The organism is Streptomyces sp. NPDC005955, from assembly GCF_042871255.1.
Taxonomy (GTDB): domain Bacteria; phylum Actinomycetota; class Actinomycetes; order Streptomycetales; family Streptomycetaceae; genus Streptomyces.
Genome location: NZ_JBIAIF010000013.1, coordinates 1 through 226,774, shown reverse-complemented (window position 1 = coordinate 226,774; position 226,774 = coordinate 1). Strand labels below are relative to the sequence as shown.

The following is a 226,774-nucleotide window of genomic DNA, read 5'->3' as shown; positions in this document are numbered from 1 at the left end:
ACGACCGCACCGGCCCACCGGCCCCCGCACCCCAGCGGGAACCGGCACCCTCGTACGACCACAGGAGCTGAACCGAACGTGGCAGGAGTGGCACGCCGCCGACTCGACGCCGAACTGGTCCGCCGCAAGCTCGCCCGCTCGCGCGAACACGCCAGTCAGCTGATCGCCGCGGGGCGGGTCACCGTCGGTGGCGGGATCGCGATCAAGCCCGCCACCCAGGTGGAGACCAGCGCCGCCATCGTCGTCAAACAGGACGACAAGGATCCCGAGTACGTCTCGCGCGGCGGACACAAGCTCGCCGGGGCGTTCGAGGTCTTCGTACCGCAGGGGCTGGTCGTCAGGGGACGGCGCGCACTCGACGCGGGGGCGTCCACGGGCGGCTTCACCGATGTGCTGTTGCGTGCGGGGGCCGCTCATGTCGTCGCCGTCGACGTCGGGTACGGGCAACTGGCGTGGTCCCTCCAGAGCGATGAGCGGGTCACGGTCAAGGACCGCACCAACGTGCGTGAGTTGACGGTGGAGGCGATCGACGGGGTGCCCGTGGACCTGGTGGTGGGGGACCTCTCCTTCATTCCGCTCGGTCTGGTGTTGCCCGCGCTCGCGCGCTGCGCCGCACCGGACGCGGACCTCGTCCTGATGGTCAAGCCGCAGTTCGAGGTGGGCAAGGAGCGGCTGGGCAGCGGAGGCGTGGTCCGCAGCCCCGAACTGCGTGCCGAATCGGTGCGCCAGGTGGCCCGACAGGCAGCCGAACTCAATCTGGGCGTAAGGGGAGTTACCGCCAGCCCGCTGCCCGGGCCGTCGGGGAACGTCGAGTACTTTCTGTGGCTGCGGGCCGGGGCACCCGAACTCGATCCCGCGGACGTTGACCGTGCAGTGGCGGAAGGACCGCGTTGACACAGAGCCGAGTTCGTACCGTATTCCTCCTGGCGCACACCGGGCGGCCCGCCGCCATCCGTAGCGCCGAACTCGTGGTCCAAGGGCTGCTGCGCGCCGGGCTGCGGGTGCGCGTGCTGGAGGCGGAGGCCACCGACCTGCCGTTGCCCCCGTCGGTCGAACTGGTCCAGGAGGCGACGCCGGCCTCCCTCGACGGGTGCGAGCTCCTGATCGTGCTCGGCGGTGACGGGACCCTGTTGCGGGGAGCCGAGTTCGCCCGTGCGTCCGGGGTTCCGATGCTCGGCGTCAACCTCGGCCGGGTCGGCTTCCTCGCCGAGGCCGAACGCGATGACCTGGACAAGGTCGTCGACCGGGTGGTGACCCGTGCGTACGAGGTCGAGGAGCGGATGACGATCGACGTCGTCGTGCACCGCAACGGCGATGTCGTGCACACCGACTGGGCGCTGAACGAGGCGGCCGTCCAGAAGGTCTCCCCGGAGCGGATGCTGGAGGTGGTCCTGGAGGTCGACGGGCGGCCCGTCACCGGCTTCGGTTGCGACGGCATCGTCTGTGCGACGCCGACCGGCTCCACGGCGTACGCCTTCTCCGCGGGCGGGCCCGTGGTGTGGCCGGAGGTCGAGGCGCTGCTCATGGTGCCGATCAGTGCCCATGCGCTCTTCGCCAAGCCCCTGGTGACCTCCCCGAACTCGGTGCTCGCGGTGGAGGTGCAGCCGCGGACCCCGCAGGGCGTCCTGTGGTGCGACGGTCGGCGCACCGTCGAACTGCCGCCCGGTGCCCGGGTCGAGGTGCGGAGGGGCGCGGTGCCCGTGCGTCTCGCGCGGTTGCACCACGCGTCGTTCACCGATCGGCTCGTCGCGAAGTTCGCCCTGCCCGTCTCGGGGTGGCGGGGCGCACCGCAGTGACCCCCGCCCCCGGCCGTCCGCGTCTCCGTCCGCCTCCCCGCCCGGGGCGGGGCGGCGTACGGGGGACCGGTGGGCCGTTCGGGCCGGGTGCGTGTTCATGCGTTCCAGACTGCGGTCCGGCCCGGCCCCCTCACCATGAGGTGCGCCGCACAACCTGACTGAGGAAAACCGCAGTCCGTCCCCCGACGCCCGGGGCGCCCGGGTGTCCCGGACGTCCCGGGCGTCGGCTTCGCGCGGATCGTGCCGCCCGCCCGGGCCACTCCCAGGGGTGACAGCCGCTTCACCGACGGCATTCGTCGCCAGCGGGTTCACCAGCAGGTTCACCAGCGTTTTCACCTGCGGGTTCGGCGAACCGGGGCGGGGGCCGTCGCACACCGGGGCCGAGACCTCGTAAGGTCGTGTCCGTGTTGGAGGAGATGCGGATACGGTCGCTCGGGGTCATCGACGACGCGGTGGTCGAGCTGTCGCCCGGCTTCACCGCCGTGACGGGCGAGACCGGCGCGGGCAAGACGATGGTGGTCACGAGCCTCGGCCTGCTGCTCGGCGGGCGCGCGGACCCGGCCCTGGTGCGGATCGGCGCGAAGTCGGCGGTCGTGGAGGGTCGCATCAGCGTGCCCCCGGGCGCTGCCGCGGTGACCCGCGCGGAAGACGCCGGGGCGGAGGTGGACGACGGCGTGCTGCTGGTCAGCCGTACCGTTTCCGCCGAAGGGCGGTCCCGGGCCCATCTGGGCGGGCGGTCCGTCCCGGTCGGACTGCTCGCGGAACTCGCCGACGACCTCGTCGCCGTCCACGGACAGACCGACCAGCAGGGGCTGCTCAAACTCTCCCGCCAGCGCCAGGCACTCGACCGGTACGCGGGCGACGCGGTCGCCCTGCCGCTGGCCCGGTACGCCACCGTCTACCGTCGGGTGCGGTCCCTCACCGGGGAACTCGACACGCTGACCACCCGGGCCCGGGAACGCGCCCAGGAGGCCGACCTGCTGCGGTTCGGCCTGGACGAGGTCGCCGCGGTGTCGCCCCGGGCGGGCGAGGACGTCGAACTCGCCGCCGAGGCGGAGCGGCTCGGCCACGCCGAGGCGTTGGCCTCCGCGGCGACGGCCGGCCACGCCACCCTCGTCGGGAACCCGGAGGACCCGGAGGGCATCGACGCCGCCACCCTCGTGGCGGGCGCGCACCGCGCCCTGGAGGCCGTCCGCTCCCATGACCCCGCGCTCGCCGACCTCGCCGACCGGATCAGCGAGATCGGCATCCTCGTCGGTGACGTCGCGGGCGAACTCGCCGGGTACGCCGGCGACCTGGACGCGGACCCGCTGCGACTCGCCGCGGTCGAGGAGCGGCGCGCCGCCCTCGGGCTGCTCGCCCGCAAGTACGGCGGCCCCGAGCAGGACGTCGCGTCCGTGCTGGTCTGGGCGGCGCAGGGCGCGGCGCGGCTGCTGGAACTCGACGGGGACGACGACCGGATCGGCGAGCTGACCGCGGAGCGCGACGTGCTGCGGGTGGAGCTCGCGGGCCTCGCGGGTGCCCTCACCGCCGCCCGGCAGGAGGCCGCCGCCCGCTTCGCCGCCGCCGTGACCGCCGAACTGGCGTCGTTGGCGATGCCCCACGCCCGCGTGCACGTCGACCTGCGACAGACCGACGACCCGGACGGCGTCGAGGTCGGGGGCCGCACCGTCGCGTACGGGCCGGCCGGCACCGACGAGGTGGAACTGCTGCTGGCACCGCATCCCGGAGCCCCGGCCCGGCCCATCGCCAAGGGCGCCTCCGGCGGTGAACTGTCCCGGGTGATGCTCGCCGTGGAGGTCGTGTTCGCCGGTACGGACCCGGTGCCGACGTACCTGTTCGACGAGGTGGACGCGGGGGTCGGCGGCAAGGCGGCGGTGGAGATCGGGCGGCGGCTCGCACGGTTGGCGAAGTCCGCGCAGGTCGTCGTCGTCACCCATCTGCCCCAGGTGGCGGCCTTCGCGGACCGGCAGCTGCTGGTGGAGAAGACCAGCGACGGTTCGGTCACGCGTTCCGGGGTGAAGGTCCTGGAGGGCGAGGAACGCGTCCGGGAGTTGTCGCGGATGCTCGCGGGGCAGGAGGACTCCCAGACGGCCCGCGCCCATGCGGAGGAACTCCTCGCCACTGCCCGCGCGGACGCCTGAGCGGATCGCCGGCGGCCCGCGCGGCCCCCGAACGGAGAGCCGACCGGGGGCGGGACCGGGGCCGGGCGGGGCGGACGGTGCGGGGCTCGCCGGCCGCACCGGTGGCCGGGGGCGACGGGCGGCACCTGAAAGGGTGAACGTGTTCGGCGTGACCTCGACGTCGCCACCTCCCGGAGTCGAGCAGTGACGGAACGCTCGTACGGGATGGCATCCTTGGCGCGGCACCTCTTTTCCGACGACCCGCCCCCGACGACTTGCTGTACGTTCCGTCGTGTTCCCCCGTGACATGGCCCCTGGGGCCGTCACCAGCCGAAACAGGAGTTCCGCCCCGGTGATCAGCCCCGTGTCCCACGGCCAGACGCCCTTGCGCACCGTGCAAGTGCTCGGCGGTGGGAGCACGGAGAGCGGTGCGCACGTGCACGCACTGACGGCGGGATTGGTCGCGCGGGGCGTACGGGTGACCGTGTGCGCCCCCGCGGAGGTGGGCAGGGCGTACGCGTTCGACTCCGTGGGCGCCCGGCAGGTGCCGTTGCCGCGCCGGGGCGATCCCGCCTCCGTGGCGGCGCTCCGGGCGATCTGCGCGCAAGCGGACCTGGTGCACGCCCACGGACTGGGCGCCGGGCTGCGGGCCGCGCTCGCGCTCAGCGGCTGGCGGTTGCCGCTCGTCGTCACCTGGCACGGGCGGGCCCCCACCCGGGGTGCGCGGGCCCGGGCCGTGCGGCTGCTGGAACGCCGGGTGGCGAGGTCGGCGTCCGTGGTGCTCGCCACCTGCTGCGACTTAGTGGACAGGGCCAGGCACCACGGCGCCCGGGACGCCCGGCTCGCGGCGGTGGCGTCCCCCGTGCGGCGGCGGACGGCCGACGGGGGAGTGCACTCGCACGAAAGGGACGAGGCGGACGAGGCCGACGTCGCACCGCAGAAGGCGCGCGCGGAGCTCGGCGCCGTGGAACGACCGCTGTTGGTCGCCGTGGGACCGCTGGACCGACACCAGGGGTACGACACGGTGTTGGACGCCACGCACGCATGGACGGGGCTCGACCCCGTACCCCTCCTGGTGGTCGCGGGGGAGGGGCCCCTGAGGGGTGCGCTCCAGCGGCGGATCGAGAGGGAGTCGCTGCCCGTGCGGCTGCTCGGGCGGCGGGACGACCTGGCCGCCCTGCTCACCGGCGCGGACGCCGCCCTGTCGGTCAGCCGGTGGGAGGCGCGGTCCGTGGTGGCGCAGGAGGCGCTGCGCGCGGGGGTGCCGTTGGTCGCCACCGCGGTCGGCGGGACGCCCGAACTGGTCGGCGCAGCGGCGGAGCTCGTTCCCTACGGCGACGCGGTGGCCCTCGGGGAGGCCGTCGTCCGGGTACTGGCGGACGGCACCCGGCGCGCCTGGCTGCGGGAACGGGGCCTGGCGCAGGCGGCGACCTGGCCCACCGAGGACGAGACGGTCGCCCAGGTGCTCAGCGTCTACGACGAGTTGACCCGGCCCCTGCTGCTGCGCTGACACCCGTTCACCCGAGGTGCCGGCGGGCCCTGAGCGCCAGGCTCAAGGCCAGGACGGTCTGCGGGTCGTCGAGGTCGGTGCCGAGCAGCTCACCGATCCGGGCCAGCCGGTTGTACAGGGTCTGGCGGTTGAGGTGGAGTTCACGGGCCGTCTCCGCCTTGCGACCCGCGTGCGCGAGGTAGCTCTCCAGGGTCGGCAGCAGCGGGGGTTTCGCCCGGCCGTCGTGTTCGCGCAGCGGGCCGATGGCCCGGTCCACGAACGCCGCGAGGTCCGGGTGTTCGCGCAGGCGCCACAGCAACAGGTCGATGTCGAGGCGCCGGGCGTCGTACCAGGGGCGGTCGTCGAGCCCCTGGGCGGCGGTCGCCGTCTCCGCCGCGTGCCGCAGACCCGCGGCGGCGGCCGCCCAGCCGCCCGCCGCGCCGACGACCACGATCGGCGTCCTGGTGCCCGCGTGGTGGAGCCCGGCCCGTTCGACGCCCGCCCGCAGGGCCGCGGCGATCCGGTCGGCGACCGCCTCCCGTTCCTCGGCGGCCCGCGGGGCGACCAGCAGCGGCACCCGGCCCTCCACCGGCCGCACGCCCAGCAGCACCGGCACGCCCACCGCGGCGACCTCCTCGGCGACCGCGCGGGCCAGCACCGCCCAGCCGCCGCCCGTACCGAGCCCGCCGCCCTCCGGCAACCGCATCACCACCGGCACCAGCGGGGCGTCCCCGGGGCGGAAGCCGAGCACCCGGGCCTGGCCCGGGGCGTCGGCCGGCGTGATGCGGCCCTCGGCGAGGTCGGCGAGGAAGTCGCCGCGCCCGCGGGCCGTGAGTTCCTCCTCCTGCCGGGCCTGCATCAGGACCACGGCGAGGGAGTCCGCGGCGCGTTCCACCGCGATCCGGTGCACGGGCGCGGGCGCGGCGGCCACCGGCAGCACCACCAGCCGGGCCCGCGGTGCGCCGGGGCCCGGGCCGGCGCCGGGCACGTCCACCACGACGGCACCGACCGGCGGGCCCTGGGTGCGCGCGGGGCGGGCACCGCGCAGCTTCTCCCACACCTGGAGCGGGTCGGTGCCGCCGGTGTCCGGGCCGGCGGCGTACAGCAGGCGGCCGTCGGGGGTCTCCAGGAAGACCGGGTTGCTGCTGAACCCGGCGAGGATGCGCAGCACGCGGGGGACCCCGCCGCCGTCCAGCAGGGCCCGGGTGCAGCGGTGCGCGACCTCCTCGGCGCGTTGGAGGAGTGCGTAGTGCCCGTTGACGATCTCGGTGTGGACCTCCTCGGTGACCGTCACGAAGGGGACCTCGCGGTGCAACTGGACCAGGGGCAGCCCCACCGTGCGCGCCGTCTCGACCAGGGGGGCGGGGAGGACGGTGAAGCGGGGGCCCAGTTCGACGACGAGGGCGGCGATGCCCCGCTCGGCGAGCTCGCGCACGAAGGCCCGCTGCTCGGCGGGCCGGGTACCGAGGGCGAGACCGGTGGTGAGCAGCAGTTCGCCGCCCTTGAGCAGGGAGGCGATGTGGGGCACCTCGCCCGCGTGCACCCAGCGCACGGTGCGGTTCAACCGGTCGGCGCAGGCGACCACCTCGGGGAGCCCGCCGCGCAGGCCCGGTAGTTCGAGTGCCCGCCGTACGGTGATTCCGCCCTGGGTGCCCGACCCGTCCTGACTGTCCATGCTGGGACGCTACCCGCCCGTCGGCGGGCCCGGTATCCGGGCCCGCTCCGGGGCGGGGGCCGCCGTCCGCGGACGGCGGCCCCCACGGTCCGGCTAGCCGCCGTAGGCGCCCGAGGCGGTGAGCCGCAGGGCGGTGTCGATCAGCGGAACATGGCTGAAAGCTTGCGGGAAGTTGCCGACCTGACGTTGCAGACGGGGGTCCCACTCCTCGGCGAGCAGGCCGAGGTCGTTGCGGAGGGCGAGCAGCTTCTCGAAGAGCTTGCGGGCCTCGTCCACCCGGCCGATCATGGCGAGGTCGTCGGCGAGCCAGAAGGAACAGGCGAGGAAGGCGCCCTCGTCCCCTTCGAGGCCGTCGACGCCGGCGTCCTCGCCCGAGGTGGGGTAGCGCAGGATGAAGCCGTCGGAGGTGGACAGCTCGCGCTGGATGGCCTCGATGGTGCCGATGACCCGCTTGTCGTCGGGCGGCAGGAAGCCCATCTGCGGGATGAGCAGCAGGGACGCGTCCAGCTCGCGGGACCCGTACGACTGGGTGAACGTGTTGCGTTCCTTGTCGTAGCCCTTCTCGCAGACGTCGCGGTGGATGTCGTCGCGCAGCTGGCGCCAGCGCTCCACGGGGCCCTCGACGTCGCCGGACTCGATGAGCTTGATGGTGCGGTCCACGGCCACCCAGGCCATGACCTTGGAGTGGACGAAGTGGCGGCGCGGTCCGCGGACCTCCCAGATGCCCTCGTCGGGCTCCGACCAGTGCTTCTCCAGGTAGCCGATGAGCCGTAGCTGGAGCAGGGAGGCGTAGTCGTTGCGGGCCAGGCCGGTCATGTGGGCGAGGTGGAGGGCCTCGGTGACCTCGCCGTAGACGTCCAGCTGGAGCTGGTGGGCCGCTCCGTTGCCGACCCGGACCGGGGTGGAGCCCTCGTAGCCGGGCAGCCAGTCCAGTTCGCTCTCGCCGAGCTCCCGCTCGCCCGCGATGCCGTACATGATCTGGAGGTTCTCCGGGTCGCCGGCAACGGCGCGCAGCAGCCACTCGCGCCAGGCGCGGGCCTCCTCGCGGTAGCCGGTGCGCAGCAGCGAGGAGAGGGTGATGGCGGCGTCGCGCAGCCAGGTGAAGCGGTAGTCCCAGTTGCGGACGCCGCCGATCTCCTCGGGCAGGGAGGTGGTGGGGGCGGCGACGATGCCGCCGGTGGGCGCGTAGGTGAGCGCCTTGAGGGTGATCAGGGAGCGGATGACGGCCTCCCGGTAGGGGCCGTGGTACGTGCAGTGTTCGACCCACTCGCGCCAGAACTCGGTGGTCGCCTCCAGGGACGCCTCCGGGTCCGGACGGGACGGGGCCTCGCGGTGGGACGGCTGCCAGGACAGGGTGAAGGCGACCCGTTCCCCGGCGGCGACGGTGAAGTCCGAGTAGGTGGTCAGGTCCTCGCCGTAGGTCTCCGCGTCGGTGTCGAACCAGACCGAGTCGGGGCCCGCGACGGCGACCGTGCGGTCCCCCACGCGGTGCACCCAGGGCACGATCCTGCCGTAGGAGAAACGCATCCGCAGGGCGGAGCGCACGGGAACGCTGCCCGTGACGCCCTCGACGATGCGGATGACCTGGGGGGCTCCGTCGCGCGGCGGCATGAAGTCCGTCACGCGGACCGTGCCCTGCGGGGTGTCCCACTCGGACTCCAGGACGAGCGAGTCGCCCCGGTAGGTGCGTCGGGTCGCCGCCGGCGGCGGCTGATCGGTGTCGTGGGCGGGACCGAGCCGCCAGAAACCGTGCTCCTCGGTTCCGAGGAGGGCCGCGAAGACGGCGTGGGAGTCGAAGCGGGGCAGACACAGCCAGTCCACCGTGCCGTCCCGGCAGACCAGGGCGGCGGTCTGCATGTCCCCGATGAGTGCGTAATCCTCGATGCGCCCGGCCACGTGCAACTCCAGTCGAACGGCCGCCGGCCGCGGCCCCGAGCGGGGCTGGCCGTGCGGTCAAGATGATCCAGTCATGGGCGTGCCGACGGGCTCGTGGTACCGGGGACGGGCTGGGGTGGTGCCGTTTTGCCGGCCTGGCTCGGCAGCAATGTCCGACGAGGATACGACGCGCTCAGGGGTTGCGGGTCCCGCTCAGGTGAACGCATTTGCGCCAAGCGAGTGAGCCCCGGGGACGTCTCGTACCACCGTGGTGCACGCGGTACGAGGGTTCGGTGGTGCTCTGGTGACGGCGCCGCCACCGGAACGGCACCGACGGTTTCCTCCGCGGCCCCTCCGCGGTCGCCCGGGCGCGCACCGTGGCTGGGCGCAGTCGCCCGGGGTCGCTGATACGCTGGTACCCCGTGGACCGGTGGGCTCGTGGGAGTCCGCAGCGACAGCGACGAGACCCCCGAACCGCAGTGCAGGCACCACCCGATTCTTCCGGGCCGGGCGCCGATCCGCATCTCAGACAGCGACCACGGGAGCCCCCTCTTGGCCATGCCGAATCGATCCGCGACGTCCCCGACGACCAAGCACATCTTCGTCACCGGAGGTGTCGCCTCCTCCCTCGGCAAGGGCCTGTCGGCCTCCAGCCTGGGCGCGCTGCTGAAAGCGCGGGGTCTGCGGGTCACCATGCAGAAGCTCGACCCCTACCTGAACGTCGACCCCGGGACGATGAACCCGTTCCAGCACGGTGAGGTCTTCGTCACCAACGACGGCGCCGAGACCGACCTGGACATCGGGCACTACGAACGCTTCCTGGACGTCGACCTCGACGGCTCGGCGAACGTCACCACCGGACAGGTGTACTCGCAGGTCATCGCCAAGGAGCGACGGGGCGAGTACCTGGGCGACACCGTCCAGGTGATCCCCCACATCACCAACGAGATCAAGCACCGCATCCGCCGGATGGCGACCGACGACGTGGACGTCGTCATCACGGAGGTCGGCGGCACGGTCGGCGACATCGAGTCGCTGCCGTTCCTGGAGACGGTCCGCCAGGTCCGCCACGAGGTGGGTCGGGACAACGTCTTCGTCGTCCACATCTCGCTGCTGCCCTACATCGGCCCCTCGGGCGAGCTGAAGACGAAGCCGACCCAGCACTCCGTGGCCGCGCTGCGCAACATCGGCATCCAGCCCGACGCGATCGTGCTGCGCGCCGACCGGGAGGTGCCCGTCGCGATCAAGCGGAAGATCTCCCTGATGTGCGACGTCGACGAGGCCGCCGTCGTCGCCGCGATCGACGCGAAGTCGATCTACGACATCCCCAAGGTGCTCCACACCGAGGGCCTGGACGCCTATGTCGTCCGCAAGCTGGACCTCCCGTTCCGCGACGTGGACTGGACGCTCTGGGACGACCTGCTCGACCGCGTCCACAACCCCGACCACGAGGTCAACGTCGCCCTGGTCGGCAAGTACATCGACCTGCCCGACGCCTACCTCTCGGTGACCGAGGCGCTGCGCGCCGGCGGCTTCGCCAACAAGGCCCGGGTGAAGATCAAGTGGGTCACCTCCGACGACTGCCGGACCCCCGCCGAGGCGGCCCGCCAGCTCGGTGACGTGGACGCGATCTGCATCCCCGGCGGCTTCGGCGACCGCGGCGTCAGCGGCAAGGTCGGCGCGATCCAGTACGCCCGCGAGAACAAGGTGCCGCTGCTCGGCCTCTGCCTCGGCCTCCAGTGCACGGTCATCGAGGCGGCCCGCAACCTCGCGGGCATCGCCGACGCCAACTCCACCGAGTTCGACGCGGCCACCGGTCACCCGGTGATCTCCACCATGGCCGAGCAGCTGGACATCGTCGCCGGCGAGGGCGACATGGGCGGCACCATGCGCCTGGGCATGTACCCGGCGAAGCTGGCCGAGGGCTCCATCGTGCGCGAGGTGTACGACGGCAAGGAGTACGTCGAGGAGCGCCACCGCCACCGCTACGAGGTGAACAACGCCTACCGCGCCGAGCTGGAGAAGAAGACCGGGATCCAGTTCTCCGGCACCTCCCCGGACGGCAAGCTCGTGGAGTACGTCGAGTACCCGCGCGAGGTGCACCCCTACCTGGTGGCGACCCAGGCGCACCCCGAGCTGCGGTCCCGTCCCACCCGCCCGCACCCCCTGTTCGCGGGCCTGGTCAAGGCGGCTGTGGAGCGCAAGACCGCCAAGTAGCCGGCGGCTCGGGCCCGCCCCCACCGGGGAACCCGGGGGCCGGCCGGCACCGACGATCACAGGCGATACGGTGAACAACCGGGGCGCGTGCCTTCACGGCACGCGCCCCGTTCGTTCGACACGGCGCAGGAGGAACACGGCGATGACCATCAAGGACACCCCCGAGGAGTGGGAGATCCGGGCGAGCGACACCCCGTTCACCGGCAACAAGACCTCGGTCCGCACGGACGACGTGGTCATGCCCGACGGGACCGTCGCCCGCCGCGACTACCAGGTCCACCCCGGCTCGGTCGCGGTCCTCGCCCTCGACGACCAGGACCGCGTGACGGTCATCAGCCAGTACCGCCACCCCGTACGGCAGCGGCTGTGGGAGATCCCCGCCGGCCTCCTCGACGTCCCCGGCGAGAACCCGCTCCACGCGGCGCGCCGGGAGCTCTACGAGGAGGCCCACGTCAAGGCCGAGGACTGGCGGGTCCTCACCGACGTCTACACCACGCCCGGCGGCTGCGACGAGGCCGTGCGCATCTTCCTCGCCCGCGACCTGTCCGAGGCCGAGGGCGAGCGGTACGCCGTCGAGCACGAGGAGACGGACATGACGATCACCTCCGTACCGCTCACGGAGCTCGCCCGCGGGGTCCTCGCCGGGGAGCTCCACAACAACTGCCTGGTCGTCGGCGTGCTGTCGCTGGTCGCCGCCCGCGCCGGGGACGGCCTCGACGCGCTGCGCCCCGCCGAGGCCCCCTGGCCCGCCCGCCCGTTCGAGGGCTGACGCCCGCCCGGGGCGGTGTCCCGCCGCCCGGGTCCGTCGGACCCGGTACCGCCCCGCACCCGAACGGCCCGATCGGCAGATGATCCGATCGGGCGACCTGCGCGCCCCACCCGCCGTGCTCCCCGGCGATCGTCGCAGAGCGTGAACTAGGCTCTGAAAGCACCCCGTCCGGAGCCCCGGCGGGCACCTGCGCGCAGTGGAACGGGAGTGTGGCCCGTGACGGACCAGGCGGTGGACACCAGCGGTACCGGGCTGTCCGCGGACGGACGGCCCCGGGCGTCCGCGACCGCCCCCACGGACAGTCAGTTCCTCGGTCGTACGAGGGAGTTGAAGGAACTCCGGGCCGACATCGAACGCGCCGGACTGGACACCCTGGCGGGCACCAAACCGCCCAGCGCCCGCGCCCTGCTCATCGCGGGCCGCCCCGGTTCCGGGCGCACCGCGCTCGCCGAGGAACTCGTGCGCCAGGTCGCCCACCGTTACCCCGACGGGGTGCTGCGGGCCCGGCTCGCCGACGCCGACGGCACCCCGGTGCCCACCGAACGGGTCGCCCGCGTCCTGCTCGACTCCCTCGGCGCCCCCGCACCCGCGGGAGCGCCCGCCGAGGACCTCACGGCCGATCTGCGCGCCGCCCTCGCCGACCGTCGCGCCCTGCTCCTCCTCGACGGCGCCACCGACGCCGAACAGGTCGACGAACTCCTCCCGCCCGCCCCGCACAGCCTGCTGCTCGCCGTCACCGAGGGCCCGCTGACCGGCCTCGCCGACGTCCGGCCCTGCACCCTCGGCGGTCTCGACACCAAGTCCGCGGTGGAACTCCTCACCCAGTGGACCGGCTCGGTCCGCGTCACCGTCGACCCGTACGCCGCCGAAGGGCTGGTCGAGGAGTGCGGCGCCCAACCCGCCGCACTCGTCCTCGCCGGCGGCTGGCTCGCCGCCCGGCCCAAGGTGTCCGTCGCCGACCTCGCCAAACAACTGCGCGCCCGGGCCGACGACGGCCCCGCCCTCACCCGGGTCTTCCTGCACGCCTACGAGGCACTGCCGGCCCCCTCGGCCCGGATACTGCGACTGCTCGGCCTGACCCCCGACGGCCTCGCCGATCCGCACACCGCGTCCGCGCTCGCCGGCTGCTCGGTCTCCGCCGCCCGCGCGCTGCTCGACGACTTCACCGCGCTCGGGATGCTGCGGCGCCTGCCCTCACCGCTCCCGCAGTACCGGGTGCCCGACTGCCTGGTCCCGCTGCTGCGCACGCTGCGCGAGACCAAGGACCGGCCGGGGGAGATCCAACTCGCCCGGGCCCGGATGCTGGAGCGCACGGTGCGCCTCCTCCAGTCCTGCCGGGCGATCACCCAGACCGACGACGCCCTGGCGCAGAGCCGGCTCGCCGGCCTTCCGCGGGCCCTGCGCTTCCCCACCCCCCGGGCCGCCGCCGACTGGCTGCGCATCCGACGGCCCGCCCTGCTCGCCGCCGCCCGCGCGGCCGTCGCCGACGGCGAGCTGGACACCCTCGCGCGGCGGCTGATGGCCGCACTGACCCGTGCGCTCGTGGCGCACGAGGGCGCCGTCTCCGCCGCCGCCGACCTGTACGGCATCCACCAACTCGTCCTGGACGTCGCCGAGCGCCGCGACCTGCCCCGGGAAGAGGCCGCCGCCCTGCTGAACCTCGCCGACCTCGACGCCCAGACGGGCCGCACCCGGGAGGCGCTGGTCCGCTACCGGGCCGCGCTGGACGCCGGACGTCGGGCCCGTGACCCGTACGCCACCGGACGGGCCATGGAATCCGTCGGCGGCGCCCATCAGGAACTCGGCGACTGGTACCGGGCGGCCGACTGGTACGGGCGGGCCCTCGCCCAGCGGCTGGCCCGCGACGAGCGGGAGGACGCGGCCCGCCTGCACGGCCGGATCGCCGGGGTCCAGACCTACGCCGGCCGCTACGGGGACGCCATGCGCAACTGGCGGTCGGCGATCTCCGGTCACCGCCGGGCCGGCGACACGTCCGCGGTGGCGCGCGCGCTGAGCGAACTGGCCCGGGTGCAGGAGTACGCGGGCCGCCCGGAAGAGTCGTTGCGCACCTGCCGCGATGCGGTGGAGTGGGCCCGGCGGGCCGAGGACGTCCGGCTCCAGGCGGCGTTGCAGCTCCGGCTCGCCGACACGCTGGACCGGCTCGGCGAGTCCTCCGCCGCCCGGCTGCACCGCAGCGCCGCGGACCGGATGCTCGGGGAGGACCCCGATGGCCCCGAGACCGCGTACGGTCCGGTCCGGCGCGGTGCCGGACCGGACGGCGGAAGTGCGGACGCCGGCGACGGCACGGCGCCCTCCGCCGCACCCCCGGCAGCCCCGGCCTCCCCCTCCGCCCCGACCCCTACCCCGCCCTCTGGCCCGGCCCCGGCCCCTGGCGCTGCCCCGGCCTCCGGCCCGGCTTCTGCTCCGGCTTCTGCTCCGGTGCCTGCCACCGCCTCGGCGTCGGCTTCGGCACCGCCCCCCGGAGACCGTCCCCGGGCCATCGACGTCGACACGGTCGGGGCCGGTACTGGTACGGGGGACGCGGTGCTGGTCGTGGGCGGGGTGCACCCGGCGGACGCGGACCCCGTCGAACGGCCGCAGGACCCGGCCGGCCACCCCGCGACGGATTCCGGTCCGCGGCTCGCGAAGGCCGAGGGCCGGCCGTCGACGGACCGCCGCCCGGCGCCCACCGCGGCCGAGCGGCGCGCCCCCGCCCGGCCGGGGGCCGGCGACGAGCCCCCCGTGCGCCCCGGCAAGGGGCCCGCCGGAACGGCCACGGCGAATGATCCTTCAGAGGAAAACAGCGCCTCAGCCTACGAAATCCGTAGTGCACCCGGAAAGGATTGATGCTTTGGAAGGCTAGACAGCGACAAATCCTTCATTAGACTGGCTCTGCCCGCGTGTTTCGTGGTGCCTTCCGGTATGCCCGTGTGCATCCGGGTCCGTAGTGCGTTGCCCCGAAAACCCTCTGAGCCAAGGACCGTGATCGACGATGAAGGTCGGCATCCCCCGCGAGGTCAAGAACAACGAGTTCCGCGTCGCCATCACCCCCGCCGGAGTCCACGAGCTGGTCCGCAACGGCCACCAGGTCGTCATCGAGCGGAACGCCGGAGTCGGGTCCTCCATCACGGACGCCGAGTTCGTCGCCGCCGGTGCGGCGATCCTCGACACGGCCGACGAGGTCTGGGCCGCCGCTGACCTGCTGCTGAAGGTCAAGGAGCCCATCGCCGAGGAGTACCACCGCCTCCGCAAGGACCAGACGCTCTTCACGTACCTGCACCTCGCCGCCTCCAAGGAGTGCACGGACGCCCTCGTGGACTCCCGCACCACGGCCATCGCGTACGAGACCGTCGAGCTGCCGAACCGCGCCCTGCCGCTGCTCGCGCCGATGTCCGAGGTCGCCGGCCGCCTCGCCCCGCAGGTGGGCGCCTACCACCTGATGCGCCCGAGCGGCGGTCGCGGGGTGCTGCCCGGCGGGGTCCCCGGCGTCGCCGCCGGCAAGGCGGTCGTCATCGGTGCCGGCGTCTCCGGCTGGAACGCCGCCACCATCGCGATCGGCATGGGCTTCCAGGTCACGCTGCTCGACCGGGACATCAACAAGCTCAAGGAGGCCGACAAGGTCTTCGGCACCCGGATCCAGACCGTCGTCTCCAACTCCTTCGAGCTGGAGAAGGCGTGCCTCGACGCCGACCTCGTCATCGGTGCCGTCCTCATCCCTGGCGCCAAGGCTCCCAAGCTGGTCACCAACGAGCTGGTGTCGCGCATGAAGCCGGGAAGTGTTCTTGTCGACATCGCGATCGACCAGGGCGGCTGCTTCGAGGACTCGCGCCCCACCACGCACGCCGACCCCACCTTCCCGGTGCACGGTTCGGTCTTCTACTGCGTGGCCAACATGCCCGGCGCGGTGCCGCACACCTCCACCTACGCCCTGACCAACGCGACGCTGCCCTACATCGTGGAGTTGGCCAACCACGGCTGGGTCGAGGCGCTGCGCCGTGACCCGGCGCTGGCCAAGGGCCTCAACACGCACGACGGCAAGGTCGTCTACCGCGAGGTCGCCGAGGCCCACGGCCTCGACCACCTCGAACTCGCCTCCCTGCTGGGCTGAGTCCCGGCTCCCGCGCCGCGCCCGGCCCGGCGGTCGGGAGCGCGGGACGCCGCCGGTCAACGGGCGACGCCCAAGCTCACGCGTACGGCCGGACCTTGTCGACAAGGTCCGGCCGTACGTATGTCGATTTTCGGGTCGATGTGGATCGCGCCACTGTGCGAACCGCACGGTCGTGTTCGTACACGGCGTGTCGACATCGTGCTCAACTCGCCTCGAACGTAACCCTTTAACCGATTCGCACACCCGGGAAAGACGTCGACGGCACGCCGTACGCCCTTGACAGGGGCGGGTTCCGATGCCGACACATCGTGTCGGGTCCGGTGGATTGTGTTGCTGCGGAGCGGTGACACGCCATAGAGTCGCCAAACGTCGGCATGGTGCCACGCTGACCTATCTAGAAGTTTCCTGGTCACCAAGGAGGTAAGACGACTTGTGAATGAGTCGACATTTACTCCCGGGGGTGGTCAACCAGGGGCCCCCGTACGGGGCCGGGGCCCCTCGGGGTTCGAGGCTGTCGGCTCGGTCGCTGTCCGCACCTTCGCAGCCCACCAGCAGAGTCCTCAGCGGATTCAGACAGCACACCAGAGCATGGATGGCCCTTACGTGAACGCCATGGCCGGCGGCCGAAGCGGCGACAGCCACTTCGCCGACTACGACGACCTGCCCGAAGGGCACTTCTACGACCCGGACGCGGAGTACGAGCCGGACCCGGAGTACGCGGCCACGCTCGCGCCCGACGCGGCGCGCCAGCGGCGCGAGCGGATCGGCCCCACCGGCCGGCCGTTGCCGTACTTCCCGATCCCGGGCCCGCTGACCGAGCACGGACCCGCGAAGATCATCGCGATGTGCAACCAGAAGGGCGGCGTCGGCAAGACCACGTCGACCATCAACCTGGGTGCCGCGCTCGCGGAGTACGGCCGCCGGGTCCTCCTGGTGGACTTCGACCCGCAGGGTGCCCTGTCGGTCGGCCTCGGGGTGAACCCGATGGAGCTGGACCTCACGGTCTACAACCTGCTCATGGAGCGGGGGATGGCCGCGGACGAGGTGCTCCTCAAGACGGCCGTCCCGAACATGGACCTGCTCCCCAGCAACATCGACCTGTCCGCGGCCGAGGTGCAGTTGGTCTCCGAGGTGGCCCGCGAGTCGACGCTCCAGCGGGCGCTCAAGCCGCTGATGGCCGACTACGACTACATCGTGATCGACTGTCAGCCCTCGCTCGGCCTGCTGACGGTGAACGCCCTGACCGCGGCGCACAAGGTGATCGTTCCCCTGGAGTGCGAGTTCTTCGCGCTGCGCGGAGTCGCCCTGCTCACCGAGACGATCGAGAAGGTCCAGGAGCGGCTGAACCCGGAGCTGGAGCTCGACGGCATCCTCGCCACCATGTACGACTCCCGCACCGTGCACAGCCGTGAGGTGCTGGCCCGGGTGGTCGAGGCGTTCGACGACCACGTCTACCACACCGTGATCGGTCGGACGGTGCGCTTCCCGGAGACCACGGTCGCGGGTGAGCCCATCACCACGTACGCGTCGAACTCCGTCGGTGCCGCCGCCTACCGTCAGCTCGCCAGGGAGGTGCTCGCCCGGTGTCACGCCGAGTGAGTCTGCCCGGAGCCGACGAGCTGTTCCGCACCACCGGGGGGACGGCGCTCCAGGCGTCCTCCCCCCGGCGCCCGGCGGGCGGTGAGCCCCGGGTGCCGCCGCCGACCGCCGCCGGCGACGAGGCCGCCGTCGAGGAGACGGCCCCCGCGCGCCGGTCGGCGGCCCCCGTCCCCGGGCGCCGGGAGGCGCCGGCACCCGCCGACGGGGAGGACGAGCACACGGTCGCGGAGGCCGATGCGGCCGACTCCCGCACCCGGACCTCCGAACGCGGCACCGAGCGGTCCTCCGACGCCGTGGACCAGCCCCTCGTACGCCCCGCCGCACGCCGTGCGGCTCCGGAGGGCACCGCCGCCGCGCCGAGCGGGTCCACGGGGTCCGCACGGGGAGCACAGGCGGGCGCCGCCGCGGCCGGGGCGTCCCGGCGGCGGGGCCGGTCGGCGACCCGGCGGCCCAGCGGCCGGGAGCGGCACGACGAGAAGATCACCGTGTACGTCTCCGCCGAGGAACTGATGGACCTGGAGCACGCCCGACTGGTGCTCCGGGGCGAGCACGGGCTCGCGGTGGACCGGGGGCGGATCGTGCGGGAGGCGGTGGCCGTGGTGCTCGCCGACCTCGAATCGCGCGGTGACGCGAGCATCCTGGTGCGGCGGCTCCGTGGGCGCTAGCCCTCGACGGGGGCGACGCGTTCTGGGTAAGGGCCCCGGGGGCGGGGTGGGGACCACGGCGGAACCGACCGGGTCCGCGGACACGGGTTCCGAGCAGTCCGTACGGTCCGAGCAGCCGGTATCTGCCGGGCAGTCCGTACGGTCCGAGCCGGCCGAGCAGCCCCGACCAGCGGACGGGCTCCGGGCGGGCACGGGTGACAACGACCACGACGCCGGGACGAGCACGGCTCCCCGGACGGAGCCCGACACGGATCGGGCATCCGACGGGACCACCGCAGCCGCGGGTGACGGTGGGTTCCAGGTCCGGCTGGCGAACTTCGAGGGTCCGTTCGACCTCCTGCTGCACCTGATCTCACGGCACCGACTGGACGTGACCGAGGTGGCGCTGTCCACCGTCACCGACGAGTTCATGGCGTACATCCGGCGCCTGGGGCCCGACTGGGACCTGGACGAGACCACCGAGTTCCTGGTGGTCGCGGCGACCCTGCTCGACCTCAAGACGGCCCGGCTGCTGCCGACCGCCGTGGTCGAGGACGAGGCGGACCTCGCCCTGCTGGAGGCGCGTGACCTGCTCTTCGCGAGGCTGCTCCAGTACCGCGCGTACAAGCAGATCGCGGACCTCTTCGGCGACCGCCTGGAGCACGAGGCCCGGCGCTGGCCGCGCACCGTCGGCCTGGAGCCGCACCACGCCGAGCTGCTGCCCGACGTGGTGATCGGCATCGGCGCCGAGGGGTTCGCACGGCTCGCCGTGAAGGCGATGCAGCCGAGGCCCGAGCCCGAGGTGTACGTCGACCACATCCATGCGCCGCTGGTCAGCGTGCAGGAGCAGGCCGTGGTCGTGGTCGCACTGTTGCGCGAGCGGGGCCGGGCGAGCTTCCGGGAACTGATCGAGGGCACCGAGGACACGCTCACCGTGGTGGCGCGGTTCCTGGCCCTGCTGGAGCTGTACCGGGAGAAGGCCGTGGCGCTCGACCAGGAGCGGGCGCTCGGCGAGCTGGTGGTGAGCTGGACGGGCGGTGACGGGGACGGCGGGCCCCGGGTCACCGACGAGTTCGACCGGCCCGCGACGGACCCCGAACGCGGCGGTGCGGACCGGGACGACACAGGTGCCGGACAGCAGCCCGGCACCCGGACGGCGGAGAGTGCGGCGTGAACGAGCTGGGCGGCGACGGTCAGGGCGAGGGCGGGGCCGGCGCCCCCGCGACGCAGGGGGAGGTCGCCGCGCTGGACCTGAGACCCGCGCTGGAGGCCGTGCTGATGGTGGTCGACGAGCCGGCCACCGAGGAGCACCTGGCGAAGGTCCTCCAGCGCCCCCGACGACAGGTCGCCGAGGCCCTGCGGGAGCTGGCCGACGAGTACGCGGTCCAGGGGCGCGGCTTCGAGCTGCGCCTCGTCGCGGGCGGCTGGCGCTACTACACGCGCCCCGCGTACGCCGCAGCGGTCGAGGGCTTCGTCCTCGACGGCCAGCACGCCCGGCTCACCCAGGCCGCGCTGGAGACCCTCGCGGTCGTCGCCTACCGGCAGCCGGTCAGCCGTTCCCGGGTCTCCGCGGTGCGCGGGGTGAACTGTGACGGGGTGATGCGGACCCTCCTCCAGCGCGGGCTGGTGGCGGAGGCGGGCACGGAACCCGAAACAAGTGCGATCCTGTACAGGACGACGAACTACTTCCTGGAGCGGATGGGCCTGCGCGGCCTGGACGAGCTTCCGGAGCTCGCGCCCTTCCTCCCCGAGGCGGAGGCGATCGAGGCCGAGACGCAGGAGGGCGTACCGTCGTTCGATCCGGACGCTCCCGACTCCGGGACCTTCGACGCAGACGACAAGACGGAACTTTGATGCGAAGCAGCGGCAGCGACAGGAACAGCGGACGCGGTAACCACCGCGGCGCGGGCAATGGGCGCGACGACAAGCAGAAGCGCGCCGGGCGGCCCCGCCCTGAGGAGCGCCGTCACCAGACGGGTGGGTCCGGCGGCGCCGGCGGTTCCGGCAGCGGGGGCCCCGACGGCGGGCGGGGTGGCCGCGGCGCCGCGGCGCGCGGGGGTGCCAAGGGCCGTCCCAAGCAGTCGGCCCAGGGCCGGGGCGACCGCACGGCCCCGGGGCGCTCCCGGGAGTACGACGTACGGTCCGAGGAGCGCAACCGGGAGCGCTACGCGGAGAAGAAGCAGGTCCAGACCCCCAAGACGTTCCCCGGCGCCGAGCAGGAGGGCGAGCGGCTCCAGAAGGTGCTGGCCCGCGCGGGGTACGGCTCGCGCCGTGCCTGCGAGGAGCTGATCGAGAACGCGCGCGTGGAGGTCAACGGCTCCATCGTGATGGAGCAGGGCCTGCGCGTGGACCCGATGAACGACGAGATCAAGGTCGACGGGCTGACCGTGGCCACGCAGTCGTACCAGTTCTTCTCGCTAAACAAGCCCGCGGGCGTGGTGTCGACGATGGAGGACCCGGACGGCCGGCAGTGCCTCGGCGACTACGTCACCAACCGGGAGACGCGGCTCTTCCACGTCGGACGGCTCGACACCGAGACCGAGGGCGTGATCCTGCTCACCAACCACGGTGAGCTGGCGCACCGCCTGACGCACCCCAAGTACGGCGTCAAGAAGACCTATCTGGCGCACATCGTCGGCCCCATCCCGCGCGACCTGGGCAAGCAGCTCAAGGACGGCATCCAGCTGGAGGACGGCTACGCCCGCGCCGACCACTTCCGGGTGGTGGAGCAGACCGGCAAGAACTACCTGGTCGAGGTGACCCTGCACGAGGGGCGCAAGCACATCGTGCGCCGGATGCTCGCCGAGGCCGGGTTCCCCGTCGACAAGCTGGTCCGGGTGGCGTTCGGACCGATCACCCTGGGCGACCAGAAGTCCGGCTGGCTGCGCAGGCTGTCCAACACGGAGGTCGGCATGCTGATGAACGAGGTCGACCTGTAGGCGGCACCCACCCCTTCCGCCACCGAGGCCGGGCCCGGATCTTCCGGGCCCGGCCTCCGTGCGTCCGGCCCCGATCGGGGCTTGTGCACACCGCTCCCCTCTTTATAGTCTGAGTGACCAATAAAAGGGTGGCTCCGAGGCGCCGCCCGACCCCGGTCGCGACCGACCCGCGACGCGGCGACCGCCTGGAGGAAGAGCGATGAGCACCCACCCCGCCGGGGACCGGGCCGACGGCGGCCGGCCTCCCGAGGGCTACGACAAACACGCCTTCGAACCGTTCGCCGTCACCGTCGACCTGGCCGTCTTCACCGTCCGCGACGCCGCCCTCCACGTCCTGCTGGTCGAGCGCGGCGAGCAGCCCCACCAAGGGCGCTGGGCCCTCCCCGGGGGCTTCGTCCTGCCCCACGAGTCCGCCGGCCGGGCCGCCCGCCGGGAACTCGCCGAGGAGACCGGACTGTCCGCCGACACCGTCGCCGGACTCCACCTCGAACAGCTGCGCACCTACAGCGAACCCGACCGCGACCCCCGGATGCGGGTCGTCTCCGTCGCCTACACCGCACTCGTCCCCGACCCGCCCGAACCCCGGGGCGGCGGCGACGCCCGGCGCGCCCGGTGGACGCCCGCCGGCCGCCCCGGACCGCTCGCCTTCGACCACGACCGCATCCTCGCCGACGCCCGCGAACGCATCGGCGCCCAGCTGGAACACACCTCGCTCGCCACCTCCTTCTGCCCGCCCGAGTTCACCCTCGGCGAGCTGCGGCGCGTGTACGAAGCGGTGTGGGGCACCCCGCTGGACCCCGCCAACTTCCGTCGCAAGGTCCTCGCCACGCCCGGCTTCGTGGAAGCCGTCACCGGTGCCGCCCGGCTCACCGGAGGCCGCGGCAAACCCGCCGCGCTCTACCGCGCCGGCACGGCCACCGCACCGTACCCACCCCTGCTGCGCCCGGAAGGACGGCCCGCATGACCACCTCACCGACCCCCGCGTCCCCCATCCCGGTCCGCCCCGGCCCGGCCCGCGCCGGGCGCCCCGCCACCGGGGCCCTGGTCGGCCTCGCCCTCGGCGACGCGCTCGGGTTCCCCACCGAGTTCGACGACGTCCCGTCCATCCTGGCGAAGTGCGGGCCCTGGCGCTCGATGGAACTGCCGGCGCCGGCCTTCGTCACCGACGACACCCAGATGACCCTCGCGCTGGCCCGGGCCCTGTGGAGGGCGGGCGACGGGACCCTCCTCGACCCCGCACGCACGCTGCCCCCGGTCCGCGACGAGTTCGTGGCCTGGTACCGGTCGCCCGACAACGACCGGGCCCCCGGCCGCACCTGTCTGACCGCCTGCGCCCTGCTGGAAACCGGCACCGGTCCCTGGCAGGACGCCAGCCAGGTGCACTCCAAGGGCTGCGGGGCCAACATGCGCGTCGTCCCTGTCGGCCTGCTGCCCGGGCTCGACGACCAGCGACGGGCCGGCCTCGCCCAGGCCCAGGGCGCACTCACCCACGGCCACCCCACCGCGCTCGCCGCCAGCGACCTCACCGCCCACGCGGTACGGCTCCTGGCGCACGGCGCGGACCCCACCGGGCTGGTCGGCCGGCTGCGTTCGTACGCCTTCGAGAACCGCACCCGCTACCACGAGCACTGGCTCGGCGACCTGTGGCAACGGGCCGGGGACGCCTCGCCCGAGGAGTTCATCGCGCGCGGCTGGGACGAGTGCTCAGCCGTCCTCGACCGGCTCCGCGACGCGCTGCGGGACCCCTCACCGGAGACCGACCCCTGTCTCGTCACGGGGGAGGGCTGGATCGCCGAGGAAGCCCTCGCCACCGCGCTGCTGTGCTTCCTGCTCTTCCCCGGTGACCCGCTCACCGCCCTGCGCCGGGCGGCCTGCACCTCGGGCGACTCGGACTCGATCGCCTGCCTCACCGGTGCGTTCGCGGGCGCCCACCTCGGCGCCGACGTCTGGCCCGCGGCCTGGGTCGACCGGTTGGAGCACCGGGACGAACTGCTGGCGTTCGGAGCGCTCTGGGACGCCTGAGACGGGTGGGCGCCGCGCAGGTCAGCGGCTCGTCGGGGCCGCCGCGAGGTGTGCGGAACGGGCCCGGACCGCGGTCAGGAACGCCTCGACCCGGGCCCGGTCGGGCTCCGGCGGCAGCGGACTGCGGGGCAGCTCCGCGGCGGCCCGGTCGACCAGGCGGGCCATCCGGGACTCCACCTCGGCCCAGGGCACCTCGCCCCGGCGCACCGCGAGCAGCGGTTCGCGCTCCTCGCCCACGTCGAGGGTGAGCGTGCCGGTGCGCAACAGGTCCCGACAGGACCGCAACAGCCGCAGCATGTGCATGGCGTGCTTCCAGCGCGGGGCGCCGTGCCGGCGGACGTCCGCCGCCAGCCGGGCCCGCTGGGCCGTCGCGTACCCCGTGAACGTCTCGTGGACCCGCCGCGACAGGAACGCCCCGCGCAGGTCGAGCAGCTCCCGGCCGGTCCCGTCCGCGTACTCCACGAGCGGCGAGTACAGGCACTCCAGGATGTTCGGGTTGGCCCGCAGGGCCAGCTCGCAGAACCGTTCGAGCTCCCAGCTGAACCGTTCCTCGCCCGGTCCTTCGACATGGGTGGGCGGCTTGTCGAAGCGCCAGAACAACGGCGTCGGAGCGACGAACACCCCGCGCCGGTCCGTGTCGCTGCTCTCCGTGGCCAGACCGAAGGCCCGCGAACCCGTGACACAGGAGTAGATCGTGTGGTGACGGACCAGTTCCTCGGGTGCCATGCCGCCCAGCGTACGGGCGCCCCGGCCCGGCCTTCCGGGATTTTCCGACCGCCCCGGAACCCGGACGGCGCGCGTGCGACCCCGTCGCGCTGGCTAGGCTGGGCACCGTCGGCGTACCCGCGTGCAGCGCGGCGCTACGAGGGTTCGGAAGCGGAAGGCGGAAGACGGTGGCGGTACGAGCGGTCCGGGGGGCCGTCCAGTTGGAGCGCGACGAGGCCGACCACATGCGCGAGCGCGTCGCCGCGCTGCTGGAGGCGGTCCTCGCACGCAACGCCCTCACCCCGGACGACCTGATCAGCTTCTGGTTCACCGCCACCCCCGACCTGCACAGCGACTTCCCCGCCGCTGCCGCGCGCGGCCTCGGCCTGGTCGACGTCCCGCTGATCTGCGCCCAGGAGCTCGACGTCGAAGGCGCGATGCCCCGGGTGGTCCGGGTGCTCGCGCACATCGAGACCGATCTGCCCCGCTCCGGGATCTCCCACGTCTACCTGGGCGCCGCGGCGGCCCTGCGCAAGGACATCGCCCAGTGAGAACCGCACTCGTCATCGGCACCGGCCTGATCGGCACCTCCATCGCCCTGGCCCTCACCGGCCGCGGCGTGGCCGTCCACCTGGTGGACCACGACGCCCAGCAGGCCAGGACCGCCGCCGCGCTCGGCGCCGGCACCGACGGCCCGCCGGCCGGCCCGGTGGACCTCGCGATCGTCGCCGTGCCGCCCGCCCACGTCGCCACGACCCTCGCGGACGTCCTGGGGCGGGGCGCCGCCCGCGGCTGCCTCGACGTGGCCAGCGTCAAGGGCGGGCCCAGACGCCAGTTGGAGGCCCTCGGGACAGCCCCCGAGGCCCTCGCCCGCTACATCGGCACCCACCCCATGTCCGGGCGGGAGAAGTCCGGTCCGCTCGCCGCCACCGCGGACCTCTTCGAGGGCCGCCCCTGGGTGCTCACGCCCACCCGGGACACCGACACCGAGGTGCTCAACCTGGCGCTGGAAGTGGTAGCCCTGTGCCGGGCGGTGCCCGTGGTCATGGACGCGGACGCCCACGACCGCGCGGTGGCGCTGGTGTCGCACATGCCGCACCTGCTGTCGGGCCTGGTGGCCGCCCGGCTGGAGCACGCCGACGAGTCCGCGGTGCGCCTCAGCGGCCAGGGCATCCGTGACGTCACCCGGATCGCCGCGTCCGACCCCCGGATGTGGATCGACATCCTGTCCGCGAACCCCGGCCCGGTCGCCGACCTGCTCACCGAGGTCGCCGAGGACCTCGACGGCACCGTCCGGGCCCTGCGCTCGCTCCAGTCCGCGGACGAGGAGAAGCGACGCGAGGGCGCCACCGGCATCGAGGCCCTGCTGCGGCGGGGGAACGCCGGCCAGACCCGGGTCCCCGGCAAGCACGGCACCGCGCCCGCCGTCTACGAGAGCGTGGTCGTGCTGATCGGGGACGAGCCGGGGCAGCTCGCCCGGATCTTCGCGGACGCGGGAGCGGCCGGAGTGAACGTCGAGGACGTACGGATCGAACACGCCACCGGCCGGCAGGAGGGCCTCGTCGAACTGGTGGTCCTCCCGACGGCCGCGCCCGCGCTGACCGCGGCGCTGCGGGAACGCGGCTGGTCGATCCGCCCCTAGCCGGGTGGTCGGGCCGCCGCGTCCCGGCGGCCCGGCCACCCTCCCGCCCCGGCCCGGGCCCCACCGCGGGGCTCCGGCCGGGCGGTGTTCCCGGGGCGGGCACCGGTCCGGGCGGCCCCGTCGGAACAAGTAACCTTGTCCGGGGCCCTCGCGGGCCCGGACCGCCCCGTCATGCCCCACCCCTGGAAGGTGCCCCGTGGAAACCGTCGCCGGAACCACCGCAGTCATCGTCGCGATCGACGGTCCGTCCGGCACGGGCAAGTCCAGCACCTCCAAGGCCGTCGCCGCCCAGTTGGGCCTGCGCTACCTCGACACCGGCGCCCAGTACCGGGCGATCACCTGGTGGATGGTGCACCACGGCGTCGACGTCACCGACCCGGCGGCCGTCGCCGCGGTCGCGGACAAGCCCGAGATCGTGTCCGGCACGGACCCGGCCGCCCCGACGATCAGCGTGGACGGCACCGATGTGGCCGCGCCGATCCGGACCCCGGAGGTCACGGCGAAGGTCAGCGCGGTCAGCGCGGTGCCCGAGGTCCGCACCCGGATCACCGAGCTCCAGCGGAGCATCGCCGCGGCCGCCGCGGGCGGCATCGTGGTGGAGGGCCGGGACATCGGCACCACCGTCCTGCCCGACGCCGATCTGAAGATCTTCCTCACCGCCTCCCCGGAGGCCCGCGCGGCCCGGCGCAGCGGCGAGCTGAAGGGCGCCGACGTCAAGGCCACCCAGGAGGCCCTGGTCAAGCGGGACGCCGCGGACTCCAGCCGCAAGACCTCGCCGCTCGCCAAGGCCGCCGACGCCGTCGAGGTCGACACCACCGACCTCACGCTCCAGCAGGTCATCGAGTGCGTGGTCACCCTGGTCCAGGACCGGCGCGGCCCCCAGGTGCTCGTCGACGGTGAGCGGGCGGGCCGGTGACGGACGCGTCGACGACGCGGGTCCCCTCGACCCGGAGCGCCGACATCGGCCGCCGGATCGGCGTCGGCCTGATGTACGGACTGTGGAAGCCGCGGGTCCTGGGCGCCTGGAAGGTCCCGGTGACCGGCCCGCTCGTGTTTGCCGTCAACCACTCCCACAACATCGACGGACCCATGCTCATGGGCACCGCACCGCGCCCCGTGCACTTCCTGATCAAGCAGGAGGCGTTCGTGGGTCCGCTCGGCCCCTTCCTGGACGGCATCGGCCAGCTCAAGGTCGACCGCTCCACCGCCGACCGGTCCGCGATCACCCGGGCGCTCGGCGTCCTGGAGCAGGGCGGCGCCCTCGGGATCTTCCCGGAGGGCACCCGGGGCGCGGGCGACTTCGCGTCGCTGCGCGCCGGGCTCGCGTACTTCGCGGTGCGGGGCGGCGCCCCGATCGTCCCGGTGGCGGTGCTGGGCAGCACCGAGCGCCGGGGCCGGCTGATACCCGGGCTGCCCCCGCTGCGCAGCCGGGTGGACGTCGTCTTCGGCGAGGCGTTCCGGGCCGACGACGGCAGCGGCCGGCGCACCCGCACCGCCTTGGACGCGGCGACCGGACGCATCCAGGAGCAGTTGACCGCCCACCTGGAAAACGCCAGGCGGCTCACCGGCCGCTAGGCGACACTTGAGTAGTGGATCACCCCGAACGGGTCGGTCCACCGATCACCACGATGAACGAAGGTACGGACTTCATGAACCAGCACACTCCCTCCGAGGGCACGGGCGACGGGCACGACCACGGGGCGCTCGGCGACGCCGAGTACGCGGAGTTCATGGAGCTCGCCGCCGAAGAGGGCTTCGACCTGGAGGACGTCGAGGGCGCCATCGAGGAGGCCGGACACGGCCCCCTGCCGGTCCTCGCCGTCGTCGGCCGCCCCAACGTCGGCAAGTCGACCCTGGTGAACCGGATCATCGGTCGCCGCGAGGCCGTGGTGGAGGACCGTCCCGGGGTGACCCGGGACCGCGTCACCTACGAGGCCGAATGGGCCGGCCGCCGCTTCAAGGTCGTCGACACCGGCGGCTGGGAGCAGGACGTGCTCGGCATCGACGCCTCGGTGGCCGCGCAGGCGGAGTACGCGATCGAGGCGGCCGACGCGGTCGTCTTCGTGGTGGACGCCACGGTCGGCCCGACGGACACGGACGAGGCGGTCGTCCGGCTGCTGCGCAAGGCCGGCAAGCCCGTGGTGCTGTGCGCCAACAAGGTGGACGGCCCCAGCGGCGAGGCCGACGCCACCGCACTGTGGTCCCTCGGCCTCGGCGAGCCGCACCCCGTCTCGGCGCTGCACGGCCGCGGTACGGGCGACATGCTCGACGCGGTCCTGGAAGCGCTGCCCGAGGCGCCCGCACAGCGTTTCGGCACGGCGCTCGGCGGCCCCCGGCGCATCGCGCTCATCGGCCGCCCCAACGTCGGCAAGTCCTCGCTGCTGAACAAGGTGGCGAACGAGGAGCGGGTCGTCGTCAACGAGATGGCGGGCACCACCCGCGACCCGGTGGACGAGATCATCGAGCTCGGCGGCAAGACCTGGAAGTTCGTGGACACCGCCGGCATCCGCAAGCGGGTCCACCTCCAGCAGGGCGCCGACTACTACGCCTCGCTGCGCACCGCGGCGGCCGTGGAGAAGGCCGAGGTCGCGGTGATCCTCATCGACTCCTCGGAGACCATCAGCGTCCAGGACCAGCGCATCGTCACCATGGCGGTGGAGGCCGGCCGCGCGATCGTCGTCGCCTTCAACAAGTGGGACACCCTCGACGAGGAGCGCCGCTACTACCTGGAGCGCGAGATCGAGACCGAGCTGGCGCAGATCGCCTGGGCCCCTCGGGTGAACGTCTCCGCACGCACCGGGCGGCACATGGAGAAGCTGGTCCCGGCGATCGAGACGGCCCTCGCGGGCTGGGAGACCCGGGTGCCCACCGGTCGGCTGAACGCGTTCCTCGGCGAACTCGTCGCCGCGCACCCGCACCCCGTCCGCGGCGGCAAGCAGCCCCGCATCCTCTTCGGCACCCAGGCCGGGACGAAGCCCCCCCGGTTCGTGCTCTTCGCCTCCGGCTTCATCGAGCACGGGTACCGACGCTTCGTGGAGCGTCGACTGCGCGAGGAGTTCAGCTTCGAGGGGACCCCGATCCACATCTCCGTCCGGGTGCGCGAGAAGCGCGGACGCAAGAAGTAGCGGACGCACGAAGGAGCCTGTCCGGCACGCCCGGCGCGGTCAGGGCTCCCGGCGTCGGGCGGGCGGCAGCGCCGGGAGGTGCGAGCCGTGCCGCCCGCCGGTCTGCCAGACGGGCACCATCCCGGTGGGATGCGCCGGGGCGGTCCGCTCGGGCCCCGGCCGGGCCTCGTACCGGGGGCCCGCCTCGTAGCCGGGGGAGTGGCGCGCGTCCGGGTGGGCGGCCCCCTGCTGGGCCGACCCGTGCCCACCCGTCGACAGTCCGCCCGTCATCCCCGAGGGCGTGGAGCCGTACGAGCCGGATCCGTACCGCTCGGGCAGCGACCCGCGCGGACCCGTGCCGAAGGCGGTGAACCGCAGCCCCTCCTCGCCGCTGTGGTCACCGGGCAGGGCCCGGAACAACCTGCGGTACTCGGCGTACAGCGCGTCGTAGATCGGGGTGGCCGCCGCGCCGCCCGGGAGTTCCCGTGCCGGACGCATGGACGGGATGGGGCTCGGGTGGCGGGGACGGTGGGTGGGGTCGTAGGTGTACACGAACTGCCAACGACACCGGGCTCCGACGGATGCGGCCGGAGCTCCCGATTTCGCCGGTCGTCACCGGGCGCCCGTGCGCGGTGACGACCGACCGTTCCCCGGTGCGGGAGGCGCCGCACCGGGGAACGGGGCGCTCAGGTGCCGGCGAGCGGCATGGTGCCGGCGACCAGCCGGCCGTTCGCCGCGGCCTTGTCGAGCGCGTCGCGCAGGAGGTCCTCCCGCGGCTGACGGCCGATGGAACCGACCGGCGCGGCGAACACCAGGACCTGCTGCGCCTTGTTGGCCGCCGTCCGCCAGCCCTCGGTGACCTGGAGCGGTTGGTGCGCCTGCCACCAGGCGACCGGCTGGCCACCGGTCGGGCCCGGCTGGAGCACGGCGTGCAGCTGTCCCATCGCCAGCAGCACCGACCAGCCCCGCAGGACAGCCGGCACCGTGTCCACGCTGGTAACGGGGTGGAAGCCCTGTTCGACCAGCAGGGGCAGGAACTCGTCGCCGTGTTCGCCCGGGGTGCCCGCCCGGGCGATCGGTGCGGTGGGTTCGACGACCAGCGCCGGGTGGAGTTCCCCGGCGAGGAGGACCAGACCGCTGGTGATGCCCAGTACGGCCTGCTCGGGGGCGCCCGGGTCGGCTTCCGCGCCGGTGATGGAACGGACGGCTCCCTTCAGTTCCTCCTCGTTGACCCGGACGATCTGCGAGGGCAGACACGTGGCGTGGGCGAAGGCGAGCACCGCGGTCTCCTCGCCGATGAACAGGACGGTGCTGGTGCGTTCCCGCTCCGAGTCGCCCGGGGTGCGGCAGGACGTGCAGTCGTAGCCGCCCGGGGCGTTCTCACCGGCGAGCAGCCGGTCGGCTTCTGCGTCACCGATCTCGGCGCGTACGTCATCGCTGACGTCGAGCATGCGCGGCACGGGGGGCTCCTCGGTTCTCGTGCGTGCGATGCCGGGTTGCTCCCGGCCCGATCCGGGCGGTTCCCGGCCGGTGGGCCGAGTGGTCCCCGGCTCATGTCAGGGACAACGGGGAAGCTGTGGGCATGGTCACGCCCGAAGAGCAACGGAATCGAACCAACCCGAGCGGAGCGTGAGTTGACGGGGGAATTCGGCTACGCACAGTCAACTCCATGGGGCGCCAATGGAGTTGAGTCGGTGAACTGAGTCACAGGGAGGTGGGCCGAGTGGGCGGGAAATCCTGACATCGGATGATGAAGGGGGTGACCGGAATTGGCCGCTACCCAGGGTAAACGGTGACTGGCCTGCCCCGACGGGCCGATGGTTGATGCCGCGCCGTCCCCCTCCCTAGATTCCTCGGCCGTGTGCACCGAGCACCACTCGGGTACGTCCGCCGGCCGCACCACCGGCGAGCCCGGCGCCCGGCGCGCCGGGCGGCGGACGGGGTGGACCGGAGCGCTCCGCACCCCACGTGCGGAGCACTCCGGTGCATCCGGGGGACCCGGGTTGTCGGAGAGGGAACCTCATGTCCGGACATCCCGTGACCGCCCGTCGGACCGCCGTACTCGCCGGGGCCGTACTCCTCGCCCCCCTGGCCCTGCTCTCCGCCACCGGCACCGCCGGCGCCGCGGACGGCGGGGTGTGGGACCGCATCGCCCGGTGCGAGAGCGGCGGCAACTGGTCGATCAACACCGGCAACGGCTACTACGGCGGGCTCCAGTTCGCCGGCAGCACCTGGCGCGCCTACGGCGGCACCGCCTACGCCCCCACCGCCGACCGGGCGACCCGGGCCCAGCAGATCGCCGTGGCCACCAAGGTCCAGCGGGGCCAGGGCTGGGGCGCCTGGCCCGTGTGCTCGGCCCGGGCCGGGGCCAGCGGCGCCGCCCCCTCGGTCGCCGCACCCGCATCCCCGACCGCCACCCCCGCACCCCGCACGGCCCGGAGCCCGTTGGTGCGCGGCCCCCGGCACCCGGAGCACCGCGGCGGGTACACCGTCCGCAGCGGTGACACGCTCAGCACCATCGCGGCCCGGCACCACACCGACTGGCGCGCGCTGTTCACCGCCAACCGGCACGTCATCGGGGCCGACCCCCATCTGATCGTGCCGGGGCAGCGGCTCGACGTCTGAGCCGCCGCCCGACCGGTACGTGCGGCCCCGCCCCGGGGCTCGGAGGCGGGGCCGCGCTCCCGGTTCCCCCCGCCTGGCAGACTCGGAGCCATGTTGGAGACCTCGGCCCGGTTGCTGCGCCTGCTGTCCCTGTTCCAGGCCCACCGCGAGTGGTCGGGGGCCGAACTGGCACAGCGGCTCGGCGTCACCTCGCGCACCGTCCGCCGGGACGTGGACCGGCTGCGGGAACTGGGCTACCCCGTCCACGCGACGCCCGGCACCGGCGGCGGCTACCAACTCGGGGTGGGCGCCGAACTGCCGCCGCTGCTGCTCGACGACGACGAGGCCGTCGCCATCGCGGTCGGACTGCGCACCGCGGCGGGACAGGGCGTCGAGGGCATCGGCGAGAGTTCCGTACGCGCCCTCACCAAACTCGAACAGGTGCTGCCGCACCGGTTGCGGCGCCGGGTCGGGGCGCTCACCGGGTTCACCGTGCCGATGCTGCGCGGCGGACCCGCCGCCACCGTCGACCCGGCCGTGCTCACCGAACTCGCCGGCGCCTGCCGGGACGCGGAACGCCTCCGCTTCGCCTACCGCGACCACGGGGGCAGCACCTCCCGGCGGACCGTCGAACCGCACCGCCTGGTGTGCACCGAGCGCCGCTGGTACCTGGTGGCCTGGGACGTGGACCGTGCGGACTGGCGCACCTTCCGCGTCGACCGCATCGTCCCGAAGCCCCCGCACGGGCCCCGCTTCACCCCGCGCACCCCGCCCGCCGACGACCTCGCGGCCTACGTGGCGCAGGGCGTCTCCACCCGGGCGTACGCGGAACGGGCCGTCATCCGCCTGTGCGTGCCCTACGAGGTGGCCGCCGAGCGGGTCTCCCCCTCGGACGGCGTCCTGGAACGGGAGGGGCCGACGAGTTGCCTGCTGCGCACCGGGGCGGCGAGCGTGGACGTCCTGGTCATCCATGTGGTGCTCATCGGCCTGGAGTTCGAGGTGCTGGAACCGGTGGAACTCACCGGGGCGATCAGCGTGGTCCGCGACCGGTTGTCGAGGGCGCTCGACCGGCCGGCGGGTCCGGAGCCCGCCGGCTGACCTCGGGGTGGTGCAGGTCGAACGCGGGTGATTCGGAGCGGATCACCGGCATGGTCAGGAAGTTGTGCCGGGGCGGCGGACAGGAGGTCGCCCACTCCAGGGACCGCCCGAAGCCCCAGGGGTCGTCCACGGTCACCCGCTCGCCGTGGCGGGCGGTGTGCCACACGTTGTACAGGAACGGCAGGGTCGAGGTGCCGAGCAGGAAGGCGCCGATGGTGGAGAGGGTGTTGAGCGCGGTGAACCCGTCGGTGGCGAGGTAGTCCGCGTAGCGCCGGGGCATGCCCTCGGCGCCGAGCCAGTGCTGCACCAGGAACGTCAGGTGGAAGCCCGTGAACAGGGTCCAGAAGTGGATCCGGCCGAGCCGTTCGTCGAGCAGCTTCCCGGTGAACTTCGGCCACCAGAAGTGGAACCCGGCGAACGTCGCGAAGACCACCGTCCCGAACACCACGTAGTGGAAGTGCGCGACGACGAAGTACGAGTCGGTGACGTGGAAGTCCAGCGGCGGGGAGGCCAGGATCACCCCGGTCAGGCCGCCGAACAGGAAGGACACCAGGAAGCCGGTGGCCCAGAGCATCGGCGCCTCGAACGACAGGGACCCCTTCCACATGGTCCCCGCCCAGGTGAAGAACTTCACCCCCGTCGGCACCGCGATCAGGAACGACAGCAGGGAGAAGAACGGCAGCAGCACCGCGCCGGTCGCGAACATGTGGTGCGCCCACACCACCACGGACAGACCGGTGATCGCCATCGTCGCGCCCACCAGCGTCGCGTAGCCGAAGACCGGTTTGCGGCTGAAGACCGGGATGATCTCCGTGACGATGCCGAAGAACGGCAGGGCGATGATGTAGACCTCCGGGTGCCCGAAGAACCAGAAGAGGTGCTGCCACAACAGCGCCCCGCCGTTCGCCGCTTCGAAGACCACCGAGCCGAAGCGCCGGTCGGCCTCCAGCACCAGCAGCGCCGCGGCGAGCACGGGGAACGCCATCAGGACGAGGATCGACGTGAACAGCACGTTCCAGGTGAAGACGGGCAGCCGGAACATCGTCATGCCCGGTGCCCGCATGGCGATGATCGTGGTCAGGAAGTTCACCGCGCCGAGGATCGTTCCGAACCCGGCGAGCGCCAGCCCCATGATCCACATGTCGGCGCCGACTCCGGGGGTGCGGGTGGCGCTGTTGAGCGGGGCGTACGCGAACCATCCGAAGTCCGCGGGGCCGCTCGGCGTGAGCAGGGAACCGAGCACGATCAACCCGCCGAACAGGAACAACCAGTAGGCGAGCATGTTCAGCCGGGGAAAGGCCACATCCGGTGCGCCGATCTGGAGGGGCATGATCTCGTTGGCGAATCCGGCGAAGGTCGGAGTCGCGAACAGCAGCAGCATGATCGTGCCGTGCAGGGTGAAGAGCTGGTTGAACTGCTCGTTCGACACGAGTTGGGTGCCGGGGCGGGCGAGTTCCGCCCGCATCACCAGCGCCATCAGACCGGCGATCAGGAAGAACACGAACGACGTGATCAGATAGAGGTGACCGATCTTCTTGTGGTCGGTGGTGGTCAGCCAGTCCACGACCACCGCGCCGCGGCGACCGGCGCGGAGCGCGCCGACAGGCACCGCCTCCGGGGCGGGGTGCGCCGTGGTCGCCGTGCCGCCCGGCGGCTCCTCGGCCCTCGGTGTGCTTCCGGTCGCCATCGACCGCGCCTCCCTGGATCTCCGCGCTCCGCGCCGGCTGCTCGTGGTCCGGGGGAGGTCTGCCACACGGGGCGAAGGTATCGGTGTGCGGTGGGGGGAAAGCGTGGAGCTCCGTCGCCCCATCGGCTTTTCCGATGAAGTGCCGGCGGGGGAACGTCGAAAATTCCATGGATTCTGAACGAATTGTTCCGAAGGATTTCCTTTGCGTTCCTCCTGTCTTCGGAAAAGGGCGCTGCGTGACAGTCGACAGTGATTGCGGAGGAGGGAAGACCGCTCGTTCGTGTGAGTCGGGGAAACGCATAACAGGACGGTGGTCCTGTGACGAAAGCGTGACCCGGGGGCGGGCCGCGGCACGCCCCCCGCGGTTAACGTGGCGGGCATGGAACCCCCTCTGCGACAGCCAGAAGAGCCCCGGGACGACCCGGCCGCCTATGTGGGCCTGGGCGCCGAATCCGCCGAACTGCTCGCGCGCGAGCGCGGCTGGTCCTCGGTGCGCGCACTGGAACCGGGCGCGTTCATCACCATGGAGTACCGCTTCGGACGGCTGAACTTCGAGGTCGTCGACGGTGTGGTGCACCGCTGCTGGAAGGGTTGACCCGGCCCGGACGCCGGGCCGCGGGAAGGCACCGGCACGACGACGTGCGAAGGCCCCGGACTCCTTGCGGAGCCGGGGCCTTGGCGCTGCGGGGCGGGCGTGCGTACCGTCCCCGCGGTCGGGTCAGCGTCCGGAGGACGGGGCGGACGGTGAGCCCGCCGGGACGGAGTCGGCCGCCCGGTCCGGGTGGTGGGGCGCCCGCCGCCCGCCGACCGGGGTGACCGGCGCGCGGTCGGGGCGCGGTGCGTGCCCGCCGGGCGTGGGCCACGCGGGCTCCCTGGTGGGGACCTTCCCCGCACCCCCGGGGGTGCTCGGCGCCGGGATGGTGCGGGTACCGCCCACCGTGCTCGACGTGCCCACCGGGATGGGCGGGGCGTCGCCGCTCGCCGCGCGGGGGCCGGCCCGCCGGACCCGCCAGAGGTCGCGCTGGGCGAACAGCCACGCCTCGACCCGTGCGATCAACGGTTCGAGCCAGGGCAGGGCCAACAGGATCAACAGCCCGGCGGCCCAGCCGAGTAGGACGTCGCTCAGCCAGTGCGTACCGAGGTAGACGGTGGTCATGCCCACGCCGAGCGAAACGACCGCGGACAGTGCCGACAGATAGCGGCGGGCCCTCGGCGTCGAGGCGAGATAGGCGAGGATGCCCCAGGTCACCACGGCGTTGGCGGTGTGGCCGGAGGGAAATATATCGCCGCCGAGCCACATCTCGTTCGAGCCGATCGCCGTCGCGTAGTGCGGACCCAGCCGGCCCATGCCCAACTTGGCCGCGCCCACCGTGACGTTGAGCAGGAGCAGCGACAGGCCGAGCGTGAGCATCGGCCGCAGGGTGTGCTGCCGCCACGACCGCCAGCCGAGCCACGCCGCGACCATCACCGCGGTCGGGCCCCGCTGCCCGAGGACCACGTAGTAGTCGAGGAACGGGTGGAGTTCGGGCCACTGCTGGTAGGGCCGGAAGAACATGACCTGCCAGTCGAGGCGGACCAGCCACGAGGTGGCCAGCACCGCGACGATGATCGCCACGTAAAAGGCCAGGGTCGCCGAGAACAGGACGATCCTGTGCCGGCTCATCTCCGGTGCACGGACATGGGCCGGCCGTTCCGGCTCACGGTCCAGGCGGGCGAACACCCGGTCCAGACGGGTGAGGTTTCGTTCGGTACGCACTCAATCGACGTTACAGGGGCCCACCGTCGGTCAGGTCGAATCCCCCGCTTTGTGATGACCATGTGATGTGGCATTCCTCTCAGTGGGGCGGTGCAATGCGGGGCCGCTCCTATTTCATGAAGGAGTTCTCATCCATTTCCGTACCGCCTATCCCGGACGGGTTTTATGTCGGAGGCCCAATTCCCCTCCGGTGGGCCCGGGTCGAATTACCGGGGCGCCAACGGGCCCGCGCTGCCCGCGAGTTGCCACCTCGCCGAACGTGACGGAGTGTACGCGGAGGGTGAGGGTCGAGAGTGGTCGGGGAGGGGCCGACCCGTCGGCGGCACACCCCGCGGCGACCGGGACGGGGATGCGACGGGCCCACCACTCGCCCCCGTACCGACTCGCGTACGCTTGCGGCTCACTCGCCTCGTGCGGCCCGAACGGGGACCTCCCCACCCCGACGCCGCGGGACGCCCCGCCCGCCGGCCCGCCGCGTGCGAGAGACCACCGGGAGGTACCGCATGCCAGGGACGACCACGGCCGCCGCGCGCGGACCCGCGGACGCCCCCCGCCCCCGCGCCGGGGCGCACCGCGACCGCTTCCGCGCCGCGCTGGATGCGACCCGTGGTCCCGGCGGCGACGCCAACCGCTGGCTCGTCCTGCTCGTCCTGTGCACCAGCCTGCTGCTCGTCGCCGTCGACGCGACCGTCCTGCACGTCGCCGTACCCGCCGTCACCGAGGACCTGCGGCCCAGCGGGGTGGAACTGCTGTGGATCGTCGACGCCTACCCCCTGGTCTGCGCCGCCCTGCTCATCCTCTTCGGCACCCTGGGCGACCGGATCGGTCGACGCCGGGTCCTCCTCCACGGGTACGCGCTGTTCGGCGTGGCCTCCGCCCTCGCCGCCCTCGCCGACCAGGCGGGCGTCCTGATCGCGGCCCGCGCCTTGCTCGGGGTCGGTGGCGCGATGATCATGCCCGCCACCCTGTCGATCCTGCGGCAGGTGTTCCCCGACCGGCGCGAGCGTGCCCTCGCCATCGGCGTCTGGAGCGCGGTGGCCGCCGTGGGCGCGGCGCTCGGCCCGTTGCTCGGCGGGTTCCTGCTCGAACACTTCTGGTGGGGCTCGGTCTTCCTCATCAACATTCCGCTGATGCTGGTCAGCCTTCCGGTGGGGCGGCTGCTCCTGCCCGAGTCCACCGGCACGCAGGGCGGACCCTGGGACGTGGTCGGCGCGCTGACGGCCGCCGCCGGGCTGTTCGCGCTGGTGCTCGGGGTCAAGCGGCTCGGCACCGGTGAGGTCGGCCCGGACACCGGGGGCCTGCTCACCCTGTTGCCGCTGCTCGGCGGGGCCGCTCTGCTCGTCGCGTTCGTGCGGCGCCAGCGGGCCCGCCGGCACCCCCTCGTCGACCTGGGGATGTTCGCCCGGCCGGCGTTCAGCACCTCGGTCGGCTGCATCGTCCTCGCGATGCTCGCCCTCGTCGGGCTGGAACTCGTCGCCGCCCAGTACCTGCAACTCGTGCTCGGCCTCTCCCCGCTGGAAACGGGGATGCGGCTGCTGCCGCTCACCGTCGCCGCGATGGCCGCCGGTCTCGCCGGGGCCCGGATGCTGCGGCGGCTGGGGCCGCGGACGATGGTCGCGCTCGGCTTCGTGCTGACCGCCGTCGCCGTCCTCACCCTCACCTTCATGGGCCACCACGACAACCGCGGGCTGCTCCTCGCCGGGTTCGTGATGCTCGGCTTCGGTCTGGAGACCACCCTCTTCGGGGCGTACGAGTCGATGCTCGCGGAGGCCCCGGCGGAGCGGGCGGGGGGCGCCGCGGCCATCGGGGAGACCTCGTACCAGCTCGGTGCCGGGATCGGCATCGCCCTGCTCGGCAGCGTCATGAACGCCGCCTACGGACAGGGGGTGGCGGGCGCGGCGGGGGTGTCGTCCGGTGCGCGGGAGGCGGCGAGCCATTCGCTGGGCGAGGCGTACGAGGTGTCCGACCGGCTCGGCGGTGCGACCGGCGAGGGTCTGCGCGAGGTCGCGCGCGACTCCTTCGTGACCGGGTTGCACCTGACCCTGGTGGTGAGCGCGGTCCTGCTGCTGCTCGGCGCACTGGCCGCGCTGCGGCTGCCCCGGGTGGCGGTGGACCGTCCCGACTGCCGTCCCGCGGTGGGCGCCGAAGTGCCCCAGCCCCGGGCTGCCGCCACGTCCCGCGCCTCCGCCGACGCGGTGGTCTGAGCGTCGGACCTGCTGTCGTCGCGGTCCGGGTGCGGCGGGGTTCGGGGGCTGTCGTCCCGTCCGGGGCGCGTGATCGGCACGGCATCGTCCGGGGGTGGTTCACCAGGCGCACCCCACCGGTGCACCGGTTGCGTCCCGGGCAAGGCGCTCACCGGGCTCGACGCCTACCGCGACGGGGCCCTTCGGCCCTGCGGTGCCGGTCCGGGCGGTCGCCCGGGCCGGGCGTGGCGCCCCGGCCGCGCCGGTGAGCCGCCTTGCCTCAGCTCTGGTTGAAGAAGTTGTCGGCCCGACGGCTCGGTGCCTCACCGTTGACGATCTCGGTGTGCGAAGGCGTCAGCAGGAAGACACGGGTGGCCACGCGCTCGATGGAGCCGCGCAGCCCGAAGGTCAGCCCGGCCGCGAAGTCGACGACGCGCTTGGCGTCGGAGGACTCCATGGCCGTGAGGTTGACGATGACGGGGACGCCGTCCCGGAACAGTTCGCCGATGGCGCGGGCGTCCCGGAAGCTGTCCGGGGTGACCGTGCCGATCCGGCGTCCGCCCTCCTCGGCGGTGTCCGAAGCCACCTGCACGCGCGGATCGGTCACCCAGGCGTTGCCGTGGCCTTCGGTCGCGTCATCCGTGTCGTGCTCGTAGCGGTCGTAGTAACGCTCGTCATCGTTGTCGTCGACGAGGCCAAGCCAGGCACTCGCCTTGCGCACCGATCCCATGGACGCCTCCTCTCACAGCGGTCTTGCGTGGTTCCGTCCCCTATGGTCGACCATGATGCTGACAACGCGCCAAGGGGAACGTGACCGCGCGGGCTTTTCGTGACGGTACTGGTGCACAGCAAATCGGTTGTGGTCCCTTGATTCCAAGGGTCTTGCGGCACAACGCTGCTGACTGTGAGTGAAATATGATTTCTCGCGGCGTTTGGGTGACGGTCGGGGCGTCCGGGTGAACGCAGGTCCGGCTAGCATGCCGGGCCGAAAGGTCGTACGGCGGGGGAGAGATCGTCATGTTCGGGATCGTGAGGCCGTGTCGCCATCGTCTGGGGGAGCAACTCAGCTCCGCATGGATGGCCCATTTGTGTGGTTTGTGCCTGTCGCTACGAAGAGATCACGGGCAGTTCGCCCGACTCGTCACGAACTATGACGGTCTGTTGGTCTCGGTCTTGACGGAGGCTCAGGTCGAGCCCGCTGCGCAGGGGCGGCGTCGTGCGGGCCCCTGTCCGCTGCGCGGGATGCGGGGCGCGTCCGTCGCCCGGGGGGAGGGCGCCCGGCTCGCCGCCGCGGTCTCGCTGGTGCTCGCCGCCGCCAAGGTGCGCGATCACGCCCTCGACGGTGACGGTCTGTTGGCGCGCAGGCCCCTGGGGGCGGCAGCCAGGCGTGTCGCGACACATTGGGGCAAAGCGGGTGCGCGAACCGGTGCACATGTGGGATTCGACACCGCCGTGCTGGTGGACGCGGTCGACCGGCAGCCGGGGATCGAGGCGCTCGCCGGCCCCGGCACCCCGGTGCTGAGCGTCACCGAGCCGACCGAGACCGCCACCGCCGCGGCCTTCGCGCACACCGCCGTCCTCGCGGGCCGGCCGCACAACGCCGCGCCGCTCGCCGAGGCGGGACGTTTCTTCGGGCGCCTCGCCCATCTCCTCGACGCCGTCGAGGACCGCGAGGCCGACGCGGCGTCCGGTGCCTGGAACCCGCTCACCGCCACCGGGACCGACCTCGTCGAGGCCCGACGCCTCGCCGACGACGCCCTGCGCGGGATACGGCTGGCCCTGCGCGAGGCCGACTTCACCGACGGTCGGCTCGCCCACCGGCTACTCGTCCACGAACTGCGGGACTCCGTGGACCGGGCCTTCGGGGTGCGCGCCTGTTCCCACCCGGCCCCGGGCGGTTCCGCCTCCGAGGTGCTGTGGGTGCCGGGCGCCGAAGCCGCGCACACCCCTGGGGGTCCGTACGCGCCGGGCGGTCCGTACGCGCCCGGCGGTCCCGGCGCCCCGGGCGGCCCCCGCCCGCCCCTGCCGCCGCACCGGGACCGCCGGGGGACGGTCGCCGGCTGTCTGGTGTGGGCCGGGCTCGCCTGTACGTGTCAACTGTGCTGCGACCACGACGACCCGTGGTCCCGGGAGCGCCGCCAGGGGTGGTGCAACCACTGCGACTGCGGAACCTGCTCCGACTGCACCAACTGCTGCGGCTGCTGCGACGGGTGCGGATGCGGGTCCTGCGACTGCGGTTGCAACTGCTGACCGTCGGCGGTCACCGGAGTCCCGCCGACGGTCGGCGGGACTCCGGGGCGCTCAGCGCTTCGCCTCGGGCGGGGAGATCTCCGAGGACTTCAGGGCGGAGCCGGTGGTGCCCCACTTCGCCAGGATGCGGTCGTACGTGCCGTTCTCGATCAGTTCGTTGACCGCGGCCCGGAACGCCGGCGCCAGCGGGGTGCCCTTCTTGAAGGCGAAGCCGACGTCCAGACGGTGGTACTCGTTCAGGAACCTGAACCCCTTCTGCTGCGCCACCGCGTAGCGCAGCCCGTTGATGGTGCTCATCACCACGTCCGCCCGCCCCTGCTGGAGCGCCGACCAGATGGCGCTCTGGTCGCCGTACGTCTGCACCTCGTACGGCTCCTTGCCCGCGTCCTCGCACCGCTGCTTGCCGTCCTGGAGGGTGGCCTCGAAGGTGGTGCCGGCACCGGTGGCGACCTTCCGTCCGCACAGTTGCACCAGGTCGGTGACCTTCGGGAGGGCGCTGTCCGCTCGGGTGGCGAAGCCCTGGCCGTCGTTGATGTACGTCACGAAGTCGATGGTCTTGCGCCGCTCGTCGGTGACGCCGAAGTTGCCGGTCCCGATGTCGTACTTGCCACTGCCGAGGGCGGGCAGGATCGCCTCGAAGCTCGCCACCTCGCGCTGGAGTTCGATGCCGAGCACCTCGGCGACCGCGTGCGCGAAGTCGACGTCCTGGCCCGCGAGGGTCTTGCCGTCCTTCAGGTACGAACTGCCCGGAGGGTTGCCCCCGACGCTCAGGGCGAGGGTGAGCGAGCCGCGGTCCCTGACCGCTTCGGGGAGCAGTGCCGAGACGGCCGGCACCTCCTCCAGCCCGGACACCACGTCCTGGGTCGGCAGCGCGGCGTTCTGCACGGCGCCCGCCCGACCGCTCGGCTCCTTGCCCGTCGATTCACCCGCTCCGCACGAGGTGACCATCAGTGCGGTGGCGGTGATCAGCGCGAACGTGACGAGACTGCGGTGTCGGGGCAGCGTGGACGTACTCATGGCGTGGCGTTCTCCAAGAACCGGCAAATGAGACGGATGTCCGAAGAGTGAGAAGTGGGGGAGGTCCGTGGCGCGGCGGTCCGGCCGGTGCCCGCGCGGCCCGTGCCACTGACCCGCGTCACCTGGGGGAACGCGGTGGACCGGCACGGATCACGGGCGCCGCGGACGCGGCCGAACGACGGAAGGAGCGGGAACGGCGAGGAAGGCTGGAGCGAGGGGGATGAGCGGGGGTGCGTGTGAAGGCCCTGCGATAACGGGAGGTGCGGGGGTGAGGCGGCGCGCGAGGGGCGGTGCGTCGCGAGACGGCCGCACGGGCGCGGAGCTGGCGACGGTCAAGGTCCGCCGCCTACGCGGACGGACACGCCGTCACCTGGGAGAACGCGGATCGGCCGATACGCTCACACGCGTGGGGCCGGGCAGCGCGGGGTCAGTTCAACAAGACGCCGACCACACACGACCGAAGTCGATGTGCGAGCGCGTGACCAGCCACTGCTGCGGATGCATGCACACAAGTGGAACAGGCATCCGGTTCTGCGTCAACCGACTTGAGACGCACCGCCCACAGTATGGACACCCTTGACAGTGCCTGCGCCAAGCCCCGTAATCTCAAGGCGTCTTGGGAATGCGACCGCTGCTGAGGGGCTCGGTCCAGCTCCCGTGTGAAGGCCAGTCCGTGCCGACTTCCCGTGCCCGCGGAGCCTTCGCATGTCCTTGCCCACGCTCGACAAGAGCCCCCCCGTTCCCGACCGCCCCGGCGAACCCGCCGTCCCCGTACGGATCGTGCGCCGCCCCCGCATCGGCCAGTGGGTCACCGCTGTCGTCCTCGTCGTGCTGCTCGCCCTGGCCGTCCGGTCCGTGGTGCGCAACGACGCCTTCCAATGGGACGTCGTCGGGGAGTACTTCACCACCGCGTCCGTGCTGCGCGGGCTCGGCCTCACGCTGTGGCTGACCGCCCTGGTGATGGTGCTGGGCTTCGCCCTCGGCACCGTCCTCGCCGTACTGCGGTTGTCCGACAACCCCGTCCTGCGGGCGGTGAGCTGGGGATACGTCTGGCTGTTCCGCTCGATGCCGATCCTCGTGCAACTGCTGTTCTGGTTCAACATCGGCGCCCTGTACCCGCAGATCCTCGGGGTGCGGACCGTCGACCTGCTGGACCCCGTCACCGTCGCCATCATCGGACTCACCCTGCACGAGGCCGCGTACGCCGCCGAAGTGGTCCGCGGCGGCATCCTCTCCGTCGACCGGGGCCAGATCGAGGCGGCCCAGGCCCTCGGACTCAGCCGGACCCGCCGCTGGCGACGGATCGTGCTGCCGCAGGCCATGCGCGCGATCGTGCCCCCGGCCGGGAACATGCTCATCGGCACCCTCAAGGGCACCTCCATCGTCTCCGTGATCGCCGTCGCCGACCTCCTCCACTCGGTGCAACTCGTCTACCACCGCACCTACCAGGTGATCCCCCTGCTGCTCGTGGCGACCCTCTGGTACGTGGTCGTCACCTCCGTGCTCAGCATCGGCCAGCACTACGTGGAACGGCACTACGCCCGCGGGACGGAGGCCGGTCGATGAACGCGAGCCTGGTCGTCGTGGGCGCCGGCCCCCGGGCCACCGGCCTGCTCGAACGCCTCGCCGCCAACGCCCCCGCCCTGTGGCCCGGTGCCTCTCCCGGCCGGACGCCCGGGGAACTCGACATCCACCTCGTCGACCCGCACCCGCCCGGCGGCGGCCGGATATGGCGTCAGGAACAGTCCCCGCTGCTGTGGATGAACTCCATGGCCGAGGACGTGACCATGTTCACCGACGAGAGCGTCACCCTCGACGGGCCCGTCAGCCCCGGGCCCACCCTGCACGAATGGGCCGGCGTCGACGGCGCCCACTTCCCCGGGCGCCGGCTCGGCGGGGCGTACCTGCGCTGGGTGTACGAGCGTGCGGTGGCCGCACTGCCCCCCGGCGTCCGGGTCCACCACCACCCGCACCGGGCGGTCCGGCTGCACGGCCCGCGCGGCGGTCGCCAACAGGTCTGGATCGAGGGCCGAGCCGAACCGCTCAGCGCCGACCTGGTCGTCCTCGCCCTCGGCCACGTCGGCAGCAAACCCGACGCCGAGCAGCGCGAACTCGCCGCGCACGCCGCCCGGCACGGCCTCCTCCACCTGCCGCCCGCCTCCACCGCCGACACCGACCTGTCGGGCCTCGCAGCGGGCGAACCGGTCCTGGTCCGCGGCTTCGGACTCGCCTTCGTCGACCTCATGGTGCTGCTCACCGAGGGCCGCGGCGGACGGTACCGGGAGGGCCCCGGCGGGGAGCTGACCTACCTCCCCTCCGGCCGCGAACCCGTGCTGCACGTCGGCTCCCGCCGCGGGGTGCCCTACCACTCGAAGATCGGCTACACCTGGACCGGGGAACGACCGCCGCTGCCCCGGTTCTTCGGCCCCCGGCAGGTGGAAGAACTGCTCGCCCGCCCCGGCGGCCCCGACTTCGCCCGCGACGTCTGGCCGCTCGTGGACAAGGAACTGGGCTTCGCCCACTACCACCGGCTCTTCACCGGGCACCCGGACCGCACCCGCACCGCCTGGTCCGACTTCGAGGAGAAGTACGCGGCCGCCGATCCACTGAGCCCTGAACTCGCCGCCCTGGTCGCCTCCTCGGTGCCCGACCCCGCCGACCGGCTGGACCTCGCGACCCTCGACCGGCCGCTCGACGGGCTGCGCTACCCGAACGCCGACGCGCTCCAGGACGGTCTGCGGGCCTACGTCCGCGCGGACCTCACCCGCCGCCACGACCCCGCGCACAGCCCCGACCTCGCCGTCTTCCTCGCGCTCCTCTCCGTCTACGGACAGCTCACCAAGCTCGGCGACCTCGGTACCTGGTGGCACGGCTTCTTCAGCTACCTCGCCTCCGGACCGCCCGGACCCCGACTGCGTCAACTCCTCGCCCTCTCCCGGGCCGGAGTCGTCCGCTTCCTCGGCGCCGGCATGTCCGTCACCCTCGAAGACGGCACCTTCCAGGGGCACAGTCCCTCGGTACCCGGCCACCGGATCACCGCCCGGGCCCTGGTCGAGGCGCGGCTACCGCAGCCCACCCTCCGGGGCACCACCGACCCGCTGCTGCGCCACCTGCACGCACAGGGCGCCCGGGCCACCCCGGCGGGACTGCTCGCCGTCGACCCCGCGGACGGCCGGGTCCTGGACCGGGCCGGGGTGCCGCACCCCCGACGGTTCGCGCTCGGACCGCACACCGACGCGGGGGGCGCCGGGGCGTTCACCCGGCCGCGCACCGGCGGACCCGCCTTCCGGCAGAACGACGCGACGGCGCGCACCGTGCTCGCCTTCCTGCGCGACCTGTCCTGTCGCACCGCCGCCTGACGGACCGCCGCCCGACGGCCCCGTCCCCGGCCCCGCCGGCGCCCTGACCGACCCCCGTGCGCATGCGCGTACCCGAGGCTCAGAGGAATCCCCCATGTCCCTGACCAGCGATCCACCGCTCGGTTCGACCGCCCGTGGACCGACCCCGCCGACCGACGACTTCGGCTCCCTCACGGTGGTGCCCGTCCGGCACCCCTGGCGCTGGGTCGCCGTGACGGTCACCGCCGTGCTCCTCGCCCAGTTCGTCCACGGCCTCGTCACCAACGCCGGCTGGGAGTGGGGCGTGTTCGCCGAGTTCTTCACCGCCGAGGTGGTCCTCCAGGCGGTGTGGGTGACCCTCCAACTCACCTTCTACGGCACCGCGCTCGGCTTCGCCGTCGGGATCGTGCTGGCCTTCATGCGGCTGTCGGCCAGCCCCTTCCTGAAGGCCGTCGCCTTCGCCTACATCTGGGCCTTCCGCTCGATCCCGCTGATCGTGCAACTGCTGTTCTGGTTCAACCTCGCCTACCTGTACGAGGAACTGCGGTTCGGCATCCCGTTCGGTCCCGGCTTCTTCGGCTTCGACACCATGGGCCTGGTCGGGGCGATGAGCGCGGCGGTGCTCGGGCTGGCCCTGCACCAGGCCGCGTACGCCGCGGAGATCGTCCGCGGCGGGGTCCTCTCCGTGGACGGCGGTCAGCTCCAGGCGGCCGCCGCCCTCGGCATCCCGAGACTGCGCCAGATCCGCCGGATCGTGCTGCCCCAGGCGATGCGGTCGATCCTGCCCAACGCCGCGAACGAGGTGATCTCGCTCTTCAAGGGCACCTCGATCGTCTCCGTGATGGCGATCGGCGAGCTGTTCTACCAGGTCCAGGTGATCTACGGCCGCAACGGGCGGGTGGTCCCGCTGCTCATGGTCGCCACCGTCTGGTACGTCCTGCTGACCACCGTGCTCACCGTCCTCCAGCACTACGTCGAACGGTACTTCTCGAAGGGGGCCACGCGATGAGCGCGCCCGTACCCGCCGCCGCACCCGCGTCCACGACACCCGGAGCCGGGGGCCCCGCACGGGACGTCATGGTCGACATCAGGGGCGTCCACAAGAGCTTCGGATCCCAGGAGGTGCTGCGCGGCATCGATCTCCAGGTCGGCGCGGGGGAGGTGACGGTGATCCTCGGGCCCTCCGGCTCGGGCAAGTCCACCCTGCTGCGCACCATCAACCACCTGGAGAAGGTCAACAGCGGCTGGATCAGCGTCGACGGTTCCCTCATCGGCTACCGGCGCTCCGGCGACAAGCTGTACGAGCTACGGGAGCGGGAGGTGCTCAAACAGCGCACCCGGATCGGCTTCGTCTTCCAGAACTTCCACCTCTTCCCGCACCTCACGGCCCTGGAGAACGTCGTCGAGGCCCCGCTCGCCGCGCTGAAGCGCCCCCGCAAGGAGGCCGTCGCGACCGCGGAGCGCCTGCTCGCCCGGGTCGGCCTCGCCGACAAGGCCGGCGCCTACCCCGCGCAACTCTCCGGCGGACAGCAGCAGCGGGTCGCGATCGCCCGGGCGCTGGCCCTCCGACCGGGGCTCCTGCTCTTCGACGAGCCCACCTCCGCGCTCGACCCCGAGTTGGTCGGTGAGGTGCTCGACGTCATCAAGGACCTCGCCCACCAGGGCACCACCATGATCGTGGTCACCCACGAGATCGGCTTCGCGCGCGAGGTCGCCGACACCGTCGTGTTCATGGACGAGGGCCGGGTGGTGGAACAGGGCCCGCCCGCCGCGGTGTTGGACGCCCCCCGGCACGAGCGCACCCGCGCCTTCCTGTCCAAGGTCCTGTGACCCCCGCCGCGCCCGCCCGTCCCGGCCCCTTCGATCTCTCCGATCCCCCAGCCCAGGAGCGCACCGTGCCGTCCCACCCCCGCACCACCGTCCCAAGCACCGGCAGCACCAGCAGCACCAGCAGCACCGGCAGAGCCGGCAGAGCCGGAAGCACCGCGGCCGTTCGGTCGCCGTGGCGCCTGCGTGCCGTCCTGCCCGCCGCCGTCCTGCTGACGGCACCGCTGCTCGCCGCCTGCGGAAACGACGACCCCTCGACGTCCGAGGCCGGGGCGTCGAAGGGCAACCGGGTCGGCAGCATCAACATCGGCCCCGACCAGGACCGCATCCGGGTGGACAAGGACGAGCGGATCGCCGCCCTGGTGCCGAAGGAGGTCCGGGAGGCCGGCCTCCTGCGGACCGGTCTGAGCGCCGACGCGGCACCCCCGCTCGGCTTCTTCGCGACCGACGACAAGACCCGCATCGGTTCCGAGATCGATCTCGCGACCCTGGTGGCCGACACCCTCGGGCTGGAGCTCGACGGACAGATCGTCTCCTGGGAGAACCTCTTCGTCGGCCTCGACAGCGGGAAGTTCGACGCGGTCTTCTCCAACGTCACGGTCACCGAGGAGCGCAAGGACAAGTACGACTTCGCGACCTACCGCCTCGACAACCTCGCGTTCGAGGCGAAGAAGGGCAGCGGCTGGAAGGTGGACGGGCCCGAGGACGTGGCGGGCAAGACCATCGCCGTCTCCTCCGGCACCAACCAGGAGAAGATCCTCGTCGACTGGAGCGAACAGAACGAGAAGGCGGGCCGCGAACCCGTCTCCATCAAGTACTTCCAGAAGGACACCGACTACTACCTCGCCCTCCAGTCCGGACGGATCGACGGCTACCTCGGCCCCAACCCGACCGTCGCCTACCACGTGGAGTCCGCCGGCCAGAGCGAGGTCGTCGGGACGCTGTCGGGGGCCGGGGGCGACCTCCAGGGCAAGATCGCCGCCACCACGAAGAAGGACAGCGGCCTGGTCGACGCGTACGCCGCGGCGTTGGACCGGGTCATCGCCGACGGCTCCTACGCGAAGGTGCTGAAGCGGTGGGGGCTGTCCGGCGAGGCCATCGAGAAGTCGGAGATCAACCCCGAGGGGCTGCCCCGCCCCTGACCCGACGACCGCACCCCCGTGCCGCCGCCCCTGACTCCTGACTTCAGACCCCCGTCTCCTGACATCTGACCCCCGATCCGTACCTCCGACGCCCGACCGCACTGTCCCCCGGGTCGTGCGCCCCGCCCCCGACCAGGGCGTGCGCCACCGTGACCCGGGGGGACCGTACCGACCTCGTCACCCCCACCAGAAGGGTCCGTCCGCATGACCGCTTCCCCCGGCCGGGGACTGCTGCACCTGGCCGCCGCCATCGACCTCCCCGGGGCGTTCGAGCCGCGGCCCCACGCCGAACTGGCGCGGCTCGCCGAACGCGGCGCCCTCGACTTCCTCACCCTCGACGACTCCTTCGGGCGCCCCGGCCCCGATGCGCTCGCGGTGCTCGCCCGGCTCGCGCCGGTCACCGGCCGCATCGGGCTCGTGCCGACCGTGACCACCACGCACACCGAGCCCTTCCACGTGCAGGCGGCCGTGGCCACCCTCGACTGGGTGAGCCGGGGGCGGGCGGGCTGGCGCCCAGACGTCTCGACGGGCGAGGCCGAGGCCCGACTGTTCGGGCGCCGGGACGCGGCGCCCGCCGACCGGTTGTGGCGGGAGGCCGGCGAGGTCGCCCAGGTGTCCCGACGGCTGTGGGACAGCTGGGAGGACGACGCCGAGATCCGCGACACCGCGACCGGCCGGTTCATCGACCGCGAGAAGCTGCACTACGTGGACTTCAAGGGCGACACCTTCTCCGTGAAGGGCCCCTCGATCGTGCCCCGGCCGCCCCAGGGCCACCCCGTCATCGTCGTCGACGCGACCGAACCCGTCGCCCGGGACACCGCCGCCCGCCACGCCGACGTCGCGCTGATCCGGGTGGCGGGGCCCGAACACAGCGCGGCCCTGCGCAGCGAACTGCGCGCCGCGGCCGCCGCCCACGGTCGGGACCCCGACGCCCTGCGCATCCTCGCCGCCCTCACCATCGACCTCGGCGAGGGCGAGTACGCCGCCGAGCCCGGCCACGGCGGGGGCGGCCCGCGCCCCAGCCCGCACGGCCCCCTCTACCGCGGCGGCCCCGTCGACCTCGCCGACCTCATCGCCGCCTGGCACGCCCACGGGGCCGCCGACGGCTTCCACCTCACCCCGCTCGAACCGCGCCGCGACCTGGAGCGCCTCGTCAACGGAACGGTCCCGTTGCTCCAACACCGGGCCCTGTTCCGCACCTTCTACCCGGGCACCACGCTCAGGGAGCACCTGGGACTCGCGCGGCCCGCCAACCGCTACGCACGCACGGGAGCTTCCTCATGACCGACGACGTCCGCGCCGCACACCCGGGGAGCACCGGCCGTCCCCATCGACAGATCCACCTCGCCGCCCACTTCCCGGGCGTCAACAACACCACCGTCTGGTCCGACCCGCAGTCGAAGTCACAGATCGACTTCTCGTCCTTCGAGCACCTGGCCCGGGTCGCCGAAGAGGGGCTGCTCGACTTCTTCTTCCTCGCGGAAGGGCTCCGGCTGCGCGAGCACAAGGGGGCGATCCACGACCTCGACGTGGTGGGCCGTCCGGAGTCGATCACCGTGCTCAACGCGCTGGCCGCCGTGACCGACCGGCTGGGGCTCGCGGCGACCGTGAACGCCACCTTCAACGAGCCCTTCGAGCTCGCCCGCCGACTCGCCACCCTGGACCACCTCAGCGACGGCCGGGCCGCGTGGAACGTCGTCACCTCCTCGGATGCGTTCACCGGGGAGAACTTCCGGCGCGGCGGCTACCTCGACCGGGCCGACCGGTACACCCGCGCCGCCGAGTTCGTCGCGACCGCGCGCGAACTGTGGGACTCGTGGGCACCCGACGGGACCCCGCGGCCCTTCACCCACCGGGGCGAGCAGTTCGACATCGCGGGCCAGTTCACCGTGCCGCGCTCCCCGCAGGGACACCCCGTGGTGATCCAGGCCGGGGACTCCGCCGAGGGACGGGAGTTCGCCGCCTCGTCAGCGGACGTGATCTTCAGCAGACACGGCACCCTGGAGGCCGGCCGTGCCTTCTACGACGACGTGAAGGGCCGACTCGCCCGGTACGGCCGGCAGTGGGACGACCTGAAGATCATGCCGGGTGTCACCGTCGTCCTCGGCGACACGGCGGCCGAGGCCCAGGAACGCGCGGTCGAGATCCGACAGCAGCAACTCTCCCCGCAGAACGCGATCCACACCCTGGAACTGGTCTGGGGGGTCGACCTGACCGACCACGACCCGGACGGCCCGCTGCCGACGATCGACCCCGACCCCACCTCCACCCTCGTCCAGGGGCGGGTGGCACCGGGCGACCCGCTCGCGCTCGCCGCGAAGTGGCGCGCCCTGTCCGAGGAGAAGGGCCTCTCGCTCCGGCAGACCGTGCTGGAGGCGACCGGTCGGCAGTCCTTCGTCGGAACGCCCTCGGCGGTGGCCGACCAACTCATCGAGTTCGTGGACGCGCGGGCCGCCGACGGGTTCATCCTCGTCCCGCACCTCACCCCGGGCGGACTCGACGAGTTCGTCGGTCGGGTCGTCCCGCTGCTCCAGGAGCGCGGCGCCTTCCGGACCGCCTACACGGGCACCACCCTGCGCTCCCACCTGGGACTGCGGGTGCCCGCCGCGGTGCCCTCCTGAGCGGGGCGCCGCGCGCGGTGCGGGAGGCGAGGAGCACCGGCGCACGCAGTCATGACGAAGCCACGACGAGGGAGAACGGCATGGGTGACCGCAACCGGGGGACCGGGACGGTGGACGCCGAGCAGGAGTGGAAGCGGTGGCACGCGCAGCGGACGGGAGCGATCGCCGCGCCCTACGGCCCCTTGGCGCTGCGGGGCACGCACTGGCTCTCGGACCATCCGGACGGTCTGATTCCGGCCATTCCGGGGCGGTGGACCACCGCGGCGGACGGCTCGGTGGTCGTCCTGACGGCCACGGGGGAGGAGGGGATCGTCCTCGACGGGCGGCCGTTCGCCGGGGAGGTCCGGCTGACCGCGGACACCGGCGGGCCCGATGCGGCCCGGGTGGCGCTGGGGGGTCGACGGTTCGTCGTTCTCGCACGTGAGGGACTGTGGGCGGTGCGGGACTTCGACCCGGCATCGGCGTTGCGCGCGGAGTTCCGCGGGATCGACGCCGCCCCCTACGCCGACCGCTGGTCGGTGCCCGGACGGTTCACCCCGTACGCCGGGGACCGCCACAGCGTCCAGGTCGAGAACGTGGACGGGCACCGGAGGGGGCTGGCGCTGGACGGCGAACTCGCCTTCGACCTGGACGGGACCGAGCACGTCCTGCGGGTGGGCGTCGAGCCCGACGGTTCGCTGTGGGCCGTCTTCGCCGATGCGACCAGCGGGAACGCCCCGGAGGAGGGGGGAAGCTACCGCTTCCGCTTCCTGCGTCCCCGGGCGCCCGACGCCGAGGGGCGCACGACGGTGGACTTCAATCGTGCGCTCCTTCCCCCGTGCGCCTTCGCGGATCACTTCCTCTGCCCCTTCCCGCCTCCGGGCAACACGCTTCCGCTGGCGATCGTGGCGGGTGAGCGCAACCCCGTGGGGCACTAGGGGGGCTCCCCCTGAACGGCCTTGACCAGCACGGACGGCACGGACGGTGGGGAGGGGGGAGGGTACCGGCAGGGGGGCGGGGGCGCCCGGTGGGGCCGTGCGGTGCACGGCGGTCGGGGCGTCCCGGGTCGCGGGGCGGCGCCGGGGCGCTCCCGTCCGTCGGTGTCCATCCGCACGGCCGAAAGGTGCCCTTGTTCCGACCTGCCCGGTCTCGGAATACTCCCGACCAGCGCTTGTCAGGGGCACGGCATATTCGCATCTGGAACGGACGTGTCCCGACTGCGCCTCACGGGCCCTCAACACCCCACGCGGGCCCCCTGACTTCCCTCGGGAGGAACGACAAGTGAGGATCAAGCGCACCACCCTCCGCACCACGAAGAGACGAACCCGGCTCACCGCCATCGCGACCGGACTCGTGGCCGCCGCTGCGCTCGCCGTGCCCTCGGCCGGCTCCGCCAGTGCCGGGACCACGGGGACGTACGACGCCGTCGCCCTCGCCAAGGCCAGCAACTCCGTGCTCGAAGCGGACGTCGCCGGCACCGCCTGGTCGATCGATCCGGCGACCGGTCGCGTCGCGGTCACCATCGACAGCACGGTCTCCACGGCCGAGATCGCCAAGATCAAGAAGGCGGCCGGTGACGCTGCCGGAGCGATCACCGTCAAACGGGTCAAGGGCACCTTCGCCCCGCTGATCTCGGGCGGCGACGCCACGTACGCGACCAGTTGGCGCTGTTCCCTCGGCTTCAACGCCCGCCGCGGGACCACCCAGTACTTCGTCACGGCCGGGCACTGCACCGAAGGCGCCACGAACTGGTACTCCAACTCCGCGCGCACCACCGTCCTCGGACCCACCGAGGGGTCGAGCTTCCCCGTCAACGACTACGGGCTCGTCCGCTACACCAACACCTCCATAGCCAAGCCCAGCGCGGTCGGCAGCCAGACCATCACCCGTGCCGCCAACCCGACCGTCGGCACCACGGTCTACCGGCGCGGCTCCACCACCGGTCTGCACAGCGGTCGGGTCACCGCCCTCAACGCCACCGTCAACTACGGCGGCGGAGACATCGTCTACGGCATGATCCAGACCAACGTCTGTGCCGAGCCCGGCGACTCCGGCGGCTCGCTCTACGCCGGAACCACCGCCTACGGCCTCACCTCCGGCGGCAGCGGCAACTGCTCCTCCGGCGGGACGACGTTCTTCCAGCCCGTGGTCGAAGCCCTCAACGCCTACGGCCTCACCATCGGGTGAACCGCTCCGGGCGGCGGGACCTTCCGCCGCCCGGACCGCACTCCGTAGGATCACGAGCCCCCGCCGCGACCCGGCGGGGGCTCGTCGTGCGGCAGGGGCCCGCACCGGAGCGGGGGAGGACCGGGCGCCGGACGGTCGGTGCCCCGGTAACCGAGGGGGAGTGCACCGTCATGCCGAACGACGACGCGCGCGGACCGGGAACGCCGGACGAGCAAGAGACGCCGCACGGGCGGGAGCCGCGGGACGGGCGGGAGCCGCGGGTCGGACGGGACGAGCGGGACGGGCAACGGCTGGTGCGGCGCAGCCCGGCGCTGTTCACCGCGCCGATCGTGCTGCTGGTCGTCCTGGCCCTGGTCCTGGTGTGGGAGGTCGTCCGCTCCAACGTGACGGGTGAACTGGCGACCCAGTGGCCGTGGCGGCTGCGCCTGATGGACATGAACCCGCTCGGCAGTCTGATCGCGGTGGCCGTCGCGGCGGTCCTCACCCGGACCCAGTACGCGTTGGCCGTGCGGCCCGCGCTCGGCTGGCGCTCGGACTGGAGGCCGGGCAGCTTCGGTTCCGAGGAGGAGACCTGGCAGGTCGGCATCCTCAACGGCGGTCGTCAGCAGGCCGTCGTCGAAGCCGTCGACTACCGGATCACCCTCGCCGACGGCACGGTCTCCGACTGGTTGCCCCACGCCGGGGTGCTGGAGTTCCTCACGGGGGCGCGCTTCGCGAAGGACGTCGACTTCGCCCTGCCCCGCTACGGCGCCGGCTTCCCGTTGATCCCGTCCGGTGCGTACGACACGGTGGCGGCCGGCGAGTTCACCGACCGGTTCGTCCACGAGGTCGAGGAACTGGCGATGCGGGTCCGGGTGTTGGACGGCGCCGGGGACTGCCACGAGCGGGTCATGAACCTGCTGAAGGGGGCGCGCTGACCGGGACGGCCGGTGCGGTGCCGGAGGCCGACGGGGGCGGGCCCGGCTCGCGGGCGGCGAGGAGGAGGTCCTCGTAGGTGTGGTGGTGGCGGGTGGTGGTGCGCTGGCGCAGCAGGTCGGCGGCGCGGGCGGGTTCGCCGGCGTCGACGAGGGCACGGGCGAGGGTGTCCTGGATGATCTCGCGTTCGACCCGTACCCCGCCGATCCGCTCGGACTCCTCGCCCAGTCCGGTCAGCAGGTCCACCGCGACGCGGGGGCGGCCCGCGGTGATCTCCGCCAGGGCCCGCGCCACGGGGGCCAGGACCTCGCGGAAGTCGGCGCGTTCGTCGGCGGCGGCCCGGCCGGCCAGGACGTACAGGTCGTCGGTGGCGGCCTCCACGGCCAGGGCCAACGCCAGGTTGAAGGTGTGGAAGACCTCCGCCGTCCCGCCCGGCGCGGCGAGCAGTTCCCGGATCCGGTCCGGATCGGTGCGCCCGGCCGGTGACTCTCCGACCAGGAGCAGACGCCAGTTCGTCGCGGCCCGCATGCCGACGTCCGTATCCGCGAGTGCCGTGTCCGCCCGCCGGCGCGCATCGGGGAAGTCGCCGCACGCGAGGGACTGGAGTGCGGCGTGCCAGTTCAGATGCCGTGACTGCACCGCCTGCGGGTCCGCCGCGAGCCACCGGTCCAGGAAGTCGGTGCAGGCGGGCCCGCTCCCCAACTCGTGCTCGGCGTGCGCGAGGGCGTGCGCGGCCACGCCCGAGCGGGGGTGCAGCTCCAGGGCGTGTTCGGCCAGGCCGTGGGCTTCGCGCACCCGGCCCTGCTCCGCCCTGGTCGAGGCCAGCCAACTCGTCCACGGCCAACTGTCCGGACCGGCCACCGCCGACTGCCGCTCCACCAGGGCGTCGCCGTGCGCACGGTAGGCGGCGTCCCCGCAGGAGGAGAACGCACCCAGCATCAGTCCGGCCAGTTCGTCGGCGGGCCACCGGTCGAAGTGACCCACCAGGTGATCGGCCGTCAGCCGGTACTGCCGGTGCGTGTGGAGGAACACCCCGTACACCAGACTCGCCTCCCGCTCACCGACGGCCAGCGCGTCCCGGTGCGCGATCACCAACTGCTCCTTGAGCACGGCCTCTTCCCACCAGTCGCCGGTCGCCAGTGCCAGGAGCGCCCGTGCCGTGCCACAGTCCGGCTCCGAGCCGACCCACTCGCGCAGCAGGGGCAGCGTGCGCCCGCTCAGCGCCAACAGGGCGTCCACCGCCCGCTCCCGCACCGGAGCCCCCGCCACCGTCTCGCTCACTCTCGTCCCTCCTGGCCCCCGCCGCTCACCGACCGTTCACACACTCGGCCTGATCAGGGCCGTGCAGACGATGCCGCTGTTGCCGCACTGGTTGCGCGACAGGCTCAACGGCAATCCGGTCTGATTGCCGCCCCCCACCCCGCTCCCGGCCACCGTGGACCCGTCGGCCCGAGCACTGCTCTGGCTGACGCAGGTGTTGCCGAACACCGCGTTCCCGATCCCGATCACACTCGCGTGGGCGGCACCGGCCGGCAGCAGGGCCACCCCGGCCACCGCACCCAGTACCGCACTCCGCGTCCCAGCACACATCGCGTTCCTCCTTCGTCCGGGAGCCCGGGACCGCATCGCGGTGCCCGAACATCCACCCGCCGGCCGGACGGACCCGAGCCGCACCCCCACCAACGAGGAAACCCGGCTGCCGACACGTAGGCGCGCCGGGGCCCTCGCAATATCCGACGTTCGGATCAGGGAGCCCAACGCCATTGACGGGCCGTCAACAGCGCGTAGCCCGAAGGTGTGACAATCGGGCCATGAGAGAGAAGGCTGAAGTGCTGACCGGCTCGTTGACGGCTCTGATCGGCGCCTTCACCGGTCTGGTCGCCTGGGCCGCGGGGGCGGAGGTACGGGCCCGGGCCGGATCCGCGAGCGGGCCGGACTGGAGCGTGCTCTACGCGGAACTGCCGTTGACGGTCCTGGTCGGGGTCGGCTGCGCGCTCGGGGCCTGGTGGCTGCCGCGTGCGGGTGGGCTGCGGCTGTCCGCCGCGGGTGCGGCGGGGCGGGCCGTGGCGGTCCTCGTCGCGTTGGGCGCCTTCTGGCTGGCGGCCGAGGGCTGGTACGAGGGACTGCCCGCGCCGGCGCCGGACGTCAAGCCCTGAGGTTCCCTGCTGGTACGCCGCAGCATCACGTTCGCGCTCGTGCCCGGGTCCGGGTGCGGCAGGTGCACGGGCAGGGCTGCGGGCGGTTGCGGAGGTTCAGCTTCAGCGTGGCCCGGCCCTGGCGGACCCGGTGGGTGCCCGGGGCCCACATGCGGCAGTCGTGGTGGTCGCTCCCGAAGATGCGGGCCTTGACGCACGGCGCGCACGGGACCGCGTCCGGGAGGCAGCGGCGGTGGAGGTGCACGGTGGTGCCGGGCCCGGACGGGGAGAAGCGCAGCTTGCTGACCTGACGCTGCCACCACCGGATGGGCTCGGCACAGCGCGCGCAGTACGCGCGGGCGGTACGGGTACGGGTGCGGGTGTGGATCATCGGTGTCCTCGTGGGTGGTTCAGCGGGTCGTGGTGATGCCGTACGTGAGGGCGCCGAGGAGTCCGGCGAGGGTCAGGACGTACAGGAACTGTTCGGTGCGGGGGCTCACGGCGCGGCCTGACGGGCCTCGGCGTCGCCGGGGGCCGTGGCGGATTCGCGTTCCGTTGCCGACGTGGCCCGGGCGGATGCCGGGACGGTGCACTCCAGGTGGACGTACGCGGTGTACAGGGCGCCGACCGTGGACCGACGCAGCTGCGAGTCGTACGCCTCGCCCTCGCGGATCGCCCACAGGCAACGTACGCAGAGCATCACCACGCCCGCGTACCCACTGCGATCGTGTCGCACCCGGCCAGCGCAGCCAACGCCCGCAGCACGATCGCGAGCCGCCGCTCCCCCAGGTTCTCCACCTGCCACAACGGCACGAGCCGTGGGAACCCCACCGCCACGACGAGATCCAGGAACGCACGCTCACTCGTGTCCAGGACGAGGACGGTCCGGTACTGGCCCTCGAACCGCGGCCAGTCGCAGTACGCCCGCTTCCCCGTGTCGATCACGAGCAGGTCCCGCACGTCCTCCCGAGCCAGGACGTCACCCTCCTGGAGCAGCGCGGCAACCGCGGCACGTTCACCCGTGTCCCGGGTGCGGGCCCATGCGGTCAGCCGGTCGGACAGGAGGTGTGGCGCTTCCGGTGGGGACACCGTCGTGTCAGGGACCAGGTCGGTTTCGCTGTGTTGCACGGGCGGCTCCTCGCAGTCGGCCCACACCCGGTCGGTTCGTGGAATTGACCGGGTGCTCTGGGCGACTGACATTAGGAGTTCCGCTCTGTAGCGAGAGGTACAGGGAATCCCCAGGTCAAGACGGGTACCTCTTGTACCCCGTGGCCCGTACCCGTCAGGCCGGTACGCCGATCTGTCGGGCCAGGACCCGCGCGTCGTCCCGGATCATCGCGTTCGCTCCCGTCGCGAGGTCGGTCACGGTGGGGCGGGCGAAGGTGTTGAACCGCACCGTCTCCGGGGATGTCGCCTGCGCCTTCTTGAGCAGATGGATCACCGCGATGTCCTCGCCCTGGAGTCGGTACGCACGTGCCGACTCGATCAGGTGGAAGGCCCGGCGGGTGGCTGACGGCAGGGGGGCGAGGTCGATGCGGGTGGCCGCGTCGACGGCCTGGCCGGGGCTGACCAGGTCCGCGTGCATCGTGACCGCGTAGGCGTCGACCGTGCGGCGCCCGAAGACGAGCCAGGGGTGGGTGTAGTCGTCGCCCAAGCGCCGGGCGGCGTCGTCCGCACGGTCCCAGAAGCGTTCGGCGTCCCCTCGGTGGCCGATCTTGGCGAAGGAGAGCGCCACCGCCAGGTGCAGCAGCCCCCATCGGGCGAGGTCTTCCGGTCGCCGGTCGGGGTTGAGCAGGTCCGCCGCCTGCATGGCCAGGTCGACGCGGGCCTCGTGACGTTCCCCCGCGTCCCGGAACACGTGGTTCATGTACCAGGCGGCGACGGCGATCGAGCGCGGGCTGTCCGCGTCCTGGGCAGCCGCCATGGCGCGGTCGCCGGCCAGCATCACCAACTCGGGCGCGGGCTGGAAGCTGAGGAAGAGTTGGGTGAGGTGGTAGGTCTGGGCCAGTGCGGCGAGCGCCCGGCGACGGGCGGTGCCCTCCAGGCCGCGGACCGCGTGCCGGCAGTCAGTGACCAGGGCCGGGAGCAGCGTGGCGACCTTGGTGCGGTGGTCTCCGATGCCGTGCCACAACTGCCAGGCGTGTCGTACGCGCGACTCCAGGGCCTCGGCGGGTTCGGGCGCTTCGTCGGCCGCCGCGAACCGGAAAGTGGTGAGTGCCGTCCGTACCGCGGGCAGGCTCGCGTGCGCGGCCTTGGTGTAGGTGGCCGCCGACACTCGTTCGTCGCCCGTCAGCTCGGCGAGGTCGTCGATGCCGAGCACTTCGGCCAGGCGGAGGAGCAGCGGCAGTCGGGGGAGGTGCAGTCGTCCGTTCTCCAGGGCCTTCACCCATTCCGCGGACCGTCCCACGAGACCGCCGAGGACGGGCCGGGACATCCCGGATCGTTCGCGGTGGGAGCGGAGGCGCTGGCCGAAGGTGAGGGGGGACCTGTCGGGGGTCGCGGGCATGAGGGGCTCCGATCTGACTCGACATCAAAACGGTACCGTCAACGACTGGTTGGGACGTGCTGCGTTGCCGGGCCCATCGGCTCCGGCGCCCGTTCGACACCCGGGCCTAACGAAATCTGGCTCGCCCTGCCGGCCCAGGGGAGATGGACGAGCGGACTGGTGTCACCAGTACCTCTCCTCCTCCGCCACGTTGAGGGCGTCCGCGCACCTTTCCGCCTCGGCCCGGTCCTCGAAGATCGCTGCGGTCTGATGCCCGTCACGATCGATGTGGGCGAGGTGTCCACTCGTCCCGTGCACGATGTAGAAACCACCCTCCGGATGGTCACGCATGACGTACATGACTGGCCTTCTCCTCACCTGCAAGTGCTCCTCCCGTCACGGTAAGGGGAAGCACGGCAGAGGGCTGGACTTCGGCGCAAGACAACCCTTCCGCCCCGGTCGAGGCACCCGGAAGGTTCGACCTCCGGGAACACGGCAATTCAGCGGTGCTGCACCCACACGTTCGGCTCCGCCAACTCGCCCCGGTCGGTGAGGCGATCGATGGTGAGTGGCGCGAGGGCTCCCGGGACCACGTAGCTTCCGGACGCAGGGAGGGCGAACCCCACCCACTCCTCCCAGTCGGCGACCGAGCCCGTCATCACCATGGAGCGCTCCGCGGCACGCAGCGAACGGGCGCCCATGCGATGGTGAGTCCTCAGCCACGGGTCCAACGGAGCGCCGTCCTCCCGGGTCCAGCTCATGAACTCGGCCATCGGGATCAGGGGATAGCGTGCCTTCGACGTCGGCCGCACCGGGGCGATGAAGCGTGCCAGACCGGCTCGTTCCCCGGCCGACCTGAGCAGTCCGAGCATCTCAGCAGCCAGGCCGCGCCCCTGTAGGTCTTCACGGACCTGAGCCGCGGCAATCACCAACGTGTCAGCTCGACCACCCGCCTCGTGCAGGGCGACCGCCCGCACCAGCGAATCGTCATAACCGCCGGGCAAGTCCTCGGGCGACCCGTTCCAGCGCACGGGGACGCCCCACCCGCCGGCCACGATCTGGTCCTCACCGTCGACCAGGAGGAGGTTGAGATCTCCGAACCACTGCCGGACCCGGTCCATCTGCCGGTCAGCGACGGGGTCGTGGAAGATGAACTCAGGCCAGCCCGCACTGAAGATCTCCTCGGCCTGCCCGTGCAGGTCGGGTCGGTCATCGAAAGCGAAGGTTCGCAGGTCCACAGCGCCGGAGCCTACGCCGCGCCGTCACTCGGCGCTCAGACTTTTCCGGCTCCCGACCGCACGGAAGCGTGCTCCCACCGTCGGGTGTCGCGGGTCTGAGGGGGCTCAGTCCTTCACGTCCGGGGTCGTTTCCTCGGTCACCCAGGACAGGTACGCCGGTGAGCCGTCTTCGACGGGGAGCACGATCCACTCGGGGACCTCGTAGGGGTGGGTGGATGCCACCCATCGCGCGAGTTCGGGTAGGCGTTCGCGGGTCGTCTTGTAGGAGATGCGCCATTCGCGTTCCCGGACCACTTCGTTCTTCCACCGGTAGATGGCGGTGAACGGGGCGTCGATGTGTGCGCATGCGGCGAGGCGGGCGTCGACCGGGCCCCGTGCCAACTCCTCGGCCTTGGTCTCGTCGTCGATGGTGGTCTGCGCGATCACGACGTCCGTTGCCACTGCGGGGCCTCCTCCGTACGGGTCCTGTGACCCTACCCAGCTCCCGTCGTGGCGTAGCGCCCCCGTACCTACGCGGCGGGCGTAGGTGCGGGGCGCGGGCGGCGGACCGCGGTCAGCATCGTCACCGCCGAGCCCCCCACGGCCCACGCGGACAGCACCAGCAGCGGCCCGGTGACCGCATTGCCGTGGAAGTAGGCGATGGAGCGGGACACCCAGGTGCCGGCGCCCGGCGGGAGGGCGGGGCCGATCGCCTGCCAGAACGGGGGGAGCATCGGGAGCGGGAACGCGCCGCCCGCGCTGGGGTTGCCCGCGATCACCACGATCAGGATCGCCAGCCCGATGCCCACGATCCCGGTCAGGCCCTGGAGCGCCAGGGTCGCCGCGCCGACCGCGAAGGTCACCAGTGCGCCGAGCCCCCACAGGGCGACGGTGCTGCCCGGCAGCGCGCCGAGGATCGGGCCGACGATCACCGCGCCCCCGATCCCGCCGGCGAGGGAGGCCAGGGCCAGCGCCCCCAACCGGATCACGGCCCGGGTGGGGTTGGCGGGGCGCGCCCCCGCGCTGATCGCGAGGATCGACGCGCAGAGGTAGCCGCCGACGCACCAACCGACGACCAGGTAGAAGGACGACAGCCCTTCGAAGTCCTCGGGTGAGGCGGGCGCCACGTCCTCGGTGCGCACCGTGCGCCCTTCGGCCCCCACCGCCTCCGTGACCAGCTTGACCAGGGTCGTGGACAGTGCGGCCCCGCCGCCCGAGGCGACCAGCAGGGTGTCCGTCCGGCCCGTCGGGTCGACCAGGAGGGCGCCGTAGACCTCCCGGTCGAGCACCTGGTTCCGGGCCGCCGCGGCGTCCGGCACCGTCCGGGTGTCCAGCGGATCGCCGGGCAGCGCGGCCAACTGCGCCGTGGTGCGGTCGGCCGCCGCTGCGGGAGCTGCGACGGCGAAGGGGACGTCCGTCGGCTTCGGGTGGTGCAGGGCGCCGACGTAGGAGGTGATGAAGAGCAGTTGCAGGGCGACCACGCCGACCACCAACAGGGCCGCGCGCGGGGTCACCGCGCTCTTCAGTTCGTCGACGAAGCGCATGCCCTCACCGTCCGGCCCGGGGGCTGCTTCCGCAGGTGGGACACGGCCGAATGGCGGACCGGGACACGAGCCCCGGAGCGACCCGCACCCACGGGAGTCCACCCCCCTCGCTTATCGTACGCACGTTCGAAAAGTGGTCTATGGTGGGAAGCGGGGGCGCGACCGGCGCGGCGGAGGAACGGAGACGGAAGCGGACAAGCGGAACGAGCACCGGAACACCAGGAGGCGCGGATGCCAGGGTTCACGCATCTGCACACGGCCTCGGGGTTCTCCCGGCGGTACGGTGCCTCCCACCCGGAACGGCTCGCCGAGCGGGCCGCCGAGCGCGGCATGGACGCCCTCGCCCTGACCGACCGGGACACCCTCGCGGGGAGCGTCCGGTTCGCCAAGGCGTGCGAGAAGGCCGGGGTCCGTCCGCTGTTCGGCGTGGAGCTGGCGGTTCAGGGGGCGGGTGCGCGACGCCCGGCCGGGAGCACCCCCGCAGCCGCACCGGAGCCCGTGCCCGCGACGGCATCCGAACGCACGGCGGTATCCGGACGTGCGGCGGGGGCCGGGGCTCCGCGCCGTACCCCGGTCCGGGGCGGAGCGTTCGTCGACGAGTCCGCGCCCCGCGTCACCTTCCTCGCCCGGGACGGCGCCACCGGCTGGGCCGCGCTGTGCCGACTGGTCACCGCCGCGCACGCCACGGACGCCGACCACCCCCTCCTCGGTCGTTCCGCGCTCCCCGCCGAGGGACTGACCGTGCTGCTCGGCCCCGACTCCGACGTGGGGCGCGCCCTCGCCGCCGGGCGCCCCGACCGGGCCGCCCGGCTGCTCGTGCCCTGGCGGGAGCTGTACGGGGACGACCTGCGGCTCGAAGCCGTCTGGCACGGTCGTCGGGGCACCGGCCCCGGTTCGCTGCGGCTGGCCGCCCGTACCGTCGGCTTCGCCGCCGAGCAGCGGGTGCGTCCCGTGTTCAGCAACGCGGTCCGCTACGCCGACCCGGGCGCGGGCCCCCTCGCCGACGTGCTGGACGCGTCCCGGCTGCTGGTGCCCGTCGGCGCCCTGGACGAACCGGACGGCGGCGAGCGCTGGCTCAAGGACGGGACCGCCATGCTGGCCGCCGCCGAGCGGGTGGTGGAGGGCGCCGGGTTCCGTCGCGACACGGCCCACCGGCTCCTGGAGCAGACCCGGGCGACCGCCGACGCGTGCCGGGTCGATCCGGGCGCCGACCTCGGGATGCGCTCGGTCCACTTCCCCGAACCGGAGGTGGTGGGCGCCGGCCGCCGTACCGCGCAGCGGGTGCTCGCCTCCCGGGCGGCGGCGGGCCTGGTCCTGCGCGGCTACGACCGGGGGGCGCGGGCGCGCGCGTACTGGGAGCGGACCCACCACGAGCTGGACATCATCGCCCACCACGGGTTCGCCCCGTACTTCCTCACCGTGGCCCAGGTCGTCGACGACGTGCGCACCCTGGGGGTCCGGGTCGCCGCACGGGGTTCCGGCGCGGGCTCGCTGGTCAACCACCTGTTGGGCATCGCCCACGCCGACCCGGTGGAGCAGGGCCTCCTGATGGAACGCTTCCTGTCGAAGCGGCGGTTCGTCCTCCCGGACATCGACATCGACGTGGAGTCCGCCCGGCGGCTCGACGTCTACCGGGCGATCATCGGCCGCTTCGGCACCGAGCGCGTCGCCACCGTCGCGATGCCCGAGACCTACCGGGTCCGGCACGCCATCCGGGACGTGGGCGCCGCCCTGTCCGTGGACCCCGCCGACATCGACCGGATCGCGAAGGCGTTCCCCCACATCCGGGCCCGTGACGCCCGGGCCGCCCTGGACGAACTGCCGGAGCTGCGGGAACTGGCCCGGGAACTGCGGGCGCGGGCGGAACGGGCGGCGGCCGGTACCGGGTCGGCGACCGGCCCCGGGCCGGGGAGCGGTCCGGCCGGGAAGCCGGGCCCGTACGGCCGGTTCTGGGACCTGGTCGAAGGGCTCGACGCGCTCCCGCGCGGGGTCGCCATGCACCCGTGCGGGGTGCTCCTCTCCGACGCCACCCTGCGCGCCCGCACCCCGGTGGTGCCGACCAGCGGCGAGGGTTTCCCCATGTCCCAGTTCGACAAGGACGACGTGGAGGACCTGGGACTGCTCAAACTGGACGTGCTCGGGGTGCGGATGCAGTCGGCGATGGCGCACGCCGTCGGGGAGGTCGAGCGGGCCACCGGGGTGCGCGTCGACCTGGACGACCCGCAGGTGGTGCGGCCCGGCGACCCGGCGACGTACGAGCTGATCCGCTCCGCCGAGACGCTCGGGTGCTTCCAGATCGAGTCGCCGGGCCAGCGCGATCTCGTGGGGCGGCTCCAGCCCGCGACCTTCCACGACCTGGTGGTCGACATCTCGCTGTTCCGACCGGGTCCGGTGGCCGCCGACATGGTCCGGCCCTTCATCGAGGCCCGGCACGGCAGGGCCCCGGTCCGCTACCCCCACCCCGACCTCGAAGGGACCCTGAAGGAGACGTACGGGGTCGTCGTCTTCCACGAACAGGTCATCGACATCGTGGACGTCATGACCGGCTGCGGGCGCGGCGAGGCCGACCGGGTGCGCCGGGGGCTGTCGGACCCGGAGTCGCAGGGGCGCATCCGCTTCTGGTTCGCGCAGCGCGCGGCGGAACGCGGCTACGCCACCGAAGTGATCGCCCGGACCTGGGAGATCGTCGAGGCGTTCGGCTCGTACGGCTTCTGCAAGGCGCACGCGGTGTCCTTCGCCGTTCCCACCTACCAGTCGGCCTGGCTGAAGGCCCATCACCCGGCCGCCTTCTACGCCGGGTTGCTCACCCACGACCCGGGGATGTACCCGAAACGGCTGCTGCTCGCGGACGCCCGACGGCGCGGGGTGCCCGTGCTGCCGCTGGACGTGAACGCCTCGGCGGTCGCCCACCGCATCGAACTGGTGTCCGGTTCGGGGGAGGGTGTGGAGCGCTGGGGGCTACGGCTCGCCCTGCTCGACGTGCACGGCATCAGCGCGGCCGAGGCCGCGCGGATCGCCGGCGGGCAACCGTACGCCTCCCTCCTCGACTTCTGGGAACGGGCCCGCCCCAGCCGCCCGTTGGCGCGCCGCCTCGCCCAGGTCGGCGCCCTCGACGCGTTCGGCGCGAACCGCCGGGACCTCCAACTCCACCTCACCGAACTCCACCGCGGCGCCCGGGGCGCGTACGGGGAACAACTGCCGCTCGCGGGTGGCCGGAACACGGCCCCCGCCGGGCTGCCCGACCTGGACGACACGGAACGGCTCAGCGCCGAACTGGGCGTGCTGTCGATGGACGCGTCCCGCCACCTGATGGACGACCACCGGTCCTTCCTGGACGAGTTGGGCGTACGGTCCGCACGGCGGTTGCGGTCCGCCCGGCACGGGGAGACGGTCCTCGTCGCGGGCGCCAAGGTGGCCACCCAGACCCCGCCGATCCGCTCCGGCAAGCGGGTCGTCTTCACCACCCTGGACGACGGCACCGGCCTGGTGGACCTCGCCTTCTTCGACGACTCCCACGAGGCGTGCGCGCACACCGTCTTCCACTCCTGGCTGCTCCTGGTCCGGGGCACCGTCCAGCGCCGGGGCCCGCGCAGCCTCAGCGTGGTCGGCTCGGCCGCCTGGAACCTCGCCGACCTGATGGAGGTGCGCGACCGGGACGGCCTCGACGCGGTGGCCCGGCACCTGGCCGCTCCTCCCGTACCCGCACCCGAAGCCGAAACCCTTGCGGGCGAGCGTCGCATCAGGATGTCCACCGGGTACGAGATGCATCCCTGGGCCGATCTGCGCCCGGCGGGCGAGGACGTGACGAAGGGGCCGGGCGGAACGCGGGACCCCGTCAGGAAGTTGTGGCACCAGAGCCCCGGGAGCGCGGGATGAACACGGTCAGGAACCCCCACGGCCCGGGCGTGTTGTACGTACGGTTCCGGCTGCCCGGGTCGGACGCCCGGCGTGGCGCCGCGGCCGGGGTCCCGCTCCCGCCGCTGCTCACCCTGCTCGGCACGGTCAGTCCCGTCGTGGCCGCGGCCCCGCCCGACGCGGCGTACGTCGACCTGCGGGGTGCGGAACGCTACTTCGGCCGGGACGCCGTCCACCTGGCGGCGGTGATCCGGGTCCGGGCGCTGGCCCTGCACGGGGTCGACTGCACGATCGGGGTCGGGCCCGGCCCGATGCTCGCCCGGATGGCCGCCTGCGCCGCCGCCCCGGGCACCACCCGCGCGGTGCCCGGGCACCCGGACGCCGTACGGGAGTTCCTGGCCGGACGGCCGGTCGGCGAACTGCCCGGCGCCGGTGCGGCGACCGTGCGCATCCTGCGCTCCTACGGCCTCGACACCGTCGACCGGGTGGCCGCGGCGCCGCCCGCCACCCTGCAACGGCTCGTCGGTGCCCGCGCCGGGCGCGAACTGCGGGAACGGGCCCACGGCATCGACCGGGGCCGGGTGGTGCCGAACGGGGCGGCCCGCTCGATCGCCGCCGACCGCACCTTCGACCGCGACGAGATCGACCCCGCCCGGCACCGGCGCGCCCTGCTCTCGCTCGCCGGGGAGTTGGGCGCCCGGCTGCGCGCCGAACGGCTGGTGTGCCGCTCGCTGACCCTCACCGTCCGGTACGCGGAACGGACCCGGACCGACTCGGCGGCCCGCCCCGGGACCACGCGCACCCGGGCGCTCCCCGAGCCGACCGCGCACTCGGCGGCGCTCACCGACGCCGCGTACCGGACGTACGGGGCGCTCGGGCTCCAGCGGGCCAGGGTCAGGGGGTTGGCCCTGCGCGCCGAGGGGCTGACGCCCGTGGAGAGCGCCGCGCACCAACTCAGTCTCGACCCCGCCGACGAGCGCATCCGTCGGATCGAGGAGGTCGCGGACCGGGCCCGGGCCAAGTTCGGTCCGCGTGCGGTGCTGCCGGGGACGCTCGCCGCGTGACGTGCGGGGCGGCGCCCGGCGGTCGGACGGGACCGCACCACGCACATCGGGGTGGCGAGCGCCTTGGACCGGGCGCGCGCCACCCCGACGGAGTGCACAACTGTCTTCAGTTGTCTTCAGTTAGTGTCCGGAGCGAGTGGGACCTCCCCCTCGCTCCGGCACATGGCTCCGGGTGGCCGCTTGGTGAGCGGCCACCCGACCCGGTAACCATCCCAACCCCGGAGGTGGCCACCCGGCGCGGCGGTCGTCCCTCAGCGACCGCTGCGGCCGCCGCCCGTCGCCGCACGGCGGCGGGCGGAGGCGAACAGACCGGCGGCGCCGAGGCCGAGCACGGCCGCACCGCCGATCGCGATGTACGGCGTGGTGCTGGTGCCGCCGGTCTCGGCGAGGTTCTCCGTGGAGCCGCCCTGCGCCTTGACGCCGGAGTCCTTCGGGGCGGTGCCCTGGGCGCCGCCGCTCTCCACGGCGGAGACCGAACCCGGGCCGTCGGTGGCCGAGGCGTTGGCGACCGCGCCGCCCTTGGCCTCCTTGCCGCCCTTGCCCTCGGGCGCCATGTCACCGTGACCGTTGTGCTCCACGGTGGACTGGTCGCGCTCCTTCTCGATCAGCTTGTCGCTGGGCGCGGAGGCGACCGGGCCGGCAGCGGCCCCGCCGGAGTTGCCGAACACCACGTCCGAGCAGGTGTAGAACGCCTCGGGGGAGTCCGAACGCTGGTAGATCGAGTAGATCAGGTGACGGCCGGAACGCTGGGGGACGTTCCCGTCGAAGATGAACGAGCCGTTCTCCAGGCGCGGGTTGGTCACCGTGGCGAAGGGCTGCGACTCGAGGTCGGACCACTTCAGGGCCTTGGTGGCGTCGTAACCGACCTTGGTGATGTACAGCTCGATGGAGCCCTTGTGGGGGGCCGTCACCCGGTACTTGAAGGTGTGGTTGCCCGACTTGAACGGCGAGGAGGGCCAGTCGGTCCGCGGGGCGTCGAGCCCGGCGTACTTCGAGCGGTTGGCGCTGCACAGCTTGCCGTCGGGGATGATCTGGCGGTGCGCGCCGGCCGCGTTGGCGATGTTCACCTCGTTCCAGTCGTACAGCGGCTGGGTGCCGGTGGAGGCGACCAGGGCCTTGCAGGCGGCGGTGTCAGGGCTCTCGGGGCCCTCGGCGAAGCATGCGGACACCCGGCTGACCGGGTCGCTCATGGAACCGTGAGCCGCCGCGGGGGAGGCGTTCAGGACGGTGAGAACGAGCGGCGCGACACCGAGTGCGGCGATCGCGGCGGCCGTGCGACGAGCAGTCATGGACGGTCTCCTCAGTCTTCCTCAAGTGGGGGGAGCCCGGGAGGCGTACGGGCGGTGTACGTGACTCCCGGGCAAGAGGAAAGCTAGCCGTTCGATGCCCGGGGAACGGCTGCTTGAGAGCACTCCGGGTGATCTTTATGGCCCTCTTAAGGGGGGCATCGGGCTGCGCTCAGATCGCGTCCTGATACGTCCGAATCCTCACGGCGGTGTGACGTCCGGATGAAGCCGGGATGTCGACGGAAGGCATGGCCGAGGCCCTGCCGCGAGCCGCCGCAGGGCCTTCTGGTGCAGCTCAGGGCCCCGTCGGGGCGGATCGCCCGTCCCGTCGCGCGGGACGGCGGGGAGCCGGCGGCCGGGCCCGCCGGAGATCAGGGACGTGCGCGGCGGGGACGCTCGATCCACTGGTAGCGGCGCTCGGGACGACCCGCGCCGCCGTAGCGCAGGGTCACGTCGACGCGTCCCGTCTCGGCGAAGTACTCCAGGTAGCGCCGGGCGCTGACCCGGGACAGCGACCCCTCCCGGGCGCACTCGGAGGCCGACAGTCCGCCCGGGTGGGCGCGCAGGGTCCGCTCCACCAGGTCCGCGGTGGGCACCGCGAGCCCTTTGGGCAACTGCTCGCGGGACCCCGGCGGGCGGCTGCCGAACAGCTCGTCCACGTCCTCCTGGCGCGCCTGGTCGAGTCCGGCGAGCCGGGCCCGGACCGCGGCCACGTGGCGCAGCTGGTCCTGGAGCGTGCTCCGCTCGAACGGCTTGATCAGGTAGTGCAACGCCCCCGCCCGCAACGCCGCACGGACCGTTCCGGCGTCCCGCGCGGCCGTGATGAACAGGACGTCCACCGGAATCCGCTCCGGGTCGCGCTGCTCGGCCGCCCGGATGCCGCGCAGCACGCCGATGCCGTCCATGTCCGGCAGATACACGTCGAGAAGGACGAGATCGGGCCGAAGGGACTCCACGGAGCGCAACGCCTGCGTACCGTTGTGTGCAACCCCTACTACCGTAAATCCCGCCATTTCGGACACGTACCGGCTGTGCAGCTTCGCGACCATGAAGTCGTCGTCCACTACCAGTACTTTCGTCATCGCCGCAGGTTAAGCGTGTGACCACAAGGACCACAACGTTCGTTGGTTGCGGAAGAGAGACAGCCTCTTAACGCGCAGGCAACATGTGGGCCACCTCACAGATAAAAACGGTGTGAGGTTTTCCCGATCGCCTCTCACGACGAACAGGTGGTGGCACGGTGCGCCTGCGCACTCCTCTAGCCCTGCTCGGGGCAGCGGTACTGGTCCTGGTCGGGCCACCGCTGATCACCACGGGCAGTGACTCCGAAACCGGGACGAAGATCCCGGGACTGCAGTTCATGGTCCCCAACACCCCCGGTGGTGGTTACGACATCACGGCGCGCACCGCGGCGAAGAACGCCGAGGACGCCGGTCTGAGCCACGGCATCGAGGTGTTCAACCTGCCCGGCGCGGGCGGCACCGTCGGCCTCGCCCGACTGGTCAGCGAGCACGGCAACGGCAAGCTCGCCATGTCGATGGGGCTCGGCGTCGTCGGCGCCGTCCGCTCCAACGACGCACCCAAGACCCTCGCCGACGTCACCCCCATCGCCCGGCTCACCGAAGAGCCGGACGTCGTGGTCGTCTCGAAGGACTCCCCCTACAAGACCATCAACGAACTGGTCGACGCCTGGAAGGAGAACCCCGGCAAGCTCCCCGTCGGCGGCGGCTCCTCGCCCGGTGGCCCCGACCACCTCGCCCCGATGCTGATGGCGCGCTCCGCGGGGCTCGCCCCCAAGGACGTCAACTACATCCCCTTCGACGGCGGTGGCGAACTCCTCGCCTCCATCCTCGGCAACAAGGTCGGGTTCGGCGTCTCCGGCGTCGGCGAGTACCTCGACCAGATCAAGTCCGGCGAGCTGCGGCTGCTCGCGGTCACCGGCCCCGAGCGGGTCGACGGCCTCGACGCCCCCACGCTCCGCGAAGCCGGCTACGACATGGACTTCACCAACTGGCGCGGCATCGTCGCCCCGCCCGGACTGTCCGACGCCGAGCGCGACAAGCTCATCGCCCTCATCGAGAAGCTGCACGCCTCCGAGGAGTGGAAGGCGTCCCTCAAGAAGAACGGCTGGCACGACGCGTTCCTCACCGGCGACAAGTTCGGTGACTTCCTCGATGCCCAGGACAAGCGGGTCGTTTCCGTACTGAAGGAGTTGGGACTGTGACGACCATCGAACCCCCCGGCCGTCCTGACCCCGCTCAGGGCTCCGCCACCACCACGCCCGCCGGGCAGGAGCCGGGCCGCCGCTCCTGGCTGCGCGAGCACTCGGAGCTGGGCGTCAGCGTCCTCCTCCTGGCCCTCGGCGGCCTGGTCCTCACCGACGCCCTCACCATGGACGTCGACATCGCCCAGCGCGGGCCCATCGGCCCCAAGACCGTGCCGATCGTGGTCGGCATCGGCCTGCTGGTGATCGCCGTCCTGCTCGCCATAGACGTCCTGCGCGGCGGCCACGGCGAGGCCGAGGGCGGCGAGGACATCGACCTCAGCGAACCCGCCGACTGGCGCACGGTCCTGCTGCTCGGTGGCGTCTTCCTCGCCACCGCGGTCCTCATCGAACCCGTCGGGTTCCCCATCGCGGGTGCCCTGCTCTTCTGGGGGTCGGCCTACGCCCTCGGCAGTCGGCACTTCCACCGCGACCCACTGATCGCCGCGGGGCTCTCGCTCGCCGCCTTCATCATCTTCGACCGCCTGCTCGGCGTCCCACTGCCCGGCGGCCCCCTGATGGGAGTGCTGTGAGATGAACGCCTTCAACTCCCTGATCGACGGGTTCGGCACCGCGCTCACCCCGATCAACCTGCTCTGGGCCGCCATCGGCGTCCTCCTCGGCACCGCCATCGGCGTCCTGCCCGGCATCGGCCCCGCCATGGCCGTCGCCCTGCTCCTCCCCGTCACCTACGGACTCGACCCCACGGGCGCGTTCATCATGTTCGCCGGCATCTACTACGGTGCGATGTTCGGCGGTTCCACCACCTCCATCCTGCTCAACACCCCAGGTGAGAGCGCGGCCGTCGTGGCGGCCATGGAGGGCAACCCGATGGCGAAATCGGGGCGCGGCTCACAAGCCCTCGCGGCAGCGGCCATCGGCCACTTCGCCGGCGGCCTGATCGGCACCACCCTGCTCGTCGCCCTCGCACCCACCGTCGCGGAACTCGCCGTCGACATCGGCGCCCCCGACTACTTCGCCATCATGGTGCTGGCGTTCATCGCCGTCACCTCCGTCCTCGGCTCCTCCCGCATCCGCGGTCTCGCCTCCCTGCTCATCGGTCTCACCATCGGCCTCGTCGGCCTCGACGGCATGACCGGCCAGCAGCGCCTCACCTTCGACAACCTGCACCTCGCCGACGGCATCGACGTGGTCATCGTCGCGGTCGGACTCTTCGCGATCGGCGAGGCCCTGTGGGTCGCCGCCCACCTGCGCCGCGGCTCCACCGAGCCCATCCCCGTCGGCCGCCCCTGGCTCGGCCGCGACGACCTCAAGCGCACCTGGAAGCCCTGGCTGCGCGGTCCGTTCATCGGCTTCCCGTTCGGGGCGATCCCCGCGGGCGGCGCCGAGATCCCGACCTTCCTGTCGTACGTCACCGAGAAGAAGCTGTCCAAGAACAAGAAGGAGTGGGGCAAGGGCGCCATCGAGGGCGTCGCCGGACCGGAGTCGGCGGCCTCGGCCTCCGCCGCCGGAACGCTCGTCTCCATGCTCACCCTCGGCCTGCCCACCACCGCCGTCGCCGCGGTGATGCTCGCCGCCTTCCAGCAGTACGGCATCCAGCCCGGCCCGCTCCTCTTCGAGCGCGAGCCCGACCTCGTGTGGGGCCTGATCGCCTCCCTCTTCGTCGGCATGGTGCTGCTGCTCGCCCTCAACCTGCCGCTCGCCCCGCTGTGGGCGAAGCTGCTGCGCATCCCGCGCCCCTACCTCTACTCCGGCATCCTCTTCTTCGCCGCCCTGGGCGCGTACGCCGTCGGCGGCGAGTCGCTGGACCTGGTCATCCTGCTGATCATCGGCTTCCTCGGCTTCGGAATGCGTCGCTACGGACTGCCGGTGCTCCCGGCGGTGATCGGCGTCATCCTCGGCCCGAACGCCGAGCAGCAGCTGCGCCGGGCGCTCCAGATCAGCGACGGCAGCGTCTCGGGCCTGGTCAACACGCCGTTCTCCGTGACGGTGTACGCGATCATCCTGCTGATCCTCGCCTGGCCGCTGATCGCCAAGCTGATCCGTAGCCGCCGGACCGCCACCGCGGTCCCGGTCGCGGCGAAGACCCCGGTCACCGTCGGCGCCGAGGCGGAGCGTCAGGACGACGCCGAGGCCCCGGCCGGCACGAAGGGCGCCGACACCCCCGGTACCCTCGACGCCACGGACGGCACCGACGGCAGCGACGGCCCCGATGACCCCGGGGAGAAGGGAAGCGGCGTGCGGCCATGACCGAGACACGGCTCCCCCTCCACGAAGCCATCCGCAGGGCGACACCGGTCGACGCGGGCGCGGTGAGGTCCGTGACGGACGCCGCCTACGCCCCCTACGTCGAACGCATCGGTCGACGCCCCGCCCCGATGGACGCCGACCACGCCGCGCAGATCGCCGCCGGTCAGGTCTTCGTGACCGGGGAGCCCGTGCTCGGCCTGGTGGTCCTCGTCCCGTACGAGGACCACCTGCACCTCTACAACATCGCCGTCCACCCGGACTCCCACGGCCTGGGGGTGGGCCGCCGACTGCTCCACTTCGTCGACGCCCACGCCCGTGACCTCGGCCTTCCCGAGGTGCGGCTGCACACCCACGCGCAGATGTGGGAGAACCAGAAGCTCTATCCGCGCTACGGGTACGCGTTCATGGGCCGCCGGCTGGACGGCCACTACGACCGCTACCACTACCGCAAGCGGTTCGGCTGAGACGAAGTGCCCGGCACCGGGTTCCGGTGCCGGGCACTTCTCGTACGCCCCGCGCGGGCGCACCGCACCGGGTCACCCCTCGGGCCACCAGATGCGCTGGACGTCCTTGCGGATCTCCGGACGCTCCCTGGGGAGCTCCTCGCTCTCGTCCCGCCGCCGCCCGCGACGGGTGCTGGTCCTGCTCGGCGACTTCTGCACGGTCACTCGGCGCATGACTGCCTCCTTGGGGACTACCTCTTCCCGCGATCGCGCGGTGCTAGACCCGTTGGGGGAGGGTGACTCACCGGCGCCCCGATGTCAGTGGCCGACGTCACCCCGCCGGGAGCCACTTCCCACGGACCCGGGAGCCGCACCCGGGCCGTCCCGGGCAACGGCCCTCGGGAGCGTCCGCTTGACCTTGACACCGTGACAAGGTCTTCGCTGGAGCCGAGGAGGTGGTCCCGATGACCCCGTCGGCACCGGACACGAACACCATGCGCGCCCTGAGGGCGCTGGAGGACGACCGCCCGTCCGTACGGCTGCGGGCGGCGCTGGCGGTCGGTTCGGCCCCGGACCCGCAGTTCGTCGACACGCTCGTCGAACGGTGCGCGGTCGAACCCGACTTCCCCGTGCGCGACATGCTCACCTGGGCGCTGACCCGGCACCCGGCGGCCACGACGGTCCCCAAGCTGCTCGACGAACTGCGTTCGCCGCGCCCACAGGCCCGGAGCCAGGCGTTGCACACGCTGTCCAAGGTCGGGGACCGGCGGACCTGGCCGTCGATCACCCGGGCGCTGCTGACCGACACCGACGACGAGGTGGCGCGGACCGCCTGGCGGACGGCCGTCGTGCTCGTGCCCGAAGGTGCGGAAACCGCGCTGGCCGTAGTGTTGGCGACACAGCTCGGGCGCGGTGGACGGGAGACGCAGCTGAGCCTCAGCCGGGCGCTGATCGCGCTCGGTGAGGCGATGGTGCCGACCCTGCGCGCCGCGACGACGGACCCCGACCCCCGGGTGCGCGCACACGCACACGCCACGGAACGACTGTTGCGGGACCCGGAAGCCGGGTTCGCGTACGCCATCGAGGAGGCGAAGCGCGTCGTCGCCCTGGGCCCGACCAGCCAGGAGGGGTGAGCGGCCGTGTTGATCGGTGAGGTGGCCCGACGGTCCGGGGTCAGCGCCCGCATGCTGAGGCACTACGACGCACTCGGCCTGGTGCGACCGACGGGGCGCACCGGAGCCGGCTACCGGGAGTACTCCGCCGAGGACGTCCGGCGGATCTTCCACATCGAGAGCCTGCGGTCACTGGGACTGTCGCTGAAGGAGGTCGCCCGGGCGCTGGACGATCCCGCGTTCACGCCCGCGGACCTCGTCGCCGACCTGGTCCGCCGGACCCGGGAACGCATCGCCGACGAGACGGAGCTGCTCACCCGGCTCCGCCGCATCGACGCCGCGGAACCCGCCGCCTGGGAGGACGTGCTCCAGACCGTCGCCCTGCTCCAGGCACTGGGCTCGAAGAGCGCGGGCAAGCGTCAGCGCGCGGCCCTGTCCGCCACCGAGGAGGTTCCGGCGCCGGTGGAACCCCTCGTGGAGGCGGTGCTGAGCGAACCGGACCCGAACGTCGCCGGGGCCCTCCGCTGGGCCCTGGCGCGCTCGGCCGGCGACGGAGTCGAGCCCCTGTTGGCGCAGGGGCTGGACTCCTCGACGGCGCAGGTGCGCGAGCGCGCGGTCCGCTCGCTCGCCGAGATCCCGGACGACGGGGCGACGGCCCTGCTGCGGGACGCCCTCGCCCACCGGGACCCCGTGGTCCGCAGGTACGCGGCACTGGCCCTCGGGGCACGCGGCGTGACCGAGGCGGTGCCGACGCTCCTCGACCTGGTCGTCGGGGAGGTGAACGACGTGGACGCGGCCGACGCGCTGAGTGCGCTGGCGAGCCGTCCCGGGTGGGCGGACCGCATCGCCACCGGGCTCGTCGACCGGCTCGCCCACGGCACCGCCGAGCCCGCCGTACGACGACGGCTGGCCCAGGCGCTCGCCGACATCCCGGGCACCACCGCGGCACGCGCCCTCGCCGACCTGTCGCACGACGAGGACCGGGCCGTCGCGCTCACCGCGGCGTACGTCCTCGGCCTGCGCGACCCGCGGTGACCGGCCCTACCGGAACAGGGCGGTGAACCCGTCGGAGTCCTCCCGGGCGAGGCGTTCCAACTCGTCCAGGGCGTTCACCGCCCGCTCCGCCGCCGGGGGGTCGGTCGCCGCCAGCCCGCTGGCCGCGAACTCGTCCTCGTCCAGCCTCAGGACGGCCGAGCGGTCGGCGCCGACCCACAGGTCCAGATCCAGGTCGGTCACCACGATCTCGTCGGGGGAGACCACGGCGGGCCGGGTCACATCGCAGTACCAGCCCTTCAGGACGCCCGCCCCGGTGCGCACCTCCTTCACGGCGTACCACCGGGTGCGCCAGTAGTGCTCGGTGAACACGTCGCCGGGCTCGAAGCGGACGAAGCCGAAGTCGCGCACGCCCGCACCCGCCCAGGGGGCCCGCACGCTCACCCGGTCCCCGTCGTCGGCGAGCCGCCGGGCGGGGTAGCGGATCTTGGTGCGGCCGTTCTTCACCAGCACGACCTCGACGGTCGCCGCACCGCCGTGGGCCTCAGCCGAGGTCGCGGACATGACGCACCTCCGTGGCGCAGACCGCGTAGCCGAACCACGTGTTGACCGCGAGCATCGGGGCGTTGTCGGTGTCGTTGCCGGTGAACGCCTCGGTGAACCCGGCCGCCCGCGCCCGGTGCAGGGAGTCGTTCTTGACCGCCTTGGCGAGGCCCCGGCCCCGGTGCGCGCGCACGGTGCCGGTCATGGCCGTGACGTAGCGGCCGTTCCCGTCGGTACGGGCGGCGGTGAAGGCGACCGGACGCCCGTCCACGACGGCGATCGTGGTCAGCTTCCGGTCCGTCAGGGGGTGGTGCCAGGTGTCCCGGAGCCACTGTTCGTAGTCGGAGAAGTGTGCGCCGACGTCGCCGGGTTCGTCCTCCGTGCACTCTGCGTCCAGCACGAACACCGGGCGCGGATCGTCCTCGAAGTCGGCCGCCGTGCGCAGTTCCACCCCGTCGGGCGCGGGGAGGCGGGGCGGGAGCGCGGCGAGGTCCAGCCGGAGGAAGTGCGCGCTGCGGCGGGGACGGTAGCCGCGCCGCTCGGCGAAGGCGCGGTTCTCCGGCTCGTCCAGGACCCAGGTGTACACCGCCGTCGCCCCGACCCGGGCGAGTTGCTCCTCGGCGGCCCGCACCAGCAGCGTTCCGGCGCCCCGGCCGCGTCGCTCCGGGTGGACGTAGACGTTCGCGAAGCCCTGCCCCGGGGTCGGGCTCTCATGGGCGACGCCCACCTGGACCGTGCCGATGACCTCCCCCTGCTGCTCGGCGACCAACGGGTGGTAGTGCGCGTCCGGGTGGGCCTGGCTGACGTCGAAGGCCACGGACTCGGCCGTGGCCAGGAGGAAGGGGACGGCTGCCTGCCGGACCCGCGCGAACTGCTCGGCGTCCTCGGGCCGGAACGGGCGTACGACGATGCTCATGCCCCCACGCTAGGTTCGCAGCGCCGTGCCGCGCCCCTCATTTTCCCGCCCGCGGGCCGGCCCCGACGGCAAGGACGGCGAGGGCGGTTCCGGGCCACGCGGCTCCGGGCCACGCGGGCCGGGGCCACGCCGACCGGGCGTGCCGGCCCCGGGGAGGGCCCGTTGCGGGAGAATCACCGGGTGACGTTGACGATCGTGATCGACCCGGCCGGGGGCACGGCCCCCTTCGAACAGCTCCGCGCGCAGATCGCGGACCAGACGAGGTCCGGCCGCCTGCCGACCGGATACAAGCTGCCGACCGTCCGCGGCCTGGCCCAGGAGCTGGGACTCGCCGTGAACACGGTGGCCAAGGCGTACCGGGCCCTGGAGTCCGACGGGGTCATCGAGACCCGTGGCCGCCTCGGTTCCTTCATCGCCGCGGCGGGCGACGCCGCCACCCGGGAGACGGCGACCGCCGCCCGGACGTACGCGGACCGGGCGCTGCGGCTGGGCGTCCCCGAGTCCGAGGCCCTGCGCGCCGTCCGGGAGGCGCTCCGCGCGGTCTACGGGCGCTGACCGCCGCGCCCGGTCAGCGGTGGAGGTCGATGAGTCGGGCGAGGTGGCGCCCCGCCACCTCCAGCGGGGTCGTGCTCCGTTCCACCTGGGCCGCCAACTCCGCCCCCTCCAGGGTGCTGATCACGGTGTACGCCAGTTCCGCGGCCACGTCCTCGGCGAACCCGGCCGCCCGCAGCCGGGCGGCGACCAGCTCGCGCCAGCGGGCGAACGCACGGGCCGCCGCCTCCTGGATGTCGGGAGCCCGGCCGGCGGTCCCCAGGGCGGTGGAGGTGACCGGGCACCCGTCCACCCAGTCGGAGTCCCGCAGCCCGACGGCGAGGTGGTCCGCACAGGCGACGACGGCCGCGGCGGGGTCGGCCTCCGCGGCCAGCCAGTGCTCCAGGCTGTGGGCGAACTCCTGCTCGCCGTGGCCGATCGCGGCGACCGCCAGCTCCTGCTTCCCGCCGGGGAAGAAGTGGTACACGGAGCCGAGGGTGGCCGACGCCTCCAGGGAGATCTGTTTGATCCCCGTGCCGTCGTAGCCCTGTCGTTGCATCAGGTGTGAGGCCGCCCGGACGATCCGCTCCCGGGTGCCGAGTGCCGTGCCCGGCTTCACCGGGGGAGCGTCCCCCGCGGCCGTCTTCGTCGCCTTCGCACCAGTCGTCTTCACCCGACGAGTGTACCGAGTGGAACGTTCGCTTTAGAGGCTGCTATCGTCTTCTCTAGATAGAGCGCTCGTTCTAGAGTGCTCGTCCGCTCGATTCAGTTGCGCCACCCGCACCCGGCACGCGCCGGTGGAAAGGACACGGACATGGGCAAGCAGGCAGTCACCCTCATCGGACTGGGCCCGATGGGGCAGGCCATGGGCAGGGCGTTCCTGGCCGAGGGCCACCCGCTGACGGTGTGGAACCGCAGCTCGGGCAAGGCCGACGAGCTGGTGGCCCGGGGCGCGGTCCTCGCGGGCGGCGTCGAGGAGGCGCTCACGGCGAACGAACTCGTCGTCCTGAGCCTCACGGACTACGAAGCGGTGTACGCGATCCTGGGCCGGGCGGAGTCCGCGCTCGCCGGGCGGGTGATCGTCAACCTCAGCTCGGACACCCCGGAGCGGGCGGGGGAGGCCGCCGCCTGGGTCGCGGAGCGCGGCGGCGTCCAGCTGACGGGCGGTGTCCGGGTGCCGCCCTCGGGTGTCGGGCAGCCGGGGGCGTCCACCTTCTACAGCGGTCCGCGCGAGGTGTTCGAGCGGCACCGCGCCACCTTGGAGGTGCTGACCGGCACCGACTTCCTGGGTGAGGACCCGGGGCGGGCGGCGCTGTTCTACCAGCTCCAGATGGACGTCTTCTGGACGACGATGCTCAGCTGGCTGCACGCGGTCGCGGTCGCCGAGGCCCACGGCGTCACGGCCGAGGAACTGCTGCCGATCGCCCGGGACGCGGCGGACGTCGGTCAGTTCCTGGAGTTCTACACCCCCCGGATCGACCGGGGTGAGCACCCGGGGGACGTCGACCGGCTCGCGATGGGCGTCGCCAGCATCGGGCACGTGGTGCGGACCACCCGGGACGCCGGTCTCGACAGCACCCTGCCGGCCGCGGTGCACGGGATGTTCGAGCGGGGGCTGGCGGCGGGCCGCGGCGCCGACAGCTTCACCAGTCTGGTGGAGGTGTTCAAGAAGAAGGCGCAGGCGTGAGCCCGTCGGTCCGGGGCGCAGGTGCCGCCCCGGACCGCCCGACCGCCCGGTCCCACCGGATTCCCGTCCCCCACCGGTCGTCCCCCGGGAGGGCGGCTACAGGTACAGCCCGGCGTCCGCGCCGGGGCGCTGGCCGGGTACCTCGGTCGGGCCGCCGCCCCGGCGCAGGGCGAACAGCTCCGCCAGGGTGGCCCCGTCCCGGTCGACGCCCTCCTCGGTGCCGAGCCACTCGACGGCCTCCGGGCGGGTCAGTGGACCGACCTCGATCCGGGCGAGGCACCGCCCCGGACGCACCACGGCGGGGTGCAGCCGTTCCAGGTCCTCGTTGGTGGTGATCCCGACGAGGACGTTGCGGCCCTGACCGAGGAGGCCGTCCGTCAGGTTCAGCAGCCGGGACAGCGCCTGGCCCGCCGAGTCCTTGGCCCCGCCCCGGATCAGCTCGTCGCAGTCCTCCAGCAGCAGCAACCGCCAGCGGCCCTTCGCCGTGCCCTCGTCCTCGCCGATCGCGATGTCCATCAGATAGCCGACGTCGGTGAACAGCCGCTCCGGGTCGAGCACGCAGTCCACCTGGCACCACTCCCGCCAGGACCGGGCGAGCGTGCGCAGCGCCGAGGTCTTGCCGGTGCCCGGCGGCCCGTGCAGCAGGAGCAGCCGCCCCGTGATGTCCTCGGCGGTCAGCTTCATCAGCCCGTCCATGGCATCGGCCACCGGGGCGGTGTAGTTGGCCCGGGCCTCGGCCCAGGTCAGGGCCGAGATCTGACGGGTGGTGCGGTGCGGACCCCGGCGCGGGGACACGTACCAGAACCCCATGGACACGGTCTCCGGCTGCGGCTCCGGTTCGTCGGTCGCCCCCTCGGTCGCCAGGCTCAGCACGTGGTCGGCCAGTTCGGCGCTGGTCGCCGTCACCGACACGTCGGCACCCTGCCGCCAACGGCTGGCCAGCAGCGTCCAGCCGTCGCCCACCGCGAGGGTGTTGCTCCGGTTGTCGTCGCCGCGGGTGGCGCGCACCACCGTCGCGCCCGGCGGCATGAGCGGTGCACCGGGGCGCACCCGCTCGATCCCCGTACGGCGGGCATGGGGTTGCTCGCCGGTCGTGAACCGCCCCAGGAACAGGGCGTCCACCACGTCCGACGGGCTGTCCTCGTCGTTCAGGGTCAGCTGGACGGGCAGCGTGGCGAACGCGTCCCGGGGCGTGACGGCGGGCGCGGCCACGGGCGCCGCCGCGGGCACACCGGGGGTCGCGGCCTCGGGAACGGTCGGTGGGTCGTCGTGGGGCGGCTGCGTCAGAGTGTCCTCCGGTCGCACAGGCTTGGCAGACATGACGGTCATGATCCGGCACCCCGCGCCCGTACGCACCCGGGTTTCGGCCGTCGCCGCCACCCTGACGAACCGTCCGGCCCGCACGGGGCGCTGGTGCGCGGGGGGCTCAACGTGGTGAAGGGGCGCCCGGAGCGGGCGGCGACCGCCCCGTGAAGACGTCCGTGCTTCCGCATCACCCTCGTTGACCGCTCGTCAGATGGCGAAAACGGGAAGGTAATTGAACGTCTGACGAATCGCTGGTGAGGATTCCGGGAAAGAAGCCGACAAGTCTGTCATGCACATTTCCAACCCGACTGGTCAGCTGGTACCACGGTCGTCGCGGAGATCCTGCTAAAGGGAGGTTCCATGAGACGTTCCCGACTTACGGCCTGTACGGCCGCGTTCACCTCGCTCCTCGTCGCCGCCGGTCTCACCCTGACCGGAGCCGCCGCGGCCCAGGCCGCCCCCGGCGCCGCGGCCACCGGGTACGTAGCGCTGGGGGACTCCTACTCCTCCGGCCTCGGCGCCGGTGCCTACGACGGTGCGAGCGGCTCCTGCAAGCGCACCGCGCGCGCCTACCCGGCGCTGTGGGCCGACGCCAACTCACCCTCCTCGTTCCACTTCACGGCCTGCGCGGGCGCTCGTACGGGTGATGTCCGGACCAAGCAACTCGGCCCCCTCGGGTCCGGCACCGGGCTCGTCAGCATCACGGTCGGCGGCAACGACGCGGGCTTCTCCGACGTCATGAGCACCTGCGTCACCGAATCCGAGAAGTCCTGCCTGGACCGCATCGCCACCGCCCGCCGCTACGTGGACGCCACGCTGCCCGGCCACCTCGACGAGCTCTACGAGGCGATCGCCGACCGGGCCCCCCGGGCCGAGGTCGTCGTCCTCGGCTACCCCCGCTTCTACAAGCTGAGCGGCAGTTGCCTCGCAGGACTCTCCGAGCGGGAGCGCTCCGCCATCAACTCCGCCTCGGACCACCTGAACGGCGCCCTCGCCAAGCGCGCGGCCGACCACGGCTTCACCTTCGCCGGCGTCACCGGACGGTTCGCCGGACACGAGATCTGCTCCGGCGACGCCTGGCTGCACAGCCTCAAGCTGCTCAGCATCAGCGAGTCCTACCACCCCAAGGCCGCCGGGCAGTCCCGCGGTTACCTGCCCGCCCTGAACGCGGCGGCCTGACGGCCCGGTTCCGCCGCGGTGCGCCGCGTTCCCGTCCGCACGGGGCCGCGGCCCACCCGGTCAGCGCAGGGCGAGCACCAGCGCGCCCAGTCCCAGGACGAGCACCCCCACCGAGGCCACCAGGACCAGGGCCGCGCCGCGCCGCTGGCCCCGGGTGGCCGACGCGGTGGTGCCGTGGGACCCCGCTGCGTTCGGCCCCGCGGCGTTCGACGGTCCGGACGCACCGGACCGGTCGTCCCCGGCAGCGGGGCCGTCGGCGCCGGATCCGACCGCGGGCGCGGGGCGGGCGGACGTCCCACCGGGAGCGAGCGGGGCGGACGTTCCGCTGCCCCCCGCCGCGATGTTCCGCAACTCGCGCTCCGCCACCGCGGCCGGTAGCCGCTTGGCCGGGTCCTTGCGCAACAGGCCCCCGATGACGGGCGCCAGCGGGCCCGCGGTCCGGGGCGGGGCCGGCTCCTCGTCGACCACCGCCCGCAGGGTGTCCGGCGCGGTGTCCCGCCGGAACGGCGACCGCCCCTCCACCGCCGTGTACAGCAGCACCCCGAGCGACCACAGGTCCGACTCCGGGCCCGGGTCCCGGCCGAGCACCCGCTCCGGGGCCAGGAACTCCGGCGAGCCGGCGATCCGGCCCGCCCGCGTCAGCGCCGAGGTGTCCTGGGCCGTCGCGGTCCCCACGTCGGACAGCAGCACCCGACCGTCGTTGGCCAACAGGACGTTGGCCGGCTTGACGTCCTGGTGCAGCACCCCTGCGTCGTGCGCGGCCCGCAACGCGCCCACCACCTCGGCGCCGATCTGCGCGGCCCGCTGCGGCGACACCCGCTCCTCGGCGACCAGCACGTCCGACAGGGCCAGTCCCCGGACGAGTTCCATCACGATCCACGGGCGGCGGTCCTCCACCGCCACGTCATGGATGCCGACCACGTTGCGGTGCGAGATCCTGGCCGCCGCCCAGGCCCCCCGTTCCAGCCGGGCGTGGAGCTGCTCGACCTCCGCGGCGGTGAGCCCGGCGGGCGCCCGCACCTCCTTGACGGCGACCTCCCGGCGCAGGGCCTCGTCACGGGCCAACCACACCGTGCCCGTGCCGCCCTCGCCCAGCGGCGACAACAACCGGTAGCGCCCGGCGACCAGGGGCCGTGCGTCGCCGTCCTGCGCGCCCGGGTTCCCCTGTCCTGCGTCGTTCGGTTCCCGGCTCACCGGAGTCCCCCTTCGCAGTGTCCGACGCTCACAAAGTAGCCCAGCCCCAGCCCGTTGCGACCCCCCTGAACTGCCCCGAACGGATTCCCGTCGTCCCGCGCGGCCGGACCCGGACACCGGTGGGACGGGTGCGACCGGTGCGACCGCAGGGGCGGCGCCGAACCCGGTCGGCGCCGCCTCCCGGAAGGCGAGTGCCCCGGGCGGTATACACGAGTGTCAGGCGGGGGAGATAGGGTGAACCTGCCCGGGCCGGGTGCCCTCGTACGGGTGGGGAGACAAAATGGAACCGATGACAGTCCGCAGCAGGGCGCGCGTCCCTGCGATCACCTGCGGGAGCAGCGCGACCAGTTCGCGCCTCGACCGCCATCTCGCCGTGCTGGGTGGCCCCGCCATACCGCAACGGGAGGCGGCCGAGGCGACCTTGCTGATGCGCGAACTGACGACGCGTGCGCCCGCCCACGAGGTCAGCGGGCGTGAGGCCCGCGTGCGACGCGTATCGCTCTTCGCCCCGTTGCGACGGCTGCGCCGCTCGCTCTTCGGCGGTCACTAGGCACCGGCCCGGGCCCGGCGGTCGCGGTCGGAATCCTCCGGCGCGTCCCCGGCACCGCCCTTCCCACGGTGCGCGGCGTCGCTCCCGTGCCCGCCCGGGCCCCCCATGTCACCTTCACGCCCCTTGGGGTGCCGGCGGCGGCTCCGCCGGACCCGCGCTCCTGCGTTCATCGCCACGGAGTGCCGTTCATCCGCACCCGCACCCGCTCGGCGCCACGTCGGCCCCTCCCCAGCCGACCCGGCGGCCCGCGGGCGCGGCCCGGCAGTACCCCGTGGTCACCCGTCCCCACGGTGGTCCGGGGCGTGCGGATCAGAGGAGTGCGTACTGGCCCTCCGGGCCCTCCTCGCGGTGGTCGAGGACGGAGGCGGGGCGGCGGGCCGTGTCCGGTGGCGGCAGCACGCCCGCCCGGCGCAGCTCGTCCGCCGTCAGTCGGGGTCCGAGCGGTTCGGGGCGGCTCGGTCCGCACTCGGCGAGCAGGGCCAGCACGGTGAGGAGTTCCAGCAGCTCGGAGGTCCACGCCTGCGGCCAGGCCGCCGGTCGGACGGCTCCCAGGGAGCCCGGCCGCGGTGCCGGCGCCGTGCGACGGCCGAACCAGGACTCCACCACCCGCACCCCCTGGGCCCTGAAGTGCCACACCTCCGCGGGCACCGGAGAGATCCGCCCGCCGTCCAGGTCCAGGCTCCCGGTGTCCGGGTCGTGGCGCAGGACGGTCGGCCGCTCGGGGAGCGGGGACCGCACGTAGGGGCGGCTGCCGCCGGGGAGCCGCGGTCGGTCGCCGTCGGTGCGGACCATCAGCCGCAGCAGTCGGCGCCCCGTGCCGGTGCCGCGTGCCCACACCTCCGGATCGCAGGTGAGCGGCACCGTGCAGCCGCCCGGCCCCGGGCGGGCGGCGGCGACGATCCACGCCAGGACGTCCAGGGGGTCGACGCGGTGGAGGCCGAGACGGGTGGCGAGCAGGTCCGGCAGCCCGGGGGCGAGGTTGGGCTCGGCTCCGCCCGGTCGCCGGAACAGGGGATGCACCCGGGTGCCGCGGGCCCGCTCGCGGGGCGCGGGGACGGGCGGCGGCACGGCGACCGGCAGCCGTGCCGTGACCAGGAGCGCCGGACCCGGCCCGGCCGCGTCACCCGCTGCTGCCGGGGTGTCGAGGACGAACAGCTGTCGGGCGTCGGCGACCCGCCACAACTCCGGGCGGGCGGCGTCGATCAGCCGGTGGTCGGGGATCAGCCACTGCTCGTCGAAGGGCGCGAGCAGGACGCGCAGCGGCTGCGGGAACGGTCCCGGGGCGTGGGCGAGCCGGGCCGTGCCGGTGGACTGGCCGGGCAGCTGGGCGACCGCGGACCGCGGGGTGCGGGCCCGGCTGGACTCGAACAGCGCCGTCCGGTCCGCGCCCTCCGCCCGGGCCAGGGCCTGCCACCGCGCCCTGAGCGTGGCGGTGTCCGGGGCCACGGGCCAGCCCCGGCCGATCCGGGGGACGGCGACGGACCACGGCATCAGGTCCGCCAACAGCGGTTCCTCGGTGTGCGTCACGACCGGCATGCTAGCCATGGCGGCGTCGGTCAGTCGGGTGGCTGGGCGTCCAGGGTGACGGTGAAGGAGAAGCGGTCGCCCCGGTAGTGGATGACGGCGAGGTCGAGGACCCGACCGTCCTCGTCGTGGGTGACGCCCGTGTAGTGCAGGATCGGGCTGAGCAGCGGGACGTCGAGCAGCCGTGCGGTGTCCGGGTCGGCGAGCCGGGCCTCGACCGTGTCGGTGATCCGGCCGATCCGGGCGCCGACCACGTCCCGCAGCACCTTGGTCATGGGCCAGCGTTCCAGGTCCGCGGGGTCCATCCGCTCGGCCAGCTCCGGCCGGACGTAGTTGCGCGCGTGGTTGGTGGGTTCGCCGGTCGCCTCGTCGGAGCGCAGCCGGTGGTACGTGGCGACCTCGTCCAGGCCCGGGAACCGGTCCGCGTACGCATGGGGGACCGGTATCCGCCCGTGGTCCAACAGACGGGTGGTCATGCCCGACTGCTGGGCCACGATCGCGTCCACCGAGCCCAGCAGACGGACCGGGGCGCCGCGCCGCGCGGCCGGCTCGATGAAGGTGCCCCGCCGCCGGTGGCGGCTGATCAGGCCCTCGTCCTCCAACTCCTTGAGGGCCTGCCGCATGGTCAGCACGCTGACCCCGTAGTGCCCGGCGAGGCGTTCCTCGGTGGGCAGCCGCAGCGGGGCGTCCGGCGCCCGCCCCAGTATCGAGGCGCGCAGGGACTGTGACACCTGGTACCAGAGCGGCAGCTTGCGATTCAGGACGATCGAGTCCGGGGCAAAAGCGGTCACGACTTCTCCGAATCGGGTTCCGGTGCGGTGGCCCACGAGGACACGGGGGTCGTTCGGGGGGCGGTCGCCCGCGGTGCGCTAGGGGTTCCTGAAATGGCGCTCCAGACCATGCCACACATCGTCGTACCCGCGCTGGAGGTGGTCCGCACCGGCGGCGAGGGCGGTGGTGACCACGGGCCACCGGGTCTCGAACATGAACGCCAGACCGTCGTCGATGCGTTGGGGCACCAAGGCGGCGGCGCTCGCCCGGTCGAAGGTCTCCCGGTCCGGCCCGTGCGCCGACATCATGTTGTGCAGGGAACCGCCGCCCGCCACGAACCCGCCCTCGCCGCCGGCCTTGGCGTCGTAGGCGCCCTCGATCAGGCCCATGTACTCGCTCATCACGTTGCGGTGGAAGTACGGCGGCCGGAAGGTGTCCTCGCCCACCAGCCAACGGGGCGCGAACACCACGAAGTCCACCGCCGCGAGCCCCGGGGTGTCGGACGGCGAGGTGAGCACCGTGAAGATCGACGGGTCCGGGTGGTCGTAGCTGAGGGAGCCGATCACGTTGAAGGTGCGCAGGTCGTAGACGTACGGGGTGTGGGTGCCGTGCCAGGCGACCACGTCCAGCGGGGAGTGGTCGTAGGTGGCGGTCCACAGGTTGCCGCAGAACTTGTTCACCACCTCGACCGGGCCCTCGACGTCCTCGTAGGCGGCGACCGGCGCCCGGAAGTCGCGCGCGTTGGCCAGGCCGTTGGCGCCGATCGGGCCGCGTTCGGGCAGCTGGAAGGGGCGGCCGTAGTTCTCGCAGACGTACCCGCGCGCGGCGGGGCCGTCCCCGTCGGGCGCCGGGTCCAGCAGCTCGACCCGGAAACGGACGCCCCGCGGGACCAGCGCGACCTCGCCGGGGCGGGCGGCGAGCAGCCCGAGTTCGGTGCGCAGCAGCAGACCGCCGCGCTCGGGCACGATCAGCAACTCGCCGTCCGAGTCGCTGAACACCCGTTCCTCCATGGAGGTGTTGGCGTGGTACAGGTGCACCGCCATGCCGGTGCGGCTCGCGGCGTCGCCGTTGCCGCCGAGGGTCCACAGGCCGGCCAGGAAGTCCGTTCCGGCCGGCGGTGCGGGCAGGGGGTCCCAGCGCAGCCGGTTGGGGTCGGGGACCGTCTCGGTGAAGGGCGCCGTGCGCAGCGCGCCGTTGTCGACCCGGGTGAACGCGGGGTGGGCGGCGGACGGGCGGATCCGGTACAGCCAGGTGCGCCGGTTGTCCGCGCGGGGTTCGGTGAAGGCGCTCCCGCTCAGTTGTTCCGCGTACAGCCCGAGCGGGCCGCGCTGCGGTGAGTTGCGGCCCAGCGGCAGGGCGCCGGCGACCGCCTCGCTGCTGTGTTCGTTACCGAATCCGGTCGCGTAGGTCAGGCTCTCGGCGGTCTTCCGGGCGGTGTCACCGCTCATCGGCGCTCCCTCGTAGCTATTCCTATGCATCACCGTAGGATTCGGTTCCCCGTGGCGCAAGGGCGAAGGGGCGCCGGGTCGCGCACCGGCCGGAGCGGGTCGGTCAAAGGGCCGGTCAAAGGGTCGGTCAAAGGGTCGGTCGGAGGGGTCGGGGAGGGCAGGTCGATCGGCGGGGGCCGGTCGGCGGGGGCGGCCCGGGGCGCGCACCCTGTCCGATCCCGCCGGCGGCGCGTCGCCTAGGCTCGGGTGCCATGGCGTCACCTCAGCAACCGGTCCCCATCCGCGTGCGCGCGCGCCGGGGCGCGTGCGCGCTCGTCCTCTGCTGCGCCCTGGTCGCCGCCGCGGCCTGCGACGGCGGAACCTCCTCCCGGGGCGGCGACGAGCACTCCTTGACCCCGTCCCCGGTGGGGGAACTCCTCTCCACGAGCGACGCGACCGGGGATCAACTCCGGGAGGTGGACCGGGAGGGCGCCCCCGACGTGCGGATCGCCGTCCGGCCGGGCGCCGCCGAGAACTGGGACGTCCGGCTCACCGTCACCAACTTCCGCTTCAGCGCGGAGCGCAGCGGCACCGACGGCGCCGCGACGACGGGCCGCGGGTACGCCGTCCTCTACCTGGAGGGCCGCCGACTGGCCCGACTGCACCAACCCCGGTACCGGTTGTCCGCCGCCTCCCTGGGGCGCGGCACGCACGAGTTGACCGTCCGGTTGCACGCGGACGACGGCACGGTGTGGGCCGTGGACGGGCAGGCCGTCGAGGACGTCGCCCGGGTGACCCTCGCACCGCGCAAGGACGCTCCCGCCGGCTGAGCGCCCCCCGCCCGGACCGCCCGTCCGCTGCCTGTCGACTGCATGTCCGCGTACGGCTCACCGCTCACCCTGGGTCGCCTGATGCCTCGTCAACTATGCCTAGCCATGGGGCACTTGTGCCATCCGTGAGGATGCCGGGAAGGGTGTGGCGTGACCTCCCCATGGTCCATACCAGTCGGTATGCTCAAGGGGATCGCTTCCGTGTCGAGTGCCGTCACGCACCGTGGAGTCCCGATGCCCCCAGCGCCCTCTGCGCCCTCAACACCCTCCGCCTCCTCCCCGTCCGGCACCACCCGGACCGCCCTGCGCGTCTGCCCCCTCTGCGAAGCGACCTGCGGGCTCGCCCTGACCATCGAGGGCACCGCCGTCACCCGGGCGTGCGGGGACCGTGACGACGTCTTCAGCCACGGCTTCATCTGTCCGAAGGGCGCCCTGTTCGGCAGCGTCGACGGCGACCCCGACCGGCTCACCCGGCCGCTGCTGCGCCGCCGCGGACGACTGACGGAAACCGACTGGGACGAGGCGTTCGACGCCGTCGCCGCCGGTCTGCGGCCGGTCATCGAGACCTACGGGCCCAACGCGGTCGGCGTGGTCCTCGGCAACCCCAACGTCCACACCGTCGCGGGCGTCCTGTACCCGCCGCTGCTGGTCAACGGCATCGGGACCCGCAGCCTGTTCACGGCCACCACGCTCGACCAGATGCCCAAACACGTCTCCAGCGGACTCCTCTACGGCGACGCCCACGCGATCCCCGTGCCGGACCTCGACCGCACCGACCACCTGCTGCTCCTGGGCGCCGACCCCGTCGAGTCCAACGGGAGCCTGTGCACCGCGCCCGACTTCCCCGGCCGCCTGGCAGCGCTACGGGCCCGCGGCGGCACCCTCACCGTGATCGACCCGCGCCGCACCAGCACCGCACGGCTCGCCGACCGGCACGTCGCCATCCGCCCGGGCGCCGACGCCCTGCTGCTCGCCGCCATGGTGAACGTCCTGTTCGCCGAGGACCGGGTGCGCCTGCGTGACCTCGCCCCCCATGTCGCCCAGGTGCCCGAACTGCGCCGCGCACTGGTGGAGTTCACCCCCGAAGCGGTCAGCGACGCCTGCGACGTACCGGCCGGGACGATCCGTGACCTGGCCCGCGAGCTGGCCGAGGCGCCGACCGCCGCCGTGTATGGCCGGATCGGCAGCAGCACCGATCTCTTCGGCACCCTCGCCAGCTGGCTGGTCGACGTCCTCAACATCCTGACCGGCAACCTCGACCGCCCCGGCGGCGTGCTCTTCCCGCAGTCCGCCACCGACCGGCCGCCGCGCCCCGCCGGACCCGGCAGCGGCTTCACCCTCGGCCGGTGGCGCAGCCGGGTCAGCGGCCATCCCGAGGTCAAGGGGGAGCTGCCGTTCGCCGCGCTCTCCGAGGAGATCGACACCCCCGGGGCGGGCGTGCCCGGCGGCCTCGGCGGCGGCCCCCTGCGGGCCCTGGTCACCAGTGCCACCAACCCCGTCCTCTCGGCCCCCGACGGCGACCGCCTCGACCGGGCGCTGGCCGGACTCGACTTCATGGTCAGCGTCGACCCGTACCTGAACGAGACCACCCGCCACGCCCATGTCGTCCTGCCCCCGCCCCGGCCCTCCCGCACCCCGCACTACGACTTCGCCTTCAACATGCTGGCCGTGCGCAACCAGGCCCGCTACAGCCGCCCCGCGGTCCCGCTGGACCCCGGGGCGATGGCCGAGACCGAGATCCACGCCCGGCTGGTCCTGGCCGCCACCGGACGGCACGGCGCCGACCCCTCGGACGTGGACGCCTGCGTCGTCGACAGCGCCCTCGTCCAGGCCGTCGCCGACCCCTTCGGACCCGTCCACGGCCGTGACCCGCACGCCCTCGCCGCCGAACTGGACGGCGAGGGCGGGGCCGAACGGCGCCTCGACCTGATGCTGCGCCTCGGCCCCTACGGGGACGGCTTCGGCGCCCGCCCCGGCGGCCTCACCCTGCGCCGGCTCCTCGACGCGCCGCACGGCGTCGACCTGGGCCCGCTGCGCCCCCGACTGCCGCAGCCGCTCGCCACCCGCAGCGGACGCGTCGAGCTGTTGCCGCCCCCGATCGCCGCCGACCTGACCCGGCTCGCCCTGGCCCGGCACGACCGACCGGGCGGTCTCGTGCTCGTCGGCCGGCGCCACCTGCGCTCCGGCAACAGCTGGCTGCACAACGTCCCCGGGTTCGGCGGCGGCTCGCAGAGCTGCACCCTGCACGTGCACCCCGAGGACGCCCGGCGGCTCGGCCTCGCCGACGGGGTCCGGGTCCGGGTCCGGGGCTCCGGGGGAGAGGTCGCCGCCCAGGTGGAGATCACCGACTCGGTCCGCCCCGGAGTGGTCAGCCTGCCGCGCGGTTGGGGCCACGACCGCACGGGCACCCGGTTGCGGGTGGCCCCCGCGCTGCCCGGCGTCAACGTCAACCAACTCCTCGACGGGAGCCTGCTCGACCCCCTGTCCGGAACCGCCGTGCTCAACGCCGTTCCCGTGCGTCTCACCGCCATCTGTACATGACCGGGACTTTCGCGCATATTGCTCTCATGTCAACATCTTGTTAACGCATTCCCCCGCGACCTAACGTCACGCTGACCGCAGGCCCTGGTGAGAGAGCCACACGGTTCAAGGACGAACGTTAGGTAATCCACTCATGCTGACCATCCTCGGCTTTGCCATGATCGCGACCTTCCTGGTCCTGATCATGATGAAGAAGGTCTCGCCGATCGCGGCGCTGGTCCTCATCCCCGCTCTGTTCTGCGTACTGGTGGGGCAGGGGGCGAACCTCGGCGACTACGTCATCGACGGCATCGGCGACCTCGCGCCCACCGCCGCGATGCTGATGTTCGCCATCGTGTACTTCGGCGTGATGATCGACGTCGGCCTCTTCGACCCGATCGTCCGGGTGATCCTGAGGTTCGCCAAGGCGGACCCCCTGCGGATCGTCGTCGGCACGGCCGCGCTCGCCGCGATCGTCTCCCTGGACGGCGACGGCTCCACCACCTTCATGATCACCGTCTCGGCGATGTACCCGCTGTACAAGCGGCTGAAGATGAGCCTGGTCGTGCTGACCGGCATCGCCGCCACCGCCAACGGCGTCATGAACACCCTGCCCTGGGGCGGTCCCACCGCCCGCGCGGCGACGGCCCTCAAGCTCGACGCGAGCGAGATCTTCGTCCCGATGATCCCGGCCCTCGCGGTCGGCCTGCTCGGCGTCTTCGCCCTCGCCTACGTCCTCGGCCGCCGCGAGCGCAAGCGCCTCGGGTACCTCTCCCTCGACGAGGTCATCGAGGCCGAGGCCGGCTCCGCCGACGAGAAGGTCCTGGTCGGCGCCGGCGGCACCGGCAAGGCCGGCTCCGGCACCACCCGCTCCGGCGGCACCAGCGGCACCGGTACGGGTGGCGGCACCGACCAGGTCGACCCGGACAAGAAGGCCGGCGAGGCCGAGGAAGCCGGCGAGGCCGAGGAGGAGCACGAGGGCTTCCACGTGCTCGACCCGAACCGGCCCACCCTGCGCCCCAAGCTGTACTGGTTCAACGCCGGTCTGACGATCCTCCTGCTGACCGCCATGATCATGGAGCTGCTGCCGATACCGGTGCTCTTCATGCTCGGTGCCGCCCTGGCCCTGACGGTGAACTTCCCGCACATGCCGGACCAGAAGGCCCGGATCGCCGCGCACTCCGAGAACGTGCTCAACGTCGCCGGCATGGTCTTCGCCGCCGCCGTCTTCACCGGCGTCCTCCAGGGCACCGGCATGGTCGACGACATGGCCAAGGCCGTCGTCTCGGCCATCCCCGACTGGATGGGCCCGCACATGGCCCTGGTCACCGGCTTCCTGTCGCTCCCGTTCACGTACTTCATGTCCAACGACGGGTTCTACTTCGGCATCCTCCCGGTCCTCGCCGAAGCGGGCGCGGCGCACGGAGTGCCCCCGCTGGAGATCGCCCGCGCCTCCCTCGTCGGCCAGCCGCTGCACATGTCGAGCCCCCTGGTGCCCGCGGTGTACGTGCTCGTGGGCATGGCGAAGGTCGAGTTCGGCGACCACACCCGGTTCACCGTGAAGTGGGCCGCGCTCACCTCGCTGGTGGTGCTCGGCGCCGGGTTCGTGTTCGGCATCATCTGAGCCGGCGGCGGGCGGTCGCCGGGGGGTCCTGCCACCCCCGGCGACCGCCCGCCGCCCCTGTTCGTGGCCCGCCCGACGGCGGTGGGCACCGCGCCTGGAGGCACCTTGCACATACCCACCGGTACGTCCGGCGGACCGCAGCGGCACTGGCTGCTGCGCCTCGTCATCGCCTTCGCCTTCGCCCAGGCGGCGGTGTCGATGGCCCGGCCCGCCGTGTCGTACCGTGCGCTGGCCCTCGGCGCCGACGAACGCGCCGTCGGCGTCATCGCCGGTGTCTACGCCCTCCTCCCGCTGTTCGCCGCCGTCCCCCTCGGCCGCCGCACCGACCACGGCCGCTGCGCCCCCCTGCTGCCCGCCGGGGTGGTCCTCATCGCCGCGGGGTGCGCACTCAGCGGCACGGCCGACTCCCTGACCGCGATCGCCGCCTGGAGCGCGGTCATGGGACTCGGCCACCTGTGCTTCGTGATCGGCGCCCAATCGCTGGTCGCCCGGCAGTCGGCGCCCGAGGACCAGGACCGCAACTTCGGGCACTTCACCATCGGGGCCTCCCTCGGCCAGCTGATCGGCCCGATCGGCGCGGGGCTCGTCGTCTCCGGCCAGGGCGCCGAACTGGCCCGGACCAGCGCCCTCGCCCTCCTCGTGGCGGCGATCACCGGAGCCGTCGGCCTCAGCTCCCTGTGGCGGGTGGAACACCGGGCGCCCGCCGGGCCGGCCCCCGCGCGCAGCGCTCCGGTCCCCGTCCACCGCATCCTGCGGACCAGGGGAGTGCCCGGCGGCATCGTCATCAGCCTGGCCGTGCTGTCGGCCACCGACGTGCTCACCGCCTTCCTCCCCGTCGTCGGTGAAGAACGGGGGATCAGCCCGCTGGTCGTCGGACTCCTGCTCAGCCTGCGGGCCGCGGCGACGATCGCCTGCCGACTGGTGATCACGCCGATGATCCGGATCGTCGGCCGGACCACCCTGCTGGTGACGAGCTGTCTGCTGGCGGGCGTCCTGTGCGCGGGCGTGGCGCTGCCCGTTCCGGTGTGGGGGCTCGCCCTGATGCTCGCCCTGCTCGGCTTCTGCCTCGGGGTCGGCCAGCCCCTGTCGATGACCACCGTCGTCCAGGCCGCCCCGCCCGAAGCCCGCTCCACCGCACTCGCCCTGCGACTCACCGGCAACCGGCTGGGCCAGGTCGCCGCGCCGGCCGCCGCGGGCCTGGTGGCCGGGGTCGCGGGGACGGCGGCCCCGTTCGTCCTCCTCGGCGTCCTGCTGTTCGCTTCGGGGGGCCTGGCCCTGCCGCCGCGCGGCAAGCCAGGACCGGGGCCCGGTCGCTAGCCCTCCTGCACCCGTACCCGCACCTGCGGCGGCACGGCGAACCGGAGGGCCAGCCCGTCCAGCAGGGCGGCCAAACCCGCCTCGAAGGCCCGGTCGTCGACCGACCGCTGCCGCTCCGCGAGCAGACGGGCCTGCCCGGGCCGCGGGTGGGCCGCCGGGTCGTAGGCGTCCTCCGTCGGGGAGTCGACGAACCCGCCGGCGAACGAGCCGAGGGCCGCCCCCATGACGAAGTACCGCATCGACGCCCCGACGGAGGACGCCTGCACGGGGGGCCACCCCGCGTCCACCAGCGCGCCGAACACCACGTCCGCGAGGCGCAGCGCGGCGGGCCGCCGGCCGGGGCCCCGCGCGAGCAGCGGTACGACGTGCGGATGGGCGCTGAGCGCCCGCCGGTACGACACCGCCCAGTCGTGCAGGGCGGTGCGCCAGTCCCGGTCGTCCTCGAACATCGACAGGTCGACCTGTGCGCTCACCGAGTCCACCACCGCGTCCAGGATCTCGTCCTTGGTCCGGAAGTGGTTGTACAGCGAGGGGCCGCTCACCCCCAGCTCCGCGGCGAGCCGACGCGTCGACAGGGCCGCCAACCCCTCCGCGTCCACCAGGCCGAGGGCCGTCTCGACGATGCGGTCCTTGCTGAGGAGGGGTCTGCGGGGTCTGCCCATGCGCCACATCGTAGAGCCGCGGCCGCGTCCCGGCGCTCACCCGGCGCGGGTGCACGAGGGCAGGCCGGGGCGGGTGCTGAGTACGGATCTGAGTAGCCGTACGGAGGTGGTCCCGGCCACCCGGGGCGAGGGTGGGGCCATGAGTGAATCAACGGTCAAGCAGCAGTCGACGGCCGCGTTCTACGGCCAGGCCGTCGTCTCGTTCGCGGTCGCCCTCGGGGCCACCGGGGTCGGCATCGCCCGACTGGACGCGGACTCCTGGGTCCGGGCCTTCCTGGCCATCGCCGTCCTCTACCTCGTCACGTCGAGCTTCACGCTCGCCAAGGTGATCCGGGACCGCCAGGAGGCGGACCGCATCGTCAGCAGGGTCGACCAGGCCCGGGTGGACAAGCTGCTCGCCGCGCACGACCCGTTCGACAAGCTCTGAGCCGGCTCCGCGCCCCGCCTCCCTTCGCTAAGCGCTTGCTCACCTTCGGGGTATCGTTGCCTCCCGGCCAGGGGCCCGCCCAGGGCCCGGCCGGCGAGAAACGAGGAGCGCGTGATGACTGCGGCGGACGAGACCGGCTGCGACACCCCGCCCTGGGGCCAGGTCACGCCGGACGCGGCCCGACGGCTGCTGGTGGCCGCCGTGGAGGCGTTCGCCGAGCGCGGCTACCACGCGACCACCACCCGGGACATCGCCGGCCGGGCCGGCATGAGCCCGGCCGCGCTGTACATCCACTACAAGACCAAGGAAGAGCTGCTGCACCGGATCAGCCGGATCGGTCACGACAAGGCGCTCGCCCTCCTCAGCGAGGCGTCCCGCGCCCCCGGCACCCCCGCCGAGCGGCTCGCCGGCGCGGTGCGGTCCTTCGTCGGCTGGCACGCCGCCCAGCACACCACCGCACGGGTCGTGCAGTACGAACTCGACGCCCTCGGCGAGCCGGCCCGGGCGGAGATCGTCGCCCTGCGGCGCCGTACCGACGGCGTGGTCCGCGACCTCATCGAGGAGGGCGTGCGCACGGGGGAGTTCGACGTCGAGGACGTCCCCGGGACCACCGTCGCCGTGCTGTCGCTCTGCATCGACGTCGCCCGCTGGTTCAACGTCGCCGGGCGTCGCACCCCCGACCAGGTGGGTGCGCTCTACGCCGACCTCGTCCTGCGGATGGTCGGGCACCGGACGCCCTGACGCCGCGCGGGCGCCTTCCCCGGTGGATTAGGCTGCGAAGGGTGCCCCAGATCCCGGTCAAGGTCCATGAACTCACGGTCGGCCAACTCGCCGCCCGCAGCGGAGTAGCCGTCTCCGCACTGCACTTCTACGAGTCCAAAGGGCTCATCTCCAGTCGGCGCACCTCCGGCAACCAGCGCCGCTACCACCGGGACGCGCTGCGCCGGGTCGCCTTCGTCCGGGCCGCCCAGCGGGTCGGCATTCCGCTCGCCACCATCCGGGACGCCCTCGCGGAGCTCCCCGAGGAGCGCACCCCGACCAAGGAGGACTGGGCCCGGCTCTCCCGGGCGTGGCGCGCGGAGTTGGACGAGCGCATCAAACAGCTGGGCCGACTGCGCAACCACCTCACCGACTGCATCGGCTGCGGCTGCCTGTCCCTGGAGACCTGCGTCCTGTCGAACCCGGACGACGTCTTCGGCGAGGAGAACGCGGGCTCCCGGCTCCTGCCGTCCCGGCTGAACAAGCCCGCCCCGCCGGAAACGGACCCGGCGGAGGACTGTTCCGGATCCCGGCCCGGGGGCCCGACCGTCTGCGAGCCGTCGAACTGATGTCCGTCGTCCGGCGGGTCGTGCGGGCCGCTCCGGACGGCTCCCGGCAGCTCCGGGCCGCTCCTCCCGGGGCGCCTGGCGTTCGCCCGTGGTGCTCGCCGCCCCGGCGACCGGTCGACGCACCGCGGGGCCGGCCCCGTCCCGACGCCCGGCCCCAAAGTGATCGCCTACACACCCACCAGGGCCCGGGCCCGCCGCGCCCTGGCCACCGCCGCCGTGGTCAACACGGGCCGCGGAACGACGATCCCGCACCGCTGGCACACCGCACCGGCCGAGGGGGCGTGCGCGAGGTCGTGCCGCCACACCAACTCCTCGTCCCCGCAGACGGGACAGCCGTCGCCCGCCTTCCGCTCCAGCGCGGCGATCAACCGCCGCAACACCTCGCCCAGCGGGGCCCGCGGGTGCAGCTGAGGGTCGTGGCACCAGGCGACCCCGAAGCCGCCCCAGGTCAGCCGGTGCCAGTCGTCCACGCTGCCGGGCCGGCGCAGCCCCCCGTGCTTCTCCCTGCGCCGTCGCGCCGCGAACTCCGACTCGTACGCGAGCCACACCGCGCGGGCGTCCTCCAACTCGTCGAGCGCCGCCACCAGCCGGAGCGGGTCGGGCGACCGGTCCTCGGGACCGAACCCGGCCCGGGAGCACAGGTGGTCCCAGGTGGCACGGTGCCCGTAGGGCGCGAACCGTTCCAGACACTTGCGTAGGGAGTACCTCCGTAGCGCCAGGTCGTTGCGGGGATCCCGCACCTGTCTGGCGAGACTTCGGAATCCGGCCATCGTCCTGCACCTCCGTCACTTGTGCGGTAGCACTCGTTCGACGTCGTTCGGGCGTTGTCGAGTAGACGAATGAGGACCCGGATTGGCTCCCTCTCATCTTCGGAAGGTGTGTTCATCTGGCCGAAACTCGACGCTTCTGCCCGCATCGCCGCCGGATGGAGCCGTGTCCGCGAGCGCAAGTTGACCAATGTTCACCATCGAAGATGAGAGGCCGCCTTCACCAGCCGTTCACCAACGGTCGCCGCCGCTCACGTTCGGTCAGTTGTAGGTCAGGTAGCGCCGCCGCACGGTGCGGAACGCCGACAGTTCCTCCTGCCAGGCCCCCACGACCGCATCCGTGTCCGCGCCCGCGTCGATCATCGTGCGGACCCGGGGCGATCCGGTGAGGTGGTCGACCCAGTGCGTCGCCGTGCCGTCGGGTCGGCGGTCGAGCCGCCAGGCGAAGTCCTCCCAGGTCCGCTTGGCGGTGACCAGCAGGCCGATCCCGGTGCGGACCGGGTCGAACGCCGCCCGGTCGTGGACGTGCAACTGCACGCCCCCGACGGTCTTGTTGACGAACTTGCCGAACGTCGGGGTGAAGTACGCCTCGCGCAGGTGCACCCCGGGCAGGTCCAGGTCGTTCGCGGCGGCGGCCCAGCGGCCGTCCAGCCCCTCGGCGCCCAGCAGTTCGAAGGGACGGGTGGTCCCGCGCCCCTCGGAGAGGTTGGTGCCCTCGAACAGGCACGTGCCCGCGTAGACGAGCGCGGTGTCCGGGGTCGGCATGTTGGGGCTCGGCGGCACCCACGGCAACCCGGTCACGTCCGGGAAGTCGGCGCGCCGCCAGCCGGACATCAAGACCGTGTCCAGTTCCACCGGGCGCTCCAGGAACTCCGCGTTGAACAGCCGGGCCAGTTCGGCGACGGTCATGCCGTGGGCCTGGGCGATGGGCTCGCGGCCCACGAAGGTCGCGAACTCCTTGCGCAGCGACGGCCCGAGCGCCGCCCGGCCGGTCACCGGGTTCGGCCGGTCGAGCACCACCACGCGCCGGCCCGCCAACTCCGCGGCCACCATGCAGTCGTACAAGGTCCAGACGTACGTGTAGAAGCGCGCGCCGACGTCCTGGATGTCGAAGACGACGGTGTCCACCCCGGAGGTCCGGAAGACCTCCGCCAAGGCTTCACCGGTCAACCGGTACGTGTCGTAGACGGGCAGTCCCGTCGCCGGGTCGTCGTGGCGGCCCTCCGAACCGCCGGCCTGCGCGGTGCCCCGGAAGCCGTGCTCCGGGCCGAAGACCGCGGTCAGGTCCACCCGCTCGTCCCGGTGCATGACGTCCACGACGTGCCGGGCGTCGCGGGTCACCCCGGTCGGATTGGTGACGATCCCGACCCGGTCGCCGCTCAACTGGGCGTAGCCGCCCGCGGCCAGGCGCTCGAACCCGGTGCGGGTGGGGCGGCGGCCCCGCGGGGCGTGGGCGAGCGCGGGCGTGGCGGCCGCGACCGCGCCGCCCGCGGCCACCGCACCCCCGGTGACGGCCAGGAGTCCTCGACGGGAGAGGGTCATCGGCCTACCTCCGCCATCGCACACTCCCGAACGAAATACGTCATGTTCGATCCCTTCCGCAGGCGGAAACGGTCATGATCGCGCACGCTAGCGTGTGGTCCGCTCCTGCGGAACGTGTCGGACACGGGCGATCCGCGCCACCCCCCGTACTCCCGGTGGACCTGCCCGCGCCGGTGCGGCCCGCCCGGGGGTAAGGTCCAGGCCGATGGGGGCGAACCGGTGCGCGACGCACCGCCCGCACGGCCGGCGTCGAAACCCGGGGCGATGGGGTGCGGTGGGGCCGGTGCCGCTCCCGGGCACCGTGCGACCACCGACGCTCCTACGGACCCCCGATCGACGACACGACGGCCTTCCCACCCCATGCGTCACGGGCGTCACGGGCGGCGCGCGTGGACCCCGTCCGCACCCCCTCGTGCATGCCCGCACGCCCGCGCGGGGGCCGAGGACGGGGTGGGAAGATCCTCGGGCCGCAGCCGCAGCCGCAGCCGCAGCCGCAGCCGCAGCCGCAGCCGCAGCCGCCATTGATGCCGGTGCCCGGACGACGACCCACGACACAGGAAGGCGGGTGCCCACGTGCCCAAGACGAAGGACGGAGACGGAGCGACCGTCCCGCAGCGACTCCTGGCGGCGGCCACCCGCCTCTTCGCCGACCGGGGCTACGACCGCACCTCCGTACAGGAGATCGTGGAGGCCGCCGGAGTCACCAAGGGCGCGCTCTACCACTACTTCGGTTCCAAGGAGGACCTGCTCCAGGAGGTCTACTCGCGGACGCTACGGCTCCAACAGGAACGCCTCGACGCCGTTGCCGGGGCCGACGCCCCCGTGACGGACCGACTGCGGGACGCCGCCGCCGACGTCGTGGTCACCACCCTGGAGAACCTCGACGACGCGGTCATCTTCCAACGCTCCATGCACCAACTCAGCCCCCAGAAGCTGCGGCAGGTACGGGCCGAACGCCGGCACTACCACGAGTGCTTCCGCGCGCTCATCGAGGAGGGCCAGACCAGTGGGGTGTTCTCCACCGCGACCCCGGCCGACCTCGTGGTCGACTACCACTTCGGCTCGGTCCACCACCTCCCCACCTGGTACCGCGCGGACGGCCCCCTGAGCCCCCGGCAGATCGCCGACCACCTGGCCGGCCTGCTGATGCGCGCCCTGCGCCCCTGAGCGTCGCGGCCGAGCACGGGCGCGAGCACCACTCCCGAACACCGCGCCGGTCAGAACACGACCACCGCGGCGCACCCCGCGAGGACGACCGTGCCCAGGGCCGTGACCGCAGCCAGCCGCGGCGCCAACGGCCGCGGGGGCACGACGCCCGTGGAGAGCTGCCACGTCCTGCGGTGCGCCACCGCCAGGAACCCCAGCCACACCAGGACGCACAGTCCGCCGGCCACCGCGCAGACCGCGGGCGACCCCCCGTCCGCGGCGGCCCGCACCGCGAGCACGACCACCACCGTGGCGGTCAGCGTGGTGCGACGCCACGCCAGCCTGGTCCGCTCCGGTTGCAGTCCCGGATCGCGGACCCGGCCGGTCATTCCGCCCAGCCCGCGAGCACGATCACGACCATCGCCACGGCCACTATCGCCACGACGAGGCTCAACAGGGCGGGGAAGCGCGACACGGGCAGGTCCTCGCCGCGTCGCATCGCCCGCTCGCAGCGCACCCAGTGGTTCACCGCGCGCAGGGCGCACAGCACCCCCGCGCCGAGGAGCGCGAGGGCCAACCCGACGCGCCAGCCCCACCGCAGGTCGGGAAGGAACTGGTCCACCGCGAAACCGCCGCCGATCAGGGCCAGCGCGGTCCGCAGCCACGCGAGGAACGTGCGCTCGTTGGCGAGCGAGAAGCGGTAGTCCGGGGTGTCGCCCTCCTCGGCGATCCGCTGCGGCGCGAACCAGAGCCGCAGGGACGACAGGGCCCCGGATACGCGCCCCCCGCCCTCGCTCACCCGGCCGCCCGTCCGGCCGCCCAGTGCTCCCGCAGCAGGCGGTACGCCTCCAGGCCGTCCGGCACCCAGGTCCAGGTGTCGAGCACGGCCAGCAGGTCCTCCTCGGGCAGGAAGGCGTGCCAGTCGACCTCTTCGACCTGCGGCCGCACGGGCCCGGTGCAGCGCACCTCGTGGACGGCCGACCACCAGCCGTTCCCCGTCTTGGGATCCCGGTACAGGAAGGTGAACAGGGGCGTGGGCGCCGGGAGGCCCGTGACGCCCAACTCCTCCTCCGCCTCCCGCAGCGCGGCCGTCGCGTAACTCTCCCCGGCCCCGACCACCCCGCCGACGAACATGTCGTACTGCGAGGGGAAGGCCAGCTTGGTGGCGGTGCGCCGGTGGACGAACACCCGGTCCTGCGGGTCCCGGACGAACACGAACACGCAGCGGTGCAGCAGTCCGCGCGCGTAGACCTCGCCCCGGGACGCGCGCCCCACCACCCGGTCCTGTTCGTCCACGACGTCGAGGACCTCGTCCGCGGCCGTGCCAGCGTTACCCATCCCCCCATCCAAGCACCACCCCCGCGGCGCCGCCGATCGGGTCCCGTCGGAGGTCGGACCAGGTCAGGGCGAGCCGGGGGCCGTCCCGTGGTGCAGGTCGCCGGCCCGGGCGTACTTCTCCGCACCCCGGGGCATGGCCGGGTGCAGCCCGAGCAGCACGATCCCCCCGACCACCGCCGCCAGGCCCGCCGCCTCCCAGGCCAGCGCGGCCGAGTCGGTGCGCAGCCGGTCCCCCAGGAACCCCACCCCGCACAGGATGCCGGCCAGCGGTTGCGCGGCGGTCAGCGCGGGCAGCGACATCCGCAGCGGTGCCGTCTCGAAGGCGCTCTGCACGAGCAGCAGGCCGGTGACACCGAGCGCCAGCACCGCGTACGGCTGCCAGGAGGTGATCACCGAGCCGAGACCGGAGTCGGCGAACCGCAGCCCGGTCACCCGGGTCAGCGCGTCCTGTACGCCGTACAGCAGCCCGGCCGCGCCCCCCAGCAACACCGGCGCCATGACCAGCCGGGCCCGGAGCGCCAGCACGACGAGCAGCGCCGCGGCCCCCAGCACCAGTCCGATGATCAGCCACTGTCGGAACGGGTCGGCGACGGCCTCCCCGGCCCGGGGGCTCCCCGCCACGATGAAGGCGCTCACCCCGCCCGCGAGCAGGGCCAGCCCCGTCCAGCCCTGGGCGCCGAGCGGCTGCCCGGTCAGCCACCGGGACAGGGCCAGCGCGAACAACAGATGGGTGGCGAGCAGGGGCGCCACCAGACTCAGCTGTCCGTGCCCGAGGGCCAGGGCCCCGAGCGCCATGCCGCACACCATCAGCCCGATGCCGGCGAGCCAGCGCGGTACCCGCACGAGGTCCAGCAGCAGTCGGAAGGAGAGGAAGTCGCCGAGCGGCGCCCGCTGGGCCGCGTCCTGTTGGAGGACGAACCCGAACCCCAGGCAACAGGCCGCACCGACGGCCAGGACGAGCACGAGTACCGACACGCCGCAGACCACCTCACGACCGTCCGGCCCGGAGCGCCGGGCACCGTGGTCCGTGGCCGGTGCGTTCCGGCCACGCCCGCACCGGGGGCCGCACCGAACGAGGAGCCCCGTCACGAGAGGTTGACGCGGGTCACCCCGTCCCCCAAGGATCTGACTCACCAGTAACCCCAGTATCCCACCCGGGCGCCGAGCCGCCGGTGCAACGGGGGGTCCCGGTGGACCGGAGGGACGGCGCATGGCGTACGACGCAGACGCGATCGTGATCGGTGCGGGCCTCGCGGGCCTGGTGGCGACCGCGGAACTCGTGGCCGCGGGCCGCAAGGTCATCCTCCTCGACCAGGAGCCCGCACAGTCGCTCGGCGGCCAGGCGCACTGGTCCTTCGGGGGCCTCTTCCTCGTCGACTCCCCGGAGCAGCGCCGGATGCGCGTCCGCGACAGCCGGGAGCTGGCCCTCCAGGACTGGCTGGGGAGCGCCGGCTTCGACCGCCCCGAGGACCACTGGCCCCGTCGGTGGGCCGAGGCGTACGTGGACTTCGCCGCGGGGGAGAAGCGTTCCTGGCTGCACCGGCGCGGGGTGCGCTTCTTCCCGGTCGTCGGGTGGGCGGAGCGCGGCGGCTACGACGCGACCGGCCACGGCAACTCGGTGCCCCGCTTCCACCTCACCTGGGGCACCGGCCCCGCCCTGCTCGCCCCCTTCGCCCGCCGGGTCCGCGAGGGTGCCGCCCGGGGGCTGGTGGACCTCCGGTTCCGGCACCGGGTGACCGCGCTGTCCGGCCCGGCCGCGGCGGTGGACACGGTGGGCGGCGAGGTCCTCGACCACTCGGAGGTCGCCCGCGGCAGGCCCAGCAGCCGCACCGTGACCGGTTCGTTCGAACTGCGCGCCCAGGCGGTGATCGTCACGTCCGGCGGCATCGGCGGCAACCTGGGGCTGGTCCGCCGCAACTGGCCCGCCCGGTTGGGCACCCCGCCCGCGCGCATGGTCCGCGGGGTGCCCGCACACGTCGACGGGCTGATGCTCCAGATCACCGAAGCGGCCGGCGGCCACCTGGTCAACGGCGACCGGATGTGGCACTACACCGAGGGGCTGCACAACTGGAACCCGATCTGGAACGAGCACGGCATCCGCGTGCTGCCCGGCCCTTCCTCGCTGTGGCTGGACGCGCGCGGCAACCGGTTGCCCGTTCCGCTGTTCCCCGGCTTCGACACCCTGGGCACCCTCGACCACCTCATGCGGACGGGGTACGAACACAGCTGGTTCGTCCTCAACCGGCGCATCATCGGCAAGGAGTTCACGCTCAGCGGCTCCGAACAGAACCCCGACCTCACGGGTCGTTCCGTGCGCGGTGTGCTCGCCCGGGCCCGCGCACAGGTGCCCGCCCCCGTCCAGGCGTTCCTGGACCACGGTGCGGACTTCGTGGTCGAAGCCGAACTCGGCGCACTGGTACGCGGCATGAACGCCCTGGTCGGGGAAGACCTCGTCGACGAGGGGGAGTTGCGCCGGGTCGTCGTCGCGCGTGACCGCGAGGTCGCCCACCCGTTCACCAAGGACTCCCAGCTCACCGCGATCCGGGGGTCCCGTGCGTTCCTGGGGGACCGGCTGGTCCGCACGGTCGCCCCGCACCGCCTGCTGGACCCGGCGGCCGGCCCGTTGATCGCGGTACGGCTCAGCGTCCTGACCCGCAAGACCCTGGGCGGACTGGAGACCGACCTCGACTCCCGGGTCCTCACCGAGAGCGGCGAACCGCTCGGCGGGGTGTACGCCGCGGGGGAGGCGGCGGGTTTCGGCGGCGGCGGGATGCACGGCTACCGCGCCCTGGAGGGCACCTTCCTCGGCGGCTGTCTGTTCTCCGGCCGTGCGGCGGGCCGGGCCGCGGCCGCGGCGGTCGGCTGACCGAGCCGCCGGCACGCCCCCCCCGGACGCCGGGCCGTCGATGCCGCCCCCGGAAACCGGTCCGTAGGTACCAGCCCCGGAAACCGGTCCGTCGGTACCGCCGCCCCGGAACCGGCCCCCCACAGGCGTGCCCCGGCGGACCGCCGGGTAGGACGTCCCACGAACCGCACGTCAACCCGGCACGACCTCCCGCCCCTTCGCCCGCGTCGACCCGGATCGTTCGCGAACGATCAAGGAACCAGCAGGTCGTTGAACCCGACCCGACCCAAGTCGACTGGGGATGAAGCGGCATCCAAGGGACAACTCGACCGTCCGAACGGGTACTTGACACGTGTAGGTGATCCGGTCGCTCTTGACTCAGGGCACCTGGTGCCTGTTTGCTGTCCGTGATCATTCGCTCAACACACCGTGTCGGGGAGGAAGTCCCGCGGTGACGCCACCCCCACCGCCTCTGGGTCGTTCGCGCAAGCGCGGCCCGCACGTCTTCGACGCGGCCCTCGATGACGCACCCTTGGCCACTGCGCGCACCGCGCTCACCCAGGGCCGCTGGTCCGTGGTCCGCGGTCTGCTCGTCGACACCGGCGACGACTGGGACCGACGGGGCCACCGCATCTCCGTACTGGCCCAGGAGGCCAGCACCCTGGCCTGGGCCCAGGACTGGAAGATCGCCGAGCCGGAGTCCGTCGACGCCGCCGTGCTCATCGGGTTCGCCACCGTTCAGCGCGCGCTGCACGGCAAGGCCCGCCCCGATGCCGCGCGCGCCGCCTGTCGTACGGCCACCGGCCTCGTCCCCGACGACCCCACGCCCTGGCTCGCCCTGTTGACGCTGGAACGCGCCCTGGGCACCGAGGACGACGTCGTGCGGCTCTTCGACGAGGTCAGGCACCGCCACGCCGAGCACCACCAGGCCCACCACCTGATGATCGCCCGGCTCGCCGAGCGTCGTGCAGACGCCGGCCAGGACCCCATGCACGAGGTCTACGACTTCGCGGCGTGGGCCGCCGAACAGGCCCCGGCGGACTCCCCCTTAGCGATCCTCCCGGTCGTCGCGCACGCCGAGCGGTACCGCGTCCTCGCCGCGGCCGGCAGCGAGCCGGCCGATCCCCTCTCGTCCGGACACTGGGTCGGCCGCCGCGCCCGCCAGGTCATGAAGGCCGCGTTCGACTGGTGGCTGGAGTGGGAGCGGGAGGACCACCCGCGCAACCGGGTCGACCTCAACTTCCTCGCGCACGCCAAGTACTGCGGGGGCAGGGGCGCCGAAGCCGCCGCCCTCTTCCACCGCATCGGCAACCACATCACCCCCGCCCCCTGGTCGTACCCCGACCGGGACCCGTTCGAGGCGTTCCGGGAAGCGCGCGGCGCCTCCCTGGGCACCGTCTGACGGCGCCGATCCCTCCGGGCGGTCGGCGCGGACCGCACCACCGAGCACCACCAGCACGGCCCCAGCAGCACCGGGGCACCGAGGCGGCGCGGTCCACCGGGCAACCACCCGGGACCCCGCGCACCTGCGGCACCGGCGACGCCGGCGCACGGCGCGTCCGCACCATCCGCACACCCCCGCTCGACCAGCACCACGGCACCACCGCACCATCGGGCCGCACACGGGTGCGACGCACGTACGGACGTACGGGCGCGCGACGCCCCGTCGGCCCGGAGCACACCGCAAGAGCCGCACCAGCAAGAGCCGCACCAGCAAGGCCCGCACCACGCTCAGAGGACCCACGCGAAAGGACCATCCCCGCCATGAAGACGGGCAGTTCGAGTTCCAGCGACACCAGATCCGCCCCCGGTGACAAGCCCGGCGGGATCAACACGTTCAAGGGCCACGACCGCGCGCTGCGCGCCGACCGGCTCGGCACGGCGGGTCTCCTCCTGTCCGTGCTGGCGGCGACCGGACCGCTCATGGTCGTCGCGGGCGTCATGCCCACCACCTTCGGCGTCATGGGAATCGTCGGGCAGCCGTTGCTCTTCGTCCTGCTGGGCGTCGTCCTGATCCTCTTCTCCTTCGGATACGCGGAGATGAGCCGTCACGTTCACAACGCGGGCGCTTTCTACGCCTACATATCGCGCGGTCTCGGCGGCACCGCGGGCGCGGGCGCCGCGCTGGTGGCGCTGGTCGCCTACAGCGCCCTCCAGGTGGGGCTCTACGGGCTCTTCGGCTTCGAGGTCTCCCTGCTCGTCAACGAGCACCTCGACGTCGAACTGGTCTGGTGGGTCCCGGCCATCGCCTGTGCCGCGGTCGTCGGCTTCCTCGCCCTGATGAAGATCGACGTCAATGCGCGTGTCCTCGGCGTGCTGCTGCTCATCGAGGTGGCGCTCGTCGTGGTGTTCGACATCGCGGCCATCGCGGACCCCTCCAAGCAGGGCGTGTCCCTGGAGGCGTTCAACCCCGACACCCTCACCGGCGCGGGCATCGGTACCGCCCTGTGCTTCTGCATCGCGGCCTTCACCGGCTTCGAACAGGCACCCGTCTACGCGGAGGAGACCAGCCGTCCGCAGGTCGTCGTGGCCCGGGTGATGTTCCTCGCCGTCGGCTTCGTGGCGGCGTTCTTCGCCTTCAGCTCCTGGGCGCTGACCGTCGCGGCCGGCCCCGACGGCGTCGTCCCCGCAGCCCGTGAACACTCCGCGGGGATGCTCTTCTACCTCACCGAGAGCCGGCTGGGCGAGACCTTCACGGACGTCATGCACGTCCTCCTGGTGACCGGTGTGTTCGCCGCGACGCTCAGCTTCCACAACGTGGTCTCCCGCTACGCCTTCGCGATGGGCCGCGAGGGCCTGCTGCCCGCCGCGTTCGGACGGACCAGCAGCGCCAGCGGCGCCCCCGGCACCGGAGCCCTGCTCCAGAGCGGGGTCACCATCGTCGTCCTGCTGGCGTTCGCGCTCACCGACGACAAGCCGGTCGGCGACCCGACCGCGCCGATCCTGCGCCTGTTCACCTGGATGGGCAACATCGGCGCCTTCGGGGTCACCCTGCTGATGGCCGTCGCCTCGCTCGCCGTGATCGTCTTCTTCGTCCGGCGCGGCGCCGCCCGGGCCCAGCTGTGGCGTCTGATCGCCTCCGGCATCGCCGGCACGGCCCTGCTGGTCATCGCCGGGTACACGGTCAAGGACTTCTACGTCCTGGTCGGCACCGGCTCCGACTCGCTGCTGCGCTGGGTGCTGCCCGGCATCATCGTCCTCGCGGCCGTCGTCGGCCTGGCCGTCGGAGCGTTCCTGAAGTCCCGCAACCCCGAGGCGCACGCCCGGATCGGCCTCGGCAACGAGGCCTTCCAGTTGGAGAAGGCGGCCGAGGGCGAGTCCTGACCCCGGCGCCCACGCCGACGGGGCGGTCCGTCATCCGACGGACCGCCCCGCGTTGGTGTTCCGGGGCGGCTAGATCACCAGGGACAGCAGCATCACGATGGCACCGGCGACGACCGAGATGATCGTCTCCATCACCGACCACGTCTTGATCGTCTGTCCGACGTTCATGCCGAAGTACTCCTTCACCAGCCAGAAGCCGGCGTCGTTGACATGGCTGAAGAAGAGGGAACCCGCTCCGATCGCCAGCACGAGCAGCGCGAGGTGCGTGTTCGACATGTCGGCGGCCAGCGGAGCGACGAGACCCGCGGCCGACACGGTCGCGACGGTCGCCGAGCCCGTCGCGAGACGGATGACCACGGCGATCAGCCAGGCGAGCAGCAGCGCCGGGATCGACCAGCTCTCGGAGATCTCCAGGACCATCTGTCCCACGCCGGAGTCGATCAGCGTCTGCTTGAAGCCGCCACCCGCGCCGACGATCAGCAGGACGCCCGCGATCGGGCCGAGGGACTTCTCCACGGTGCTCGACAGCCGGCCCTTGGTGAACCCGGCCGCCCGACCCAGCGTGAACATGCCGACGATGACCGCGGCGAGCAGCGCCATCAGCGGCGAGCCGATCACGTCGAACACCCGCTGCACCATGTTGGTGGGGTCGTCGACGATGATCTCGACGAGGGCGCTACCGAGCATGAGCACCACGGGCAGCAACACGGTGAAGACGGTGGCGCCGAAGCCGGGGCGCTTCTCCAACTCCTCCGAGGGGCGCGTCGGGATCATGTTCTCCGGCACCGGCACGTCGACCCAGCGGGCGGCGTACTTGGCGAAGACCGGGCCCGCGATGATCACCGTCGGGATGGAGACGAGCACACCGAGCGCCAGGGTCAGACCGAGGTTCGCCTGCACCGCGTCGATCGCGACCAGCGGGCCGGGGTGCGGCGGTATCAGACCGTGCATCACGGACAGACCGGCCAGGGCGGGGATGCCGATCCGCATCAGCGAGTAGTTGCCCCGCTTGGCGACCATCAGCACCACGGGGATCAGCAGCACGATGCCGACCTCGAAGAACAGCGGCAGACCGATCACCGAGGCGATCAGCACCATGGCCCAGGGCATGGCGCGTCCACTGGCCTTGGCCAGGATCGTGTCGACGATCTGGTCGGCGCCGCCGGAGTCCGCGAGCAGTTTGCCGAGGATCGCGCCGAGCGCGATCAGCACGCCGACACCGGCGACGGTGTTGCCGAGCCCGCTGGTGAAGCTGGGGATCACCTTGTCCAGCGGCGCTCCGGCGAAGGCGCCGAGGGCGAGCGAGCCGATGGTCAGTGCGAGGAACGCGTGGACCTTGAACTTGGTGATGAGCAGGACGATGACGGCGATGCCCGCGAGCACGGCGATCCCCAGCTGGGCGTGGCCCGCGGAGGTGATCGGCTCGATGGGGTCCGCTGCCAGCATCTCGACGCTGAGTCTGGTCACGGTCGGTTTCCTTGGGGTACTCGGTCGTACGGGAACGTACGGAAGCGATGGGGACGGAGGGCTGTGGGGCGCGTGCCCCGGGTGCGGGCGGCCCGCCGGGCGCCCGGCGGATCAGGGGGTCGGCGGACCGGTGGGCGCCGGTAGCGCGCCGCCCGCGGCCGCGAGTGCGACGACGGACCGTGCGGTGATGTCCCCGGGGTCGCCCGCCACGTCGACGACCACCCCCGCCTCGTCCGGCTCCAGCGGCTGGAGGGTCGCGAACTGGGAGTCGAGCAGCGCGGTCGGCATGAAGTGGCCCTCGCGGTGGGACATACGGTCCTCGATCAGCGACCGCTCGCCCGCGAGGTGCAGGAACACCAGGTCCGGTGCGGCGGTGCGCAGCCGGTCGCGGTAGCTCCGCTTCAGCGCCGAGCTGCTGACCACCCCGCCCAGTCCGGTCCGCCCGCGGGCCCACTCCCCGATGGCGTCCAACCAGGGCCAACGGTCCTCGTCGGTGAGGGGGGTGCCCGCGGACATCTTGGCGATGTTCGCGGCCGGGTGGAAGTCGTCGCCCTCGGCGTACGGGACGCCGAGCCGGTCCGCGAGCAGCGGGCCGATCGTCGTCTTGCCGGTCCCCGCCACGCCCATGACCACGATGACATGGGGCGTCGGAGCTGTGTTCTTCACGTTCTGGAGTCCTCGTGTCCGGGGGCGTCCCCGGGGGCCGGGGCGCCCCGTCGGCTCGACGTCCGGGGGGCCGGACGCCGTCAGGGGGGTGCGTGACATCGAGGTGTCACGACGCCGAACGACACTGAAACTCATAAGGTCTGATGAATTCAAGTGGGTGTGACATAAAAGTCTGACTTTTCGAGTTCGTCTGGGGGCGCGGAGCCTCGTAGGCTGAGCGCCATGACCTCATCGGGCCGCGGCCTGCACGCCCACGTCCTCGACACCCTCGGTCCGGCGATCACCGCGGGCGAGTACCCGCCGGGCAGCGTGCTGCGCACCGATGAACTGGCCGGACGGTTCGAGGTGTCCCGGTCGGTGATGCGGGAGGCCGTCCGGGTCCTGGAGTCGATGCGCCTGGTGGTGTCCCGTCGCCGGGTCGGCGTCACGGTCCGTCCCACCCAGGAGTGGAACGTCTACGACCCCCAGGTCATCCGCTGGCGCCTCGCGGGCGCCGACCGGCCCCGCCAACTCCGCTCGCTGACCGTCCTGCGGTCCGCCGTGGAACCGGTCGCCGCGGGGCTCGCCGCCCGCAACGCGACCGCCGCGCAGTGCGCCGAGCTGACGGAGTGCGCCCTCGGCATGGTCGCCACCTCACGCGGACGGCAACTGGACGCGTACCTCGTCCACGACATCGCCTTCCACCGGGTGGTCCTCAACGCCTCCGGGAACGAGATGTTCGCCCGCCTCGGCGACGTGGTCGCCGAGGTGCTCACGGGCCGCACCCACCACCAGGTCATGTTCGAGGACCCGGACCCGGCGGCGGTCACTCTGCACGTCCAGGTCGCGGAGGCGGTGCGCGAGGGGGACGCGGCCCGCGCCGAGGAGCTGACCCGACAGATCGCGGTCGGCGCGCTCCAGGAACTCGACGTCCTGGTCCCCTGAACCACCCCCACCGCCCTCCCGCTCACCTCACGGACGGCCCCCGGCACCCCCGGTCAGGTCACCCGGGTCCCGCACCGTCCCGTCCACGTACAGCCAGGCCCCCTCCACGCGGTCGAACCGGCTCCGCTCGGTCAACGTGCCGGGCCGCCCGGCGTCCGTGTACGAAGCCCGGAACGTCACCGTTCCCGTCCGGTGGAACACGGACCCCTCGGTCACCTCGACGATCTCCAGCCCCGTCCAGCGCGGACCGCTGTCCAGCTCCAGGGCCGGCGGCCGGGTCGCCGGATGCCAGGTGCGCACCAGGTACGCCGCGTCCCGCACGACGTAGGCCGCGTACCGGGACCGCATCAGCGTCTCGGCCGTCGGCGCGACCGACGCACCCCGGTGGAACGGGCCGCAGCAGCGGTCGTACCGCTCGCCCGACCCGCACGGGCAGTCCACGGGGACCTGCGGGGAACGGGGCGTACGGGAGGAACGGGCACGTCGCGACATGCCCGCCATTGTGCCGGACCCGGCTCTCTCTGCCTGCGCCCCGGCACGGCCGCCGACACCCGACCCGGGGATTCGGCGGTGATCCGTGATCGCACCACCCGCTCGGTGGGTAGGTCCTCGCGGACCGTGCGGGAAGACCCCCACGACGTCCGCTTGAGGAGATCCAGATGGCACGGGTGAACTTACGCACCGCATTCATGAGTGGAGCGTCGTCCACCGTCACGGCGCAACGGGTGTTCACCAACCGTGTGAACGAGACGACCGCCTTCAGCCGCTCGTGGGAAGGGCTGCACGAGGCACTGGACGCGGCCGAGATCTCCCCGGTCGCCGATCGCCTCCAGGGCCGCCGCAACGTCCTGACCTTCTACGGCGTCGGCGGCATAGGCAAGACGACGCTCTCCCAGGAACTGGAACGCCGGCTCCTGGCCGAGGCGGCGGCCGAGGACCGCGACGACGTGGTCTCCGTGCGGATCGACGTCTCCGAGGACGGGGCGTGCGACCTCGAAGGCATGCTGCTGCGCCTGCGCGCGGGGCTCGGGCAACTGGGCAGCCGGTGGCCCGCCTTCGATCTGGCGCTCGCGTCCTACTGGGCCCGCGCCCACCCCGGAGAGCCGTTGCAGGAGTTCCTGGACGCGTCACCAGCCGTGCGACGCGCCTCGCGGAGCATCGGTCTGGGCGAACAGATCGCCGCTACCGTCGGGCAGGTCGTCCCCGCCGGTGCGGGCGGGCTGGTGGGGCTCGCGCACCACGCCGCCCTGGCCACCTACCGGGCCATCCGCGAACGAGTGCGTGAGGGACGACTCCTGTCCGAGTGCGACCTGTTCGCCGAGCTCGTCGAGGCAGACGCCGACTACGAGACGTTGTCGTACTTCCCCTATCTACTGGCCTGGGACCTGGAGCGCCAACCCCGCCGCGGTCGGGCCGGCCACCGGCCGCAGGCGTGCGTGTTCCTCGACACCTTCGAGGTGCTCGGCAACCGGGCCGACCGGACCGTGGAACAGTTCGTGCAGCGCTGCGTCTACCTGATGCCGAACGTGCTGTTCGTGATCACCGGAAGGAACCGCATCGACTGGGCGGACCACGCCACCCACGGCGAACTGGACTTCACCGGGCCCGAGTGCTGGCCGAACCTGCACTTCAGCAACACCACGGCCGAGCCGCGTCAGCATCTCGTCGGATACCTGTCGGACTCCGACGCCGACAGCTACCTCCGCGAGGCGATCACCCGGAGCGGCGAACCGGCGATGCCCGGCGAGGTGCGCGAACGCATCATCGCGGGCGGCCAGGGGCTGCCCCTCTACCTGGACCTGTCGGTCTCGCACTTCGTCGAACGCCTGGCGCGCGAAGGACAGCCGTCGGCCGACCACTTCGGCGGCTCCTTCACGGCCGTGGCCACCCGGTCGCTCCGGGACCTCCCCCGGGAAGAACGGGACCTGGTGCGTACGACGGCACTCATCGACCGGGTGGACGCCGACATGCTCCGGGCGGGCCAACCCGCGCTCCCGGACGGCTGCGTGGCCCGTTTCCTGCGTCGCCCGTTCCTGACCCACGACGACGCCTACGCCATGCCGTACGCCCTGCACCTGGCGCTGCGGCTCGCCGTCAGCGAGGCCGACCGGGCGCTTCCGGACGGCTGGTCGGACCACGACCGCAGCCGGGTCGCCGCCCGGCTGCTCCGGCGTCTCGGCGAGCCGTTGGGGGACGGGGCCGGGCGCGTCGCGACGGCGCAAGCCCTCGAATCCGGACTGAAGCTGTCGGGGGCCCACGGAGTCTTCGACGATTGGATGGTGTGGGCCGCGCAACGGCTGGTGGAGGCCGGCCAGTGGACCCACCTCGACGCCGGGCTCACCGACGGGGCCGCAGGCAGCCCCGAGTACCGGGCCGTCCGCACCGCGATCCGGGGGGTCAAGCTCCGCCGCAGTGGCCGCGCCCCGGAAGCAGTAGCGGTCCTGAACGGCGCCGAAGAGGGGCTGGCGCCGAGCGGGCTCACGGCGCAGTTGGTACGTCTCCACCGCGCCCACGCCCTGCGCAACACGGGCGACTACACCAGTGCGGCGGACCTCTACCGGGGCTTGGTGGAGGGCGAGTTCGACGCAGCGGCCCGCTACTGGCTCTGCGACCACGCCTACCTCAACGGACGCTTCGCCGCCGCCCTGGAAACCCTTCGGGGCCAGCACGGACGTGACGCGGCGGACGAGGGCGAACGGCTGCGGCTGATCGGGCACGTGTGGCGCGTCAACGCCCGATTCGACGAAGCCACCGGGGTCTACACCGAGGCGATCGCACTGGCACGCGAGGAGGGACTTGCCTCGGCCGAGGCGAAGGCGCTGGCCAACGTGGCCCAGACGGCGTGCTGGTCCGGGGAAACGGCGACCGTGTCCGAAGCGGCGAACCGGGCCCGGGAACTGCTGGACGTCGTCTCCAACCCCGTCGAGCTCGTCAAGGTCCGCTCCGCAGAGGCCGTCGCCGCCGCGCTGGCCGACGACCCCGCCACGGCCCGGAACGCGGTCGCCGACACCAGGCGACTGGCGGACGGGATCGGCTACCGGGGCGGCCACAACCTGGCGGACGTGGCCGAGATCCTCCTCCACGCCCTTGCCGGTGACCACGACGGTGCCCGGCGCACTCGCTCCCACCTCGACGAACGCACCCGTACCTCCGGGGGCAACACCTACTGGGTGCCCATCGTGACGTCGTGGATCGACGGCCCCGACGCGGCGGCCGAGTACCATCCGGAGGTCGACTGGGTCGACGGCCCCGGGCCGGCGCTGAGGCGCTGGGCCGAGGTCACGGGCCTCCGATGACGAGGACGACAAGACGGCACACACAGGGCGGCACGCATGAGTGACCTCGTACGGATCGGTCTCGTCGGGGTCGGGATCATCGCCGAGACCCATCTGACCGTCCTCGCCGAGCGGCCCGGGGTGTCCCTGGAGTTCGTGGTGGACCCGCACGTCGCAGCACCGCCCGCGTTCCGGGGAGTCACACCGCCGCACTACGGCAGCCTCGCAGAGGCGCTGGCCGGGCACCGGTCCGACCTGATCGTGATCGCCACCCCCACGGACACCCACGCCGAGCTCGCCGTCGAGGCCCTCACCTTGTCGTCGGCCCGCGTCCTGGTGGAGAAACCCCTCGTCGGCGACCTCGCCTCCTTGATCCGACTGCGGTCCCTGGGCGGGTCGGTGGACGTGCGCGGCCGCCTCTTCACCGCACACCACTTCGCGTTCTCCCCCGAGGTGGACTGGGCCGCGCAGCAACTCGCCGAGCACCCCGAGTGGGGGCCCGTCACCGCAGTCACCTCGGCGTTCCACGACCCCTACGTCCTGCGGGGCGGGCGGGCCTTCGCCTCCTACACCTCCAGTTGGACGGACTCCGGCGTCAACCAGCTGAGCATGCTCTCGCGCTTCGTCGACCTCACCGAACCCGTCTCGGGCGACCGACGACTCGACGGGGGCGCGAGCGCCTGGGCCACGTTCGCCTACCGCTCCCGGGGCGCGGTGGGTACGGCCCGGCTGCGCAGCAGTTGGCTGACCGGCTCCAGCAGCAAGGAGACCGTCCTCGCCTTCGACCGGTCCGGCGTGGAGGTCTGGATGGACCACACCTCCATGACCGGGTTCGCCGCCCGGGACACGGAACTCCTCGCCACCCACGGCAACGACGGCCGCACCCCCAGGAAGGTCGCCCACTACCGGCCGCTCTACGCGAGCCTGCTCTCCGGGCACCCCGACCCGGTGCTCGGCTTCGACACCGCCGAGACCGTCACCGAACTCCACGGCGCCCCGTGAACCGGCCGGTCCCCGGTACGGGGCAGTGGCCGATCGGGCACACAACGAGAAAAGCCCCAGCGCAAGCGCTGGAGCGTGTCCCGTAGTACTGGTGTCCGAGGGGGGACTTGAACCCCCACGCCCGATAAAGGGCACTAGCACCTCAAGCTAGCGCGTCTGCCATTCCGCCACCCGGACCGGTGGTCTGTCGCGGTTTCCCGCGGCGACGTGGGAAACCATAGCAAAGATTCCGCCCCCTGATCACGCCCACCTGCCCTGCTCCCCGCGCCCCGCGCGTACCCCCCGCCCGCGCCCGGTCCCGGCTGCGTGAACGGCGCATGTCGGGCGGGGTCCACCCTTGGAGGCGGCGGGGAGGAGGGAGAGTATGGGGAGAGGAACAGCAGGCAGCGACAGTGGGAGGAACCGCCGTGAGCGAGTCGAACAGGGCCGCCGGACCTCGGGGTGTGACCGGGGAGGATGAGGTCGTCGACCTCTGTCGCGACCTCATCCGGATCGACACGAGCAACTACGGCGACCACTCGGGTCCCGGGGAGCGCAAGGCCGCCGAGTACGTGGCCGAGAAGCTCGCCGAGGTCGGACTGGAGCCCCGGGTCATCGAGTCCCACCCCGGCCGCGCCTCCACGGTCGCCCGTATCGAGGGCGAGGACCCGTCCCGCCCGGCGCTGCTCATCCACGGACACACCGACGTGGTGCCCGCGAACGCCGCCGACTGGACGCACGACCCGTTCTCCGGCGAGATCGCGGACGGTTGCGTGTGGGGGCGGGGCGCCGTCGACATGAAGGACATGGACGCGATGACCCTCGCGGTCGTCCGTGACCGGCTGCGCAGCGGGCGCAAGCCCCCGAGGGACATCGTGCTGGCCTTCCTCGCCGACGAGGAGGCCGGCGGGGCGTACGGCGCCCGGTACCTCGTCGACAAGCACCCGGACCTCTTCGAGGGGGTCACCGAGGCCATCGGCGAGGTCGGCGGGTTCTCCTTCACGGTCAACGAGAAGTTGCGGCTCTACCTGGTGGAGACCGCCCAGAAGGGCATGCACTGGATGCGGCTCACCGTCGAGGGCACGGCGGGTCACGGGTCGATGACCAACCACGACAACGCCATCACGGAACTGTGCGAGGCCGTCGGGCGGCTCGGCCGTCACCAGTGGCCGGTGCGGGTCACCAAGACCGTGCGCTCGTTCCTCGACGAGCTCTCCGACGCGCTCGGCACCCCGCTCGACCCGGAGGACATGGACGCCACGCTCGCCAAGCTGGGCGGCATCGCCAAGATGGTGGGCGCGACCCTGCGCAACTCCGCGGCCCCGACCATGCTCGGTGCCGGCTACAAGGTCAACGTCATCCCGGGCGAGGCGACCGCGCACGTCGACGGCCGGTTCCTGCCCGGCTACGAGGAGGAGTTCCTCGCCGACCTCGACCGCATCCTCGGCCCGCGCGTCAAGCGGGAGGACGTGCACGGCGACAAGGCGCTGGAGACCAGCTTCGACGGTGACCTGGTGGACGCCATGCAGACGGCCCTCAGCGCCGAGGACCCCATCGCCCGGGCCGTCCCCTACATGCTGTCCGGTGGCACCGACGCCAAGTCCTTCGACGACCTGGGCATCCGCTGCTTCGGCTTCGCCCCGCTGAAGCTGCCGCCGGAGCTGGACTTCGCGGGCATGTTCCACGGCGTGGACGAGCGGGTGCCGGTGGACGGCCTCCAGTTCGGCGTACGGGTGCTGGACCGGTTCATCGACGCGTCCTGAGCGGCGGCCCCAGCGGGTGACCGAATCGGTAGTTCGTACGAAAGTGACTGAATAGGGTGAATGCGAAGATACGCTCGTAGCTCCATTGCTTCCCCCTCGTTACTGGTCATGCGGCCCGAGGTCGGGGCCGTACTGCCCAACGAGGAGGAACAATGATCAAGAAGGTCGTCGCCGTCGCGGCTGCCGCTGGTGGCCTGATGCTCGCGGGTGCGGGCCTCGCCTCTGCCGACGCCGGTGCCCAGGGCGCCGCCGTGGGTTCCCCGGGCGTGCTGTCCGGCAACGTCGTCCAGGTGCCCGTCCACGTTCCGGTGAACGTCTGCGGCAACACCGTGAACGTGATCGGTCTGCTGAACCCCGCCTTCGGCAACACCTGCATCAACGGCTGACGCCACGCCTTCCCTGAGGCCCTGAGGCTGAGGTACCGGCCCCGGAGTGCGAGCCACGCACTCCGGGGCCGGTGTCGTTCCCGTTCCGCCCCGTCCGCCGGGAGTTCCGGGCGGACCGGGCCGGGCGGGTCCCCCTCGGCGGAGGCTGTCGCGTAGATCACAGACGGCCGATTCCGTCGAGCGCAGGGGCCAGCGGGTGGCCGTGTCGAGGCGGTGGCGAATCACCCGGTCGTGCGACTGTCCGTCACCGCGGAGGGGGTCCGGCCCGGGCCGGACCCCCTCCGTGCGGGTCGTGGTGCGTCACCAGGTGGCGCGCAACTGGCGGATGATCCGTCGACGAAGTCGTACCCGTCGACTCCCGTCGGGGTTCAGTCGCAAACGCTCCAACTCCCAGTGTCCGTACTCTGCGTGGTCGGTCAGCAGGCGGGTGGTGTCCTTGCGAGTCACCCCGCGCGGCACGTACACGTCGACAAATTCGTATTCCGGCATCGCCATCTATTGTGCGGGCACGGGCCGGGTACGGATAGCGTCTGCACTATGTCTGATGCTGCGCAGCCCACGGTTGCCGAGGTACGCGCCGCCGCCGAGGCGGTGAAGGCCGCTCTGGACCGTCACCTTGCGGCGGTCGAGAGCAGGTCGGGTGAGGACGACCCGGCCGTCTACGAGGCGTTCAACGAGTTGGCGGTGGCCGCCGAGGAGTACGACGAGCTGCTCTACGACCGCTACGACGAGGTCACCCCCTTCGAGATCCCCGGTTCCGAGGACGCCCTTCCGCCGTACACGGGGCCCGAGGACCCCAACGCGCTCAGCGTGCTGATCCGCCGCGACTACGTGGTGGTGGAACCGCAGCGCCTGATGGCCCAGGCCCAGCGGGTGGAGGCCGCCGAAGCGGACGGTGCACCGCTCACCGACTCGGCGGGCAGCACGGTGCACGGTGCGCTCGGGGTCCTCTTCGGCGAGTTCGAACCCGACGAGATCGCCTCCCGGCACAAGGAGTTCGGCTTGGAGGAGGGGGACTCCACCCTCTGGGTGACCGCCGCCGACGACCCCGCCGACCCGGGGGAGTGGCTGGAGGGCCCGTTCGACCAGGCGGATCCGCAGCGGGTGGTGTGCCGCTTCGACGTCAGCGCCGTCTTCGACGAGGAATACGACGACGATGGTGACGGGGACGTTGACGACGACGACGGCGAGGAGGGGGAGGACGTGGACGACGACCAGGACGGCGAGGGCCACGAGGACCCCGACGGGGACGGCTCCGACGCCCGGTCCGCCCTCGACGTCGACTCCGACGAGGACCTGGACACCGACCCCGACGGGCCACCCGGCCGGGCACGGGGCGACGCACGCAGACGCTGACCCGGCGGCCGGGGCCCAGCGGGCCCCGGCCGCCGTCCGCTAACCGGCGGTGGTCGGGGCCTGCCCGCGCAGGAGCACCGGCAACCTGGTGGTGCGGGGCTTCGGCGCGCCCTCCGCGACCGCCTGCGGCAGCGCCTGTTCCACCCCGTGCACCACGGACAGGTGCTGCTCCCCGCGCCCGAACGCCGTGTACACCCAGGACCGGCTCAACGCCTGCGCGGCGTCCCCGGGCAACACCACGACGGCGGCCGGCCAGCGCCGCCCCACCGCCTGGTGCGCGGTCATCGCCCAGCCGTGCCGCACCGTTCGTTCGACCTGCTCCCGGGGGACCAGGACGGGGGCACCGTCACACTCCAGGCGCAGTCCCTCGGCATCGGCGCCCACGACCCGCCCCGGCGCCGACCGCCCGGGCGCCGGTGACCACACGATCCGGTCACCCGGGTCGAAGCCGCCGAACCTGCCGGGCCCGGGATTGAGGCGTTCCTTCAACGCGGAGTTCAGAGCGCGGGTGCCCGCCGCCCCGCCGTGACCCGGGGTGATCACCTGGGTGCCCTCGGGCGGGACGCCCAGGGCCCTGGGCAGCGAGTCGGCCACCAGCTGCACGGTGCGGTGCACGGCCTCGCCCGCGTCCCGCACGGGGACGATCACGACCTCCTTGCCCGGGGCCTCCACCTGGGGCAGCTCACCGAAGGCGACACTGCTGGTGAGCTCCCCGATCGGACCCGGATCCGGAGTCCGGGACGCGATCTGCGGGCACACCCGGGCCGCCAGCAGATCGGCGAACACCCGGCCGGGACCGGCCGACCACAGCAGCGCGGGGTCACCGCTCAGGACGAGTCGCGCGCCGTCCGCCAGCGACTCCACCAGCATCGCCGCGCCCTCCACGTCGAGCTGCGGGGCGTCCAGCACCACCAGGAGGTCGACGGCGAGCGCGCCCTCGGCGTCGCGGCCCGGCCCCTCCGTCCCGGCCAGCAACCCCGCGACCGTCACGACCGCGGCCGCCGGCACCGGGACGGTCGGGTCCGCCGCCGTCAGGAGCTTCGCGAACCGGTCCCGGCCGTCGGCCGTGTGCGAGGCCGCCACCACCCGCTGCCCCCGGGCGAGGGCGCCGACGACCAGGGCGGCGGGCTCGGCGCGGGCCGCCTCGCCGCCGGTGTGCAGCACCAGGGCGTGCGTCGCCGAGGCGCGGATCAGCTCGGCGGCCGAACCGCTCGCCCCGCCGCCCCCGGTCCCGTCCGGCCCGTCGCTCTCCCCGGCCGGGGCGTTCACCAACCGGGAGAGGCCGTCCGCCAGGCTCTCCTCGGCCAGTGCGAAGCGCTCAAGGCCGATCAGCACCCGTACCGGAGGCTCCGCCTCCGCGCCCGGAGCCTCCTCGCCCGGGGTCTCCTCCTCCCAAGTCCCGTCGGCCACTGGGGTCGGTGCCCCGCCGGCCAGGGGGGCCTCGTCCAGGGCGTCCTGGAACACCAGCACCTCGCCCTCGGCGACGGCGCTGCGCAGCGCCTCGTCCGCGGCCGGTACCGACCGCTGGGCCAGCGCCGCGCTCAGCGCGGGCGCGTCCAGCGCGGTGTGCCCGGCGAGGGCCGCCTGGCCCAGCAGCCACACCGTGACGGCGCGACCGCGCCGCTCGTCGTCCGGGCGGCAGTCCGGGCCCAGCAGCGCCCGGGCGAAACCGTCGGCCTGCTCGGGCCGTACGCCCGCGACCTGGAGCAGCTGCCACGGGTCGGCGCGCAGTACGGACCCCGCGTCCTCGCCGAGCGCCGTGCACACCTGGGGGGCCAGGGACTCGGGAGCGCCGCCCTCGGTGAGCACCGTCCGCACGGCGCTCACCGTCGAGGGCGCGGGACCCGGGTCGGGTGCCGGCACCGAGGCCGTGACGGGGCGGGGCGCGGGGGCGGCGGCCGGGGCGGGGCCGCGGGGGGCCTCCGTCGGCTCCGCGAACGTCCGGGCGGGCCGTTCGCCGCTCTCCACCGCGCGGACGGCGGCGAGCAGTTCGGCCGCGGTGCCGCTCAGCTTGGCGCCGCTGTCGATGGGCGCTTCCCGTTCGGCCTTGCGCCGCTCGATGCGCTCCCGCACCTCGCGCTGCGCGGCGAGCTCGGCTTCGGCCTCCGTGGGGCCCTGGGCCCCGTCGGCGCTCCCGGCCGATTCCGCGGCGCCGCCGGTGTCGCTGGTGTCGCCGCGCTCGGATACGCCTTCCTCCGCGTCAGCTTCGCCGCCGTCCACGCCGGTGCCGTCCGTACCACTGCCGTCCGTGCGGGCGTCATCCGTACCGGTGTCGTTCTCGCCCGGGTCGTCCGTGCCCGGGTCGGGGGGCGTCGCTCCGGGCCCGGAGCCGTCGCCGTCCTGGGCCGCCTCCGGCCGGGCGTCCGCACCCGCGGGAGCGTCCGCCGGCTCCCCGGCTCCGGTCTCCGCGCTGGGCGCCCCGGCTTGGGGGTGCGTGCTCACAACGTGCTCCAGTCCTGGTCGGGATAGCGGTGGACGGGCGCCGACACGTCGTCGAGGGCCCGGCAGATCTCGTCAGGAAGATTAAGCGTTTCCACTGACAACGCGGCCGCGAGCTGCTGCGCGTTGCGCGGACCGATGATCGGCGCGGTCACCCCGGGCCGGTCCCGCACCCAGGCCAGGGCCACCTGGAGGGGCGTGACGGCCAGGCCGTCCGCCGCGGTCGTCAGGGCGTCGACGATCCGTCCCGCCTCCTCGTCCAGGTACGGCTCCACGAACAGGGACAGGTGCTCGGAGGCGCCGCGCGAGTTCGGCGGGGTGCTGTGCCGGTACTTGCCGGTGAGCACCCCGCGCCCGAGCGGGGAGGAGGGGAGCAGCCCCACCCCCAGGTCCACCGCCGCCGGCAGCACCTCGCGTTCCACTCCGCGCTGGAGCAGGGAGTACTCCATCTGCGTACTGGCCAGCCGGGCGCGGGTGCCCGGGGCGGCCAGTTGCCAGGTGGCCGCCTTCGCCAGCTGCCAACCGCAGTAGTTGGACACCCCCGCGTACCGGGCGCGCCCGCTGCTCACCGCGATGTCCACGGCCTGGAGGGTCTCCTCCAACGGGGTCGTCGGATCGAAGGCGTGGAGTTGCCACAGGTCGACGTGGTCCGTGCCGAGTCGGGCCAGCGAGGCGTCGAGGGCGCTCAGCAGGTGCCCCCGCGAGCCGTCGAACCGACGTTCGGGATCGGGGACGCTGCCGGCCTTCGTCGCGATCACCAGGTCCCGACGGGGCACGAGGCGTTCTATCAACTGCCCGAGCAGGTACTCGGCCTCCCCGCCGCCGTACACGTCGGCGGTGTCGACGAGGGTGCCGCCCGCCTCCCAGAAGGTCTTCATCAGGTCGGCGGCGTCGCTCTCGTCGGTGTCACGGCCCCAGGTCAGGGTGCCGAGCCCGATGCGGGACACGCGCAGGCCGGTACGGCCGAGATACCTCTGCTCCATGGGCGTCGACATTACTGGCCAGATGTCCACGGGTGCGGAAGCCTGTGGATAACTGACGACAACCGGTGCCGAACCGACACGACGACCCGTCGCGGACGACCTGCCGTGCGGGGTCCGGCCGCCGCCCCCCTTCCCGTCCCCTGACGGATCGCCCGCCGCGCGCTAGGGTTCGCCGCACAGGCAACGTTACTGACCAGTAAGGGGCATCGGTCATGCAACTCGGGATCAATCTCGGCTACTGGGGCGCGGGGATGGACGGCGACAACCTCGCGGTGGCCAAGGAGGCGGACCGGCTCGGCTACGCGGTGTGCTGGGCCGCCGAGGCGTACGGCTCGGACGCCCCGACCGTGCTGGCCTGGGTCGCCGCCCACACCGAACGGATCGACGTCGGCTCCGCGATCCTCCAGATCCCGGCCCGACAGCCCGCGATGACCGCGATGACCGCCGCCACCCTGGACTCGCTGTCCGGCGGCCGGTTCCGCCTCGGCCTCGGGGTGTCGGGCCCGCAGGTCTCCGAGGGCTGGTACGGCGTGAAGTTCGACAAGCCGCTCGCCCGCACCCGCGAGTACGTCGAGATCGTCCGCCGGGCCATGACCCGCGAACGCCTCTCCTACGAGGGGCAGCACTGGACGCTCCCGCTGCCCGACGGGCCCGGGAAGCCGCTCAAGCTGACCGTGCACCCGCAGCGCGCCCACATCCCGCTGTACATCGCCGCGATCGGCCCGAAGAACCTGGAGCAGACCGGGGAGATCGCCGACGGCGCCCTGCTGATCTTCCCCTCCGCCGACCACCTGGAGGAGACCGCGGTCCGTCATCTGCGCGCCGGCCGCGAGAAGGCCGGTCTGACCCTGGACGGCTTCGACGTGTGCCCCACGCTGCCGCTGGCGGTCGGTGCGGACCGGGACGTCACCGCGCTCGCCGACACCTTCCGCCCCTACACCGCGCTCTACGTCGGCGGCATGGGCAGCCGTCAGCAGAACTTCTACAACCAGTTGGCCGGGCGCATGGGGTACGAACGGGAGGCCGCCGAGATCCAGGACCGCTACCTGTCCGGCGACAAGGCCGGGGCCGCCGCCGCCGTTCCGCACGAGTTGATCGACTCCACCACGCTGCTCGGTTCCGTCGACCGCATCGCCGACCGGATGAAGGCGTACGCCGCCGCCGGGGTCACCACACTCACCCTGGCCCCCGCCGGGTTCACCCTCGACGAGCGCCTCGCCGCCCTGCGCGCCGGCACCGAGGCCCTGGAACGCGCGGGACTGGCCTGACCCGACCCGGTCGCCGTCCGACGGTGGCGGCCCCGACGGCGCACCGCCCCCCCCCGGCGCATCCACGCCGGGGGTGGTTCCCGAACAGGGGGCCCGCGGCCGTGGTGGGGGCTCGGGGGTCTTCCCCGCCACGGCCGTCACCCAGCACAACGCGGGACCGCCCGCACGGTTACGCACCGGACCGTGCGGTGCGCGTCCTTCGTTCGGCCGAGCCGACGCCCACACCTGTTGCCGTCGGGCGCCTCCCGCACTTGACTCGTTCTGCGCGGACCCCTGCACGGAGGTGGCAGTCATGCTCTCGGCCAAGAGCCTGTTCGAGGAGATCCTCGACAACGACGAGTCGTTCCGCCTGTTCTGCTCCATCGCGGCCAGCGGCGAGTCCCAGGGCGGGTGGGAGAACGCCCGGATCGCGGCCCTCGTCCCCGCCGTCGAACGGGACCTGGCCCCCAAGGTGGTCCGGCACGGTGCCGACGAGGACAAGCACGGCCGCATCTTCAACGCGCTGATCAAGAAGCGCGGCCTCACCCCCGTGGAGGTGCCGGGGGACACCGACTACACCATGCTGCTGGAGCGCCGGGGCATCGGCCTCGCCCACGACAAGCTCCACCGGGACGAGCCCCTGACCGTCCAGGACCTCGTCACCTACCTGGCCCACAGCCGCGTCACCGAACAGCGCGCCTCCGAGCAGATGGAACTGCTGCGACGCCTCTTCGGCGACCATCCCGACATCGGCCGGGCGGTGAAGATGATCTCCCACGACGAGGACAACCACCTCGCGTACTGTCACGAGGAACTGCTGCGGTTCGCTTACGCGGGGCACGGCCGGGCCATCCAACGCACGCTCCGCGAGTGCGCGCACGCCGAGATCCGGGTCTACCGGGACGTCAGCCTCGCCGTGATGGCCCACATGGGCCGCATCCTGGGCTGGTCCCGGGCCAAGGCGGCGGTCCTCGCGGCCGGCATCCACGCCGTGTACGCGTACGAGCGGGCCCACGGTTGGCGACGGATGGTCTCGCTGGCGATGCCCGAACGCCGCAACGCGCTCGGCGGACCGGCCACCTCCGCCGCCGAGTTCGCCTGACCCTCAGTAGCTCAGTAGCTCAGTAGCTCAGCAGCCCGGCGCCGCCCCCCCCGCGCGGTCGGCCCCTCACAGCCAGCCGCGCCGTTTGAACGTCCGGTACAGCGCCACCTCCAGCGCCACCATCAGCCCGATCACCGCCGGGTACGACCACACCCAGTGCAACTCCGGCATGTGGTCGAAGTTCATGCCGTAGATCCCGGCGATCATCGTCGGGACCGCCGCCATCGCCGCCCACGCCGAGATCTTCCGCATGTCGTCGTTCTGCCGCACGCTCATCTGTGCCAGGTGCGCCGACAGGATGTCCGACACCAGTCGGTCCAGGCCCTCCACGGACTCGTTCACCCGCATCAGATGGTCGTTGACGTCACGGAAGAAGGGCTGCGCGGACTCCTTCACGAACGGCACCGCCACCGCGAACGGTCCCGTCCCCGCCAGCCGCCCCAGCGGAACCGACAGGGGCACCGTCGCCCGCCGGAACTCCAGGATCTGCCGCTTGAAGGTGTAGATCCGCATCGCCGTGTGCCGTGACCGGCCGCCCTCCGGCGAGAAGACCTCGGCCTCCAACTCCTCCAGGTCCGTCTGGAGTTCCGTGGCCACCTCCAAGTAGTGGTCGACCACCGCGTCCGCGATCGCGTACAGCACCGCCGTGGGGCCCTTGCGCAGCAGGGCGGGCTCCCCCTCCAGCCGGCGCCGCACCTCTCCGAGCGGCGCCCCCTCGCCGTGCCGGACCGTCACCAGGAACGAGTCGCCGAGGAACACCATGACCTCGCCGGAGGACACCGTGTCGCCCTCCGGCTCGTACACCACCGGTTTCAGCACCACGAAGAGCGAGTCGTCGTACACCTCCAGCTTGGGCCGTTGGTGGGCCTTCAGGGCGTCCTCCACCGCCAGGGGGTGCAGCCCGAACTCCTCCCTGACGTGTGCGAACTCCTCTTCCGTCGGTTCGTGCAGCCCCATCCAGACGAAGGCGTCCGCCCCCGCGCGGGCCCGCGCGAGCGCATCGGGCAGGTCGACGGGCCCGTCGACGCGGCGTCCGTCCCGGTAGATGGCGCAGTCCACGATCACGCACCACCTGTTCCCCTCCGGCCCCGGGGGCACACCCCCGTCGTCCTAGGCTGTCGGCATGCCCACGCTGATCCTCGTCCGACACGGACGCTCCACCGCCAACACCGCGGGCCTGCTCGCGGGCTGGACCCCCGGTGTGAACCTCGACGACCGCGGCACCGCCCAGGCCGCCACCCTCCCCGGCCGTCTCGACGGCGTCCCGCTCGCCACGGTCGTCAGCAGCCCCCTCGAACGCTGCCGGCAGACCGTCGCGCCCCTGCTCGCCGCCCGGCCCGGACTCACCCTGCACACCGACGAACGCGTCGGCGAGGCCCACTACGGCGAGTGGACCGGCCGCAAACTCTCCGAGCTGGGCGGAGAACCCCTCATGGCGGCCGTCCAGCAACACCCCTCCGCCGTCGAGTTCCCCGGCGGCGAATCGATGCGTGCCATGGCCACCCGGGCCGCCGAAGCCGTCCGCGAGTGGAACGTCCGGGTCGCCGACGAGCACGGCGCTGACGCCACCTACCTGGTGTGTTCGCACGGCGACATCATCAAGGCGCTGGTCGCCGACGCCCTCGGTCTGCATCTGGACCTCTTCCAACGGGTGTCCGTGGAACCCTGCTCGGTGACCGTCATCCGCTACACGCCCGTGCGTCCCTTCCTGGTCCGGCTCGGGGACACCGGGGACTTCGCCTCGCTCGTCCCCCGCGAGCACGCCGAGGGCGCCGAGGACCCGGCCGCGGACACCGGCGGGGCCGACGGGACCGCGACGGTGGGTGGAGGCGCGGGCGCGCCGTGATCGTGGACCGCAGTAGGGTGAAGCGGTCGGAGTAACAGCAGCAACCCCCGGGCGATCCTGTGATCGACCCGTCGATTCCAAGGGAGACAGGACGTGTCCCGTCAGGTGTTCCTCTACGACCCGCCGGAGCGTTTCGTGGCCGGTACGGTCGGTCTGCCAGGGCGCCGTACCTTCTTCCTCCAGGCATCGTCCGGCTCCCGGGTCACGAGCGTCGCCCTGGAGAAGACCCAAGTCGCCGCCCTCGCGGAGCGCATGGACGAGCTGCTGGACGAGGTCGTCCGGCGTAGCGGGGGCAGCGCGGCCGTGCCGGCCGTGGCGTCCACCGAGATCTCCGACACCGCGCCCCTCGACACCCCGGTCGAGGAGGAGTTCCGGGTCGGCACCATGGCGCTCGCCTGGGACGGCGACGAGCAGCGGATGGTCGTCGAGGCGCAGGCCCTCGTCGAACTCGACGCGGACTCCGAGGAGGACCTCGCCGAGGCCGAGGAACGGCTCCTCCAGGACGAGGAGAACGGCCCGCCGATGTTGCGCGTCCGTCTCTCCGGAGTGCAGGCCCGGGCCTTCGCCAAGCGGGCCCTGGACGTCGTCAACGCGGGTCGCCCGCCCTGCCCGCTGTGCAGTCTGCCGCTCGACCCGGAGGGACACGTATGCCCGCGCCAGAACGGATACCGCCGCGGGGCGTGACCGTCACCGAACTGCTCGCCCACGGTGAGCTGACGATCCGCGGCCGGATCCGGGAGGCGTCCAACACGGCCCTGTACTGCACGGTGGAGCACGAGGGCGAGCGCGCCGCCTGCGTCTACAAGCCCGTCGCCGGTGAACGCCCGCTGTGGGACTTCCCCGACGGCGACCTCGCCCGGCGTGAGGTCGCCGCCTACGAGGTCGCCGAGGTCCTCGGCCGGGACCTGGTGCCCCCGACCGTGCTCCGGGACGGACCGCACGGCGAGGGCATGTGCCAACTGTGGATCGACAGCGACCCCGAGGCGTCCGGCGACGGTCTGCTCGCCCTCCTGGACGCGCGCGAGCCCGGGCCGGGCTGGAAGGCCGTGGGCTTCGCCGAGGTCGGTGAGGGGCGGACCGCCCTGCTGGTGCACGCCGACGACGACCGGCTGCGCCGCCTCGCGGTGCTCGACGCCGTCATCAACAACGCCGACCGCAAGGGGGGCCATCTGCTGCCGACCGCCGACGGCCGGCTCTACGGCATCGACCACGGCGTGACCTTCCACACGGACGACAAGTTGCGCACCCTCCTGTGGGGCTGGGCGGGCGAGCCGCTGACCACCGGGGCGCTGGCCGCCCTCACCGCGCTGCGCGCCGCCCTGGAGCCCGAAGAGCCCCTGGCCACACGGCTCGCGGAACTGATCACCGGGCCGGAGATCGACGCCACGCGGGCCCGGGTGGCCGCGTTGCTGGCCTCCGGCGTCCACCCGCGGCCCGGCGGGCAGTGGCCCGCGATTCCGTGGCCACCGGTTTAAACCCCTGGCCACCGGTGTAGCGGACGCACCGTCCGGTTACGCTCATGTCATGCATGCCTGGCCCGCTTCTGAGGTCCCCGCCCTGCCCGGACGGGGCCGCGACCTTCGGATTCACGACACCGCGACCGGCGGCCTCGTCGATCTCGCCCCCGGTCCCGTCGCCCGTATCTACGTCTGCGGCATCACGCCGTACGACGCGACCCATCTGGGTCACGCGGCGACCTACAACGCGTTCGACCTCGTTCAGCGCGTGTGGCTCGACACCAAGCGCCAGGTCCACTACGTGCAAAACGTCACCGACATCGACGATCCGCTCCTGGAACGGGCGGAACGCGACGGCGTCGACTGGGCAGGGCTCGCCCACCGCGAGACCGACCTCTTCCGCGAGGACATGACCGCCCTGCGGATGCTCCCGCCGCGCCACTTCATAGGGGCCGTCGAAGCCATACCGGGGATCGTCCCCCTGGTCGAACGCCTCAGGGACGCGGGCGCCGCCTACGAGCTGGAGGGCGACGTCTACTTCTCGGTCGAGTCCGATCCGCACTTCGGCGAGGTGTCCCGCCTCGATGCGGCCGCGATGCGGCTGCTGTCCGCCGAACGCGGCGGCGACCCCGACCGTCCCGGCAAGAAGAACCCGCTCGACCCCATGCTCTGGATGGCGGCCCGCGACGGCGAGCCCCACTGGGACGGCGGTTCCCTCGGCCCCGGACGGCCCGGCTGGCACATCGAGTGCGTGGCCATCGCCCTGGACCACCTCGGCATGGGCTTCGACATCCAGGGCGGCGGCTCCGACCTCGCCTTCCCGCACCACGAGATGGGCGCCTCCCACGCCCAGGCGCTGACCGGCGAGCACCCCTTCGCCCGGGCGTACGTGCACGCCGGGATGGTCGGCCTGCACGGCGAGAAGATGTCGAAGTCCAAGGGCAACCTGGTCTTCGTGTCCACCCTGCGCCGCGAGGGCGTCGACCCGGCCGCGATCCGGCTGGCCCTGCTGGCGCACCACTACCGGAGCGACTGGGAGTGGACCGACACCGTCCTCGGGGACGCCGTGGACCGCCTCGGGCGCTGGCGCGCCGCCGTCTCGCGCCCCGACGGCCCCTCGGCGCAGGCCCTGGTCGAGGAGGTCCGCCAGGCCCTTTCCCAGGACCTGGACGCGCCCGCCGCGCTCGCCGCGGTCGACCGCTGGGCCGCCCGCCAGGCCGCGGAGGGCGGCAGCGACGAGGGCGCGCCCGGTGTGGTGTCCCGCACCGTGGACGCCCTGCTGGGCGTCGCCCTGTAGCGCGCCACCACGGTCAGCGCACGGTGCCCCCGGGCCCTCCCGCCACGACGGGGGAGGGCCCGGGGGCACCGTTCACGAGCAGGGCGCGTCGCCCGCTGCCAGGGCGGCCTCCAGTCGGCGCCGTAGATGGGCCCGCTCGGGCGCGGTGCCGGCGAGGGCGAGCGCCGCCCGGTACGCCACGACGGCTTCGGCCCGCCGGCCGAGCAGGTGCAGCAGCTCGGCCCGTGCCGCCGCGTACGGGTGGTGGCCGCGCAGCCGCGGTTCGTCGGCGAGGGCGTCGAGCAGGGCGAGACCGGCGGCGGGACCGTCCCGCAGCGCCACCGCCACCGCCCGGTTCAGTGCGACGACGGGGGACGGGGCGATCGCGAGCAGCACGTCGTACAGGGCCACGATCTGCGGCCAGTCGGTGTCCGCCGGGTCCGTGGCCTCGTCGTGCAGCGCGGCGATCGCCGCCTGCACCCCGTACGGTCCGGGCGGGCCCGGCGCCAGCGCCGGGGGGACCAGGGCGAGCCCCTCCTCGATCATCGGTCGGTCCCAGCGGCTGCGGTCCTGGTCGGCCAGGAGGACCAGGGCGCCGTCCGGCCCGGTCCGGGCGGCACGCCGGGCGTGGACCAGCAGCATCAGCGCGAGCAGCCCCGTGACCTCGCGTTCCGTGGGCAGCAGCCGGTGCAGCAGGCGCGTCAGCCGGATCGCCTCCTCGGCGAGGTCCAGCCGCTGCAACCGCGGCCCCGCACTGGCCGCGTACCCCTCGGTGAAGATCGAGTAGAGGACCTGGAGCACACCGGGCAGGCGCCGCGGCAGTTCGTCGGGGCCGGGGACGCGGAACGGGACGCGCGCTTCCCGGATCTTCTTCTTGGCCCGGACGATCCGCTGGGCCATGGTCGCCGTGGGCACCAGATAGGCCCGGGCGACCTCGGGCGTCGTCAGCCCCGCCAGACAGCGCAGCACCAGGGCGCCCCGGGCGTCCTCCGCCAGCGCGGGGTGGGCGCAGGTGAAGAACAGTTGGAGTCGTTCGTCGGGCAGGTCCCGGGTGGTGTCGGCGGGCGGGGCGGGGGCCGCCCGGTCCGCCTCGGCCTGGAGGACGGCGAGGCGGGTGGCGTACGTCTGGTCGCGGCGCAGCCGGTCGACGGCCTTGCGCCTGGCCGTGGTCAGCAGCCAGGCGCCCGGTCGTGCGGGCACGCCGTTCACGGGCCAGTGCCGCAGCGCCGCCTCCACGGCCTCCGAGGCGACCTCCTCGGCCAGGTCGAGATCGCCGAACCGGCCGACGAGCGAGGCGAGCAGCCGTCCGCGCTCCTCGCGGAACACCTGTTCCACCGCCCGGTCGGCGGCACTCCCCTCGTCCCCCTCGTCGGCGGGGTGCGGGCGGCCCGTGTCCGTCATGGTCCGTTCCTCGGGTCCCGGAGCCTCAGCCGGTGAAGTCGGCGATCGGCCGCACGACGACCGCGCCGTCGCCGAGCGCCCCCGGACAACGGGCGGCCCAGTCCAGTGCGGCGTCCAGGTCCGGCACGTCGATGACGTAGAAGCCGCCCAGGAACTCGCGCGTCTCCGCGAACGGGCCGTCGGTCACGGTCCGCTCGCCCTCGGCGGAGACCCGCACGGTGGTCGCGGTGACCAGGTCGGCGAGGGATTCGCCCGAGACGTAGATCCCGGCGTCCTCCACCGCCTTGGTGTACGCGATCCAGTCCGAGACCTCGCAGCCGGCGGAGCTGCCCGACGCGTCGGCCGAGCTGGTCTGGATCAGCAGCATGTACTTCATGGTGGGACTCCTGTCGTCAAGGTGTGTCAGCGGCGGTGATCCGCCGTACACCCTGACGACGAACGGAACACCGACGGATCGACACCGCTGCCGAAGATTCTTCTCCAGATCGGTGACATCCGGGCGGTGAGGGCTCGGGCGCCCCCGGGTGCCACAGGTGAAGGTGCAGGTCAGCAGCGGTTCGGGGGCGGAACGACGTACGGGCCGTCGCACGGGGGATTCCTCCCGTGCGACGGCCCGTACCCGCGCTGCGGCGGTTCAGTCCGTCTTCCGCTCCGGTCCGTCCCCCGAAGACCCGTCCTCGGGGTCGGCGCCCGGGGGCTCCTCCCCGGACGGTGCGCGGCGTTCCCCGGACGGGCCCTTGGCCTCGGCCGCGGGACCGTCGCCCTCCCGCGCCTCGGCGCCGTCGGCCGCCCGCTGCGGACGGGGCGGACGGGTCCGCTCGCTCGGGGACTCGCGCAGGTACGCCGCCTCACCCGCGTCGGTGGTGAGCCCCGGCGCGGTGGCCGCGGGGCCGTTCCCGCCGTCCCGCCGCCGGAGGTAGCGCTCGAACTCCCGTGCGATGGCCTCCCCGGACGCCTCCGGGAGCTCCGCGGTGTCCCGGGCCTCCTCCAGGGTCTGGACGTACTCCGCGACCTCGCTGTCCTCGGCGGCGAGCTGGTCCACGCCGAGCTGCCACGCCCGTGCGTCCTCCGGCAGCTCACCGAGCGGGATGCGCAGGTCGATCAGGTCCTCCAGCCGGTTGAGCAGGGCCAGGGTCGCCTTCGGGTTCGGCGGCTGCGACACGTAGTGCGGAACGGCCGCCCACAGCGACACCGCGGGCACACCGGCGTGGGTGCACGCCTCCTGGAGGATGCCGACGATGCCGGTCGGGCCCTCGTACTTGGTCTCCTCCAGGTCCATGGTGCGCGCCAGGTCCGGATCGGAGGTGACCCCGCTGACCGGTACCGGACGCGTGTGCGGGGTGTCGCCGAGCAGCGCCCCGAGGATCACCACCAGCTCGACGCCCAACTCGTGCGCGAAGCCGAGCAACTCGTTGCAGAACGACCGCCACCGCATCGACGGCTCGATGCCCCGGACCAGCACCAGGTCACGCGGCTTGTCGCCGCCGACCCGCACCACGGACAGCCGCGTCGTCGGCCAGGTGATCTTCCGCACGCCGCCGTCCAGCCACACCGTCGGCCGGTTGACCTGGAAGTCGTAGTAGTCCTCCGCGTCCAACGCGGCGAAGACCTCGCCCTTCCACTCCCTGTCGAGGTGCGCGACCGCGGTGGAGGCGGCGTCACCGGCATCGTTCCAGCCCTCGAACGCGGCCACCATGACCGGGTCGATCAGCTCGGGAACCCCGTCGAGCTCGATCACCCAGCGCCTCCTTCCGACAAGCCCTCACGTACGCCCCAACCTTACGGCCATCGGGGCGACCCGCCGCAGCCCCCTCGCACGGGGGAGTGAACGGACACTGCCCCGGTCAACGCCCGGTGACACCCCCGACCGGCGACCGATGATCCTCGGGCCCGACCGGCGGGGGCGGGGGCGGTCCGTGCGGACGGCGGCGCCCGGGCCCGCTCAGCTCCAGAGCGTGGACGGAGCCGCCCGGCGGACCACGGGCGCGACCTCCTCGGCGAAGCGCTGGAGCGTGTCGACCTGCTCGCCGGCCGACAGCCCGAAACCGTCCACGGTGACCGACTGGAGCTGGTGGCGGTACGCGGCGTGGTAGCCGAGGATCTTGTCGATGATCTGTTGCGGCGAGCCGATGAGCTGGGGCCCGTCCGCGATGGCGTCCTCGATGGTCGTGAACGGGGTGTTGTAACCCGGTCGACCCACCAGATGGGGCTTGAAGCTCTGCCGCACCCGCGCCTCGTACAGCTCCTTGTACCGGGCGACGGCCTGCTCGTGGGTGTCCGCGATGAGGAGCCCGCCGGACCCCGCACCCACGTACGCCCGTGCGGGGTCGTGCCCGTGCGCCTCGAAGCGCTCCCGGTAGTGGTCGATGAGCCGGACGTAGGCCGCGCGCGGCTGGACGGCGTTGGCGGTGAACAGCGGGTCCCCGTGCTGGGCCGCCAGTTCGGGGGAGTTGAGGCTGGTCGCCGAACCGTGCCAGACGCGCGGGGCACCCGCGAACGGGCGGGGCACGGTGGTGACGCCCTTCAGCGCGGGCCGGAACTCCCCCTCCCAGTCGACGCCCTCCTCGCGCCAGAGCCGCCGCAGCAACTCGTACTTCTCCTTCTGGAGGTCCCACTGCCGCGCCTCGTCCAGCCCGAACAGGTCGAAGTGACCGGCCTCCGCCCCCTTGCCGATGACCAGTTCGATCCGGCCCCCGGACAGCTGGTCCAAGGTGGCGTAGTCCTCGGCGACGCGCACCGGGTCGAGGATCGCCACCACCGTCACCCCGGTCAGCAGCCTGATCCGACGGGTCCGTGCGGCGAGCGCGCCGAGCAGGGCCGTCGGACTGGAGGAGAGGAACGGGCCCGCGTGCCGTTCCCCGATCGCGTACGCGTCGAAACCGAGCCGTTCGGCGGCGACCCCGGTCTCGATCACCTCCTGGAGACGGTCCGCGGCGGAGGCGAGCCGACCGGTCAGCGGGTGGGGCGCGTGGCCCACGATGGAGAGCACCTGGAACCTCATGCGTCCACTGTCCCGGCGCCGTGTTGCCGGGGTGTGTACGCGGCGTGGCGGCGGTCGCACGGCCGTTCGTGTCAGCAGCGTGCACCGCACCGGACGCACGAGGGCCGCCGGGCGGCTCCCCACGGGGGCGCCACCCGACGGCCGACGGGCGTCCGGGCGGGGAGGGATCAGCGCCGGGCGTCCAGCAGCTGCCGGGTCCGCGCCCGCACCTCGTCGGTGTCCAGCCCGCGGACGGTCAGCGTGGTCCGGCGGCGCAGCACGTCGTCGACCGTCTCGGCCCACTCGTGGTCCCGGGCGTACACCACCTGGGCCCAGACCTCCGGGGCGTCCGGGTGCACGCGCTCGGCCAGCCGCGGGTCCTCGTTGGCCAGCCGGGCGATGTCGAAGGCCAGCGAACCGTAGTGGGTGGCCAGGTGCCGCGCGGTGTCGGCGGCCATCCGCGGACCGGGGGTGCCGCCGTCGACCAGCAGCCGGTGCGCCACGGCCTGCGGGTTGGCGATGCCCGGCAGCGGCAGCCGGTTCGGCAATGCGGACATGGGCTCCATGTCCTCACCGAGCGGACGGCCCGGCAGCGCGGCGAGCTTGTTCATGATGGTGCGGCCGATGTGCCGGAAGGTCGTCCACTTGCCGCCCGCGACGGACAGCATGCCGCCCCGGCCCTCGCTCACGACCGTCTCCCGCTTGGCCTTGGACGTGTCACCGGGCCCGCCGGGCAGCACCCGCAGCCCCGCGAAGGAGTAGGTGATCAGATCCCGGTCCAACTGCCGGTCCCGGACCGAGAACGCGGCCTCGTCGAGGATCTGCGCGGTGTCCTTCTCGGTCACCGTCACCTCCGACGGGTCGCCCTCGAACTCCTCGTCGGTGGTGCCCAGCAGGAGCATGTCCTCCCAGGGCAGCGCGAAGGTGATGCGGTACTTGTCGATGGGCGTGGCGAGCGCCGCCCGCCAGTGCGAGGTGCGCTTGAGGACCAGGTGGGCGCCCTTGGACAGGCGTATGGACGGGGCCGAGCCGGCGTCCTCCATCCGGCGCAGGTGGTCCACCCACGGCCCGGTCGCGTTGAGCACCAGCCGGGCGTCCACCCCGAACTCGGTGCCGTCCATGCGGTCCTTCAGTTCGGCACCGGTGACCCGGCCCCGGGTGAAGCGCAGCCCCGTGACCTCGGCGTGGTTGAGGACCACCGCTCCCGCCTCGACGGCCGCGCGCACGGTCATCAGGGCCATCCGGGAGTCGTTCATCTGGCCGTCGCCGTAGACCGCGACCGCCTTCAGGTTCTCCGTGCGCAGCTCCGGCACGTCCCGCTGGGCCCGCGCGGGCGACAGCAGGTGACCCACGCCGTCGCCGAACGCGGAGAGCGCCGAGTACGCGAAGACGCCCGCCCCGAGCTTCGCCGCGCCGTGCGGGCCGCCCTTGTACACCGGCAGGTAGAACGTGAGCGGGTTCGCCAGGTGGGGCGCCACCTCGCGGGAGACCGCCCGCCGCTCGAAGTGGTTCTCCGCGACGAGCTTCACGGCCCCGGTCTGGAGGTACCGCAGCCCGCCGTGGAGCAGCTTGGACGAGGCCGACGAGGTGGCGCCGGCGAAGTCGGCGGCGTCCACCAGGGCCACCCGCAACCCCGACTGGGCGGCGTGCCAGGCCGTGGAGATGCCGAGGATGCCGCCCCCGATGACCAGGAGGTCGTACGTCGCCCGCGACAGCTGCTCCCGGGTCTCGGCGCGGCTCGGCTGCGAACCGGCACCGGGGTGCAGCCCGAGCGTGGGGTAGGCGGCGCCTGGCTGGGTGGTCATGGTGTCGTGCTCCTCGTCAGCTCTCGAAGTCGGCGCCGCCGGTGGACCCGGCGGCGCCGCGGGGGTCAGTTCTCTTCGTCGTCGATCCAGCCCATGGACCGTTCGACGGCCTTGAGCCAGTTCTTGTACTCGCGCGTCCGCTTGTCCGCGTCCATCCGGGGGGTCCACTCGGCGGCCCGGCGCCAGTTGGCGCGCAGCGCGTCGGTGTCCGGCCAGAAGCCGACGGCGAGGCCGGCGGCGTAGGCCGCGCCGAGACAGGTCGTCTCGGCGACCATCGGGCGCACCACGGGCGCGTCCAGGACGTCCGACAGGGTCTGCATCAGCAGGTTGTTGGAGGTCATTCCGCCGTCGACCTTGAGCGCGGTCAGTTCGACCCCGGAGTCCTTGGTCATCGCGTCCGTGATCTCCCGGGTCTGCCACGCGGTGGCCTCCAGGACGGCGCGCGCGATGTGCGCCTTGGTGACGTACCGGGTCAGGCCCGCGATCACCCCGCGGGCGTCGGAGCGCCAGTACGGGGCGAACAGCCCGGAGAACGCCGGGACGAAGTAGGCGCCGCCGTTGTCCTCGACGGAGGACGCCAGCGTCTCGATCTCGGCCGCGGAGTTGATCAGGCCCATCTGGTCGCGCATCCACTGGACCAGCGAGCCGGTGACCGCGATGGAGCCCTCCAGCGCGTACACGGGCTCCTGGTCGCCGATCCGGTAGCCGACCGTGGTCAGCAGCCCGGAGTAGGAGTTGATGAGCTGGTCGCCGGTGTTCATCAGCATGAACGTGCCGGTGCCGTACGTGGACTTGGCCTCGCCGACGCTGAAGCAGGTCTGCCCGAACAGGGCCGCCTGCTGGTCGCCGAGCGCCGAGGCGACGGGGATGCCGCCGAGCAGTTCGCCGAGCGCGCCGCCCTTGACCTCGCCGTACACCTCGGACGAGGAGCGGATCTCGGGAAGCATCTGCAGCGGGACGCCGATGGAGGCGGCGATCTTCGGGTCCCACTGGAGGGTGTGCAGGTTCATCAGCATGGTGCGGGAGGCGTTGGTGACGTCGGTGACGTGGTGGCCGCCGTCGACGCCGCCCGTCAGGTTCCAGATCACCCAGGAGTCCATGGTGCCGAAGAGGATGTCCCCGGCCTCGGCCCGGGCCTCCAGACCGGGCACGTTGTCGAGCAGCCAGCGGGCCTTGGGGCCGGAGAAGTAGCTCGCCAGCGGGAGCCCCGTCTCCCGGCGGAAGCGGTCCTGCCCGACGTTGCGGCCCAACTCCTTGCAGAGCCCGTCGGTGCGGGTGTCCTGCCAGACGATGGCGTGGTGCACCGGCTCGCCGGTGTGCCGGTCCCACAGCAGCGTGGTCTCGCGCTGGTTGGTGATGCCGATGGCGAGGATGTCCTCGCGGGTGATGCCCGCCTTGCGGACCGCCCCCGCGACGACCTCCTGCACGTTCGCCCAGATCTCGGTGGCGTCGTGCTCCACCCAGCCCGGCTTCGGGAAGATCTGTTCGTGCTCCTTCTGGTCGACGGAGACGATCCGACCGTCCCGGTCGAAGACGATGCAGCGGCTGGAGGTGGTGCCCTGGTCGATCGCTGCGATGAACGGGCCGGTGGGAGTGGTGGCGTCGGTCACGGGTCTGCTCCTGGGGTCCGGGACCCGGGCGGTCGCCCGGGGCCTGCGAGTCTCGCTGGTTCTGGTGGGGGTCGGCGGTGACTACGTGAAGGCGATGTTGTAGATACCGCCCGCGACGGCCCCGCCAATCAGCGGGCCCACCACCGGGACCCATGCGTAGCTCCAGTCGGACCCGCCCTTGTTGGGCAGGGGTAGCAGGGCGTGGACGATCCGGGGGCCGAGGTCGCGCACCGGGTTGATGGCGTACCCGGTGGGACCGCCCAGGGACAGGCCGATGCCGACGACGACCAGCGAGGTGATCAGGGCGCCCAGGACGCCGAGGCCGTCGCCGTCGGCGTTGAGGCCCTGGGTGAGGATCGCGAGGACCAGGACGACCGTCGCGATGACCTCGGTCGTGACGTTCTGCACCGCGTTGCGGATCTCGGGTGCCGTGGAGAAGATGCCGAGCACCGGGCCGGGGCCCTTGGTGTCCTGGGTACCGGGCTCGCCGACGAGGTCGCTGTCCGTCAGGTGGGCCCGGAACTGGCCGTAGTACGTGAGCCACATGAGCACGGTGCCGAGCATGGCGCCGAGGAGCTGTGCGGCCAGGTAGGCCGGGACGTCGCCCCACTCGGTGCCGCCCTGGACGGCGAGGCCGAGGGTGACCGCGGGGTTGAGATGCGCGCCGGAGACGCCGCCGGCGAGGTAGGCCGCGGTCAGGACCGCGAAGCCCCAGCCGAAGGTGATGGCCAGCCAGCCCGCGTTGAGGGCCTTGGACCGCTTCAGCGTCACGGCGGCGCACACGCCGCCGCCGAGCAGGATGAGAACGGCGGTTCCTATGGTCTCGCCGATGAAGATGTCGGAGGTGGACACCCGCGACTCCTTTGTTGCTTGTGTCGCCACACTCTAGCGCGTATTGCCGTTAGGTGTTCGACAATGCCGACCGATGGACGGGAGTCTTGTCCCGTTGTTACCGGTGAGTCAAGGGTTCTGTCATCGGGAACGCGATCGTTACTGATCGAGGACGCCTATCGATCGGCCGTGGCCGTGGCCGTCCGCCGTCCGCCGTGGTCCCGGCCCGTCGGTGCCCGCGCGCTCCGTGCGGTGGGGTGGTGGAGCGTGGCGGCGGGGCCGGGCGTGCGGATGCGGCCCGCGGCGGTGTGGCTTCGCAGCTACGGGCGCCGGGCGCGCGGCGGGGGCGCTCGGCGAAGGCGTCAGTGCACCCCGCAGTAGCGCCAGCGCCCGCGGAACCCCGGGGCGGACGTCGTCACGGGCGGTCCCGCCACCGTCAGCGCCGGTCCGTCATCGTCAGCGGCGGCCCGTCGCCGTCAGAAGCGGCTCGCGCCCAGGTCCCGGGAGACGGACCGCGCACACTCGCGGACCGCGGCGATCAGCTCGGGCCGCAACTCGCCGTCCTCGCGGCAGACCCGCTCCACGGCCCCGGTGATCCCCACCGCGCCGACCGGCATCCTGCGCCGGTCGTGGATCGCGGCGGCGACGGACGCGACGCCCTCCCAGGTCTCCTCCACGTCGGAGGCGTACCCCCGTGCGCGGGTCAGCGCCAGTACCGCCTCGAATCCGTCCGGGTCGCAGACCGTCCGGCCGGTGTACGCCTTGCGGTCCCCCTCCAGCGCCTCGCTGTGCGCCACCGGGTCGTAGCCGGCGAGCACCTTGCCCAGCGCGGTGGAGTGCAGCGGTTGCATCGCACCCACCTCCAGCACCTGGCGGCTGTCGTCCGGACGGAACACGTGGTGCACGATCAGCACCCCGTGCTGGTGGAGCACGCCCAGGTACACGCTCTCGCCGCTGGACCGGGCCAGGTCGTCCGTCCACACCAGCGCGCGCGCCCGCAGTTCGTGGACGTCGAGGTACGTGGTGCCGAGCCGCAGCAGTTCGGCGCCGAGCTGGTAGCGGCCCGACGCGGGGTCCTGCTCGACGAACCCCTCGGCCTGGAGGGTGCGCAGGATGCCGTGCGCGGTGCCCTTGGCGAGGTCGAGCGAGGAGGCGATGTCGGAGAGGCCGAGCCGCCGCTCACCGCCGGCGAGCAGCCGCAGCATGGCCGCGGCCCGTTCGAGCGACTGGATGTTCTTCGCCATCGCAGCGCGTCCTCCGTATCTCTCGCGTGTCTCTCGATCCCTGCGCCACCACTCGCCGCCTACCGCATGGCGTTCGGTAATGCTGAACACTAGCCGTCTTCGTCGACTCGGGGCTTCCGGCGGTCAGCGTATGTTTCCACTCGTTCGGACACCGTGGTGACACCAGTGGAGTTCCGGGGCCCACGGGAGCCACCGAACGGCGTACGCGCCCCGCGTCCGCACCGATCTGCACTGATCCGTGCCGATCCACACCGATCCACGTCGATCCGCGCCGGACCCGAGGTCGCGGACTCCGCTCACGGCCGACTCCACCCGAGCGGCGGAGGGAAAGCCCCCGGACGGCCCATCGGGCACCCCGTCCCGTACCGCCCCGACCGGGCGCGGGGACCCGTCGACCGGCGACTCCTCCGACCCGCACGGGGGCGCCCGATCCGCACCGTGCGCGCCCGTACCCCCGTCCGCCCCATGGACGCCCCCACGCGCCGCCCGACGACCCGGCTACCCTGGGCTGGTGCGCCTTCCCCGCGGAGCCGCAAAGCCGACAGCCGTCGCATCTCAGGGAGCCCTACATGGCCTCGTTGCCCACCCAGTCCACCGTGTCCCTCGAAAGTCGCGCCCGCGTCGACGCCCTGCGCGAGGCCCTCGCCAGCCGGGTCGTGGTCGCCGACGGCGCCATGGGCACGATGCTCCAGGCCCAGGACCCCACCCTGGAGGACTTCCAGGACCTGGAGGGCTGCAACGAAATCCTGAACGTCACGCGGCCCGACATCGTCCGCACGGTCCACGAGGCGTACTTCGCCGTCGGCGTCGACTGCGTGGAGACCAACACCTTCGGTTCGAACTACTCGGCCCTCGGCGAGTACGACATCCCCGAGCGGACCTTCGAACTGTCCGAGTCGGGCGCCCGGATCGCCCGCGAGGTCGCCGACGAGTTCACCGCGTCCACCGGACAGCAGCGCTGGGTGCTCGGCTCCATGGGCCCCGGTACCAAGCTCCCCACCCTGGGGCACGCCCCCTACCCGCTGCTGCGCGACTACTACCAGCGCAACGCCGAGGGCCTGATCGCGGGCGGCGCCGACGCGCTCATCGTCGAGACCACCCAGGACCTCCTCCAGACGAAGGCCGCCCTGCTCGGCTCGCGCCGCGCCCTGGAGGCCACCGGCACCCACCTGCCGCTGATCTGCTCGGTGACCGTCGAGACCACCGGCACCATGCTCCTCGGTTCGGAGATCGGCGCCGCGCTGACCGCCCTGGAGCCGCTGGGCATCGACATGATCGGGCTGAACTGCGCCACGGGCCCCGCCGAGATGAGCGAGCACCTGCGCTACCTCGCCCGCAACTCCCGGGTGCCGCTGTCCTGCATGCCGAACGCGGGTCTGCCCGTCCTCGGCAAGAACGGTGCCCACTACCCGCTCGGCGCACCCGAACTCGCCGACGCCCAGGAGACGTTCGTCCGCGAGTACGGCCTCTCGCTGATCGGCGGCTGTTGCGGCACCACCCCCGAGCACCTGCGCCAGGTCGTCGAGCGGGTGCGCGGGGTGACCCCGCCCGCCCGTGACCCCCGCCCCGAGGCCGGCGCCGCCTCGCTGTACCAGACGGTGCCGTTCCGGCAGGACACCGCGTACCTGGCGATCGGCGAGCGCACCAACGCCAACGGCTCCAAGAAGTTCCGCACGGCGATGCTCGACGCCCGCTGGGACGACTGCGTGGAGATGGCCCGCGACCAGATCCGCGAAGGCGCCCACATGCTCGACCTGTGCGTCGACTACGTGGGCCGCGACGGCGTCGCCGACATGGCCGAGCTCGCCGGACGCTTCGCCACCGCCTCCACCCTGCCCATCGTGCTCGACTCCACCGAGGTCGAGGTCCTGCGCGCCGGCCTGGAGAAGCTGGGCGGCCGGGCCGTCATCAACTCCGTCAACTACGAGGACGGCGACGGCCCCGAGTCCCGGTTCGCCAAGGTCACCGCGCTGGCCCGGGAGCACGGCGCCGCCCTGATGGCCCTCACCATCGACGAGGAGGGCCAGGCCCGCACCGTCGAGCACAAGGTCGCGATCGCCGAGCGCATCATCGCCGACCTCACCGGCAACTGGGGCATCCTCGAATCCGACATCCTCATCGACACCCTGACCTTCACCATCTGCACCGGTCAGGAGGAGTCGCGCGGCGACGGCGTCGCCACCATCGAGGCGATCCGCGAACTCAAGCGCCGCCACCCGGACGTGCAGACCACGCTCGGCCTCTCCAACATCTCCTTCGGGCTCAACCCGGCCGCCCGACTGGTCCTCAACTCCGTGTTCCTGGACGAGTGCGTCAAGGCCGGCCTGGACTCGGCGATCGTCCACGCCTCCAAGATCCTCCCCATCGCACGGCTGGACGAGGAGCAGGTCAAGGTCGCCCTCGACCTCATCTACGACCGCCGGGCCGAGGGCTACGACCCGCTCCAGCGACTCCTGGAACTCTTCGAGGGCGTCGACACCAAGTCGATGAAGGCGGGCAAGGCCGAGGAACTCGCCGCACTGCCGCTGGAGGAGCGCCTCAAGCGCCGCATCATCGACGGCGAGCGCAAGGGCCTGGAGGACGACCTCGAAGCCGCGCTCGTCGAGCGGCCCGCACTCGACATCGTCAACGAGACCCTGCTCGACGGCATGAAGGTCGTCGGCGAGCTGTTCGGTTCCGGTCAGATGCAGCTGCCGTTCGTCCTCCAGTCCGCGGAGGTCATGAAGAACGCGGTCGCCTACCTCGAACCCCACATGGAGAAGTCCGACGCCGAGGGCAAGGGCACGATCGTGCTCGCCACCGTGCGCGGGGACGTCCACGACATCGGCAAGAACCTCGTGGACATCATCCTGTCCAACAACGGCTACAACGTCGTCAACCTCGGCATCAAGCAGCCCGTCTCCGCGATCCTGGAGGCCGCCGAGGAGCACCGCGCCGACGTCATCGGCATGTCCGGCCTGCTGGTGAAGTCCACCGTGATCATGAAGGAGAACCTCCAGGAGCTGAACCAGCGGGGGATGTCCGCCGACTACCCCGTGATCCTCGGTGGCGCCGCCCTCACCCGGGCCTACGTCGAACAGGACCTCCACGAGATCTACGAGGGCGAGGTCCGCTACGCCCGCGACGCCTTCGAGGGCCTGCGGCTGATGGACGCGCTGATCGCGGTCAAGCGCGGGGTGCCCGGAGCGAGCCTGCCCGAGCTGAAGCAGCGCCGGGTCCGTGCCGCTGCCCCGGTCGCCGCCCCGGACCGCCCCGAGGAGGGCGCCGTCCGCTCCGACGTGTCCACCGACAACCCGCTGCCGACCCCGCCGTTCCTGGGCACCCGGGTCATCAAGGGCATCCAGCTCAAGGAGTACGCCTCCTGGCTGGACGAGGGCGCCCTGTTCAAGGGGCAGTGGGGACTGAAGCAGAACCGCGCCGGGGACGGCCCCGCCTACGAGGAACTGGTCGAGACCGAAGGCCGCCCCCGACTGCGCGGCTGGCTCGACAAGCTCCAGCGGGAGAACCTGTTGGAAGCGGCCGTCGTCTACGGCTACTTCCCCTGCGTCTCCAAGGGCGACGACCTGATCATCCTGGACGAGCAGGGCAACGAGCGCACCCGCTTCACCTTCCCCCGGCAGCGCCGGGGGAGGCGACTGTGCCTGGCCGACTTCTTCCGCCCCGAGGAGTCCGGCGAGACGGACGTCGTGGGCCTCCAGGTGGTCACCGTCGGCTCGCGGATCGGCGAGGCCACGGCCGAACTGTTCGAGGCCAACGCCTACCGGGACTACCTGGAGCTGCACGGGCTGTCCGTCCAGCTCGCGGAGGCGCTCGCCGAGTACTGGCACGCACGGGTCCGTTCGGAACTGGGCTTCGCCGGGGAGGACCCCGCTCAGATCGAGGACATGTTCGCCCTGAAGTACCGCGGTGCCCGGTTCTCCCTGGGCTACGGGGCCTGCCCCGACCTGGAGGACCGCGCGAAGATCGCCCGGCTGCTGGAGCCCGAGCGGATCGGGGTGGTCCTCTCCGAGGAGTTCCAGCTCCACCCCGAGCAGTCCACGGACGCCATCGTGATCCACCACCCGGAGGCGAAGTACTTCAACGCCCGCTGAGTCCGCACGCCGCCGAACGGGCGCCCGCACGCCGCACACCCGGCGCCCGCACGCCGCCGGCACCGTGCCCGCACACCGTCCGCACCCCGGTCGTGTGTGCGGGAACCCGTACGGTGCCGGCCGCCGCAGCCGTTCCCGCGGAATTCGACCGGCGCTTTCCGTCACGACGTCGTACACTGGTCGGTCCAGTGCAGGCCGGCTGCCTCTTCTGCGGGAGGGGCGGCCGGCCTCTTCGTCCCTCATGGAGGTGTGCCCGGATGACCACCACGGTTCCCGCCCTCGGCGCCCGACCGGCCGACGGTTCCGCGCTCCAGGCGGTCCTCCTGGACATGGACGGCACGCTCGTGGACACGGAGGGCTTCTGGTGGGAGACCGAGGCGGAGGTCTTCGCGGGCCTCGGACACCGGCTCGACGACGCCTGGCGTGAGGTCGTCGTCGGCGGCCCCATGACGCGCAGTGCCGGATTCCTGATCGAGGCGACCGGCGCCGACATCACCCTCGCCGAGCTGACCGTCCTGCTCAACGACGGGTTCGAGCGCCGCATCAGCCGGGCCCTGCCCCTGATGCCCGGCGCCGCCCGCCTCCTCGCCGAACTGGCCGCCCACCGCATCCCCACCGCACTGGTCTCCGCCTCGCACCGCCGCATCATCGACCGGGTCCTGCACTCGCTCGGTCACCGGCACTTCACCCTGACCGTCGCGGGGGACGAGGTGGAGCGGACGAAGCCGTTCCCCGACCCGTACCTGCTCGCCGCCGCGGGCCTCGACGCCGACCCCGGCCGCTGCGCGGTGGTCGAGGACACCGCCACCGGGGTCGCCGCCGCGGAGGCCGCCGGCTGCCGGGTGGTGGCCGTGCCGTCGGTGGCGCCGATCCAGGCCGCTCCGGGGCGTACGGTCGTCTCCTCCCTGGAACAGGTGGACCTGCCGTTCCTGCACGGTGTGATGAGCCCGAACTGATCCGTCCCCCCGACCTGCGGCGTCCCCGGGTCGGGGCCCCTGTCCCACCGTGACCGTTTGACGTCGCTCGCCCGTGCGCCGGGGCCGCCAACTGTGCGCCCGAGCCGTCCGGTTCGGGTGGATTGCCCCGAGGGCTCTCCGGGCTGTCCGGCAGATGAACCAAGTCGTCCATGTGAGCTTTGCCACGCCGTTCGGGCTCGACAGTGGGCGTGGCCTATGTAGGCCGGCCCCGGCGCCGGTGTGAAGCCGAGTCCATGTGTCCCGATTGGTAGGAGGGTGCACGAAACCTTCCGTCGCGGGATTTCCGATCTGTCGGTAGCCGGTTTCAGAGCGTGATGGACGGGGGCGAGCGGCCCGGTCCGGGCATTCCGCCCCGCCGCACTAGTGTCATCGCGAGAACATCGCCGGAATCCCGGACACCGCCCTCACACCCCCGTTGCCGGTGTCCGGGGATCGACCGCTCTGGAGAACCCCGCCCATGAACCGCAAGACGTTGGTGCTGCCGGCCGTCCTCGGCCTGTTCACCCCGGTGCTCGTCGCCTGTGGCGGGTCCGGTGGCGGGGACCGGGCAAGTCATGCGATCACCGTCGGCACCACCGACTCGTTCGCGACGACCAAGGAGTCACCGGCTCCCCTCGATCCGGCGTACGCCTACGACGCGGGCTCCTGGAACCTGCTGCGGCAGAGCCTCCAGACCCTGATGACCCTGCCCCGCGGCGGTGGCGAGCCGGTGCCCGAGGCCGCCGAGGAGTGCGGGTTCACCGACACCGGCAACGAACGGTACGCGTGCACCCTGCGCGACGGCCTCAAGTTCGCGGGTGGCGAGGCGGTCACCGCGACCGACGTCAAGTACTCCATCGACCGGGTCCTCGGGATCAAGGCGGCCAGTGGGGTCGCCAGCCTGCTGAACACCGTCGACACCGTCGAGACCCAGGGCTACAAGAAGGTCATCTTCCACCTCAAGACCCCCGATGCGACCTTCCCGTTCAAGCTCGCGACCCCCGTCGCCGGAATCGTTCACCCCGAGAAGTACCCCCGTGACCGGCTCCGCAACGGCTTCGAGGTCGACGGTTCCGGCCCCTACACCCTGAAGGCCGAGACCGAGAACGGCACCGTCACCAAGGCGGTGTTCACCAAGAACGACACGTACAAGGGTCAGCACACCCCCAAGAACAGCAAGATCGAACTCCGTCCCTTCGCCGACGCGGCGGCCATGGGCGCCGCGCTCGACGCGGGCGAGGTCGATCTGATGACCCGCACGATGTCCCCGGAACAGATCAAGAAGCTGTCCGGCGGCGCCGACAAGAGCATCAAACTGGTCGAGACCCCCGGTCTGGAGATCCGTTACCTCGGCTTCAACACCAATGCGCCCGTGGTGCGGGAGAAGGCCGTCCGTCAGGCCATGGCCCAGGTCGTCGACCGCGGCGAACTCACCTCCACCGTCTACGGCGAAGGCGCCGACCCCCTCTACTCCCTCGTTCCGGCCACCCTCACCGGACACTCCAGCGCCTTCTTCAACAAGTACGGCGCGCCGAGCACCGAGAAGGCCCGCGGAATCCTGCGGAAGGCCGGTGTCACCACACCGGTCAAACTCACGCTCCACTACACCACCGACCACTACGGCTCCACCACGGAGAAGGAGTTCGAGGTGCTCAAGAAGCAGCTCAACGCCAGTGGTCTGTTCGAGGTCGACATCAAGGGCACGGAGTGGGTCGAGTTCCGTGCCGACGAACTCGACGGCAAGTACGCCGTGTACGGCCTGGGTTGGTTCCCCGACTTCCCCGACGCCGACAACTTCCTCGCCCCCTTCCTCGACAAGGGGAACTTCCTCGCGCTGCCCTACGTGAACAGTGCCATCCGCGACGACCTGATCCCCCAGTCGCGCCGGGAGGCCGATCGGTTGCGAGCGTCGGACAGCATCGAGGAGATCCAGAACATCGTCGCCGACGACGTGCCGGTACTGCCTCTGTGGCAAGGAAGGCAGTACGTGGCCGCGCGCGACGACATCCAGGGAGTCGAATGGGCACTCGACTCCTCGTCGAACCTTCAGCTGTGGGAGCTCAGTCGCGGAGTCAGCGACTGAACTCCCTTGGACCCCCAAGGTAGATCGTGAAGAAGCGCACCCAGTGGTCAGTCCTGTCCATAGCCACGGGACTGGCAGCCGCCACGCTGACCGGCTGCGGTACGGAGGACGGTGAGTCCGGCAGCGGAGGATCCGTGGTGGTCGGCATGTCCGACGACGTACAGGCGACCGACCCCGCATCGGGGTACGACCCCGGCTCGTGGCTGCTGTTCAACAACGTTTTCCAGTCCCTGCTCAGTTTCCCCATCGGCAGTACGGAGCCGGAGCCCGAAGCCGCCCAGGACTGTGGGTTCACCGACGCCCGGGCCAAGGTGTTCAAGTGCACCCTGCGCAAGGGCCTCAAGTTCAGCAACGGCAACGACCTCACCTCCGAGGACGTGAAGTTCTCCTTCGACCGCACGATGCGCATCAACGACGATGCGGGCCCGGCGATCATGTTCCCCATGCTCGACGAGGTGGAGGCGCCGGACCCCCTGACCGTCGTCTTCCGGTTGAACGTGCCCGACGCCACCTTCCCCAGCAAGATCGCCTCCGGCGCGGGGTCGATCGTGGACCACCGCGAGTACCCCGCCGACAAGCTCCGCACCGACGACAAGGCGGTCGGCTCGGGCCCGTACAAGCTCGACTCGTTCCGCAAGGACCGTGCGGAGTTCTCCCGCAACGGCTCCTACAAGGGCAACGCCAAGCTGCGCAACTCCAAGGTCACCCTGCGTCTCTTCGGCGGTGACCAGGGAGCGCTGAAGAAGGCGCTCATCGGCAAGGACGTCGACGTCGCCTACCGCGGCCTCGCGGCCAAGGACATCGCCGAGATCGAGAACGACACCAGTACCGGTTCCGGCGTCGACATCGTGCCGGGCAGCAGCGCCGAGGTGCAGCACCTGGTCTTCAACATGAACGACCCGGTGGTGGGCAAGCGGGGCGTGCGCAAGGCGATCGCCTACCTGATCGACCGGGAGGCGCTCGTCCAGCAGGTCTACGACTCCACCGCGGAGCCGCTCTACTCGATCATCCCGGCCGGGATCACCGCCCACAACACGGCGTTCTTCGACGAGTACGGCGCCCGCCCGGAGCGTGCCAAGGCCAAGGAGGCGCTCGAAGCCGAGGGCCACACCGGCAAGGTGAAGCTGACCCTGTGGTCGACGCCCTCCCGCTACGGCCCCTCGACGGACCAGGAGTTCCGGGCGATCGCCGAGCAGCTGAACGCCAGCGGGCTGTTCGACGCGCAGGTCCGCTCGGTCGAGTTCGACCAGTACGAGAAGGACATCGCCGCCGGCAAGTACGGCGTGTACGTGAAGGGTTGGGTGCCGGACTACCCGGACCCGGACAACTTCACCCAGCCGTTCTTCGGCAAGGGCAACGTCCTCGGCAACAACTACGAGAACAGCACCATCACGGACAAGGTCATCCCCGCGACGGCGGCGGAGAACGACCGGTCCGCCACCGCCAAGGACTACGCCGAGCTCCAGGACATCGTCGCGCGCGACGTACCGATCGTCCCGCTCTGGCAGGCCAAGCAGTACGCGGTCGTCCGGGACAGCGTCTACGGGCTGGAGAACTGCCTCGACGCGTCCACGGTGTTCCGGTTCTGGGAGATCAGCAAGGGCTGAGCCGGTCGGGGCCGGTGCGCACCGGCCCCGTACCCGGGGTGGCCCGCGGGCCCGCGGGCCCGCGGGCCCGCGCCGATCCGGTGCGGGCCCGTCCACGTCACTGGGCGCCGGGGCGCACCAGACCGCTCTCGTACGCGTAGACCGCCGCCTGGACGCGGTCGCGCAGCCCCAGCTTCGTCAGGACGTGACCCACGTGCGTCTTCACGGTGGTCTCGCTGACGAACAGTTCCGCGGCGACCTCCGCGTTGGACAGTCCGCGCGCCACCAGCTTCAGCACCTCCACCTCACGGTCGGTGAGCGTGTGCAGGGTGTCGGGCACCGGTTCGTCCCCGGACGGGAGGTGGTCGGCGTACTTGTCGAGCAGCCGTCGGGTGATGCTCGGCGCCAACATCGCCTCGCCCGCGGCGACCACCCGGATCGCCTGGACCAGCTCGTTGGCGGGGGCGTCCTTCAGCAGGAACCCGCTCGCTCCCGCCTTGAGCGCCTCGACCACGTACTCGTCGAGGTCGAACGTGGTCAGGACCAGCACCTTGGCGGGGCCGTCGCGCCCGGGGCCGGTGATCTGCCGGGTGGCTTCGACCCCGTCCATCCGGGGCATGCGGATGTCCATGAGGACCACGTCGGGCTGGAGGGCGCGTACCTGGTCGAGTGCTTGCAGGCCGTCTCCGGCCTCGCCGACGACCGCCAGGTCCGCCTCGGCCTCCAGAATCATCCGGAACCCGGTGCGCAGCAGCGGCTGGTCATCGACCAGTAGGACGCGGATGGCCACGTGTGTCTCCTTCGCTAGTCCGGCCCCATTCTGCCCTGCTCCGGACCGGTGGACCGCCCCGGGACGACCGCGGGCGCCGATCCGCTCGCCCCCGGGGCGAGCGGCAGCGGGTACGGCGGGGGAGTTCCCCCGAACTCCGGGCAGAGCGCGCGGTGGTCGCACCACCCGCACAGCTTGGTGCGGCGGGGCCGCCACTCGCCGGTGTCGGTCGCCTGCCGGATCGCGTCCCACAGGGCGTGCACCTTGCGTTCCACCCGTTCCAGGTCGGCGACGACCGGGTCGTAGGTGAGGACGTCCCCGCTGCCCAGATAGACCAGTTGGAGCCGGCGCGGGACCAGCCCCTTCAGCCGCCACACCACCAGGGCGTAGAACTTCATCTGGAACAGCGCGCCCTCCGCGTACTCCGGGCGGGGCGCCTTGCCGGTCTTGTAGTCGACGATGCGGACCTCACCGGTCGGAGCGACGTCCACCCGGTCGATGATCCCCCGCAGCCGGAGCCCCGAGGGCAGTTCCGCCTCCACGAACAGCTCGCGCTCGGCGGGCTCCAGCCGGGTCGGGTCCTCCAGGGTGAACCAGCGCTCGACCAGGGCCTCCGCCTCCGCCAGCCACTGTGCGAGCCGCTGGGCCTCGGTCTCCTCGGGGCCGGGCCCGTTCGGCGGGGCGTCCGGTTCCTTGAAGAGGTCGGCCAGCTCCGGCTTCGCGGTCCGCAGCCGGTCCCACTGCCCCGGGACCAGGGCCTTCGCCCGCGGCACGGTCCGCTCCCCGGCCGGAGAGTCAAACATGCGTTCGAGGACGGCATGGACCAAGGTGCCCCGGGTCGCCGCCGCGCTGGGCTTCTCGGGCAGCCTGTCGATCACCCGGAAGCGGTAGAGCAGCGGGCACTGCATGAAATCGCTCGCGCGCGACGGCGACAGCGACCCCGGGCGTGCGGGCGCCACGGCTTCACCGGTACGGGTCTCCATGGGGACAGACCCTACGGCCCGCCACTGACACCCCGACGCATACCATCGACGGCAGACCCCCTCGCGCTGCATGATCAGGGGCGGGGGAAACCGAACGAGGGGACACCGTGACTGAGAGCGGCGGGAGCGGTCAGCCGCAGCCGGACGGCGATGCGGCGGCCGAGCGGCGCCCGCGTCCGGACGGGCCGGACCACCCCACTCCGGACGCCCGACCGGGCGCGCGGAGCGGCGACGCGCCCTCCGACGGGCCTTCCGACGCGCCCTCCGACGGGCCGCCCCCGGCGGACCCCGTCACCGGAGCGGACGCCCCCACGGGCGAGCGCGCCACCGGGAAGGACGCCCCCGCGCACCCCGACACCCCGGCCTCCCGGGAACCGGGGGACGACCGCCCCCGCACCCCGCTCACCAAGCCCCCCGTGCGCGCCCCCCAGCACCCGTACGCCGACTCCCGCCACCAGCCGCCCCGCGCGACCGGTACGGAGAGTGGCGGGCCGAGCCCGTTCGGCACGGGCGACACAGAGCACCCGCCCGGCTCCGACCGGCCCCGGCGCGCCAAGGACCCCGGCGGCGGCATCCTCATGGGCCGACCCTTCGGCGTGCCCGTCTACGTCGCCCCCAGCTGGTTCCTGGTGGCCGCCCTGATCACCTGGGTCTTCGGCGGCCAGCTGGAACGCGTCCTGCCCGAACTGGGCAACGTCCGGTACCTGGTCTCCCTCTTCTTCGCCGTCGCGTTCTACGCGTCCGTCCTGGTCCACGAACTCGCGCACACGGTCGCCGCGCTCCGCTTCAAGCTGCCCGTGCGCCGCATCCAGCTCCAGTTCTTCGGCGGCGTCTCCGAGATCGAGAAGGAGTCCGAGACCCCCGGCCGCGAGTTCGTCCTGGCGTTCGTCGGCCCGCTCCTCTCGCTCGTCCTCGCCGGTGCCTTCTACGGCGGCATGCTGCTCGTCGAACCCGGCACGGTGCCCGGCGTCCTGCTGGCCGGCCTGATGATCTCCAACCTGATCGTGGCCGCCTTCAACCTGCTGCCGGGGCTGCCCCTGGACGGCGGCCGGATGCTGCGCGCCGTCGTCTGGAAGATCACCGGCAAGCCCATGAGCGGCACCATCGCCGCCGCCTGGGTCGGCCGGGCCCTCGCCGTCTCGGTCCTGATCGGCCTGCCGCTGCTCACCCAGTCCGGCGTCCTCGGCCCCAAGCCGGACGGCCTCGACGGCATGGACACCGTCACCGACGCCCTGCTGGCCGCGATCCTCGCCGCCATCATCTGGACCGGAGCCGGCAACAGCCTGCGCATGGCCCGGCTGCGGGAACACCTCCCCGAGCTGCGGGCCCGCGCCCTCACCCGGCGCGCCGTCCCCGTGGAGACCGACACCCCGCTGTCCGAGGCGCTGCGCCGCGCGAACGACGCCGGCGCCCGCGCCCTGGTGATCGTCGCCCCGGACGGCGAGCCCGTCGCGGTGGTCCGCGAGGCCGCCATCGTCGGGATCCCGGAGCACCGGCGCCCCTGGGTCGCCGTCAGCGGACTCGCCCAGGACCTCACCGACGGGATGCGCGTCTCCGCCGACCTCGCCGGCGAGGAACTCCTCGACGTGCTGCGCACCACCCCGGCCACCGAGTACCTCGTGGTGGAGGACTCCGGCGAGATCTACGGCGTGCTCTCCGCCGCCGACGTGGAACGGGCCTTCGTCCGGGCCATGGCCCGCCCCAGCTGACCCCGTCCCGGCCGGGCCCCGCCCCGCCGTGGTTCGAGGCCCCCGTCACGACCGGTAGGCTGGTCACATGTCCGAACCGACCGGTGCCGCCCGCCGCCGCGGGCCCTTCAAGGTCGGGGACCAGGTCCAGCTCACCGACCCCAAGGGACGCCACTACACGTTCACGCTCGAAGCCGGGAAGAACTTCCACACCCACAAAGGGTCGTTCCCGCACGACGAGCTGATCGGCTCCCCCGAGGGCAGCGTTGTCCGCACCACGGGGAACGTCGCCTACCTAGCGCTGCGCCCCCTGCTCCCCGACTACGTCCTGTCCATGCCCCGCGGCGCCGCCGTGGTCTACCCCAAGGACGCGGGGCAGATCCTCTCCTTCGCGGACATCTTCCCCGGCGCCCGCGTCGTGGAAGCGGGAGTGGGCTCCGGATCGCTGAGCAGCTTCCTGCTCCGCGCCATCGGTGACCAGGGCATGCTCCACTCCTACGAGCGCCGCGAGGACTTCGCGGACATCGCCCGGCAGAACGTGGAGCGCTACTTCGGCGGTCCGCACCCGGCCTGGCAGCTGACCGTCGGCGACCTCCAGGACAACCTGTCCGACACGGACGTCGACCGGGTCATCCTCGACATGCTGGCGCCCTGGGAGTGCCTGGAGGCCGTCTCCAAGGCCCTCGTGCCCGGCGGCATCGTCTGCTGCTACGTGGCGACGACGACCCAGCTCGCCCGGACCGTGGAGTCCATCCGGGAGATCGGCTGCTTCAACGAGCCGACCGCCTGGGAGACGATGATCCGCAACTGGCACATCGAGGGCCTCGCCGTACGCCCCGACCACCGCATGATCGGTCACACCGGGTTCCTCCTCACCGCCCGTCGGCTCGCCGACGGCGTCGAGCCCCCGATGCGCCGCCGCCGCCCCGCCAAGGGTGCGTACGGCGACGACTACGCGGGTCCCAACGCCGACGGCGGCGCCACCCGCTGACCCGTGCCACCCGCCCCGCAGTCGGCATCGCGTGCCAGCTGCGGGACCCTTCGGGCCAACACGGCCGTATCGGCCACACCCTTCACAACGCGCGGATGCCGCCGTCGAGTTCCCGGTCCGTCCGGGAAACTCGACGGCGGCATCCGCACGTTGGGCGCGTGCCGCGCCGGGTGCCCCGACCCGGCGGCCCCGAACCCCGGCCCCGCCGTTCCCCGGCCCCGCGCCGTGTGGCACGATGCTGGCCACCCCACCGGCACAGCCCTCACAGGAGACACTCCTCGTGCAGCACCCCGCCGTTCCGGAACTGGCGCACACCCGCACCCGGCCCATCCACTGGGTGGCCACCGCCGCGGCCCTCGCCGGTGTGATCGCGGCCTCGTCCCTCCTCCAGCCCGACGCGGCGACGGCCGTCCAGGAGGGCCGTCCCCGGGTCGAAGCCCGGAAGGCTCCCGGCCCCGCACCCGATCCGGCCGACGTGAAGCTCCCGCTCGACTGCGGCCCCGTCGGGGTGCGCGTCGTCCAGAAGGCGAGCGGTGACCTCGACGGGGACGGAACGCCCGAGACGGTCGCCGTGGCGCGCTGCGACACGGGCATGGGGACGCCGCCCAGCGGTGTCTACGTCCTCACCCGCACCGGCGCCGAAGCGGCCCCCCGGGTGGTCGCCACGCTGGTCGACCCCGAGGACCGGCTGGGCGTCACCGAGCTCACCGTACGCGGCGGGACCGTGCTCGCCACCCTGCTCGGCTACTCCTCGCCCGAGGTGCCCAACTGCTGTCCGGACGAGCGCAAGCGGACCACCTGGACCTGGCACGACGGCCGTTTCCTCAGCGCCGACACCGGGCGCGCACTGAGCGCCTGACGGCCCCGCGCCGGCCCGGCCGCCCCGGACCGCGCGGACGGCACCGCGTGCCGTCTCAGGCCGCGTCCGGTCCGTACACCTCGACCCGGTCGGTGATCCGCCGCACGTGGATGCAGTCCCCGGGGCACTCCTTGGCGGAGTCGGCGACGTCCTGCAACAGCGGCAGCGGCACCCGGGTCGTGGCGCCCGGGGCCTGGAGCAACTCGTCGTCGGCGCTCTTCACGTAGGCCAGGCCGTCGATGTCCAGCTCGAAGACCTCCGGGGCGTACTGCACGCAGATCCCGTCGCCCGTGCACAGGTCCTGGTCGATCCAGACCTCCAGCTCGGGGGCCTCGCCCTCCTGCTTACCGGACCGGTCCTCTTGCCCCACCGTCTGCTCTCCCGCCATGACCCGCGCAACTCGTGCACCCGCCGGGCCGGGACGCTCGCCGTGACGACTCCGAGGGCTTCGGGGCCCCGTGGACCCCGGCGGCCCCGGTCGACCTCCCGGGCGAACACCCGTCCCGCGCGCGTGCCGGACGTCTCGACGATACAACCGCCCGCACTGGCGCCGTGCCCCGCCCACGGCACACGCAGCGTCACCGCCGGTCGCTGCCGAACCCCTGCTGCCGCTGGCCGAAAACCGGGTCGGAGCACCCGTCGTGCACCCGTGGCGCCCGTCACATCCAAGGGGCCGATCCGCTCCGTGGACACCCTGACGACGGCACAAGTCGGCCGCCCGGTGATGGGTGTTGACCATTTCCTGAGCGGACCGGGCCGCTTTCAGACGTCATTCCGTGGGTATCCACCTGGCGTGAGGGAGAGCGCAAGGGTGAAGATCGGACACACCCCCACGGTCTTTGTGATCTAGGGGTTTCAATCGACACCCACCCAGGTAGGGTCAGGAAGCGTCCAGCTCCCCTTGGAGGAGGTGAGGACCGTGGCAGCCCACGACGACACGAACCGCGGCATCCGCCCGGGTCGGGGGTCCGATGACCCGGCCGGTCAGATCGCCTATCTTGAGCAGGAGATCGCCGTCCTGCGACGCAAGCTCGCCGACTCTCCGCGGCACACGAGGATTCTCGAAGAGCGGATCGTCGAACTCCAGACGAACCTGGCCGGCGTGTCCGCGCAGAACGAACGACTCGCGAACACGCTCCGTGAGGCCCGCGACCAGATCGTGGCCCTCAAGGAGGAGGTCGACCGGCTCGCCCAGCCGCCGGCCGGCTTCGGCGTCTTCCTCACGGCCAACGAGGACGGCACCGCCGACATCTTCACCGGGGGCCGCAAGCTCCGGGTGAACGTGAGCCCGAGCGTCGAACTCGACGAACTCCGGCGCGGCCAGGAAGTCATGCTGAACGAGGCGCTCAACGTGGTCGAGGCCATGACGTACGAGCGCGTCGGCGACATCGTCACCCTCAAGGAGATCCTGGAGGACGGCGAACGCGCCCTGGTCGTCGGACACACCGACGAGGAGCGCGTCGTCCGGCTCGCCGAGCCGCTCCTCGACGTGACCATCCGCCCGGGTGACGCCCTGCTCCTCGAATCCCGCTCCGGCTACGTCTACGAGGTCGTGCCCAAGAGCGAGGTCGAGGAACTCGTCCTCGAAGAGGTCCCGGACATCGGCTACGAGCAGATCGGCGGTCTGGGCAACCAGATCGAGCTGATCCGCGACGCGGTCGAGCTCCCCTACCTCTACCCGGACCTGTTCAAGGAGCACGAACTGCGCCCGCCCAAGGGCGTCCTCCTCTACGGCCCGCCGGGGTGCGGGAAGACGCTCATCGCCAAGGCGGTGGCCAACTCCCTCGCGAAGAAGGTCGCCGAAGTCACCGGGCAGGCGTCGGGCAAGAGCTTCTTCCTCAACATCAAGGGCCCGGAGCTGCTCAACAAGTACGTCGGCGAGACCGAGCGGCAGATCCGCCTGGTGTTCCAGCGGGCCCGTGAGAAGGCCAGCGAGGGCACCCCGGTCATCGTCTTCTTCGACGAGATGGAGTCCCTGTTCCGCACCCGCGGCTCGGGCGTCAGCTCGGACGTCGAGAACACCATCGTCCCGCAGCTCCTCGCCGAGATCGACGGCGTCGAGGGCCTGGAGAACGTGGTCGTCATCGGTGCCTCCAACCGCGAGGACATGATCGACCCCGCGATCCTGCGGCCCGGCCGGCTCGACGTGAAGATCAAGATCGAGCGTCCGGACGCCGAGGCGGCCAAGGACATCTTCGGCAAGTACCTCACCCAGCGGCTCCCGCTGCACTCCGACGACCTCGGCGAGCACGGCGGCGACCGCGGGGCCACGGTGCAGGGCATGATCCAGACCGCCGTCGAGCAGATGTACGCCGAGTCCGAGGAGAACCGCTTCCTGGAGGTCACCTACGCCAACGGTGACAAGGAGGTCCTGTACTTCAAGGACTTCAACTCCGGCGCCATGATCGAGAACATCGTGGGCCGTGCCAAGAAGATGGCGATCAAGGCGTTCCTGGAGCAGAACCAGAAGGGGCTGCGGGTCTCCCACCTCCTCCAGGCGTGCGTGGACGAGTTCAAGGAGAACGAGGACCTCCCCAACACCACCAACCCGGACGACTGGGCCCGGATCTCCGGCAAGAAGGGCGAGCGGATCGTCTACATCCGCACCCTGGTCACCGGGAAGCAGGGCGCCGACACCGGGCGCTCCATCGACACGGTGGCGAACACCGGTCAGTACCTCTAGACGAACCGGGCGGCTGCGGGTGCCCACGGGTGCCCGCAGCCGACTGTTTCACCGGACGGCACACGGTGACACGGCAATGACGAGAATGATCTCCCCACCAGTGCAGAGGCGTCATAGGCTCTCCTGTACCGCCGCGTCACGCAGTGCGGGGACGGGCACCGCACACGGACCGGAGCACCAGCGGTACTTGAGCGCCGCCCCCGCCCGGGGGCGTCGTCGGGCAAGGAGGGCCGCATGACCGTACGGCGAGTAATGGGCATCGAGACGGAGTACGGCATCTCCGTTCCCGGCCACCCCAATGCCAATGCCATGCTCACCTCTTCCCAGATCGTCAACGCCTACGCGGCAGCGATGCACCGGGCCCGCCGGGCCCGGTGGGACTTCGAGGAGGAGAACCCGCTGCGTGACGCCCGGGGCTTCGACCTCGCGCGCGAGGCCGCCGACTCCAGCCAGCTCACCGACGAGGACATCGGTCTCGCCAACGTCATCCTGACCAACGGCGCCCGGCTCTACGTGGACCACGCGCACCCCGAGTACAGCTCCCCGGAGATCACCAACCCGCGGGACGCGGTCCTCTGGGACAAGGCGGGGGAGCGGATCATGGCGGAGGCCGCCGAGCGCGCCGCCCAGCTCCCGGGCGCGCAGCCCATCCACCTCTACAAGAACAACACCGACAACAAGGGCGCCTCCTACGGGACGCACGAGAACTACCTGATGAAGCGGGAGACCGCCTTCTCGGACATCGTGCGCCACCTCACGCCCTTCTTCGTCTCCCGGCAGGTCGTCACCGGGGCCGGCCGCGTCGGGATCGGCCAGGACGGCCATGAACACGGCTTCCAGATCAGCCAGCGCGCGGACTACTTCGAGGTCGAGGTCGGCCTGGAGACCACGCTGAAGCGGCCCATCATCAACACCCGGGACGAGCCGCACGCCGACGCCGAGAAGTACCGGCGCCTCCATGTGATCATCGGCGACGCCAACCTCTCCGAGATCTCCACCTATCTGAAGCTCGGCACCACCGCACTGGTGCTGTCCATGATCGAGGACGGCTTCATCGCCGTGGACCTCGCCGTCGACCAGCCGGTGCGCACGCTCCACCAGGTCTCGCATGACCCCGGGCTGCGACGGCTCATCACGCTCCGCAGCGGCCGCACGCTCACCGCGGTACAGCTCCAGATGGAGTACTACGAGCTGTCCCGCAAGTACGTGGAGGAACGGTTCGGGGCCGATGCGGACGAACAGACCCGGGACGTGCTCGCCCGGTGGGAAGACACGCTGAACCGGCTGGAGAACGACCCGATGAGCCTGTCCGGGGAGCTGGACTGGGTCGCCAAGCGGGAGCTGATGGAGGGCTACCGGCGGCGCGACGGCCTCGACTGGGACGCCGCCCGGCTGCACCTGGTCGACCTCCAGTACGCCGACGTGCGCGCCGAGAAGGGCCTGTACAACCGGCTGGTGGCCCGGGGCAAGATGCAGCGGCTCCTGGACGAGGAGGAGGTGGAACGGGCCCGCACCAAGCCCCCGGAGGACACCAGGGCCTACTTCCGGGGACGCTGTCTGGAGCAGTACGCGGACGACGTGGCCGCGGCCTCCTGGGACTCCGTGATCTTCGACCTGCCCGGTCGGGACTCCCTCCAGCGGGTCCCGACCCTGGAACCGTTGCGCGGTACGCGCAACCACGTCAAAGCGCTCCTCGACCGCTGTCGCACGGCCGAGGAACTCGTCAAGGTCCTGTCCGGCGGGTGACCGGCGCAGCGGGACCGGTACCGAAACCGGTCCCGGGAGCGGCTGAAGGGCACCGTCCCCGGGAATCATGATGATGATCCCCGGACGTTGTACGAACGCGGGGGCCGATGTCGGACCCAGCTTGTAGGGTCTGATCTTGACCGATCGAACTGAGTCGGGCGAACCGAGCGGGGTGAGGGTTGATGGCGACCAAGGACACCGGCGGCGGACAGCAGAAGGCCACGCGCACCAACGAGGAGACCGAGGAGCAGGCGCAGGACGCGCAGGCCTCCGAGGACCTCAAGGAGCGCCAGGAGAAACTGAGCGACGACGTCGACTCCGTCCTGGACGAGATCGACGACGTCCTGGAGGAGAACGCCGAGGACTTCGTGCGCTCCTTCGTGCAAAAGGGCGGCCAGTAACGAAGGCTCCGGACCCGCGCGGTCCGGAGACGTCCTCGCGCGACCGCGGGCGGGTCCTGCGCCCGCGGTCGCGCGGCGGGTCGGCCCGCCCGCGCCGGTCCGGTGCGCACACCTGGGCGGGCGGTGGCGCGGCCGACCGCGCACCACCGCCTTCCTCGCCGTTCCGGACCCCGTACGTTCCGTCCCTCCACGCATGTGGATCACGGCCGTGAGGCGGGTAAGGTCCCTGGCGTACCGTGCTTCAACTGCAATTCGGCCGTCGGCGAGTTGGGCGGCGATCCCGACACCGTCCGCAGGGCTGCCGCTTATCTGGAGGGAAACTCGTGGAAGCCAACAACCGTGGCACCGGGCGTCTACCAGCTGCCTTCCTCACCCCCGGCTCGTCGTCCTTCGTGGACTTCCTCTCCGTGCACCAGCCGGACATGTTGCCGGGCAACCGGGCGCTGCCCCCGGTCCAGGGCGCCATCGAGGTGCCGCACGGCACCACGATCGTCGCCGTGACCTTCCCGGGCGGTGTGGTGCTCGCCGGTGACCGGCGGGCCACGATGGGCAGCATGATCGCGCAGCGGGACATCGAGAAGGTGTTCCCGGCGGACGAGTACTCGGCCGTCGGCATCGCCGGCACGGCGGGCCTCGCGGTCGAGATGGTCAAGCTGTTCCAACTGGAGTTGGAGCACTTCGAGAAGGTCGAGGGCGTCCAGCTCTCCCTGGAGGGCAAGGCCAACCGGCTCTCCACGATGATCCGTTCCAACCTCGGGATGGCCATGCAGGGCCTGGCCGTGGTGCCCCTCTTCGCCGGCTACGACGTCGACCGCGAGAAGGGCCGCGTCTTCAGCTACGACGTGACGGGCGGGCGGAGCGAGGAGCAGGGCTTCGCGGCCACCGGCTCGGGCTCGATCTTCGCCCGCGGCTCGATGAAGAAGCTCTACCACGACGAGCTCACCGAACAGCAGGCGACGACGCTCGTGGTGCAGGCGTTGTACGACGCCGCCGACGACGATTCGGCGACCGGCGGCCCGGACGTGGCCCGGCGCATCTACCCGATCGTGACCGTGATCACCGAAAGCGGATTCCGCAGGCTGACGGAGGCCGAGTCCTCCGAGATCGCGCGCTCGATCCTGGAGCGGCGCCTGGAGCAGCCCGACGGCCCCCGTGCCGCCCTGCTCTGACCACCTGCCGAAACCGTAATCGCCACTCACAGAAAAGGACGGACAGCCGGTGTCTACGCCGTTCTACGTCTCACCCCAGCAGGCCATGGCCGACCGGGCGGAGTACGCGCGCAAGGGCATCGCCCGGGGGCGCAGCCTGGTCGTTCTCCAGTACACCGACGGCATCGTGTTCGTCGGTGAGAACCCGTCCCGCGCGCTGCACAAGTTCAGCGAGATCTACGACCGGATCGGCTTCGCCGCGGCCGGCAAGTACAACGAGTACGAGAACCTTCGGATCGGCGGGGTGCGCTACGCCGACCTGCGGGGGTACACCTACGACCGCGATGACGTGACCGCCCGCGGGCTGGCGAACGTGTACGCCCAGACGCTCGGCACGATCTTCTCCAGCTCGGCCGAGAAGCCGTACGAGGTGGAACTGGTCGTCGCCGAGGTCGGTGACGCTCCGGAGGGCGATCAGATCTACCGGCTGCCGCACGACGGATCGATCGTGGACGAGCACGGCTCGGTCGCCGTCGGCGGCAACGCCGAACAGATCAGCACCTATCTGGACCAGCGCCACGAGGACGGGATGTCGCTCGCGGCGGCCCTGCGGCTGGCCGTGCAGGCCCTCTCGCGGGACACCAACGGCAGCGAGCGGGAGATCCCCGCCGAGCGCCTGGAGGTGGCGGTCCTGGACCGCACCCGCCCCCAGCAGCGCAAGTTCAAGCGGATCGTCGGGCGTCAGCTCGCCCGGCTGCTGGAGGAGGGCACCCGGCCGCCCGGCGACGCGGCGGACTCCGCAGCGGGCGACGCCGGGGCGCAGTCCGGCGCCGAGGAGACCGGCGCGCCGGCGGGCACCGCGAAGCCCGCGAAGTCCGGCAAGTCGAGCAAGCCCGCCAAGCCGACCGGCCCGGACACCTCGGACGAGGCCGAACCGGAGGCGTAGTGCACCCGGACGGGGGTCCCGACCGGGCGTAGCCGGTCCGGGGCCCTTCGCCGTCTGCGGGCCGCACGGAAGGGCCGGCGCGCCGTCAGGGCGCCCCGCGGCGGGCGGGGGCCGCTCCGGTGGAACCGCGGGAAACGAGTTCCACGGGCAGGGTCACCGGCGGCGGCTGCTCGCCGTCGAGCAGCGCCAGCAGACCGTGCATCCCGTGGGCACCCACGTCCTCGGCCGGCAGCCGGAGGGTGGTGAGTTCGGGTTCGACGGCGATGGCGAGGGACAGGTCGTCGAAGCCGGTCACGGACAGGTCCTCGGGCACCCGCAGCCCCAGGCGCCGGGCGGTCTTGAGCACGCCCGCGGCGAGCACGTCGCTGTCGCACAGCACCGCGGTGGGCCGCTCCGCGGCCGGCAGGCCCAGCACCTCGGCCACGGCGGCGCGGGCCGCGTCGACGCGCAGCGGGGCGGTGACCCGCCGATGGGTCACCGAGCCGTCCCGCAGGGCCTCGGTCAGGGCGCCGGCCCGTACGCGGAAGGTCCACGAGTCGACGTCCGCGCCCAGGTGCAGGACGTCCCGGTGGCCGAGGGCGAGCAGATGGCGGACCACCTGCCGCACCCCGTCGCCCACGTCGAGGTTGACGACGGCCGCGCCGTGCGCCGCCGCGGGGTCGGAGTCCAGCATGACCAGGGGGAGTCCACCGTCCCTCAGGGCGGCGACCGCCTCCGGGGCCATGGAGGCGGCGATCACCCCGTCCAGGGCGGCGCGGGCCGACTCGAACGGGTCGGGAGCCGACCCGGCGTCGGTGGGGACGGGGTACAGGACGACGCCGAAACCGTGCCGGGCGGCCACCCGCGCGGCGCCCGCGTGGACCCCGGCGAAGAAGTCACTGTTGAGGACGGGCACCGCCAGCAGCGCCGTGCGCGTGCGGCCGAGGCGCAGGTTCCGGGCGGCCAGGTTGGGGCGGTAGCCGAGGTCGCGGGCGGCGGCCCGCACCCGCTCCGCGGTGGCCCGGGCCACCCGACCGCGCCACTTGTCGCCCAGGACCAGCGACACGGCCGCCTGGGAGACCCCCGCGGCGCGGGCGACGTCCCGGCTGGTGGGCCGGGTGCCGTGGCCCCCCGGCGGGCGCTCGGCCCCCGGTGGCGGTCCGTGACCACCGGGGTGGCCGCCCTCCGTCCTCACTGCTGCCTCCACGTCGCTGACCGGCCCCGGGCCGGTGGGTGTCCCTCGCGGTGCCCGCAGAATGCCGGTGGACCGCCGGATGGCCCACATGGTACGTATGACGGCGACGTTATACGTAACACTTCAGGGAGTGGGAGGGCCGCGCATGGCCTCGGGGTACGGGGACATCTTCCGGGCGCGCTACGCGGCGAGGCTGCTGATCGGCACCCTGGTGGGGCGGGTCCCCAGCGCCACCGCCCCGATCGCGATCGTGCTGCTGGTGCGTGCCGAGGGCGGCAGCTACAGCCTCGCGGGCGGCCTCGCGGCCGTGTACGGCCTGACCCACGCCGTCGGACAGCCCCTGCTGGGCCGTCTGGTGGACCTGCGCGGCCAACCGGGCGTCCAGGTCCCCGCCGCGCTGCTGTCGGCGCTCGGCGCCAGCGTCCTCGCGCTCGCCGGGACCGACTCCCTCGCGGTGGCCTACGCAGCCGTGGCGGTCGCCGGACTGTTCACCCCGCCCCTGGAGGGCGGTCTGCGGGCACTGTGGCCGGACGTGCTGCCCCACGACGGCCAGGTGCACCGGGCGTACGCGATGGACGCGGTGGCCCAGGAGGTCATGTTCACGGTGGGGCCGCTGCTGGTGACCCTGTGCGTGTCGTTGTGGTCGCCGGCGGCGGCGCTGCTCGTCGTCAACGGCCTCGGCGTGCTCGGCGTGCTCTCCGTGGTGACCACGAAGCCCTCGCGGACCTGGCGCTCCGCCCCGCGCGAGGCCCACTGGCTGGGCGCCCTGCGTTCGGGCGGACTGCTGACCCTGCTGGGCGCCTTCCTGTTCATCGGCGCGGCCCTCGGCTCCATCGCCGTGGCCGGGGCGTCCTACGCCGAGGACCGCGGCGGGGACGTGGTGTACGGCGGGCTGATGGCGGCCCTGGGCCTGGGGGCGCTGATCGGGGGACTGGGCTACGGCGCACGGGAGTGGGCCGGTGCCCCCGAACCGCGGCTGAGGGCCCTGGTGGCGCTGCTGGCGCTGTGTTACGCGCCGCTGGCCCTGGTACCCGGGGTGATCGGCATGACGCTGCTCAGCACGCTCGCCGGGGTGTTCCTGGCGCCCGCGCTGGCCTGCGCCTTCGTGGTGGTGGACCGGCACGCCCCGCGCGGGACGGTCACCGAGGCGTTCTCCTGGTTGGTCACCACGTTCAGCGTCGGCGCGGCCGGCGGGACCGCCCTGGCCGGGCCGGTGGTGGAGTGGGGCGGCACCCGGGCGGCGTTCACGGTTCCGGCCGTGGCGGGGCTCGCCGCCCTGACCGTGCTGGTCCTCGCGAGGGCGGCGCTGGTGGTTCCGTTGCGCACCGGCGTGGTGGCCGGGTCATCGGAAAATGATCGGAACGGTACGGTCGAACCCGGTTTCAGTACAGGGCATCAGGCGTAATGTTCAGTCATGGACCGCCGCATTTTCGGGCTGGAGAACGAGTACGGCGTCACATGTACGTTCAGGGGACAGCGCCGCCTGTCTCCCGACGAGGTGGCGCGGTACCTCTTCCGCCGTGTCGTGTCATGGGGCCGGAGCAGCAACGTCTTTCTGCGCAACGGCGCCCGCTTGTACCTCGATGTCGGATCGCATCCTGAATACGCGACCCCCGAATGTGACAACGTGACCGAGCTGGTCACCCACGACAAGGCCGGTGAGCGGATCCTCGAAGGGCTGCTCGTCGACGCCGAACGCCGCCTGCACGAGGAGGGAATCGCGGGCGACGTCTACCTCTTCAAGAACAACACGGATTCGGCGGGGAACTCGTACGGGTGCCACGAGAACTACCTGGTGGCCCGGCACGGCGAGTTCTCCCGACTCGCGGACATCCTCATCCCCTTCCTCGTCACCCGGCAGTTGCTCTGCGGCGCGGGCAAGGTCCTCCAGACCCCGCGCGGTGCGGTGTACTGCGTCAGCCAGCGGGCGGAACACATCTGGGAGGGCGTCAGCTCCGCCACGACGCGTTCCCGACCCATCATCAACACCCGCGACGAACCGCACGCCGACGCGGAGCGGTACCGCCGCCTCCACGTCATCGTCGGCGACTCGAACATGTCCGAGACGACGATGCTCCTCAAGGTCGGGGCCACGGACCTGGTGCTGCGCATGATCGAGGCGGGCACCGTGATGCGTGACCTGACCCTGGAGAACCCCATCCGGGCGATCCGCGAGGTCAGCCACGACATCACCGGGCAGCGCAAGGTGCGCCTCGCGAGCGGGCGCGAGGCGTCCGCCCTGGAGGTGCAGCGCGAGTACTACGAAAAGGCCGTGGACTTCTGCGAGCGCCGGGGCATCCGCACCGGCACGGTCGAGCAGGTACTGGAACTCTGGGGCCGCACCCTGGACGCGATCGAGGCCGAGGACCTCGACCGCATCTCCACGGAGATCGACTGGGTCATGAAGTACCAACTGATCGAGCGGTACCGGGCGAAGCACAACATGACCATGTCGAACCCGCGGGTCGCCCAGATAGACCTCGCCTACCACGACATCCACCGTCGCCGGGGCCTCTACTACCTGTTGGAGCGCCGCGGGCAGGTCGCCCGGATCTGCGACGACCTCAAGATCTTCGAGGGCAAGTCGGTGCCCCCGCAGACCACCCGGGCCCGGCTGCGCGGCGACTTCATCCGCCGTGCGCAGGAACAGCGGCGGGACTTCACCGTCGACTGGGTGCACCTCAAGCTCAACGACCAGGCGCAGCGCACCGTGCTGTGCAAGGACCCGTTCCGCTCCGTCGACGACCGGGTGGAGAAGCTCATCGCCGGCATGTGACCGGTCCGTGGGTCGACCACGGCGGTCGCACCGATCTCGGTGAACCGGAACCGCCCCGGGGGTGTCGTACGTTCACCGTACGGCGCCCCCTCCTCGTGGGCCCGTGCTTCCCGGGGGCCACGCGTCCGTCGGGGGTCCGGCGGTGCCGGCCGGGAGCCGGAGCGCCGGAGCGCGGGGAAACCTCAGTAAGGTGGCGCGCACGCCAACCGCCAGAACGACCGATACGAGGCCCCCACCGTGCGCCGACGCTCACTCCTCTTCGCCGTACCCGCCGGACTGTTGACGCTCGCCGCGTGCGGTGACGACAAGACCGACAAGGGCAGCGCGAGCAAGAGTTCCTCCCCCGTGCCGACCGATTCGCCCCAGCAGTCCGGGAAGATCGTGTCGGGACCCGTGCCGGACATCACCGCGGGGAAGAAGTGGGGTGAGAAGCCGACCGTGGCGAAGGGCAGCGGCACGCCGTCGTCGGACCTCGCGGTGAAGAACGTCCTGCCGGGCAGCGGTGTCACCGTCGCCAAGGGGGACCACCTCCAGGCGAACTACCTCGGCCAGATCTGGTCGTCCGCGAAGGTCTTCGACAACTCCTACGACCGTGGCGCCCCGGCGATCTTCCAGATCGGCGTGGGGCAGGTCATCCCGGGCTGGGACCAGGCCCTGGTGGGGAAGAAGGCCGGTTCCCGGGTGGAGCTGGCCATCCCGCCGTTGCTCGGGTACGGCGAACAGGGCAACGAACAGGCCGGGATCAAGGGGACGGACACGCTGGTGTTCGTCGTCGACATCGTCGACTCCTTCAACGCGAAGAGCTCCGCCCGGGGCAAGAAGATCGCCCAGGACGACAAGGCCCTGCCGAAGGTGGGGACCAACACCGACGGCAAGGCCCCCTCCGTCGACGTGCCGAAGACGGCCGCTCCGACGAAGCTCGTGTCGGAGTACGTGCTGGAGGGGAACGGCGAGGTGGTCAAGGAGACCGACTCGCTCCTCGTCCAGTACAAGGGCGTGCTCTGGGCCGACGGCAAGGAGTTCGACTCCTCCTACCAGCGCGAGCAGCTGGCCCAGTTCGGTCTGAGCCAGGTCGTCAAGGGCTGGGCGCAGGGACTCACCGGCAAGAAGGTCGGCAGCCGGGTGCTCATCGTGGTCCCGCCCGCCCTCGGGTACGGCGACGAGCCCCCGAAGGACGGGCCGATCAAGAAGGACTCCACGCTGGTCTTCTCGGTGGACATCCTCGCGAAGATGTAACACTGGGACGGTTGCCCATCCACCTGAGCAGGAGCAATTGACGTGAGCATCGAAAAGCCCGAGATCGACTTCCCCGAGGGCGAGGCCCCCAAGGACCTTGAGATCGTGGACATCTGGGAGGGCGACGGCAGGGAGGCCAAGGCGGGCGACCTGGTCTCCGTGCACTACGTGGGCGTGGCCTTCTCCACCGGCGAGGAGTTCGACGCGAGCTGGAACCGCGGCAAGCCCCTCCAGTTCCAGTTGGGCGCCGGCCAGGTCATCAAGGGATGGGACCAGGGCGTCGAGGGCATGAAGGTCGGCGGTCGTCGCAAGCTGACGATCCCGGCGCACCTCGCGTACGGTGACCGTGGTGCGGGCGGCCGCATCGCCCCGGGCGAGACGCTGATCTTCGTGTGCGACCTCGTGTCGATCTGACACGGTCGAATCTGATCATTTTTGATCAGCCACGGGCCCGCGCCCCCGGCGTGGGCCCGTGGCTTTTCCCGTGGCGCCCCGGGACGGTACGGTCGTCGGGCGGGTGGGCGAACGAGAGGACGTAAGGCGTCGATGGCCATCTCCAAGGCCGAGCGGCTGATGAATCTGGCGCTGTGTCTGCTCGGGACGCGGCGACCTCTCAGCAAGCGGGAACTCCGGGGCTCCATCGAGGCGTACATCGAGGCGTTCGGCCCCGGTGAGGGCGCCCAGGGGACCGACGACTCGTTCAACCGGATGTTCGAACGCGACAAGGACGACCTGCGCGAACTCGGACTCGTCATCGAGACCGTCGAAAGCCTCGACGGCGACGTCGGCTACCTCGCGCGCCGCGACAGCAACCGGCTGCCGCCCATCTCCCTCGACGCGGAGGAGGCGGCGGCCCTGGGACTCGCCGCCCGGGTGTGGCAGCAGGCCCGGCTCGCCGGAGCGGCCAGCGGCGCCCTCCAGAAGCTCCGTGCGGCCGGCGTGCCCGAGACCGTCGACCCGCACGAGGGCCACGGAGCCCTGGAGCCCCGCATCCCCGTGCACGAGGCGGCCTTCGAACCGATGATGCTGGCCTGCCGGGACCGGCGGCCCGTGCAGTTCGACTACCGCAAGGCGAACGCCGCCCGCCCGGAGCCCCGGCAGGTCGAGCCCTGGGCCCTGGAGTGCTGGCGCGGCCACTGGTACCTCGCGGGCTGGGACCGGGACCGGGAGGCGGAGCGGGTGTTCCGGCTGTCCCGGATCACCGGCCGGGTCCGCAGCCGCGTCGGCGCCTACCGCGAGCCCGTCCCCGATGTCGTCACCGTCCGGGAGACCGTCGCGCGCTGGGCGGGCGAAGGCGCGGAGCGCAGCGCCCGCATCCGACTGCGCACCGGCGCCGGCTACCCCTTGCGGGCGAAGGCGGAGACCGTACGGGAACTCGGCGACGGATGGGACGAACTGGAGGTTCCGTACGGGCACGGGCTCGACGCCTGGCTCGTCGAGTTCGGTCCCGACGTCGTGGTGCTGGAGCCCGCGGAACTGCGGGCCGACGTGGTCGATCGGCTCCGTGCCGTGGCCAAGGGCTAGAGGGGGAGACGTACCACCGTGGCAGGAAAGCCCGCCAGGCCGGCGCGCCCGGCGAACGCCATCGACCAGACCCGCCGGATGCTGTCCCTGGTCACGTATCTGAGGGAGCGTCCCGGAGCCCGGGTGGAGGACGTGGCACGCGCCTTCGGGATCAGCGAGGACGAGCTGATCTCGGACCTCGACGTACTGCCGCTGTGCGGGACGAGCTTCCGCGGCGGCGACCTGCTCGACATCGACACGGACGGCGACCGCATCTGGTGGCGCAACCCCCAGGCGCTCAGCGCCGAGGCGGCGGCCCCGCTCCGGATCTCCGCCGACGAGGCCACCGCCCTGCTCGTCGCTGCCCGGGCCGTGGCCACGCTGCCGGGACTGCGCGAGGGCGATCGGCAGGCGTTGCTGCGGGCCACCGCGAAGGTCGAGACCGCGGCGGGCGAGGCCGCGGCCCCCAGCGCCCGGCTGTCGGTCACCTTCGAGTCCGAGGGCGGGGTCTTCGCCGACGTGGACCGGGCGATCTCCGAGCGCCGCCGGCTCTGGATCAGGTACTACTCTCCCGCGCGGGACGAGGTCACCGAACGGGAGATCGACCCCATCCGGCTGGTCAGCGTCGGTCACACCTACGTCGAGGCGTGGTGCCGCCGCTCCGAGGCCCGACGGACGTTCCGGCTGGACCGGGTCGCCGAGATCAAGGTCCTGGACGAGCCGTCGGCGCCGCCCGAGATAGAGCTGAGGGACCTGTCCGAAGCCCTGGTGCAGCCCGCCGCCGAGGACCCCGAGGTGGTCGTCGAGGTGGGACCCGGCGGTCGCTGGGTGGCCGAGTACTACCCGCACGACAGTGCCGAGGAACTGGGCGACGGGGGGCTGCGGATCTCCCTGCGCGCCCCCGACCCGGCGTCGCTGCGGCGCCTGGCGCTGCGGCTCGGGCGGGACGGGCGGATCGTCGCGCCCGAGGACCTGGCGGAGAGCGCCCGGCGTGCGGCCCGGGAGGCGCTCGCCGCCTACGACGGGCTCGACGGCGCGGACGGTCCGGCCGGGCGTCCCGGCCCCGACGGGCCCGCCGACCGGCAGGAGCGAGGACTGTGACCATCCCCCCGGACTCCGGCCCCGGCTCCGTACCGGTCGCCGGCCCCTTCGGCGTCCCGGCCCACGGCGGGTCGGCCCACGACGTCCCGGCTCACGACGTCCCGGCGCACGGTGGAGCGGCCGAGGCGCCCGGCGCGCCCACGACCCCCACCGCCCCGGAAGTTCCCGACATATCGGATTCCCTGGACGCAACCGGGATATCGGGCGACCGGGAGTTCCCGGAGTTGGCGATGGTCACCCCCGTGGTCTTCCGCGCCGGCTGCCCCGACTGCCGCGCCCGGTTCGAACTCCCCGCCGCCGCACTGCGCCTCGCGATCGGCGGCTCGGCGCACACCACCTTCTACTCGTTCACCTGTCCCGAGTGCGACTCCGCCGTCCGCAAGCCCGCAGGTGAGCGCATCGTCGAACTGCTCACCGAGGGCGGGGTGCGGACCCTGCGCCTGCACTCCACCGTCTAGGCTCGCCCCATGTTCTGGGCCATGTTCGCGATCGCCGTCGGTTTCCTCGGTCTGCTGGTCCTCGGGATCCTCGCCGTCCGGGTCTTCGTGGCGGCGGAGCGCCTGGGGCGTGAGGTCTCCGAGGCCGCCCGCCGGATCGGGGGCGCCGCCGAAGACCTGGAGCGCGCCTCGGTGGGCGCCGCCCGCGCGGGACACGACGCGGGACTGTGACGCCAGCCGGTCCGGTGACCGTGCGTACCGGCCGGGCCACCGGGGCGCCCCCGGTCCGCGCCAGTAACCCCCGGCTCCGATCTGTCCGGCGCCGAGGGCGGGCAGGTAGGCTGCCCACACGGTCCGGAGATTGAGGCACGGGCCGGAACGGGAGTACGTACGGGGATTGCCTCTGGTTCACCCCTGAGCGTTACGATCGCTGCCAGCACGGCGGTCGGACATCGGTCCGGCCGATCGGTCAGCAACCCGCCCCAAGCCGCCTCGGTGAGAAGGTAGACGTAGATGTTCGGTGGACGGATCGGCCCGCTTGAGATCACTCTGATCCTCGTCATCATCTTGCTCCTGTTCGGTGCGAAGAAGCTCCCCGACATGGCGCGCTCCCTCGGCAAGTCGGCCCGCATCCTCAAGAGCGAGGCCAAGGCCATGAAGTCGGAGGGCGAGCAGCCCGCGCCCACCGAGCCCCTGAACAAGGAGCAGCCGCAGGCCCAGCGCACCATCCAGGCCGCCCCCGGCGACGTGACCAGCTCACGCCCGGTGAACGAGCCCACGGACGCCCAGCAGCGCTGACGCAGGGCCGGGTCGCCCCGGTCTGCCGCACGAGATGAGGACGTGGGTTGCTCAAGTCTGCCCGCAAGAAGGAGAAGGACCCCGAGGGGCGGATGCCCCTCGTGGAGCACCTGCGCGAGCTGCGCAACCGCCTGGCGAAGGCGGTGCTGGCCATCGTGGTGGTCACGATCGTCGCCGCGTTCTTCTACAAGGACATCGTCGAGTTCGTCACCAACCCCATCCTGACGGCCGTCGGGTGCGAGAAGAGCTTCACGGAGCTGGCCGAGACCTCGGACGGCACCTGTGCCCGGATCGTGCTGAACGGTCTGCTGACGCCGTTCACCCTGGCCCTCAAGGTCTCCCTGACGGCCGGTGTGGTGTTCGCGTCGCCGATCTGGCTGTACCAGCTCTGGGCGTTCGTCGCTCCCGGCCTGCACCGGAACGAGAAGAAGTACAGCCTCGGCTTCGTCGCCGCCGGCGTGCCCCTGTTCATGGGCGGCGCCTTCTTCGCGTACCTCACGATGCCGACGATGGCGACCGTGCTCCTGGAGTTCTCACCAGCGAACCTGGACAACCAGCTGCCCCTCGACGACCTCCTGGACCTCATCACGCGCATGGTGCTGGTCTTCGGGCTCTCGTTCACCATGCCGCTGCTCCTGGTGATGCTCAACTTCACCGGCATGGTGACCGGCAAGCGGATGCTCGGCTGGTGGCGGGGGATGGTGCTGGGGGTCAGCATCTTCTCGGCGTTCGTCACGCCCAGCACCGAACCGCTGACGATGCTGGCACTCGCGGTGCCGATCTGGGTGCTCTACTTCGCCGCCTCGGTGATCTCGCTGATCAACGACCGTCGCCGGGCGATGATCGCGGCGTCCGGACCGGCGGACGACGAGGCGTCCGAACTGGATCTGACCCCGCAGGACATCGGTGAGATCGAGTCGGTCGGCGCTGGCGCGTCCGTGCCCGAACAGTCGGACGCCGGGCGCCGCACCCACCGGGTGAACGGCTACGACGACTTCACCTGAGCCGACCCCGCGGGCCCGCCGACGCGTGGCGGGCCCCGGGCACCCAAGCATCCAGGGCCGACGGTTGGCGTCACCCGAACGTGACGGGGCCCCCGAAACCTCTCGGGGGCCCCACTACGTGCTGGATGGATCAGATGGAGGGGGAGCCTCCGAGCTGCCAGGTCTGGTCACCGGCGCCATCGTTCTGGATGTTGTAGACGATCTTGCCGTCCGCGGTCCAGCCGCCCGCCGAACTGTTGGTGACCTTCGCGGTCGAGTGGCCCATCGTGCCCGATCCGTCGAGGTTGATGGCGGCCGCGTAGCCGTGAGTCTTCTCCGCCTTGACTGCATCGGTGCGCTCCAGCCTCACCTGGACCTCCACCTTCTCCATCCCGCAACACGCGCCGCCGCCTCCGTCCGTCCAGTTGACGTTGACGGACGCGTGGTACCGGTTGGAGGCGTCACGGTGGACGCACAGCTCGACCTTCAGGTCGAGGTTCGGGCCCACCGTGTCCAACTCCTTGGTCTGGACACCGGAGCACTTCTTGGCCGCAGCCGCCGAGGCGGTGGTGGGCAGCGCAACCACGCCGACGAGGGCGAGGGTTCCGACGGCGGTTGTGGCGGCGAGGCGTTGGGTCAACGAGCGCATGATGCCTACTTTCTGTGAGAACTCTGTGAAAGGGCTGGCGCTGCGGAATACTTCCGGCCAAGCAGAAGGTGCCGCAAGGCGCGTCAGGGGTATTGGCGTAGTCCCGCCGTCACCCGCCGACCGCCACGACCGCGGGGTCGGAGGGGGGCCCGCCCGGGTTACGGAAGGCGTCGGACCCTTGTAAAGTCCGCCCGTGACCAGCGAGATCACCCTTTTCGTCAACCCCACCGCGGGCCGCGGCCGAGGCGCTCGGGCGGCCCGCCCGGCCGCCACCGCGCTCCGGGCCGCGGGCTTTCGGGTGCGCACCCTCGTCGGTGCGACGCCGGCCGATGCGCTGCGCCGGGCCCGGGAAGCCGTGCGCGGCGGCACCGGGGCGCTGGTCGTGGTCGGCGGTGACGGCATGACGGGGCTCGCCCTCCAGGCCGTCGCCGGGACGGACACCCCCCTGGGGGTCGTCGCCGTCGGCACCGGGAACGACTTCGCCCGCACCCTGGGCCTGCCGCTGCGCGACCCGACCGCCGCCGCGCGGCTCGTCGCCGACGCGCTGAAGCAGGGCCGCACCCCCGCGGTCGACCTCGGCCGGGCCGGGGACCGCTGGTTCGGCACCGTCCTCGCCTCCGGCTTCGACTCCCGCGTCAATGACCGCGGCAACCGGATGCGGCTGCCGCTCGGCCGCTTCACCTACGACCTGGCGCTCCTCGCGGAGCTCGCCGCCTTCCGACCGCTGCCCTACCGCCTCACCCTGGACCGGGGACCCGTCCTGGAACTGGAGGCGACCTTGGTGGCGGTCGGCAACGGCACCTCCTACGGGGGCGGCATGCGCATCTGCGCGGGGGCCGACCCGACGGACGGCCTCCTCGACGTCACGGTGGTCGGCGACTGCACCCGCACCACCCTGCTGCGGGTGTTCCCCCGGGTCTACCGCGGCACCCACCTCGACCACCCGAAGGTCACCGTCCACCGCGCCGCGCGGGTCGAACTGGCGGCCCCCGCGGTCACCGGGTACGCGGACGGGGAACCGCTGGGCCCCCTGCCGCTGACCGTCACCTGCGTGCCGGGCGCCGTGCGGGTGGCCGGCGCCCGACCGGCCCGGCCCGCGGCCGCAGCAGGCTGACCGCTCGGGCGCCCGGCTGACCAGCCCGGATATGACGATCCGGATAATGATCGCCCTCTGTCAGGGGTGGCGGGTAATCTCGAAAGCACGATGACTGAGGACCTCTCCCCGGCCGAGCGGTACGCGGCGTCACGGGTACGTGCCGCCGAGCAGGCCACCGCGCTCGCCTCCTTCCGCGAGATGTACGACTTCGGTCTGGACCCCTTCCAGATCGAGGCATGCCAGGCCCTCGAAGCGGGCAAGGGCGTGCTGGTCGCCGCCCCCACCGGCTCCGGCAAGACGATCGTCGGCGAGTTCGCCGTCCACCTCGCACTCCGCCACGGCAAGAAGTGCTTCTACACCACGCCGATCAAGGCCCTGTCCAACCAGAAGTACGCCGACCTGGCCAAACGGTACGGAGCGGACAAGGTCGGCCTGCTGACGGGCGACAACAGCGTCAACTCCGACGCCCCCGTGGTCGTGATGACCACGGAGGTGCTGCGCAACATGCTGTACGCCGGCTCGCAGGCGCTCCTGGGCCTCGGCCACGTGGTCATGGACGAGGTGCACTACCTCTCCGACCGGTTCCGCGGCGCCGTCTGGGAGGAAGTGATCATCCACCTCCCCGAGTCGGTGACCCTGGTGTCGCTCTCCGCGACGGTCTCCAACGCGGAGGAGTTCGGCGACTGGCTCGACACGGTCCGCGGTGACACCGCGGTCATCGTCTCCGAGCACCGCCCGGTCCCCCTCTTCCAGCACGTCCTGGCCGGGCGCCGGGTCTACGACCTCTTCGAGGAGGGCGAGGGCCAGAAGAAGGCCGTCAACCCGGATCTGACCCGGATGGCGCGGATGGAGTCCTCCCGCCCCACCTGGGGACGGGACAAGCGCCGGGGCCGCGGCGTCCGGGAGGCCGACCGCGAGCGGGAGCGCCGACAGCGCACCCGGGTCTGGACCCCGGGCCGCCCCGAGGTCATCGAACGCCTCGACGCCGACGGCCTGCTGCCCGCGATCACCTTCATCTTCAGCCGCGCCGGCTGCGAGGCGGCCGTCCAGCAGTGCCTGTACGCGGGACTGCGGCTCAACGACGACGAGGCCAGGGCCCGGGTCCGGGCGATCGTCGAGGAGCGCACCTCGTCGATCCCCACCGAAGACCTGCACGTCCTCGGCTACTACGAGTGGTTGGAGGGGCTGGAGCGCGGCATCGCGGCCCACCACGCGGGCATGCTGCCGACCTTCAAGGAGGTCGTCGAGGACCTCTTCGTGCGCGGCCTGGTGAAGGCGGTCTTCGCGACGGAGACCCTCGCCCTGGGCATCAACATGCCCGCCCGGTCCGTCGTCCTGGAGAAGCTCGTCAAGTGGAACGGCGAGCAGCACGCCGACATCACGCCCGGCGAGTACACCCAGCTCACCGGACGGGCCGGCCGCCGCGGCATCGACGTCGAGGGCCACGCCGTGGTGCTGTGGCAGCGCGGAATGAACCCCGAGCACCTCGCCGGCCTCGCCGGGACCCGCACCTACCCGCTGCGCTCCAGCTTCCGGCCCTCGTACAACATGGCCGTCAACCTCGTGGAGCAGTTCGGGCGCCACCGCTCCCGGGAACTGCTGGAGACGTCCTTCGCGCAGTTCCAGGCGGACCGCTCGGTCGTCGGGATCTCCCGGCAGGTGCAGCGCAACGAGGAGGGGCTCGAAGGCTACAAGGAGTCCATGACCTGCCACCTGGGTGACTTCGAGGAGTACGCGCGACTGCGCCGTCAACTCAAGGACCGCGAAACGGAGCTGGCCCGACAGGGCGTCTCCCAGCGCCGGGCCGCCGCGTCGACCGCCCTGGAGAAGCTCAAGCCCGGCGACGTGATCCACGTCCCGACGGGCAAGTACGCCGGTCTCGCCCTGGTCCTCGACCCGGGACTGCCCGCCGGACGCTCCAACGGACACCGCGGCTTCGACCACCACGACGGCCCGCGCCCCGTGGTCCTCACCGCCGAACGCCAGGTCAAGCGGCTCGCCGCGATGGACTTCCCGGTCCCGGTGGAGGCGCTGGAGCGGATGCGCATCCCCAAGTCCTTCAATGCGCGCTCCCCCCAGTCCCGCCGCGACCTCGCCTCGGCGCTGCGCACCAAGGCCGGGCACCTCGTGCCGGAGCGCCACCGCAAGCAGCGCGCGGCCGCCGCCGACGACCGCGAACTCGCCCGGCTGCGCGCGGAGATCCGCGCGCACCCCTGCCACGGCTGCGCCGAGCGCGAGGACCACGCCCGGTGGGCCGAGCGGTACCACCGTCTGGTGCGGGACACCACGCAGTTGGAGCGCCGCATCGAGGGGCGCACCAACACCATCGCCCGCACCTTCGACCGGATCGTCGCCCTCCTCACCGAACTCGACTACCTGCGGGGCGACGAGGTCACCGGCAACGGCAAGCGGCTGGCGCGGCTCTACGGCGAACTCGACCTGCTCGCCAGCGAGTGCCTGCGGGCCGGCGTCTGGGAGGACCTCAGCCCGGCGGAACTCGCCGCCTGCGCCTCCGCCCTGGTCTACGAGGCCAGGGCGGCCGACGACGCGACGGCGCCCAAGCTGCCCTCCGGCCGGGCCAAGGCGGCCCTCGGGGAGATGGTGCGGATCTGGGGCCGGCTCGACGCCCTGGAGGAGGACTTCAAGATCAACCAGACCGAGGGCGTCGGCCAGCGGGAACCCGACCTCGGCTTCGCCTGGGCCGCGTACACGTGGGCCTCCGGTGCGGGCCTCGACGAGGTGCTGCGCGAGGCGGAGATGCCCGCCGGCGACTTCGTCCGCTGGTGCAAGCAGGTCATCGACGTCCTGGGGCAGATCGCGGCGGCTCCCGCCAGCGGCGAGGCGCCGTCGACGGTCGCCAAGAACGCCCGGCGGGCCGTGGACGGTCTGCTGCGGGGCGTGGTCGCGTACTCCTCGGTGGGGTGAGCGCCCCACGGGTGGAGTTCCCGGTCCGCACGAGACGGCCCGTCCCTCCGGGGGCGGGCCGTCCGTCGTCGCCGGGCGGGGCGGAGCGCCGTTGCGGAAAGGTCCCGTCCGAGTGACCGGGTGAAGGGGCGTGGACGCGTCCGCGGCCGTCCGCCCCGGGCGGGCACCGTGCCCCCGCGGGACGTTCCGCTCCCGGCCCGACCCCCGTCCGACCTGTGCGATCGGCCCGGAACGGCCCCTCCGCATCCCCGAAATCCGTCACTCCACGTGTCGGCGGGATTCCCCTGCGTGTAAATCGCCCGAGTGTAGTGGCCCGCGCGCCCGGATTTCAGGTGCTTGCCGAATATGACACGGCGATGAACCGGCCGCACTAAGCTCGCCCGCAGCGCCCTGAGTTGAGGCGTAATAAGGCTGAATCGTGCGTTTGTTCTCCGGGATTCCCGTTGGTGGGAATCGTTCCGGACGCTCCCGCACGCCCAGCACCCGGAACTCACACTGGAAACCCGCACCGATCCACGCGAAACCCCGAGTTCCTCCGGACGTACCGACCATCCCCGAGCCGACTCCCTCAGAGGGCATACATGGTGAGTGTTCAAGCGCCTCCCGGTGGCCGAAAGATCCCCCAGCTACGCGTACTGCTGCTGCCGACCTTCCTGATGGCCGCCGTGACCGGAGGGTCCGTCGCCGCCGTCGCGGAACCGGCCCGGCTCGCGGTGGGCCTGTGCGGAGCGATCGGCACCGTACTGGTCCTCGCCTCGGCAGGTGAGGCCGCCCGCCGGGGGCGGCTGCTGACGGCCCTGCGCGCCGACTTCGCCCGCCGGGCCGCGTACCTGGAGAAGCGCCTCGCCACCCAGGACGCCGAACTGATCCATTTGGGCCAGCAGCTCCTGCCCGACGCCCTGTTCCGGCTCCGCCAAGGGGAGTCGCCGGCCGACGTGGTCCGGGCCGTCGTCGATTCCGACCCCGCCTACCGCGACCTGCCCGACACCCAGCGCGCCCTGCTGAAGGACGTCCTCGACATCGTGGACAACGAGGAGGCGGTCCGCGAATCGACCCAGCGCGCCTTCGTCAACATCGCGCGCCGGGTCCAGGCGATCGTCCATCAGCAGGCCGCGGAACTGCGCGAGATGGAGGAGGACCACGGACGCAACCCGGAGGTCTTCGACGACCTGCTGCGCATCGACCACGGCACCGCGCTGATCGGTCGCCTCGCCGACTCCATCGCGGTGCTCGGCGGTGCCCGGCCCGGCCGCCAGTGGCCCAAGCCCGTACCCCTGTTCAGCGTGTTGCGCGGCGCGATGTCCCGCATCCTGGAGTACCGCCGGGTGGACCTGCACTCCATCGCGAAGGTCGCCGTCCGGGGCACCCACGTGGAGCCGCTGATCCACGCCGCCGCCGAACTCCTCGACAACGCCACCCGCTACTCGCCGCCCCAGACCCGGGTCCACGTCACCGCGGTCGAGGTGCAGACGGGCATCGCCATCGAGATCGAGGACGGCGGGGTGAGCCTCAGCGAGGAGGCCCGGCTGCGCGCCGAGCGGATGCTCGCCCAGGCCCAGGCCGGCATCGACCTCAAGGACCTCGGCGAGACCCCCCGCCTCGGCATGGCCGTCGTCGGTCGCCTCTCGCAGATGTACGACATGCAGGTCTCGCTGCGGCAGTCCGCCTACGGCGGTGTCCGCGCGGTGCTCATCGTGCCCCGCGACATGCTCACCTCCGGCCCCGCCCCCGGTGTCGCCCACGGCATCGGCGCCACCGCCGTCCCCCGGGTCAACGACGACGGCACCCCGGTCCAGGAGCCGCAGCGCAAGGCCAAGAAGCGCCGCCCCACCACCGGTCCGCGCCGCCCCGACGACGACCTGGTGCCCGCGGGCCGCGGCGGCGAGGACCTGCCCGTCGTCACCGAATGGACCGCGGGCGGTCTGCCGCAGCGCCGCAGCAGGGTGAAGACCCCGCTCACCCAGCGCTACGCCGAGGCCGCCGCCGCGGAGGCCGCCGGGGAACCGGACCTCTGGCGCCCGTCCGTCCCCGCCCCGGCCCAGCCCGACGAGCCCGAGCCGGGCCTGTGGGTCGAGGCGTTCATGAACGGCATCAAGGGGCAGCCCGACCCGGACCCCGCCGCCGGGGGCCACCCGGAGGGCGCCGCCGGCGTCGTGAACGGCACCGGCGTGGGGCACATCGGCTCGTACCCGCAGGCACACCCGCAGAACGACGACCTCATGGACGAGGGAGACCGCACGTGATCCAGCAGCGAGCCAACTTCGACTGGATGCTCAAGGACCTCGCGGACGGAGTGCCGCAGACCCGTCAAGTGGTCGTGCTGTCCGCCGACGGACTGCGCATCGCCCGGTACGGCGGAGAGCCCGACGCGGCCGACCGCCTCGCCGCCGCCTGCGCCGGACTCCAGAGCCTCGCCAGCGCGGTCGCCGCGGAGATCCCCGACAGCGACGGCCGGATGCGCATGGTCATCATCGAGGTCAGCGGCGGCTACTTCTACCTCATGGCCGCCGGCGCGGGCGCCTTCCTCGCCGTCCTCGCCGACGAAACCGTCGACGCGGGCCTCATGAGCAACCGCATGCGCGACCTCGTGGTACGGATCGGGGCCCACCTCACCAGCCCGCCCAGGCGTGACGGGCAGACCGTATGACTCCTCCGCAACGCCAACGCCACACCCCCCAACCGGGCCAGGAGAAGGATCCGGAGCGCCTCTACGTCATCACCGGAGCCTCCCAGGAGGGCGACCGGGCCGAAGTCGACCTGGTCACCCTCATCGTCACCCGCGCCGACCCCTCGCCCACCGCCCAACCCGAACAGGCGGCGGTGCTCCGCCTGTGCCAGTCCCCCCTGTCCGTGGCCGAGATCTCGGCGTACCTCAATCTGCCGTTCAGCGTCGTGACCGTGCTGCTGTCGGAACTGCTGACGGCCGAACTGGTACAGGCGCGCTCGCCGATCGTGCGGTCCGCACTGCCCGACCGTTCCCTCCTCGAAGCGGTGATGCATGGACTTCAAAAACTGTGAGAACGCGGTGGACGACCCGTCCGACGAGGGCCCGGTCGTCCGACACGGTCCGCGTGCCGAGGACCACCTCCCGGACACCGCCAACGCGGCCGTCAAGATCGTGATCGTGGGCGGGTTCGGGGTCGGCAAGACCACCATGGTCCGCGCGGTGAGCGAGATCCGTCCGCTCACCACCGAGGAGACCATGACCCAGGCCGGGATCGGGGTCGACGACGACTACGGCTCCGACTCCAAGACCGCCACCACCGTGGCCATGGACTTCGGACGGATCAGCATCACCGAACAACTGGTGCTGTACCTGTTCGGCACCCCGGGACAGGAGCGGTTCTGGTTCCTCTGGAACGGTCTGTTCGAAGGGGCCCTCGGCGCCGTCGTCCTCGTCGACACCCGGCGCCTGGAGGTCAGTTTCGACGTCATCGGCCGGCTGGAGGAGCGCGGGGTGCCGTTCGTCATCGCGGTCAACGACTTCCCGGACGCGCCCCGCTACCCGACGGGGGAACTGCGGACCGCGCTCGACCTGCCGGAGTACGTCCCCATCGTGAAGTGCGACGCCCGTCGGCGGGCATCCAGCCGTGACGCCCTGATGACCCTGCTGCACTTCCTGCACTCGCTGGCCGGCGCACCCGCCTGAGCGACCCGCGACCGGGCCCCGCACCGTCGACCGCGCCCCGGCGCCCCCCGGCGCCACCGACCGTCTTGCCCATCCCGGACCCCGGCACCCGTCGAGGCCGCCGACCTCACGGGCCACCGGCCCGGACTCCTCGGAGCGATCACCGTGACCACGCCACCCCGTCTCCCCGACAGCCCACCCGGCACCGACGATCCCGTCCCGTCCGCGTCCCCGCCGCCGGGCTGCCCCGCGCACGTCCCGGCCGCCCGGCGGCGGCTGTACGGTCCCGACGCCGACGCGGACCTGACCAGCCTCTACGGCAAGCTGCGCGCCGAACACGGGCCGGTAGCACCCGTGTTGATCCACAACGACGTTCCCATGTGGGCGGTGCTCGGCCACAGCGAGAACCTGCACATGGTGCGTACCCCCTCGCAGTACAACCGGGACGCCCGCGGCTGGAGCGCGGTCAAGGACGGCACCGCCGGCCCGACCCACCCACTGGCGCCTGTCTACTCCTGGCAACCCATCTGCAGCTTCGCCGAGGGAGCCGAGCACCAACGGCTGCGCGGCGCCGTGACCGGGGCCATCTCCGCCATCGACCACCGCGGCGCCCGGCGTTACATCAACCGCTACAGCCAACGCCTCGTCAACGACATCTGCGAACAGGGCCGCGCCGATCTGGTCAGCCAGTTCGCCGAGCAACTGCCCATGGCGGTGATGTGCGAGATCCTCGGCATGCCCGAGGAGTACAACGAACGCATGGTGCAGTCGGCCCGCGACATGATCAAGGGCACCGAGACCGCCATCGCCAGCAACGAGTACGTGATGAGTGCGCTGATGCTCCTGGTCGCGCGCCGGCGGGCGAAACCGGCGGAGGACTTCACCAGCGCGCTCATCGGCCACGAGTCACGGCTCACCGACGACGAGGTGGCCCAGCACCTGCGGCTGGTGCTCATCGCCGCCTACGAAGCGACCGCCAACCTCATCGCCAACGTGCTGCGGATGGTGCTCACCGACCCGCGGTTCCGCGCCCAACTCAACGGCGGACAGATGACGGTGCCGGAGGCGGTGGAGCAGACGCTGTGGGACGAGCCGCCGTTCTCCGCGATGGTCGCCTACTTCGCCAAGCACGACACGGAGTTGGGCGGGCAGCGCATCCGCGCGGGCGACGGCCTCATCTTCGGGATCGCCCCGGGCAACCTCGACCCGGCCGTCCGCCCCGACCTGACCGCGAGCATGCAGGGCAACCGCTCGCACCTCGCCTTCGGTAGCGGGCCGCACGAATGCCCCGGCCAGGACATCGGCCGGGCCATCGCCGACACCGGGGTCGACGCCCTGTTGATGCGGTTGCCCGACATCCGGCTCGCCCTCGACGAAGCGGACCTGCGCTGGCGTTCGACCATCCTCTCCCGGCACCTGGTCGAACTCCCCGTCACCTTCGTCCCCAGGCCGCCGCAGGACGTGCGCGCCCGCCCGAGCATCGGCAAGCCCGTGGGCGGCGCCGGTGACTGGCAGGTCTCGTCGCCCGCTCCGCTGTCCGCCCCGAGTTCCACCGCGGTGAGCGAGTTGGCCGGCGTCGGCTCGGTGCCGCTGCCGCCGACCACCGAGCCGGTGTCCCCCGAACCCCGGCCCGCGCGGCCGGGGCTGTGGGGGCGCCTCGTCCGCTGGTGGCGCGGCGCCTGACCGGGAACCGCCCCGCGGGCGGCCCGATCAGGTAGGGGAGCCGCCCGGTGCCCCGGGCGGCTCCCCGGTGAGGTCGCGGGCGCTGGTGAAGCGGTGCTCCAGGCCGGTGACCGGGTCCCTGAACTCCAGCACCCGGGCCAACAGCTTCAGCGGCTCACGGAAGTCCCCGGGCCCGGTGGCGTCCCGGACCACCGGGTACAGCGGGTCGCCGATGATCGGCACGCCCAGCGCGTTCATGTGCACCCGGAGCTGATGGGTGCGGCCGGTCAGCGGGACCAACCGGTACCGGGCGACGGGGGTCCGGGTCGGCGGGAGCAGGTCGAGGAGTTCGACGCGGCTGATCGCGTTCGGTTCGCCGGGCACCTCCCGCGCGGTCAACACGCCGCGTTCCTTCTCGATCCGGCTGCGGACCGTGCGCGGCAGCTCCAGCCCCTCGTCGAAGGGCGCCAGTGCCTCGTACTCCTTGTGGACGCGCCGGTCGCGGAACAGGTTCTGGTAGGCGCCGCGCTCCTGGGGCCGGACGATGAACAGCACGAGGCCCGCCGTCAACCGGTCCAGACGGTGTGCGGCGCCGAGCCCGGGGACGCCGAGCTCCCGCCGCAGTCGGGCCAGGGCGGTTTCGGTGATGTGACTGCCGCGCGGCGTCGTGGCGAGGAAGTGCGGTTTGTCCACCACCACGATGTGCTCGTCGCGGTGGACGACCGGCAGCGGGAACGGAACGGGCGGTTCCGGCCGCAGCTCCCGGTGGAACCAGAGGGAGGTGCCGGGGGCGTAGGGCGCGTCCGGGGCCACCGGGCTGCCGTCGGCCGTGACGAAGTCTCCCGCGCGCAGCATCGCGTCGATGACCTCGGCGGGCGGGGCCAGCCGGTCGACCAGATGGTCCCGGATCGTGGTCCAGGGGCCGCCCGTGGTGGGCAGCCGGAGACGGGACGGGTCCACTCCCTGGCGCTGAGGGAGGGGAGCGGGGGGTGATCTGCGGGGCATGGTGCTGCCGAGCGTAGTCCGTGCGCGGTCCTGGCCGGACGGGTGACCTGAGGCCGTCGCCCGCGGTGGGCCGCCCGTCGTGGCCGTCTGCGACCGGGCGGAAAACCGGTGTCCTGCGCGCCGGGCCGCTGCGAGGATGCGGCCATGCCTTGGTTCATCGATGACGTGGTGGCGGCCGGCACCTTGGCGGGGTCGCCCCAGCCGACGATCCCGGCGGCCGGGGGCCTGACCCTGCGCCCCTGGCAGGACGACGACGCGCCCGCGGTGCTGCGCGCCTTCCAGGACCCGGCCCTGCAACGGTGGCACAGCCGCTCCGCCGAGTCGTTGGAGGAGACGCTCGGCTGGATCGGTGAGTGGCGCGGCGCCTGGCGGGGAGAGCGGATGGCGTCCTGGGCGGTGACCGGCCCGGACACCGGCGAGGTACTGGGCCGGGTGGCGCTGCGGGAGATCGTCCTGGCGGACGGCAGCGCGGAACTCGGGTACTGGATGCTGCCCGACAGCCGGGGGCGCGGGATCGCCCCGCGCTCCGTCACCGCACTGACCCGCTGGGCCTTCGACGAGATCGGCCTGCACCGACTGGAACTCCTCCACGCGCTCGGGAACGTCGCCTCCTGCCGGGTCGCGGCCAAGACCGGGTTCACCCTGGAGGGCACCAAGCGGTCGGCGCTGTTGCACGGCGACGGCTGGCACGACATGCACCTGCCCGCCCGGGTGGCGGACGACCCCGAGCCGGGCACCGACTGAGCAGCGGGCGCACCTGGTACCAGGTGGGACGGCGGGTGCAGGACGGGGGCGGGTGCGTGACCGCGGACGTGGAGAACCCCCAGGGGGCTCCGGTCCCTGGGGGTTCCGTTCGGGGGGGCGGGTCGCCCGGGAGGTCAGGCCGCGGTCTCCTGCTCGGCCTCCACCTGGGCGTTCCACTCCGGCTTGGACGCCTGCCAGCCGTCCTCGTTGTGACCGAGGCGCCAGTACCCGGAGATCGACAGGTCCTCACGGGGCATCTGGTGCTCCACCCGCAGGACGCGCCGGAGTTCCTTCACGAACCCCGCCTCGCCGTGCACGAACGCCTGGCAGCGACCCGCGGGGAACTCCAGGGCGCGCACGGCGTCGAGCAGGGCCTCGCCGACCGGGCGGTCGCCCCGGTGCAGCCAGACCACCTCGGCGTCCGTCGCGATCTGCTGCTCCTCCTCGGGGCCGGTGACCTCGATGAACGCATGGACCGTGGCGCCCGGGGGCAGCGCCTCCAGCGAGGCGGCGATGGCGGGCAGCGCGCTCTCGTCACCGGCCAGCAGGTGCCAGTCGGCCTCCGGGGAGGGTGCGTACGCGCCGCCCGGGCCGAGGATGCGGACCTCCTCGCCGGGCTGGACGCGCGCGGCCCAGGGGCCCGCGATGCCGGCGTCGCCGTGGATGACGAAGTCGAGGGACAGTTCCCTGGCCTTGGGGTCCCAGGCCCGTACGGAGTAGGTGCGCGGGACCGGCCACTGGTCCCGCGGGAAGTCCGCGCGCACCTGCTGCACGTCGAAGGGCTCCGGGTAGCTGACGCCGGGCGGGGTGAAGAGGATCTTCACGTAGTGGTCGGTCCACTCGTCCGCGGAGAACGCGGAGAGACCGTCGCCGCCGAGCACCACCCGCTGCATGTGGGGGGTGAGCCGCTCCGTGCGCACCACGCGCCCCACATGCGTCATCGGTGCTTTGCGTGCCGGTCGCTCGGCCATGCGGACTCCCTGATCGCGTTAACTTAGGCTTACCTAAGCTAACATCTCATGCGGTGAGTGTGGCAAGCAGGCGGTGGAGGGAGCCGCCGAGGCCCCAGCGCTCGGCGAGCCGGTCGAGCGCCGCCGGGTCGCGCGGGGAGTGCGGCAGGGCAGGGTCCACCTCCGGCAGGGGGACGTCCTCGGCGACCCGGACCACCTGCGGTGCGACGGCGAGGTACGGGCGCGACTCGTGCAGGCGCCTGCGCTGCGTCGGGGTCAGCTTCGCGGTCGGTCGGTCGACCGCGGCCATGATCCCGGCGAGGTCACCGAACTCCGCGAGCAGCTTGGCCGCCGTCTTCTCGCCGATGCCGGGCACCCCGGGCAGTCCGTCGGACGGGTCGCCGCGCAACAGGGCCAGATCGGCGTACCCGGAGCCCCCGACCCCGTACTTCTCGCGCAGCAGCGCCTCGTCGGTGAGCTGGAGGGTCCCGACGCCCTTGACCGGGTACAGCACCCGTACGCCCCGGGCGTCGTCCACCAGCTGGTAGAGGTCGCGGTCCCCGGTCACGATGTCGACGGGGCCGGTCGCGCGGGCGGTGAAGGTGCCGATCACGTCGTCGGCCTCGTAACCGGCGACGCCCACCCGGGCGATGCCGAGCGCGTCCAGGACCTCTTCGATCACGGGCACCTGCGGGGACAACGTGTCCGGCACCTCCTCCTCGTCGGGCTGTTCGGGGCCGGTCTCCACCGCCACCCGGTGCGCCTTGTAGGAGGGGATGAGGTCGACCCGCCACTGCGGACGCCAGTCCGCGTCCATGCAGGCGACGAGGTCGTCGGGGTGGTGGTCCCGGACGAGCCGGTCGATGAACTCCAGCAGGCCGCGCACCGCGTTGACCGGGGTGCCGTCCGGGGCCCGCACCGACTCCGGGACGCCGAAGTAGGCCCGGAAGTACAGGGAAGCGGTGTCGAGGAGCATGAGTCGTCGGGTTCGCTGCGTCACGTCCGCATCATGCCCCACGCCGCTGACAGGGGGCCGTTCCGCGGTCCCGCGCGGGCCCGGGTTCCTGCGTTCCGGTGGTCCGGGCGCTCGTCGGTGGGTGATGCGTGCCCGCCCCGGACGGTGGTCCCCGTCCGCCCCGGACTCGTCGTCCGTGCCCGCCCGGGACGAGAGGGGCGGATGCGGACGAACAGTGATCCGTGTCACTTACACGTTTGTGCACAGGGGCCCCGGGCAGGCGCGCGGCCGGAGTGAACCCGGCTCCGTGCGTCCTCGCCGACGTCCGGACCGGCCCGCGGGCCGACCCCGCCACGCTCCACGGCCCGCCCGGGGGAAGGCGGGCCGTCGTTGGTCCTACCCGAGAGGTTTATGTGTCCAAGCTAGAGGCCGCGCACCTGTACAAGGTGTTCGGAAGACGACCCGAATCCGCCGTCGAGAGGCTCCGTGGGGGCGCCGACCGCGAGGAGCTGCGCGCCGACGGGGTCACCGCCGCCGTCATCGACGCCTCCTTCACGGTCGACCCCGGCCAGATCTTCGTGGTGATGGGTCTCTCCGGCTCGGGCAAGTCGACCCTCCTGCGGATGCTCAACGGGCTCCTCCCGCCCACCGCCGGACAGGTGCTGTTCGACGGCCAGGACCTCACCGCACTCAGCCCCCGTGAGCTGCGCGAGGTCCGGGCCCGCAAGATCAGCATGGTGTTCCAGCACTTCGCGCTGTTCCCGCACCGCAGCGTCCTGGAGAACGCCGCCTACGGCCTGGAGGTCCAGGGCGTGCCGCGGGCCGCGCGCGAGGAACGCGCCGCCGAGGCGCTGTCGCTCACCGGCCTCGCGGGCTGGGAGAAGAGCTGGCCCGACGAGCTGTCCGGCGGCATGCAGCAGCGCGTCGGCCTGGCCCGGGCGCTGGCCACGGACGCCGATCTGCTCCTCATGGACGAGTCGTTCAGTGCGCTGGACCCGCTGATCCGCCGTGACATGCAGGACCAGCTCCTCGAACTCCAGACCCGGCTGAAGAAGACGATCGTGTTCATCACCCACGACCTCAACGAGGCCATGCGGCTCGGCGACCGGGTCGCGGTGATGCGGGACGGCCGCATCGTGCAGACCGGAACCGCCGAGGACATCCTGCTGACCCCGGCGAACGACTACGTGGCCGCCTTCACCCAGGACGTCGACCGCTCCCGGGTGCTGACCGCGGCCTCCGTCATGGACGGCGACCCGGTCGGCGACGAGGCCGACTGCTCCTGCGTCACGGCCCACGTGGACACCCCGTTCGCCGAGCTGTGCGCGCTGAGCGCCCGCGTTCCGCACCCCGTCGCGGTGCTCGACGCCCAACGACGGCTGGTCGGCGTGGTGCCGCGCCGACGGCTGCTCGGCGCGTTCGGTGACGCCGACGGGCCCCCGCCGCCCGCCGCGCCCTGCAACGCACCCCGGAAGCCGGCCGCGGCCCACGGCGCTGCGACCGCCACCCGCACCGGGGCGGTGAGCAGCGATGCCTAGGCTGCACCTCGGGGACTGGGTCGACAGCGGCGTCGACTGGTTGGTCACCCACATGGCCTGGCTCTTCGACTCGCTCAAGAGCGTGGTCGAGGGTCTGTACGACGGGGTCAACGCCGTGCTCGGCGCCCCCGAACCCCTGATCCTCGCGGGTCTGTTCGCCCTGTTCGCCTGGTGGCTGCGCGGCCTGCTGGCCGGTGTGCTCGCCTTCGGCGGCTTCGCGCTGATCGATTCGATGGAACTGTGGGACAAGTCGATGTCGACGCTGTCCCTGGTGCTCGTCGCCACGCTGATCGCCCTGGTCATCGGGGTGCCGCTCGGCATCTGGGCGGCCCGTTCGCAGACCGTGAGCGCCGTCGTCAGGCCGGTCCTGGACCTGCTCCAGACGATGCCCTCGATGGTGCTGCTGATCCCGGCGATCCTCTTCTTCGGCATGGGCGTGCCGGCCGGCGTCGTCGCCACGCTGATCTTCGCCCTCGCCCCCGGCGTCCGGATGACCGAACTCGGCATCCGGCAGGTGGACGCAGAGCTCGTGGAGGCGGCCGAGGCGTTCGGCACCACGCCCCGCGACACCCTGCTGAGGGTGCAGCTGCCGCTCGCGCTGCCCACGATCATGGCGGGCGTCAACCAGGTCATCATGCTGGGCCTGTCGATGGTCGTCATCGCCGGCATGGTCGGCACCGGTGGCCTCGGCGGGGCCGTCAACGAGGCCATCGGCCAGCTCAACATCGGCCTCGGCTTCGAGGCGGGCCTGGGTATCGTCGTCCTCGCGATCTACCTCGACCGGATGACCGGCGCGCTGGGCGAACGCGTGTCACCGCTCGGCCGGCGCGCCGCCGCCAAGGCCCGGGCCGGCGGCAACCTGACGATCTGGCAGCACCGTCCCCGGCCGGTCGTCGCCGTGGTCGGCGTCGTGGTCCTCGCCCTCGTCGCGGGCGGCATGGGCGTCTTCGGCCGCGGCGAGTCGAAGGGCGAGGTGGCCGCGGGCTCCGACGTGGGCCGGGGCGAGAAGATCGAGATCGGCTACATCCCCTGGGACGAGGCCATCGCCTCGACCTTCCTGTGGAAGGAACTGCTGGAGCGCCGCGGCTTCGAGGTGGAGGCCACGCAGTACGCCGCCGGCCCCCTGTACACGGGTCTGGCCCAGGGACAGATCGACTTCCAGACCGACAGCTGGCTGCCGGTCACCCACGCCGAGTACTGGAAGAAGTACGGCGACCGGCTCGACGACCTGGGGTCCTGGTACAGCCCGACCTCACTGGAGATCACCGTCCCCTCGTACGTGAAGGGCGTGGACTCGCTCGCCGACCTCAAGGGTAAGTCCGACCTGTTCGACGGGCGGATCATCGGGATCGAGCCGAGCGCCGGCATGATGGGACTCCTCAAGGAGGACGTCCTCGGGGCCTACGGCCTCGACGGGGAGTACGAGGTCGTGGACGGTTCCACCCCCGCGATGCTCGCCGAACTGAAGCGGGCGTACGCCAAGAAGGAACCCATCGCGGTCACCCTCTGGTCCCCCCACTGGGCGTACAGCGACTACGACCTCAAGAAGCTCGCCGACCCGAAGGAGTCCTGGGGCGAGGGCGACGGCGTGCACACCCTCAGCCGGGACGGCTTCACCGGGGACCACCCGGAGGTCGGGCGCTGGCTGAAGGACTTCACGATGACCGAGGAGCAGCTGACCAGCCTGGAGGCCGACATCCAGAAGGCGGGCAAGGGCAAGGAACAGGCAGCCGTCCGCGGCTGGCTGGACGAGCGTCCGGACCTGCTCGACACCTGGGCTCCGCTCCCCGCCGACAGCTGATCGCCACCCGGGGCGTCAACACGACGCCCCGCCTCCCCGGGGGAACGGCGTACGGGCGCGGACCCGAGCCGTCAGCGTGCGCCCGGGACGGGGCGGGCTTCGCCGTTCCGGCGGGGTCCGCCCCGTCCTCGTGCTCTACTGGCGACGGCTGTTTGCCGAACATGCGTAGGGTGCAGAAACCCCACGGGGGGTCCGCAGCGGACCCCGGTGCCACGACGAGCGGGGGAGGGAGCCGTGACGATGGACGAGAAGGAATCCTTTCGGGTGGGTGCGGCCGTCCGACGACGGCGCCGTTCCCTGGAGCTGACGCTCGCCGTGGTCGCCGCCCGCAGCGGGCTGTCCGTCCCCTTCCTCAGCCAGGTCGAGAACGAGCGCGCCCGGCCCAGCCGGGCCTCCCTGGAGAAGGTCGCCGACGCGCTCGGCACCACCGCCGTGGAACTGCTGGCCGCCGCCGACCCCGCCTGCACGGTGGACGTGGTCCGCGACGAACTCCCGACGGACGCCCCCCGCGCCGACGGGCCGTCCGGCAGCCGGGTCCGTTCCCTGGTCAGGGGCCATCAACAACTCCACGCCACCGAGTTCACCGGCGACCACGACACGGCCCGCGAGTTCCAGCACCGCAACGACGAAGTGCTGTACGTCGCCGACGGCGCGGTGGAGATCGAGGCGGAGGGCCGGGCCTACCGGCTCGGCCGCGGTGACACCCTCTACCTCACCGGGGGAGTGCGGCACCGCTGGCGCGCCACGGAACCCGACACCCGGGTGCTGGTGGTCGCCGTCGCGGAGCACATCGACGCCGTGCAGGACCGGAGGAGATGAGGTCGAGACGTCCGACGGGCGGCCGTGCGCTCACTAGGCTGATCCCGTGAATTCTGTCCGGATCGTCTCCCTGGTCCCCTCGCTGACCGAAGCCGTGGCGGTGACCCTGCCCGGCGCCCTCGTCGGCGTCACCGACTGGTGCACCCAACCCGACGGGCTGGACGCCGTGCGCCTCGGCGGCACCAAGAACCCCGACGTGCCGCGCATCATCGCCCTCGGCCCCGATCTGGTGGTCACCAACGAGGAGGAGAACCGCGCCCGGGACATCGCCGATCTGCGGGCCGCCGGCATCGAGGTCGTCGTCACCGAGATCCGCTCGGTCCAGCAGGCGTTCCGGGAACTCGACCGGGTCCTGCGGGCCTGCGGCGGCGACCGACGGCCCGGCTGGCTGGACCTCGCCGAGTCGGTGTGGTCGGGGATGCCGGAGCCCTGGGAGCGCGTCACCGCCGTGATCCCGGTCTGGCGGCGGCCCTGGATGGTCCTCGGTCGCGACACCTTCGCCGGGGACGTCCTCGCCCGCCTCGGCGTCGACAACGTGTACGCGGACCACCCGGACCGCTACCCCCACGTCCCGCTGGAGGAACTGCGCGACTCGGGGGCGGAGATCGTGGTCCTGCCGGACGAGCCGTACCCGTTCGGTACCGACGACGGACCCGAGTCCTTCACGATGCCCGCCGCCTGTGTGAGCGGACGCCACCTCACCTGGTACGGGCCCTCCATGGCGCAGGCGCCCGGCATGATCGGCGCGAGTCTGCGGGGCGTGCTGCGGGCCCTGTGAAGCCGCGGGCCGGGTGAAGCGGTGGCACCCGTGCGGGCCGGAGGCTCAACGGGGCGGGGCCAAGAGCCGTCCGCGCGCCAGTCCCAGGACCGTCCGCGCCGCGACCACCGTCCAGGCCGCCGCCAGCGCCGCGCCCAGCAACGCCGCCACCACCTCGTACGCGCCCCACCCGGTCCGGTCCGCCAGCGCCGCCGCGCCCGTCACACAGGTGCCGACGGGGAAGGTGAACGCCCACCACGTCATCGAGAACCGCATGCCCCGGCGCCGGGCCCGCACCACCAGGGCGGTCGCCAGGGCCAGCCACAGCAGCGCGAACCCCATCACCGGCACCCCGTACAGCACGGCGAGCACCCCGAACCCGTCCGCGAGCCCGGGCCCGGTCACCGCGGGCGCGGCGTCCGCGAGCCGACCGAGCGCGGTCGTGGACTGGCCGAGCGGCCCGAGCACCAGGAACAGCGTCGGGGTCAGCGCCGGCGCCGGCGGACCCTCGGCCACCAGCCCGGCGAACACCGAAGGCAGCAGGACCAGCGTGCCGAGCAGCCCCACCCCGAGCAGCGCGAACGAGCCGAACACCAAGCTCTCCCCGGCCCCCGCCGGGAGGTGCGGGACGAACAGCGGCCCGGTCGCCGCGGACACCACCGGCGCCACGACCACCAGCAGCCACACCGGCGTCACCCGCACCGCGCCCCGCCCCACGATCAACCGGTACGGGACGCCGACCGCGACCACCAGCCCCACCACCGTCCCCACCCCGAACAACAACAGCCCCAGCCCCACCGCGACGCCCTCGCCCAGCACGTCCCGTCCGACGCCCACCGCACCGCCACCGACCGCCAGCAGCGCCATCGACAGACAGCCGTAGAAGGGCGCCGTCGCCGGGTCGTCGAGGTCGACGAGGGCCCGGTCGCGGTGGTGGCGCCAGTGCAGGGACCGGGCCGCCGCCAGCAGCACCAGCACCAGCAGCGACAGCGACCAGATGGCGACCCACCACGGACGGAGCCCGGGCAGCCGCCCGGTGAGCTCGGCCCCGGCCGACGCCAGGATCGCCGTGCCCATCACCGTGGCGTACCAGTTCGGCCCGAGGTGCCGGACCGCCCGGCGCACCCGGAGGGTCAGCGCGGAACGCGGCGGGCGCGGCGCGGGCGCCCGCGGCGGCAGGGGGGCGTCGGTCGGAGTGCGGGTGGCGGTGGCCATGGGACCACCGTCGCCCCCCGACCGGGCGCCCACCAGGGGTCTTCTCCCTATGAGGGCATAAGCTGGATTGATGAGTGGACCGGACGGCGACACGGGGCGATCGGTACCGCTCGCACACCGCGTACCGGACCTCGGGGCGATGGAACTGCTGCTCGCGGTGGCGCGGCTCGGCAGCCTCGGCCGCGCGGCCAAGGAGCTCGGCATCACCCAACCCGCGGCGAGCAGCCGCGTCCGGGCCATGGAACGGCGGCTCGGGGTGACCCTGGTGGACCGCTCGCCCCGGGGCTCCCGGCTCACCGAGGCCGGGGCCCTGGTCACCGACTGGGCCCGTCGGGTGGTCGAGGCGGCGGAAGCGTTCGACGCGGGGACGCAGGCCCTGCGCGACCGGCGCGACTCACGGCTGCGGGTCGCCGCCAGCATGACCATCGCGGAGTATCTGCTGCCCGGCTGGCTCCTCGCCCTGCGCGCCGCGCGGCCCGACACGGCGGTGTCCCTGCACGCCGGGAACTCCACGACGGTCGCCGAGCGGCTGCTGTCCGGCGCGGCCGACCTCGGGTTCGTCGAGGGGGTACGGGTGCCGCCCGGGTTGGACGCCACGGTGATCGGCCACGACCGGCTCCTCGTCGTCACCGCGCCCACCCACCCCTGGGCCCGTCGCCGCCTCCCGGTGCCGGCCGCCGAACTGGCCCGGACCCCGCTGATCCTCCGCGAGGAGGGCTCCGGGACCCGACAGGTGCTGACGGCGGCCATCGGCGAACCGGCCCGCCCGCTGATCGAGCTGTCCTCCACCACCGCGGTCAAGGCCGCCGCGGTCAGCGGCGCGGGGCCCGCGGTCCTCAGCGAACTCGCCGTCGGCGAGGAGTTGGCCGCCCGCCGGCTGGTCGCGATCCCGCTGCGGGACGTCACCCTCACCCGCGCCCTGCGGGCCGCCTGGCCCCAGGGCCCCCGCCCCACCGGCCCCGCCCGCGACCTGCTCGCCCTGACCCGCTCCCCGTAGACTCCGCCGCATGACCGTCCAGACGGCGCAGACGGCGCGGCTCATCGTCCTGACCGGGGGGCCGGGATCCGGCAAGAGCACCCTGATCGACCACTTGCGGGAGCAGGGTTACGCCGGCTCACCGGAGGCGGGACGCGGGATCATCCGGGAACAGGTCGCCATCGACGGACCCGGGCTGCCCTGGAAGGACCCCGTCCTGTTCGCCGAGTTGATGCTCGGTTGGGAGATGCGCTCCCACCGCATCGCCTCGGCGGGAGCGGCACCCGTCCTCTTCGACCGGGGCGTCCCCGACGTGGTGGGCTACCTGAGGACCCAGCAACTGCCCGTACCGGGCCACCTGCACACCGCCGCCCAGCGGTTCCGGTACCACCGCCGGGTGTTCATCGCACCCCCGTGGCCCGAGATCTACCGACGGGACGCGGAGCGCAAGCAGTCCTACGACGAGGCCGTGCGCACCTACGAGTCGATGGTCGAGACCTACACCGCCTACGGCTACGAGCTGGTGCGCCTGCCGTTCGCGCCCGTCGCGGAGCGGGCGCGGTTCCTCGTGGACGCCCTGCGCTGACCGCCGCGGGACCGTCCCGATCAGCTTCCGGCGCTCGCGGCGACCAGAGCCCGCACCACCCGCAGGTCCTCACCCATCTCGGGGTGCCACTGCACCCCGAGCACCCACCGTGCCCCGGGCAGTTCCACCGCCTCCACCGTGCCGTCCGGTGCGTGCGCCGAGGCCACCAACCCCGCACCCAGCCGCGCCACGGCCTGGTGGTGGTACGTCGGCACCTGCGACGCACCCGGAGCCAACGCCCCGTACCGGGTGCCCGGCACCGCGGTCACCGGATGCGTTCCGAAGACCCCCACCGCCTCGGCGTGCCCCTCCAGGTGCTGGACGAGGGTGCCGCCGAGGGCGACGTTCAGCAACTGCATCCCCCGACAGATCCCCAGCAGCGGGGTCCCCGCGGCGAGCGCCGCCCCGATGAGCGCCAACTCCCAGGCGTCCCGGGCCCGGGCGGGCGGCCCGGTCCCGGGCTCCCGCTCGGCCCCGTACCGTCCCGGCTCCACATCCGGGCCGCCCGCGATGACCAGCCCGTCCAACCGGGCGACCGCCGCCACCGCGTGCGCCGGGTCGTCGGGCGGCAACAGTGCGGCGAGACCCCCGGCGGCCTGCACCAGTCGCGGATAGCCGGCCGGCACCAGGGCGGCCGGCAACTCCCACACGCCCCAGCGCGCGACCTCCCGGTAGGTGCTCACTCCGATCAGCGGCCTGTCCACCACGCACACTCCTCACCCTCTGTGCCCTCTGTGCCCTCGTGTCTCTGAGGCCCCTCCGTCCCCTCCGGTCACGGGGTCACTGCCCCTCCCGGTCACGGACGACACCCGGCGCCGTGGCATCCGGATGCATTCGCCCGCGCTCCCTTCCCCGCCCGTGTCCGCCGGGACTACCTTGCATGCGCCGGCTGACCCAAGGAGGCCCTTCCCGTGGCAGACCGCACACCCCCGCTCACCGTCGAGCGGCTGCGCACCCTCGTCGCCCACGGTGAGATCGACACGGTCGTCCTGGCCTTCCCCGACATGCAAGGACGGCTCCAGGGCAAACGCTTCGCCGCCGGCTTCTTCCTCGACGAGGTGGTGCAGCACGGCACGGAGGGCTGCGCCTACCTGCTCGCCGTCGACACCGAGATGAACACCGTCGACGGGTACGCCATGTCCTCCTGGGACCGCGGCTACGGCGACTTCGTGATGCGCCCCGACCCGACCACCCTGCGCCGCGTCCCCTGGAACGAGGGCACCGCCCTGCTCCTCGCCGACCTCGCCTGGCAGGACGGTTCACCGGTGGTCGCCGCGCCCCGCCAGGTGCTGCGCCGCCAACTCGACCGGCTCGCCGGCCACGGCTGGCGGGCCCGGGTGGGCACGGAGTTGGAGTTCATCGTCTTCACGGACACCTACGAACAGGCGTGGGACGCCGCCTACCGCGGACTGACCCCGGCCAACCGGTACAACGTCGACTACTCCGTGCTCGGCACCGGCCGCATCGAACCGCTGCTGCGCCGCATCCGCAACGAGATGGCGGGCGCGGGCCTCACCGTCGAGTCGGCCAAGGGCGAGTGCAACCCCGGACAGCACGAGATCGCGTTCCGCTACGACGAGGCCCTCGTCACCTGCGACCAACACGCCCTCTACAAGACCGGGGCCAAGGAGATCGCCGCGCAGGAAGGCGTCTCCCTCACCTTCATGGCCAAGTTCAACGAGCGCGAGGGCAACTCCTGCCACATCCACCTCTCCCTCACCGATGCCGAGGGCCGCCCCGCGACGGCGTCGGACGACCCGACCCACCCGCACGGCATGGCGCCCGTGATGCGGCACTTCCTCGCCGGGCAACTCGCCGCCCTCCGGGAGTTCTCGCTGCTGTACGCGCCGAACGTCAACTCGTACAAGCGCTTCCGACCCGGCTCGTTCGCGCCGACCGCCGTCGCCTGGGGGCACGACAACCGGACCTGTGCACTCCGGGTCGTCGGCCACGGGCCCTCGCTCCGCTTCGAGAACCGGCTCCCCGGTGGCGACGTCAACCCGCACCTGGCCGTCGCGGGCCTGGTCGCCGCCGGACTGCACGGCATCGAGCAGGGACTCGACCTCCCCGAGCCCTGCCCGGGCAACGCCTACACCGCCGACTTCCCCCGGGTCCCCACCACCCTGCGGGAGGCGGCCGACCTCTGGGAGGGCAGCACGATCGCCCGTGCGGCCTTCGGTGACGAGGTGGTCGACCACTACCACCACGCGGCCCGCGTCGAACTCGACGCCTTCGACACCGCGGTGACCGACTGGGAACTGCGCCGCTCCTTCGAACGCCTGTGAGGAACGCCTTGCCGAACGCGTCCCACCCGCACCCCCCGCCGCCCGCGCCCGACGAGCCCTACGAGCTGACGGTCCTGAACCCGAGCACCGAAGAGGTGGTCGCCACCGTCCCCGGCGCCACCGCCGTCGACGTGGACCGGGCCGTCACCCGTGCGGCGGGCGCCCAACACACCTGGGCGGGCCTGGCACCCGGCGACCGGGCCCGCGCCCTGCGCCGGTTCGCCGCCGCGGTCGACGCCCACCTCGAAGAACTCGCCGACCTGGAGGTCCGCGAGGCCGGCCACACGATCGGCAACGCCCGCTGGGAGGCGGGCAACGTACGCGACCTCCTCGACTACGCGGCCGGCGGGGTGGAGCGGCTGTGCGGGCGACAGATCCCGGTCGCCGGCGGACTCGACGTCACGATCCTCGAACCGCTCGGGGTCGTCGGGGTGATCGCCCCCTGGAACTTCCCCCTGCCGATCGCCGCCTGGGGGACCGCGCCGGCCCTCGCGGCGGGCAACGCGGTCCTGCTGAAGCCCGCCGAGACCACTCCGCTCACCGCACTGCGGCTGGCCGAACTCGGTCGCGAGTCCGGCCTCCCGGAGCACCTGTTCCAGGTGCTGCCCGGCGCGGGGAGGATCGCGGGCGACGCCCTGGTGACCCATCCGGGCGTCGCGAAGATCGTGTTCACCGGCTCCACCGCCGTGGGCAAGACGATCATGGCGAAGTGCGCCGACCGGGTGAAGCGGGTGACCCTCGAACTCGGCGGCAAGAGCCCCAACCTGGTCTTCGCCGACGCCGACATCGAGGCCGCCGCTGCCGCCGCGCCCCTGTCCTTCCTCGACAACAGCGGCCAGGACTGCTGCGCCCGGACCCGCATCCTGGTGCAGGACACGGTGTACGAGCGCTTCCTCTCACTCCTCGCCCCCGCGGTGGAGGCCGTGCGCGTCGGCGACCCGGCCGACGAACGCACCCAGATGGGCCCGTTGATCTCCCGGGCCCAGCTCGATCGGGTCCGCGGCTACGTCTCCGACGACCTGCCCGGCATCCGGGGCCGGTGCCCCGACGGGCCCGGCTTCTGGTTCCCGCCGACCGTCCTCACCGGCCTCGCTCCCGACGCCCCCGCCGCCACCGAGGAGGTCTTCGGACCCGTGGCCGTGGTGCTGCCCTTCCGTGACGAGGCGGAGGCCGTCCGGCTCGCCAACGCCACCGAGTACGGTCTCGCCGGCTCGGTGTGGACCCGCGACCTGGGCCGGGCCCTGCGGGTCTGCGGCGCGGTCGCCGCGGGCAACCTGTCCGTGAACTCCCACTCCAGCGTCCGCTACTGGACCCCGTTCGGCGGGTTCAAGCAGTCCGGGCTCGGGCGGGAACTGGGCCCCGACGCGCTGGCGGCCTTCACCGAGACCAAGAACGTCTTCCTGAACACGGAGGTCTGACCCATGACCGGAACCCCAGCGGCCGACCCCCGGCCGCCCGCCCCCGAGCCCGTCTGTCGCCGCCTGGTCGGCCGCACCGCCGTGATCACCGGAGCGGCCAGCGGGATCGGCCTCGCCACCGCGCGCCGACTGGCGGCCGAGGGCGCCCACGTCGTCTGCGGCGACATCGACGAACGGGCCGGCACCGCGGTGGCCGACGAGGTCGGCGGCACCTTCGTCGCCGCCGACGTCACCGACGCCGCACAGGTCGAGGCCCTGTTCCGGGTGGCCCACGACACCTACGGCTCGGTGGACGTCGCCTTCAACAACGCCGGGATCTCACCGCCGGACGACGACTCCATCCTCGACACCCCCCTGGCGGCGTGGCAGCGGGTCCAGGAGGTCAACCTGACCTCCGTCTACCTCTGTTGCAAGGCGGCCATCCCCTACATGCGCCGCCAGGGCAGGGGATCGATCATCAACACCGCCTCGTTCGTGGCCCGGATGGGCGCGGCGACCTCGCAGATCTCGTACACCGCCTCCAAGGGCGGTGTCCTCGCCATGTCCCGCGAACTGGGCGTGCAGTTCGCCCGCGAGGGCATCCGGGTGAACGCGCTGTGCCCCGGGCCGGTCAACACCCCGCTGCTCCGGGAGCTGTTCGCCAAGGACCCCGAGCGGGCGGCCCGCCGACTGGTGCACATCCCCGTCGGGCGGTTCGCCGAGGCCGAGGAGATCGCCGCCGCCGTCGCCTTCCTGGCGAGCGACGACGCGTCGTTCGTCAACGCCACCGACTTCCTGGTGGACGGCGGGATCTCCGGCGCCTACGTCACCCCGCTGTGAGCGCCCCGCGGGGCGCTCACAGGGAGCCGAGCTCGGCCGTGATCCAACGCTCCGGGCGCATGTGGACGATCAGTTGCTCGCCGTGCTCGCGTTCGGCGAAGTCGAGGTAACCGGAGACCTTCTCGGCGGGCAGGTAGCGGGCCGCCAGCTCCCGGATGTGTTCCCGGTCCGCGGGTGCCGTACTGATGACGGGCCCTTCGACGGAGACGTACCGTGTGGTCGGTTCCACCCGGTCCACCAACAGGGTGAACCGGCCGGCCGCCGCGATCAGTTCGGCCTTGCGCGAGGTGGTCGCGGTGAGGATCCAGAGGTCGCCGCCCGGCGCGTACTGGTACCAGATGGGGACGGAGACCGGGGCGCGACGCGGGTCGCCCGAGTCGATCGAGATCGCCGCGACATGGGGCTCGGCGAGGAACTCTTCGCGTTCGTGACGGGTCAGCGGCATGGGGGATCTCCTGGGTGACGTGGGCCGCTCCTGGTCGGGGAGCGGGCGCGTTCGGGGAGCACGGACACGGTTGCCGTACGGCGGTACCGGTCGGTCATACGGTAGCCCACTCCGTACCGCCGTACCGGTCGGCTGTACAGTCGGTCGGTCCAGCGAGCAACGAGCAGCAGAGGGGCCGGTAGTGGACAACGAGCGGGGGCACCGCCGTCGGGCCGGTGGTGAACGGCGCGTCGAGGTGCTGCGGGTGGCCGCCTCCGTCCTGGCCGAACGGGGCTACGACCGGACCCGGTTCAGCGACGTGGCGAGTGCCGCGGGCGTGGCCGTGAGCACGCTCCAGTTCTACTTCGGCTCACGCGACGACATGCTCGTCGCGGCCCTCCACCACTCCACCGAGGAGGAGGTCCGGGTCATGGAACGCTGCGCCGCCCAGGAGGACGGGCCGTGGGAGCGCCTGCTGCGACTCCTGGAGCGCGGACTGGCCAGCCAGCCGGAACAGACCTGGCGGATGCTGCTCGAATTCTGGTACGCCGCGGTCCGTGACCCCGAACTGCGGGCCCACAGCGCCGATCTCCAGCGCCGCTACCGGCGGCCGTTCGTCGAAGCGGTCCACGAGGGCGTGCGGACCGGCCGGTTCACCACCGACCAGGACCCCGAGGACCTGGTGACGGTCGTCCTCGCCCTCCTCGACGGCCTGGTGGTGCCCCGTCTGTGCGCCCACGACTACGTCCGGGAGGCACAGGTCCGGGTCATCGCCGTCGACGCCGTGGCCGGACTGCTCGGCGTGGACCGCTCCACGACGTGACCGCCCGCCGCGCCGGGGCTCACAGGAACGTCCGGCCCTCGCCCCGATAGGTGGGCACCGCGGCGGTCACCCGATCGCCCCGCACCAGGTGCAGCGCAGCGAAGCGCTCACACAGCTCACCCGCCTTCGCATGGCGGAACCACACCTTGTCCCCGAGCAGCAGATCGTCCGCCGGCGAGCCGAACAACGGGGTCTGGACCTCACCGGCGCCCTCCGCCCGGCCGTACCGCAGCCCTTCGGGCAGGTAGGGGACGGGCAGCCGGTCCGCCCCCGCCGGGCCCGACGCGGGGTAGCCGCCGCCCAGTACGGTCACCACGCCGACGCCCGGGCGCCGGACCACCGGCTGGGCGAACAGGGCCGCCGGGCGCCCCGTGAACGACGCGTAGTGGTCGAACAGTCGGGGCACGAACAGCCCCGACCCCGCGGCGACCTCCGTCACCGCGTCCTCCGCCGCCGTGTGCTGCACGCTGCCGGTCCCGCCACCGTTGACGAACTCCAGATCCGGCGCGACCGCCCGCACCGCCCGCACCGCCTCCGCGCGCCGCACCACCAACTCCCGCCGGGCCACCGACTGCATCAGCCGGACCCCGCGCGACAGCAGCGGACGGCCCGCCACCGCGTCACCCACCCCGGCGATGTGCCCCTCGTACGCCATCACCCCCACCAGCCGGAACCCGGGCGTCCCGGCCACCGCGCGGGCCACCTCCACCAGGGCGGCGGGGGAGCGCAGCGGCGACCGGCGCGCCCCCACCCGGACCAGGCCGCCGGCCCGCCACAGCGAGGTGTCCCACTCCAGACACACCCGCACCTCCTCCCGGCCCCCGCGCGCCGCGTCGATCAGCCCCAACTGCGCGGGGTCGTCCACCATCACGGTGACGGCCCGGGCCAGCTCCGGATCGGACGTGAGCTCGGCGAAGGCGGCGCGGTCGGTGGACGGGTAGGCCAGCAGCACGTCATCGAAGCCGGAGCGCGCCAGCCAGAGCGACTCGGCGAGGGTGAAGGACAGGACGCCGGCGAAGCCCTCCCGCTCCAGGACCCGCTCCAACAGCGCCCGGCAGCGCACCGACTTGGTGGCCACCCTCACCGGTGTGCCGCCCGCGCGGCGCACCAGATCGGCGGCGTTGGCGTCGAAGGCGTCCAGGTCCACGATCGCCAGCGGGGCGTCCAACCCGGCGGTGGCCCGGTCGTAACGGGCCCGGTCGGCGGCGCGCGCAGTCATGCCCGCAGCCTGCCAGATGCGGTTACCGGAGGGTAGGGGGACGTACCGGGCAGATGCCGCCGGTGGCCGTTCCGGCTCCCCGATGAAGGTCATCAGCCCGTAGAGTGACGCGAACGCAAACGAACGACCGGGCCCGGGAACCACCCGCCGGACCGGTCGACCGCACCGTCCGCCGCACGACCCGGCCGGACCGGTCGCGGTGGCCGGCCCCGTCACCGGCGGGTTCCGCCGCGGTCCCGTCGCCCGGGCGGCCCCGGCCCGCGGCCGGCGGCCCGCGGGCGGACCGCCGAGGTCTTCGCGGGCGCGAGCCGTGGACCGGTCGGCAACGGCCCGCCCGGTGCCGGACGGGGCACGCACCGTCCCGGGCCCGGCGGGGTCCGGGCGCGGGGCCGCTGGAGAGGAACCGGGCAGCGAGCCCGGCACGGGTGACCCGGTCCCAGGGGGACCGGCCAGGAAACGGGGGGCGCATGAGCACGGACACGACCGGGCCGGCCCCCGCACACCCACCCGCCCCCCTGAGCCCCCCGGCACCGCCCGCCCCCGCACCGCCCCGCTCCTTCCCGGGGGGCCCGGTGGGCCCCCCGCCCCCGCCCCCGCCGCCGCACCCACCACGCCCCTCGGCACCCCCGCGTCCCACCGGTGCGCCCGTCACGCCCCCCGGCGTCGGCCTGCCCGCCCCCGCTCCGGACCGTCCCCCGACGGCGAGTTCCCGCTCCCGCACTCCCGGAACGCGCAAGTCACTGGATACTCAAGGGGTGTTCGACGTTCGCGGAATGGCTGACGACAACCCGTTGCCGAACGGCCCGGGATACGCCGGCGCTCCCGGCCGGACCCGGCCGGGCCACGGCCCCCACTTCGGTGTGCCCGCACCCCCCACCGTCCCCCTGGGGCCCCCGGGCCCCACCCCGCCCCCGCCGCCGGTCGCCTCGGCCCGTTTCCCCGACGAGCCGCCGCCCGAGCCCCGCACCCCCGGCGCCCCGCCCCCGGGCGCCGCCGGGTCCGAACTGCCGGGCGCCGGGCCGGTGCACCCGCCCCGCCCCCCGTACCCGGGTCGACCACCCGCGCCCCGCCGACCGACCCGGCCGGGACCGCGCTCGCCCCGCCCCCCGTACCCCGCGGTCGGGGAGCACCACCCCACGCCGCCGCCCGACCACCGCACCGGCGGCGGGTACTGGGACGACGACCCCCACGGCCCCCTCCCGCCCGGACCGGGCGACCCGCGCACCTGGCCCGCCCCGACCGGCCCCTACGAACCGGGGCCGTTCGACGACGAACCGGTGCACCGACTGCCCGGCGACGGCCTGCGCGACCCCGCCGACCGGGACCCGGACCACCGGCCCGGCCGCTTCGCCCGCTACCGGGCCGCCACCGCCGCCGGCTGCATCATCCTCGGACTCGGCCTCATCGGCGGCGCCGTCACCGGCAGTTGGCTCACCGGGGACAGCACCGCGGCCCCCGGCCCCGCCGATCGTTTCGCCGCCCTGGCCGAGCTGTGGCACAGCACCCCGGTGGACGAACTCTTCCCCCGGACCGTGCGCGGCGAGGAAGCGGGCCCCGGCGGGGCGGACCGCCTGTGGCGCCGCGTCGCCGTCGCCCCCGACAGCACCTGCGCCAAGGGCCTGGACCCGCTGCTGCACCAGGCGCTCGACCCCGCCGGCTGCGAACGGTTGGTGCGTGCCACGTACACCGACGACACCCGCAGCCACCTCACCACCGTCGGCCTGCTGTTCACGAAGGCGGACGCCAAGGGAATGCGTGCGCTGCGCACCCGCGTCACCGAGCAGGGCCTCGACCGGAGCCGCGAACTGATGCCCCGTCCGTACGCCGTCGCGGGCACCCCCGCCGCCGGGTTCGGGGACCAGCAGCGCGCCACCTGGACCCTCTCCGTCCTCACCGACGCCCCGGTCATCGCCTTCGCCGTGTCCGGGTTCGCCGACGGCCGCACCGTCACCGACCCGGAGCCCGCCACCGAGGCCGCCCGCGGCGACGGCACTTCCGCCGCCGCCCAGTCCGGACTCGGCCACGAGGCCAAGGGGCTCGCGGACCGCATCGAACGCGGTCTGCGCGCCCGGGTCACCGCAGCCGCGGAGAAGACGCCATGACCTCCCGTCACCGACCGGCCCGCCGCACCACCACCGCCCTCGTCTGCGCCGGCCTCGCCACCGCCCTCACGCTCCTGCCCACCGCACCGGTCCACGCCGACAACATCCGGGCCCGCCAGTGGAGCCACGAGGCCCTCCGGGTCGAGGAGGCGTGGCGCACCACGAAGGGCGAGGGCATCACGGTCGCGGTACTCGACACCGGCGTCGACGACTCCCACCCCGACCTGACCGGCAACGTCCTGCCCGGCAAGGACCTGATCGGCTTCGGCGCCCGACGCGGCGACCGGCCCTGGGCCCGGCACGGCACGGCGATGGCCGGGATCATCGCCGGCCACGGACACGGCCCCGGCAACGCCGACGGGGTCCTCGGCATCGCACCCGGGGCCAAGATCCTCCCGATCCGGGTGATCCTGGAGGACGGGGACCCGTCCCGCAAGAAGGCCCGCGACACCCGGGGCACCGCCCTCGCCGAAGGCATCCGCTGGGCCGCCGACCAGGGCGCCGACGTCATCAACCTCTCGCTCGGCGACGACTCCGCCTCCGCCCACCCCGAGCCCGCGGAGGACGCGGCCGTCCGGTACGCCCTGAAGAAGGGCGCGTCGGTCATCGCCTCCGCGGGCAACGGCGGCGAGAAGGGCGACCACGTCTCGTACCCCGCGGCCTACCCCGGGGTCATCGCGGCCACCGCCGTGGACCGGTTCGGGACCCGCGCGCCCTTCTCGACCCGCCGCTGGTACGCGACCGTCAGCGCACCCGGTGAGGACGTCGTGCTGGTGGACCCGGACCGCCGCTACTACGAGGGCTGGGGCACCAGTGCCGCCGCCGCGTTCGTCTCCGGTGCCGTCGCCCTGGTCCGGGCCGCCCACCCCGGTCTGAGCCCCGCCCAGATCAAGCGCCTGCTGGAGGACACCGCCCAGCACCCGCCCGAGGGAGGTCGCGACGACTCCCGGGGCTTCGGCCTGGTCGCCCCCGCCGCCGCGATCAGGGCGGGCGCCGACCTGGGCCCGGAGCCGAGCGTCGCCGCCCACGGCCAGCGGTACTTCGGACCGGGCCCCGACCGTCCCGTGAAGAAGGAGGAGAACGGGTGGGTCGGGCCGTTCGCCGGCGGCGTCGGGGTCGTCCTGCTGGCCGTGGCGGTCGTCCTGTGGCGGCGGCGTCCCGCCGACTGAGCTCCGGGGCCCGTCGGGTCCGCGCGACTCAGGGGGCGGAGGGCACCGGAGCGGCCCGCGACCCGTCCGCCGCGGCCCCGTCCGCCCCCGAGCCATCCGCCCCGGCCCCGTCCTCCAGCACCTCCACCGCCAGCGAGGCCACCTTCTCCACCAGTTGCACGCCCTCGTCCATCGAGGTGTGGCCGTCCGACAGCACGGCCACCAGATAGCTCCGCCCCTCCACGGACACCCGCCCCACGCTGTTGATCACCCAAAGTCCGGTCGCGGACCTGGGCAACCATCCGTTCTTCAGGGCGTGTTCGGGACCGCCCGCCGCCGAGACCCCCCAGTCCTGGCCGGACACCACCCGTCCCATCAGCTGCTGCACGTAGGCGCGTGAGGCCGCGCTCAGCGCCGAACCGCCCGGTGCGTCGAACACCGCCCGTAACAGGGCCACCTGGTCCACCGCCGTGGTCCGGGTCAGCCCCCACCGCCCGGCCGCGCCACCCGTGGTCCCGGTCAACCCGAGCCGTTCGTTCGCCGCGTCGAGACCCCGGGCACCGCCTATCGCGGTCCACAGCGCGCTCGCGGAGGCGTTGTCGCTGCGCTCGATCATCGCCGTCGCGTTCCCCCGTTCGCCCGGGGTGAGCCGCCGCCCCGAGCGCTGGGCACCGAGCAGGAGGGCCGCCAGTATGTCCACCTTCACTATGCTCGCCGTCGCGAACCCCGTCGTGCCCCGGTAGGAGACCGGGGCACCGTCCCCGTCCAGCGGGGCCAACGCCACCGAGTACCGGGACTTGCCCCGGGTGCGTACGGGTTCCAGGGCGCGGGCGAGCCGCTCCTCCTGCTCCACGGTGGTCTCCTCGGGCCGTGCGCTCGGGCTCGTGCTCGCGGCGGTCGACGGCGAGGGCGCGGTCGACGGCGCGGATAAGGAGGGCGATGACGCCGGGGCGCCGGAGCCGGGCGGCCCGCCGGACCCCGGACGGGTGTGCCCGGGGGACGAACACCCCAACAGGACGACCAGCAGGGAGCCGACGAACGTCGACAGGACGACAGGGCGCGGGGACGGCGTGCTGGTCCTCGCCGGGTTGGGTGAGCGCAGGAACATGCGGGGATGCTCCGGTGTCCTCGTGTGGGCGCCGTGAGATGAATCTCAGCTTCCGCTGAGAATGTCGGACCGTGACCCGGGTCCTCCCGCCCGGTGGGCCCCGCCACGGGCCCACTAGGATCGTGCCCCGTGGCGAAGAAGAACATCCCGCAGCCCGGCTACTCCGACGACGACGGCTCCGCCGACCCCGAGCTGAGTGCCGCGCTCACCGCCTGGGCCGCCGACCGCAGTGCGGAGGGCCCGCTCCTCGAAGCCCTCCGGGGCACCCGCCTGCTGGTGCCGATGGTGGCCCTGCTCGGTGAGGTAGAGGAGGACGAGAACGGGTTGCGCCGCGAGAAGACGAGCGAGATGGCCGTCCCGACGCTCAAGGCCCGGGGCCGCACCGCCCTGCCCGCGTTCACCTCCACCGCCTCCCTCGCCCGTTGGGACCCCGCGGCCCGGCCCGTCGCGGTGCCGCTGGAGCAGGCCCTGAAGGCCGCCGCCCACGAGAAGGCCGACACGATCGTCATCGACCTGGCCGGGCCCGTCCCGTACGAGCTCACCGGGCCCGCCCTGCTCGCCCTCGCCGAGGGGCGCACCAGCACCGATCCGCTCGCCGACCCGGCGGTCGCCGAGGCGGTGCGCGCCGTGGTCGCGGCCGAGCCCGCCGTGGTCAGCGCCCACCTCGGCGCGGGCCGGGCGGACGCCGTCCTCGCCCTCGTCCTGGACCCGGCGGCCCCCGCCGCCGACGTGGTGCGGGCCCTCGCCGAGCGCCTGGCCGACGACCTGACCCTGCGCGCCCGGCTGGTGCGCGGTCTCGACCTGGCGCTGTTGCCGCCGGGCAGCACCCCGCCGGGGGAGCCGCTGTACGCGCGCGTCTGAAGCGGACGCGAGGAACCCGAAGCAGACGTGAGGAGAGGGGCCCCGCGGGGCCCCTCTCCTCACGTCCGTGGTGCTGCGGGTGCGCGGGTCAGCCGTAGACCACGCCCGTGTACTTCTCGCCCGGCCCCTGGCCCGGCGCGTCCGGGACGGTGGACGCCTCGCGGAAGGCCAACTGGAGCGACTTGAGGCCGTCGCGCAGCGGAGCCGCGTGGAAGGAGCTGATCTCGGTACCGCCCGCGTCCACCAGACCGGCCAGTGCGTGGATCAGCTTGCGGGCCTCGTCGAGGTCCTTGTGCCGGTCGCCCTCCTCCGCGAGACCGAGGTTCACGGCGGCGGCACTCATCAGATGGACCGCCACCGTCGTGATCACCTCGACCGCGGGGACATCGGCGATGTCGCGGGTCATGGTGTCGAAGTCGGGGGCCGAGCCGTCGGCGTCCGCGGTGGCCGGGCCGGCCGGGTTCTCTGGGGTGGCGTCACTCATGCCCCACACGATAGGCCCAGCAGCCCGCGACCAGGGGGCGCGGCCCCCGTGGCGCAGATTGGCCGTGCTGTCCCGGAACTGTTAACCTGGGTGAACGACCGGCTGGGCACTCGCGTGCCCGGCCCACAAGTGGAGGCTCCGCTCTCCCACCTGACCGCCCCCCGGGGCGGCGGGTCACCGGTCAGGCGATCACATCCCCGAGGTGTGATCAGCCCGAATGTACGCCCCGCGCTATCGCGGCGGTGTTCCGGTACGTGAGGAGCCCCGCTGTGATCGTCCGGGGCATTTTTCGTGTGTCGGCGCGGTTAGGTCTAACGAAAAGAGACGTTACGCGGCTGTCCAGCCAGGCCGCCGCGTGGTGCTACCGAGGAGGATCCATCAGCGCCGAGCCCCGCATCAACGACCGGATTCGCGTTCCCGAGGTGCGACTTGTCGGTCCCAGCGGCGAGCAGGTCGGGATTGTCCCGCTTGCCAAGGCCCTGGAGCTTGCGCAGGAGTACGACCTGGACCTGGTCGAGGTCGCGGCGAACGCCCGTCCGCCGGTCTGCAAGCTCATGGACTACGGGAAGTTCAAGTACGAGTCGGCCATGAAGGCCCGTGAGGCGCGCAAGAACCAGGCGCACACGGTCATCAAGGAGATGAAGCTCCGGCCGAAGATCGACCCGCACGACTATGACACCAAGAAGGGTCATGTCGTCCGGTTCCTCAAGCAGGGTGACAAGGTCAAGATCACGATCATGTTCCGTGGCCGTGAGCAGTCCCGGCCGGAGCTCGGCTACCGCCTGCTCCAGCGGCTCGCGGAGGACGTCCAGGACCTGGGTTTCGTGGAGTCGAACCCGAAGCAGGACGGCCGCAACATGATCATGGTCCTCGGTCCGCACAAGAAGAAGACCGAGGCGATGGCCGAAGCCCGGGAGGCCCAGGCCGCCCGCAAGGCCGAGCGCCAGGCCCTCCAGCCGGGCCGCACGCAGCAGCCCGCCGCTGAGGAGGCTCCGGCTGAGGAGGCTCCGGTCGAAGAGGCTCCGGTCGCGGAGACTCCGGCCGAGGCGCCCGCCGAGGCGTGATCCCGGGACTCGCGTCCGGGGATGTCCATCAACACACATGACGCTCCACCGTGCCCGGTCTCCGGACCGGGCACCGGGGCGCCACCGACGAGGAGATAACGGCGCTATGCCGAAGAACAAGTCGCACAGCGGTGCCAGCAAGCGCTTCAAGATCACCGGCTCCGGCAAGGTGCTCCGCGAGCGCGCCGGCAAGCGCCACCTGCTCGAGCACAAGTCGTCCCGTTTGACGCGTCGTCTCACCGGCAACGCCGAGATGGCCCCGGGCGACGCCAAGAAGATCAAGAAGCTTCTCGGCAAGTGACGTCGCAGGCCCCCGAGGGGGCCGTGCGACGCCAGGACCGGGACCCAATCGATACCGGGCCGCGTGACGAACACCGCGGCCCCGCTACAAGGAGCTAACAAGTGGCACGCGTCAAGCGGGCAGTCAACGCCCACAAGAAGCGCCGGGCGATCCTGGAGCAGGCCAGCGGTTACCGCGGTCAGCGTTCGCGCCTGTACCGCAAGGCGAAGGAGCAGGTCACCCACTCCCTCGTCTACAACTACAACGACCGCAAGAAGCGCAAGGGCGACTTCCGTCAGCTGTGGATCCAGCGGATCAACGCCGCGGCCCGCGCCAACGGCATCACCTACAACCGCTTCATCCAGGGTCTGAAGGCCGCCAACATCGAGGTGGACCGCAAGATCCTCGCCGAGCTGGCCGTCAACGACGCGAACGCCTTCGCGGCGCTCGTCGAGGCCGCGCAGAAGGCGCTGCCCAGCGATGTGAACGCGCCGCGCGCGGCTGCCTGACACACCGCTCCCGCCGCACCCAGACGGTGACGCCCGGACCCGTGGACCGACCCGGTCCACGGGTCCGGCTGCGTCCGCCCCCGCCGCCCGTTCCCCCGGCCGGAGTGCCGGACCGCCGGTGCGCCGGTCCGCCGCGGGGAGCGAGCCGGTCCGCACCGAACCCAGGGAGAGCCCCGATGTCCACCGGTCCCGAGCCGATCTCCGCGCGCTCCGCGCGGGTCACGGCGGCCAAGCGGCTGGCGCGCCGCAACTTCCGGGGCAAGGAACGCCTCTTCCTGGCCGAGGGACCCCAGGCCGTCCGGGAGGCGGCGGCCCACCGCACCGCGGGGCGGCCCACCCTGGTGGAGATCTTCGCCACGCCAGACGCCGCGGACCGCTACCCCGACATCGTGGCCGACGCCCGCCGCGCGGGCGCCCGCGTCCACCTCGCCGGTGAGGAGGTCATCGCCGAGATCTCCACCACCGTCACCCCGCAGGGCCTCGTCGGCGTCTGCCGGTTCCTCGACACCCCCTTCGAGGACGTCGTCGCCGCCCGCCCCCGCCTGGTCGCGGTCCTCGCCCACGTCCGCGACCCGGGCAACGCCGGCACCGTCCTGCGCTGCGCCGACGCGGCCGGCGCCGACGCCGTCGTCCTCACCGACGCCTCCGTGGACCCGTACAACCCCAAGGCCGTCCGCGCCTCGGTGGGTTCCCTGTTCCACCTGCCGGTGGTCGTCGGCGTCCCCGTGGAGGTGGCGGTCGCCCGGCTGCGGGAGGCCGGCGTCCGGATCGTGGCCGCCGACGGCGCGGGCGCGGACGACCTCGACACCGAGCTCGACCGGGGCACCATGGGCGGGCCCACCGCCTGGGTGTTCGGCAACGAGGCGTGGGGCCTGCCCGAGGAGACCCGCGCCCTCGCCGACACCGTGGTCCGGGTCCCCATCCACGGCAAGGCGGAGAGCCTGAACCTCGCGACCGCCGCCGCGGTCTGCCTCTACGCCTCGGCCCGGGCACAGCGCACGCGGGGCGGTTGCCAGGCGTAGGGCGCGCCCGGGGCGCACACGCACCGGCGTGCCCGCCCACCCCGTGCCTCGGGTACGTCCCCGGGCGGCCGGCGGTTTCTGGCAGTCGGGGACCGGCGGCTAGTAGGGTGACGAACTCGGGGGCCCACTGCACCAGTTCGAGAGGTGGGGTACGGGGTTATGGCTGTCGGCACCAGCAGCGCCGCGGACACGGGCGGCGCGCCCGGTCCGGACGCGCCGTCCTGCCCGGACGCGCACGGGATCACCGCGGACGACCTCCCCGACGGGCTGGTCATCGCCGACGAGACCGGGCGGGTCATCTGTTTCAACGCCGCCGCCGCCCGGATCACCGCCGTCAGCCCCGCCGCCGCCCTCGGCGCCCCGCTGGAGCGCGCCCTGCCGCTGGAGGACCTGGAAGGCCGCCGCTGGTGGCGGCTGACCGACCCGTACGGCGGGCTGGTCATCCGCGGCGGCCAGCCCGAGCGCAACCTGCTGCTCCCCGGCGGCCGCGAGGTCATGGTCACCGCGCGCTACGTCCGCACCGAGCCGAGGGGACCCGTGCGCCGGGTCGTCGTCTCGCTGCGGGACACCGAGGCCCGTCGGCGCACCGAGCGCAGCCACGCCGAGCTGATCGCCACCGTCGCCCATGAACTGCGCTCCCCGCTGACCTCCGTCAAGGGCTTCACCGCGACCCTGCTCGCCAAGTGGGAGCGCTTCACGGACGACCAGAAGAAACTGATGCTGGAGACCGTCGACGCCGACGCCAACCGCGTCACCCGGCTCATCGCGGAACTCCTGGACATCTCCCGCATCGACTCGGGACGGCTGGAGGTCCGGCGCCAGCCCGTCGACATCGGCGCCGCCGTGGGCCGCCACGTCCAGGCGCACGTGGCGGCCGGACAGCCCGTCGACCGGTTCCTCGTCCGGCTGCGGCAACCGCTGCCCGGACTGTGGGCGGACCCCGACAAGATCGACCAGGTGCTCAGCAACCTCCTGGAAAACGCGGTGCGCCACGGCGAAGGAACTGTCAGCATCGACGTGGAGCCCTCGCCGTCCCCGCGCGAACCCGGAATCACCGGGACGTCGGTCACGGTCAGCGACGAGGGGCCAGGCATCCCGGAGGAGTCCATGAACCGTGTCTTCACCCGCTTCTGGCGGGGGAGCAAGCGCGGCGGCACCGGGCTCGGCCTGTACATCGTCAAGGGCATCGTCGAAGCCCACGGCGGCACCATCACCGTCGGCCGGGGCCCCGGGGGCGGCGCCGAGTTCCGATTTACGTTGCCCGTGGCCACCCCCGCCTATCTGGTCTGAGGGGTCACGGGCACGCTCCGCGCACACGCGCGGTCAGGGCAGCCGCCCGCCCCGACGGGTCCCCGCACGACGGGCCTACGGCGCGGGGGCGGCTCCCGACCCCGTTAGACTCGGCCTTTGGCACCTTTGCGTCCCCACGGTCCGGGGCGGCAACGTCCCCCACCGGGGACGGGGCGTCCACGAGCCGGGACGGGGACCATCCGCCAGCCAATCGGAAGCACGGGAAGAGATGTCGGCACCGAACAAGTCGTACGACCCTGTCGAGGTCGAGGCACTGAAACCGGAAGAGATCGAGCGCATGCGGGACGAGGCGCTCGCCGCCTTCGCCGCCGCCGGCGACCTCGCACAGCTCCAGGAGGCGAAGATCGCCCACACGGGCGGCACCTCCCCGCTGGCGCTCGCCAACCGGGAGATCGGCGCCCTGCCCCCGCAGGCCAAGGCCGAGGCGGGCAAGCGCGTCGGCCAGGCCCGGGGCGCGGTGAACAAGGCGTTCGCCGCCCGCCAGACCGAACTGGAGGCCGAGCGGGACGCCCGGGTCCTCGTCGAGGAAGCCGTTGACGTCACCCTGCCGTACGACCGCGTACCGGCCGGTGCCCGTCACCCGCTGACCACCCTGATGGAGCGGGTCGCCGACGTCTTCGTCGACATGGGCTACGAGATCGCCGAGGGCCCCGAGGTCGAGGCCGAGTGGTTCAACTTCGACGCCCTGAACTTCACCCCCGACCACCCCGCCCGGCAGATGCAGGACACGTTCTTCGTCGCCGGCCCGCAGGGCCAGGACGCCGACTCGGGCGTGGTGCTGCGCACCCACACCTCCCCGGTGCAGGCCCGCGCGCTGCTCGGCCGTGAACTCCCCGTCTACGTGGTCTGCCCGGGCCGGGTCTACCGCACCGACGAGCTCGACGCGACGCACACGCCGGTCTTCCACCAGATCGAGCTGCTCGCCGTCGACGAGGGCCTCACCATGGCCGACCTGAAGGGCACCCTCGACCACATGGTCCAGGCGCTCTTCGGAGCCGGGATGAAGACCCGACTGCGGCCCAACTACTTCCCGTTCACCGAGCCGTCCGCCGAGATGGACATGCTCTGCTACGTGTGTCGCGGCGAGTCCATCGGCAACCCGGACCGCCCCTGCCGCACCTGCGGCAGCGAGGGGTGGATCGAGCTCGGCGGCTGCGGCATGGTCAACCCGCGGGTGCTCGTCGCCTGTGGCGTCGACCCGGAGAAGTACAGCGGGTTCGCCTTCGGGTTCGGCATCGAACGGATGCTGATGTTCCGCCACAACGTCGAAGACATGCGAGACATGGTCGAGGGTGACGTCCGCTTCACCCGGCCGTTCGGGATGGAGATCTGATGCGGGTCCCGCTTTCCTGGCTGCGGGAGTACGTCGACCTCCCCGCCACCGAGACCGGCCGTGACGTACAGGCCCGGCTCGTCGCCGCCGGCCTGGAGGTCGAGACGGTCGAACAGCTCGGCGCCGGCCTCAAGGGCCCCCTCGTCGTCGGTCGGGTCCTCACCATCGAGGAGCTGGAGGGGTTCAAGAAGCCCATCCGCTTCTGCACCGTCGACGTCGGCACCGCCAACGGCACCGGTGAGCCGCAGGAGATCGTCTGCGGCGCCCGCAACTTCGCGGTCGGCGACAAGGTCGTCGTCGTGCTGCCCGGTGCCGAACTGCCCGGCGGCTTCGCGATCGCCGAGCGCAAGACGTACGGCAGGGTCTCGCGCGGAATGATCTGCTCCGCCGACGAGCTGGGCATGGGCGACGACGGCACCAAGGGCATCATCGTCCTGCCGCCCGAGCACGAGGTCGGCACCGACGCGATCGAACTCCTGGAACTCGTCGACGAGGTCCTCGACATCGCCGTCACCCCCGACCGGGGCTACTGCCTGTCGATGCGCGGCGTCGCCCGGGAGGCCGCCACCGCGTACGGGCTGCCGCTGCGCGACCCGGCCCTGCTCGACGTGCCCGGCCCCAACGCCTACGGCTACCCCGTCCAGGTCGCCGACCCGCGCGCCTGCGACCGGTTCACCGCGCGCACGGTCACCGGGCTCGACCCCGAGGCCCGGTCCCCGATCTGGCTGCGCCGCCGCCTCCAGAAGGCCGGGATGCGTCCGATCTCCCTGGCCGTCGACATCACCAACTACGTGATGTTGGAGCTGGGCCAGCCGCTGCACGCCTACGACCGCAGCCGCGTCCACGGACCCATCGCGGTGCGTCGCGCCGAGGCCGGCGAGCAGCTGACCACCCTGGACGGCGTCCGGCGGACCCTCGACGCCGAGGACCTGGTGATCACCGACGACCGCGGGCCCATCGGCCTCGCGGGCGTCATGGGCGGCGCCCACACGGAGATCGCGGACGCGGTCGTCGACCCGCAGACCGGCGCGGTCACCGGCACCAGCGAGGTCGTGGTCGAGGCCGCGCACTTCGACGCCGTGACCATCGCGCGGGCCGCCCGCCGTCACAAGCTGGCCTCCGAGGCGTCCAAGCGCTTCGAGCGCGGTGTCGACCCGCTCGCCGCCTCCGCCGCCGCACAGCGCACCGTCGACCTGCTGATCCTGCTCGCCGGCGGCACCGCCGACGCGGGCGTCACCGAGTTCATCGGCCCGGACGCCCCGCACACCATCCGCATCCCCGCCGACCACCCGGACAAGGTCGCGGGCGTCACCTACGGTCGGGAAACGGTCGTCCGCCGCCTCCAGCAGGTCGGTTGCGACGTGTACGGGCAGGACGAGCTGACCGTCACCGTGCCCACCTGGCGGCCCGACCTCACCGACCCGAACGACCTCGCCGAGGAGGTCATCCGGCTGGAGGGCTACGAGAACCTGCCCTCTACGCTGCCCCGGCCCCCCGCGGGCCGCGGGCCCACCGACCGGCAGCGGCTGCACAGCCGGGTCGGCCGGGCGCTCGCCGGGGCCGGCTACGTCGAGGCGCTGAACTACCCGTTCTTCGGTGAGCAGGCCCTCGACCAGCTCGCTCTGGCCGCCGACGACCCGAACCGCCGGACGGTCCGCCTCGTCAACCCGCTGAGCGACGAGGAACCCGCGCTGCGCACCACGTTGCTGCCGGGCCTCCTGAACGCGCTGCGGCGCAACGACGGGCGCGGCAGCCACGACCTCGCGCTCTTCGAGACCGGGTTGGTGTTCCACCCCCGTCAGGAGCAGCGGATCGCGGGCCGGCTGCCCGTCGACCGCCGCCCCACGGACGAGGAGGTCGTGGCGCTCACCGCCGCGCTGCCCGTCCAGCCCCGGCACCTCGCCGTGGTCCTCGCGGGCGCCCGCGAGCAGGCCGGCTGGTGGGGCGCCGGCCGCCCCGCCGGGTGGGCCGACGCGGTCGAGGCGGCACGCACGGTGGCCCGCGAGGCCGGTACCGAACTCGCCGTCGAGCAGGGCCAGTACGGTCCCTGGCACCCGGGGCGTTGCGCGGCGCTGTTCGTGGCCGTCGACGGGGTGAAGACGCCCGTCGGGTACGCGGGCGAACTGCACCCGCGGGTGGTCAAGGCGTTCGGGCTGCCCGCCCGGACCAGTGCGATGGAACTGAACCTCGACCTCCTCCAGCGCGCGGGCGAGGGGTTGCCGCAGGCGCCCCGGATCTCCACCTTCCCGGTGGCGACCCAGGACGTGGCGCTCGTGGTGGACGCCGCGGTTCCCGCCGCCTTCGTGGAGCACCAGCTCCGGCTCGGCGCGGGTCCGCTGCTGGAGTCCGTCCGCCTGTTCGACGTCTACACCGGCGACCAGGTCGGGGAGGGCAAGAAGTCGCTCGCGTACGCGCTGCGCTTCCGGGCGCCCGACCGCACGCTGACCGCCGAGGAGGCGTCGGCGGCCCGTGACGCGGCCGTCGCCCGGGCGGCCGACGGAGCGGGCGCGGTGCTGCGCGGAGTCTGACCCGAGGGAGGTCCCGCACGGCGCGGGCCCTCCTCCGGTAGGTGTCTCTCAGGGGGCGCGTCCGACGACTCGGACGCGCCCCTTCTGCATGTCCGCACTCTTGCTCACTCGTTCGGGTGGCACAGCCGGGCGAAGTGGCCCGAACGGCCGACCGGGTCGCCAGAATCGATCCGGCCGTAAGGGTTTCGACCCGAATGCAGGGCCTACGAGGGGGGCCGTCGGCATGATCCGTAGCAGCGCGGGGGTTCCGCCCTGGGTCCGTTCCTCCGCACGGGTGCTCGGGCTGCCGACCCTCTGGGGGGCGATCGCCGTCACCTACAAGCTCGTCTGCCCCCTGGCCCGGGAGGCGGGCATCGAGGCCCGGCTCGTCAACGGCGCGGTGTTCTTCGCGGTGGGCACCGGGTTCGTCGTCCACGTCCGCAGCGTGGTGCAGCGGGAGGTCCAACAGGCCCTGCGGGTCGCCCGTGCCGCGCAGAACGCCCTGCTGCGCCCCCTCCCGGCACGGATCGACGGCCTCGCCCTCGCCGGTGGACGGCTCTCGGTGGAGCGCGACGCGTGCGTCGGCGGCGACCTGTACGACGTCCTCGCCACCGAGCACGGGGTGCGGATCGTCATGGGCGACGTACGGGGACACGGCCTCGCCGCCCTGTCGACGGTCGCCGCGGTCCTCGGGAGCTTCCGCGAGGCGGGGCACGACGAGCCCGAACTCGCCGGGGTCGTCCGTCGGCTGGACCGCGCCCTCGCCCGTCATCTGGACGACCGCGCCCGGCTCGACCCCGCGCCGGACGGCCCGGTCGCCGAGGAGTTCGTCAGCCTGCTGGTCGTGGAGATCGACCCGGCCGGCGAGGTCGTCGCCGTCAACTGCGGCCATCCCTGGCCCTACCGGCTGCGTGCCCTCGCCGGTGCGCGGGGGGCCCGGGGGCGGGCGTTCCCCGTCACCGAGGTCGATCCGCTGCCGCCGCTGGGGCTCTTCCCGCTGCCCGCCGAACTGCCGTTGGTGCGCTGCGGGCGGCTGTTGTCCGGCGAGGCGCTGTTCCTGCACACCGACGGGGCGGCGGACGCCCGGGACCGGCGCGGTCGTTTCTTCCCGCTGGAGGTGGCGCTGCTGGACGCCATCCGTAGCGTCCCGCTCTCCCCGGACGGGGTGGTCCGCGCCGTCTTCGGGCAGTTGGCGCGGCACGTCTCCGGGGCGCCCGCCGATGACGTGGCGCTGCTGGTCCTGCGCAACGACCGGGTGGGTGCGGGCACCCGGTCGGGCCCGCCGTCGCCCCGGCCCGCCCACCGGGTCACCTGACCGCACCCGTCGGCGGTGTGCACGTCCTCCCGCCGACGACGCGCCCGGCGGGAGGCGGCGGCGCGTCAGCCGTAGGGGTAGAACCCGAAGCCGGACTTGCGGCCCAGTCGCCCCGCGTCCACCATCCGCTGGAGCAACGGCGGAGCGGCGTAGAGCGGTTCCTTGTACTCCGCGTACATCGAGTCGGCGACCGAGGCCACCGTGTCCAGGCCGATCAGGTCCGCGAGCTTGAGCGGCCCCATCGGATGGGCGCAGCCCAGCTCCATGCCGTTGTCGATGTCCTCACGGCTGGCGATGCCCGACTCGAACATCCGGATCGCGGACAGCAGGTACGGGATCAGGAGCGCGTTCACCACGAAGCCGGAGCGGTCCTGCGCCCGGATGGCGTGCTTGCCCAGCGCCTTCTCGACCATCAGTTGGGCGCGGCTGATGGTGGCCTCGGAGGTGGTGAGCGCCGGGATCAGCTCGACGAGCGCCTGCACGGGCGCCGGGTTGAAGAAGTGGATGCCGATGACCTGGTCGGGGCGCGAGGTGGCGACCGCGAGCCGCACCAGCGGGATCGAGGAGGTGTTGGAGGCGAGGATCGCGTCCGGGCGGGTCACCACCTGGTCCAGCACCTGGAAGATCTCGGTCTTGACCTGCTCGTTCTCGACGACGGCCTCGATCACCAGATCGCGGTCGGCGAAGGCGCCGAGGTCCGTGGTGAAGGTCAGCCGGGCCTCGGTGGCGGTGCGCTCCGCCTCGCTGATCTTCCCGCGTTCGACGGCCTTGGCCAGGGAGCCGTGGAGCCGGGTGCGACCGAGCTCCAGGGCTTCGCCGGTCGTCTCGGCGACCTTGACGTCCAGGCCGGCGCGGGCGAAGACCTCGGCGATGCCCGCGCCCATCTGGCCGCAGCCCACCACTCCGACGCGGGTGATGTCGGTCAGCGTGTCCGTCACTTCATCCCTTTCGTGAACTTCGTCCAGACAGGACCCGTATGGCCCAGGCGCCTGCCTTCCCCCGCACGGTACTCCGGATCCTCCCCGGACCGGGGTGTCGGGTCGGGCATGCTGGTCGGACGGGGCCGCGGACGGCACCGGTCGCCGGGCGAAGGTCGCCGCGCGCGTGGGCAGCCCACGGAAGGGCGGATGCATGGGGTTCGTGAGCCGTAGGGCGTTCACGGTCGGCACGATGACGGCGCTGACCGGGCTCGCGGTGGCTGGCGACGCGGCGGCGGGCCCCGAGGTGCCCGCGCCCGTGCCCCGGGACGCCCCCGAGACCCGGGGCATGTGGCTCGCCAGCGTCACCAACCGGGACTGGCCCTCCGCGGCGGGGCTCACGGCGCGGGAGCAGCGCGCCGAGCTGATCGACTTCCTGGACGTCGCCGTGGAGCGGCGGCTCACGGCCGTGATCCTCCAGGTCCGCCCCACCGCCGACGCCCTGTGGCCGTCACCGCACGAGCCGTGGTCGCAGTACCTCACCGGGACCCAGGGGCGCGATCCCGGCTGGGACCCCCTGGGCACCGCGGTCGAGGAGGCCCACCGCCGGGGGCTGGAGCTGCACGCCTGGTTCAACCCGTACCGCGTGGCCTTCCACACCGACCCGACCCGGCTCGCCGCCGGGCATCCCGCGCGCCGGCACCCCGACTGGGTGGTGCCGTACGGCGGCAAGCTCTACTACGACCCGGGCCTGCCCGAGGTGCGGGCCTTCGTCCGGGAGGCGATGCTCGACGCCGCTCGCCGCTACCCGATCGACGCGATGCACTGGGACGACTACTTCTACCCGTACCCGGTCGCGGGCCAGGAGTTCGACGACGACGCCGCGTTCGCGGAGCACGGCGACGGCTTCGACTCCCGGGCCGACTGGCGCAGGCACAACGTCGACCTGCTGGTCCGGGAGACCGCGGAGCGGCTGCGGGAGGTGCGGCCGGGCACCCGGCTGGGGGTCAGCCCCTTCGGGGTGTGGCGCAACGCCGCGACCGACCCGCGCGGCTCGGACACCCGGGCCGGGGTGCAGACCTACGACGACCTGTACGCGGACACCCGCACCTGGGTGCGCAAGGGCTGGATCGACTACCTGTGCCCGCAGCTGTACTGGAACATCGGCTTCGAGCCCGCCGACTACGCCGAGCTGATCGGCTGGTGGGCGCGGGTCGCCGAGGGCACGGACGTGGACCTCTACATCGGCGAGGCCCTGTACAAGGCGGGCGATCCGAAGCAGCCCGCCGCCTGGCAGGACCCCGCCGAACTCTCCCGCCACCTGACGCTCGCCCGGGAGCACCCGCGCGTCGACGGACACGTCTTCTTCTCGGGCCGTGAGGTGCGCGACGACCCGTCCGGTGCCCTGGCCCGGGTGGTCGCGGACCACTACCGGACCCGGGTGCGGGGCGGGCGCCGACCGGCTCAGCGGTAGCCGTCGTCCGTCCGCCGGCGCGTCTCGTGCCGGACCACGCAGTCCGGCCCGGGGGACTTGACCGACTCGTGCCCGTTCCCGTAGCGGACGCGGTACGGCGGGCCGCCCGCGTCGCCCATCACCTCGACGATCTCCGCGACCCTGTCGTGCTGGCCCACGGTCCTGCCGTGCACCACCAGGTGGTCGCCCTTGGTTGCCCGCATCACGGTGCCCTCCTCGTACCGCCCGGGGAGCGTCGTACCCGGTGGGGCCCGTGCACCGCCCGGTCGGGCGGCCCGGACGGGCGCCGGGGCCGACGATCCGTGCCGTGTTCGTCAGTCTACGACCGGCCGCGGCCACGGGTACCGGCATCCGGGCCGCCGCCCCGGGTCCGCCGCTCAGGTCCGGGTCCGCCGCTCAGGTCCGGGCGCGTTGGGTGACCGCGATGCACACCAGGACCGCGACCGCGGTGAGCGGTGCCGTCCAGCCGAGGGGCTCGCCGAGCAGCAGCACCGACCAGCCCAGGGTCAGCAGCGGCTGGGCGAGCTGGAGCTGACTGGCGCGCGGAACGCCGATCGCCGCCATGCCCCGGTACCAGACCACCAGCCCCAGGAACTGGGAGCCGACCGCCACCCACAGCAGTCCGGCCACACCCCGCCCGGTCAGCTCCACCGGCTCGTGTGCCAGGGCGATCAGGGCGCCCGGCACGACCAGCGGCAGACACATCACCAGGGCCCAGGCGATGACCTGCCACCCCGGGAGGACCCGGGCCAACCGGCCGCCCTCGGTGTAGCCGGCGGCGCAGACCAGCAGGGCACCGAAGAGGTACGGCTCGGCGGTGCTGAGGGCGCCGCCGCTGCGGGCGACGGTGAACGCGAGCACCGCGGCGGCACCGGCACCGGCGGCGCCCCAGAACGCGGGGGAGGGGCGGCTGCCCGTGCGCACCGTCGCGAAGACCGCCGTGGTCAGCGGGAGCAGTCCGACGACGACGGCGGCGTGCGCGGTACTGGAGGTCCGGAGCGCGAGGGTGGTGAGCAGGGGGAAGCCGAGCACCGTGCCCGCCGCGACGACCGCCAGGCCCGGCCAGTACCGCCGGTCCGGTACCGGGACCCGTAGCGCGAGCAGGCAGCCGCCCGCGATCAGGGCGGCCAGCGCGCTGCGGACCGTCACCAGGGACCAGGGGCCGAAGCCCTCCAGCCCCCAGGCGGTGGCGGGGAAGGTGAGGGAGAAGGCGAGGACCCCGAGGGCAGCCAGCACGGTGCCCCCGCGCCGCGGCGACCCCGCGCCGTCGTCCCGCGTTCGATCCGGCCGTACGGACGGGCCCGGGCGTCCCGCCGCGGAGGCCGGCGCGGGGGCCGATGGAGGGGGCGACCCGGGGGCAGGGGCCGCGGGGCGCCGGGCGACCGCTATCGACTCATCGACGGTAGCGCTATCGTTAGCTCTCATGAACGAGCGTAGCAGTGTCGATGAGCTGGTCAATCTCCTGCGGGCCGAAGTGAAGCGCTACTCGTTCGATGAGAAGTTGCCGTCGAGTCGTGCGATGGTCGAGCGTTACCGGGTCAGCCCCGTCACCGTCTCGCGGGCCCTCGCTCGACTCGCGACGGAAGGGTGGGTGGTCACCCGCCCCGGCGCCGGTGCCTTCCGCGCCGGCGGCCCGGCCGCCCCGGTCGCCCCCGCCGGGGACACCTCCTGGCAGGAGGTCGCGCTCAGCGCCGACGCCACCGCCGACCCGGTGCCCCGCTCGGTGGACGCCTCCGGGGTCCTGGTCACGCTCGCCGCGCCGCCGGCCGGGGTCATCGAGTTCAACGGCGGCTATCTGCACCCCTCCCTCCAGCCGGAACGCGCCATGGCCGGGGCGCTGGCCCGCGCCGGACGCCGCCCCGGGGCGTGGACCCGTCCGCCCGTGGACGGGCTGCCGGAGCTGCGCGACTGGTTCGCCCGGGAGATCGGCGGCGCGACGACCGCGGCCGAGGTCCTCGTCACCTCCGGCGGACAGTCCGCGCTCACCACCGCCCTGCGCGCCCTGGCCCCGCCCGGCGCCCCCGTCCTCGTGGAGTCGCCCACCTACCCCGGGATGCTGGCCATCGCCCGCGCCGCCGGGCTGCGCCCGGTCCCCGTCCCCCTCGACGCGGACGGGGTGCGGCCCGAACTGCTCGCCGACGCGTTCCGGGCCACCGGGGCCCGGGTGTTCGTCTGCCAACCGCTGTTCCAGAACCCGACCGGGGCCGTGCTGTCGGCCGCCCGTCGACCCGAAGTGCTGCGCATCGCACGCCGGGCGGGCGCCTTCGTGATCGAGGACGACTTCGTGCGTCGTCTCGCCCACCAGGACCACGGCCCGCTGCCCCGGCCGCTCGCCGCCGACGACGCCGACGGCGTGGTCGTCCACGTGGACTCGCTCACCAAGTCCACCTCGCCCAGCTTCCGGATCGGGGCGCTCGCCGCCCGGGGACCCGTACTGGAACGACTGCGGGCCATCCAGGTCGTCGACACCTTCTTCGTCCCGCGCCCCCTCCAGGAAGCCGCGCTGGAACTCGTCGGATCGCCGGCCTGGCCCCGCCATCTGAAGGCCGTCGCCGAGGCGTTGCGGGTGCGGCGGGAACGGATGCGGTTGGCCCTGGCGGGCTCGCCGGCGGTGACGGGGGACGCCCACCCGCCCCGGGTGGCGCTCGGCGGGTACCAGATGTGGCTGCGGCTGCCCGACGGCACCGACGAGGCCGCCCTCACCGCTGCGGCGCTGCGCCGCGGGGTGGCCGTGGCGCCCGGCCGTCCCTACTTCTGCGCCGAGCCCCCGGCGCCGCACCTGCGACTGAGCTACGCCGGGGTCGCCGGCCCCGACGAGATCGCCGAGGGCGCCCGTCGGTTGGGCGCCGCGCGGGAGGACGTGGAGCGCGACGGCGCCCCGCACGGCTGAGCGGCGCCCCGGCGGACTCCACGGGCGGGCGGCGGTGGCCGTGGATGCCCGCCGGGTGGCGGGTGGGTGCTTCGGGCGGTCGGCGGGAAGCTGCGGGCGCCGAAGGGTGCGGAAGATTACCTTCCGTGAAGTCTTGACCTTGGCCTTGCGGGACTCCACGATCACCGCATGCAGGTTCGGGTCACGCTCATCGCCACTGCCCGCAGCTCCCCGCTGCTCGCGGAACGCTTCGACGAGGACCGGCCGCTCGACGAGGCCGGCTGGCAGGACGTACGGCTCGCCGCCCCTGCGCTCGTCGCGTTCGGGGCCGCCGAACTGCGCTACTGCTCACCGACTCCGCGCAGCCGTTCCACCGGTACCGCGCTCGGGTTCGCCCCGCTCGTCCAACCCGCCCTCAGCGACTGCGACATGGGCCGGTGGCGCGGGTGCACCCTGGCCGAGGTGGCCGGGCGGGAACCCGGGGCGTTCGACGCGTGGCTGCGCGATCCGCGCTCCGCGCCGCACGGCGGTGAGTCCTTGCTGACCTTCATCACCCGCATCGGGCACTGGCTCGACACCCGACCCGCCGATGCCGGAGTGTGCATCGTCGCCGTCGCCGAACCCGCCGTCGTGCGCGCTGCCCTGGTCTACGCGCTCCAGGCGCACCCCAGCACCTACTGGAGCATCGACGCACGCCCCCTCTCGGCGGTGACCCTGGCGGGCGGCGCCGGTCGGTGGAGCCTACGGCTCGGCGACGGCACCGCACCGTAGTCCTCAACTCCCCTCGCGCGACCCCGACCTCGGGGTCCGGTGCCGGCACCGACGGGTCGGCGTGGGCGAGCGGTCCCGCCCCGATCATCACGAACGAACTTGCGACGCGTCTTCCGAACGGCGTACGGTCCCGGCATCGCAAGGTGACGTGCGAGGGGAGGGGCGGTCCTCGTGACGGTGGTGACGGCTCCCGCCGGGACGTGGCGGGGCGAGCGGCAGGGCGAGGGCTGGACCTTCCGGGGCCTGCGGTACGCCCGCGCCGACCGGTTCGCCCCACCGGAACCCGTACCCCCGCCCGGGACGACGGTCGACGCGACCCGGTCCGGCCCCGGCGCCCCGCAGACGCCCTCCCGGCTGGCCGCCGTGATGGGCGCTCCGGCCCCCGTGCCCCCGTCCGAGGACTGCCTGCGGCTCACGATCACCACCCCCGACCCGCAGGGATCGCGGCCCGTGCTCGTCTGGTTGCCCGGCGGCGCGTACCTGACAGGCAGCGGCGAGTGGAACTTCTACGACGGCCGGCGCCTCAGCGCCGAGGGCGACCTCGTGGTCGTCACCGTCAGCTACCGGATCGGCGCCCTCGGATACCTGTACGCGCCCGGAACCAGTGACGGCAACCTCGGACTCCAGGACCAACTCGCCGCGCTGCGCTGGGTCCAGGAGAACGTCGCGGCCTTCGGCGGCGACCCCGACCGGGTCACCCTCGCCGGCCAGTCGGCCGGAGCCCACTCCATCGCCGCGCTGCTCGGCGTCCCGGACGCCGCGCGACTCTTCCACCGGGCCGTCCTCCAGAGCGCGCCCCTCGGCATGCCGTTCATCCCGCCGCACGCCGCCGAACGGACCGCCGGGACCTTCCTGGAGCACCTGGGCACCGACCCGCTGACCGCGTCCGTGGAGCAGGTCCTCACCGCCCAGGCCCGCACCGTGATCCAACTCGCCGGCCGGTTCGGCCTGAACACCGCGCCCGCCTTCGGCCCGGTGGCCGACGCCGGACCGCTGCCCGCCCCGCCCGCCTGGCACCGCGCCCTGGTGCGGCGCGCGGGCCAGGGCCTCGCCGTCCTCCTCGGCACCAACCGCGACGAGATGCGCGCCTTCCACCTGCGGCACCCGCTGTTCACCCGGGTCCGCGCCCTCCCGGTGATCGGCGACGGGCTCGCCGACCGCGCCCGACACCGGGCGCAGGAGAAGGCGTTCGACGGCCCGAACCGTCAGTTCGCGGATCTGTTGGCCTCGTCCGGCGCGGACACCTACCGCTACGTCTTCGGCCGGCTCGCCCCCGACAACCCGCTGGGCGCCTGCCACTGCGCCGAACTGCCGCTGCTCCTCGGGGACGACGCGGCCTGGCGGGACGCGCCGGTCCTGGCGGGTGCCCCGGCCGCGGCCCTGGCCGCCGCCGGAACCCGGATGCGGTCCCGGTGGTCCGCCTTCGTGCACGGCGGTGCGCCCGGCTGGCCCCGGCACACCCCGGGCGCCGGAGCGCACCCCCTGCCCTGAACGCCCGTTCCGCGTCCAGGGCAGGGGGTGCGTCACAGCGGGCCCAGCACCTCCTCGGGTGCGGCTGCCAGCTCCAGGGTTTCGAGTACGGAGAGCAGTTGCCGCTCCTCGTAGCGGAAGTGGTTCTCCATGATCGCGGCGATGCCTTCCAGGTGTTGGTCGAGCTCCTCGGGCGGTGCGGCCCGGTCGACGGCGTCACGCAGACCGCCCAGCAGGTGGGCGATCATCGAGTGGTCCTGTTCGAGCGAGCGCAGCACCGGCCGGAGCTCGGGGTGCGCTGCGGCGATGGCGGGGAACAGGGTGCGGTCCTCGCCCCGGTGGTGGCCGTCGAGAGCCGTGCAGAAGCCGTGGCAGTACAGCAGCAGTTCCCGGGTGGCGGCCTCACCGGCGGTGCCGTCGGCGACGGAGGCGCGCGTCACGGCGAGCGCTTCCCGCAGTCGTTCGTGCACCTGGCGGAGTTCTCGGCTCCAGGCGACGAGCCTGGTCGTCTCGCGCTCAGTCACGCGAGGAGAAAGGATGCGACGCGTACATCGTCGACCTCCTTCGATCCGGCGCCTCCATGCCTGACACGGTCTGCCATCGGCACGCGACGCTGCCCTCACACTACCGTGCCCGCCGTCGCTCGACGCCGCTGTCCTGGCGTGCGGGAGGACGAGCCGTGCAGCCGCACCGCTCCTGTCGCTCCGGCCACGACTTCAACTCCCTTGCCCCATAGGTAACATGAGCAGATCAACGGGAGCGGGCGGGCGACGGGGCTCCGTCCCTCCCGCCGCGGAAGGGGAAACGGTGGGGGAGCGGTCGAACGGCAGGCGGCGGACGCTGGCCTTCGCCGTTGCGGCAGCGGTACTGAGCACCGCGGGCTGGGGGGCCACGGAGTTCCTCAACAGCACCACGCCCGGGACCGGTCCGCCCGAGCCGTACGCCAGCCAGGACCCCACGGGATGCGCGGCCGACCCCGCCGGCCTGTGCGCCCACCCGAGGGAGGCGACCTGCGCCGAGGTGGTCGCCGAGCTGCGCGCACACGACCGGGAACGGGCGACGCGCCGACCGACTCCGGGACTTCTCTCGGCGGAGAGCCACGCGGTCCCCGAGCGGTGTCTCCAACAGGTCGAGGACTACCGGAACGGCTCCCGTCCCCGGCCCTGACCGGCCGGATTCCGGCGACGGCAGCGCCGCCGTGCGGGGCCGATCGTGCGGGCCTAGCCTGGGAGAGCCTTTGTCCCCGGTCAGCAGGGAGGCCCCCATGAGGTTCCCACGCAGGCACTGGCGAGGAGCGTGCATCACCGCGGCAGCGGCCGGCCTGCTGGTCGCGCCGGTGTCCTCGGGCAGTGCCTACGCCGGGGCAGCGGCTCCGGCGTACGTCGCCTCCGACACCCCTTCGCCACCGCCCACGGTGACCAGCACGGCGTTCCCCGAACTCGACGCCGCCCTCGCGGCCCGGATCGACTCCGCCGTCCGCAAGGTCATGGACGAGACGAACGTCCCGGGCGTGACCGTCGGACTGTGGGCGTCGGGCAAGGGCGACTACGTCCGGTCGTTCGGCGTCGCCGACACGTCGACGGGCGAGGCGATGAACCCCGACCTCTACACGAGGATCGGCAGCGAGACCAAGACGTTCACCGTGACCGCCCTCCTCGAACTCGTCGACCAGGGCAAGGTGGGCATCGACGACACGATCGACCGCTACGTCGACGGGGTGCCGGACGGCGACCGGATCACCCTGCGGGACCTCGCCAGCATGCGCAGCGGCCTGTTCAACTACTCCATGGACCCGGACTTCTTCAAGGCCCTGACCTCCGATCCACGGCGGCCCTTCACTCCGCAGGAACTGCTCAACTACTCGTTCCAGCACCCGCTCCAGTTCGAGCCGGGCAGCCGGTTCGAGTACTCCAACACCAACCTCATCCTGGTGGGGCTCGTGGTGGAGAAGATGGGCGGCAAGCCCCTGAACGAGTACATCCAGCAACACGTGTTGGACCCCGCGGGGCTGCGCAACACCGTCTTCCCGACGGACGCCGCCTTCCCCAGCCCGCACGCGCAGGGTTACACCGACCAGACGGCCACCGGCAAGGTCGAGAACGCCACGGACTGGGACCCCTCGTGGGGCTGGGCCGCCGGCGCGATGATCTCCAACCTGCACGATCTGCGGATCTGGGCCCCGGTGCTGGCCAACGGCACCCTGCTGACACCACAGACCCAGGCGGAGCGACTGAAGACCGCTCCGACCAGCATCCCGGGCGCCGGATACGGACTCGGCATCTTCAACGTCCAGGGCTGGATCGGCCACAACGGCTCACTGCCCGGGTACGAGTCCCTGACGATCTACCTGCCGGGACCGAAGGCGACCCTGGTGGTGCTGCTCAACACGGACATCCTGCACGACGGACAGGAACCGAGCACCCTGTTCGGCCAGGCGATCACCAGGATCGTCACCCCTGCGCACGTCTTCGACCTTCCGGTGCAGAATCCGCCCTCCTCCTCCCCGTCCGAGTCGTCCTCCCCGTCCGCGGACTCCGCGGCGTCCACCCGGTAGCACCCCACCGCCGCACACCTTCCCACCGGGCCGCCCTGCGACGCCCCGCCCCATCCGCTCCGCGCGGTGCAGCGGGCACCGCGGGGCCGCCCGTCACGGGGAGGGCGAATCGGCCATCCACCCCGCCGGCGGGCTCCGGGCGAGGCGGCCCGCGGCCCCTGGACCGACGGTCGCCCCTGATGGACACCGACGCCAACGAGAGGCGTGGGCGCGGTGTGGCGGGCCCCGTGGCACGGCTCGTGACCCCGCCCGGGCCTGCGAAGATCGGTCCCCGCCCGGGCGGGCAGGGGCACTTCGGCCAACTGCGCGCAGTCGTCTCGACGGTCGTCGGGGGCCGGCACATCATGAAACGATGCGGTATCTCATTTTGGGTGGAACTGCCTTCCTCGGCCGCTCGGTCGCCCGGCACGCACTCGCCGCCGGCCATGACGTCACCTGTCTCGCACGCGGTTCGTCCGGCGCCCCGGTCGCCGGTGCCCGGTTCGTCCGGGTGGACCGCGACGACCCCCACGGTCTGGACGCCGTGGAGGGGGAGTTCGACGCCGCGATGGACGTCTCCCGGCGCCCGAGCCACGTCCGTCACGCGATGCGCTCCCTCGCCGACCGCGTCGGCCACTTCACCTTCGTTTCGACCGGCTCGGTGTACTCGGACAACGAGACGCCCGGCCAGCGCGCGGACACCGCACCCGTGGTGCCCGCCGCACCACCGGAGGACGACGACCCCGGTGTGGACCCCGCCGTCTACGGTCCCTGCAAGGTGGCCTGCGAGCAGCTCGCCCGGGACGGCCTGGGCGCCGACCGGGTGTTCGTGTGCCGGGCCGGACTCGTGGTGGGACCGGACGACCCGCTGGGCCGGTTCGACTACTGGGTCGCGCGGGCCAGCACCACGGCCTCGCTGCGTTCCCTGGCCGGCGAACTCTTCGTGGTCCGGGGCGGGGAGATCCTGGTCCCCGGCGCTCCGGACGACCTCGTCCAGTTCGTCGACGTGCGCGACCTGGCCGCCTGGATCGTCGAGGCCGGCGAACGCGGGCTGAGCGGCACGTTCGACGGCGTCGGGCCGCCGATGACCTGGCACGCCTTCCTGACCGGGCTGGCCGGCGACGAGGTCACCCTGACCTACGTACCGCAGGAGTTCCTGATCGAACAGCGGGTCCGGCCGTGGGCCGGGCCGCGTTCGCTGCCGATGTGGCTGCCCCTGCCGGAGTGCGCCGGGTTCATGAGCCGGGACGTCACCCCCTCCCTGGCGGCGGGGCTGCGTCCGCGACCGCTGGCCCGGACCGCCCGCGACAGCGCCGGGTACGGCGGTGGACTCGAACACCGGGGCACGTACCCGACCGCCCTGACGACGGCCCAGGAGGGCGAGGTGCTCAGGGCCTGGCGCCAGCGGTCCTCCCCGGAACTCGCCTCCGGGGCGGCCGCCTGACACCCCGACAGGCCGCCGTGGGCACCCGGGCCGTCGTGGCAGGTCCCGGTGGGCACCCGGGCCGTCGTGGTCGGGTGCCCGCGGGCCCGTGGCCCGTCAGCCGTCGGCGATGACGCGGGGCGGGTCCGCCAGGAGCAGGGGTGCGGTCCAGGACCATGCTGACGACGTCCCCGCAGGAGCTCGCGCAGCGCTGGGTCGTGGCGGCCCAGTTGGCGCACGAACGCACGGCGCGGCGCAGGACGTGGCCGCGGTCCTCGTCGCTGCGGGCCACGATCCGCTCCGGGTCCAGACCGTAGCCGCCCTCGTCCCGGGCGTGCACGGACGGCTCCGAAGCGAAGGCGACGGCCTCCCGGGGCCTCAGGCGGCTCGCGCCCCGGCCGTCGGAAGCGGGGTCAGGGCGGCGAAGTCGAGCGGGGCGGACGGATCGATCGACACGTCCAGCGGTGCGGGTTCGGCTCCGGCGCGCACGAGCAGGTCGCCGACCGCGGCGATCATCGCGCCGTTGTCGGTGCACAGGGTGAGCGGCGGTACGCGGAGCTCGATCCCGGCGGCGGCGCAGCGCTGCTCGGCCAGGGCGCGCACCCGGGAGTTGGCCGCCACTCCGCCGACCACGACCAGCGTCTTCACCCCGTGGGCGCGGCAGGCCGCGAGCGCCTTGCGGGTCAGCACGTCCGCGACGGCCTCCTGGAGCGCGGCGGCACCGTCGGCGACCGACGGCTCCTCACCGCGGAGGCGGTGCTGCTCGACCCAGCGGGCCGCGGCCGTCTTCAGCCCGGAGAAGGAGAAGGCGTACGGGTCGTCCCCCGACCGGGTCAGCGGCCGGGGGAAGGCCACCGCCGTCGCATCGCCGTCCCGGGCCGCCCGGTCGATGGCCGGTCCCCCGGGGTAGGGCAGCCCGAGGATCCGGGCCACCTTGTCGAAGCACTCGCCGGCCGCGTCGTCACGGGTGTCGCCCAGGTGCAGGATCGGCTCCCGCACCAGGTCCCGTACGAGGAGGAGGGAGGTGTGGCCGCCGGAGACGATCAACACCACGCAGGGGTCGGGCAGCGGGCCGTGCTCCAGCGTGTCGGCGGCGACGTGCCCGGCCAGGTGGTGCACCCCGTACAACGGCACCCCGGTCGCGTAGGCCAGGGACTTGGCGCCGGCCAGGCCCACCTGGAGGGCTCCGGAGAGACCGGGCCCGGTGGTGACGGCGACCGCGTCGATCTGGCTCAGCCGCAGCCCCGCCCGGTCGAGGGCGCGCCGGACGACCGGGGTGAAGGAGTGCAGGTGTGCACGGGCCGCGATCTCCGGCACCACTCCGCCGAACCGTGCGTGCTCGTCCATGCTGGACGCGACCACGTGCGCCAGCAGCTTTCCGTCCTGCACGATCCCCGCGCCGGTCTCGTCGCACGACGACTCGATCCCCAGGACCACCGGTCCGCCCATGGCGTCACTCCTTTTGCCCTCTATCTGCACTTGCAATATATGTGCAATAGGGGGTGGGGGTGCGCACCGAGTGGGTCGGGTGGTCGGGTCGGGGCGGTCAGAGGGCGGCGAGCAGGTCGTCGAGGGGGGCCGGGACCCGGTCGGGTTCGAGGGCCTCGACGAGGACGCGGCCGTAGTGGATCTTGCGCCCCTTCTTCGTTCCGAAGAAGCGCCTGAACTGTTGTTGCGGGCTCCGGTCCCGCTGCGCCGGCTGTTGCAGGAAGGTCCGCAGGGCCCGCAGATCGCCTTCCGCCCGGACCAGCTCCTCCACCCGGGCCACGCCCAGTACCCGGATCAGCTCGTCCTCCAGGTCCGCCGCGCAGACGAAGAAGCCCTGCGGCCGGGCACCCGCGCGGGCGAAGCCGCGGGCGTAGTAGGGCTGCTCCGCCGCGTCGCACAGCCCCGTCAGCCGCAGGCCCAGACCGGGCGGGCCGAGCAGTTGGGCGTAGCGTCCGACGCTCATCGCGCCGCCGATCGACAGCACGCAGACGCCTTCGGCCGCCAGGTCCCGTCCACGGCGCCCGGCCAGCGCGTTGACCGCAGCGACATCGCTCGGCCCTTCGAGCAGCACGGCCGTCCGGACGGTGAGGCGCGCGGCCAGCTCGTGCGCCGGCTCGCCCGGGCCGCCCGCCGCCCATGCGGTGACCGCGTCCCGGAACGCCCCCGTGTCAGCCATGGGACGAGTCTCGACCCCTGCTGGCCGCGGCGCGAGGGAATTTCCGCGGGTGGGCCACCGACGGGTGCGTGGACGTGGCGGGCACCGTCACCCGACGCGCCCAGCCGGTACGGGTCAGCGGCGGGTCCGCATCCCGTACGAGCGGGCGGCGACGGTCAGCGCCAGCCCGTAGACGGCGAACGCGCCCGTACCGATCCAGGCGACCAGCAGGGCGTCGTCCGAGGAGGGGAAGTCGCCCCGCCGCATCGTCACGACGCCCGCCGTGGCCAGGGCCGAGTAGGCCGTCCCGAACACGCCGTACGGAACGAGCGTGGCGGCCCCGAGCAGGGCCGGGGCCAGCGGCAGCCAGCGCGGGACGCGACGGCCGCGCAGGGCCGGCGTCCACCGCGGGAAGACCTGCCCCCAGGGGCGGACCAGCCCCCAGAGCAGGAAGACGCCGACTGCGGCCAGCAGCACCGTGGCGTCCAGCCCCCGGGACTCCAGGGCGAGCCAGAGGTCCGAAGCGCCGTTGCGCCGGGAGGCCGCCCGCATGCGCGCACCGGACACCCCGGCGAACGTGCCCCCGGACGCCCAGACCAGCTTCATGCCCGCGTAGGGGAGGAAGGCCAGCGTGCCGGCCCAGGCGGCGAGGTGGACGGCCCCGGACGCCGCCGAGGGCGCGGGCGCGCGGGCGTCGTCGCGCGCTCGGTCCACCGGTCGGGCGGCGGTCGCGAGCAGGAGCGCCCCGGCCGCGGCCAGCACGTGGTTGGCCGCTGCCGCCCGACCGTCCACGCCCTGACCGAACAGCAGGGTGATCACGTCCATCAGCAGGCCGAAGGCGGCGAGCCCGGCCGGTGCGCACAGCGCCAGGAGCACCCCGCGGAGCGCCGGTCGCGGCCCGTACCGCAGCACCGCGGTGCCGGCCAGTGCGGTCAGCACCCCCAGGGCGACCCCCGCCCATCCCGGCCAGGAGGGTTCCGAGGCGGCCGGGCCGAGGAACAGCGGGGTCCCGCTCCCTACGCAGACCAGGGCGAAGCCGGCGTAGACCACCCCCCACAGCACGGTCGCCCGGACCGCCCGGTGCGGCTGCGCCGGCCCTCGCGCGTGCCACGGCGTGTTCGATCCCGCTGTCGATGAGGTCACGGCCCGAATCTCGCACCGCCGTCGGCCGCCCGGCATCGGCCCGCCGGGGTACGTCGAGCCCTCGCCCTCCCCCGCGGTGATGAGCCCCTGTCGCCCTCCGGGGCCACCCGACTCCGCCGCGCCGGGTGCTCGGTCCTCGGGAGCGGCGCCACGGGATCAGAGCGTGAGCACCGGCCGGGTGGTGCAGTCCTCGTGGAGGTCCTCGCCGTCCGGTCCGTACACCCACGCCGCCAGGGAGGGGTGGCGATGGGCGGTGGCCAGCGGCAACCACGCCAGCAGGTTGCCGTAGCCCCCGCACGCCGACTCACCGCCGTCCCCGCCGTGGACGGCGGTGACGTCGCTGGTCAGCTCCATGCGGTAGGTGTCGTGGGCGATGCGCAGGCCGAAGGCGTTCCGCTGTTGCTGCGGACCGGGGCGGTCCCCGTACGGGATGCGGTCGAGGGGGCAGTCGTCGCCCCACCGGAAGAGGGTGTCCGCGCCGGCTCCACAGGCGTGCTCCCACTCGTCGGAACTCGGCATCCGCAGGCCGCGGGCCGCCAGGGAAGCCGGCATGTCGGCGGGCGGCTCGGTCAGCTCCTCGTCCTCCACGGCCATGAGCACCGTCGCCAGGACGACGCTCCGGCGCGGGCTGAGCACCTGCGCCAGATGGGCCCGGAGGTCCGGGCCGTGCCCGAAGCCCTGATCCAGGCTCTCCGCGTAGTCGGCGGCCTGCGCGGGCGTCGGCCGCCAGGCGTCCGGGTCGAAACCGAGGGTCAGCGGACCACCCGGAACCAGCGCGAACTCCTGCGCCCGCCGCTCGATCCGCACGCGGTGCAGCGGGGCGCCCAGGTGCTCCACGGTCTCGACGAGGGTCACCCGGCCGTCCACCTGGTCCGCCGCCTCCTGCGCGAGACGACGTGCGGCGGGCGGTTCGAGGGACCGCCACTGGGCGAGGGTGAGGTCGGCGAGGGACATGCGCCGCAGTGTGGCACGCACCTCTGACAGGGATGATGGTCCGACTCGAACGCTCCGTCACACTGGTGTGGCCGAGATCTTTAGTTGGCGAATCATGAACTGAGACGCGCAGGTGGGGAGCGCGTGGAGAACCTTTGTTGGCAAACCATGAGAAGCATAGTTGGCGAATCATGAGCTTGAATGCTCACTGTGAGTGAGGGATGGGGTGAGCCGGTTCCTCGTCGGCGATGCCGAGCGCCTGGTGAACTCGATCCCGTAGGCGTCGGACGTTCGGGGTTGGGAAGAGGCGTCCGTTGTCAGTCCTGGGCGCTACCGTGACGTACGGAGGCGCTAGTTGCTGGTCGCAGTAAATTCTTCGGCCGCATCATGGATCGTCCGCCCGCCCTAGGCCGTTTCTTTCGGATCACCTCGCCGACCAGATGTGGATGGCGGCGAGGTGGAGTCCGGCGAAGTAGATGGTGGCGGTCTTGTCGTAGCGGGTGGCCAGGCCGCGCCATTGCTTGATCTTGTTGATGGCCCGTTCGACGGTGTTCCGCTGTTTGTAGG

The 226,774-nt window shown here is 72.9% G+C and carries 203 protein-coding genes, 1 tRNA gene and 4 pseudogenes (1 of these 208 cut by a window edge); 132 read left to right on the top strand and 76 right to left on the bottom strand.

Annotated elements, in window-relative coordinates; genetic code table 11:
• From ACFYOU_RS27100 to ACFYOU_RS27080, 5 genes are all read left to right on the top strand, one after another.
• Positions 1-71: the end of a hypothetical protein gene (locus ACFYOU_RS27100; RefSeq protein ID WP_389771402.1), read on the top strand. Its footprint begins 307 nt before the window's first position; the window shows 71 of its 378 coding nt (coding positions 308-378); its start codon lies off the left edge, out of view; it ends in the stop codon at positions 69-71.
• 7 nt (positions 72-78) lie between these two features.
• Positions 79-894, top strand: a complete 816-nt coding sequence (locus tag ACFYOU_RS27095; RefSeq protein ID WP_389771405.1) for a TlyA family RNA methyltransferase — start codon at positions 79-81, stop codon at positions 892-894.
• Complete coding sequence (locus ACFYOU_RS27090) at positions 891-1,796, top strand: NAD kinase (RefSeq protein ID WP_387006483.1); 906 nt, start codon at positions 891-893, stop codon at positions 1,794-1,796. The genes ACFYOU_RS27095 and ACFYOU_RS27090 overlap by 4 nt, the downstream gene beginning before the upstream one ends.
• A 416-nt stretch (positions 1,797-2,212) precedes the next feature.
• Positions 2,213-3,940, top strand: a complete 1,728-nt coding sequence (recN, locus tag ACFYOU_RS27085; protein WP_391309161.1) for a DNA repair protein RecN — start codon at positions 2,213-2,215, stop codon at positions 3,938-3,940.
• Positions 3,941-4,226: 286 nt separating this feature from the next.
• Positions 4,227-5,429 (top strand): glycosyltransferase, encoded by a 1,203-nt coding sequence (locus tag ACFYOU_RS27080; protein WP_391309140.1) that lies wholly within the window; start codon positions 4,227-4,229, stop codon positions 5,427-5,429.
• 7 nt (positions 5,430-5,436) lie between these two features.
• Here ACFYOU_RS27080 and ACFYOU_RS27075 read toward each other — a convergent pair whose 3' ends face one another.
• Together ACFYOU_RS27075 and ACFYOU_RS27070 are read right to left on the bottom strand one after the other, a co-directional pair.
• The gene (locus ACFYOU_RS27075) at positions 5,437-7,083 is read right to left on the bottom strand and encodes a PucR family transcriptional regulator ligand-binding domain-containing protein (protein ID WP_391309139.1); all 1,647 of its coding nucleotides are present in this window, start codon (positions 7,081-7,083) and stop codon (positions 5,437-5,439) included.
• 93 nt (positions 7,084-7,176) lie between these two features.
• Positions 7,177-8,979 (bottom strand): glycoside hydrolase family 15 protein, encoded by a 1,803-nt coding sequence (locus ACFYOU_RS27070; protein ID WP_391309137.1) that lies wholly within the window; start codon positions 8,977-8,979, stop codon positions 7,177-7,179.
• Between the two features lie 537 nt (positions 8,980-9,516).
• Between ACFYOU_RS27070 and ACFYOU_RS27065 the strand changes: the two genes are divergently transcribed.
• The 11 genes and pseudogenes from ACFYOU_RS27065 (at position 9,517) to ACFYOU_RS27015 (ending at position 23,256) form a co-directional block, all read left to right on the top strand.
• A complete protein-coding gene (locus ACFYOU_RS27065) occupies positions 9,517-11,175 on the top strand; it encodes a CTP synthase (protein WP_385495223.1) in 1,659 nt (552 codons plus the stop codon).
• A gap of 142 nt (positions 11,176-11,317) precedes the next feature.
• A complete protein-coding gene (locus ACFYOU_RS27060; RefSeq protein WP_391309134.1) occupies positions 11,318-11,944 on the top strand; it encodes an NUDIX domain-containing protein in 627 nt (208 codons plus the stop codon).
• A gap of 216 nt (positions 11,945-12,160) precedes the next feature.
• A pseudogene (locus ACFYOU_RS27055) lies at positions 12,161-14,185 on the top strand (AAA family ATPase); the annotation flags it as partial.
• Between the two features lie 751 nt (positions 14,186-14,936).
• Positions 14,937-16,052: an alanine dehydrogenase gene (gene ald / locus ACFYOU_RS27050; protein ID WP_391309132.1), complete on the top strand. Its 1,116-nt coding sequence runs from the start codon at positions 14,937-14,939 to the stop codon at positions 16,050-16,052.
• 432 nt (positions 16,053-16,484) lie between these two features.
• Positions 16,485-17,651 carry a ParA family protein gene (locus ACFYOU_RS27045; RefSeq protein ID WP_387006462.1) on the top strand — a complete coding sequence of 389 codons (1,167 nt, stop codon included), beginning with the start codon at positions 16,485-16,487 and terminating at the stop codon, positions 17,649-17,651.
• Complete coding sequence (locus ACFYOU_RS27040) at positions 17,636-18,316, top strand: hypothetical protein (protein WP_391309129.1); 681 nt, start codon at positions 17,636-17,638, stop codon at positions 18,314-18,316. Before ACFYOU_RS27045 ends, ACFYOU_RS27040 begins: the two co-directional genes overlap by 16 nt.
• 46 nt (positions 18,317-18,362) lie before the next feature.
• On the top strand, positions 18,363-19,469 hold the full coding sequence (locus tag ACFYOU_RS27035; RefSeq protein ID WP_391309127.1) for a segregation/condensation protein A: 1,107 nt from the start codon (positions 18,363-18,365) through the stop codon (positions 19,467-19,469).
• A gap of 5 nt (positions 19,470-19,474) precedes the next feature.
• Positions 19,475-20,149, top strand: coding sequence for an SMC-Scp complex subunit ScpB (scpB, locus tag ACFYOU_RS27030; protein WP_391309159.1), 675 nt, complete (start codon positions 19,475-19,477; stop codon positions 20,147-20,149).
• Complete coding sequence (locus ACFYOU_RS27025) at positions 20,149-21,234, top strand: pseudouridine synthase (protein WP_391309125.1); 1,086 nt, start codon at positions 20,149-20,151, stop codon at positions 21,232-21,234. Before scpB ends, ACFYOU_RS27025 begins: the two co-directional genes overlap by 1 nt.
• Before the next feature lie 199 nt (positions 21,235-21,433).
• Positions 21,434-22,198: an NUDIX domain-containing protein gene (locus ACFYOU_RS27020; protein ID WP_389771433.1), complete on the top strand. Its 765-nt coding sequence runs from the start codon at positions 21,434-21,436 to the stop codon at positions 22,196-22,198.
• A complete protein-coding gene (locus ACFYOU_RS27015) occupies positions 22,195-23,256 on the top strand; it encodes an ADP-ribosylglycohydrolase family protein (RefSeq protein WP_391309123.1) in 1,062 nt (353 codons plus the stop codon). Before ACFYOU_RS27020 ends, ACFYOU_RS27015 begins: the two co-directional genes overlap by 4 nt.
• 21 nt (positions 23,257-23,277) lie before the next feature.
• On the opposite strand, the gene ACFYOU_RS27010 is transcribed toward ACFYOU_RS27015, so the two are convergent.
• On the bottom strand, positions 23,278-23,982 hold the full coding sequence (locus ACFYOU_RS27010) for a DNA polymerase beta superfamily protein (RefSeq protein WP_391309122.1): 705 nt from the start codon (positions 23,980-23,982) through the stop codon (positions 23,278-23,280).
• 167 nt (positions 23,983-24,149) lie between these two features.
• Here ACFYOU_RS27010 and aroH point away from each other — a divergent pair, with 167 nt between their 5' ends.
• From aroH to der, 5 genes are all read left to right on the top strand, one after another.
• On the top strand, positions 24,150-24,512 hold the full coding sequence (aroH, locus tag ACFYOU_RS27005) for a chorismate mutase (RefSeq protein WP_389771442.1): 363 nt from the start codon (positions 24,150-24,152) through the stop codon (positions 24,510-24,512).
• The gene (locus ACFYOU_RS27000; protein WP_391309119.1) at positions 24,509-25,603 is read left to right on the top strand and encodes a prephenate dehydrogenase; all 1,095 of its coding nucleotides are present in this window, start codon (positions 24,509-24,511) and stop codon (positions 25,601-25,603) included. The genes aroH and ACFYOU_RS27000 overlap by 4 nt, the downstream gene beginning before the upstream one ends.
• A 196-nt stretch (positions 25,604-25,799) precedes the next feature.
• On the top strand, positions 25,800-26,519 hold the full coding sequence (gene cmk / locus ACFYOU_RS26995) for a (d)CMP kinase (RefSeq protein ID WP_391309117.1): 720 nt from the start codon (positions 25,800-25,802) through the stop codon (positions 26,517-26,519).
• Positions 26,520-26,590: 71 nt separating this feature from the next.
• Positions 26,591-27,178, top strand: coding sequence for a lysophospholipid acyltransferase family protein (locus tag ACFYOU_RS26990; protein ID WP_387006507.1), 588 nt, complete (start codon positions 26,591-26,593; stop codon positions 27,176-27,178).
• Between the two features lie 74 nt (positions 27,179-27,252).
• Complete coding sequence (gene der, locus ACFYOU_RS26985; protein ID WP_387006434.1) at positions 27,253-28,728, top strand: ribosome biogenesis GTPase Der; 1,476 nt, start codon at positions 27,253-27,255, stop codon at positions 28,726-28,728.
• A 39-nt stretch (positions 28,729-28,767) separates the two neighbouring features.
• On the opposite strand, the gene ACFYOU_RS26980 is transcribed toward der, so the two are convergent.
• Both ACFYOU_RS26980 and ACFYOU_RS26975 read right to left on the bottom strand, forming a co-directional pair.
• Positions 28,768-29,205 (bottom strand): hypothetical protein, encoded by a 438-nt coding sequence (locus tag ACFYOU_RS26980; RefSeq protein ID WP_391309115.1) that lies wholly within the window; start codon positions 29,203-29,205, stop codon positions 28,768-28,770.
• A gap of 188 nt (positions 29,206-29,393) precedes the next feature.
• Positions 29,394-30,167, bottom strand: a complete 774-nt coding sequence (locus ACFYOU_RS26975) for a hypothetical protein (RefSeq protein ID WP_385495208.1) — start codon at positions 30,165-30,167, stop codon at positions 29,394-29,396.
• Between the two features lie 562 nt (positions 30,168-30,729).
• Here ACFYOU_RS26975 and ACFYOU_RS26970 point away from each other — a divergent pair.
• Positions 30,730-31,332: a transglycosylase family protein gene (locus tag ACFYOU_RS26970; RefSeq protein WP_391309113.1), complete on the top strand. Its 603-nt coding sequence runs from the start codon at positions 30,730-30,732 to the stop codon at positions 31,330-31,332.
• 90 nt (positions 31,333-31,422) lie between these two features.
• Entirely contained in the window at positions 31,423-32,409 is a 987-nt protein-coding gene (locus tag ACFYOU_RS26965; RefSeq protein WP_391309111.1) for a WYL domain-containing protein, read from the top strand.
• On the opposite strand, the gene ctaD is transcribed toward ACFYOU_RS26965, so the two are convergent.
• The gene (ctaD, locus tag ACFYOU_RS26960; protein WP_391309109.1) at positions 32,342-34,096 is read right to left on the bottom strand and encodes a cytochrome c oxidase subunit I; all 1,755 of its coding nucleotides are present in this window, start codon (positions 34,094-34,096) and stop codon (positions 32,342-32,344) included. The two genes, ACFYOU_RS26965 and ctaD, sit on opposite strands and share 68 nt — an antisense overlap.
• Positions 34,097-34,475: 379 nt before the next feature.
• Here ctaD and ACFYOU_RS26955 point away from each other — a divergent pair, with 379 nt between their 5' ends.
• Positions 34,476-34,691, top strand: coding sequence for an I78 family peptidase inhibitor (locus tag ACFYOU_RS26955; RefSeq protein ID WP_389771463.1), 216 nt, complete (start codon positions 34,476-34,478; stop codon positions 34,689-34,691).
• A gap of 123 nt (positions 34,692-34,814) precedes the next feature.
• On the opposite strand, the gene ACFYOU_RS26950 is transcribed toward ACFYOU_RS26955, so the two are convergent.
• Positions 34,815-35,852 carry a phosphatase PAP2 family protein gene (locus ACFYOU_RS26950; protein ID WP_391309106.1) on the bottom strand — a complete coding sequence of 346 codons (1,038 nt, stop codon included), beginning with the start codon at positions 35,850-35,852 and terminating at the stop codon, positions 34,815-34,817.
• Between the two features lie 503 nt (positions 35,853-36,355).
• Between ACFYOU_RS26950 and ACFYOU_RS26945 the strand changes: the two genes are divergently transcribed.
• Positions 36,356-38,056 (top strand): MFS transporter, encoded by a 1,701-nt coding sequence (locus ACFYOU_RS26945; RefSeq protein ID WP_391309104.1) that lies wholly within the window; start codon positions 36,356-36,358, stop codon positions 38,054-38,056.
• A gap of 259 nt (positions 38,057-38,315) precedes the next feature.
• Here ACFYOU_RS26945 and ACFYOU_RS26940 read toward each other — a convergent pair whose 3' ends face one another.
• Positions 38,316-38,765 carry a cell division protein SepF gene (locus ACFYOU_RS26940; protein ID WP_385495200.1) on the bottom strand — a complete coding sequence of 150 codons (450 nt, stop codon included), beginning with the start codon at positions 38,763-38,765 and terminating at the stop codon, positions 38,316-38,318.
• Positions 38,766-39,052: 287 nt separating this feature from the next.
• Here ACFYOU_RS26940 and ACFYOU_RS26935 point away from each other — a divergent pair, with 287 nt between their 5' ends.
• On the top strand, positions 39,053-40,285 hold the full coding sequence (locus ACFYOU_RS26935) for a DUF5685 family protein (protein ID WP_391309102.1): 1,233 nt from the start codon (positions 39,053-39,055) through the stop codon (positions 40,283-40,285).
• A 51-nt stretch (positions 40,286-40,336) separates the two neighbouring features.
• Here the strand turns inward: ACFYOU_RS26935 and ACFYOU_RS26930 are convergent, their stop codons facing one another.
• The gene (locus tag ACFYOU_RS26930) at positions 40,337-41,302 is read right to left on the bottom strand and encodes a transporter substrate-binding domain-containing protein (RefSeq protein WP_391309100.1); all 966 of its coding nucleotides are present in this window, start codon (positions 41,300-41,302) and stop codon (positions 40,337-40,339) included.
• A gap of 705 nt (positions 41,303-42,007) precedes the next feature.
• On the opposite strand from ACFYOU_RS26930, the gene ACFYOU_RS26925 reads away from it, so the two are divergent.
• The 10 genes from ACFYOU_RS26925 to ACFYOU_RS26880 all read left to right on the top strand — a co-directional run bounded on the left by ACFYOU_RS26925 (position 42,008) and on the right by ACFYOU_RS26880 (position 53,313).
• Complete coding sequence (locus ACFYOU_RS26925; protein ID WP_389771476.1) at positions 42,008-42,868, top strand: amino acid ABC transporter permease; 861 nt, start codon at positions 42,008-42,010, stop codon at positions 42,866-42,868.
• On the top strand, positions 42,865-44,661 hold the full coding sequence (locus ACFYOU_RS26920; RefSeq protein WP_391309098.1) for an FAD/NAD(P)-binding protein: 1,797 nt from the start codon (positions 42,865-42,867) through the stop codon (positions 44,659-44,661). Before ACFYOU_RS26925 ends, ACFYOU_RS26920 begins: the two co-directional genes overlap by 4 nt.
• Positions 44,662-44,755: 94 nt before the next feature.
• The gene (locus ACFYOU_RS26915; RefSeq protein ID WP_387006396.1) at positions 44,756-45,649 is read left to right on the top strand and encodes an amino acid ABC transporter permease; all 894 of its coding nucleotides are present in this window, start codon (positions 44,756-44,758) and stop codon (positions 45,647-45,649) included.
• 68 nt (positions 45,650-45,717) lie between these two features.
• The gene (locus ACFYOU_RS26910) at positions 45,718-46,470 is read left to right on the top strand and encodes an ATP-binding cassette domain-containing protein (RefSeq protein ID WP_391309158.1); all 753 of its coding nucleotides are present in this window, start codon (positions 45,718-45,720) and stop codon (positions 46,468-46,470) included.
• Between the two features lie 179 nt (positions 46,471-46,649).
• Positions 46,650-47,609 carry a transporter substrate-binding domain-containing protein gene (locus ACFYOU_RS26905; protein ID WP_391309156.1) on the top strand — a complete coding sequence of 320 codons (960 nt, stop codon included), beginning with the start codon at positions 46,650-46,652 and terminating at the stop codon, positions 47,607-47,609.
• 204 nt (positions 47,610-47,813) lie between these two features.
• Positions 47,814-48,893 (top strand): LLM class flavin-dependent oxidoreductase, encoded by a 1,080-nt coding sequence (locus ACFYOU_RS26900; RefSeq protein ID WP_391309096.1) that lies wholly within the window; start codon positions 47,814-47,816, stop codon positions 48,891-48,893.
• Complete coding sequence (locus ACFYOU_RS26895; RefSeq protein ID WP_391309094.1) at positions 48,890-50,230, top strand: NtaA/DmoA family FMN-dependent monooxygenase; 1,341 nt, start codon at positions 48,890-48,892, stop codon at positions 50,228-50,230. The genes ACFYOU_RS26900 and ACFYOU_RS26895 overlap by 4 nt, the downstream gene beginning before the upstream one ends.
• 80 nt (positions 50,231-50,310) lie before the next feature.
• Positions 50,311-51,147 (top strand): DUF1684 domain-containing protein, encoded by an 837-nt coding sequence (locus tag ACFYOU_RS26890; RefSeq protein WP_391309092.1) that lies wholly within the window; start codon positions 50,311-50,313, stop codon positions 51,145-51,147.
• A 343-nt stretch (positions 51,148-51,490) separates the two neighbouring features.
• Positions 51,491-52,396, top strand: coding sequence for an alpha-lytic protease prodomain-containing protein (locus ACFYOU_RS26885; protein ID WP_391309091.1), 906 nt, complete (start codon positions 51,491-51,493; stop codon positions 52,394-52,396).
• 170 nt (positions 52,397-52,566) lie between these two features.
• Complete coding sequence (locus tag ACFYOU_RS26880; RefSeq protein WP_391309089.1) at positions 52,567-53,313, top strand: hypothetical protein; 747 nt, start codon at positions 52,567-52,569, stop codon at positions 53,311-53,313.
• Here the strand turns inward: ACFYOU_RS26880 and ACFYOU_RS26875 are convergent.
• Together ACFYOU_RS26875 and ACFYOU_RS26870 are read right to left on the bottom strand one after the other, a co-directional pair.
• Entirely contained in the window at positions 53,285-54,592 is a 1,308-nt protein-coding gene (locus ACFYOU_RS26875) for a hypothetical protein (protein ID WP_391309088.1), read from the bottom strand. The genes ACFYOU_RS26880 and ACFYOU_RS26875 overlap by 29 nt on opposite strands.
• Before the next feature lie 36 nt (positions 54,593-54,628).
• The gene (locus ACFYOU_RS26870) at positions 54,629-54,901 is read right to left on the bottom strand and encodes a chaplin family protein (protein ID WP_391309086.1); all 273 of its coding nucleotides are present in this window, start codon (positions 54,899-54,901) and stop codon (positions 54,629-54,631) included.
• 221 nt (positions 54,902-55,122) lie between these two features.
• Here ACFYOU_RS26870 and ACFYOU_RS26865 point away from each other — a divergent pair, with 221 nt between their 5' ends.
• The gene (locus ACFYOU_RS26865) at positions 55,123-55,467 is read left to right on the top strand and encodes a hypothetical protein (RefSeq protein ID WP_385495186.1); all 345 of its coding nucleotides are present in this window, start codon (positions 55,123-55,125) and stop codon (positions 55,465-55,467) included.
• Positions 55,468-55,492: 25 nt separating this feature from the next.
• Here ACFYOU_RS26865 and ACFYOU_RS26860 read toward each other — a convergent pair whose 3' ends face one another.
• From ACFYOU_RS26860 to ACFYOU_RS26825, 8 genes are all read right to left on the bottom strand, one after another.
• A complete protein-coding gene (locus ACFYOU_RS26860; RefSeq protein ID WP_391309083.1) occupies positions 55,493-55,837 on the bottom strand; it encodes a hypothetical protein in 345 nt (114 codons plus the stop codon).
• A 105-nt stretch (positions 55,838-55,942) separates the two neighbouring features.
• Positions 55,943-56,146: a hypothetical protein gene (locus ACFYOU_RS26855; RefSeq protein ID WP_391309081.1), complete on the bottom strand. Its 204-nt coding sequence runs from the start codon at positions 56,144-56,146 to the stop codon at positions 55,943-55,945.
• Positions 56,146-56,574 carry a hypothetical protein gene (locus ACFYOU_RS26850; protein WP_391309079.1) on the bottom strand — a complete coding sequence of 143 codons (429 nt, stop codon included), beginning with the start codon at positions 56,572-56,574 and terminating at the stop codon, positions 56,146-56,148. Before ACFYOU_RS26850 ends, ACFYOU_RS26855 begins: the two co-directional genes overlap by 1 nt.
• Positions 56,575-56,728: 154 nt before the next feature.
• On the bottom strand, positions 56,729-57,952 hold the full coding sequence (locus ACFYOU_RS26845; RefSeq protein WP_391309077.1) for a helix-turn-helix domain-containing protein: 1,224 nt from the start codon (positions 57,950-57,952) through the stop codon (positions 56,729-56,731).
• A 162-nt stretch (positions 57,953-58,114) separates the two neighbouring features.
• Entirely contained in the window at positions 58,115-58,291 is a 177-nt protein-coding gene (locus ACFYOU_RS26840) for a hypothetical protein (RefSeq protein WP_387006357.1), read from the bottom strand.
• A gap of 140 nt (positions 58,292-58,431) precedes the next feature.
• Complete coding sequence (locus tag ACFYOU_RS26835; RefSeq protein WP_391309075.1) at positions 58,432-59,169, bottom strand: hypothetical protein; 738 nt, start codon at positions 59,167-59,169, stop codon at positions 58,432-58,434.
• 105 nt (positions 59,170-59,274) lie between these two features.
• Positions 59,275-59,610, bottom strand: coding sequence for a divalent cation tolerance protein CutA (gene cutA, locus ACFYOU_RS26830; RefSeq protein WP_391309073.1), 336 nt, complete (start codon positions 59,608-59,610; stop codon positions 59,275-59,277).
• A gap of 68 nt (positions 59,611-59,678) precedes the next feature.
• Positions 59,679-60,692, bottom strand: coding sequence for a DUF3533 domain-containing protein (locus ACFYOU_RS26825; protein WP_391309072.1), 1,014 nt, complete (start codon positions 60,690-60,692; stop codon positions 59,679-59,681).
• Between the two features lie 231 nt (positions 60,693-60,923).
• Between ACFYOU_RS26825 and ACFYOU_RS26820 the strand changes: the two genes are divergently transcribed.
• A complete protein-coding gene (locus tag ACFYOU_RS26820) occupies positions 60,924-64,568 on the top strand; it encodes a DNA polymerase III subunit alpha (RefSeq protein WP_391309070.1) in 3,645 nt (1,214 codons plus the stop codon).
• Positions 64,565-65,611, top strand: a complete 1,047-nt coding sequence (locus ACFYOU_RS26815; RefSeq protein ID WP_391309068.1) for a hypothetical protein — start codon at positions 64,565-64,567, stop codon at positions 65,609-65,611. Before ACFYOU_RS26820 ends, ACFYOU_RS26815 begins: the two co-directional genes overlap by 4 nt.
• A 251-nt stretch (positions 65,612-65,862) precedes the next feature.
• Here the strand turns inward: ACFYOU_RS26815 and ACFYOU_RS26810 are convergent, their stop codons facing one another.
• Both ACFYOU_RS26810 and ACFYOU_RS26805 read right to left on the bottom strand, forming a co-directional pair.
• The gene (locus tag ACFYOU_RS26810) at positions 65,863-66,900 is read right to left on the bottom strand and encodes a lytic polysaccharide monooxygenase (protein WP_389771533.1); all 1,038 of its coding nucleotides are present in this window, start codon (positions 66,898-66,900) and stop codon (positions 65,863-65,865) included.
• 368 nt (positions 66,901-67,268) lie between these two features.
• The gene (locus ACFYOU_RS26805) at positions 67,269-67,979 is read right to left on the bottom strand and encodes a response regulator (RefSeq protein WP_385495176.1); all 711 of its coding nucleotides are present in this window, start codon (positions 67,977-67,979) and stop codon (positions 67,269-67,271) included.
• Between the two features lie 158 nt (positions 67,980-68,137).
• Between ACFYOU_RS26805 and ACFYOU_RS26800 the strand changes: the two genes are divergently transcribed.
• The 4 genes and pseudogenes from ACFYOU_RS26800 (at position 68,138) to ACFYOU_RS26785 (ending at position 71,835) form a co-directional block, all read left to right on the top strand.
• Positions 68,138-69,121: a tripartite tricarboxylate transporter substrate-binding protein gene (locus ACFYOU_RS26800; RefSeq protein ID WP_391309067.1), complete on the top strand. Its 984-nt coding sequence runs from the start codon at positions 68,138-68,140 to the stop codon at positions 69,119-69,121.
• Positions 69,118-69,693, top strand: coding sequence for a tripartite tricarboxylate transporter TctB family protein (locus tag ACFYOU_RS26795; RefSeq protein ID WP_391309065.1), 576 nt, complete (start codon positions 69,118-69,120; stop codon positions 69,691-69,693). Before ACFYOU_RS26800 ends, ACFYOU_RS26795 begins: the two co-directional genes overlap by 4 nt.
• 1 nt (position 69,694) lies before the next feature.
• Positions 69,695-71,179 (top strand): annotated as a pseudogene (locus ACFYOU_RS26790) (tripartite tricarboxylate transporter permease); the annotation flags it as partial.
• Between the two features lie 188 nt (positions 71,180-71,367).
• Positions 71,368-71,835 (top strand): GNAT family N-acetyltransferase, encoded by a 468-nt coding sequence (locus ACFYOU_RS26785; protein WP_391309063.1) that lies wholly within the window; start codon positions 71,368-71,370, stop codon positions 71,833-71,835.
• A gap of 72 nt (positions 71,836-71,907) precedes the next feature.
• Here the strand turns inward: ACFYOU_RS26785 and ACFYOU_RS26780 are convergent, their stop codons facing one another.
• Entirely contained in the window at positions 71,908-72,048 is a 141-nt protein-coding gene (locus ACFYOU_RS26780; RefSeq protein ID WP_385495171.1) for a hypothetical protein, read from the bottom strand.
• A 230-nt stretch (positions 72,049-72,278) separates the two neighbouring features.
• Here ACFYOU_RS26780 and ACFYOU_RS26775 point away from each other — a divergent pair, with 230 nt between their 5' ends.
• Positions 72,279-72,947, top strand: coding sequence for a HEAT repeat domain-containing protein (locus ACFYOU_RS26775; RefSeq protein WP_391309060.1), 669 nt, complete (start codon positions 72,279-72,281; stop codon positions 72,945-72,947).
• A 6-nt stretch (positions 72,948-72,953) separates the two neighbouring features.
• Complete coding sequence (locus ACFYOU_RS26770) at positions 72,954-73,961, top strand: HEAT repeat domain-containing protein (RefSeq protein WP_391309059.1); 1,008 nt, start codon at positions 72,954-72,956, stop codon at positions 73,959-73,961.
• A 6-nt stretch (positions 73,962-73,967) separates the two neighbouring features.
• Here the strand turns inward: ACFYOU_RS26770 and ACFYOU_RS26765 are convergent, their stop codons facing one another.
• Positions 73,968-74,483, bottom strand: a complete 516-nt coding sequence (locus tag ACFYOU_RS26765; protein WP_391309057.1) for a DUF402 domain-containing protein — start codon at positions 74,481-74,483, stop codon at positions 73,968-73,970.
• A complete protein-coding gene (locus ACFYOU_RS26760) occupies positions 74,464-75,378 on the bottom strand; it encodes a GNAT family N-acetyltransferase (RefSeq protein ID WP_391309055.1) in 915 nt (304 codons plus the stop codon). The genes ACFYOU_RS26765 and ACFYOU_RS26760 overlap by 20 nt, the downstream gene beginning before the upstream one ends.
• Positions 75,379-75,558: 180 nt before the next feature.
• Here ACFYOU_RS26760 and ACFYOU_RS26755 point away from each other — a divergent pair, with 180 nt between their 5' ends.
• Positions 75,559-75,933, top strand: coding sequence for a GntR family transcriptional regulator (locus ACFYOU_RS26755; RefSeq protein WP_391309054.1), 375 nt, complete (start codon positions 75,559-75,561; stop codon positions 75,931-75,933).
• Positions 75,934-75,946: 13 nt separating this feature from the next.
• On the opposite strand, the gene ACFYOU_RS26750 is transcribed toward ACFYOU_RS26755, so the two are convergent.
• On the bottom strand, positions 75,947-76,528 hold the full coding sequence (locus tag ACFYOU_RS26750) for a TetR family transcriptional regulator C-terminal domain-containing protein (protein WP_391309154.1): 582 nt from the start codon (positions 76,526-76,528) through the stop codon (positions 75,947-75,949).
• Between the two features lie 195 nt (positions 76,529-76,723).
• Between ACFYOU_RS26750 and ACFYOU_RS26745 the strand changes: the two genes are divergently transcribed.
• Entirely contained in the window at positions 76,724-77,596 is an 873-nt protein-coding gene (locus ACFYOU_RS26745; RefSeq protein ID WP_391309052.1) for an NAD(P)-binding domain-containing protein, read from the top strand.
• Positions 77,597-77,692: 96 nt separating this feature from the next.
• Here the strand turns inward: ACFYOU_RS26745 and ACFYOU_RS26740 are convergent, their stop codons facing one another.
• A complete protein-coding gene (locus ACFYOU_RS26740; RefSeq protein ID WP_391309051.1) occupies positions 77,693-78,916 on the bottom strand; it encodes a DUF5925 domain-containing protein in 1,224 nt (407 codons plus the stop codon).
• Positions 78,917-79,261: 345 nt separating this feature from the next.
• Here ACFYOU_RS26740 and ACFYOU_RS26735 point away from each other — a divergent pair, with 345 nt between their 5' ends.
• The gene (locus ACFYOU_RS26735; protein WP_389771564.1) at positions 79,262-80,080 is read left to right on the top strand and encodes an SGNH/GDSL hydrolase family protein; all 819 of its coding nucleotides are present in this window, start codon (positions 79,262-79,264) and stop codon (positions 80,078-80,080) included.
• Positions 80,081-80,140: 60 nt separating this feature from the next.
• Here ACFYOU_RS26735 and ACFYOU_RS26730 read toward each other — a convergent pair whose 3' ends face one another.
• Complete coding sequence (locus tag ACFYOU_RS26730) at positions 80,141-81,274, bottom strand: protein kinase (protein ID WP_391309048.1); 1,134 nt, start codon at positions 81,272-81,274, stop codon at positions 80,141-80,143.
• Positions 81,275-81,554: 280 nt separating this feature from the next.
• On the opposite strand from ACFYOU_RS26730, the gene ACFYOU_RS26725 reads away from it, so the two are divergent.
• Positions 81,555-81,824: a hypothetical protein gene (locus ACFYOU_RS26725; protein ID WP_385495159.1), complete on the top strand. Its 270-nt coding sequence runs from the start codon at positions 81,555-81,557 to the stop codon at positions 81,822-81,824.
• A gap of 309 nt (positions 81,825-82,133) precedes the next feature.
• Here the strand turns inward: ACFYOU_RS26725 and ACFYOU_RS26720 are convergent, their stop codons facing one another.
• From ACFYOU_RS26720 to hmgA, 3 genes are all read right to left on the bottom strand, one after another.
• Positions 82,134-83,360 (bottom strand): type ISP restriction/modification enzyme, encoded by a 1,227-nt coding sequence (locus tag ACFYOU_RS26720; protein ID WP_391309153.1) that lies wholly within the window; start codon positions 83,358-83,360, stop codon positions 82,134-82,136.
• 20 nt (positions 83,361-83,380) lie between these two features.
• Complete coding sequence (locus ACFYOU_RS26715; RefSeq protein ID WP_391309047.1) at positions 83,381-84,139, bottom strand: UTRA domain-containing protein; 759 nt, start codon at positions 84,137-84,139, stop codon at positions 83,381-83,383.
• Positions 84,140-84,217: 78 nt separating this feature from the next.
• Complete coding sequence (hmgA, locus tag ACFYOU_RS26710; RefSeq protein WP_391309045.1) at positions 84,218-85,567, bottom strand: homogentisate 1,2-dioxygenase; 1,350 nt, start codon at positions 85,565-85,567, stop codon at positions 84,218-84,220.
• Positions 85,568-85,818: 251 nt separating this feature from the next.
• Between hmgA and ACFYOU_RS26705 the strand changes: the two genes are divergently transcribed.
• The 4 genes from ACFYOU_RS26705 (at position 85,819) to ACFYOU_RS26690 (ending at position 91,837) form a co-directional block, all read left to right on the top strand.
• Complete coding sequence (locus ACFYOU_RS26705; RefSeq protein WP_391309043.1) at positions 85,819-86,376, top strand: hypothetical protein; 558 nt, start codon at positions 85,819-85,821, stop codon at positions 86,374-86,376.
• Positions 86,377-86,610: 234 nt separating this feature from the next.
• Complete coding sequence (locus tag ACFYOU_RS26700) at positions 86,611-88,917, top strand: molybdopterin dinucleotide binding domain-containing protein (RefSeq protein ID WP_391309042.1); 2,307 nt, start codon at positions 86,611-86,613, stop codon at positions 88,915-88,917.
• Positions 88,918-89,050: 133 nt separating this feature from the next.
• On the top strand, positions 89,051-90,520 hold the full coding sequence (locus ACFYOU_RS26695) for a CitMHS family transporter (RefSeq protein ID WP_389771581.1): 1,470 nt from the start codon (positions 89,051-89,053) through the stop codon (positions 90,518-90,520).
• A 105-nt stretch (positions 90,521-90,625) separates the two neighbouring features.
• Entirely contained in the window at positions 90,626-91,837 is a 1,212-nt protein-coding gene (locus ACFYOU_RS26690; protein ID WP_391309040.1) for an MFS transporter, read from the top strand.
• On the opposite strand, the gene ACFYOU_RS26685 is transcribed toward ACFYOU_RS26690, so the two are convergent.
• On the bottom strand, positions 91,834-92,499 hold the full coding sequence (locus ACFYOU_RS26685) for a TetR family transcriptional regulator (protein ID WP_391309039.1): 666 nt from the start codon (positions 92,497-92,499) through the stop codon (positions 91,834-91,836). The two genes, ACFYOU_RS26690 and ACFYOU_RS26685, sit on opposite strands and share 4 nt — an antisense overlap.
• 139 nt (positions 92,500-92,638) lie before the next feature.
• On the opposite strand from ACFYOU_RS26685, the gene ACFYOU_RS26680 reads away from it, so the two are divergent.
• The 3 genes from ACFYOU_RS26680 (at position 92,639) to soxR (ending at position 94,254) form a co-directional block, all read left to right on the top strand.
• Positions 92,639-92,926, top strand: coding sequence for a YiaA/YiaB family inner membrane protein (locus ACFYOU_RS26680; RefSeq protein ID WP_391309037.1), 288 nt, complete (start codon positions 92,639-92,641; stop codon positions 92,924-92,926).
• 114 nt (positions 92,927-93,040) lie between these two features.
• Entirely contained in the window at positions 93,041-93,667 is a 627-nt protein-coding gene (locus ACFYOU_RS26675; protein ID WP_389765321.1) for a TetR/AcrR family transcriptional regulator, read from the top strand.
• A gap of 41 nt (positions 93,668-93,708) precedes the next feature.
• Entirely contained in the window at positions 93,709-94,254 is a 546-nt protein-coding gene (soxR, locus tag ACFYOU_RS26670; protein WP_389765323.1) for a redox-sensitive transcriptional activator SoxR, read from the top strand.
• 167 nt (positions 94,255-94,421) lie between these two features.
• On the opposite strand, the gene ACFYOU_RS26665 is transcribed toward soxR, so the two are convergent.
• Both ACFYOU_RS26665 and ACFYOU_RS26660 read right to left on the bottom strand, forming a co-directional pair.
• Positions 94,422-95,024, bottom strand: coding sequence for a hypothetical protein (locus tag ACFYOU_RS26665; RefSeq protein ID WP_389765325.1), 603 nt, complete (start codon positions 95,022-95,024; stop codon positions 94,422-94,424).
• A gap of 258 nt (positions 95,025-95,282) precedes the next feature.
• Positions 95,283-96,563: an exo-beta-N-acetylmuramidase NamZ domain-containing protein gene (locus ACFYOU_RS26660; RefSeq protein ID WP_391309034.1), complete on the bottom strand. Its 1,281-nt coding sequence runs from the start codon at positions 96,561-96,563 to the stop codon at positions 95,283-95,285.
• Between the two features lie 573 nt (positions 96,564-97,136).
• Here ACFYOU_RS26660 and ACFYOU_RS26655 point away from each other — a divergent pair.
• Positions 97,137-97,730 carry a TetR family transcriptional regulator gene (locus ACFYOU_RS26655; protein WP_391309033.1) on the top strand — a complete coding sequence of 198 codons (594 nt, stop codon included), beginning with the start codon at positions 97,137-97,139 and terminating at the stop codon, positions 97,728-97,730.
• Positions 97,731-97,780: 50 nt separating this feature from the next.
• Here ACFYOU_RS26655 and ACFYOU_RS26650 read toward each other — a convergent pair whose 3' ends face one another.
• From ACFYOU_RS26650 to ACFYOU_RS26635, 4 genes are all read right to left on the bottom strand, one after another.
• Complete coding sequence (locus ACFYOU_RS26650) at positions 97,781-98,098, bottom strand: DUF202 domain-containing protein (RefSeq protein ID WP_391309031.1); 318 nt, start codon at positions 98,096-98,098, stop codon at positions 97,781-97,783.
• Positions 98,095-98,508 (bottom strand): DUF202 domain-containing protein, encoded by a 414-nt coding sequence (locus tag ACFYOU_RS26645; protein ID WP_391309029.1) that lies wholly within the window; start codon positions 98,506-98,508, stop codon positions 98,095-98,097. The genes ACFYOU_RS26650 and ACFYOU_RS26645 overlap by 4 nt, the downstream gene beginning before the upstream one ends.
• Positions 98,505-99,047, bottom strand: coding sequence for an NUDIX domain-containing protein (locus ACFYOU_RS26640; protein ID WP_391309028.1), 543 nt, complete (start codon positions 99,045-99,047; stop codon positions 98,505-98,507). The genes ACFYOU_RS26645 and ACFYOU_RS26640 overlap by 4 nt, the downstream gene beginning before the upstream one ends.
• A gap of 63 nt (positions 99,048-99,110) precedes the next feature.
• Entirely contained in the window at positions 99,111-100,022 is a 912-nt protein-coding gene (locus ACFYOU_RS26635) for a DMT family transporter (protein WP_391309027.1), read from the bottom strand.
• Positions 100,023-100,257: 235 nt separating this feature from the next.
• Between ACFYOU_RS26635 and ACFYOU_RS26630 the strand changes: the two genes are divergently transcribed.
• The 3 genes from ACFYOU_RS26630 (at position 100,258) to ACFYOU_RS26620 (ending at position 105,216) form a co-directional block, all read left to right on the top strand.
• A complete protein-coding gene (locus ACFYOU_RS26630; protein WP_391309026.1) occupies positions 100,258-101,913 on the top strand; it encodes an FAD-binding dehydrogenase in 1,656 nt (551 codons plus the stop codon).
• A 430-nt stretch (positions 101,914-102,343) separates the two neighbouring features.
• Positions 102,344-103,294 (top strand): hypothetical protein, encoded by a 951-nt coding sequence (locus ACFYOU_RS26625; protein WP_391309025.1) that lies wholly within the window; start codon positions 102,344-102,346, stop codon positions 103,292-103,294.
• A 362-nt stretch (positions 103,295-103,656) separates the two neighbouring features.
• On the top strand, positions 103,657-105,216 hold the full coding sequence (locus ACFYOU_RS26620) for an amino acid permease (RefSeq protein ID WP_391309024.1): 1,560 nt from the start codon (positions 103,657-103,659) through the stop codon (positions 105,214-105,216).
• Between the two features lie 69 nt (positions 105,217-105,285).
• Here ACFYOU_RS26620 and ACFYOU_RS26615 read toward each other — a convergent pair whose 3' ends face one another.
• Together ACFYOU_RS26615 and ACFYOU_RS26610 are read right to left on the bottom strand one after the other, a co-directional pair.
• On the bottom strand, positions 105,286-106,683 hold the full coding sequence (locus tag ACFYOU_RS26615; RefSeq protein ID WP_391309022.1) for a gluconate:H+ symporter: 1,398 nt from the start codon (positions 106,681-106,683) through the stop codon (positions 105,286-105,288).
• Between the two features lie 111 nt (positions 106,684-106,794).
• Entirely contained in the window at positions 106,795-107,310 is a 516-nt protein-coding gene (locus ACFYOU_RS26610; protein WP_391309151.1) for a gluconokinase, GntK/IdnK-type, read from the bottom strand.
• 261 nt (positions 107,311-107,571) lie between these two features.
• Here ACFYOU_RS26610 and ACFYOU_RS26605 point away from each other — a divergent pair, with 261 nt between their 5' ends.
• Positions 107,572-108,273 (top strand): FCD domain-containing protein, encoded by a 702-nt coding sequence (locus tag ACFYOU_RS26605; protein WP_391309021.1) that lies wholly within the window; start codon positions 107,572-107,574, stop codon positions 108,271-108,273.
• A gap of 27 nt (positions 108,274-108,300) precedes the next feature.
• Here the strand turns inward: ACFYOU_RS26605 and ACFYOU_RS26600 are convergent, their stop codons facing one another.
• Positions 108,301-108,765, bottom strand: coding sequence for a YchJ family metal-binding protein (locus tag ACFYOU_RS26600; protein WP_391309019.1), 465 nt, complete (start codon positions 108,763-108,765; stop codon positions 108,301-108,303).
• Between the two features lie 197 nt (positions 108,766-108,962).
• Between ACFYOU_RS26600 and ACFYOU_RS26595 the strand changes: the two genes are divergently transcribed.
• Both ACFYOU_RS26595 and ACFYOU_RS26590 read left to right on the top strand, forming a co-directional pair.
• Positions 108,963-111,569: a hypothetical protein gene (locus ACFYOU_RS26595; protein ID WP_391309017.1), complete on the top strand. Its 2,607-nt coding sequence runs from the start codon at positions 108,963-108,965 to the stop codon at positions 111,567-111,569.
• Positions 111,570-111,605: 36 nt separating this feature from the next.
• Positions 111,606-112,550, top strand: coding sequence for a Gfo/Idh/MocA family protein (locus tag ACFYOU_RS26590; protein WP_389765351.1), 945 nt, complete (start codon positions 111,606-111,608; stop codon positions 112,548-112,550).
• Between the two features lie 89 nt (positions 112,551-112,639).
• On the opposite strand, the gene ACFYOU_RS26585 is transcribed toward ACFYOU_RS26590, so the two are convergent.
• Positions 112,640-112,727, bottom strand: a tRNA-Leu gene (locus ACFYOU_RS26585).
• A gap of 230 nt (positions 112,728-112,957) precedes the next feature.
• Here ACFYOU_RS26585 and ACFYOU_RS26580 point away from each other — a divergent pair.
• Positions 112,958-114,292: a M20/M25/M40 family metallo-hydrolase gene (locus tag ACFYOU_RS26580; protein ID WP_391309014.1), complete on the top strand. Its 1,335-nt coding sequence runs from the start codon at positions 112,958-112,960 to the stop codon at positions 114,290-114,292.
• 152 nt (positions 114,293-114,444) lie between these two features.
• Positions 114,445-114,678: a chaplin ChpH gene (gene chpH / locus ACFYOU_RS26575; RefSeq protein WP_389765357.1), complete on the top strand. Its 234-nt coding sequence runs from the start codon at positions 114,445-114,447 to the stop codon at positions 114,676-114,678.
• Between the two features lie 300 nt (positions 114,679-114,978).
• Here the strand turns inward: chpH and ACFYOU_RS26570 are convergent, their stop codons facing one another.
• Complete coding sequence (locus tag ACFYOU_RS26570; protein ID WP_351242684.1) at positions 114,979-115,167, bottom strand: DUF5703 family protein; 189 nt, start codon at positions 115,165-115,167, stop codon at positions 114,979-114,981.
• A 48-nt stretch (positions 115,168-115,215) separates the two neighbouring features.
• Between ACFYOU_RS26570 and ACFYOU_RS26565 the strand changes: the two genes are divergently transcribed.
• Positions 115,216-116,034, top strand: a complete 819-nt coding sequence (locus ACFYOU_RS26565) for a hypothetical protein (protein WP_391309013.1) — start codon at positions 115,216-115,218, stop codon at positions 116,032-116,034.
• Positions 116,035-116,073: 39 nt separating this feature from the next.
• Here ACFYOU_RS26565 and ACFYOU_RS26560 read toward each other — a convergent pair whose 3' ends face one another.
• Positions 116,074-118,476, bottom strand: a complete 2,403-nt coding sequence (locus ACFYOU_RS26560) for a helix-hairpin-helix domain-containing protein (RefSeq protein WP_391309011.1) — start codon at positions 118,474-118,476, stop codon at positions 116,074-116,076.
• The gene (locus tag ACFYOU_RS26555) at positions 118,473-119,456 is read right to left on the bottom strand and encodes an aldo/keto reductase (protein ID WP_387000711.1); all 984 of its coding nucleotides are present in this window, start codon (positions 119,454-119,456) and stop codon (positions 118,473-118,475) included. Before ACFYOU_RS26555 ends, ACFYOU_RS26560 begins: the two co-directional genes overlap by 4 nt.
• A 212-nt stretch (positions 119,457-119,668) precedes the next feature.
• Between ACFYOU_RS26555 and ACFYOU_RS26550 the strand changes: the two genes are divergently transcribed.
• Both ACFYOU_RS26550 and ACFYOU_RS26545 read left to right on the top strand, forming a co-directional pair.
• Positions 119,669-120,724 (top strand): LLM class F420-dependent oxidoreductase, encoded by a 1,056-nt coding sequence (locus ACFYOU_RS26550; protein ID WP_391309010.1) that lies wholly within the window; start codon positions 119,669-119,671, stop codon positions 120,722-120,724.
• Between the two features lie 292 nt (positions 120,725-121,016).
• Positions 121,017-121,805 carry a ferritin-like domain-containing protein gene (locus ACFYOU_RS26545; protein WP_389765365.1) on the top strand — a complete coding sequence of 263 codons (789 nt, stop codon included), beginning with the start codon at positions 121,017-121,019 and terminating at the stop codon, positions 121,803-121,805.
• 66 nt (positions 121,806-121,871) lie between these two features.
• On the opposite strand, the gene corA is transcribed toward ACFYOU_RS26545, so the two are convergent.
• Positions 121,872-122,870: a magnesium/cobalt transporter CorA gene (corA, locus tag ACFYOU_RS26540; RefSeq protein WP_391309009.1), complete on the bottom strand. Its 999-nt coding sequence runs from the start codon at positions 122,868-122,870 to the stop codon at positions 121,872-121,874.
• Between the two features lie 58 nt (positions 122,871-122,928).
• On the opposite strand from corA, the gene ACFYOU_RS26535 reads away from it, so the two are divergent.
• From ACFYOU_RS26535 to mshC, 4 genes are all read left to right on the top strand, one after another.
• Complete coding sequence (locus ACFYOU_RS26535; RefSeq protein WP_391309007.1) at positions 122,929-123,651, top strand: MSMEG_4193 family putative phosphomutase; 723 nt, start codon at positions 122,929-122,931, stop codon at positions 123,649-123,651.
• 93 nt (positions 123,652-123,744) lie between these two features.
• Positions 123,745-124,335: a DUF3090 domain-containing protein gene (locus ACFYOU_RS26530; protein ID WP_389765371.1), complete on the top strand. Its 591-nt coding sequence runs from the start codon at positions 123,745-123,747 to the stop codon at positions 124,333-124,335.
• The gene (locus ACFYOU_RS26525; RefSeq protein WP_387000703.1) at positions 124,299-125,126 is read left to right on the top strand and encodes an SCO1664 family protein; all 828 of its coding nucleotides are present in this window, start codon (positions 124,299-124,301) and stop codon (positions 125,124-125,126) included. Before ACFYOU_RS26530 ends, ACFYOU_RS26525 begins: the two co-directional genes overlap by 37 nt.
• A gap of 49 nt (positions 125,127-125,175) precedes the next feature.
• Positions 125,176-126,405 carry a cysteine--1-D-myo-inosityl 2-amino-2-deoxy-alpha-D-glucopyranoside ligase gene (gene mshC / locus ACFYOU_RS26520; RefSeq protein ID WP_391309004.1) on the top strand — a complete coding sequence of 410 codons (1,230 nt, stop codon included), beginning with the start codon at positions 125,176-125,178 and terminating at the stop codon, positions 126,403-126,405.
• A gap of 72 nt (positions 126,406-126,477) precedes the next feature.
• Here the strand turns inward: mshC and ACFYOU_RS26515 are convergent, their stop codons facing one another.
• From ACFYOU_RS26515 to ACFYOU_RS26480, 8 genes are all read right to left on the bottom strand, one after another.
• Positions 126,478-127,785 carry a DUF6596 domain-containing protein gene (locus tag ACFYOU_RS26515; protein ID WP_391309002.1) on the bottom strand — a complete coding sequence of 436 codons (1,308 nt, stop codon included), beginning with the start codon at positions 127,783-127,785 and terminating at the stop codon, positions 126,478-126,480.
• A 25-nt stretch (positions 127,786-127,810) separates the two neighbouring features.
• A complete protein-coding gene (locus ACFYOU_RS26510; RefSeq protein ID WP_389765379.1) occupies positions 127,811-128,161 on the bottom strand; it encodes a YciI family protein in 351 nt (116 codons plus the stop codon).
• A gap of 258 nt (positions 128,162-128,419) precedes the next feature.
• Positions 128,420-129,523 carry a PAC2 family protein gene (locus tag ACFYOU_RS26505; RefSeq protein ID WP_391308999.1) on the bottom strand — a complete coding sequence of 368 codons (1,104 nt, stop codon included), beginning with the start codon at positions 129,521-129,523 and terminating at the stop codon, positions 128,420-128,422.
• Positions 129,524-129,727: 204 nt separating this feature from the next.
• Entirely contained in the window at positions 129,728-130,786 is a 1,059-nt protein-coding gene (locus ACFYOU_RS26500) for an LLM class flavin-dependent oxidoreductase (protein ID WP_389765383.1), read from the bottom strand.
• A gap of 167 nt (positions 130,787-130,953) precedes the next feature.
• Positions 130,954-132,570: an FAD-dependent oxidoreductase gene (locus tag ACFYOU_RS26495; RefSeq protein WP_391308998.1), complete on the bottom strand. Its 1,617-nt coding sequence runs from the start codon at positions 132,568-132,570 to the stop codon at positions 130,954-130,956.
• A 65-nt stretch (positions 132,571-132,635) separates the two neighbouring features.
• On the bottom strand, positions 132,636-134,180 hold the full coding sequence (glpK, locus tag ACFYOU_RS26490) for a glycerol kinase GlpK (RefSeq protein ID WP_387000689.1): 1,545 nt from the start codon (positions 134,178-134,180) through the stop codon (positions 132,636-132,638).
• Between the two features lie 81 nt (positions 134,181-134,261).
• Positions 134,262-135,032: an MIP/aquaporin family protein gene (locus ACFYOU_RS26485; RefSeq protein WP_385493081.1), complete on the bottom strand. Its 771-nt coding sequence runs from the start codon at positions 135,030-135,032 to the stop codon at positions 134,262-134,264.
• A 455-nt stretch (positions 135,033-135,487) separates the two neighbouring features.
• Entirely contained in the window at positions 135,488-136,255 is a 768-nt protein-coding gene (locus ACFYOU_RS26480) for an IclR family transcriptional regulator (RefSeq protein ID WP_385493082.1), read from the bottom strand.
• Positions 136,256-136,824: 569 nt separating this feature from the next.
• On the opposite strand from ACFYOU_RS26480, the gene metH reads away from it, so the two are divergent.
• The 4 genes from metH (at position 136,825) to ACFYOU_RS26460 (ending at position 144,992) form a co-directional block, all read left to right on the top strand.
• The gene (metH, locus tag ACFYOU_RS26475; protein ID WP_389765390.1) at positions 136,825-140,346 is read left to right on the top strand and encodes a methionine synthase; all 3,522 of its coding nucleotides are present in this window, start codon (positions 136,825-136,827) and stop codon (positions 140,344-140,346) included.
• A 257-nt stretch (positions 140,347-140,603) separates the two neighbouring features.
• The gene (locus tag ACFYOU_RS26470; RefSeq protein WP_385758141.1) at positions 140,604-141,302 is read left to right on the top strand and encodes an HAD family hydrolase; all 699 of its coding nucleotides are present in this window, start codon (positions 140,604-140,606) and stop codon (positions 141,300-141,302) included.
• Positions 141,303-141,780: 478 nt separating this feature from the next.
• Positions 141,781-143,385 (top strand): ABC transporter substrate-binding protein, encoded by a 1,605-nt coding sequence (locus tag ACFYOU_RS26465; RefSeq protein ID WP_389765394.1) that lies wholly within the window; start codon positions 141,781-141,783, stop codon positions 143,383-143,385.
• A 26-nt stretch (positions 143,386-143,411) separates the two neighbouring features.
• Positions 143,412-144,992: an ABC transporter substrate-binding protein gene (locus ACFYOU_RS26460; RefSeq protein WP_391308994.1), complete on the top strand. Its 1,581-nt coding sequence runs from the start codon at positions 143,412-143,414 to the stop codon at positions 144,990-144,992.
• 97 nt (positions 144,993-145,089) lie between these two features.
• Here the strand turns inward: ACFYOU_RS26460 and ACFYOU_RS26455 are convergent, their stop codons facing one another.
• Entirely contained in the window at positions 145,090-145,761 is a 672-nt protein-coding gene (locus ACFYOU_RS26455; RefSeq protein WP_389765398.1) for a response regulator, read from the bottom strand.
• Positions 145,762-145,775: 14 nt separating this feature from the next.
• A complete protein-coding gene (locus tag ACFYOU_RS26450; protein ID WP_391308992.1) occupies positions 145,776-146,723 on the bottom strand; it encodes a PD-(D/E)XK nuclease family protein in 948 nt (315 codons plus the stop codon).
• Positions 146,724-146,830: 107 nt separating this feature from the next.
• Here ACFYOU_RS26450 and ACFYOU_RS26445 point away from each other — a divergent pair, with 107 nt between their 5' ends.
• From ACFYOU_RS26445 to ACFYOU_RS26435, 3 genes are all read left to right on the top strand, one after another.
• Positions 146,831-148,432, top strand: a complete 1,602-nt coding sequence (locus tag ACFYOU_RS26445) for a site-2 protease family protein (protein WP_391308991.1) — start codon at positions 146,831-146,833, stop codon at positions 148,430-148,432.
• Between the two features lie 67 nt (positions 148,433-148,499).
• Complete coding sequence (locus ACFYOU_RS26440; protein WP_387000671.1) at positions 148,500-149,402, top strand: tRNA (adenine-N1)-methyltransferase; 903 nt, start codon at positions 148,500-148,502, stop codon at positions 149,400-149,402.
• A 280-nt stretch (positions 149,403-149,682) separates the two neighbouring features.
• Positions 149,683-150,261 (top strand): hypothetical protein, encoded by a 579-nt coding sequence (locus ACFYOU_RS26435; RefSeq protein ID WP_389765404.1) that lies wholly within the window; start codon positions 149,683-149,685, stop codon positions 150,259-150,261.
• A 55-nt stretch (positions 150,262-150,316) separates the two neighbouring features.
• Here the strand turns inward: ACFYOU_RS26435 and ACFYOU_RS26430 are convergent, their stop codons facing one another.
• On the bottom strand, positions 150,317-150,649 hold the full coding sequence (locus tag ACFYOU_RS26430) for a ferredoxin (protein WP_391308988.1): 333 nt from the start codon (positions 150,647-150,649) through the stop codon (positions 150,317-150,319).
• A gap of 531 nt (positions 150,650-151,180) precedes the next feature.
• On the opposite strand from ACFYOU_RS26430, the gene arc reads away from it, so the two are divergent.
• The 6 genes and pseudogenes from arc to prcA all read left to right on the top strand — a co-directional run bounded on the left by arc (position 151,181) and on the right by prcA (position 157,185).
• Positions 151,181-152,944 carry a proteasome ATPase gene (gene arc, locus ACFYOU_RS26425; RefSeq protein ID WP_385493095.1) on the top strand — a complete coding sequence of 588 codons (1,764 nt, stop codon included), beginning with the start codon at positions 151,181-151,183 and terminating at the stop codon, positions 152,942-152,944.
• 234 nt (positions 152,945-153,178) lie between these two features.
• The gene (gene dop / locus ACFYOU_RS26420; RefSeq protein ID WP_387000665.1) at positions 153,179-154,690 is read left to right on the top strand and encodes a depupylase/deamidase Dop; all 1,512 of its coding nucleotides are present in this window, start codon (positions 153,179-153,181) and stop codon (positions 154,688-154,690) included.
• Between the two features lie 182 nt (positions 154,691-154,872).
• Complete coding sequence (locus ACFYOU_RS26415) at positions 154,873-155,091, top strand: ubiquitin-like protein Pup (protein ID WP_385493097.1); 219 nt, start codon at positions 154,873-154,875, stop codon at positions 155,089-155,091.
• Positions 155,092-155,274: 183 nt separating this feature from the next.
• A pseudogene (locus tag ACFYOU_RS26410) lies at positions 155,275-155,460 on the top strand (endonuclease domain-containing protein); the annotation flags it as partial.
• Complete coding sequence (gene prcB / locus ACFYOU_RS26405; RefSeq protein ID WP_387000661.1) at positions 155,415-156,260, top strand: proteasome subunit beta; 846 nt, start codon at positions 155,415-155,417, stop codon at positions 156,258-156,260. The pseudogene ACFYOU_RS26410 and the gene prcB, both read left to right, overlap by 46 nt.
• 49 nt (positions 156,261-156,309) lie before the next feature.
• On the top strand, positions 156,310-157,185 hold the full coding sequence (gene prcA, locus ACFYOU_RS26400) for a proteasome subunit alpha (protein WP_391308985.1): 876 nt from the start codon (positions 156,310-156,312) through the stop codon (positions 157,183-157,185).
• Between the two features lie 85 nt (positions 157,186-157,270).
• On the opposite strand, the gene ACFYOU_RS26395 is transcribed toward prcA, so the two are convergent.
• Entirely contained in the window at positions 157,271-158,359 is a 1,089-nt protein-coding gene (locus ACFYOU_RS26395) for a substrate-binding domain-containing protein (protein ID WP_391308983.1), read from the bottom strand.
• A 145-nt stretch (positions 158,360-158,504) separates the two neighbouring features.
• On the opposite strand from ACFYOU_RS26395, the gene ACFYOU_RS26390 reads away from it, so the two are divergent.
• From ACFYOU_RS26390 to tatC, 10 genes are all read left to right on the top strand, one after another.
• Positions 158,505-159,764: an MFS transporter gene (locus tag ACFYOU_RS26390; protein ID WP_391308981.1), complete on the top strand. Its 1,260-nt coding sequence runs from the start codon at positions 158,505-158,507 to the stop codon at positions 159,762-159,764.
• Positions 159,765-159,773: 9 nt separating this feature from the next.
• Positions 159,774-161,135 carry a Pup--protein ligase gene (gene pafA, locus ACFYOU_RS26385; protein ID WP_385493103.1) on the top strand — a complete coding sequence of 454 codons (1,362 nt, stop codon included), beginning with the start codon at positions 159,774-159,776 and terminating at the stop codon, positions 161,133-161,135.
• Between the two features lie 237 nt (positions 161,136-161,372).
• The gene (locus tag ACFYOU_RS26380; protein WP_389765418.1) at positions 161,373-162,371 is read left to right on the top strand and encodes an FKBP-type peptidyl-prolyl cis-trans isomerase; all 999 of its coding nucleotides are present in this window, start codon (positions 161,373-161,375) and stop codon (positions 162,369-162,371) included.
• A 42-nt stretch (positions 162,372-162,413) separates the two neighbouring features.
• Positions 162,414-162,785 carry an FKBP-type peptidyl-prolyl cis-trans isomerase gene (locus tag ACFYOU_RS26375; RefSeq protein ID WP_385493105.1) on the top strand — a complete coding sequence of 124 codons (372 nt, stop codon included), beginning with the start codon at positions 162,414-162,416 and terminating at the stop codon, positions 162,783-162,785.
• A 132-nt stretch (positions 162,786-162,917) separates the two neighbouring features.
• Complete coding sequence (locus ACFYOU_RS26370) at positions 162,918-163,895, top strand: helix-turn-helix transcriptional regulator (protein ID WP_385493106.1); 978 nt, start codon at positions 162,918-162,920, stop codon at positions 163,893-163,895.
• A 78-nt stretch (positions 163,896-163,973) separates the two neighbouring features.
• Positions 163,974-164,975, top strand: coding sequence for a WYL domain-containing protein (locus ACFYOU_RS26365; RefSeq protein ID WP_391309150.1), 1,002 nt, complete (start codon positions 163,974-163,976; stop codon positions 164,973-164,975).
• 230 nt (positions 164,976-165,205) lie between these two features.
• On the top strand, positions 165,206-165,433 hold the full coding sequence (locus tag ACFYOU_RS26360; RefSeq protein ID WP_389765614.1) for a hypothetical protein: 228 nt from the start codon (positions 165,206-165,208) through the stop codon (positions 165,431-165,433).
• 9 nt (positions 165,434-165,442) lie between these two features.
• Positions 165,443-165,643, top strand: a complete 201-nt coding sequence (locus tag ACFYOU_RS26355) for a hypothetical protein (RefSeq protein ID WP_385493107.1) — start codon at positions 165,443-165,445, stop codon at positions 165,641-165,643.
• 282 nt (positions 165,644-165,925) lie between these two features.
• Positions 165,926-166,210, top strand: coding sequence for a Sec-independent protein translocase subunit TatA (gene tatA, locus ACFYOU_RS26350; protein WP_385493108.1), 285 nt, complete (start codon positions 165,926-165,928; stop codon positions 166,208-166,210).
• A gap of 47 nt (positions 166,211-166,257) precedes the next feature.
• A complete protein-coding gene (tatC, locus tag ACFYOU_RS26345; protein WP_389765421.1) occupies positions 166,258-167,214 on the top strand; it encodes a twin-arginine translocase subunit TatC in 957 nt (318 codons plus the stop codon).
• A 130-nt stretch (positions 167,215-167,344) separates the two neighbouring features.
• Here the strand turns inward: tatC and ACFYOU_RS26340 are convergent, their stop codons facing one another.
• Positions 167,345-167,842, bottom strand: coding sequence for a hypothetical protein (locus tag ACFYOU_RS26340; protein ID WP_391308978.1), 498 nt, complete (start codon positions 167,840-167,842; stop codon positions 167,345-167,347).
• 193 nt (positions 167,843-168,035) lie between these two features.
• Here ACFYOU_RS26340 and ACFYOU_RS26335 point away from each other — a divergent pair, with 193 nt between their 5' ends.
• The 7 genes from ACFYOU_RS26335 (at position 168,036) to ACFYOU_RS26305 (ending at position 177,174) form a co-directional block, all read left to right on the top strand.
• Complete coding sequence (locus tag ACFYOU_RS26335; protein WP_391308977.1) at positions 168,036-168,956, top strand: diacylglycerol kinase; 921 nt, start codon at positions 168,036-168,038, stop codon at positions 168,954-168,956.
• Between the two features lie 90 nt (positions 168,957-169,046).
• Positions 169,047-171,863 carry a DEAD/DEAH box helicase gene (locus ACFYOU_RS26330; protein ID WP_391308976.1) on the top strand — a complete coding sequence of 939 codons (2,817 nt, stop codon included), beginning with the start codon at positions 169,047-169,049 and terminating at the stop codon, positions 171,861-171,863.
• 581 nt (positions 171,864-172,444) lie between these two features.
• The gene (locus tag ACFYOU_RS26325; RefSeq protein WP_391308974.1) at positions 172,445-174,106 is read left to right on the top strand and encodes an ATP-binding protein; all 1,662 of its coding nucleotides are present in this window, start codon (positions 172,445-172,447) and stop codon (positions 174,104-174,106) included.
• Positions 174,103-174,510 (top strand): roadblock/LC7 domain-containing protein, encoded by a 408-nt coding sequence (locus ACFYOU_RS26320; protein ID WP_385493116.1) that lies wholly within the window; start codon positions 174,103-174,105, stop codon positions 174,508-174,510. Before ACFYOU_RS26325 ends, ACFYOU_RS26320 begins: the two co-directional genes overlap by 4 nt.
• The gene (locus ACFYOU_RS26315) at positions 174,507-174,881 is read left to right on the top strand and encodes a DUF742 domain-containing protein (RefSeq protein ID WP_385493117.1); all 375 of its coding nucleotides are present in this window, start codon (positions 174,507-174,509) and stop codon (positions 174,879-174,881) included. The genes ACFYOU_RS26320 and ACFYOU_RS26315 overlap by 4 nt, the downstream gene beginning before the upstream one ends.
• Positions 174,862-175,512: an ATP/GTP-binding protein gene (locus tag ACFYOU_RS26310; protein ID WP_389765429.1), complete on the top strand. Its 651-nt coding sequence runs from the start codon at positions 174,862-174,864 to the stop codon at positions 175,510-175,512. The genes ACFYOU_RS26315 and ACFYOU_RS26310 overlap by 20 nt, the downstream gene beginning before the upstream one ends.
• 144 nt (positions 175,513-175,656) lie before the next feature.
• On the top strand, positions 175,657-177,174 hold the full coding sequence (locus tag ACFYOU_RS26305; protein ID WP_391308972.1) for a cytochrome P450: 1,518 nt from the start codon (positions 175,657-175,659) through the stop codon (positions 177,172-177,174).
• A gap of 27 nt (positions 177,175-177,201) precedes the next feature.
• On the opposite strand, the gene ACFYOU_RS26300 is transcribed toward ACFYOU_RS26305, so the two are convergent.
• Positions 177,202-178,158 (bottom strand): pseudouridine synthase, encoded by a 957-nt coding sequence (locus ACFYOU_RS26300; RefSeq protein ID WP_391308970.1) that lies wholly within the window; start codon positions 178,156-178,158, stop codon positions 177,202-177,204.
• A 144-nt stretch (positions 178,159-178,302) separates the two neighbouring features.
• Between ACFYOU_RS26300 and ACFYOU_RS26295 the strand changes: the two genes are divergently transcribed.
• Positions 178,303-178,902, top strand: coding sequence for a GNAT family N-acetyltransferase (locus ACFYOU_RS26295; RefSeq protein WP_391308968.1), 600 nt, complete (start codon positions 178,303-178,305; stop codon positions 178,900-178,902).
• Between the two features lie 134 nt (positions 178,903-179,036).
• Here the strand turns inward: ACFYOU_RS26295 and ACFYOU_RS26290 are convergent, their stop codons facing one another.
• Both ACFYOU_RS26290 and ACFYOU_RS26285 read right to left on the bottom strand, forming a co-directional pair.
• Positions 179,037-179,873, bottom strand: coding sequence for an SIP domain-containing protein (locus tag ACFYOU_RS26290; RefSeq protein WP_391308966.1), 837 nt, complete (start codon positions 179,871-179,873; stop codon positions 179,037-179,039).
• A 46-nt stretch (positions 179,874-179,919) separates the two neighbouring features.
• Positions 179,920-180,828, bottom strand: coding sequence for a 5'-3' exonuclease H3TH domain-containing protein (locus ACFYOU_RS26285; RefSeq protein WP_391309148.1), 909 nt, complete (start codon positions 180,826-180,828; stop codon positions 179,920-179,922).
• Between the two features lie 392 nt (positions 180,829-181,220).
• Between ACFYOU_RS26285 and ACFYOU_RS26280 the strand changes: the two genes are divergently transcribed.
• The 4 genes from ACFYOU_RS26280 to ACFYOU_RS26265 all read left to right on the top strand — a co-directional run bounded on the left by ACFYOU_RS26280 (position 181,221) and on the right by ACFYOU_RS26265 (position 185,743).
• The gene (locus tag ACFYOU_RS26280) at positions 181,221-182,345 is read left to right on the top strand and encodes a betaine/proline/choline family ABC transporter ATP-binding protein (RefSeq protein WP_391308964.1); all 1,125 of its coding nucleotides are present in this window, start codon (positions 181,221-181,223) and stop codon (positions 182,343-182,345) included.
• On the top strand, positions 182,338-184,146 hold the full coding sequence (locus ACFYOU_RS26275; RefSeq protein ID WP_391308962.1) for a glycine betaine ABC transporter substrate-binding protein: 1,809 nt from the start codon (positions 182,338-182,340) through the stop codon (positions 184,144-184,146). The genes ACFYOU_RS26280 and ACFYOU_RS26275 overlap by 8 nt, the downstream gene beginning before the upstream one ends.
• 240 nt (positions 184,147-184,386) lie before the next feature.
• Positions 184,387-184,965, top strand: coding sequence for a helix-turn-helix domain-containing protein (locus ACFYOU_RS26270; RefSeq protein ID WP_389765443.1), 579 nt, complete (start codon positions 184,387-184,389; stop codon positions 184,963-184,965).
• Between the two features lie 46 nt (positions 184,966-185,011).
• Positions 185,012-185,743: a helical backbone metal receptor gene (locus ACFYOU_RS26265; protein ID WP_391308959.1), complete on the top strand. Its 732-nt coding sequence runs from the start codon at positions 185,012-185,014 to the stop codon at positions 185,741-185,743.
• A gap of 45 nt (positions 185,744-185,788) precedes the next feature.
• Here the strand turns inward: ACFYOU_RS26265 and ACFYOU_RS26260 are convergent, their stop codons facing one another.
• Positions 185,789-186,937 (bottom strand): C4-dicarboxylate ABC transporter, encoded by a 1,149-nt coding sequence (locus tag ACFYOU_RS26260; RefSeq protein ID WP_391308957.1) that lies wholly within the window; start codon positions 186,935-186,937, stop codon positions 185,789-185,791.
• A 70-nt stretch (positions 186,938-187,007) separates the two neighbouring features.
• Here ACFYOU_RS26260 and ACFYOU_RS26255 point away from each other — a divergent pair, with 70 nt between their 5' ends.
• Complete coding sequence (locus ACFYOU_RS26255; RefSeq protein WP_389765449.1) at positions 187,008-187,934, top strand: LysR family transcriptional regulator; 927 nt, start codon at positions 187,008-187,010, stop codon at positions 187,932-187,934.
• 10 nt (positions 187,935-187,944) lie between these two features.
• Complete coding sequence (locus ACFYOU_RS26250) at positions 187,945-188,499, top strand: AAA family ATPase (protein ID WP_391308955.1); 555 nt, start codon at positions 187,945-187,947, stop codon at positions 188,497-188,499.
• A 20-nt stretch (positions 188,500-188,519) separates the two neighbouring features.
• Here ACFYOU_RS26250 and ACFYOU_RS26245 read toward each other — a convergent pair whose 3' ends face one another.
• Positions 188,520-189,206: a gamma-glutamyl-gamma-aminobutyrate hydrolase family protein gene (locus tag ACFYOU_RS26245; protein WP_391308953.1), complete on the bottom strand. Its 687-nt coding sequence runs from the start codon at positions 189,204-189,206 to the stop codon at positions 188,520-188,522.
• A 204-nt stretch (positions 189,207-189,410) separates the two neighbouring features.
• On the opposite strand from ACFYOU_RS26245, the gene ACFYOU_RS26240 reads away from it, so the two are divergent.
• The 3 genes from ACFYOU_RS26240 to ACFYOU_RS26230 are packed head-to-tail and all read left to right on the top strand — an operon-like array spanning position 189,411 to position 193,021.
• Positions 189,411-190,784, top strand: a complete 1,374-nt coding sequence (locus ACFYOU_RS26240; RefSeq protein ID WP_391308951.1) for a glutamine synthetase family protein — start codon at positions 189,411-189,413, stop codon at positions 190,782-190,784.
• A gap of 8 nt (positions 190,785-190,792) precedes the next feature.
• Complete coding sequence (locus tag ACFYOU_RS26235; protein ID WP_391308949.1) at positions 190,793-192,202, top strand: aldehyde dehydrogenase family protein; 1,410 nt, start codon at positions 190,793-190,795, stop codon at positions 192,200-192,202.
• A gap of 3 nt (positions 192,203-192,205) precedes the next feature.
• Complete coding sequence (locus ACFYOU_RS26230) at positions 192,206-193,021, top strand: 3-oxoacyl-ACP reductase (protein ID WP_391308947.1); 816 nt, start codon at positions 192,206-192,208, stop codon at positions 193,019-193,021.
• Between the two features lie 16 nt (positions 193,022-193,037).
• Here the strand turns inward: ACFYOU_RS26230 and ACFYOU_RS26225 are convergent, their stop codons facing one another.
• Positions 193,038-193,466 carry a pyridoxamine 5'-phosphate oxidase family protein gene (locus ACFYOU_RS26225; protein WP_391308946.1) on the bottom strand — a complete coding sequence of 143 codons (429 nt, stop codon included), beginning with the start codon at positions 193,464-193,466 and terminating at the stop codon, positions 193,038-193,040.
• Positions 193,467-193,647: 181 nt separating this feature from the next.
• Between ACFYOU_RS26225 and ACFYOU_RS26220 the strand changes: the two genes are divergently transcribed.
• On the top strand, positions 193,648-194,268 hold the full coding sequence (locus ACFYOU_RS26220) for a TetR/AcrR family transcriptional regulator (protein ID WP_389765462.1): 621 nt from the start codon (positions 193,648-193,650) through the stop codon (positions 194,266-194,268).
• A gap of 19 nt (positions 194,269-194,287) precedes the next feature.
• On the opposite strand, the gene ACFYOU_RS26215 is transcribed toward ACFYOU_RS26220, so the two are convergent.
• Entirely contained in the window at positions 194,288-195,487 is a 1,200-nt protein-coding gene (locus ACFYOU_RS26215) for an alanine racemase (RefSeq protein WP_391308944.1), read from the bottom strand.
• A 773-nt stretch (positions 195,488-196,260) separates the two neighbouring features.
• Between ACFYOU_RS26215 and ACFYOU_RS26210 the strand changes: the two genes are divergently transcribed.
• Together ACFYOU_RS26210 and mycP are read left to right on the top strand one after the other, a co-directional pair.
• Entirely contained in the window at positions 196,261-197,589 is a 1,329-nt protein-coding gene (locus tag ACFYOU_RS26210) for a hypothetical protein (protein ID WP_391308943.1), read from the top strand.
• Complete coding sequence (gene mycP, locus ACFYOU_RS26205) at positions 197,586-198,758, top strand: type VII secretion-associated serine protease mycosin (protein ID WP_391308942.1); 1,173 nt, start codon at positions 197,586-197,588, stop codon at positions 198,756-198,758. Before ACFYOU_RS26210 ends, mycP begins: the two co-directional genes overlap by 4 nt.
• A gap of 28 nt (positions 198,759-198,786) precedes the next feature.
• On the opposite strand, the gene ACFYOU_RS26200 is transcribed toward mycP, so the two are convergent.
• Positions 198,787-199,845: a serine hydrolase gene (locus tag ACFYOU_RS26200; RefSeq protein ID WP_391308941.1), complete on the bottom strand. Its 1,059-nt coding sequence runs from the start codon at positions 199,843-199,845 to the stop codon at positions 198,787-198,789.
• A 129-nt stretch (positions 199,846-199,974) separates the two neighbouring features.
• Here ACFYOU_RS26200 and ACFYOU_RS26195 point away from each other — a divergent pair, with 129 nt between their 5' ends.
• Positions 199,975-200,706, top strand: coding sequence for an SseB family protein (locus ACFYOU_RS26195; protein WP_391308940.1), 732 nt, complete (start codon positions 199,975-199,977; stop codon positions 200,704-200,706).
• Between the two features lie 88 nt (positions 200,707-200,794).
• Here ACFYOU_RS26195 and ACFYOU_RS26190 read toward each other — a convergent pair whose 3' ends face one another.
• Positions 200,795-201,190 (bottom strand): DUF1844 domain-containing protein, encoded by a 396-nt coding sequence (locus ACFYOU_RS26190; protein ID WP_389765471.1) that lies wholly within the window; start codon positions 201,188-201,190, stop codon positions 200,795-200,797.
• Between the two features lie 335 nt (positions 201,191-201,525).
• On the opposite strand from ACFYOU_RS26190, the gene infC reads away from it, so the two are divergent.
• The 8 genes from infC to ACFYOU_RS26150 all read left to right on the top strand — a co-directional run bounded on the left by infC (position 201,526) and on the right by ACFYOU_RS26150 (position 210,531).
• Positions 201,526-202,254 carry a translation initiation factor IF-3 gene (gene infC, locus ACFYOU_RS26185; RefSeq protein ID WP_389765617.1) on the top strand — a complete coding sequence of 243 codons (729 nt, stop codon included), beginning with the start codon at positions 201,526-201,528 and terminating at the stop codon, positions 202,252-202,254.
• 106 nt (positions 202,255-202,360) lie between these two features.
• Complete coding sequence (gene rpmI / locus ACFYOU_RS26180; protein WP_003947156.1) at positions 202,361-202,555, top strand: 50S ribosomal protein L35; 195 nt, start codon at positions 202,361-202,363, stop codon at positions 202,553-202,555.
• 101 nt (positions 202,556-202,656) lie between these two features.
• Entirely contained in the window at positions 202,657-203,043 is a 387-nt protein-coding gene (gene rplT, locus ACFYOU_RS26175; RefSeq protein ID WP_073792201.1) for a 50S ribosomal protein L20, read from the top strand.
• A gap of 176 nt (positions 203,044-203,219) precedes the next feature.
• Positions 203,220-204,065, top strand: coding sequence for a TrmH family RNA methyltransferase (locus tag ACFYOU_RS26170; RefSeq protein WP_391308937.1), 846 nt, complete (start codon positions 203,220-203,222; stop codon positions 204,063-204,065).
• A 159-nt stretch (positions 204,066-204,224) separates the two neighbouring features.
• On the top strand, positions 204,225-205,355 hold the full coding sequence (locus tag ACFYOU_RS26165) for an ATP-binding protein (protein ID WP_391308935.1): 1,131 nt from the start codon (positions 204,225-204,227) through the stop codon (positions 205,353-205,355).
• 229 nt (positions 205,356-205,584) lie between these two features.
• Complete coding sequence (pheS, locus tag ACFYOU_RS26160) at positions 205,585-206,709, top strand: phenylalanine--tRNA ligase subunit alpha (protein WP_391308934.1); 1,125 nt, start codon at positions 205,585-205,587, stop codon at positions 206,707-206,709.
• The gene (pheT, locus tag ACFYOU_RS26155; protein ID WP_391308932.1) at positions 206,709-209,237 is read left to right on the top strand and encodes a phenylalanine--tRNA ligase subunit beta; all 2,529 of its coding nucleotides are present in this window, start codon (positions 206,709-206,711) and stop codon (positions 209,235-209,237) included. Before pheS ends, pheT begins: the two co-directional genes overlap by 1 nt.
• Positions 209,238-209,460: 223 nt before the next feature.
• Positions 209,461-210,531, top strand: a complete 1,071-nt coding sequence (locus ACFYOU_RS26150; protein WP_391308930.1) for a SpoIIE family protein phosphatase — start codon at positions 209,461-209,463, stop codon at positions 210,529-210,531.
• Positions 210,532-210,596: 65 nt separating this feature from the next.
• Here ACFYOU_RS26150 and ACFYOU_RS26145 read toward each other — a convergent pair whose 3' ends face one another.
• Positions 210,597-211,457 (bottom strand): 3-hydroxybutyryl-CoA dehydrogenase, encoded by an 861-nt coding sequence (locus ACFYOU_RS26145; protein WP_389765619.1) that lies wholly within the window; start codon positions 211,455-211,457, stop codon positions 210,597-210,599.
• Between the two features lie 205 nt (positions 211,458-211,662).
• Between ACFYOU_RS26145 and ACFYOU_RS26140 the strand changes: the two genes are divergently transcribed.
• Entirely contained in the window at positions 211,663-212,922 is a 1,260-nt protein-coding gene (locus ACFYOU_RS26140) for a family 10 glycosylhydrolase (protein ID WP_391308928.1), read from the top strand.
• Here ACFYOU_RS26140 and ACFYOU_RS26135 read toward each other — a convergent pair.
• Together ACFYOU_RS26135 and ACFYOU_RS26130 are read right to left on the bottom strand one after the other, a co-directional pair.
• Positions 212,913-213,125, bottom strand: a complete 213-nt coding sequence (locus ACFYOU_RS26135) for a DUF1918 domain-containing protein (protein WP_389765483.1) — start codon at positions 213,123-213,125, stop codon at positions 212,913-212,915. The two genes, ACFYOU_RS26140 and ACFYOU_RS26135, sit on opposite strands and share 10 nt — an antisense overlap.
• 193 nt (positions 213,126-213,318) lie before the next feature.
• Positions 213,319-214,347 (bottom strand): EamA family transporter, encoded by a 1,029-nt coding sequence (locus ACFYOU_RS26130; protein WP_391308926.1) that lies wholly within the window; start codon positions 214,345-214,347, stop codon positions 213,319-213,321.
• Between ACFYOU_RS26130 and ACFYOU_RS26125 the strand changes: the two genes are divergently transcribed.
• The 3 genes from ACFYOU_RS26125 (at position 214,346) to ACFYOU_RS26115 (ending at position 218,053) form a co-directional block, all read left to right on the top strand.
• Positions 214,346-215,812, top strand: coding sequence for an aminotransferase class I/II-fold pyridoxal phosphate-dependent enzyme (locus ACFYOU_RS26125; RefSeq protein WP_391308924.1), 1,467 nt, complete (start codon positions 214,346-214,348; stop codon positions 215,810-215,812). The genes ACFYOU_RS26130 and ACFYOU_RS26125 overlap by 2 nt on opposite strands.
• A gap of 168 nt (positions 215,813-215,980) precedes the next feature.
• A complete protein-coding gene (locus tag ACFYOU_RS26120) occupies positions 215,981-216,562 on the top strand; it encodes a histidine phosphatase family protein (RefSeq protein ID WP_389765489.1) in 582 nt (193 codons plus the stop codon).
• A 171-nt stretch (positions 216,563-216,733) separates the two neighbouring features.
• On the top strand, positions 216,734-218,053 hold the full coding sequence (locus ACFYOU_RS26115; RefSeq protein ID WP_391308921.1) for a carboxylesterase family protein: 1,320 nt from the start codon (positions 216,734-216,736) through the stop codon (positions 218,051-218,053).
• 32 nt (positions 218,054-218,085) lie between these two features.
• Here the strand turns inward: ACFYOU_RS26115 and ACFYOU_RS26110 are convergent, their stop codons facing one another.
• Positions 218,086-218,556, bottom strand: coding sequence for a hemerythrin domain-containing protein (locus tag ACFYOU_RS26110; RefSeq protein ID WP_391308920.1), 471 nt, complete (start codon positions 218,554-218,556; stop codon positions 218,086-218,088).
• Positions 218,557-218,839: 283 nt separating this feature from the next.
• On the opposite strand from ACFYOU_RS26110, the gene ACFYOU_RS26105 reads away from it, so the two are divergent.
• From ACFYOU_RS26105 to ACFYOU_RS26090, 4 genes are all read left to right on the top strand, one after another.
• Entirely contained in the window at positions 218,840-219,199 is a 360-nt protein-coding gene (locus ACFYOU_RS26105; protein ID WP_391308918.1) for a hypothetical protein, read from the top strand.
• Positions 219,200-219,296: 97 nt separating this feature from the next.
• Positions 219,297-220,586 (top strand): serine hydrolase, encoded by a 1,290-nt coding sequence (locus ACFYOU_RS26100; RefSeq protein ID WP_391308916.1) that lies wholly within the window; start codon positions 219,297-219,299, stop codon positions 220,584-220,586.
• Between the two features lie 352 nt (positions 220,587-220,938).
• Positions 220,939-222,009 (top strand): NAD-dependent epimerase/dehydratase family protein, encoded by a 1,071-nt coding sequence (locus tag ACFYOU_RS26095; protein WP_391308914.1) that lies wholly within the window; start codon positions 220,939-220,941, stop codon positions 222,007-222,009.
• A gap of 140 nt (positions 222,010-222,149) precedes the next feature.
• Entirely contained in the window at positions 222,150-222,305 is a 156-nt protein-coding gene (locus tag ACFYOU_RS26090; protein ID WP_391308912.1) for a hypothetical protein, read from the top strand.
• Between the two features lie 61 nt (positions 222,306-222,366).
• Here the strand turns inward: ACFYOU_RS26090 and tsaD are convergent, their stop codons facing one another.
• From tsaD to ACFYOU_RS26065, 5 genes and pseudogenes are all read right to left on the bottom strand, one after another.
• Positions 222,367-223,437, bottom strand: a complete 1,071-nt coding sequence (tsaD, locus tag ACFYOU_RS26085) for a tRNA (adenosine(37)-N6)-threonylcarbamoyltransferase complex transferase subunit TsaD (RefSeq protein WP_389765501.1) — start codon at positions 223,435-223,437, stop codon at positions 222,367-222,369.
• Positions 223,438-223,534: 97 nt separating this feature from the next.
• Positions 223,535-224,152, bottom strand: a complete 618-nt coding sequence (locus ACFYOU_RS26080; protein WP_389765503.1) for a TOPRIM nucleotidyl transferase/hydrolase domain-containing protein — start codon at positions 224,150-224,152, stop codon at positions 223,535-223,537.
• 114 nt (positions 224,153-224,266) lie between these two features.
• Positions 224,267-225,274 (bottom strand): hypothetical protein, encoded by a 1,008-nt coding sequence (locus ACFYOU_RS26075; RefSeq protein WP_391308910.1) that lies wholly within the window; start codon positions 225,272-225,274, stop codon positions 224,267-224,269.
• Between the two features lie 156 nt (positions 225,275-225,430).
• Entirely contained in the window at positions 225,431-226,228 is a 798-nt protein-coding gene (locus tag ACFYOU_RS26070; RefSeq protein WP_391308908.1) for a hypothetical protein, read from the bottom strand.
• Between the two features lie 403 nt (positions 226,229-226,631).
• A pseudogene (locus tag ACFYOU_RS26065) lies at positions 226,632-226,774 on the bottom strand (IS5/IS1182 family transposase); the annotation flags it as partial.

What these genes read in the sequence shown, in the direction of transcription:
- ACFYOU_RS27065 (WP_385495223.1), top strand. Translation starts at nt 9,517, where the DNA reads ATGCCGAATCGATCCGCGACGTCCCCGACGACCAAGCACATCTTCGTC.
- ACFYOU_RS26970 (WP_391309113.1), top strand. Translation starts at nt 30,730, where the DNA reads ATGTCCGGACATCCCGTGACCGCCCGTCGGACCGCCGTACTCGCCGGG.
- ACFYOU_RS26855 (WP_391309081.1), bottom strand. Translation starts at nt 56,146, where the DNA reads ATGCTCTGCGTACGTTGCCTGTGGGCGATCCGCGAGGGCGAGGCGTAC.
- ACFYOU_RS26355 (WP_385493107.1), top strand. Translation starts at nt 165,443, where the DNA reads ATGTTCTGGGCCATGTTCGCGATCGCCGTCGGTTTCCTCGGTCTGCTG.
- ACFYOU_RS26100 (WP_391308916.1), top strand. Translation starts at nt 219,297, where the DNA reads ATGAGGTTCCCACGCAGGCACTGGCGAGGAGCGTGCATCACCGCGGCA.
- pheS (WP_391308934.1), top strand. Translation starts at nt 205,585, where the DNA reads ATGTCGGCACCGAACAAGTCGTACGACCCTGTCGAGGTCGAGGCACTG.
- ACFYOU_RS26165 (WP_391308935.1), top strand. Translation starts at nt 204,225, where the DNA reads ATGGCTGTCGGCACCAGCAGCGCCGCGGACACGGGCGGCGCGCCCGGT.
- ACFYOU_RS26525 (WP_387000703.1), top strand. Translation starts at nt 124,299, where the DNA reads ATGCCCGCGCCAGAACGGATACCGCCGCGGGGCGTGACCGTCACCGAA.
- ACFYOU_RS26640 (WP_391309028.1), bottom strand. Translation starts at nt 99,047, where the DNA reads ATGGGTAACGCTGGCACGGCCGCGGACGAGGTCCTCGACGTCGTGGAC.
- ACFYOU_RS26605 (WP_391309021.1), top strand. Translation starts at nt 107,572, where the DNA reads ATGACCTCATCGGGCCGCGGCCTGCACGCCCACGTCCTCGACACCCTC.
- ACFYOU_RS26315 (WP_385493117.1), top strand. Translation starts at nt 174,507, where the DNA reads ATGACTCCTCCGCAACGCCAACGCCACACCCCCCAACCGGGCCAGGAG.
- ACFYOU_RS26125 (WP_391308924.1), top strand. Translation starts at nt 214,346, where the DNA reads ATGAACGAGCGTAGCAGTGTCGATGAGCTGGTCAATCTCCTGCGGGCC.
- ACFYOU_RS26250 (WP_391308955.1), top strand. Translation starts at nt 187,945, where the DNA reads ATGACCGTCCAGACGGCGCAGACGGCGCGGCTCATCGTCCTGACCGGG.
- ACFYOU_RS26135 (WP_389765483.1), bottom strand. Translation starts at nt 213,125, where the DNA reads ATGCGGGCAACCAAGGGCGACCACCTGGTGGTGCACGGCAGGACCGTG.
- ACFYOU_RS26660 (WP_391309034.1), bottom strand. Translation starts at nt 96,563, where the DNA reads ATGACCCTCTCCCGTCGAGGACTCCTGGCCGTCACCGGGGGTGCGGTG.
- ACFYOU_RS26860 (WP_391309083.1), bottom strand. Translation starts at nt 55,837, where the DNA reads ATGATCCACACCCGCACCCGTACCCGTACCGCCCGCGCGTACTGCGCG.
- der (WP_387006434.1), top strand. Translation starts at nt 27,253, where the DNA reads ATGAACCAGCACACTCCCTCCGAGGGCACGGGCGACGGGCACGACCAC.
- ACFYOU_RS26500 (WP_389765383.1), bottom strand. Translation starts at nt 130,786, where the DNA reads ATGAGGTTCCAGGTGCTCTCCATCGTGGGCCACGCGCCCCACCCGCTG.
- ctaD (WP_391309109.1), bottom strand. Translation starts at nt 34,096, where the DNA reads ATGGCGACCGGAAGCACACCGAGGGCCGAGGAGCCGCCGGGCGGCACG.
- ACFYOU_RS26965 (WP_391309111.1), top strand. Translation starts at nt 31,423, where the DNA reads ATGTTGGAGACCTCGGCCCGGTTGCTGCGCCTGCTGTCCCTGTTCCAG.
- hmgA (WP_391309045.1), bottom strand. Translation starts at nt 85,567, where the DNA reads ATGAGCGGTGACACCGCCCGGAAGACCGCCGAGAGCCTGACCTACGCG.
- ACFYOU_RS26080 (WP_389765503.1), bottom strand. Translation starts at nt 224,152, where the DNA reads ATGGCTGACACGGGGGCGTTCCGGGACGCGGTCACCGCATGGGCGGCG.
- ACFYOU_RS26695 (WP_389771581.1), top strand. Translation starts at nt 89,051, where the DNA reads ATGCTGACCATCCTCGGCTTTGCCATGATCGCGACCTTCCTGGTCCTG.
- ACFYOU_RS26510 (WP_389765379.1), bottom strand. Translation starts at nt 128,161, where the DNA reads ATGAAGTACATGCTGCTGATCCAGACCAGCTCGGCCGACGCGTCGGGC.
- ACFYOU_RS26990 (WP_387006507.1), top strand. Translation starts at nt 26,591, where the DNA reads ATGTACGGACTGTGGAAGCCGCGGGTCCTGGGCGCCTGGAAGGTCCCG.
- ACFYOU_RS26535 (WP_391309007.1), top strand. Translation starts at nt 122,929, where the DNA reads ATGCCCACGCTGATCCTCGTCCGACACGGACGCTCCACCGCCAACACC.
- ACFYOU_RS26270 (WP_389765443.1), top strand. Translation starts at nt 184,387, where the DNA reads ATGGACGAGAAGGAATCCTTTCGGGTGGGTGCGGCCGTCCGACGACGG.
- ACFYOU_RS27010 (WP_391309122.1), bottom strand. Translation starts at nt 23,982, where the DNA reads ATGGCACCCGAGGAACTGGTCCGTCACCACACGATCTACTCCTGTGTC.
- ACFYOU_RS26495 (WP_391308998.1), bottom strand. Translation starts at nt 132,570, where the DNA reads ATGACCACCCAGCCAGGCGCCGCCTACCCCACGCTCGGGCTGCACCCC.
- metH (WP_389765390.1), top strand. Translation starts at nt 136,825, where the DNA reads ATGGCCTCGTTGCCCACCCAGTCCACCGTGTCCCTCGAAAGTCGCGCC.
- ACFYOU_RS26935 (WP_391309102.1), top strand. Translation starts at nt 39,053, where the DNA reads ATGTTCGGGATCGTGAGGCCGTGTCGCCATCGTCTGGGGGAGCAACTC.
- ACFYOU_RS26325 (WP_391308974.1), top strand. Translation starts at nt 172,445, where the DNA reads ATGGTGAGTGTTCAAGCGCCTCCCGGTGGCCGAAAGATCCCCCAGCTA.
- ACFYOU_RS27025 (WP_391309125.1), top strand. Translation starts at nt 20,149, where the DNA reads ATGCGAAGCAGCGGCAGCGACAGGAACAGCGGACGCGGTAACCACCGC.
- ACFYOU_RS26595 (WP_391309017.1), top strand. Translation starts at nt 108,963, where the DNA reads ATGAGTGGAGCGTCGTCCACCGTCACGGCGCAACGGGTGTTCACCAAC.
- tatA (WP_385493108.1), top strand. Translation starts at nt 165,926, where the DNA reads ATGTTCGGTGGACGGATCGGCCCGCTTGAGATCACTCTGATCCTCGTC.
- ACFYOU_RS26685 (WP_391309039.1), bottom strand. Translation starts at nt 92,499, where the DNA reads ATGGGCAGACCCCGCAGACCCCTCCTCAGCAAGGACCGCATCGTCGAG.
- ACFYOU_RS27075 (WP_391309139.1), bottom strand. Translation starts at nt 7,083, where the DNA reads ATGGACAGTCAGGACGGGTCGGGCACCCAGGGCGGAATCACCGTACGG.
- ACFYOU_RS26255 (WP_389765449.1), top strand. Translation starts at nt 187,008, where the DNA reads ATGAGTGGACCGGACGGCGACACGGGGCGATCGGTACCGCTCGCACAC.
- ACFYOU_RS26290 (WP_391308966.1), bottom strand. Translation starts at nt 179,873, where the DNA reads ATGGCCGAGCGACCGGCACGCAAAGCACCGATGACGCATGTGGGGCGC.
- ACFYOU_RS26200 (WP_391308941.1), bottom strand. Translation starts at nt 199,845, where the DNA reads ATGTTCCTGCGCTCACCCAACCCGGCGAGGACCAGCACGCCGTCCCCG.
- ACFYOU_RS26390 (WP_391308981.1), top strand. Translation starts at nt 158,505, where the DNA reads ATGGCCTCGGGGTACGGGGACATCTTCCGGGCGCGCTACGCGGCGAGG.
- ACFYOU_RS26340 (WP_391308978.1), bottom strand. Translation starts at nt 167,842, where the DNA reads ATGCGCTCGTTGACCCAACGCCTCGCCGCCACAACCGCCGTCGGAACC.
- ACFYOU_RS27020 (WP_389771433.1), top strand. Translation starts at nt 21,434, where the DNA reads ATGAGCACCCACCCCGCCGGGGACCGGGCCGACGGCGGCCGGCCTCCC.
- ACFYOU_RS26465 (WP_389765394.1), top strand. Translation starts at nt 141,781, where the DNA reads ATGAACCGCAAGACGTTGGTGCTGCCGGCCGTCCTCGGCCTGTTCACC.
- ald (WP_391309132.1), top strand. Translation starts at nt 14,937, where the DNA reads ATGAAGGTCGGCATCCCCCGCGAGGTCAAGAACAACGAGTTCCGCGTC.
- ACFYOU_RS26870 (WP_391309086.1), bottom strand. Translation starts at nt 54,901, where the DNA reads ATGTGTGCTGGGACGCGGAGTGCGGTACTGGGTGCGGTGGCCGGGGTG.
- ACFYOU_RS26570 (WP_351242684.1), bottom strand. Translation starts at nt 115,167, where the DNA reads ATGCCGGAATACGAATTTGTCGACGTGTACGTGCCGCGCGGGGTGACT.
- ACFYOU_RS26910 (WP_391309158.1), top strand. Translation starts at nt 45,718, where the DNA reads ATGGTCGACATCAGGGGCGTCCACAAGAGCTTCGGATCCCAGGAGGTG.
- ACFYOU_RS26780 (WP_385495171.1), bottom strand. Translation starts at nt 72,048, where the DNA reads ATGCGCCGAGTGACCGTGCAGAAGTCGCCGAGCAGGACCAGCACCCGT.
- ACFYOU_RS26865 (WP_385495186.1), top strand. Translation starts at nt 55,123, where the DNA reads ATGAGAGAGAAGGCTGAAGTGCTGACCGGCTCGTTGACGGCTCTGATC.
- ACFYOU_RS26545 (WP_389765365.1), top strand. Translation starts at nt 121,017, where the DNA reads ATGCTCTCGGCCAAGAGCCTGTTCGAGGAGATCCTCGACAACGACGAG.
- ACFYOU_RS26650 (WP_391309031.1), bottom strand. Translation starts at nt 98,098, where the DNA reads ATGACCGGCCGGGTCCGCGATCCGGGACTGCAACCGGAGCGGACCAGG.
- ACFYOU_RS27080 (WP_391309140.1), top strand. Translation starts at nt 4,227, where the DNA reads ATGGCCCCTGGGGCCGTCACCAGCCGAAACAGGAGTTCCGCCCCGGTG.
- ACFYOU_RS26665 (WP_389765325.1), bottom strand. Translation starts at nt 95,024, where the DNA reads ATGGCCGGATTCCGAAGTCTCGCCAGACAGGTGCGGGATCCCCGCAAC.
- ACFYOU_RS26895 (WP_391309094.1), top strand. Translation starts at nt 48,890, where the DNA reads ATGACCGACGACGTCCGCGCCGCACACCCGGGGAGCACCGGCCGTCCC.
- ACFYOU_RS26920 (WP_391309098.1), top strand. Translation starts at nt 42,865, where the DNA reads ATGAACGCGAGCCTGGTCGTCGTGGGCGCCGGCCCCCGGGCCACCGGC.
- pheT (WP_391308932.1), top strand. Translation starts at nt 206,709, where the DNA reads ATGCGGGTCCCGCTTTCCTGGCTGCGGGAGTACGTCGACCTCCCCGCC.
- ACFYOU_RS26140 (WP_391308928.1), top strand. Translation starts at nt 211,663, where the DNA reads ATGGGGTTCGTGAGCCGTAGGGCGTTCACGGTCGGCACGATGACGGCG.
- ACFYOU_RS26150 (WP_391308930.1), top strand. Translation starts at nt 209,461, where the DNA reads ATGATCCGTAGCAGCGCGGGGGTTCCGCCCTGGGTCCGTTCCTCCGCA.
- ACFYOU_RS26440 (WP_387000671.1), top strand. Translation starts at nt 148,500, where the DNA reads ATGTCCGAACCGACCGGTGCCGCCCGCCGCCGCGGGCCCTTCAAGGTC.
- ACFYOU_RS26300 (WP_391308970.1), bottom strand. Translation starts at nt 178,158, where the DNA reads ATGCCCCGCAGATCACCCCCCGCTCCCCTCCCTCAGCGCCAGGGAGTG.
- ACFYOU_RS26845 (WP_391309077.1), bottom strand. Translation starts at nt 57,952, where the DNA reads ATGCCCGCGACCCCCGACAGGTCCCCCCTCACCTTCGGCCAGCGCCTC.
- rpmI (WP_003947156.1), top strand. Translation starts at nt 202,361, where the DNA reads ATGCCGAAGAACAAGTCGCACAGCGGTGCCAGCAAGCGCTTCAAGATC.
- ACFYOU_RS26260 (WP_391308957.1), bottom strand. Translation starts at nt 186,937, where the DNA reads ATGGCCACCGCCACCCGCACTCCGACCGACGCCCCCCTGCCGCCGCGG.
- ACFYOU_RS26820 (WP_391309070.1), top strand. Translation starts at nt 60,924, where the DNA reads ATGCCAGGGTTCACGCATCTGCACACGGCCTCGGGGTTCTCCCGGCGG.
- ACFYOU_RS26915 (WP_387006396.1), top strand. Translation starts at nt 44,756, where the DNA reads ATGTCCCTGACCAGCGATCCACCGCTCGGTTCGACCGCCCGTGGACCG.
- ACFYOU_RS26590 (WP_389765351.1), top strand. Translation starts at nt 111,606, where the DNA reads ATGAGTGACCTCGTACGGATCGGTCTCGTCGGGGTCGGGATCATCGCC.
- ACFYOU_RS26620 (WP_391309024.1), top strand. Translation starts at nt 103,657, where the DNA reads ATGAAGACGGGCAGTTCGAGTTCCAGCGACACCAGATCCGCCCCCGGT.
- ACFYOU_RS26955 (WP_389771463.1), top strand. Translation starts at nt 34,476, where the DNA reads ATGGAACCCCCTCTGCGACAGCCAGAAGAGCCCCGGGACGACCCGGCC.
- ACFYOU_RS26880 (WP_391309089.1), top strand. Translation starts at nt 52,567, where the DNA reads ATGCCGAACGACGACGCGCGCGGACCGGGAACGCCGGACGAGCAAGAG.
- ACFYOU_RS26480 (WP_385493082.1), bottom strand. Translation starts at nt 136,255, where the DNA reads ATGGCGAAGAACATCCAGTCGCTCGAACGGGCCGCGGCCATGCTGCGG.
- ACFYOU_RS26430 (WP_391308988.1), bottom strand. Translation starts at nt 150,649, where the DNA reads ATGGCGGGAGAGCAGACGGTGGGGCAAGAGGACCGGTCCGGTAAGCAG.
- ACFYOU_RS26775 (WP_391309060.1), top strand. Translation starts at nt 72,279, where the DNA reads ATGACCCCGTCGGCACCGGACACGAACACCATGCGCGCCCTGAGGGCG.
- ACFYOU_RS26930 (WP_391309100.1), bottom strand. Translation starts at nt 41,302, where the DNA reads ATGAGTACGTCCACGCTGCCCCGACACCGCAGTCTCGTCACGTTCGCG.
- ACFYOU_RS26215 (WP_391308944.1), bottom strand. Translation starts at nt 195,487, where the DNA reads ATGACTGCGCGCGCCGCCGACCGGGCCCGTTACGACCGGGCCACCGCC.
- ACFYOU_RS26890 (WP_391309092.1), top strand. Translation starts at nt 50,311, where the DNA reads ATGGGTGACCGCAACCGGGGGACCGGGACGGTGGACGCCGAGCAGGAG.
- ACFYOU_RS26925 (WP_389771476.1), top strand. Translation starts at nt 42,008, where the DNA reads ATGTCCTTGCCCACGCTCGACAAGAGCCCCCCCGTTCCCGACCGCCCC.
- ACFYOU_RS26840 (WP_387006357.1), bottom strand. Translation starts at nt 58,291, where the DNA reads ATGTACGTCATGCGTGACCATCCGGAGGGTGGTTTCTACATCGTGCAC.
- ACFYOU_RS26450 (WP_391308992.1), bottom strand. Translation starts at nt 146,723, where the DNA reads ATGGAGACCCGTACCGGTGAAGCCGTGGCGCCCGCACGCCCGGGGTCG.
- mshC (WP_391309004.1), top strand. Translation starts at nt 125,176, where the DNA reads ATGCATGCCTGGCCCGCTTCTGAGGTCCCCGCCCTGCCCGGACGGGGC.
- ACFYOU_RS26675 (WP_389765321.1), top strand. Translation starts at nt 93,041, where the DNA reads ATGACTGCGGCGGACGAGACCGGCTGCGACACCCCGCCCTGGGGCCAG.
- ACFYOU_RS26515 (WP_391309002.1), bottom strand. Translation starts at nt 127,785, where the DNA reads ATGACGGACACGGGCCGCCCGCACCCCGCCGACGAGGGGGACGAGGGG.
- ACFYOU_RS26295 (WP_391308968.1), top strand. Translation starts at nt 178,303, where the DNA reads ATGCCTTGGTTCATCGATGACGTGGTGGCGGCCGGCACCTTGGCGGGG.
- ACFYOU_RS26550 (WP_391309010.1), top strand. Translation starts at nt 119,669, where the DNA reads ATGCAACTCGGGATCAATCTCGGCTACTGGGGCGCGGGGATGGACGGC.
- ACFYOU_RS26945 (WP_391309104.1), top strand. Translation starts at nt 36,356, where the DNA reads ATGCCAGGGACGACCACGGCCGCCGCGCGCGGACCCGCGGACGCCCCC.
- ACFYOU_RS26415 (WP_385493097.1), top strand. Translation starts at nt 154,873, where the DNA reads ATGGCGACCAAGGACACCGGCGGCGGACAGCAGAAGGCCACGCGCACC.
- ACFYOU_RS26785 (WP_391309063.1), top strand. Translation starts at nt 71,368, where the DNA reads ATGACCGAGACACGGCTCCCCCTCCACGAAGCCATCCGCAGGGCGACA.
- ACFYOU_RS26765 (WP_391309057.1), bottom strand. Translation starts at nt 74,483, where the DNA reads ATGTCCGCGACCTCGGCTGAGGCCCACGGCGGTGCGGCGACCGTCGAG.
- tsaD (WP_389765501.1), bottom strand. Translation starts at nt 223,437, where the DNA reads ATGGGCGGACCGGTGGTCCTGGGGATCGAGTCGTCGTGCGACGAGACC.
- ACFYOU_RS26070 (WP_391308908.1), bottom strand. Translation starts at nt 226,228, where the DNA reads ATGTCCCTCGCCGACCTCACCCTCGCCCAGTGGCGGTCCCTCGAACCG.
- chpH (WP_389765357.1), top strand. Translation starts at nt 114,445, where the DNA reads ATGATCAAGAAGGTCGTCGCCGTCGCGGCTGCCGCTGGTGGCCTGATG.
- ACFYOU_RS26095 (WP_391308914.1), top strand. Translation starts at nt 220,939, where the DNA reads ATGCGGTATCTCATTTTGGGTGGAACTGCCTTCCTCGGCCGCTCGGTC.
- ACFYOU_RS26555 (WP_387000711.1), bottom strand. Translation starts at nt 119,456, where the DNA reads ATGGAGCAGAGGTATCTCGGCCGTACCGGCCTGCGCGTGTCCCGCATC.
- ACFYOU_RS26360 (WP_389765614.1), top strand. Translation starts at nt 165,206, where the DNA reads ATGGTCACCCCCGTGGTCTTCCGCGCCGGCTGCCCCGACTGCCGCGCC.
- ACFYOU_RS26275 (WP_391308962.1), top strand. Translation starts at nt 182,338, where the DNA reads ATGCCTAGGCTGCACCTCGGGGACTGGGTCGACAGCGGCGTCGACTGG.
- ACFYOU_RS26130 (WP_391308926.1), bottom strand. Translation starts at nt 214,347, where the DNA reads ATGAGAGCTAACGATAGCGCTACCGTCGATGAGTCGATAGCGGTCGCC.
- ACFYOU_RS26980 (WP_391309115.1), bottom strand. Translation starts at nt 29,205, where the DNA reads ATGCGTCCGGCACGGGAACTCCCGGGCGGCGCGGCGGCCACCCCGATC.
- dop (WP_387000665.1), top strand. Translation starts at nt 153,179, where the DNA reads ATGACCGTACGGCGAGTAATGGGCATCGAGACGGAGTACGGCATCTCC.
- ACFYOU_RS26700 (WP_391309042.1), top strand. Translation starts at nt 86,611, where the DNA reads ATGCCCCCAGCGCCCTCTGCGCCCTCAACACCCTCCGCCTCCTCCCCG.
- ACFYOU_RS26225 (WP_391308946.1), bottom strand. Translation starts at nt 193,466, where the DNA reads ATGCCGCTGACCCGTCACGAACGCGAAGAGTTCCTCGCCGAGCCCCAT.
- ACFYOU_RS27015 (WP_391309123.1), top strand. Translation starts at nt 22,195, where the DNA reads ATGACCACCTCACCGACCCCCGCGTCCCCCATCCCGGTCCGCCCCGGC.
- ACFYOU_RS26370 (WP_385493106.1), top strand. Translation starts at nt 162,918, where the DNA reads ATGGCCATCTCCAAGGCCGAGCGGCTGATGAATCTGGCGCTGTGTCTG.
- ACFYOU_RS26365 (WP_391309150.1), top strand. Translation starts at nt 163,974, where the DNA reads ATGCTGTCCCTGGTCACGTATCTGAGGGAGCGTCCCGGAGCCCGGGTG.
- ACFYOU_RS26470 (WP_385758141.1), top strand. Translation starts at nt 140,604, where the DNA reads ATGACCACCACGGTTCCCGCCCTCGGCGCCCGACCGGCCGACGGTTCC.
- ACFYOU_RS26210 (WP_391308943.1), top strand. Translation starts at nt 196,261, where the DNA reads ATGGCTGACGACAACCCGTTGCCGAACGGCCCGGGATACGCCGGCGCT.
- ACFYOU_RS26680 (WP_391309037.1), top strand. Translation starts at nt 92,639, where the DNA reads ATGAGTGAATCAACGGTCAAGCAGCAGTCGACGGCCGCGTTCTACGGC.
- ACFYOU_RS26745 (WP_391309052.1), top strand. Translation starts at nt 76,724, where the DNA reads ATGGGCAAGCAGGCAGTCACCCTCATCGGACTGGGCCCGATGGGGCAG.
- ACFYOU_RS26330 (WP_391308976.1), top strand. Translation starts at nt 169,047, where the DNA reads ATGACTGAGGACCTCTCCCCGGCCGAGCGGTACGCGGCGTCACGGGTA.
- ACFYOU_RS26810 (WP_389771533.1), bottom strand. Translation starts at nt 66,900, where the DNA reads ATGACTGCTCGTCGCACGGCCGCCGCGATCGCCGCACTCGGTGTCGCG.
- ACFYOU_RS26815 (WP_391309068.1), top strand. Translation starts at nt 64,565, where the DNA reads ATGAACACGGTCAGGAACCCCCACGGCCCGGGCGTGTTGTACGTACGG.
- ACFYOU_RS26900 (WP_391309096.1), top strand. Translation starts at nt 47,814, where the DNA reads ATGACCGCTTCCCCCGGCCGGGGACTGCTGCACCTGGCCGCCGCCATC.
- ACFYOU_RS26740 (WP_391309051.1), bottom strand. Translation starts at nt 78,916, where the DNA reads ATGTCTGCCAAGCCTGTGCGACCGGAGGACACTCTGACGCAGCCGCCC.
- ACFYOU_RS26600 (WP_391309019.1), bottom strand. Translation starts at nt 108,765, where the DNA reads ATGTCGCGACGTGCCCGTTCCTCCCGTACGCCCCGTTCCCCGCAGGTC.
- recN (WP_391309161.1), top strand. Translation starts at nt 2,213, where the DNA reads ATGCGGATACGGTCGCTCGGGGTCATCGACGACGCGGTGGTCGAGCTG.
- ACFYOU_RS26230 (WP_391308947.1), top strand. Translation starts at nt 192,206, where the DNA reads ATGACCGGAACCCCAGCGGCCGACCCCCGGCCGCCCGCCCCCGAGCCC.
- ACFYOU_RS26630 (WP_391309026.1), top strand. Translation starts at nt 100,258, where the DNA reads ATGGCGTACGACGCAGACGCGATCGTGATCGGTGCGGGCCTCGCGGGC.
- ACFYOU_RS26310 (WP_389765429.1), top strand. Translation starts at nt 174,862, where the DNA reads ATGGACTTCAAAAACTGTGAGAACGCGGTGGACGACCCGTCCGACGAG.
- ACFYOU_RS26825 (WP_391309072.1), bottom strand. Translation starts at nt 60,692, where the DNA reads ATGCGCTTCGTCGACGAACTGAAGAGCGCGGTGACCCCGCGCGCGGCC.
- ACFYOU_RS26565 (WP_391309013.1), top strand. Translation starts at nt 115,216, where the DNA reads ATGTCTGATGCTGCGCAGCCCACGGTTGCCGAGGTACGCGCCGCCGCC.
- ACFYOU_RS26610 (WP_391309151.1), bottom strand. Translation starts at nt 107,310, where the DNA reads ATGGGCGTGGCGGGGACCGGCAAGACGACGATCGGCCCGCTGCTCGCG.
- pafA (WP_385493103.1), top strand. Translation starts at nt 159,774, where the DNA reads ATGGACCGCCGCATTTTCGGGCTGGAGAACGAGTACGGCGTCACATGT.
- ACFYOU_RS26735 (WP_389771564.1), top strand. Translation starts at nt 79,262, where the DNA reads ATGAGACGTTCCCGACTTACGGCCTGTACGGCCGCGTTCACCTCGCTC.
- ACFYOU_RS26805 (WP_385495176.1), bottom strand. Translation starts at nt 67,979, where the DNA reads ATGACGAAAGTACTGGTAGTGGACGACGACTTCATGGTCGCGAAGCTG.
- ACFYOU_RS26940 (WP_385495200.1), bottom strand. Translation starts at nt 38,765, where the DNA reads ATGGGATCGGTGCGCAAGGCGAGTGCCTGGCTTGGCCTCGTCGACGAC.
- ACFYOU_RS26720 (WP_391309153.1), bottom strand. Translation starts at nt 83,360, where the DNA reads ATGCCGGTCGTGACGCACACCGAGGAACCGCTGTTGGCGGACCTGATG.
- ACFYOU_RS26760 (WP_391309055.1), bottom strand. Translation starts at nt 75,378, where the DNA reads ATGAGCATCGTCGTACGCCCGTTCCGGCCCGAGGACGCCGAGCAGTTC.
- ACFYOU_RS26170 (WP_391308937.1), top strand. Translation starts at nt 203,220, where the DNA reads ATGTCCACCGGTCCCGAGCCGATCTCCGCGCGCTCCGCGCGGGTCACG.
- mycP (WP_391308942.1), top strand. Translation starts at nt 197,586, where the DNA reads ATGACCTCCCGTCACCGACCGGCCCGCCGCACCACCACCGCCCTCGTC.
- ACFYOU_RS26725 (WP_385495159.1), top strand. Translation starts at nt 81,555, where the DNA reads ATGGAACCGATGACAGTCCGCAGCAGGGCGCGCGTCCCTGCGATCACC.
- ACFYOU_RS26120 (WP_389765489.1), top strand. Translation starts at nt 215,981, where the DNA reads ATGCAGGTTCGGGTCACGCTCATCGCCACTGCCCGCAGCTCCCCGCTG.
- ACFYOU_RS27060 (WP_391309134.1), top strand. Translation starts at nt 11,318, where the DNA reads ATGACCATCAAGGACACCCCCGAGGAGTGGGAGATCCGGGCGAGCGAC.
- ACFYOU_RS26190 (WP_389765471.1), bottom strand. Translation starts at nt 201,190, where the DNA reads ATGAGTGACGCCACCCCAGAGAACCCGGCCGGCCCGGCCACCGCGGAC.
- ACFYOU_RS26285 (WP_391309148.1), bottom strand. Translation starts at nt 180,828, where the DNA reads ATGCTCCTCGACACCGCTTCCCTGTACTTCCGGGCCTACTTCGGCGTC.
- ACFYOU_RS26705 (WP_391309043.1), top strand. Translation starts at nt 85,819, where the DNA reads ATGGCGTCACCTCAGCAACCGGTCCCCATCCGCGTGCGCGCGCGCCGG.